This is a genomic window from Halorientalis marina (genome assembly GCF_023028345.1).
GTDB classification, from domain to species: domain Archaea; phylum Halobacteriota; class Halobacteria; order Halobacteriales; family Haloarculaceae; genus Halorientalis; species Halorientalis marina.
The window spans coordinates 2,650,871-2,870,128 of sequence record NZ_CP095487.1 but is presented as its reverse complement, the minus strand read 5'-3'; the positions used below and the strand labels follow the sequence as shown (position 1 = coordinate 2,870,128).

Below are 219,258 nucleotides of genomic sequence, written 5' to 3'. Positions count from 1 at the left end.
ACGGCCGCGAGGAATCGCTGGTCGGCTACGACGAGGCCTACCGCCAGGTCGTCGTCGCCGACGGCGAGGCACGCGGCCTCGAAGTGGGCGACACCGTCGACGTGGAAATCACGAGCCACAACACGGTGTACGCCTTCGGCGAGCCGCTGTGAGCCGGGGCTTCGTCGCCATCACCGCCGCTGGGCCGAATTTTCAAGTCGTTCGCGTCCGTTCTCGGGGGTATGTGCCTGGCTGCGCTCATCGACGGCGACACCGGCCGTCCCCTGCGCGAACTGGTCCGCGAGGAGATCGTCGACGCCACGGCGACCGGCCTGCTGGCAGTGACGCTGGTCGTCGCCGTCCTCGGGGCCCAGGGCGCGGCGACAGGGACGCTCGTCGCGAGCGGCGCGGCGGCGTTCGCCCTCGGGTTCGGTGCACAGTTGCTCTTACTCGTGGTCGGTGCGACGCTGTTGCGGCGCCGGAACGGGACAGGGCCGGAGCCGGGACCCGCCTGACGGCGAGCCTCACTCACCGCCACCGTCGGGGTCGGTCGGCCCGCCGGCCAGCCGGTCGACCTCCGCGTCGGGCTTCCACTCCCCGAGTTCCTTCGGATCGACGTGGACGAACACGTCGTCGACCTCCGGGAGTTCGCGGATCGAATCGATAACATCCGTCTCGATATCGTGTGCCTCCCGGAGCGTGTGGTCGCCTTCGACCTCGATGTGGAGGGACACGTCGATCTCGGGGCCGACGTAGTGGGCGATCACGTCGTGGGCGCCCTCGACTTCGGGGTGGGCGAGCGCACGGCGGACGATGTCGGCCCGCAGTTCCTCCGGCGGTGCCGCGCCGACGAGGTAGTCGACGTTGTCCCGGACGACCTCGACGCCGGTGTAGAGGATGGCGAACCCGACGAGGACGGCGGCCAGCGGGTCGAGCAGGGGAAAGCCGGCGGCCGCACCGACCACGCCGGCCAGTGCCGCACTCGCGGTGAGGATGTCGTTGCGGTTGTCCAGCGCGACGGCGACCACCGCCGGCGAGTGGTGGTCGGTCCCGACGGCCAGACAGTAGCGGTAGAGCAGGTACTTGGCGACGGCCGCACCCGCGAGGACGGCGACGGCGGCGGGATTGCGCGTGACCGTGACCGACCCGGAGAGGATCGTCGTCCCGGCCTGCCAGAGGACGACCCCGCCGGCCGTGAAGATGCCGCCGGCGACGAACAGCCCCACGAACGGCTCGATCCGTTCGTGGCCGTGGGGGTGCTCGAAGTCCGGCGGCCGCGTGGTCAGGTAGATGCCCGCGACGATGACGAGGCTGTAGACCGTGTCGGCGAGGCTGTTGACCGCCTCGGATCCGACCGCGAGGCTCCCCGTCGCGAACCAGACGGCGCCCTTGGCGACGGCCAACAGGAGGTTGACCCCGAGGATCAACAGGCCGACTCGCCTGAGAGCGGACGCCCGGGCCATCGTCCGGGTTTGCACGCCGGGGGTCAAAAGTACCGGCATCCCCGACTCTGCACGGGCCCGCGGCCGTCAGTCGATCCGGACCGCGCGGTCGTCGCCGGTGACAGTCGTTCCGTCCTGCTCCGCGAACGCCTCGTGGAGTCGGTCGTACGTGTCCTCGACGGCCTCGATGATCACTTTCGTCTCGCCGATCACCGGCATGAAGTTCGTGTCGCCCTCCCAGCGGGGGACGACGTGGGTGTGGAGGTGGTCGTCGATGGAGCCGCCGGCCGCGCCGCCCCCGAGGTTCAGGCCCGCGTTGAAGCCGTTGGGCGCCATCGCCGCCTCCAGCGCGTCGAAGGTCCGCTGTTTCAGGCGGGCGTGGTCGAGCAGGACCTCGTCGTCGAGGTCCCCGTAGTCGCCGGTGTGCTCGTGGGGGATCACCATCGCGTGGCCGGGGTTGTACGGGTAGTTGTTCAGGATGACGAATGCGTGTTCGCCGCGCGCGACGATGTTGTTCGCGCGGTCGTCGTCGGCTTCGGGGAGTTCACAGAAGACACACTCCTCGATGTCGGGGTTCTTGTCCGGCCGTTCCACCCAGTCGATCCGCCACGGGGCGAACACCTGCTCCATGGGTCCCGGTCGGTCCCGGACCGGCATAACCACCACGGACGAACGTCCGGACCGCCGAGTCCGGGCGGCGATCCACGCTCCCCGAGTCCGAACCACGAGCCACTGCCAGTACTTATATCCATCGGCCGTTTTCCCGGGGCTGGTCCGAAAGACGCCATCAGACCGCGCCTTGAACGGTCTGGTGCGATCTCAGGTCCTCCTTCCGACGAACCGCATTAAGGCGGCGCAATTCACGGTTGAACGGAGTGGAACGGATTGGGGTTTTTATGCAGTTCTCGCCGCGAGCACGAGGTGTGATGTCAGCCACGAACGAAGGGCAAGACGAGATGGCGGAACGGTGTGACAACTGTGGCCGCGAGACTCCCCACACTGTGTCGGTGCAGATCATGACGGAGAGTTCCCGCCCCGAGAACGCCGAGTACTCGCGGGAACCCTACCGCGTGAGCGAGTGTCGCGTCTGTGGCACACAGACGGCACTCCGCATGAACAACGCCTAGGCTGGCATCCGCTCCCCAGGACGGGCACCCCCCGTTCTCACCCTCCCACTCCACCTCACACTGCCTCTCTGCAGTCGCGAGCAGGTGCGGTCGCCGCTTGCTTCTCTCGATCACTCACCGCGAGCGCGTCGTCACTTCACAGCCGTCTTCGGTCACGATGATGGTGTGTTCTTTCTGACTCACGAGACACCCGTCTTCCTCCTTGAGAACGGGGTAGCCGTGGAGGATGTCCTGCTGTTTCAGCCGCCGCAGGGCCATTTCGGGGCGGTTCACGTCGAGCCATCGGGTGGCGAAGGGAAGCGTCTTGAACTCCTCGGTGATCTGCTGGAGCGCCTTCCGGGCGTCGCGGTTGCGGACCGACCCCTCGTTTTCGAGGGCGAAAATCTCCTCGTCGGCCCCCTCGCTGACCTTCCCGCCGCCGTCGGTGGCGAACGGCTCGATAGCGACCACGTCGCCGGCTTCGAGTTCGACGCCCTGTTCGACGGCCCGGTTGGGGATGTTCGGCGGGATGTGTTGCTGGTACTGGCCGAGGCCGTGCCCGGTCAGGTTCACGACGGGGTTGAACCCGTAGCCGTCGATGACGTCCTCGACGACGGCGCCGATCTCGCCGGTCTCGACGCCCGGTTCGACGACGTCGAGGGCGGCGTCGAGCGCTTCCTCGCTGGCTTCGGCGAGTTCGGGATTGCCCGAGAGGTCGATGGTGACGGCGGTGTCGGCGAGCCAGCCGTCGATGCTGACGCCGATGTCGAGGTTGATCATCTCCTCGCCGAAGGTCTCGCTGTCGTCGACGCCCGGGGTGGCGTGGGCTGCCTCCTCGTCGATGCTGATGTTGACGGGGAAGGCCGGCTGCCCGCCCAGTTCGCGGATGCGGTCTTCGGCCCATTCGGCGATTTCGAGATGGCTCGCACCCACCTCCACCATCTCCGCGGCCTCGTCGCGGACTTCGGCGAGAATTTCGCCGGCCTCCCGGTGTTTCTCGTACTTCTCGGCGTCCAGATCGGCCTCGCTCATACCCCTCCGTTCGGCGAAGGGCGGCAAAGGACTTGTGTTCGGGGCGGGCAGCGGGTTCCACCCGTCGTCGAAGTGGGCACTGCCGCCCGCGCCCCTCAGTCCTCGCAGTAGACTCCCAGCGTCGAGGTCCCGCAATTCACGCTGATGCGATAGCGGACGACCGAACCGGGGTCACGAACCGACGCGTCGACGGTGATGCTCCCTCGCTCGCCCGGCTGGACGTCGCCTTCGCCGCCCTGCTGAGAGGTGAACGGTGCCTCCATCGACGACCCATCCTCGTAGATCGCGGTGATGTCGTAACTGTAGTACTGCGGCTCCATCACACGGTCGCCGGTGTTCTCGACGGTGATCGACACGCGCAACGAGTCGCCTTTCGACGCCGAGTGGTCGACCACGGTGAGACCGGACACCGCGTTGTTGCCGACACCCCCCGTGAGTCCCGCCGGTCGGGGCGTCGGGGTCGACTCGTCGCGGAACGAATCGTCCGCCGTCTCGGTCCGTGTTTCGTCGCTCGTGTCGGTGTCAGTCGGTTCGTCCGCAGTTTCGGCTTTGGCGTCGTCCTGGTCGTCACCGTTGCTCTCGTCGTCACCTTCGCCCCCGCCGTCGCCCTCCAGGGCGTCCTCGAACGCGGAGTCGTCGCCACCGCCCCCGCTGTCGTCCGTACACCCGGCCAGCCCCACGGTGACCCCCGTCGCGAACGTGAGTCCGCCCGTCCGTAACAGGTCTCGCCGGTGCATACGTGCGCGTGAGGTGAACCGACGTAATAAACAGTCTCGTCCCGCTATCGAATCTGAAAACTCCTGTCGCCCCGTTGGGGTATCGGTCCACCCCCCGGGGAGTCACCCGGGGCCCGTCGGTGGCACGTGGCCCGGGGAAGTCCTGCCAGCGAATAACCATCCCGAAAGTTGTATAGAGTTTCCGAGGAAGCGGTAGGCCTTTTAGCCCGTCGTGTGAAGGTCGACAATATGTCCTACGAGAAGGTCGATGTGCCCGCTGACGGCGAGAAAATAGAGGTGGTAGACGCGGAGAACGACCAACTCGACGTGCCTGACGAACCGATTATCCCGATCATCTACGGCGACGGAATCGGTACCGACGTCGGCCCGGCGGCTCAGAAGGTTCTCGAAGCCGCCGCGGCCGCGACAGGCCGCGATATCCATTGGATGCGAGTCTACGCTGGCGAGACCGCCCGCGAAATGTACGACGAGAACCTCCCGCAGGACACGCTCCAGGCGTTCCGGGAGTTCGCGGTGGGCATCAAGGGCCCGCTCACGACGCCCGTCGGTGCCGGCTTCCGGTCGCTGAACGTCGCGCTCCGAAAGCGACTCGACCTCTACTGCAACGTCCGTCCGACCTACCACATCGAGGGGGTCCCCTCCCCGGTCAAACGACCGGACCAGATGGACATGGTCACGTTCCGGGAGAACACCGAGGACGTCTACGCCGGCATCGAGTGGGAGGCCGGCACCGACGAGGTCGAGGAAGTCCGCGACTTCGTCGAGGGAGAGATGGGCTTCGACGAGACCATCCACGAGGGCGAGGTCGGTATCGGCGTCAAGCCGATCACCGAGTTCGGCACGAAGCGCCTCGTCCGCAAGGCCATCGACTACGCCCTGGAGAACGACCGCGACTCAGTGACGCTGGTCCACAAGGGTAACATCATGAAGTTCACCGAGGGCGCCTTCCGCGACTGGGGCTACGAGGTCGCCGAGGAGGAGTACGGCAGCGAGGTCATCACCGAGGACACCCTCTGGGAGGAGCGGGACGGCGAACAGCCCGAAAACGCCGTCGTCGTCAACGACCGCATCGCCGACAACATGCTCCAGCAGATCCTCACCCGCACCGAGAACTACGACATCCTCGCGATGCCGAACCTCAACGGCGACTACCTCTCGGACGCCTGTGGCGCCCAGATCGGCGGGCTCGGCATCGCACCGGGTGCGAACTTCGGGGACGGCCGCTGTCTCGCCGAACCCGTCCACGGCTCGGCGCCGAAGTACGCCGGCCAGGACAAGGTCAACCCCACTGCGATGATCCTCTCCGGAAAGCTGATGCTCGAGTACATGGGCTGGGAGGACGCCGGCCAGCTCGTCCGCGAGGGCGTCGCCGAGGCCATCCGCTCGAAGAAGGTCACCTACGACATCGAACGACAGATTCAGGGCGGCGAACGCCTCGCGACCAGCGAGTTCGCCCAGCGCGTCGCCGACAACATCCACGACCTGGCCTGACGCCTCTTTCACCCGTCCTCATCGCCGACGCCGTGCTGTTCTCTCGCTCGTTCGACCCACTCGGGTAGTGTCACCGTCGTCCGTCCGACCTTCTGGAACCGCACTTCGCGAACCACGCGGACCTGTTCCCCGACCCGGGGCGCCGTCCCGTCGAAGGCGTACCGGTAGGACTCGACGTAGCCCCGCCTGTCGAGACGGAGTGTCACCGAGGCGTTGCGCTGGCGGCCGACGTAGGGGCTACTCGGCGCGGACTCCGGGGCGGTGAGGCGCGTCGAATTGTACACGACACCGTCGGTCGCGTTGGCACGTCGGAGCGAGAACGCCCGCGCCAGGCGCTCGATGTAGTCCCGGTCGGAGGGCGAGCGGAGCGGACCGGTCGTCGTGTTCGGGTAGACCCGGAGGGTGGAGCCGTTGGCGCCGACACGGGAGACGACCGTCGACCCGTCGAACCAGTAGCTGACGACGGGTGCGATAGCGTTCGAGGGGAGCCCACGGGTCGTCCGCTCGCGCCGGAGCAGGTACCGCTCCGCGTTGCGTGTGACCTCACGCTGCCGCCTGTCTAGACGGACGGTCCGGTTCCCGGCGGTCACCCGTTCGCGGATCAGGACGGTGTAGTTCGTCCGGGAGAGCGCCGTCGCGTGCCCGGTCGCCAGCGTCTGTGGGTCCGGGACCGACCCCGTGTTGACGAAGGACTGCCCGGTCGGTCCCGGCGCCGGCGTCACCGTCGCGGTCCCGTCTGCACCCGCCCGGGCGCCGTCGTTACTCGTGATGCCGTTGCAACCGGCGGTGAGGGCGAGCACCGCGACCGCGAGCGCTGCGAGGCGGGTCACCAACTGCTCGTTCGGCCCACGCACAACTAACCGTTCCGTGGCTACGGACCTCACAATAGACGCACCGAACCCGCGCGGAACCTGCTCGGTACCCGGCAGTCCCTACTCCCAGTCCGGGTTCGGACGCGGCGGCGCGAAGATATCGACGCCTTCGACGGGGACTTCCCCTTCGTTCGCGGCGGCGTGGGGCTCGCTGCCGGGGATGGTGAAGGAATCGCCGGGGCCAACCGGGAGCGACTCGCCGGCCACCTCGAACGTGAGCGTTCCGGTGAAGACGAACCCCGTCTGTTCGTGGTGATGGCTGTGCTCCGGGACCTCGGCCCCGGGCTCGATGTGGAAGTGCTGGGCGCTCGTCTCCTGGCCGGCGGCCAGCTGGGTGAGGTGGACGCCGTCGACGACCTCGACCGTCTCGCGGTCGGCCTGTGTGACCGTCTTCATGGCTCGTCCCCTCGGCCGGCACGCACCTAAGCGTTCGGCCGCGGCCCGTCGCGACCCGGCACGCCCGCGGCCGCCCTGTCGGCAGGTTCTTGGGCGAACGGGCCCGACGTGGGAGTATGTACGCGGTGGTCGGGTGTAGCGAGTGCTCGGCGCTGTGGGTCGTCGAGGGCCGCCCCGAACGCAGCGAGTGCCCGCAGTGTGGGACGACTCGCCAGTACGCGAAACGCAAACAGTTCGTCACGACCGACGACCCGGACCAGGCCCGCGAGGCGCGGGCGGCCATGCTCGCCAAGCGCCAGGGCCACGCCGACGCCTTCGCGGAACTCGACTCGTTCGCGGAGATGGACCGCTACCTGGACGAGGCCGGGGTCGACGACGAGGAGTACCTGGGCGAGGCCGGCGTCGACACCGACGCGGTCTCCGCGGCGGCGTCCCGCGCCGAGAGCGGCGCCGGCAACAGCGCCGGCAGTCGGAAGGAGGTCGTCCTGTCCGCGCTTCGGGACCTCGACGAGCCGACCGAGAAAGCGGTCGTCGACTACGCCACGGAGCGGGGCGTCCCGGCCGAGTACGTCCGCGACGCGCTGGCGAAGCTGACCCGCCGCGGCCGCGCGACCGAGAGCGGGGGGACGTACCGACTGCTATGACCGGGCTCGAAGCGGTCGTCGGCGAGGACCCCGATTACGCGTCGATGGTCGTCGGCACGTTCGTCGGCGTCGCCGGCCTGCTCTTTCTCGCCGAACCGGTCGTCGACCCCGTCGCCGTCGGCGGTGCACGGGTCCGGATGATCGCCCTGTCCGTGATCGTTCTCGCCGTCGGGTTCGGCCTCGGTGCCGGCGTCTACCTCCGTCGCGGCGAGCGGCTGATCGGCATCGCTCACGCTATCGGCGCGGGTGGCTGGGGACTCGTCGCCCTCGCGCCCGCCGTCGGGAGCCCACTGGTCCTCTTTCTCGGGTTCGCGATCCTGATCGGCGGGGCACTCTTTCTCGTCGCACAGACCCGCCGCACGCCGTAACACGGCCGGCCCCCGCCGCGTGCCGTAGTCCGCTAAAAGACGTATCGGGCGTGAGAGTGCAGTAAAAGCATCTTATGGGCTTTTTCCTCCCTCAACAGTCGCGGGAATTTATCCGGTCGAGCGTCGGGACGTGTGGTATGAGTGAACAGTCGACGCTCGGGAGCCGGTGGTTGGGCGGGTTCCTGCTGGCGCTGGTCGTGGGCGCTGTCGTGGTACTGGTGGACGCAGGGCTGCAGCGGCCGGACCCGTTCGGCCTGCGGGTAACGCGGGTCGGGCAACTGCTCTTCGTGATCGCGTTCGTCGCCGGCAGCCTCCACTTCGCCCGCCGTGGACGTGACTGGCGGGCAGTCGGGTTCGTACTCATCGCGACCGGCTGGGCCCTGCTGTTTGCCGACTGGTTACTGGAGCAACTGGTCGGCCCGGGGTACGTCTTCGGCGTCCTCGCGATCCTGGTCACGGGCTGTGTGACCATCGTGTACGGCATCGTCCGGGACGAACTCCGGTCCGAACTCGACCTGGAAGCGGTGCTCGGCGACTGAGCCGCTCACCGCCCGAGTTCGTCGTGGGCCGAGGCGAGGTGGTCCGAGGCGAGCGCGCCGAGCAGGGAGAGTTCACCCGCGAGCGCGCCGGTGGCGATGACCTCCGCGAGCGCGTCGGCGTTGCTGCCTGCCGGGTCGCCGCCGCCGCGGACGCCCACTACGTCCAGCGCCTCCGCCTGCGTGGGGAGTGTCGTCCCGCCGCCGACCGTCCCCACCTCCAGCGAGGCCAGCGTGACGGAGGCGTACAGCCCCTCGTCGCGTTCCTCGACGGTCGTGATGGCGTTCGCTCCCTCGACGACCTGTGCGATGTCCTGCCCGAGCGCGAGGAAGGCCGCGGCGACGACGTTCGCGGCGTGGGCGTTGAACCCGAGACTGCCCGCCTTCGCGCTCCCGACGAGGTTCTTCCGGGTGTTGGCCTCCGCGATGGCGGCCGCCGTCGTCTTCAGCCGGGATTCGACCTCCTCGTGTGGCAGGAGCACGTCGGCGGCGACCGTCCGACCGCGCCCCTCGACGGCGTTGACGGCGGCCGGCTTCTTGTCCGTACAGAGGTTCCCCGAGAGCGCCACGAGGTCGGCCGGGGTCTCGGCCTCGACGACGGCACAGGCCTCCTCGGTGGCGATGGTAGCCATGTTCATCCCCATCGCGTCTTTCGTGTCGTAGCGGAAGCGGAGGAAGACGCTGTCGCCGACGACGTAGGGCGTCACGTCGGTCAGTTCGCCGTGGCTCGTCGTCGACTCGGCGGCCTCGGCCAGCGTGTCGACGTGCTCACGGGTCCAGGCCGCCACGGTCGCGGCCTCGCCAACGTCTTCGACGCGAAACACGGGTGCCCGCGTCATCCCGTTCTTGAGGACGCGCGCCGTCGCGCCGCCGGCCGCCCGGATGGCTCCACACCCGCGGTTGACGCTGGCGACCAGCGCCCCTTCGGAGGTGGACAGCGGCAGGTAGTGTTCGTCGTCGGCGGCCTCGCCGTCGACCGGGATGGGGCCGGCGACGCCCATCGGCACCTGCGCCGCGCCGATCATGTTCTCGATGTTCGGCTCGGCGTCGGCGGCGTCGAAGGTGAAATCGCCGACGGCGTCGAGATCGGCACCGGTCTCCGCGGCGAGTAACTGCCGACGGGCGGCGGCCGCCGTCTCGTGGTCGGCGTGGTCTTCCAGTTCGTACAGGCGGAGCTCGCCGTCGCGGACGCGCTCGGCGAGGTCGCTGGCGTCGGTCATGCCCGACACCGGGGCCCCCGGCCCCCTAACTGTTGCCGATTCGGGCGGCCCGGCGCTCGTCGCCGGCGGCCGAGTGCAGGCGCCGCCGTCCGTCAGGTCGGGCGGAGGACGGTCTCGCCGGCGGGCACGCGGAAACTGGCGAGTTCGCGGCGCGAGGCGGCCGCCGAATCGACGGTCTTGTCGACGGCGTAGGCCGTGTACGTGCAGGCCTCGGGCGTGAACTCCGCGACGGCGTAGCCGTGGTTGGTGCTGTTCAGAAACTGGATGTGGTCGTTGTTCGAGACCAGGACGCGCTCGGCGAGCGACGGCGGCACGCCGGCGTCCCGCTGTTCGATGGCCTCGGCGAGGTTGATGCTCGTGACCGCCGGCGTCATGAGTTCGACGCCGACCCGCGAGCCGCCGTCGCCGTACCGCGTCCGCATGTAGCCGGCCAGCGCGGTGTGGAGGTCGCCGGTCAACGCGACGAAGTTCTCCACGTCCGCCGCGTCGATGGCGTCCATCACCAGCCGGCGCTCGGTCTCGTACCCGTCCCAGGAGTCGGCGAGCTCGTACGTCTCCCGGCCCCGGAACTCCGTGTCCAGCCGCATGTTCAGGACCTCGTTCGCCCACGCGGTCCAGGTGGCGTCGTTTTCCGTCACCCGTTCGAGGAACCACTCGCGCTGGTCGGCCCCCAGCATCGTGTGGTCGAGGTCGGCCTCGCCGGGCGCGTCGAGGGCACCGGCCGGAACCGGCCCGCCGTCGTCGTCGTTCGGTTGCGACCGGAAGAGCCGCTCGTCGGTGACGACCAGTTCCAGCAGGTCGCCGAACCGGAACGAGCGGTAGAGCCGGAGTTGGTCCTGTACCCGGTCGGCGTCCGGGTCGTACTGCACCCGGACGGGCATGTACTCCCACCAGGCCCGGATGCCGTCGGCGAACAGCTGCGACATGAACTTGGGGTCGTCGCTGCGGGGGTGGTAGTTCGTCGCCGGCCGGTCGGCCTCGTAGTCCCAGTACCGGTTGTTGACGACCTCGTGGTCGTCCCAGGTGGCGATCAGAGCGGCACTCGCGAGCGCCGACTGCAGGAGCGGGTCGCTCCGGTAGGTCCGGTAGAGGTGCCGGAAGTCGGACAGTCCCCAGGCCAGGTCGTGGCCGCTCGGGAGGGCGATGTCGCGACCGTCGTACTCGGAGTCGCCGGCCCACTCGTAGATGAAATCGCCGAGGTGGACGAGCCAGTCGAGGTCGTCGTCGGCGACGTGGCCGAACGCGCCGTAGTAGCCGTTCATGTAGTCCTGGCAGGTGAGGACGCCAAAGCGCAGACTGTCGGGCGACGCCGTCGGCCGCGGCAGGGTCCGAAAGCGTCCCACGGGGCCGCGCGTGTCGCCGTAGACGAACCGGTAGGCGTACCCCCGGTCCGGGTCGAGCCGGCCGTCGAGGTCGACCGCGACCGTGTGGTCCCGGTCGGCGAGGCCGTCGGTCTCGACGCTCCAGATGCCCCCGAACCGCTCGAAACCGCTCTCCGCGACGACCTCGACCGAGAGCGGCGTCGTCGGGCTGTACGCGTCGGGGTCGATCCGGGTCCAGCAGATCGCCCCGCTGGTCGTCGGATCGCCGCTGGCGACGCCTTGCGGGAACACGTCGGCGGCCGCGTCGTCGGCCGCGCCCCGCTGTGGTCGCCCGGAGACGCGCTCGATGGGGAGCGCGCCGGGCACGTCGGCGCCGAGTTCGGACGCCAGGAGCGTCCCGAGCGTGAGCGAGCCGACGGAGTTCAGGACCTCCCGGCGGTCAAGGTCCGTCGTGCCGTCGTCGGTCATCGGTCGCCACCTCCAGCGGCGGTCGGCGTCGTCGGGAGGGCCATCGAGCGCACACAGGAACGGCGGCCGAAAATAGCCTGCGGTGGGTCCGGTGCCGGAGTCCCACCCGGGCGACCCCGCGCGACGGCGCATCCATCGCCAGGAACAGGTCTAACGCCAAACATTTTTGAGGCAACTCCGCGTGCGACCAGCCAATGTCGGAGTCACTGGCCGAACACCGGTCGGTCCTCGAACTGTCGCCCGCGGAGCGCGAAAGGCGGGGGATCGAGGCCGACGCGGTGCGCGACGCGCTCGTCGCCGTCGTCAACCGCGGCGACCGCGACGAGAAGACCTTCGAGGGACGGACCTTCCCCGAACTCGAACTGGACTATCTGGACGTCGGCGGGCAGAACAACCACCCCGTCGTGTTCCGCGACTGCACCTTCGAGGAGGGTATCAGCGTCGAACACGCGGACGTGATGGTGCCGCTGACGTTCACGGACTGCGAGATCGGTGGCATGGAGATCGAGGACGCCCACTTCGAGTACGACGTGGAGGTGACGGACTCCTCGATCACCGCCCCGGTCCACGCCGAGGAGTCGCGATTCGACCGCGACTGCGAGTTCACGCGCACCACCTTCGGGGCTGAGACGCGGCTCGAGGAGATCACCTGTGCCGAGGACACCAGTTTCGAGGGCGCCCGGTTCGAGGCGCGGGCCTCCTTCCGCGGCGGGACCTTCACCGGGAAGTCGAACGAGATGGACGACAACGCGAGCTTCGTCGACGCGATCTTCGCCGAGACGGCGGAGTTCGGTCGCGTGGAACTCGGGGCCTCGGACTTCAGCCGGGCCACGTTCGAGGGGACGGCCGAGTTCGAGGACGCCCGTTTCGACGGGGACGTCTGGTTCCGCCAGGCCACCTTCGCTGACGAGGCACACTTCTCGGAGGTCACCTTCGCCGAGGACGCTACCTTCGAGAGCGCGCGGTTCGAGGCGCCAGCGAACTTTCGGGGCACGGAGTTCCGGGGCGGCGCCCGCACGCTGGAGGACGACGTGCGCTTCGTCGACGCCACCTTCGCCGCCGACGTGGACTTCTCGCAGGCCGAAATCCGGTACTCGAACCTGGCCGACGCCACCTTCGAGGGGGACGCACACTTCCAGGAGACCTGGTTCAACGCCGACGCGGACTTCGTCGGCGCCACGTTCGAGGGGCAGGCGGATTTCGACGAGGTCCGGTTCGTCGAGGATACCGACTTCTCGGAGGTGACCTTCGAGGGACAGGCCGTGTTCCGCGGCGCCGAGTTCCGGGGGCACGCGAACCGCCTCGAAGACAACGCCTCCTTCGACAGCGCGGTCTTCCACGGCGACGCCAACTTCGCGGACGCGGAGTTCACCTCGGCGAACTTCATGCGCGTCGAGTTCGCCGGCACCATCGACTTCGAGGACGCCGAGTTCTCCGAGCGCATCGACGCGATGGTGCTGGCGACCGACGACGACCCGTACGTGAACTGCACCGACGCGACGATCCGTGGCGGGACGATCACCCAGCCGAAAGACGGGTGGGTCCGGTACGACCTCACCCGCGCGTCCATCGGCGACATCGACCTCCAGTCCGCCCGCGAGAGCGGGGGGAGCGACCAACTGCTCGACTACTTCCGATTCTGTAACACCGTCTTCGACGAGTTCGACGGCAACGAGTTCGACTTCTCGTCCCACACCGACTACCTCGACCGAAACGAGTGGACGCTTCACGTGTTCGACGACAGCGTCGACCGGACCTACGCCCTCGAGATGACGCCGGCGGTCATCGAGACGACCTACCTCAACGCAAAGAAGAGCGCTTCGGCGGCCGGGAACATGAAGGCCGCCGGCGAGTTCCGGATGAACCGCCAGCAGTACGCCCGGAGGAAGCACCTCGCCATCGCCGGCGACGGCAGTGCAGGCCTCGGCACCCGGTTTCGCAACGCCGTCCGTGCTATCGAGAACGGCTTCCTCGGAATCACCTGCGGCCACGGGATGCGGATCTTCCGGATCTTCGCCGTCTTCGCCATCGTACCGGCACTGCTGGCCCCGGTCTATGCCTTCGGCGGTCCCGCGTTCGCGCTGGAGGGTGTCAGCCAGCCCGAATCGGTCTCCGCCGCCTTCACCACGCCGGGCGGCCGGGCGCAGTTCTTCGAGATCCTCTCGTTCAGCTACATCACCTTCCTCACCATCGGCTACGGGTTCAACGGCCCGCAGGGCTGGGCCGCGCGCATCCTCGCCCCGTTCGAGGTCTACCTCTCGGTCATCCTCGGCGGCCTCGTGCTGTACGCCCTCATCAAGCGCTCCGAGATATGAACGCGCACGGGAAGGTTTTAGCCGTCGCTCTCGTATCACTCCGCTAAACAGTGAGTTCGAGTCCGGACGCCGGCGAGTTCGACACGACGGTCACCGGCGAACGCAAGTCCGTCGATGCCGGCACGGTCCAGCGCGGAATCGCCGTCGAGAGCGAGAGCAGTAGCGTCGAGTTCGTGCCCGGAAGCGACAGCGTCGCCCTCCTGCTCGCCGGCGACCACAACTCCGTCACCGCCCGTGGCGACGACGAGGAACTCGTCTTGCATTGCACCGGTAGTCACAACACCATCACCGTCGGCCGGGATATGCGAGTCCGCACGGAGACCGACCGGGGCACCTCCATCTCCATCGAGCGCGAGGACTTCGACGCCGGCGGCGAGCCCGAACTGGTCCGGCAGACGAAGTCGGAGGCCTACCGGCGCGTCGGCTGGTTCGGCTACGACCTCGTGAGTTACCAGACCGAACAGGCCGAACGCGAGTACTGTCACTACTGCGGGAACGACCGCGCGGACACCGTCGTCGAGCGCCGCGAGGAGCGGGTGCTGGCGCTGTTCGGCCTGCGGATCACCGTCCGTACCGTGGCCGCCTCCGACGAGTGCCCCAACTGCACGCCCGTCGAGGAGGCCGACGTGGAACTGTCGAGCGAGGAGCGCCGGGACATCTACCGGTAGCCGACCCGCCGTCTGCGGGGTCAGTCCGCCTCGTGCAGCCGCGTCTCGGTGTAGACCAGACAGTCGAACTCGGGGTACGTGTGGTAGGTCTCGTACCGGCGCGTCCCAACGTCGATGGCGGTGACGGCGCCGGGGTCGAAGACGTGCGCGAGGTCGGCGGCGTCCGGGTCGGGGACGGCATCGAGCGGGTGGGTCGCGACGGTCGTCTCGCAGGCGAGGTCGTCGCCGGCGAAGGTGAGCGTGCGCTCGCCGAACTCGCGGAGGTCGAGTTCGTGGACGGCGTCGTGTGCCAGCGGCTTACAGGAGACGATCTCGTGGAACCCCGCCGCGGGCGCGTGGACGTAGTGGGAGCTCCCGATGACGGCCACCTCGAAGCGCTCGCCGAGGAGGGTTCGCTCGGTCGCGGCGAACACCCGCAGGTCGGCCACCTCGGGCCGGTCGCGGCCGTAGCCGACGTGGAGGTGGTCGGGGACGGTGGCGCTCTCAGCGGTCCACGATGATGTCATAGTTCGGGTGGAAGATGCTGTTCGGTCGGACGCCACGGTACGTCGGGATCGGCCGCCAGGTCGCCGACCGGTAGCGGTCGGCGTGGCGGCGCAGGTACGGGTCCGAAACGCCCTGCAGGTCCGGCTCGGGCGTCGGCCCCGGCGAGAGGACGTAGAACTGCTCGGTCGCGACGGCGTCCCCGTCGCCGTTCAGGTCGTCGTACGCGTGATACCGGAGGTACGACTCGAAGCCGGCCTCGCGGACGGTCGTGAGGTAGGCCTTGCGGTGCTGTGGGTAGTCGTACCGGGAGTACGACCAGGTGGCGACCAGTCCTCCATCTGCCAGGTGGGCCCGGAGCTGGCGGTAGAACTCCGTCGAGTAGAGATGGAGGAGGTCGTCGGAGCGGGCGCCGGGGAGGTCGAGCAGGATCAGGTCGTACTCCCGGTCGGTGTCCCGGAGGTAGGTGTAGGCGTCGGTGGCGTGGACGGTCAGGTTCTCGTAGCGGTAGGCGTCGTCGTGGTACCGCTCGAAGTAGGGGTGGTCTTTCGTGTAGTTCATGAACTCCCGGTCGAGGTCGACCATGTCGACGGTGGCGTTGCGCTCGCGGAGCCGGTCGGCGGCGATCCAGTCCCCGCCGCCGACCAGGAGGACGCGTCGGTCGGAGAGGTCGCCCGCCATCGTCACGGACACGTCGACCAGCCCGCTGTGGTAGGAGTCGACCCAGCTCTCGCACAACTGGACCGCCGTGTCGAGCCGCAGGCAGGTCTGTGGGGACTGTCGCCCCTGGTAGATGGCAGAGCCGCCGGTCCACTCGCGCTCGTAGAAGACGACGTCCTGGTACCGGGTCGACGCGTGCCCGGTGATCCGCACCTCCATCTGCCGGTTCGGGTACTCCCCCTCGAACTGCTCTTCGAGGTAGAGGTTCCGCAGGTCCGTGGACACGTCCTCCTCGTAGACCAGCGCGCCCGCGTAGGCGCCGACCGCCAGCAGACAGATCGCCAGGAGCGCGTGACTCGTCGTCCCGAAGGTCACGTCGACTGGGGCTCCCGCGTTGTCCGTGGCCGCCCCGTCCGCGGTCGCTTCCGTCGCGCCGCCCTCGCGGTACAGCAGGTAAAAGGCGAGCGCGGCGACCGCGTTCAGCAGGCCGAGGACGAACACCGTCGGGATGAGACCGAGCGACGGGTAGAGGACGAGCGCGTAGGTGACGGTCCCGACGAGGCTGCCGAGGTAGTCCATTCCCAGTACTGCCGAGAAACTGCTCTCGTCGCCCTCGTTCCCGTCGTCGTCCGAGGCTCGAAAGGGGAGGCCGACGACGGCGCGCGCGACCCGACGGGAGCCCCGGCCGACCGCGGCGACGACGCCCACGGCCCGTCCGGACTCTCCCCGCTCGGCGTCGGCGAGGTCGGTCAGGAACGGAATTTCGAGGCCGGAGAGGAAGCCGACGACGACGATGGGGAGGTGCGAGACGTAGAGCGCGAGCCGTTCGAGCGCCGCCTCCGTCTCGGGGCCGCCGGTGATCGGGACGGCGTTGACCCCGACGATGAACACGAGGCCGAGCGGTCCGAGCACGGCGAGATAGACCTCCAGGCGGAAGAAATTGGAGGGGTGGTCGTCGAGATACCGGAAGCAGAAGGCGCCGACGCCGAGCGAGAACAGAAAGAGGCCGATGGTGACGGAGTAGCGGACGACGGTGCCGCCGAAGAGCACGGCCAGCAGTTCGGAGTAGACGAGTTCGTAGACGATGCTACAGAAGGCGACGACGAACGTGAGCGCGAAGACGGCACTGCGGCGGTCGAGCGGGCGGGGCACGGCGTCTACAGGCGCGGGGATATCTTCCAGGCACGGTCGACTTTCGGGCCGCCGCCTGCTCGTTCGATCATGTAGTCGACGGACTCCCAGCCGAAGGTGTGGTCGGTACCGGGGGCCTCGAGTCGGGCACCGGAGCGGTACCAGCCGCTCTGGGGGTCGGTCTCGTAGACGACCTGGTTCCCGTCGACGGACGACATCGTCTCGTCCCAGCCGCCCGGCGGTTTCCCGGGGCCGGGCTCGTTGCCGTCGTACTGGGCGTTCGAGCCGAGGTAGGCGACGCCGACGGCGGCGATGGCGGCGTCGTACCGGTCGACGTCGTCGTCGTGCTCCTCCCGCCAGTCGTCGTAGTCGTCACCGTCGCCCCCGTGCCACTTCGCGTAGCCGTGGGTGCTCCGGGGTGCCCTCGACGCACCGCCGTCCCCGCGGCCGGTGGCACCGACGGCGCCGCCCTTCGCGGCGCTGGCGAGGCCGACCGGCGAGAGGCCGCCGAGCAGCCCGGCGGCGTCCGGCGGCGCGAGCGCCCCGCTGTTTCCGATCTCGGCCCGGGACTGAATCCAGGGCTGGTCGGGCAGTTCCAGGACGATTCCCTGCTCTGACGCCTCGACGTCGGTGAAAACGGAGGACTTCCGTGGCGGCGGCGTCTGCCCGCCGCCACCGATCAGCGGGATGCTCGTACACCCCGCTAAACCGACGGTACCAGCGGTCAGACCGCTCGCGAGGAGGAATCGGCGGCGATCCATACGACCATGTCTACAGAACGACACCTAAGTATCTTTCTGGATGCAGCTCGCTGGGACAAACGCGCCCGCGTTACCGCGAAGGTGGCAACATATGCCTAAAAGTCCACCATAGGCGGACATTGAAGGCAAAATTTTTTCAATAGGCAGTACCGTAGGATAGCTAACCGAGGGTTGGTCTTACGTGCCAGAGATGGAAACCGCGCAGTTCGAGACGGACCTCAGCCTGTTCAAGTACGACAACCTGGAGCAGCTTCCACCTGCCTACCGGGACCTGGAGGAGGACGAACGCACCGAGCGCATCGAGGCGGCCCTCGACGAACTCGGTGACGACGTCGTCATCCTCGGCCACAACTACCAGCGCCGGGAGATCGTCAAACACGCCGACTTCGTCGGTGACTCCTACCAGCTGTCGAAAGAGGCCGCGAACGCCGACGCCGACTACGTGATCTTCGGCGGCGTGACGTTCATGGCCGAGTCCGCCGACATCATCACCGACGATTCCCAGTCGGTGATCCTCCCGAGCATGGAGGCGTCCTGTCCGATGGCGGGCATGGCCGAGGCCCTCCAGGTCGACGCCGCCTGGGCGGAACTCACCGGCGCGACCGACGAGAACATCATCCCCATCACCTACATGAACAGCTACGCCGACCTGAAGGCCTTCTGTGCCGAGCAGGGCGGCCTGGTCTGTACCTCCTCGAACGCCCACAGGGCCTTCGAGTACGCCTTCGAGAAGGGTGACAAGGTCCTCTTTCTCCCAGACAAGCACCTCGGGGAGAACACGGCCCACCGGCTGGGCATGGAAGACGAGATCGTCGAGTGGGACCCCTGGGACCCCGAGGGCGTCACCGCCGAGGCCGCCGTCGAGAACGACATCATCCTCTGGGAGGGCTACTGTCAGGTCCACGAGCGCTTCCGCGAGTCCCACATCGAGGACCTCCGCGAGGAGCGCCCGGACGCCAACGTGGTCGTCCACCCCGAATGTCGCCGCGAGGTCGTCGAGGCCGCCGACGTGGTCGGCTCCACCTCGACCATCACCGAGACCGTCGAGAGCGCCGACCCCGGCGACACGTGGGCCATCGGCACGGAGATCCACCTCGCCAAGCACCTCGACCGCTGGAACCCCGAGGTCGAGGTCCTGCCGCTCTGTGGCGACGCCTGCATGGACTGCAACGCCATGCGGCAGATCGACCCGAACTACCTGACGTGGGTGCTCGAAGAACTGACCGAGGGCCGCGAGCGCAACGTCATCGAGGTCGCACCGGAGGAGAAGGAACTCGCACAGGTCGCGCTCGACCGGATGCTGGAGATCTGACGAGGAATCGCGACAATGACAGACCACAACGAGACGGACGTACTCGTCGTCGGTTCCGGTATCGCCGGCCTCGCGGCCGCACTCGCCGCCGCACGCGAGGGCGCGAACGTGACCGTCGCCACGAAAGCCACTCGCCCCGAGGGGGCCTCCTCGTGGTGGGCACAGGGCGGCATCGCTATCGCTCGGGACGAACCCGAGGAGTTCAAACAGGACATCATCGACGCCTCCGCCGGCACCGCCGATCCCGAGGCCGTCGACGTACTCGTCGAGGACGCGAACGACGCGGTGCGTGACGTGCTGCTGGAGACGCTCGACGTAGAGTTCGATACCGGCACCGGCGCAGCGGACTTCGACTTCACGCGCGAGGCGGCCCACTCCTCGGACCGCATCCTGCACGTCGACGCCTCGACGGGCAAACACATCCACGTGCCCTTCCTGAACTACCTCGACGACCACGACGACGTGGAGATACGGGACGACACGGCCGCGCTCGAACTGATCCGCCACGAGGGGAAGGTCCACGGGGCCATCCTCGAATCCGGCGGGGAGTTCGAGCCGTGGTACGCCGGCGCGACCGTCCTCGCGACGGGCGGCATCGGCGACCTCTACCCGCGGACGACCAACCCCGCGGACTCGACCGGCGACGGCATCGCCATGGCCGCGCTCGCGGGCGCGGACGTGACCGACATGGAGTACGTCCAGTTCCACCCCACTGTTTGCGTGGCAAACGAGAGTCCGTTCCTCGTCAGCGAGGCCGTCCGCGGCGAGGGCGGCCTGCTCCGCAACGGCGACGGCGAGCGGTTCATGCCCGACTACCACGAGGACGCGGAACTCGCTCCGCGTGACGTCGTGGCCCGCGCCGTCAAGCGCGAGCGCGAGGAAACCGGCGAGGTCCTGTTGGACGTGAGTCCGCTCGACTTCGCGGGGCACTTCCCGGACCTCGTCGAGAAGTGCGAGGACCACGGCGTCGACTGGACCGAGGGCATCCCGGTCGCGCCGGCCGAACACTTCCTCTGTGGCGGCGTGACGGTCGACGACCGCGGCCGCTCCTCGCTCGACCGGCTCTACGCCGTCGGGGAGTGTTCCCGCACGGGCGTCCACGGCGCGAACCGGCTGGCCTCCACGTCCCTGCTCGAGGGCCTCGTCTGGGGCCTGCGGGCCGGCGCGGACGCGGCCGGCAACGACGTCGAGGTCATCGAGGCGCCCGAATTACTGGAGCGTGACCCCGAACTCCCGGCGAACTTCGCCCGGGAGAAGTTCGTCCGCCTGCGCCGCGTGATGGACGAGTACGTCGGCCTCGAACGCGACCCCGAGGACCTGCAGCGGGCGATGAGCGTCCTCCGTCGGCTCAAAGGCGAGGTCGACGCCTACGTCCGGACCCGGACCTCGCGGTCGCTGTACGAACTCCGGTCGGCGGCCGTCGTTGCCCTGCTCGTCGCCCGGCAGGCCGCGGAGAACGACGAGTCGGTGGGCTGTCACCACCTCGTCGGGGACGCCGCGACGGACGGGGGCGACGCCGCCGAACCGACGGCCGACGACTGACGATGCTCACCGACTCGAAAATCGAGGGCTGGCTCCGCGAGGACCTCGGCCACCACGACGTGACCAATCAGGTCCCCGGTGACACCGAGGGCCGACTCGTCGCCAGGGATGCGGGCGTCGCCGCCGGGCTCGACGCCGCCCTCGCCGTCTTCGAGTACCTCGATTGCGAGGCCGAGCGAGCGGTCGCGGAGGGCGACCGCATCGAGGCCGGCGACGCCGTGCTGACGGTCTCCGGGCCGGCCCGCGCGGTCCTGCGCGGCGAGCGCGTGGCGGTCAACGTCGCGGGCCACGCCTCGGGCGTGGCGACGAAGACACGCGAGGCCGTCGACGCGGCCAGAGCGGCGCTCGAAGACGCCGCGAGCGACCGAACCGGCGACGCCGGCGAGGGGGTCGACGACGTGCGAATCGCGGGCACCCGGAAGACGACACCCGGCCTCCGCGGAGTCGAGAAGCGGGCCATCGTCGCCGGCGGCGGTGACACCCATCGGCTCGACCTCTCCCACATGGTGATGGTCAAGGACAACCACGTCGCGGAGATGGGGCTGGAGGACGCCGTCGCGCACTTCCGGGAGCGGACCTCCTTCACGACGAAGATCGAGGTCGAGGTCGAACGGCCGGCGGACGCACCGCGTGCGGCGACGGCCGGCGCCGATATCGTCCTGCTGGACAACATGACGCCCGCGGAGACCGAAGACGCCGTCGACCGCCTGCGCGAGACCACCGCCGACCTCGGGCGCGAGGTACTGGCCGAGGCCTCCGGCGGGATCACCGTCGAGGACGTGCCCGACTACGCGCGGACGGGGGTCGACGTAATCTCGATGGGCGCGCTGACCCACTCGGCGCCGACGCTCGACCTCTCCTTCCGGACGGGGGCGGAGTGACCGGCAGCGCGTCTCAGAGGTCCGCGGCCAACTGGAGTTCGTCGACCGGCTCGTCGTCGATGAGGAAGTGTCTCGACCGGACGGCCTCGACGCGCCAGCCGTTGTCCTGGAGGAACGAGAGCGCGAGGTCGTTGGTCTCGGGGATGGAGTTGTAGACGCGGCGACAGCCCTGTGAGCGGGCCCAGCTCATACCGCGCTGGAGGAGGTGGCTGCCGATGCTGTACCGGCGGTACTCCTCGAGGACCCCGACGGTGAGTTCCGCCGCTCCGGCCAGCTTCGCCATTCGGGGCACGTCGAGGTGGCAAAAACCGACGACCTCACCGGCGACGGCGCCGACGAAAAAGAGGCGCGTCTCGGCGGCGTTGTGCCGCGTGAGAGCCTGTTCGTAGTCGAGCTGTTCCGCGACGCTCTCCGCGACCAGGTCCCGTTCCGCGTCCGCGACCGCACGGATCACGCCGAGGACGCCCGAGGTATCCTCCTGCCGGGCCGGCCGGATTTCGTACTGGAGACCGCCGGTCTCGTGTTCCTCGGCCTCGCCACAGTCGAGTTGGACCCGGAGCGTCCCGTCGACCTCCCGCAGGAGGCCGTCGCGTTTCAGCACGGCAACGTGGTGGCGGAACGTCTCGGGGTCGATCTCGACCGCCTCGGCCACATCACCGGGTGGGACCGCCCCACGGCGCTCCACGTATCGGTAGATGCGCCGTCTGTCGTCGGTTTCGATGTCGAGTGTACTCAACGGGGACATCGACCAGACCGACCTTACGGCGCCACGGATAAAGTCCTTGTCACCATTCTGGGATGTTCTCACACTCCGGGAACGCCCGCGGTCCTTGATATCATCTCTCCCCCTACCACCGAGTGAGGTGACCGATGAAGGGACGTGAACACAGCATCACCGGTGCGGCGCTGTAACTGCTCGGCACGGTCGTTATCGGTACGGAACTGCTCGGGCTCGCCGAGATGTTCGCGACGGTCGCGCTCCTGCTGGCCGTGCTGGCGATTGCCGGCGGGACGCTCCTCGTCGGGGCGTCGGCGTCCACCGGCCGAACCGGTCGCACAGCCTGCTCACCGCTCCGGGGGCACCACTCTCGCTCTCCTGCCAGCCCACCGAACCCCGTTACTCCGCGTCGGTGAGTAGCGACTCGCCGGTCATCGCGTCCGGTCGCTCGACGCCGAGCAGTTCGAGCAGCGTCGGCGCGATGTCGGCGAGCGTCCCGCCGTCCCTGGCGGCCCTGCCCCCTGCCATCCCGTCCGGGCCGAGGGAGACGAACGGGACCGGGTTGAGCGTGTGGGCCGTGTGTGGGTCGTCTTCCGTTCCCATGTCGTCGGCGTTCCCGTGGTCGGCGGTGATGACGACGTGGGCGCCGGCCGTCCGGAGCCGTTCGACCAGTCGGCCGAGCTGTTCGTCGACGGCTTCGACCGCCTCGACGGCGGCGTCGAAGTCGCCGGTGTGGCCGACCATATCCGGATTGGCGTAGTTGAGGACCATCGCATCCGGGTCGGCATCCTCGATCACCCCGAGGGCCGCGTCCGTCACGCCCGGCGCGCTCATTTCCGGCTGCTGGTCGTAGGTCGGAACGTCCGGACTGTCGACGATCCGGCGGGTCTCTCCCGGGAACTCGACCTCGCGGCCGCCGTTGAGGAAGTAGGTGACGTGGGCGTACTTCTCGGTCTCGGCGAGGCGCAACTGGGTGTGGTCGGTGTCGGCGAGCACCTCGCCCAGCACGTCGGCGGGCTGGCGGGGCGGGTAGGCCACCGGGAGGCCGAAGGTCTCGTCGTACTCGGTCATCGTCACCACGCGTGCGTCCGGCGGATTCGTCTCGATTCCCGCGGCGGCCCAGTCGTCCGGGCGGATGTCCGCGAGCATGCGCGTGAGCTGCCGGGCGCGGTCCGACCGGAAGTTGAAGAAGACGACCGCGTCGTCCCCCGTCAGCGCCGGTCCACCATCGACCAGCGTCGGCTCGACGAACTCGTCGGTGGTGTCCCGGGCGTAGGACTCGGTAACGGCGTCGACGGCCGTGGCGGCGGTGTGGTCGGCCTCGCGGTTCACGATGGCGTCGTAGGCGCGATTCGTCCGCCCCCAGTTCTCGTCGCGGTCCATCGCGTAGTAGCGGCCGGCGACGGTCGCAACCTGGCCCGTCCCGCGGTCTTCGGCGTGGGATTCCAGGGCGGCGAGGTACGCTTCGCCGCCGGTGGGGGAGGTGTCTCGGCCGTCGGTGAAGGCGTGGGTGACGGCCTCGCTTCCGCGGTCGGCGGCCACGTCGATCAGGGCGTGGCAGTGCTTCTGGTAGGAGTGGACGCCGCCGTCGCTGATCAGCCCCATGAGGTGGACGCGGCCGTCGTTCTCCTCGGCGTACTCGAAGGCCGAGGCGATGGCGGCGTTCTCGCCGAGGTCGCCGGCTTCGATATCGTCGGTGATGCGCGTGGCTTCCTGTTTGACGACGCGGCCCGCGCCGATGGTGAGGTGGCCGACCTCGCTGTTGCCCATCTGTCCTTCGGGGAGGCCGACCCGCCGCCCGTGCGTTTCGAGTGTGGTGGCGGCGCCGGCCTCGCGGTAGCGGTCGAAGTTCGGCGTCGCTGCTGCGCGGACGGCGTCCCGGGCCCGTTCGTCGGGATTGAGTCCCCAGCCGTCGAGGATAACCAGACCGACCTGCATACGCGAGCGGAGACGGGCGGGTGGGAAAGTGGTGTCGGAAGGGCGCAACCCCGTCTTCGACGCCGGCAGTGCGGGCGGGTGACCACTGGGGTTATGTACCGTGACAGTCAGGGTGGAGGTATGGAGACGACCATCGTGGACGAGGAGTTCGCCGATAAGTTGGTCACCACCGCGCGAACCGCCGCCGGTGACAGCCTCCGCTCGCTCACGTACTTCACGCGGTCGGACTTCGAGCAGCTCTACCTCCGCGAGGACCTGGAGCGGGACGCCGATCTCGACAGTTTCATCGGCCACGAGTGGCGCGGCTTCAAAAACACCACGAACGCCTACCGCGGGACCGAACTGGGGGAGTACAAGTACACCGTCCGCGTCTTCGAGAACGGCTTCCTCCTGCGCATCACCAGCGACCGCGACGGGGTGTTCATGACGACCGACGGCGCCACGATCCGCGACTTCAACACCTACGCGGACGCCGTCACGGAAGTACTGGACGACAAGACCGGCCGTCAGAACTGAGCAACGCCGGTCGTACCGGTAAAATCCGTTTTCTGTTTGCTTGCGTTTTTTACTCTCGAGTGACAAGCGTGTGTAGTTCGACCGAGCGATGTGGACACCATCATCATCTCGCCCTCCCGACAGCCGGGTACGGTACGCCGATCTCAGGATGCAGTTCGAGCGGACCGACTACGCGGACCATCTGGCCCTGTTCTACGACGACCGCGACCAGCAGTTGGCCGCGGTCGCCGCCTATATCGACCACGGCTTACAGCAAAACGAGCACTGTATCTACATCGCCGACGACAACGAGCCGACGGACGTGGCGTCGGTCCTCTCGACGTTCGGCGTCGACGTGGACGGGCGCCGCGCCGACGGCGACCTCAGGTTCGTCCCGGCGTCGGCGGCGTACACCGATGGTGGGTTCGACGGCGCGGAGACGCTCGAGTACCTCGCAGAGACCGCAGTCGACAGGGCCACGGAGTACGAGGGACTCCGGGTCGCCGGCGAGAACACGTGGTACTTCGACCTCGACGTCGAATTCGAGGAGATCATCGCGTTCGAGGCGGCCTTCGACGACCTCGTCGACGCCATCCCGTGCCGGACGCTCTGTCAGTACGACCTGTCCCGGTTCGAGTCCGCGGCCATCGCGAAGGTGCTCCGCACGCACGAGCACATCGTCTACGACGGCGTGGTGTGTGAGAACCCCGTCCACGAGCGGGATGCTGGCGGGTCGGCGCCGTCGACGACCGTGGAGACGATCCTCGACCAGGCCAAGCAACTCGCGCTCTCCCAGCGAGCGGTCTCGAACCACGAACAGCGGCTGACGGTCCTCAATCGCATCCTCCGGCACAACATCCGCAACGAGACGAGCGGTGCGCTGGGATACCTCGACTTCGTCGCGGAGGCCGTCGACGACGCCGAGGTGCGAGAGCACATCGACGCGGTTCGGACCCACATCACGTCGATCCACGAGCTCTCGGAGCGAGCCCGGGCGGTCGAAAAGCGCCTCGCGTCCGAGGCCTGCCTGACCACGGTCGAGGTCCCGTCGGTCGTCGACCGCGCCGTCGAGTCGGTGACCGAGCAGTATCCCGAGGCGACGGTGTCGGTCGCGTGTCCGGCGGACGCGACCGCCATCGGCACCGCCGACGTGGCGTTCGCCATCGAGTTGCTCCTGACCGAGGGACTCGAGCGTGCCTATCCCCAGTCGGCGTCGGTCCACCTGGACACCGCGGTCGATACGACGAAACGGACCGTGTCCATCGTCGTCGAGAGCGACGGCGACCCGGTCGGGGCAGACGAGTCGACGGCACTGAAAGAAGGGGTCGAGCGACCGCTGATCCACGCGAACGGGATGGAAATCTGGGCGGTGAAGTGGATCGTCGAGCGGTCGGCCGGCGTCGTCGACCTGCCGCCCGCGGACTGTGACCACTATCGGCTCGGGCTCGAGTTGCCGCTCGGCGAGGCCTGAGGCGCGTCGCCGCCCCACCGTTTTTGCCGGCGGCGTCCCTCCGGGGGCGTAATGACCCTCGACCCGGTCCACTTCGACGGCATCGCCCAGCTCGCGGGCCGCATCCGGAAGGGCGTCGACGCCACAGACCACCGGGACTTCGCGACCACCGTCTGGGAGGAGTTCCTCGACCCGCTCTACGCCGACGGAACGCCGGTGATCGAGCCCCTGGGCGACCAGCGGCGTCGACTGATCGACCTCGAAGACGCCGCCCTGATGGAGTCGCGGTTCCCCACCCAGCACGGCCTCGACTCCGGGACCATCAACCCCACGACGTTCAAGAACGGCCTCGTCATCGACGTGGCGCAGGCGGCGATGGCCGCCGTCCCCTCGGACCTGGAGTTACACCGCGGGCGGACCATCGTCAGCACGGTCCACTCGAACGACGCGACGGTCGCGGTCGGCGAGGACGACTGGGTCCCCTTCGACCGCGGGTACGGTCGCGGGCGCATCATGCAGGCGCCCCGCGTGGACCGCTACGAGCAGACGGTCGTCCACGCGCTCGCGCTCTACCTCGCCGAGAGTTCACACGCCACCCTCAACGCGGAGGTCGTCGAGGACCTCCTGATACTGGACGGGCCGATCTACCCCACCGGACTCCTGAAGTGGACCGACCAGGACCCGACGCTCGCGGAGTTGCTCGTGGAGGACGAGCGGCCACGCGACGTGGTCCAGAACTACGTCGACCTCGTCGAGACGTTCGTCGAGCGGGACGTGCCGGTGGCCGGGTTCGTCAAGTCCAGTAGCTCGAAGGCGCTGACCCGGGCGGTCCGCCGACAGACCAACGCCCCGTGGGTCAACGACGCGGCCTTCTTCGAGACGCTGCTCCGGCGAACCGACGACGACGGTGAGACACGGACCGACGCGCTCACGTTCACGAACTGGTTCCGGTCGCGGGCGGGCGCCGACCGCGTCCTCTCGACGCGAGGCGACTGCGAGATCGACATCGAGCGGGAACTCGACGACGAGGCGTACGAGGTCACCTTCTTCGTCGTCTACGACCCCCGCGAGGAACTGGTCTACCGCGTGGAGGCGCCCTCCGCCTTCACCGAGGACCCCGACCTCCGCGAGGACCTGACCATGCAGGTGCTCTCGGACGTGGCGGCTCGCAAGGGTCCGCCGATGGCCGTCGAGAAGGCGGACGAACTCGCCCGGATCAGCCGCCAGGAGAAGGGCGCGCTGGAGCGGCAACTGGAGGAGACCTTCGAGACCGGGCAACAGCGCGTCTACGACGACGTGCGCTGGGACAGCGTGGAGACGCCGTTTTAGGGCAGTTTCAGGTAGGTCGCGCCGTGTTGCTGGGCGCGGGCCACCTCGGCGACGCCCGAGGGGATGGTGGTCACGCCCTCCGCGAGGTCCTGGGAGTCGTGGCCGAACCGGTCGAGCGAATTGGCACAGGCGCCGATACCGACGCCAGCGTCCGCCATCTGGGTGATCTTTGCCGCCTCGGGGGCCGTCGCGAGCAGGAACCGGACGGCCCGCCCGTTGACGACGACCTGCATCTTCTCCGGCGGTGTCGACACCGATTCCTCCTGCACGAGGTTCACGAGGTTCCGGAGTGCCGTCTCGAAGTCCGCGCTCTCACCGCTCGTGACGTGGATGACGATGCTCTGACTGGTGCTCATACCACCTCCTGTGTCGGCAGCCCGATAAACTCCGGGTGGGTATCGGAGCGGAAGCCGGGGCCAGTGGGCGTGGTCGAGTCGCCAGTGTCCGCAACCGGACCATCGCGGACGCAGGGGCCGGTCAGTCGTCGGCGGCGACCGCCTGCGGTCCCGGCTCGGGGCGTTGCTCGCGGCGGTGGAGGTAGAGCGCGGCGAGGGTCGTGATCACTCCCGAGGCCACGGCGATGCCGAACGCGACGCGGTAGCCGGTCGTGGTGTACACCCGGGCGCCGTTGATGATTTCGCCGGTGTAGAAGGCGTCGAGGGCGCCGCCCATCACCGTCGGCATGATCGCTGCGCCGAAGTACCCGATGCTGTTGATGACGCCGGTGATCGTCCCGGCGACGGCGGGCTCGTGGCGCTCCTTCCCGACGGTGAACACGAGCGCGATGCCGCCGTTGGCGAAGAGGGCGAGAAAGAGGACGAGGCCCACGACCGGGAGCGGCGGGATGACGAGCAGGAGGGCCCAGACGAGCGTGAAGAGGACGCTCGACCCGACGACGAGTCCCGTCCGGCGTTCGAGCCGGTCGGAGAGCCAGCCGAAGACCGGCGAGCCCAGCACGAACCCGACGTTGCCGGCCAGCACGTACAGCGAGGCCGTCGCGACGGTTACGCTGTAGGTGTCGGCGACGAAGGGCACGCCCCAGAGCCCGAGGACGGTGAAGTTCGTCCCGAGCGTAAAAAAGAGGATAACGCCCATCAGCCAGGTCTCGCGCTCGCCGAGGACCGTCTTCGTGTTGGCGACGACTTCGGCGAGGGTCGCGGTCTCGCGTTCGGCTTCGCCGACGCTCTCGTGGCCCGCGCGGGCGGGCGTGTCCCGGACGAACGCGGCGACGCCGAGTCCGAGGACGCCGCTGGCGGCGCCGGCCGCGAGCAGGGAGACCCGCCAGCCGGCGCTCTCGATGGCGAGCGCGAGCGGCGTCGTCGCGAGGATGCCGCCCACGCCCGCGGCGGCGATGGTGTAGCCGGTCATCGTCGCGTACTGGTCGGCGCGGAACCAGGAGGCACAGAACCGCAGCGTGGCGATGTAGAGCACGCTCCCGCCGAGGCCGATGGCCGCGCGGGCGAGGAAGGCCGAGACCAGCGAGCCGCTGAGTGCGAACCAGGCGACGCCGCCGGTCAGCAGGAAGAGGCCGACCGTCCCGACCCGCCGTGGGCCGTAGCGGTCGACGATCAACCCTGCCGGCAACTGGAGGCCGGCGTAGATGTAGAAAAACGAGGCGTGGAGGAGGCCGAGTTCGGCGGCAGTGGCGTCGAACGTCCGCGAGAGGGTGTCGGCCAGCACGCCAGTCGCCGTCCGGTGGAAGTTCACGAGCAGGAACCCGGCCGCGAGGATGGTCCAGAGCGCGGCCCGCCGCTGACGCATGGAGAGCGCGACCATACCGCCCTCTGTCCCATCAGGGATAAATAGCTAGCGGGGGCTACCAGCGGTTTCGCCGGCGAAATAAACCGTCGACTACTGCGGTTCGGGTTCGGCCTGCACGACCTCGACCTCCACCTCGGCCGAGTCGAGACCGACGCGGGCGAACTGCGTGCGGATGTGTTCCTCGGCGGCGTCGATGGCGGTCTCGCGGGTCTCGAAGCCGTGGGGCATCGGGGACTCGAAGGCGACGTTGAGTTCGCGGCCGCCGATCTCGGTCGACTGGCCGCCGCTCTCGACCTCGTAGAAGGCGTCACAGACCCAGATGTAGGGGGCGTCCTCGTCGGGCGCGCCCTTGAACGTCGGCGGGGTCTCGCCGTGCTCGTAGAGGGTTCCCGTCAGCGCCGTCCCGCCGGCCGACCCGCGGATGAGCAACATACTCGACTCTACGCGACCGATTCCCAAAAACCCCGCGCCGGGGCGGGGGATCGCCGGCGTCGGGGACGCTCGCGCCGGCGACCACTTCCGCTTCGGTGGGGAAACGGGTTTCAACCGCGCGCCCGATGAGGCGGGTATGTCAGACCTGGGCGATTTCACCGACTTCGACGGCGACGACGACGGGGGTGCGGACGATGCGGCGGGGGCCGGTTCCGAGGACGGGACCGACGAGGCGGCGACCGGCGCAGCAGCCGACGACCCCGCGGAGACGGGGGAGTCGGTGACGCCCGGCGACGCGGACGACGAGTTCGAGCCAGTCGAGGTGATGCCACCGGGCAGCGACGAGGGGATCGGCGTCCTCTCGGCCTCGGACGGGCTCACCATCAGCGAGGACCCGGACGACACGCGCCTGCGGGCGTACGTCACCGTCCAGAACCGCTCGCAGGTCCGCATCGGGAAGTACCTGCTCGTCCCCTACCCCGACGACGAGCGCCTGTTCTGCCGGATCACGGCACTGGAGTACGCCCAGGAGTTCCGCACCGACGACGCGACCGAGATTCACGCTCGACGCGCGATGCGCTCACGGGGCATCGACGAGCAGGACTTCAAGTTCATGGCGACGCTGGAGCCCGTGGCGGTCCTCTACACGGAAGACGGCGACCTCAAGCGCCGGATGACCGACCGGGTGCCCAAGCCGGAGACCATCGTGCGGGCGGCCACGGACACGACGGAGATCAAGACCGGGCTGAAGATTCCCGAAGACGGTGTCTTCCTCGGCCACCTCGCGGTCGGCGGCGAGCGGGTCAAAACGGCCGCGGAGCCGCCGACCATCGACTACCGGCTCAAGGACGACTACGACGCGGGCGACCCGCTCGTCTTCCGGCACACGCTAGTCGCCGGCGGGACGGGGTCGGGGAAGACTCACGGCTCGAAGAACGTCCTCCGACAGTACCTCAGCGAGGAGCGGACCTACCCGGTCGAGTCCGGCAGCGACCGGGAGATTCAGGCCGCGGTCGTCCAGTTCGACCCCCAGGACGAGTACGCCCAGATGCACGACGACAACCCGGCGATGGACGAACGCGACGAGCGCCGCTGTGAGCGGGAGGGCATCGCCTACGGCGGCCACGACGACACGAAGGCGTTCGTCCCGAGAGTCGCCGGCTCGACCTACGCCGCCGACCACCACCGCGCCGAGCAGGTCCCATTCACGATTCCGTTTTCGATGGTTCGGGGCAACCCCTGGTTGGTCTCGGGAAGCGGCCTCAACGACAACCAGTACGCTGCGCTCAGGTACCTGCTGAACCGCTTTTTCGACAACTATGGCAACGAGGGGACGTACGACCAGTTCCAGTCGTTCCTGGACGACCCGGCGCTGAAGGAGGAACTCGACGAGAGCGGGCGGGTCCACGAGGCCACCTTCGACGCGGTGCGCCGGCGCGTACGCGGCTTCGGGAACGTCTTCGACCAGGACGCCCGCCCCATCACGGAGATGGTCCAGGAGTTCGTCCGTCCCGGTGGGCTGACGGTGGTCCCGACCTACCACATCAACGAGACGCGCACGGCGGAGACGGTCGTGCTGGCGCTTTCCAGCCTGCTCGTCGACGAGAAACTGTCGAACGACCCGCGCTACGACCGGATCAAGGAGACGCCGCTCGTGGTGGGCATGGACGAGGCCCACAACTTCCTGACCGACGCCGACAGCGTCCAGGCCCGGAAGGTCATCGGGAAGTTCACCGAGGCCGCAAAGCAGGGCCGCAAGGAACGGCTCGGCCTCTTTCTCATCACGCAGGATCCGCAGGACATCGCCGAACCGGTCTTCAAACAGATCAACACCACCGTCGTCCTGAACCTCGGCGACGAGGACGCCATCTCCGCGGTGAACATCCCGTCGAACCTCGAACAGAAGGTCCCCTACATGGAGAAAGGGCAGATGGTCGTCTACTCCCCGGACAACTCCGAACCGGTCGAACTGGTCGGCCTGCCGGTCTGTGTCACGAAACACGGTCGAGACTGACCGCCCGCGTGTGGACCCGGCCCGTAACCGGGAACTATTTATCACTGTTGCGTGCTAACGTGCATCATGGAAAGACGAATACTGGTCCCCGTCGACGGTTCCGAGCAGGCGATGGACGCCGCCTCGTTCGCGATGGCGGAGTACCCGGACGCGGAGTTGGTTCTGTTGCACGTCATCAATCCGACCGAGGCGGGCTACAGCGCGCAGGCGTCGATCCCGAGCTTCTCCGAGGAGTGGTACGACCGGGCGAAAGAACAGGCGGAGGAGCTGTTCGAGGAGATACGGGCCGAGGCGAACGAGTCCGCGGTGACCGTCTCCTCCGACATCGTGGTCGGCAAGCCCGCCCGGGCCATCGTCGAGTACGCCGACGACCACGACATCGACCAGATCGTGATGGGCAGTCACGGCCGCTCCGGCGTCACCCGAATCCTCCTCGGGTCGGTCGCCGAGTCGGTCGTCCGCGACTCGACGGTGCCCGTCACTGTCGCGCGCTGACGGCCCACCTCCGACGCGTCATGGTGCACCAAGGAGTACTGATTTTTTCACCCGAGCATATTGTTCCCGTATGACAAGTGAGCGCTGGAACGACCTGCTCGCTGCGCTCAGCGACCCGTACCGGCGGGAGTTGCTGGTGGCGTTACTGCAACACAATCCGCAGGACGACGACGACGTCGATCCGCTCGACCTGCTCGGTGCCGAGGAGGACCCCGACGTGCTCGAAACCGCACTGGTACACAAACACCTGCCGAAACTCAGGGAGATGGACATCGTCGAGTGGGACAGGGAAAGCGGCGAGATCAGCACCGGTCCCAACTGGGACGAGATCGCGCCGCTGCTCGAACTGATCGAGTCCCACCGCGACGAACTCCCGGAAGGGTGGCTGTAGCGGCGCGGGACGGTACGGTCGTGGAGCGCGGGGGTGGCGGGGCGAAGTGGAATGGTGCGGGGCGGTGGGGAGCGGTGCGGGGTGGTGCGGGGTGGTGCGGTGTGGGATGGCAGGCTCGTTGTACGCGCAGCGCAGCTTCGCTGCGCGAGCGCACGCGACGAGTGACCGGCGGGAACGAGGAGCGATTTTTGTACTAAATTTTTGCCCGACCCTGTGAGCGGCCGGCGCAGTGCGCCGGCCGCGAACACGGGAGGTGTAAAAATTTAGAAGATGTTCGCCTGCTGGTAGACGCTGATGCCGTCGCCGGTGATCTCGTAGGGCTTGGTCTCCCGGGAGTGGTTGGCGTTCCGTATCTTCTGGATTTCGACGGCGGTACGGGTCTCACGGGTCTCCTGGCGGACGTACCGGAGGAAGATGACGGCGTCGGTGAGGTACTCGATGATGCCGTGGCGGGAGGCGTAGGCGTTGTCCTCGCTGGCCTCGGAGGTGAGGAAGGTGGTGACGCCGGCCCGTTTCAGCGAGCGGGTAAAATCGAACACCTCGGTCCGCCGTTTGGCCTGGTTGTCGTACATCATCTCCAAAAGCGAGACGGAGTCGAGCACGAGGCGGTCGGCGCCGAAGTCGGTGATGAGCTGTGGGAGTTCCGCGCGGATGTTCTGGAGGCTGTTCGCCATCTCGACGGGGTCCAGGTCGATGACGGCCAGCAGGTCGCGGTCCTCGTACTCCTTGAAGTTCCAGTCACGCTCGGCGGCGGTGCCCATGATGGCATCGTAACTCTGTTCGAGCGTGATGAACACGGCCTTCTCCGGCTCGTCGAGCTGGAGGCCGTGGTGGAGAAACTGGAGGCCGAACGTGGTTTTGCCGGTCCCGGCGGACCCGATACAGGTGAGGAGGTGACGCTCGGGGACCCCGCCCTGAATCATGTCGTCCAGCCCCTCGATGCCGAGGTCGATCCGCGGGATGTCCGACTCGAAGTCCTCGTCGTCGAACTCGGAGTCGCCGCCACCCCCGCCACCGCCGCCGCCGAACGCGGAGGCGAAGTCGTCGTCGAACAGTTCGTCGTCGTCGTCGCCCGCGAACGACGCGTCCGCACTGCCGCCGAACGGACTCTCACCGCCGGCGTCGGTCTCGCCGTCACCGAACGGACTCTCACCGCCGGCGTCGGTCTCGCCGTCACCGAACGGACTCTCACCGCCGGCGTCGGTCTCGCCGCCGCCGAACGGACTCTCACCGCCGGCGTCGGTCTCGCCGCCGCCGAAGGGATCGGTGTCGCCGTCGGTCTCGCCACCGCCGAATGGACTGTCGCCCTCGTCGGTTTCGCCGTCACCGAACGGGCTGTCGTCGCTGTCGGCGCTATCGAACGCCGCCGCGTCGCCGTCCCCGAAGGGACTGTCCTCGGCTTCGCCGTCATCGAACGGACTGTCGGCATCGCTGTCGGTGTCGTCGGCCGTGGGTCCCTCTTCGGGGGCTGTGTCCTCGTCGGCGGCCGTGTCGTCGTCCTCGAACGCGGAATCGAACCAGTCGTCGTCGGAGTCGTCCCCGCTCATGGCGCGACCCCCGCGGTCGGCCGAGTAGCCATGTTCGAGCCTGGCACTGCGGACGGATTAAGCTTGGCTGTTTTTCGAGTTCCCGTACCGTCTGCGGGCGTCGGCGCCGACCGCGCGGGGTTTATGACCGTGGGGACGGAACGCCGGCACGATGGAAGTCGGGATCGTTGCCCAGCGGTCGAACCCACAAGCGGCGTCGCTGGCCCGGGAGATCGTCGCGCGTCTGGCCGAGGACGATATCGCGGCCGTCGTCGACGAGGTGACGGCCGACCGACTCGACGACGCGACCGGCGTCCCAGTCGAGCGGATGGCCGAGTGCGATCTCGTCGTGAGCATCGGCGGGGACGGAACCTTTCTCTATGCCGCCCGCGGCGCGGGGACGACGCCGATCATGGGCGTCAACCTCGGCGAGGTGGGGTTCCTGAACGCCGTGTCCCCGGCAGACGCCGTCTCGACGGTCGCGGCGGAGGTCGAGCGGCTCCGGGCGGGGACGGCCATCGGCACGCGGACGATGGACCGCGTCCGCGCCGAGAGTGAGAGTTGGACGCTCCCGCCGGCGATCAACGAAATCGCAATCCTGGGGCCACAGCGAGGCCACGGCAACGGGATCGACGTGACGGTGACCGTCGACGGCGAGGACTACACCGGCGGACACGTCGACGGGGTACTGGTCGCGACGCCGACGGGGAGTACTGCCTACAATCTCAGCGAGGGCGGGCCGCTGGTCCACCCGGACGTGGGCGGACTCGTCGTGACGAAGATGGCCGGCGAGGACGGGATGCCGCCGCTGATCGTCGACAGGGACGCGACGGTGACGGTGCGAATCGCCGACGCCGAGCGTGCGCACGTGGTGAGCGACGGGCGGGTGGAGGAAGCTGTGACGCCGCCGGAGCGGGTCCGGGTGGCGCGAGCGGGCGAGCCTGTTACCGTGGCCGGCCCGGCCCTGGACTTCTACGGCGGGCTCGGAAAACTGGACTGATCACTTGCGGGCGGTCATGTAGACCATCGGGCCGAGCACGAGCAGCGCGACGCCGAGGAACTTCCAGTAGGGCGCCTCCAGCAGGCTCTGGGGCGTCAGCATGAATATCAGCCCGAAACTGATGAACTGGATGGACATGACTTTCCGCGATTTCAGGGGCAGGGCTGCCAACATCGAGAGGATGAAAATCAACAGCAGTGCCTGCCCGACGTTGTACTGGAGCAGGAAGTTGTCGATGACCTGGAGCGGTAACCCGAGCATTCCTATGCGAAACTCACCCAGAAGCAGCCTAAAAACTTCCGTTACGGATCAGGGCCGGTGAGATCGAGTGGCCGAACCCAGATGTACCAGATCAGTAGCATGGTCGTCAGGTAGCCAACGGCCCAGACGACCGCGCCGACGTCCGTGTAGCCGGCCCGGGCGAGCGCGAAGTCGGCGAGCCCGGAACAGACGACGCCGCCGCCGAGCAGTGCGGCGAACTGCAGTCGGTCGTCGCTCAGATCCATCCGCGGCCACCTCTCGGGTCCATACCATCAGTGAGGCGCGCCGAGCGGGAGAAAGACACGGTTTCGAAGCGGCTGGCGGGCAAACTATAACCGGGCGCTCACTCTATGGGGGAGCATGGGACGCGATTCGGAGTCGGAGCCGACCCTCCTCGTCGTCGACGACGAAACGGAGGTCGCCGACGTGTACGCGCTCAAACTGGAGCGTGAGTACACCGTCCGGACGGCCTACGGGGGCGAGGAGGCGCTCGAGGCAGTCGACGAGGACGTCGACGTCGTTCTGTTGGACCGACGGATGCCGGACCTGTCCGGCGACGAGGTGCTCGAAACCATCCGGGAACGGGGGCTCGACTGCCGGGTGATCATGATCACGGCCGTCGATCCGGACTTCGACATCATCGACATGGATTTCGACGACTACCTCTGTAAACCGGTCGAGAGCGACGACCTCCTGACGGCCGTCGAACAACAGCTCACGGCCAGGGACTACGACGAGCGCCTCACCGAGTACTTCGAGCTGACCTCGAAAATCGCCCTCCTGAAAGCCGAGAAGACTCCCCAGGAACTCGATGCAAACGAGGACGTGGCCGCACTCGAAGACCGGATCGACGCGCTCAGCGAGGAGATCGACGAGACCCTCACCGAGTTCGAGGACTTCGAGATGGCCTTCCGCGAGATCGGTCGCCATCCCGGTCGCTGACGGCGCGGACGGCCCCGCGACTCGTGGCCCCGAACCGCACGCAACTTATAAACATCCCGGTAACCGACTTCAACTCGACCCGTGGGTTCGAGTGTCGATACGCGTCCGCTGGTGTTGATCGTCGACGACGAGCAGGATATCGCGGACGTCTACGCGGTCCAGCTCGAGGGGGCCTTCGAGACCAGGGTCGCCTACGGGGGCGAGGAGGCATTGGAGAAGGTCGACGAGACGGTCGACGCGGTACTGCTCGACCGGCGGATGCCGGACCTCCACGGCGACGAGGTCCTGCGGACCATCCGGGACCACGGGCTCACCTGTTCGGTCATCATGGTGACGGCCGTCGATCCCGACCTGAACATCCTCGAGATGGACTTCGACGACTACCTCTGTAAGCCGGTCGACGAAGAGACGCTCCACACGACGCTCGAACAGCACATCGACACGCCGGTCGCCGACGGCAAGATAGACGAGTTCTTCAGCAGCCTCTCGAAGCTCGAAGTCCTCACCGAGGAAAAAACCGAGGCCGAACTCAAACAGAGCGAGGAGTTCAAGCGGCTGGCCCAGCGCTCGAAGGAACTCGCCGACGAACTCCGCTCGGAGGTCGACGACTTCGAACAGCTCGTCGAGACGTACCGGAACGTCAGCCGCGGCTCGAACGAAGGGGGCGCGGGCTGGCTCTGACCGCGGCGCGGCGGCTGTCCGAAGAGAGAGAACGGACGGCCGCGGAAAATCGGCGGCCGTCCGAGCTGGCACGTGGTGCTTGCGGGACGGCAGTAGGGGGACGTGGGCAGCGTCCCCTGCCGGTGAGAACCGAATCGATGAACCACCCACCCACCGGCGGATAATTCTTCCAGACCAGAACAAGTGAAATTTTTCCCGGCAATGTCGGGCCATTTAAGTCAGCGTCGGCGGCCGATACGTCAATCACTATCGGTAATCCGGTTGCATAACGTAACTATATGTGTTCGGCGCCCCTCGGGACCTGGTATGACGGACGACAGCCCGGTTGCGGTCTGGTGTGCAGGCGAGGACTGGTGTTCGGTGACGGCGACGGCCAGTCTGATCGGCAAGAAGTGGCACCCGGTCATCGTCGACCGACTGTTACAGGAGGGTCCGCTGGGGTTCAACGCGCTGAAGGAGGCCGTCGACGGGATTTCGAGCAAGGTCCTCTCCGATAGCCTCGACGACCTGGAGGAGGCGAGCATCGTGACGCGGTCGGTCGTGAGCGAGAAACCGTTCCGGGTCGAGTACGCGCTGACCGAGCGCGGCGAGGAACTCGGGCCCGTCATCGAAGCGATGCGGGACTGGGGGGAGGACCACCTGCTCCCGACCGACGATAAAGAACGGTCGCTGGTGTAATTACTCCTCCTCGATCTCGGCCGGAACCCGGGTGCGCTCGTCGGCGGGGTCTGAGATCGTCCCGCCGTTCGCCGCGAGCGCCTCGACGCGGTCGGCGACGGTCGTGACCTCGTCGCCGTCGCTACAGGGGGCCACGTGGGCCAGTTCGCCGTCGCGGAACTCCGCGAGCGTCAGCGACGGCAACACGAGTGCCGTGTACTTGTCGCCGGTGACCCGCGAGTCGACGCGGCGCGTCTCGAAGAACGACGCCACCGAGCGACCCGTCTCGTCGGCCCACTCCCGGAACGACGCCACGCGGTCGAGGACGAACTGTCCGGCGCCGGTCCGCGCTGACACGGAGGAGAGCCCGACCTGCCGGCCCCACACGTCGACGGTGAACTCGTCGATACGGCCCGCGGATTCGAGGTCTTCGAGTCGGTCGATGACCGAGTTCTGCTGACGCCTGCCGGCTCGGGGGGCCAGCGAGCGCACGTATAGTTCCACTCGGATACCGCCCTGATCCCTGTCAGTGGTCATCGGTATCGTGTCCCTACGAATATGTTGTCGGGGCTTAAAGATTTCGTGCGCTCGTAGGAACCGACCGAAGGCGGTTAGATTACTTTTCGTAAGTACGGATAAATATACTGCAGTCGGTCGGTCAGAATAGACTCGGCTTCGGGCAATCGAGCGGCTCCGAGGACGGCGGTCCCGTTCGGGAGCGGTCGTGTCGATGCGACACACGACCGGGTCGCGGACCACGAACACTCATGCGACAGGCCGTGGTAGCTGGTACCGATGGGGAATCCGCTGTACGTTTCCGAGGGAGAACTGAGCGCCGACGAGGTCCTCGCCGTCCTCAACGAGGGCCGCCACGTGATCGTGGAAACGGAGTTTCTCGGATCCGAACACGAGGTGACGCTCCGCTGGGACGGCGAGACGTACTACTGCGATACGCCGACCCAGCTCCACAGACACGAGGCCGAAGCGGAGATGCGACGCTGCCTCGAACAGCAGGGCTACAGCGAGGAGGGCGCGACCGAGTGAGTCGGCCGAGCCGACCGTACCATGTGGCATGGTAACTATTATCAACAACGGGGTCGAAGCGCTGCGCGTAGGGTACTCACCCGACGGTCCGCCAATGTCAGGGAACATCCGCGACGAGGCGAGTGTACGGGACGACGAACGGTCGCGACAGGAAACCCGGTACGCGGCGCTCTCGACGCCGGAGGCCCACATCGTCTACGACCGCGAGAACCACCGCGCCTGGCTCGAATCCGACCTGTCCCTCGCCGTCGACACGATGCGATAGGTCGCGGTACCGGACCCCACCCCCGTCACTGACGCGGTGGCGCCTCCGCGAACCGGCCGTTTTCCGCACGACTGCTACTACGAGTGACGACCGAACCCATCGCCCTCCGTGCCTTTTCGGTGACGATAAAGAACTTATTCAGAATCGAGTAAACCCTTTATGCAATGCGCGCGTACGGTCCGGTATGGCAACGTCACGAGACTACCCGGACGACCTCCTTACGGACGGTGAGGTCGACGCGGGCGAGAACGTCATCGAGGTGACCGACCTCGCCGAGGGTGGGACCTTCGCGACGGTCGAGGCGACCAGCCCGACCGACGCGGAAGCGGCAGTCGGGGACGCCCATCGAGCACGGGAAGCGATGCGGGAGACGACGCTGGTCGAACGCGCCGAGTGGCTCGAAACCATCGCCGACGCTATCGAGGCACGCAAGGAACGGCTCGCGGACGTCATCGTGCGCGAGGCGGGCAAACCGATATCGAGCGCGCGCGGCGAAGTCGCCGCCGCCGCCGAGCGGTTCCGTCGCGCCGTCGAGGAGGTCCACGACCTTCAGGGCGAGTACGTCGAGGGCACGACCGCCGGCCACGAGGGCTGGAAAGCCATCGTCACGCCCGAACCCATCGGGACCGTCCTCTGTATCACTCCCTACAACTACCCCCTCTCGACGACCGCCCTCCAGGTCGCACCGGCGCTCGCCGCGGGCAACTGCGTCGTCCTCAAGCCCGCCTCGAAGACGCCGATCAGCGCCGCTATCCTCGCCAACTGCATCGACGAGGCCGACCTCCCCGAGGACGCCTTCCACTACGTCCCCGGCGAGGCCAGCGACATCGGCGACGTGCTGGCCGGCGACGACCGCATCGACGCCATCGCCATGACCGGGTCCTCCGGCGCCGGCAAGCACGTCGCCAAGGAGAGCGGCATGGTGAACCTCCACATGGAACTGGGCGGGAACGCCCCCGCCATCGTCTTTCCCGACGCCGATCTCACCGACGCCGTCGGCGCCTGTGCGAATGGCTCGTTCAAGTACGCCGGCCAGCGCTGTTCGGCCGTCTCGCGCGTGCTCGCACACGAGGACGTCCACGACGAGCTGGTCGAGAAGCTGGAAGCGGAGACGGACCAGTGGGTCGCCGGCGATCTCTTCGACGAGGAGACCACGCTCGGTCCGCTCATCTCCGAGGACCAGGCCGACTGGGTGCAGGAACTGGTCGACGACGCCGTCGAGACGGGCGCAGACCTGGTGCGGGGCGGTGACCGTGAGGGACGCTTCTTCGAGCCGACCCTGCTCGCGAACGTCCCGCACGACGCCCGTATCGTCCACGAGGAGCAGTTCGGCCCCGTCGCCGCCGTGACGACCTTCAGCGACGAGACGGAGGCGCTGGACATCGCCAACGGCGGCGACCTCGGGCTGGACGCGTCGGTGTTCACGAGCGACCACGACCGCGCGATGGGGCTGGCCGAGAAGATCCACGCCGGCGCGGTCCGCATCAACGGCGCGCCCTCCCACGGCCTCGGCGACATCCCCTTCGGCGGCGTGAAGGACTCCGGCATCGGTCGCGAGGGCATCGGCTACAGCATCGAGGCGTTCACCACGACCAAGAGCATCGTCCTGTAACGGAACAAACGTCTTCTATCCCGACTGCGAAGGGCCGGCAATCGTCGCGCGCCGGTCCCCCGGCGGGCAGGTATCCACCATGCGAAACGCCAAAATCGTCTGTACGATCGGCCCAGCGTCCGATTCGAGCGCACAGCTCCGCGCCCTCGCCGCGGCCGGCATGAACGTCGCGCGCATGAACGCCAGCCACGGCACCCCCGAGGGCCGCCGCGAGCTCGTCGACAGGATTCGCACCGTCGACAGCGAGACGGAGCATCCGCTCGCCATCATGCACGACATCCCCGGGCCGGAGGTCCGGACCGCCGACGTCGACCAACCGGTCCACGTCGCCGACGGCTCGACCGTGACCTTCGCCACCGGGAGCGAGGTGTCCCCCGAGCATATCGGCCTCTCGCTGTCCATCACCGCCGTCTCGCCCGGCGACCGCGTCCTCCTCGACGACGGCCGCATCGAGACCGTCGTCGAGGAAGTCGACGGGGAACTCGTCCACGCGCGCGTCGAGAGCGGGGGCGAACTCGGCAGCCGAAAGGGCGTCAACGTCCCCGGCGTCGACCTGGATCTCCCGGTCATCACCACCCAGGACCGCCGGGAACTCGAAGTCGCAGTCGAGAAGGAAGTCGACTTCGTGGCCGCGAGTTTCGTCCGGTCGGGCGAGGACGTCTACGAGATCGGCAGACACATCGACGAACTCGGCGGTGACATCCCGGTGGTCGCCAAGATCGAGCGCGCCGGCGCCGTCGAGAATCTCGACTCCATCATCGACGAGGCCTACGGCGTGATGGTCGCCCGCGGGGACCTCGGCGTCGAGTGCCCGATGGAGGAGGTCCCGCTCATCCAGAAGCGGATTATTCGCCGGTGTCACAAGGCCGGCGTGCCGGTCATCACCGCCACGGAGATGCTGGACTCGATGATACACGAGGCCCGGCCAACCCGTGCGGAGGCCTCGGACGTGGCGAACGCCGTCCTCGACGGAACCGATGCCGTGATGCTCTCCGGGGAGACCGCCATCGGCGACCATCCCGTCGCGGTCGTGGAGACGATGCATCGCATCGTCGAGGACGTGGAGGCCTCCGGCGAGTACGACGAACTCTCCGAACAGCGCGTGCCCGCCGCGGGCGACACGCGCACGGACGCGCTGGCTCGCTCGGCGCGCTTCCTCGCCCGTGACGTCGACGCCTCGGCGATCGTCGCCGCCTCCGAGTCCGGGTACACCGCGCTCAAGGCCGCGAAGTACCGCCCGGACGTGCCGGTCGTCGCCGCCACGCCCAGCGAGGAGACGCGCCGCCAGCTCGGCCTCTCCTGGGGGATCGAACCCCGCTACGTCCCCTACGACGACGACGGGGCCGACGCCGTCATCCAGACGGCCGTCCAGTCCGCGCTCGACGCCGGCGTCGCCGAGGCCGGCGAGACCGTCGTCGTCCTCGCCGGGATGATGACCGAACTCGACGGGTTCGACACCGCGAACACCCTGAAGGTCCACGTCGCCGCCGAGACGCTCGCTTCCGGACGCTCGGTCGTCAGCGGCTTCGTCTCCGGCCCCGTCGTCCGCGTCACCGACGGCGACCTCTCGACGGTGCCCAGCGGCGCCATTCTCGCCGTCCCCGAGGGCTTCGACGCGGAGTTCGAGGGCGACCTCTCGCGGATCGCCGGTATCGTCGACGCCCACCAGGGCGTCACCGGCTACGCCGCCATCGTCGCCCGCGAAATCGGGGTGCCGATGATCTCGGACGCCGTCCTCCCGCCGGACCTGGCCGAGGGCGCCGTCGTCACCCTCGACGCCGAGCGAGCGGTGGTCTACGAGGGCAGCGTCGGTGACCGCGGGACGCGCGTCGACTGACGCGGTCCCGGGGTGGACCCCGCGGTCGGTGTGCGAGGGTTCAAGAGGCGGAGGGTCCACGGACCGGGTATGTACGCTGGCGTGGACCTGGGTGCGACGAACACCCGGGCCGTCGTGGCGGACGTCGACGGGCGGATCCTGGGCCGGGACCGCCGGTCGACACCCCACGGCGAGGGCGGAATCGCGGTCACGGAGGCCGTTCTGGACGCCATCCGGACGGCCTGCGGGGCGGCCGACACGAACGCGAACCGGCTCCAGGCGGTCGGCATCGGGTCGATGGGGCCGCTCGACGCCGCCGCCGGCGTCGTCGACGACCCGCCGAACGTCCCCGGCGCGGACCGGGTGCCGCTCGTCGGCCCCGTCCGGAACCTCGCCGACACCGACCGTGTCTACCTCCACAACGACGCGAACGCGGCCGTCATCGCCGAGCGATTCTACGCCGACGCCGCCCCCGACGACATGGTGTACCTGACCATCTCCTCGGGGGTCGGCGCCGGCGTCTGCGTCGACGGCCGCGTCCTCTCGGGATGGGACGGCAACGCCGGCGAGATCGGCCACGTCACGCTCGATCCCCGTGGCGAGCTGACCTGTGGCTGTGGCATCCCCGGCCACTGGGAGGCCTACTGTGCGGGGAGCAACATCCCGGACTACGCGCGCCTGCTCCACGACCGCGAGGACCTGCCGACCGACCTCCCGCTCGACGAGACGGGCTTCGACGCGGCGGCCGTGTTCGCGGCCGCCGGGGACGACCCCCTCGCGGATCGCGTCATCGACCGCCTCGCGGACTGGAACAGCCAGGGCTTCGCGACTATCGTCCACGCCTACGCGCCGCTCGTGATCCGCGTCGGCGGCGGCGTGGCGCTCAACAATCCCGACCTCGTTCTCGACCCCGTTCGCGAGCGCCTGCCCGACCTGGTGATGACGAACGTCCCCGAGATCGAACTGACGGGGCTCGGCGAGGACGTGGTGGCGCGGGGAGCTGTGGCGAGTGCGATGACCGCTGGGACTGGGGACCGGGCGCGAATCGAACGATGAGCGCTCCTCGACAGTCCCAGCGAAGACGGCACCCGGCCCGAATCGACAGGTGAGCCCTAGTCCTCGTCTTCGAGGAAGCCGTGGTACGGACAGACGTACTCGTCGCGGATGATCTGCTCGTCGACGATGTCGAGGCCGAGGCCGTCGAGTTCCTCCGCGATCCGGTTGAGGTCGTCGTGGGTCCGCCCGATCGCGTTCACGTACACGTTCCGCTTGCCGGTCATGATCTCGCGGACGGCCGTGACGCCGTGGACCTCGCGGGCCTCGTTCGCGAGCCGGTCCCGTTCGGTGACCGGCGCCGTACAGATGATCTTGGTGTACAGCGGGTAGCCGGCCAGGTCGTAGTCGATGTCGATGTGGTACCCCCTGATGATTCCCTCGTCTTCGAGTTTGTTGATCCGCGTCCGGACCGTACTCGACGACAGCCCGAGCTTCTCCGCGATGTCGTTCGACGACGTCCGACGCGCGTCCTGCTGGAGGTAGTAGAGGATCGATCTGTCGGTCGCGTCCAGCTCCCCGTCTCTCATAGTAAGACGAGGTTGGTTACCGCAACTGTATTAATTCTCTCCCTCGACCAGTCTCCGGTCGAACTCGATATTTGCAGACGGATTCGCAAAATAACCCTACCAGTTTCGACGATTCGATGATCGAAGCGGCTAGTTTATAGTGTTCCGTCATCTATAGTCGATACGCACACGAACTCGGAGCGTCGGGGTCACCCCGGCCTCCACGGAAAGTCATGAAACTGGGACTGACTGGAATCGAAACGAGCGGACCGTCGGACGAACAGGCGGTACTGGTACTGGGCGGCAAACACGTCGGGGAATTGATAGCTCAGCGACTCCAGGCGGACGGCTACTCGGTCGGCCTGGTCGACGAGACACACGACTCGGAGGCGGTCCCGACGAACGCGGGGGACCCGAGTGACGTCCGGATCCTGGCGGAGGCCGGTGCCGCCGACGCGTCGGTCGTCGTCGTCGCGACGCCACGTGACAGCCGGAACCTCCTCATCGCCCAGCTCGTCCGTGCACACTTCGACGTCACGGACGTGTTCGTCCTGGTGAACAGCCCCGACCGCTCCGACCTCGTCGCCGACGTGGGCCACGAGCCGGTCTGTGCGACGACGGCCCTCTCCGAAGCGGTCGTGGCGGACCTCGAACCGACGGTTTCGGAGCTCGATACGGCATGAAGGAACTCGAACGCGACCTCGGCCTGCCGACGGTGTTCGCCATCAGTATCGGCGCGATGATCGGGAGCGGGATCTTCATCCTGCCGGCTCTCGCCCTCAAGATCGCCGGCCCCGCGGTCATCCTGGCGTACCTGCTCGCCGGGCTGCTCGTCGTCCCGGCGGCGCTCTCGAAGTCCGAGATGGCGACCGCGATGCCCGAGGCCGGGGGCACCTACATCTACATCGAGCGCGGGATGGGGCCGCTGCTCGGGACCATCGCCGGCGTCGGCACGTGGTTCTCGCTGTCGTTCAAGGGCGCGCTCGCGCTCGTCGGCGGCGTTCCCTACCTCCTTTTGCTGTTCGACCTCCCGCTGAAACCGGTCGCACTCGGGCTGGCCGCGGTTCTCATCCTGGTGAACGTCGTCGGGGCGAAACAGACCGGGCGGCTCCAGGTCGCTATCGTCGTCGTCATGCTCGCGGCGCTGGGCTGGTTCGCCGCCGGGAGCGCCCCGAGCGTCCAGTCGGCGAACTACGTCGACTTCTTCGGGGACGGGCTGGGCGGCCTCCTGGCGGCGACCGGCCTCGTGTTCGTCTCCTACGCGGGCGTGACGAAGATCGCGAGCGTCGCCGAGGAGATCGAGGACCCGGGGCGGAACATCCCGCTGGGCATCCTCGGCTCGCTCGCGTTCACGACGGCCCTGTACGTGGCAGTCGTCGCGGTGCTGGTCGGAGTCACTGACCCGGGGAGCGTCGCCGGCTCCCTGACCCCGGTCGCGGTCGCGGCCGAGCAGACGCTCGGCCAGGCCGGCGTCGTCATCGTCATCCTCGCGGCTATCCTCGCGCTCGTCTCGACGGCCAACGCCGGCATCCTCTCCTCGTCGCGGTACCCCTTCGCGATGAGCCGGGACCAGCTCGCGCCGCCGTCGTTCTCGTCCGTCAGCGAGCGGTTCGGGACGCCCGTGACCTCGATCACGCTCACCGGCGCCGTGCTGCTCGCGCTCATCGCGTTCGTGCCGATTCTGGAGATCGCGAAACTCGCCAGCGCGTTCCAGATTCTCGTGTTCGCACTCATCAACGTCGCCGTGATCGCGTTCCGCGAGGGCTCGACGGCGTACGAACCCGAGTTCACCTCCCCGCTGTATCCCTGGGTGCAGATTTTCGGCGTCGTCACGAGCGCCCTCCTCCTGACGCAGATGGGGACGGTCGCGCTCGTGGGCGCCGCGGTCATCGTGGTCGGAAGCGCCCTCTGGTACCTCGTCTACGTCCGGTCGCGCGTCGACCGGGAGGGCGCCGCGAAAGACGCCATCCGGCGGCAGGTCGGCCGGGACGCGCTCACCGACGTCGAGTCCTCGTCCGGCGACGACATGGACGAGGTGCTCGTCGCGCTGCCCAAGGACATCGGGGTGGACCGCGAGCGCTCGCTCGTCGCACTCGCCGCCGATCTCGTCCGCCCGCAGGACGGCCGGGTAGTCGTCGTGCGGTTCGAGGAAATTCCCGACCAGGCACCGCTGACCGAGAACGCAACCGTCCAGTCGCCCGCGGACGTCTCGTTCGAGAACCGCGTCGAAGGCCTCGCGGAGGAGTTCGCGGTCGCGGTCGAGGCCGACGAGATCGTCAGCCACGACACGAAACACGCCATCGTCAACTTCGCCGACGACCGCGGCGTCGACGCGATCCTCGCCGAACACGAACCGCTCCGGCTCCGCTCGCGGCTGCTCGGCGACCCCGTCGACTGGGTCGTCCGACACGCCCCGTGTGACGTGTTCCTCGTCGACAACGTCGGCTACGGCGCCCCGGACCGGATCGTCATCTCGGGCGAGAGCGGGCCGTTCTCGCCGCTCGGGGTGAGGGTCGCCGAGGCGGTCGCGACCGCGAACGACGGCCACGTCCTGCTCTGGTCGCCGACCGAGCACGCCGGCACCGAGAAACAGCGGGACACGATAGAGGCCTACCGCAGCGAGCTGTCCGGGATGCTCTCGGTCCCGGTGCGAACCGAGCCGGCTCGGACCGACGGCGGGTACCCGTCACGTGCCGACCTGTTCGTCCGCGTGGGGACCGACGACCGGCTCCGCGGCGCGCTGTTCGACGACCGACCGGCCCTCCCGAACCCGGGCTGTACCACCGTCACCGTCTATCCCCGGGCGACCCGACGCCCGTCGTTCACGCGCCGACTGCTCGAACGCGTCGTGTTCTGACGGAGGGCTCCCTTCGCTGCTCCGTCGCGACCAGGTGACACCGATGTCAGCGCCTATTCAAGACCCTCCGGCGCGTAGCAGTGGGTATGACAGCGCCGACGCCCACGCCGGGCATCCACCACGTCACCTGCATCGCGGGCGACCCCCAGCGGAACATGGACTTCTGGGTCGAGACGCTCGGACTCAGGCTGGTCAAGCGATCGATCAACCAGGACGACCCCAGCACGTACCACTTCTTCTTCGCCGACGCCGAGGGCACGCCCGGGACGAGCATGACCTTCTTCCCGTGGGAGGGACAGTCCCGCGGGAAGGTCGGGACCGGACAGGTCGCCCGGACCGCGTTCCGCGTCCCCGAGGGGAGCCTCGACTTCTGGGAGGACCGCTTCGACGACCACGGCGTCGAGTACGAGGACCGAATCGAACGGTTCGGGGAGACGGTGCTTCCTTTCCGCGACCCGGACGGCCTGCCCGTCGAACTCGTCGCGGTCGAGATTCCCGACGACGACCCCACCGTCCCGTGGACGGAGTGGGTCCCGGAATCGGCCGCGATCCGGGGCTTTCACTCGGTGACGCTCTGGCTGGCCGACCCCGAACCCAGCGAGGACCTGCTCCGGACGATGGGTATGGAGGAGGTCGGGACCGAGGCGGCACAGGGCGACACGCCGGGCGACGAGCGGACGCGCTTCGCCGCCGAGGGGCCCGTGGGGAAGTACGTCGACGTGCTGCCGACCGTCGAGGGCGGCCGGCAGGGCCACGGGACGGTCCACCACGTCGCCTTCCAGACGCCGACCGACGAGGTGCAAGAGGAGATGCGGGAGGCCGTCCGGTCTGCGGGGCTGCGCCCGACGAACCAGATCGACCGCCACTGGTTCCGGTCGGTCTACTTCCGGGAGTTCGGCGGCGTCCTCTTCGAACTCGCGACGAACGGGCCGGGCTACGACAGCGACGAACCACAGGCGGAACTCGGCGAGCGGCTGGTGCTCCCCGGGGAGTTCGAGGGACGACGCGAGGAAATCGAGGCCGGGCTGACGAACGTGACGGTGCCGCGCCCGGACGCGGCCGAAGCGGACGACTGAGCGAGGGGGCGCCGCTGTCGTGGGGGACCGTCAGCGCTCGCCCTGCTGGAGGTCGTGAAGGCGACGGAACACGCGGGTCGCGAAGCGGGGCTCGACGCGGCTCGGCGGGCGGCCGTGACCGTTCGTCGAGTCCTCGCGCACGCGCTCGACGATGTCCGCTTCGGCGAGTTCGTACACGAACCGCTTGACGGTTCCGGCCGACAGGTCGATGCGCGGCGATTCGACGATGGCGTCGGTGGTGCTGTCGACGGTCTCGCGGTCGGTCTCCGGGAGTTCGACGAGCGCCCGGAGGACCTGCTGGCGGTTCGGCGGGAGCGCGAGGACGCGCCCGAGCGAGGCACACGGGCGGGGGACGTCCACGATTCCGGTCGTGAGGTCCTCGTCGTGGATTCGCTGTCGCCCCGCTTCGCTCGCACAGTCGGCGGCCCCGAAGAGGGCTGCGAGGCCGTCGTGGGCGTTCCCCTCCGCCCAGTTCGCGATTTCGCGGCTCTGTTCGTGGCTGAGCGCGCGCTGGGCGAGGCCGTCCGAGGCCCGAGCGGTGAGGATGTCCACGAGCGCGTGGTCGCGGTAGGCCGGGACCTCGATGCGCTCGGGCGGCAGCTGGACCGACAGTTCGTCCGGCGGCGTGCGCCCGACTGCGATCCAGGCGACCGAGTCGGTGACGTGGTCGACCAGCTCCCTGACGTCGTCGAGGCCGGGGGCGTCGGGTTCGCCGACGTGGTCGACGACGACCACGAGCCGTTCCGCCAGCGGTCGTAACGCCGTCCGGAGCTTCGACCGGAGCGTGTCCGTGCTGACCCCCTTCTCCGGGACGCGCTCGTCGAGCAGGGCGTCGAGGACGGCGTGATAGAGCGCGAAGTCGCTCCGGGCCGCGCGGCTGTCGACGTAGACGAACGCGGGGACCTCGGTGGTGGCCGTCGCCGCCCGCGTCGAGGTGTGGATGACCGATCCCGAGCGCGAGAGCTGTGACTGGAGCCCGTCGAACAGGGCCGTGACGACCGCGGACTTGCCCGCACCCGCGGGGCCCCAGACGTAGGCGTTCGGCGGCAAATCACCGGTGAACACGGGGTCGAGGTAGTCGAGCAGTAGTTCGAGGACCGGCCCGCGGCCGATCGGTTCCTCGACGTGTGCGACCGGGCTGATCGCGTCGTAGTCGAGGAGCAGTCGGGCCTCCCCACCGCCCCGCTGTCGCCGTCTGATGCGTGCTTTCAGGTCCATCGTGGCGTGCGTACTGGTGTCGTGGGTGTGTTTGCAACACTGAGATAAAAACGACCCGAGATAGCGGCGGGCGCGTGGCCGGTCCGGGGCCGAGGGACGCCGCGTTGGGGCTGGAACCGGCCAGGCAGGGGACGGTCCTGCTGCCGGACCGTCCGTACTGGTGGGGGAGTCACGGCTCTGCCGCCAGCCGTCCCTCGTGGTCCTCGGTCACGGTTCCGTCGTCGGCTCGCGCGGCAGGGTGGGACTCTCTCCCGATGACTGGGACGGGGAGGACGACATCGGCCATCGGTCAGTCACCCCCCTCGTCGGCCCAGTCCAGCGAGCGCTCGACGGCGTCGTGCCAGCGTTCGTAGCGGCCATCGGCCTCCTCGCTGTCAATTTCGGGCGAGAACTCGCGGTCGACCTGCCAGTTCTCGCGGAGTTCGTCGAGGTTTCGCCAGTAGCCCGTCGCGAGGCCGGCCGCGTAGGCCGCCCCGAGTGCGGTGGTCTCGTCGACTTCGGGCCGGTGGATCTCCGTGCCGATGATGTCGCTCTGGAGCTGACAGAGGAAGTTGTTCTTGACCGCGCCGCCGTCGACCCGCATGCTCTCCATGTCGATGCCGGCGTCGGCCTCCATCGCTTCGGCCACGTCGCGGGTCTGGTAGGCGATGGACTCCAGAGTGGCACGCACGATGTGTGCCTTCCGGGTGCCACGCGTCATCCCCACGATGGTCCCGCGTGCACGGCCGTCCCAGTGGGGCGCGCCGAGGCCGGTGAAGGCCGGCACCATGTACACCCCCTCGGTGGAGTCGACCGAGCGGGCCAGTTCGGCGGTCTGTGCGGCGTTGTTGATGAGGTCGACGTCCTCTAGCCACTCGATCGCGGCGCCGGTGATGAAGATCGCCCCTTCCAGCGCGTACTGGACGGGTTCGCCCGTGCGCTGGAAGCCGATGGTCGTCAGGAGGCCGTGGTCGCTCGTGACGGCCTCGTTGCCGGTGTTCATCAGGAAAAAGGAGCCGGTGCCGTAGGTGTTCTTTGCCTGCCCCTGGTCGAAGCAGGTCTGGCCGAACAGCGCGGCCTGCTGGTCGCCGAGTGCGCCGGCGACCGGCACTTCGGCCCCGAGGAAGCCGTCGGAATCGGTATGCCCGTAGTAGTTCTCGTCGCTGGAGGGGCGGACTTCCGGGAGCATCTCCCGGGGGACACCGAACTCCGCTATGAGTTCGTCGTCCCACTGCAGGTCCCGGATGTTGTACAGCATCGTCCGGGAGGCGTTGGTCACGTCGGTGATGTGGTTGCCGGTGAGGTTGTAAATGAGCCACGTGTCGATGGTGCCCAGCAGCAACTCGCCGTCGCGGGCGCGGTCACGCAGGTCGTCCGGCCGTGATCTCTGGAGTTTCAGCGGTTCGGCGTTGTCGAGAATCCACTCGGCCTTCGTCGCCGAGAAGTAGGCGTCACACTCCAGGCCCGTCTTCTCGCGAATCCACTCGACCTTGTTTTCCTCCTGAATCCCTTCGACGCGGTCTGTCGTGCGCCGGTCCTGCCAGACGAGGGCGTTGTGGATCGGCTTGCCGGTTTCGGCCTCCCAGACGATGGTCGTCTCGCGCTGGTTGGTGATCCCGAGCGAGTCCAACTGCTTCGCGTCCAGGTTCGCCCCGTCGAGCGCCCTGGTGACGACCGCCTGGGTGTTCTCCCAGATCTCGACCGGGTCGTGCTCGACCCACCCCGGCTCGGGATAGATCTGTTCGTGTTTCTCGTATGCGTTCGCTACCACCTGGCCGCTGTGGTCGAAGACCATGAAGCGCGTGCCAGTCGTCCCCTGGTCGATCGCGCCTACGTACGTGTCTGTCATGCTGGGTTGACTACTCCGGCTCCGGAGACGGCGCCCCTAGCCAACGGGCCCGCGTTCCGTTCCCGCCCAATTCTTTATTGCCAATACCACTCTGATAGTAAAGATATCTGCCATGGGGCTTAAAAGTTGTGTCGTGTGTCGCCGGCACCGACGACAACCCGGCGTGTACACCCGGATCGTGTCCGGAGTTCGTCCGGGGAGCGCCGCGACAGTTGCCACTGCGCCCGGGAGTCCGGTCGGGTCTGCCCGAGCACGGGGTCCACCCACTGCACTCCCCGTGTCGCCCAGTGTCCTGGTATCGTGTCCACGCGCGAGGGACGGCGACACGCGACTGCGCGGCCGCTTGCCGCCCCTGCCGATGCGGCCCTCGGCGGCGTCGGGTCTCGGTGACGAACTCGGAACGGCTCGTCTCTCCGTCGGCGGTCATCCACGACCGTCCGAAACTTCACGGTTCGACCCAGTAAAGCCCACTGGCGTGTGGGCACACGGCACGCCCCGTGCTTTATCGGCGGAGCGGAGTGCTGCGGTAAAAATATGTGTTAGCAGCCCAATGTGGCGACAGTGAGATGGCTGCAACACCGAGCGTTCTCGTGATCGGCGGCGGGTCCACAGGGACCGGCATCGCCCGCGATTTGGCGATGCGCGGCCTGGACGTGACCCTCGTCGAGCAGGGGAACCTGACACACGGGACGACCGGTCGGATGCACGGGCTGCTCCACAGCGGGGGGCGCTACGCCGTCGCGGACCAGGCCAGCGCGACGGAGTGCATCGAGGAGAACCGGGTACTCCGTGATATCGCGAGCCATTGCGTCGAGATGACCGGCGGGCTGTTCGTCAAACGCCCCGAGGACACCGAGGAGTACTTCCAGAGGAAACTCGGGGGGTGTGCGGAGTGTGACATCCCGACCGAGGTGCTCTCCGCGGAAGAGGCCCGCGCCCAGGAGCCGTACCTCGCATCGGACATCGACAAGGCGATTTCGGTGCCCGACGGCGCCATCGACCCCTTCCGGCTCTGCGTGGCGAACGCCGTCAGCGCCGAGAACCACGGCGCCCGCATCGAGACCCACGCCGAAGTGACCGACCTCCTCGTCGAGGCCGGCGAGGTCGTCGGCGCCGAGGTGAAACACAGCGACGGCCCGGGCAAGCGCTCCCATCACTCCCCGGGCACCGTCGAGGAGATCGGGGCCGACTACGTCGTCAACGCCACCGGCGCGTGGGCCGGTCGCATCGGCGAGATGGCCGGTCTCGACATCGAGGTCCGCCCCTCGAAGGGCGTCATGACCATCATGAACGTCCGCCAGGTCGACACGGTCATCAACCGCTGCAAGCCGAAGGGCAACGCCGACATCGTCGTCCCCCACGAGACGACCTGCATCCTCGGGACCACCGACGAGGAGGTCGAGGACCCGGAGGACTACCCCGAGGAGCAGTGGGAGGTCGACCTCATGATCGACGAACTGTCGAAGCTCGTCCCCGCCCTCCAGGAGGCCCGGACCATCCGCTCGTTCTGGGGCGTGCGCCCGCTGTACGAGCCGCCGGGGTCGGGCACCACGGACTCCGAGGACATCACTCGCGACTTCTTCCTCCTGGACCACGAGGAACGCGACGGACTGCCGGGGATGTCCTCCATCGTCGGCGGGAAGTTCACGACCTACCGGATGATGGCCGAGGACATCAGCGACCACGTCTGTGCCGAACTCGGCGTCTCCGCGACCTGTCGCACCGCCGACGTGCCCCTCCCCGGCTCGAAGAACTACCGCGTGCTGGAGGACGCCATGGACGACTACGGCCTCACGTCGCCCGTCGCCAAGCGCAGCGTCCAGCGCCTCGGCAGCCGCGCGCCGGACGTGCTCGACACCGACGGGCCGAACCCGGTCGTCTGTGGCTGTGAGGGCGTCACCCGCGCCGAAATCCAGGACGCCATCGAGGGGGCGGGGTCGGACCTCAACGCCGTCCGCATCCGCACCCGCGCGTCGATGGGGAACTGTCAGGGCGGCTTCTGCTGTCACACGGTGGCGAACGAACTCCACCCCGAGTACGAGGAGGGGCAGGTCCGCGCGGCGCTCGACGAACTCTACCAGGAACGCTGGAAGGGACAGGTCCACGCGCTGTGGGGCGAACAGCTCTCGCAGGCCATGCTCTCCTACGCCCTCCACGCGACGACGATGAACCGCGACGGCGATCCCGCAAAACGGGAGGAGCCCCTCGACTTCGCCGCGTTCGACGACGGCCGAGCCGACGCGACTGCCGGGGCCGACGCCCGGGCGGCCACGGATGGTGGGAACCGTCCGAAAGATGGGGGTGGCCCGGGTGGCGATTGAACAGGACGTGCTCGTCGTCGGCGGCGGCCTCGCGGGGATCACCGCCGCCATCGCGGCCGCCGAGACCGGTGCCGACGTGCGTCTCGCCTCCTACAAACAGCCCACGCTCCGACACGCCAGCGGCCTCGTCGACGTGCTCGGGTACACGCCCGACGGCGAGGGGCCGCTGGTCGATCCCTTCGAGGCCATCGACGACCTGCCCGAGGGACACCCCTACGAGCGCGCCGGCGCGGACGCCGTCCACGCCGGCCTCGACCTGTTCGACGACATCGCCGATACCTACGAAGGCAGCCACACGCCGAAGAACGCCCTCCTCCCGACCCACGGCGGGACGGTCAAACCGACCGCTCGTTACCCCGCCGGTGCCGCGGCGGGCGTCGCCAGCGACACGCGGGACACGCTGCTGGTCGGCTTCGAGCGACTCGTGGACTTCGACGCGCCGCTGGCGGCCGCCCACCTCGGCGCCGCCGGCGCTCCCTTCCGGGCGCGCGGCGTCACCGTCGAGTTCCCCATCGAACTCAGCGCGGACCCGAAGGTGACGCGGTTCGCACACCTGCTCGACCGCGACGAGGCCGTCGGCGGCCGGGGCCGGGGCGTCCGCCGGGCGCTCGCCGAACGCGTGAAGGGGCACCTCGACGGCGAGGATCGGGTCGGCTTCCCGGCGGTGCTGGGCGACGACCACCCCGCCGAGATACGGTCGGAACTCGAAGCCGAACTCGGCGCGGCGGTCTTCGAGGTGCCGATGGGGCCGCCGAGCCTCCCCGGGATTCGGCTCGAAGACCGGCTCTACGAGGCGCTGGACGACGCCGGCGTCTCCATCACGACCGGCAACCCCATCGTGGACTACGACGGGGACGGCACGGTCGAGACGGTGTACATGGACCGCAACGGCTCGCGGGTCCCCTACGTCGCCGGGGAGTTCGTCCTCGCGACCGGCGGGCTCGTCGGGAAAGGCATCGACTCTGACCGCGAGGGCGTCGAGGAACCGATCTTCGACTGTCACGTCCCGCACCCGAGCGACCGCTACGAGTGGTTCGAGGACGGCGCGTTCGACGACCACGCCTTCGCCCGCTTCGGCGTCGACCCCGACACCGAGATGCGGCCACGTGACGCCGACGGCGACGTACAGTTCGACAACCTCCGGGCCGCCGGGAGCGTGCTGGGCGGCTCCGACTTCGCCGCCGAGAAGTCGGGCAGCGGCGTCTCGCTGGCGACCGGCTACCGCGCCGGCCACCTCGCAGGACAACGAGCATGAGTGACGCAGAACCCCCACCAGACGACGCACCGTCCGCCCCCGAGGACGAGATACCCGACGACGAGTTCGAACCGGTCCAGGTCTTCCCCGACGACGACATGGACCTCCGTGCCGGCTCCGACTCCTGTTACAAGTGTTCGACCTGCGACACCAACTGCCCCGTCGCCGAGGTCGACGACGACTTCCCCGGGCCGAAGTTCCAGGGCCCCGAGCAGTGGCGCCTCAAGCAGAAGGAGGACCACGACATCGACGAGTCCATCATGGACTGCTCGAACTGCATGCGCTGTGACAACGCCTGTCCCGCGGACGTGCCCCTCAGCCAGATGCACAACGAGGCCCGCGCCCAGTACGTCGACCGCCAGATGTCCAAGACGTCGGTGGAGTACTGGCGCAACCGCCTGCTGGCGAACTACCGGATCGTCGCCCGCTTCGCCAGCAAGGTCCCGCGGCTCTCGAACTTCGTCCTCGGGAACAGCGTCGTCCAGACGATCAACGAGAAAGCCCTCGGCATCACCAGCGAACGGGAGTTCCCCGAGTTCGCCCACCGGACCTTCCGGGAGTGGTGGAACGAGCGCGGCGGCGCCCAGATCGAGAACGAGGACAAGCGCGTCGCGTACTTCCACGGCTGTTACGCCAACTACAACACCCCCGAGGTCGCGAAGGCGATGGTCCGGGTCTACGAGCACTTCGGCTACGAGATCGCGGTCCCCGACCAGGGCTGTTCGGGCACGCCGATGTTCGCGAACGGGATGCTCGACGACGCACGGCGCGACGCGAAGACCAACATCATGAACCTCTCGGACCTGGTCGAGGCGGGCTACGACGTGATCGCCTCCTGTACCTCGTGTTCGCTGTCGCTCCGCCAGGAGTACCCCGAACTATTTTCCTTCGAGGGCACCGCGGCCGTCTCGGCCGCCACCTCGGAGGCCATCGAGTACCTCCGCATTCACGAGGACCTCCAGGGCGCCGTCGCGGACGCCGAGGTCGACGGCGACGACCTGGCCTACCACGCGCCGTGTCACGCCCGCAATCAGGGGCTGGACCGCCAGGCCGTCGAACTGTTCGCCGACCTCGACGGCGTCGACGTGGAGGACGTGGGGGAGTCCTGTTCGGGCATCTCCGGCACCTACGGCTGGAAGGAAGAGAAGTACGAGAAGTCGATGGCTATCGGCGAGGAGATGTTCGAGCACATGGAAGACGCGGGCGGCGAGACGGGGATGACGGAGTGTCCCACCTGCGCGATGCAGATGGAACACGGCACCGGCTACGAGGTTCGTCACCCGCTGGAAGTGCTCGAAGACGCGCTGGTGGCGTGAGCGGTCACCACTCGAAGGCCAGCACGTCCCCTTCTTCGACGCCGTGGCGGGTCGTCCACTCGTAGTTGACCTCCAGCACGTACTGGCCCTGGCCGGGATACTCCTGTTCGTTGCCGTCCTCGTCGGGGCCGGGTTCGGGTGCGTGGTGGATCGTCGTGACGACGCCGTCGGCGTCGGCGTAGACGATGTCGATGCCGAAGGACATCCGCCGCATGACGAAGGTGTGGTCTCCCACCTCGTCGTAGACGAACAACATTCCGCGGTCCTCGGGGAGCGAGTCGGTGTAGCTGAGGCCGTCGAATCGCTTTTCAGGGGTGTCCGCGACGGCGGCGGTTACCATACCCAGGTGCTCTCCGTCCGGCGTCTCCGCACGGACGTCAGTCGTCTCGTAGTCGTGGCGAGGGTGGTGGGGGGCAGTCGTCGTCCGCGTCGCCGTCGAGTCGGTTTCGGTCGTCGGCCCGGTGTCGGTCGCCGTCGGGTCGGGTTCGGCCGTTGGCGTGTCCGCGGCGGTGGTCGCGGTGTCCGTGCCGGCCGCTTCGGTGGTGGCGGCTTCCGTCGCGGCCGTGTCGCCGTCCGTCTCGTCGCCCGCCGAACAGCCGGCGACGCCGACGGCGGCCAGCGCCGCGCCGACGCGCCTGAGGTGGGCACGCCGGGTCGAGTCTCGCGAGGTCACTGGTCGGCGTGACGACGGCCGGAACAAAAAACCCCATCCCAGCGCCCGCCGCCGGAGTCGCGGGGGTGCCCGTCAGTCGTCGTCGGCGGCTCCCGGGGTGGAGTCGCCGTCCGTGGCCGCGCCGCGGTTGGTCGTGGCCCGGTCGCCCTGCTCGACGTCGAAGTCGTCGAGCATGGCTTCGAGGTCCTGAGACCGGTCGGCGAGGCGGTCGATGGCGTCGGTCACCTCCGAGATGGAGGCGGTCTGCTCCTCGGCGGAGGCCGCGGCCGACTGCGCGCGTTCGGTGGTGCGCTCGCTGATCTCGCCGACGTCCTCGACCTGCGCGACCACCTCCTCGGTGGTGGCGGCCTGCTCGTCGGTGGCGTCGTTGATCGACTGGACGCTCGCGTTTGCGTCCTCGACGGACTCGACGATCGCTTCGAGCGTGTCGACGGTCCGGTCGACCGTCTCGATCCCCTCGGTCACCCGCTCGCGCATCCCCCGGACGTCCGCGACCGTCTCGGTGGTGGCGTCCTGCACGTCCGCGATTCGGGCCTCGATCTCCTCGGTGGCGTCCTGGGTCTCCTCGGCCAGCCCCTTGACCTCGTCGGCGACGACGGCGAAGCCCTCGCCGGCTTCGCCCGCGCGGGCGGCCTCGATGGCGGCGTTCAGCGCGAGGATGTTCGTCTGCTCCGCGATATCGTCTATGAGTTCCGCGATCTCGCCGATGGCTGCCATCTCCTCGTCGAGGCGTTCGACCTCGGTCACGACCGCCTCGGCCTTCTCCTCGATGGCGTCCATCTCCGTGACGGCCTCCGTGGCGGCCTCGTTGCCCTGCTCGCCGAGATCGGCGGCTTCGGCCATCGTCGACGCGACCTCGTCGGCCGAGGAGGCGACCTCCTCGATGGTCGCGGACATATCCGTGAGCTGTTCGGTCGCGTCGGCGAGCGTCCGGTCCTGCTCGTCCGCGTCCTCGGCGATCCGCTGGACGGCCTCGCTGACGTCCTCGCTGGCGGTCTGGACCTCCATCGCGCTGGCCGAGACCTGTTCACCGGAGGCGGCGACGGTCTCGGCGAAGTCCTGGATGTCGACGACCGTCCCCGCGAGGTCCGCGAGCATCTCGTTGAACGCCGCGGCGATTTCGGCCATCGCGTCGCTGTCGGCGTCCTCGTCGAGCCGTCGGGTGAGGTCGCCGTCCGCCGCCTCGGCCATCAACTCGCCGAACCGCTCGGCCTGGGATTCGAGCGAGGCCGCCAGCGTCTCGGCCTCCTCGCGAGCCTCCCGGGCGTCGCTTCTGGTCCGTTCGAGTTCCGAGACGAACTCCTCCAGGTCGGTCCGCATCGTCGCCAGCGACCGGCCGAGGTCGCCCGGCACCGCCTCGTCGAGGACGGCCGCGTCGAACTCCTGGCTGGCGAGGGCGTCGGCCTGCGCGGCGACGGTGTCCAGGTACGAGACGGTCTCGTCGAACGCCGAGAGGGCCTGTCCCACCTCGTCGACGCGGTCGGTGTCCGGGACCGAGACGGCGAGGTCACCCTCCGCGATGGACTCGGCGTTGTCCCGGAGGACGTTCAGGCTCTTGACGGTGTTACGGCCGATGGTCGCTCCGAGGAGGATGAACCCGAACAGCGCGACCCCGAAAAGCAAGAGGAGGTCGTTGCCGACTGCCGTTCGGAGGGCGTAGGCGTTCGACGTGGGGGCGTGTTTGAGCAAGACCCAGTCGGTCCCCCTGACGGGGGCGTAGGCGACCAGTTGGCTGGAGTTGTTCAGTTCGACGACGCCCTGCTCGCCGCGGAGCCCCGCCTGGAGCGGCGCCGCGTCGGAACCGAGTTCGTACTCCTGCAGTACCATCCTGTCCTCGCGGGCGAACGCGACGTACCCGTCACCGGCGACGACCTGCGTCGTGCTGTTGTTGACCGTCGTCCGGAACGCCTCGGCGCGGGTCGTCGGGTCGACGGTGAGCATCACCGCCTGCGACGTCCCCTCGATCCGGCTGACGAAGGCCATGCGCTCCTCGCCGCCCTCGAGGTACACCTTCGAGACCGCCACCGTCGACGGGTTCGACATGTCCAGTGAACTTACCATCCAGTCGATGTTCGCGTTCGAGAGGTTCCGACCTTCCATGTCCGTGTCGGTGCTCTCGAGGACCTCCCGCGAGTCGAGGTCGACGTAGTGAACCGCCCGCGTCTCCGCCGGCAACTGGGTGAGTTCGGCGTCGATCCGTTCAGAGATCGCCCCCCTGTCGCCGCTCCGGAACACGGCGTACGAGGAGAGCATCCGCGTCGACCGCTGGTTGCTCTCGAGCCAGGTCGCCAGTTCGCTGGCTTCGAGGCCAGCCGTCGTCTCCAGTTCGCCGTGAACGTCGGCCGTGAGATCGCCCGACACCCCCTGATAGGAGAACAGGCCGACCGCCAGGGTCACCGCCGCGACGAGCAGGACGACGACGGCGAACTTCGCCATGTAACTCCGCCGTATCGCGTCCGGGACGAACCGCCGGACCGTTTCACGCCACATCGGGGACCTCCGTGTCCGTGAGACACTCTCGAATGGTAATTGCAAACATGATAGATGGCTCCAGCGTTGTCTATTTCGGGAGATGATATTAACAATATAAAAGCCGTTCGGCCAGCAATCGGATTTGATAATGCCGCGCGCGGTGTGGGGTCTCCCTGCGCTCGTCGGGGTCGTCGACCGGCAGCGGTGATTCCCCTAGCCGGTGTTTTTCATTCCGGCAGCGATTCCCTGGACGGTCAATCGGAGCGTACGCCGTTCGGCGTCGGTCAGTTCGTCCGCTTCGAGGAGCCGTATCTGGAGGAGGTTCAGCGGGTCGACGTAGGGGTTCCGGCGTTCGAGGTGGTCGGCCATCCACTCGCGGGTGACGAGGTCGTCGCGGTTCGTGATCGACCGCACGAGTTCGACGGCGTCGGTGTACTCCTCGCGAATCCGGGGAAAGACCCGCTCGCGCAGGTCGGAGTCCGCCAGGTCCGCGTACTCGCTCGCGATCTCCATGTCGGTCCGGGCCAGCGCGAGCGCGGCGTTGTCCAGTATCGACCGGAAGAAGGGCCACGCGCGGTACATCTGCCGGAGGGTGTCCATCTCCCCATCGGCGTCCAGATACGCTCGGAGCCCGGTCGCCAGCGAGTACCAGCCGGTGATGATACAGCGGGCCTGGGTCCAGGAGAACACCCACGGGATCGCGCGCAGGTCCTCGACGGCCCGCTCTTCGGAGCGGGAGGCCGGCCGCGACCCGAGGTTGAGGTCCTCGATGACGGTGATCGGCGTCGTCTGCTCGAAATAGGCGACGAACCCCTCCGTGTCGAGGAGGTCCTGGTACTCGGCGCGGGCGGCGTCGGCGGCCGTCTCCATCGCCTCGGTCCACGCCTCGGGAACGCGCTCCGCGGGCTGGTTCATCGCCTCGTAGCGGGCGCGAATCTGGGCGTTCGTCATCTGTTCGAGGTTCCGTCCGGCGATGTCGTCGTTCGCGTACTTCTCGGCGATGGCCTCGCCCTGTTCGGTGAACTTGATCTCGCCGGTGACCGTCTCGTTTGGCAGGGCGAGCATGGCGGCGTTCATCGGGCCGCCGCCACGGGAGATGGAGCCGCCGCGGCCGTGGAACAGGCGCATCTCCACGTCGTAGTCGTCGCAGATTTCGGCCAGTCGCTTCTGGTTGCGGTGGAGGCTCCAGTTGGCCGCGAGGTAGCCGTTCTCCTTGTTCGAGTCCGAGTAGCCGAGCATGATCTCCTGACGGTTCCCGCGGGCGTCCAGCGCCGCGGCGTAGGCCTCGTTCTCGAACAGCGTGCCCATGATTCGCCGGGCGCCCGAGAGGGCGTACTCCGTTTCGAGGAGGGGAACCACGTCCAGCCCGCAGTAGCCCGGGAGGTCGACGATGCCGGCCTGGTCGGCGAGAAAGAGCACTTCGAGGACGTGACTGGGCTCTTCGCACATACTGATACAGTAGGTGTCGATGGCGTCGACGCCGTACTCGCGCTGCCAGTCCGCGAGTTCGTCGAACCGCCGGCAGACTTTGGCCGCGGTGTTGTCCAGTCCCTCGCGGTCGGCCACGTCGATGACCGGCCGGTCCTGCATGATCGCCTCGGTGAGGACCTCGACGCGTTCGTCTTCGTCCATTCCCGCGTAGTCGATGCCCTCGCGGGCGAGCGTCTCGGCGACGGTCGCGGTGTGCTGTTCCTGGTGGTCTCGGAGGTCGAGGCTGGCGAGCGTGAAGCCGAAGGCCTCGACTTTCCGGACGAGCGGGTCGACGTGCGCCCTGGCGATGGTGCCGGCGTCGTTCCGCCGGAGGCTCTCGGCCAGGGTCCGGAGGTCGGTTACGAGGTCGTCGGCGTCCTCGTAGCCGCCCGAACGCACGTCGTCCACCCGGAGGACGCGCTCGCGCATCAGTTTCAGCTTCTGTCGGTATGGCTCGTCGGGGTAGCGCTCACGGGCCGCGGCGGCGACGCCGGGCAGTCGCTCGCGGTCGGCCGCCAGCCGCTCCGCGAAGGCCTCGCCCACGTCGAGGCTCTGTCGGTCCTGGCTACAGATACCCGAAAGCGCCTTGAGTTCGTCGCGGTAGAGCGGGAGGACGGTCGCCCGCTGGCGTTCCAGGGTTTCTGCGGTCACCTCCGGGGTGACGTAGGGGTTGCCGTCGCGGTCGCTCCCGGCCCAGGACCGGAACTCGAACAGTTTCGGCACGTCGATGTCCGCCTCGTACCTCGCGTCGAGTTCGGCCTCGAGTTCGTCGTAGACCTCGCTGACCACGTCGAAGAGGACGTTCTCGATGTACCACTGGACGTTGAGCGCCTCGTCGGTGACCTCCGGGCGGCGCCGGCGGACCTGCGGGGTCTGCCACAGCCCCGTCACCTCGGCGCCGATGTCACGCTCGACGGCCGCGGTCTCGCGGTCGGTCAGCCGCACTTCGTCGAGCGTTTCGAGGTGGTCCGCGACCGAGCGAAGCTTCGCTTTGACCGTCTTCCGGCGCGCCTCCGTGGGGTGAGCGGTGAAGGTCGGCTGAATCAACACGTCGTCCAGAATCCCCTCGACGGTGGCGGCGTCGGCCTCGTCGGCGTCCAGTCGGCTGACCGCCGCGGCGATGCTGTCGGCCAACATACCGTTCTGCTCGCCCTCGCGGATCTGTCGGACGCGGTGGCGCTCCTCGGCGAGGTTGATCAGCTCGAAGTACGTCGTGAACGCCCGCGCGACCACGTCCTGGCGGTCCGGGCCGATGGCGTCTAGCACCTCGCGAAGCGGTGCCCGCGTCTCCGTGTCCCCCCGCCGGTAGTCGATGGCCGACGTGCGGAGCCGCTCGACCGTCTCCAGTGCCGCCGTCGAGGTCTGGGCCTCCAGTATCTCGCCCAGCAGCGTCGCCAGCTCGTCGACGTCCTGTCCCACGTCCCTGGCGTGTAAATCCATACCACACTTTGGCCGCCGCACCATCAAAACGCTGGCGAAATTCCACAGATATATACTCCGTTCTGAGTAAAAATATATGACGGTGGGTACCCCTCGGAGCGGTCGGCGGTACGATCCGGACCCGACTCGCCGACCTGTCCGTCCGTCGGCCTCTTTCCGCTTCGAAAGGCTACCGAATTTTAAGAGGAGACCCACGGTAATCACCCGCATGGGACTCCGGAGTTGGCTCGCGGGGCTGTTCGCGGTCGACGACGGCGGCGAGGGGGACGACCCCGACGAGGGGACGCTGGACCTCGTCGTCGACGTCGAGCGACGGGCGGGTGCGATCATGGAACACTACGGGCTGGACGGCGAGGACGCACGGACGGCCGCCGAAATTCTCGACGAGGAGGTCACACGCGAGGAGGGGTACGCCCGGACGATGATCGCCGACCGCGTGGCTCGTGAACTCGACGTGGACGAGGACCTGGCACGGACCATCGTCGACACCGAGGTCGCGTCGATCCGCAACCTCGCACGGGCCAGGAAGTTCGAGCAGCAGGCGGACGACGGTGCTCGCTTCCGGTGGGTCGACTCGGTCGGCACCGACGACAGTCCGGTCTGCGCGGACGTGCGGGCCGCCATCGACGACCGCGGCCCCGTCTCGCGGTCGGAACTGGAAGACGCGATCCGCGAGGCCGCGAGCGACCACGACGAGGGCACGCCCGAGCGTGCCGACGACCTGATCCCCCACGAGTCCTGCCGGCACACGGTCGTCCGGCACATGGAGGCCTGACGTCAGGACGCCTGTCGGAGCGGATCGGTGTCGGCCTGATCCGTGAGGCCGGTGATCTCGAACCGTGCACCACCGGTCTCGCTCTCGGTCACGTCGATCTCCCAGCCGTGTGCCTCCACGACCGTCTGGACGATTGCGAGGCCGAGCCCGGTCCCGCTCTCGGCCGTCGTGAACCCTCGCTCGAAGATGTCGTCCCGCTGTGCGTCCGGGACACCCGGTCCGTCGTCAGCCACGTAGAACCCGCCGTCGCAGCGTCCGACCGTGACGGTGACGGCGGGGTCGTCACCTCCGGCCTCGCCAGCGGACGCCGTCGCGTCGCTCGTCCCGTGCTCGACCGCGTTTCGGAACAGGTTTTCGAGGGCCTGCCGAAGCCGGCCGCGGTCCGCTTCGAACTGGAACGAATCCGTCACGTCGAGTGACGCCTCCCGGGCGTCGACGCTGCTCCAGGCGTCGGTCGCGACGGCGGACAGGTCGGTCGGTTCGGTCCCCTCGATGGTCCGGCCCTGCCGGGCCAGCGTCAGGACGTCCTCGATGATAGCTTCCATCCGCTCGTGGGCTCCCCGGACCGCCTCGAAGTGTTCGGGACTTTCCTCCCGTTCGGCGAGTTCGAGGCGGCCTTCGGCCACGTTGAGCGGGTTCCGGAGGTCGTGTGAGACGATGCTCGCGAACCCCTCCAGTTGCTCGTTCTGGCGTTCGAGTTCGTCGGTCCGCGCTTCGAGCGCCTGCTTCCGACGCTCCCGCTCGGTCGTGTCGTGGACGATACCGACCCGGCCAGTCACTTCGCCGTCGGTCCGGAGAGCGGAGATCGTCAGGTCGAAACAGCGCCGCTCGTCGAACGGGGTCTCCACCCAGACACCGGTGAACTCCCCCTCGACACCGGGTTCGAGGAACGGCGTCTCCTCCCGGACGAATATCTCGGGCGGCAACACCTCCGTGAGTTGCTTCCCGACGACACGGTTATCGCCCCGGGCGAGGATTCGCTTGCCCATCGGGTTGATGTCGACGACCCGGTTCCGGTGGTCGGCGACCAGTACACCGCTGCCCATCTCCTCGATGACGGTGTTCCTGGCGACCGGAGCGAGACTCCGCGACTGGAATCCGATCGCCGACAGCAACCGCGTGAGCGGGAGGAACCCGTAGGACCGGTAGCCGACGAACACGAGCACCGAGAGGCCGCCGAACAGGAGGTTCGCGAGCGGTGCGAGCGTCTGGTGCGGCGTCGGGCTCAGGCCGGCGACGCTCGCCATCTGACAGACCGTGAGCAGGACGCTGTAGCTGAGAAAGAAGAAGGTCCGCTTGCGGTAGACGTTTCGCGACCCGACGAACTTCTGTAAGAGGAGCCAGTCGCCGGCGAGCAGGACCGCGTAGTCGAAGGCGAGCAACGTCCAGACGGCGGGCCCGAGGCCGGTCTCGAACCGGAATCCGCCCGCGACCGCTCGCACCGTCGGGTCCACGTACACGAGCGCGCCCACGTCCCCCAGCGCGAGCGCGACGACCGTGACCGGAACGACGGCCAGTCCGGCGACGGTCCATCGGGTCACGTACGCCGGACGGCCGGTGTAGAGCAGTGCGAACAGGAGCAGCGACGGCCCGATGAGTCCGAGACCGACGATAGTCAGGTCGTACCCGAGCAGCGCGCCTGTCAGCGAATCGCTCGACACGACCAGTGCCTGTCCGAACGCCCACAGCGCTAGACTGCCCTCCACGGCTGCCAGGGGTACCACGCCGGACTTCGGCCGCTCCCTCCAGACGAAGTACGTTACCAGTAGTGATAAAGACCCAGAAACCACGAGGAGAGTTGGGAGGAGCGGCAACTGGGCCTTCATGGTAATTACAACTATCTGGCCTGTACGAAAAGGGTTCTCCCCAATTATAAAAACAAATAACTGCGGACTACGGCACCGTCACTCCTCGTCGTCGTACTCCTCGAGCGCCTCCTCGAACTCGGGGTCGAGTTCCCGGCGGTTCGCGCCGATGTCCTCGTTCATGCGCTTGATCCAGTAGAAGAAAATCAGCATGAGCGCGAGGACGACGAGGAGGACGGCCAGGATGGCCGCCAGCGCCTGGCCGGCGGGCCCGCCCGAGGCGGCACCGAAAATAAGTACCACCATCCCGAGGAGCACGAGGGCAACGACGGCCTTCGGGTCGGCCAGCCCCGACAACTTCTCCAGCATACCCGCCACTCCCGTTGGAGCGGGCTTGAACGTTGGGGCCCCGCCCGGTCCGTCCGCCGGTCGCGTGGGACCACATCGGCACGGGCGTCGAGGGGGAGTCCGACCCGAGCGTCGCGTTCAGAGCAGGTCGAGGTCGGTCAGCCGCCGTTCCAGCCGATCAGTCGCATCCGCGTCCATGCGGCGGAGCGGCGAGCGGAGCGGCCCCGGCTCGAAGTCGAGGTCGCGCAGGGAGAGCGCGGTCTTGACTCCCGCCATGTACGGCCCGTCTTTGATCGCGTCCCGGGCGTCGTAGACGGTGCTCTGGAGTTTACGGGCACGCGTCTCGTCGCCCGCGTCGTAGGCCTCGTACAGGTCGACGACCAGTTCCGGGAAGGCGTTGGCGACGGCACTGACCATGCCGGCACAGCCCGCGTCCAGCCCCGGCACGAGCAGCGAGTCCGAGCCGACGAGGTAGGTGAGTTCCGGCACGCGGTCGACGGCCCGTGCGAGCCAGGGGACGTCCTTGCTCGAATCCTTCAGGCCCGCGACGCCGTCGATGGCCGCGATCGCTTCGAGCGCGGACAGCGAGAGCGCGTTGCCCGTCCGCGAGGGGATGTGGTACACGTACACCGGCACGTCGACGGCCGCGGCGACCGCGCGGTAGTGGTCGACCGCTCCCCGGTCGTCCAGGGGATAGTAGAAGGGGGTGACGACGATGACGCCGTCGGCACCCGCCGCTTCGGCGTGATCGGCGTGGGCCACCGTCTCGCGCGTGCTCGGCGCGCCGACGCCCGGCACGACCGGCACCTCGTCGATGCCGTCACAGACCGCCTCGACGATTCCGCGGCGCTCCTCGCCAGTCAGCAGCGCGAACTCGCCGTTCGTCCCGAGTGGAAAGACGCCATGAACTCCCCCCTCGACGACGAACCGCGCGTGTGCGACCGTCGCCTCGTAGTTCACGTCCTCCGACTCCGTGAACGCGGTTATCGTCGGCGGGACCACGCCCGACAGCCCGAGCGGGTCCGTCGCCCCGACCGCTGTCGATCCCGTCATGAGCCACCCTGTGCCGCCCTTCGGGTAATACCTTCCGCTTGCTCGTGTCGCTTCTTCGAGTGTGAGTTAACTTTTTGTCACCGGCGGCCCTGACTAGACGTATGTGTCAGATAGAGATTAGTAGATCGCTCGCGGCGCGGGTCGGGACCCACGAGGCGCACGTCAGGGTCGTCGAGGGGAACACGGTCCGTGATATCATCGACCGACTCGCCGACGAATACGGGGCCCAGGTCCGCTCGGGGCTGCTCGACGGCGACCGGCTCCGGTCGGACGTGATCGCGAAACGCCACTCCGAGATGATGACCGAGTCCGTCACCGCCGACTCCGAGATCGAACCCGACGACGAACTCGAGTTCCACCTCACCTCCGAGCACGACAAAGTCACGAACGAAGCGACCTGACGCCGATGACGGCCGGTCTCTCCCCCCTTCTTCACTCCTGGATACTCGACAGCCTGCCGAGCGCGTAGATCGTCCGCAGCACCTCCGTGGCCTGACCCGGGTCGAAGACGAGTTCGTCCGTCCGGATGACGTGGTCGAGTACGTCCCGCGAGGCGTGTTCCGGCGCGGCCGCGAGGCCGTAGTCGTGCTCGGCGACCCACTCCATCACCCTGAGGTCGCTCTTGCTGTCGCCCATCACGACACAGAACGGGTCGTCGATGCCCAGCACGTCGAAGGCGGCCTCGACGCCGGCGACCTTGTTCAGTTCGAGACTGCCGATCTCGGCGGCGTCGGCCTCGTAGTAGGCCACGTCGATGCGCTCGAACACGCCGGCCACGTCGTCGGGCACGTCCGCCGGGTCCGCGTCGGGGATAGCCCCCTCCGTCTCCAGGACCGTCCGGATTTCGGGGTCCTGCTCGGCGTAGCAGGCCCGCGCCCACGCGCCGGCGGTCGCCGCGTCCTCGTCGCGGCCCAGTTCCGTCGCGACGGCGTCACCCAGCAGGTCGAGTTGGTAGACCAGCGCCTCGTCGATCACGGCGCGGGCCTGCTCGCTCCCCGTCTCGAAGTTGGGCTTCATCGTGACGTTGAACTCGTTGCCCTGGAGGTGACAGCCCCGCCGGAGGTCGTCGGGGGCCGCCGAGAGGACCCGCGAGCGGACGGCGTCGAACACCGACCGGATGCGTTCGTCGAGCCCCTCGAAGAGGAGCTGTTTGGTGTCGTTGCCATGACCCGGCGTGAACACGCCCGTCCCGGCCTCGTAGACGATGCTCAGCTCGCCGGAGTGGACGATCTCGTTGCCCAGCCCCTGAATCATGAACCCCTTGACGTTCTCCAGGGTCTGCCCGGTGCAGACGACGATGGGGACGCCCTCCTCGTGGAACTCGGTGAGGAGATGGAGCGTGTCGCGGGGAATCTCGTTGTCCGTCCGCCCCGCGGACCGGAGCGTCTCGTCCACGTCGAGGACGAGGCAGTTGACGGCGCGGTCGTACTTCGAGAGGAGGTCGAGCGCGGCGAAGGCCTGCTCGCGGGAGGCCATCGCGGCCAGCGAGGCGAACGTTTCGCCGGTCGCGGGGAACGCCTGCCGGATCTCGTCTTTCCCCTCCCCCAACTCCTCGCTGGCGTTTTGCCAGTGTTCCAGCGCGACCCGGGAGTCAACGGGCGGGAACAGATCGACGAAGTCCTGGTACGCTCTGAGTCGTTCCGTATCGAACTCCTCGTACAGGCGATACAGCTGATCGTACCGCTTCATACACCCCCTCCGCCCACTGCCGGCATAAGGGTGGTGGGGCCGGGCACCGCCGGTGGCGGTGCGCCCGGACCGAGGACCGTCACCGTGGGTGCTTTGTGAGTCGGCCACGAAGGGTCGGCGATGCCAGCAGGCGTCGTCATCGCGGGCGGGTACGCGACGCGATTCGGGGACGGGGACAAGGCCGTCGCCGACCTCGCCGGCGTCCCGATGCTCCGCCGGGTCGCCGACCGACTCGCGCCCGTCGTGGACCGACTGGTGGTCAACTGCCGGCGCGAGCAGGTCCCTCGCATCGAACCCGTGCTGGCGGATTACGACCACCCGGTCGACCTCGCCGAGGACCCCGAACCGGACCAGGGGCCGATGGCGGGCATCCGCACGGGTCTCCGGGCCGTCGACAGCGAGTACGCCGTCGTCGTCGCCTGTGACATGCCCTACGTCTCGCCGGCGCTGGTCGAGTACCTCTTCGAGCGGGCCGCCGGCTACGACGCCGCAGTCCCGAAGGTCGGGGACGGCTGGTACCAGACCACGCAGGCGGTCTACCGCGCCGAGGCGATGGCGGCCGCCTGCGACCGCGCGCTCGACCGCGGCGAGCACAAGATCCTCGCGCCCCTCGAGGACCTCGAATACGTCGTCGTCACCGAAGCGGAGGTCCACGAACACGCCGACACCGACACCTTCCGGAACATCAACACCCGCGATGAACTGCGCGAGGCCGAGACGGACTTCGAGTAGTCAGTACAGCACCGAAACGAGCGGATCGTCCGGCGCGGCGAGCCGAGTGAGCGCGACGCCGTCGATGCGGTCGTGGTCGACGAGCCGGTTCCCGATCCGGTTCGCCGCCGCCTCGTCCGCCGCGCCGTCCACCTTGTTGACGACGGGGACGACCGTTGCGCCCTCCGGGACGCCTTTCAGCCCACCCTCCGGACTCGTGAGGACCGTCGCCACGTCCCCGGCTTCGATCCGCTCGCCCGCGGAGAGGCCGGTCAGGTCGGCCACGCGCTCCGGGCGGTGGACGTGTTCGTCGGTGAGCGGCTGCCCCTCGACGTGAGCGCTCACGACCGGGATCACGGTGTCCGCCGTCCGCGGAATCCGTGGCTCGTTCTCGCCCGGTGCCTTGAACTCACGGGCGCGAGCACCGTCGGCCTTGACGAGCACCGCGTCGGCTTCGCTCCGCTGTGCGAGCAGGGCAACGGTCTCGGGGTCGTAACCGTGGTAGCGGTCGTCCTCGCGTTCCGGGACGAGTCCGAGCGGGAACCGCTCCGGGTCGTCGAACGCGTGCTCGAGTGTGGTGACGGGGTCGTCGGTCACGGTTACCTCGGCGACGTTCGGATCGAAGATCGGGATGCGAACGGTCGCGGTCACGACGGCGCGGTCGAGTCGCTCGGCGAGCGCGTACAGCGTCGATTTCTTCCCGCCCGCCCCGACGACCGCGACCAGCCCGTCCGCCGCAAGCGCGTCCACGAGGCCCATACTCGCCCGTCGGCCGCGAGACACAAATGTTCCCCGAGGCCGAGAGCGTGTGCTAGCGCTTGTCAAACCAGTGGCCCGGTAGTGGCCGCTGACCGCGACGGGGGCCGCCGCTACCCCGTCACTCCACCCACAGCGTCTTGCGGTTGACGAACTCCTTGATCCCGGGTTCGGCCAGCTCGCGGCCGTAGCCGGAGTCGCCGACGCCGCCGAAGGGCACCCGTGGGTCGGACTTGACGAGCTGATTGACGTAGACACAGCCGGCGTCGATGCGGCGGCCGACGCGGCGGCCGCGGTCGCGGTCCGCGGTCCAGACGCTCGCGCCGAGGCCGAATCGCGTGTCGTTGGCCGTCTCGACGGCGTCGTCCTCGTCCTCGACCTCCAGAACGGCCGCGACGGGGCCGAACGTCTCCTCGCCGGCGGCCGGACAGTCCGGGGGCACGTCGGTCAGGACCGTCGGCGGATAGAACGCTCCATCGCGGTCGAGCGGTTCGCCGCCGGTCACGACCGTCGCGCCCGCGTCGACGCTCGCCTCGACCTGCTCGTGGAGGTCGGCCATGAGGTCTTCGCGTGCCTGCGGGCCGATTTCGGTGTCCTCGTCCATCGGGTCGCCGACGGTCAGCGACTCGATCTCGTCGACGAGACGGTCGACGAACGCGTCGTACACCTCGGTGTGGACGAGGAAGCGCTTGGCGGCGATACAGGACTGGCCGCCGTTGAGGTTGCGCGCCCACGCGCCGATCTCGGCGGCGTCGTCGAGGTCGGCGTCGTCCAGCACGACGAAGGGGTCGCTCCCGCCGAGTTCCAGCACCGTCTTCTTCAGGTTCTCGCCGGCACTGCTGGCGACCGCCCGGCCCGCCGGACCGCTGCCGGTGAGCGTGGCCGCCCGCAGGCGCTCGTCCGCGAGCATATCGTCGACGAGATCCGATGGCGCGAGCAACGACTGGAAGACGTCCTCCGGGTAGCCGGCCTCGCGGAACACCTCCTCGATAGCCAGCGCACAGCCGGGGACGTTCGAGGCGTGTTTCAGCAGGCCGACGTTCCCCGCCGTCAGGTACGGGGCGGCAAAGCGGAACACCTGCCAGAACGGGAAGTTCCAGGGCATCACTGCCAGCACCGGACCGAGGGGGTCGTAGACGGTCTGGACGTCCGAGCCCGGCGGACTCGGGTGTCCCTCGGGCGTCAGATAGGAACTCGCGTGCTCGGCGTAGTGGTCACAGACCCAGGCGCACTTCTCGACCTCCGAGCGGGCCTGGGAGATGGGTTTCCCCATCTCGCGGGTCATCGTCTCGGCGTACTCCTCGGTGTTCTCCCGGAGCACGTCGGCCGCGGCGGCGAGCAGTTCCTCGCGCTCGCGGAGCGGGCGTTCGCGCCAGGACTCGAAGGCGTCCGTCGCCCGGTCGAGCGCCGCGTCGGCGTCGCTCCACGTCGCCGTCTCGTAGGTCGCGACCGTCTCGCCGGTCGCCGGATCGATGGCTTCCATACGCACCACCTACACGCCCGGCCCGATTAAGATTCGGGGCGAACCGGTTACCACACCGACCGTTCTCGGCCGCTCAGACCCGTTGCGTGCCGCCCTCGACGAGCCGTTCGAGCTGTTCGGGCGGCACCGCACCGCGGGCCGCGTGGCCGTCGTAGACGAACGTCGGCACGCCGGTGATCCCGTGTTGCTGTGCCGCACGGAACTGCTCGGTGACGCGCTCTTGGGCCTCGTCGTCGTCGATCACTTCGCGGACCTCCTCGGGGTCGATCCCGGTGTCCGCGGCGAGGTCGGCCAGCACGTCAGCGTCGCCGATGTCGCGACCGTCGACCCACAGCGCCTCGAAGATCGCTTCGTCGAAGTCGAGCCACTGGTCGGGGGACGTCTCCTGTACGTGATACGAGACGACCTGGGCGGGCAGCGAGTCGATCTCACGGGAGAGGTCGAGGGTCATCTCCACGTCGTAGCGGTCCTGGAGTTTCCGGACGTTCTCCTTTGCCTGCTCGTAGTAGGACTCGTCTTTCCCGTCGTCGACGGAGTGGTCGATCTCGCCGTCGGGACCGCGTTTCCCCGAGCGGAGGTCGAAGGGGTGCCACTCGATCTCCAGGGGTTCCTCGCGGGTTTCCTGATACTGCCGCAGGGACTCGCGGCCGAGGTAACAGAACGGGCAGACGTAGTCGGAGTAGATACCGATCGTCTCGGAAGCGCTCATACCCGACGGAGGGGTCTCGGACTGATAAGCGGGGCGGTCGGCCCACTCACAGCGCACGAGCGGCCGGTGCCGGCCCGATCCAGTGGCGGCCCGCCTACTCGCGGACTTCGGCGACTGTGTCGGACTGGAGCCACGCCGTCGGCTCGTCTCGGTCGTAGAGTACCGTCTCTCCCTCGTCGGTCTCGAAACTCCCGTACTTCTCCGCCCGTTCGGCTCCGGTCCGGTCGACGCTTTGTTCTGCCATTGTTCGGTCACGAGCGCGGAGCACCCGGGGCCGCCGGGCACCCGTCGCGTCTCACCGAAAACCGGTCGGTTGACGAATATAAGCGTTGGCCTGAATGTGATAGTGTATGCCATTAGCATACTAGCGAATATAAGGGGTACGTGAACGCGGCACGAACGGGCGGGGTCGCCGGCATTTTAGTGCCCGACGGCCGGAGTGCGTCGTATGACAACGCGACAGCCAGCGCCGGACCACCGACCCGTCGCGCTCACCATCGCGGGGAGTGACTCCGGCGGCGGGGCCGGCATCCAGGCCGACCTGAAGACGATGGAGGCCTGTGGCGTCTTCGGGACGAGCGCCATCACGAGCGTCACCGCGCAGAACACCCGCGGCGTCGACGGGAATCACCTGCTACCGACGTCGGAAATCGAGGCACAGATCGACGCCGTCCGCGAGGACTTCGATCTGCGTGCGGTCAAGACGGGGATGCTCGCGACCGCGGAGATCGTCGAGACCGTCACGGCCTACGCCGACGATCTGCCGCCGCTCGTCGTCGACCCCGTCATGGTCGCGGCCTCCGGCGACCGCCTGCTCGAACCCGAGGCGGAGGACGCCTACGAGGCGCTGATCGCCGAATCGACGGTCGTCACACCCAACGCGGACGAGGCCGCCGTCCTGACGGACGTCGACCCCGACAGCGAGGCCGACGCCGAGGCCGCCGGCGCGGCACTCGTCGAGATGGGAGCCGACGCGGCCCTCGTGAAGGGCGGCCACATGGGAACCGAGGACGTGGTCGACGTGCTGGTGACAGCGGACGATGTCGAGACGTTCCGGCACCCCCGCGTCGCGACCGACGCGACCCACGGCTCCGGCTGTACGCTCTCTAGTGCCATCGCCGCCCATCTCGCGACCGGCGCGGACCGCTCCGAGGCCGTGAGCGCCGGCATCGACCTGCTCGCCCGTGCCGTCCGGTATCCCCTCGATGTCGGGCGGGGCCCCGGCGCGGTCCACCACACGGTCGAGGCCCGGGAACTGGCCGACCGCGACCGGACCGCCGAACGCGTCGAGTACGTCCTCGACCGCCTCGGGGGTGCCAGCGCGGATGCGCGCCCACTCGTCCCCGACTGTGGCGCGACCGTCGTCGGTGCCACCCGCTACGCCGAGCGACCGGACGAGGTGGCTGCCGTCGAAGGAAAGATATCGCGAACCCGGACTGGCATCCGGTCGAACCGCGGCGTCCGCTTCGGCGTCTCCGACGGAGCGGCGACGGTCCTGCTCGCGGCCCGCGAGGCAGACGCCGACCTCCGGTACGCCTTCACCTGTCGGTACGACGCGGACGTGGCTGCGGCGCTGGAGACCGTCGGCGGGTCGGTCGTCGAACTCGACCGCTCGGCGGACGCCCACGCCTGGCCGCCCACCGAGTCCGCGGTCCGGGACGCCGTCACCGGGGCCGAGGGGATGCTCGCCGCCCTCGTCGACCCCGGCGCGCAGGGCGTCCCGCCCCGGACGGTGCTGTTCGGGACCGACGCCGAGCGACTCTCGGACCGCGCGCTCGAACTGCTAACCGAACTCGGCGACTAATCCGACCCGGTGCCCGCGTCGATTTCGTCGAAAACCGCCGCGACGCGGCGCTCGATCTCGTCGCGGATCTCCCGGACGCGGTCCGGGTCCTTGCCGTCGGGGTCGTCCAGCGCCCAGTCCCGAACGTCCGTGTCCGCGTCGAGGGAAAGCGTCGAACAACCCATCGTCGCCACCAGGTCACAGGCCGACAGCTCCGCGTCAGTGACCGCCCGCGGTTCCCGGTCCGAGAGGTCGAACCCCCGTTCGTCCATGACCTCGATCACTTCCCCGTGGACGCGGTCTGCCGGGTCGGTCCCGCCGGTCACGATCTCCACCGCGTCGTCGAGGCCGCGCTCCCGCCGTTCGCGCTCGGCGAAGGCCGTCGACATCTGACTCCGCCCGGCGTTTTGCACGCAGACGAACGCGACGCGGAACGGGTCCTCGCTCACGCCGACCAACCCCGCGTGTCGTCGAGGGCGGCGAGCAGTCGTTCGGCCCGCTCGGTCGCGCGGTAGTAGCGCCACTTCCCCTCCTTCCGGCGGTCGACCAGTCCCGCCTCGGCTAGGTCGGTCAGCGCGTGGCTGATCGCGCTGTCGCTCACGTCCAGTGTCGGCGCGAGCTCACAGACACACAGTTCCTCCCCCGCCGCGACGAGGATCCGGGTCAGCCGGTAGCGCGTGTCGTCCCCCAGCGTCGCCAGCGTCTCCACGTCCGTCGCGGCGTGGGCGAGCGGTGCGTCCGCGGCCAGCGCGTCCAGTTCGGTCATTCGCTGTTCCACGTCCGACGCACGGCACTCCCCGAGTTCGTCCTCGAGCAGGCGTTCGAGCCGCCCCGTCGCGTCGCTCATAGCTGAACGTTTGCACAGCTGTTCAAATAACTGCCGGTGTGGACTCGCGACTCACATCTCGCGACCCACCTCTCGTAACTCTCCGTCAGTCGCTCTCCTCGTCGTAGATCGACGTGTCGGGGTGGAAGTTCCGCCACCCTTTCCAGAACATCGGGCCGGTGTCGGTCGCGCTGTCGAGCCGTCGCCCCTCGTGGGGTCCGTCGACCGCGCGGCCGGTGGCCCGTTCCCAGCGGGAGCCGCCCGCGCGGAGGTGGGCCGCATCGTCGGTCTCGAACCGGAGCGTCGAGCCCTCGACCCGGCGGTCGTACGCGACGAGCGTGTCCCCCGGCGTGGTGGTGACGACGACCGGCAGGTCGCCGACGCGGTCGTTGACGACGCCCTCCTCGACCACGACGTCGAACGGGTACGCGCGGGCCTGCCCGTCGCGTTCGACGCCAACGACGAACCGACGCTCTGCGGGCTGGCCCCTCGCTCCGCCGGTCCGACCGATGAGCTGGTCGCCCTCGTAGGTGTACTTCGGCGTGAAGTAGTCGTACGTCGCGTCGCGACCGCTGACCGTGTTCGAGCGCGGCGGCGGCAGGAGGACCCGCGTCTCCGGGTGGGTGTCCTGCCACTCGCCCCAGCTCGTCAGCGACGACGGGACGAGCGACAGCCGCTCGCCGGCCCGTGGCCCCCGGATCGCCGCTCCCAGGATCTGACTCCACAGACTCTCCGTCGCGCGGTCGTACATGACCAGGTCGTCCCGCCAGAGCCGTCCCGAGACGCCGAAGACCGTCTCCTCGCCGTCGACGCGGCGCTCGGCCGTCACGCCGCTGCCACAGAGCGGACAGTAGGTGACCAGCAGCGGGCCCGCGAAGGTGTCGTTGACGACCTCGTGCCAGTCGAGAACCCGGAGCGGGTACGCGCGATCCGCCCCCTCGCGCTCGACGCCGAGGACCGGCGCGTCGGCCGGCAGGAGCGGTCCGCCGTCGTACGGCGAGGAGTCGGGAACAGTCAGTCCCGACCAGTCCTCGGCGAAGACCGGATCGACGATGGCGGGGATCGCGTCCCGCGGGAGCGGTTGGTCGAGTTCCGACCGTGGCACCGGTATCTCGACCGACCCGACCTGCCCGCGCTGGGGCGTCGGCGTCGGCGAGAGCGTGAACGCCTCGCGCGTCGCGTTCGTCGAGGACGACCCGCTACAGCCCGCGAGGCCGGCGACGCCGGCACCCAGCGCGGCGAGCAGTCGGCGTCGGTTCATCACCGGCCGTAGGTCCCCGCCCCGCAAAACCCGCCCGGGAGCCTGCGAACTCCTCGCACGACCGCTCCAGCCGCGTCGACCCCGGTGCGAGACGCCGGTTCCACCGCCTCACTGCGGCCGCTGTGGCAGGTGAATCCGCGACTCGCTGGGCTGGACGACGACGCCGTCGGATTCCCGGGAATCGAGGTAGAACGGGTTCGAGACGCTCACTTTCAGCCCGAGGGTGTCCCCGGCAGAGACGAACCGCTGGAGCGCCGGGTACTCGAACTGAATGCGCTGTTGGCCCTCGTCGGGAATCCGGTAGACCTCGCCCACGTCGTTGATCTTTTCCCCGTTGTGGAGGAGATTGAAGAAGAGGCGTGCCTCCGTCTTCTTCACGTCGAAGGTGAGGTCGAACGACGGCACGCCGACGACCTCGATGTCCTCGCCGACCGACCAGGAGTAGGTCACCGACTCGTCGTAGAACCAGCTCCACCGCTCGATGCGGTCGTCGCCGTCGCGGTCGGCGTCGCCCAGTTCGTAGGTCGCGTCCGAGACGCCGGCCGGCGGGAACTGCGGGTCCGTCCGGAACTCGTCGCTGCTCTTGAGCCACGAGGCCGTCTGTGGCACGTCACGGGACTCCCCCCGGAGGTGGATGTCCATCCAGTCGACCGCGCGCTGGTTCATGTAGTTCCGGGCGTCGAGCGGCACCGCGATCTCCTCGACGGCGTGACCGCCCTCGTAGAAAGCCAGCCGGGAGTCGACGCCCTCGTCCTGGAGGCGGTTGTAGGTCCACAGCGCCTCGTTGGGCTTGAACAGCGTGTCGTCCCAGCCCTGAACGAGGTAGGTCGGCGTATCGAAGTCGTCCTTGCAAGCGACCGACCGCGACTCGAAGGCCTCGACCGCGTCCTCGGGCACCTCGTTGTTCCACAGCGACTCCTCGTACCACTCGTAGAGGTCCTCCGTCACCCGGGTCTCCTCGTCGCCGTCGACGGTCCCGAGCGTCCCGAGGCCGAGCAGGATGGTCAGCCACCCGCTCTTGACGACGCCGTTCGGCGCCAGCGAGTAGTTCAGGTCGTTCCAGGTGATCCGCGGGACGATGGCGTCGACGCGGTCGTCGGCCGCCGCGACCTGGAACTGGATACCGCCGGCGTAGGAGATGCCGTCCATCCCGACCTTCGGATTCCCGCTGCCTTCGAGGGCAATCTCGTCGCGGCCCGCGAGCCAGTCGATCAGCGCCTGGCCGTCCCTGGTCTCTTTCGGCCCGTCGAGGCCGACGACACCGTCCGAGCCGCCGAACCCGCGCGAGTCGTAGGTCAACACCGCGTACCCGTTTTTCGCGTAGGTGAGTGCCTTCCCCGCAGTCAGTGGCGACTGTCGGAAGGCCCCCCAGCCGTGGGTCATCAACACCGCCGGGAACGGCCCGCTCCCGTCGGGCGTGTACAGCGTCGCCTCCAGGTCGGTGCCGTCCCACGAACTGATGGTGTAGTCCTCGGTCGAGACGCCGAACCCACTCCGCCCCGCCGCGGCAGTGCCGGACCCGAGCGTCAGCCCCCCGACCAGTACCCCCGTCGAGCGAAGGAAGTTTCGCCTGTTTACTGACCCCATCCCTGTGCTACCGATCCCCGAGTTATCCCCTGTCATGCTACCGCTTCTTCCCTGTCGTCGTCGCTGTCCCTATATTAACTGCCTCTCATTGCTGGAAATATATAAGGAATCGCGGTCCTGTCGGTCGGCCGACGTGAGCGGTTCCGGCGAAACGCCGTGTCGAACGGGTCAGCCCCGGCGACGCCGCGCCAGCAGTCGCGCCGCAGTCAGCGCCGCGAGGGCGGCGACCGTCCCCGCGACTGCGAAACCGGGCCCGTCGGCGGTCGAGGTTCCCCCATCGGCCCCGTCTTCGTTCCCGCTTCCGTCGCCGGCCGTCGTCGTCGGTTCAGGGGCCACGTCGACCGTCGCCGAGGCGTTTCCGGCCGAGAGGCTGCGTGTGCCGGCGTCGAGGGTCGTCGTTACTCTGACCTCCCGCGTACTTTCGGCATCGAGGCGGACCGTCCGGGTCGTCAGCTCCCGTCCGTCGCTCGCGAACGTCAGCGTCGCCCAGCCGGGGACCGACGCGTCGTTGCGCACCGTGGCGACGACGGCGACTGACGAACCGGCGGTCGGTGACGCCGGCGCCGTCCGGACCTCGGTGACGGTCGCCTGAGCGGGGTCGACGGTCGACAGGCCCACGGCGGTCCCGTCGACGGTCACGACGCGCTGGCCGGGGCTGTCGACGGTGTACTCGACGGTCCCGGTGGTCGTGTTCCGTCCCGCGACCGTCCCGGAGAGCGTCGCTATCGTGGTGCCGTTCACGCGCACCGGGAAGTCGTACGCGCCGCTCGTGCCGCCGCGGTTGGTGATGGACACGTCGAACGCGACCGTCTCGTTGGGAACCAGCGTCGGCGGACGCTCCATCGAGCGGTTCCGGTAGGGGCCGCTGACCCGGTAGTCCGTCGCCGGGGTGGGGACGGTCGTCCGGATCAGCGGCGGTGTCGGGCCGAACGCCACGCGGTGCTGGGTTCGTTCCCACATCGACGGTGACCGATCGGTGGAGACGAGGGCGTCGAGCCGGGCCGCGACCGTCTCGTTCGCCACCGTCGCCATCGCAGTGCGGAGGCGGTCGCGGTCGACTGCCCCCTCGGCACTGTTCAACTGCGCGAAGACGTTCTCGAAGGAATTGGTCCGGCCCGTCGCGAGCCTGAGCCGGCGGTCGAGTTCGCCCGTGACCAGCGCCCCCTTCTCGTAGTCAGCGTGCCGTGCCCACGTGTCCGGTTCCGCGAGGACGGTTCGCTCGTAGCGGTCGCCTGTGCCACGGGCCAGTTCGCGGCTGAACGGCCCGAATCCGGTGTTCCCGGCCTCCAGCGTCAGGAGCGCGGCGTAGTAGTTGGCCGTCGCCTCCGTGAGCCAGCGCGCGCTCGGGTCCGCCTGCCCGGCGAACGCCTGCCGCGTGTGGACGTACTCGTGGAGCCAGACGTTCTCCGGGGTGTCCAGCGTCTCGACGTCGCGCACCCAGAAGTCGGTGTCGCCGGTCTGGAGGCCGCGGGCGCCCCAGCCCACGGCAGCGGTCGGTGCCGCGATGCCGAACACCTGGTCGTCGCGGTCGCCGACCCGGAGTTCGTCGGAGGCGTTCGCCAGCGACGCGAGCACCGCGTCGGGGCCGGCTGCCATCTCCGCAGTCGCCGGGACGATCAGGCGGAACCGCTGTCCGTGTGCGCGCCGCGTGTGTGAGTCGTAGGGGCCGAGATAGACCATCGTGTCGCCCACCGCACCGCTCCCCGCGGTCACCACGGTCCGGTCGACGGTGACGTCCCCGCTTCCCCGGAACTGCCCGCTGAGGCCGAATCCGGGCTTGCGGACGATTGCCCACGGCCCCGCGTCGACGAAACTGTACTGCCCCTCGCCGGTCAGTGGCCCCTCGGCGCGGTTCGACCGGTTCACCACGAGGTCGTAGGTCAGCGAGGGGGCGTCCCCGCCCGTCCACTCGTAGCCCTCGTCGGTCCGCTCGAAGCCGTCGACCCCCGTCACGCTCGCGTCCTCCGGGAGCGTGATCCGCATACTCGTCACCTGGACCGGGATGTCGAACCGGAGCGTGGCCCGGACCGACCCCGGGCGGTCCGGCGTCAGCGCGAGCGTCGTCGTCGTGTCGATGGTCGTATCGGTCTGGACGCGCCCCGCCTCGACGCTGCCGTTCGTCGTCGTGGTCGCCGCCGTCGCGTTCCCTTCGAGGGGCGCGGCCGCGGCGGATGGCGCGATGGTCGCCGCGAGGAGGGTGACCGTCACGAGGGCGACGAAAGTCGCGACCGCTCGCCGACTAAAACCGACACGCATTGTGGTCGCGAGGTCCCGGCCGGGCAAAAGCCCCTCGGCCGTCACGGTCGGGGTCTGCCCCGCCGGTCCACTGCCCCGTCGCCCCGGACCCGCAGGCTTTTATTCGGTATCGCACACAGGGAGGGACATGACCGAGGCGACGGGCATCGTGGGGGAGTTCCTGGCCCTCAAAGCCGAGACGGACGCGGACCTGCTGGCAATGCAGTGTGGCGACTTCTACGAGTTCTTCGACGACGACGCCGAGACCGTCGCCGAGGAACTCGACCTCAAGGTCTCACAGAAGTCCTCGCACGGGTCCTCCTACCCGATGGCCGGCGTCCCCGTCGACGACCTCACGCCCTACCTGAAGGCGCTCGTCGAGCGCGGGTATCGTGTCGCCGTCGCCGACCAGCACGAGACCGCGGACGGCCACGCCCGGGAGATCACGAGAGTCGTGACGCCCGGGACGCTCGTCGACACCGGCCGCGAGAACGCCCAGTACCTCGCGGCCGTCGTTCGCGACAGCGAGGGACGGAGTCCCTCGGGCAACCGGACGCAGTCCGGTGACGGGGACGCCTACGGCCTCGCCTTTGCCGACATCACCACCGGGCAGTTCCAGGTGACGAGCCTCGACGGCCCCGACGCCGCGGCCGACCTCGTGACCGAACTCTACCGGTTCGACCCCGTGGAAATCCTGCCCGGCCCCGACGTGCGGACCGACGACGACCTCCTCGAAGGGGTCCGCGAGCGCACGGACGCGACGATGACGCTCCACGCGACCAACGCGTTCGCGCCGGGACGAGCGCGCCACACCGTCCGCGAGCAGTTCGGCACCGAGACCGTCGAGAGCGTCGGCATCGCCGACGACGACGCGGCCGTCCGCGCCGCCGGCGCCGTCCTCTCCTACGTCGAGGAGACCGGGCAGGGGGCGCTTGCCTCCATCACGCGACTGCGTGCCTACGGCGCGACCGACCACGTCGCCCTCGACGCGACCACCCAGCGCAACCTCGAACTCACCGAGACCATGCAGGGCGACCGCGACGGCTCCCTGTTTTCGACCATCGACCACACCGTCACCAGCGCCGGCGGGCGCCTCCTGCGGGAGTGGCTGTCCCGGCCGCGGCGCGTTCGCGGCGAGCTCACCCGGCGACAGTCCGCCGTCGCCGCCCTCGCCGAGGCCGCGATGGCCCGCGAGGACCTCCGCGAGACCCTCGACGGCGCGTACGACCTCGAACGCCTCGCGAGCATGGCCGCTACCGGTAGCGCCGACGCCGGCGACCTCCTGCGGATCGCGGACACGCTCGCGCTGCTGCCCGCCGTCGACGACCTCGTCGAGAGCACCGACCGCCTCGCCGAGTCGCCGCTCGCCGACATCGTCGCCGGCGCGGACCGCGAGGCCGCCGCCGACCTCGCTGCCGACCTCGACGCGGCCATCGTCGACGACCCGCCCGACACCGTCACGCAGGGCGGCCTCTTCCGCCGCGGCTACGACGACGAACTCGACGAGGTGATCGCGGCCCACGAGGAAGCCGAGGAGTGGATCGAGACGCTGGACGAGCGGGAGAAGCGACGCCACGGTCTCACGCACCTCCAGGTCGACCGCAACAAGACCGACGGCTACTACATCCAGGTGGGCAAGAGCGAGGCCGACGACGTGCCCGACGAATACGAGGGGATCAAGACGCTGAAAAACTCCGAACGGTTCACGATCCCCGAACTGGAAGAGAAGGAACGCGAGATCCTCCGCCTGGAAGAACGGCGCGGCGAGATGGAGTACGACCGCTTCCGGGACCTCCGCGAGCGCGTCGGCGAGCGGGCCGACCTCCTCCAGACCGTCGGCCGGGCGCTGGCCGAACTCGACGCCCTGGCGAGCCTCGCGACCCACGCCGTCCGCAACGACTGGGCCCGGCCCGAACTCCACGACGGGCAGGCGCTCTCCGTCCGGCAGGGTCGCCACCCCGTCGTCGAGCAGACGACGGAGTTCGTCCCCAACGACCTCCACATGGACGAGGACCGCCGGTTCCTCATCGTCACGGGGCCGAACATGAGCGGGAAGTCGACCTACATGCGCCAGGCGGCGCTCATCACCCTGCTCGCCCAGGTCGGGAGTTTCGTGCCCGCCGAGTCCGCCAGGGTGGGGCTGGTCGACGGCATCTACACCCGCGTCGGCGCGCTCGACGAACTCGCACAGGGCCGGTCGACGTTCATGGTCGAGATGCAGGAGCTCTCGAACATCCTCCACTCCGCCAGCGAGGAGTCGCTGGTCATCCTTGACGAGGTGGGCCGCGGGACCGCGACCTACGACGGCATCAGCATCGCCTGGGCGGCCACCGAGTACCTGGTCAACCAGGTCAGGGCCAAGACCCTCTTTGCCACCCACTACCACGAACTCACGGCACTGGGCGACGAACTCCCGACGGTCGAGAACGTCCACGTGGCGGTCGCCGGCGAGCCGGACTCGCCGGCTGGCAGCGGGACTTCGTCCCACGCTGCCGACGAGAGCGACGGCGACGTGACCTTCCTCCGGACCGTCCGGGAAGGGCCGACGGACCGCTCCTACGGGATTCACGTCGCGGACCTCGCAGGGGTACCAGAGCCGGTCGTGGACCGTTCCCGGAACGTGCTCGAACGCCTCCGCGAGGACGAGGCCATCGAGGTCCGCGGCGGCGAGCAGGAGAGCGGCGAGACGACGCAGGTGGTCTTCGACCTCGATTCGGGACAGTTCGAACGCTCCGGGGGCGGTGGCGAGGAGCGAGTCGCGACCGACGGGAGCCCCGACCGGGACCCCGAACGAGGTGACATCGACCCGGACGCCGAGGCCGTCGTCGAGGAACTCCGGGACCTGGACGTGAACGAAACGCCACCCGTCGAGCTGATGGCAACAGTCCAGGCGTGGCAGGAGCGACTCGAAGGGCACGACTCGTAGCCTCGCGCGGACGGGCGATTTCCACGGCGATCCCCGCTCGCACAAGGGTTACTTTTCCGCTCCGGCAAGAGGACGTATCGATGATGTCAGCTGTGCCCACAGCGGTCCCCGGGATCGGCGCCGTCCTGTCGACCATTCCGGTCGTCGGTATCGAACTGGGGCGGACGGAAGTCACCGTGATCGGTATCGGCATGATCCTGCTGCTCCTCGTGGGGTCGGGCTTCTTTTCCTCGTCGGAGATCGCGCTGTTCTCCCTGCCGGCCCACCAGGTGGACGCGATGGTCGAGCAGGGCCTGCGCGGTGCGCGGGCGGTCAAGTCCCTGAAGGACGACCCTCACCGCCTGCTCGTGACGATCCTCGTCGGGAACAACATGGTCAACATCACGATGTCATCCGTCTCGACGACCATCGTCGGCTTCTACTTCGACGCCGGCACGGCGGTCGTCGTCTCGTCGCTCGGTATCACGTCGATGGTGCTGATATTCGGCGAGAGCGCGCCGAAGTCCTACGCCGTCGAGAACACCGAACTGCACGCACGGCGGGTCGCCCGCGGGCTGAAAGTCGTCGAGAAGGTGCTCTGGCCGCTCATCACCCTGTTTTACTACCTGACGAGCGTCGTAAACAGACTCACCGGTGGCAGCCCCTCGATCGAGTCGACGTACGTCACCCGTGACGAGATTCGGAACATGATCGAAACGGGCGAGCGCGAGGGTATCCTCGACGAGGACGAACGCGAGATGCTCCAGCGGACCCTGCGGTTCACGGACGCGACGGTAAAGGAGGTGATGACCCCGCGCCTCGACGTGGTGGCCGTCCCCGTGGACGCGACCGTCGAGGAGGCGATCAAGCAGTGTATCCAGTCGGGCCACGCCCGACTGCCGGCCTACGAGGGGTCCCTGGACAACGTGACCGGCGTGTTCGACATCCGCGAACTGCGGGAATCCGACTACGGCGAGTTCGCCGACCTCGACGTGGCGGACGTGATCACCCCGACACTGCACATCCCCGAGTCCAAGAACGTCGACGACCTCCTCTCGGAGATGCGGGAAAACAGGCTGCACATGGTCGTCGTCATCGACGAGTTCGGCACCACCGAGGGGCTGGTCACGATGGAGGACGTGCTCGAGGAGATCGTCGGCGAGATACTGGTGGGCGGCGAGGAACACCCGATCGAGTTCGTCGACGAAACCACCGCACTCGTGGACGGCTCGGTCAACATCCACGAGGTCAACGAGGCGCTCGACATCGTCCTGCCGGAAGGCGAGGAGTTCGAGACCATCGCGGGCTTCGTCTTCAACCGCGCGGGCCGCCTCGTCGAGCAGGGCGAGGCGTTCGAGTACGAGAACGTGGCCCTGCGGGCCGAACGGGTCGAGGACACCCGCATCCAGAAAGTCAGGGTGGTCGTCGACCGCGACGACCCGGCCGACGCGGAGTCAGCGACCGCCGGAGACGACCCGGAGTGAGACGACGACTCGTACCTATTAGTCGACGGTGACCGTACCGACTCGTATGTACGAGACCATCCTCCTGCCCTACGACGGGAGCGAGGGCGCGTCCGAGGTGCTCCATCACGCCAGCGAGATCGCTCACTGGGCCGACGCGACCATCCGCGTGCTGTACGTCGCCGACACGACGCGTGACAGCGTCACCGTCGTCGAGGGACACGCCGTCGACGTGCTCGAACGGGAGGGCGAGGACATCGTCGACGAGGCCGCGAAGACGCTCGACACGCTCGGGGTCTCCCACGAGACCGACGTGGTCCAGGGCAATCCGGCCCCGACGATCGTCGAGTACGCCGAGCAGTACGAGCAGGACCTGATCGTGATGCCGACCCACGGCCGCGAGGGAATCTCCCGATACCTCATGGGGAGCGTGTCCGAGAAGGTCGTCCGCCTCTCCCCGGTCCCCGTGCTCACCGTCCGGATGCGACCCGACGAGACGCTCGTGTTCCCCTACGAGCGGATCCTCGTCCCGACCGACGGGAGCGCCGCCGCGACCCACGCCGCAGAGCGGACGCTCTCGCTGGCGGCGACGCTCGGCGCGACCGTTCACGCCATCTCCGTCGTCGACGACTCCGCACTCGGGCCCGACGTTCGGTCGACGAAAGCCGGCAAGGAGAACGAACGGGCCGCCACCGACGCCGTCGAGACCGTCGCCTCGGCGGCCGAGGAACGCGGGATCGAGAAGGTCGTCAGTCACGTCGAACACGGGGCGCCCGTCGAGGCGATCCTCGACTGCATCGAATCGAACGACGTCCACGCCGTCGGGATGGGGACGACTGGACGGCGTGGTACCGACCGCATCCTGCTGGGGAGCGTCGCGGAGAAGACGGTCCGCTCCGCACCGGTTCCCGTCCTCACGATCACGGAATCGGCGTAGGTGCCCACGGAGCCGTGGGTGCAGGAGCGTCCGCGCGTTCGTGCTGCGGTCGAACGACGGTCGGTCCACCCGGCCGTTCCTGGCCGGTCGGAACGAGGGCCGACGTATAAACGGGCCGGAAGCCAACACCCTGTATGGAATCGATTTCGCTCTCCCGGACCATCGACGCACCACCCGACGAGGTTCGGCCACTCATCGAGGACGCCGAGCCGTTCATGCGCGCGGCGAAGTTCGACGCGGTGACCCTCGACGGTGACCGGCTGACCATCGAGAACGGGTTCGCCATCGCGCGGATCGAACTCGACCTCCGAATCGTGGACGAGTCCGACACCGTGCTGGCCTACGAACAGGTCGACGGCATCTTCGAGGAGATGTGGACCGGCTACGAGATCGAGGCGACGGAGGCGGGGACGACGGTCACCGCGCGCACGGACTTCGAACTGGACGTGGGTCTCGTCGGCGGCGTGCTGGACGCGACGGTCATCAAACGCCAGCGGACACGCGAACTCGAGGCGCAGTTCGACTACCTCGAACGGGAGACGAGCGCATGAGCGGCCCCGCGTCGGAGTGCCCTGCGGCCCGTCGACGGGGACTCCGCTCACGCCTCCGGGAGGCGGGCGATTGCGACGATCCCGGCGACCGCGAGCGCCCCGGCGAAGACGAACGCAGCGGTCCAGGAGACCGCGTCGACGAGCCAGCCGGCGGCCACCGGCGCGAAAAGCGACCCCGCGATCGAGAGCGTCATCAGGACCGCGAGGCTCGTCCCGCCCGACTCCGGTGGTGACACCTCCTCGACGTAGACGTAGAAGACGCCGGTCCCGAGCTGTGAGCCGACGCCGGCCAGCAGGAGCGCCGCCGCGAACCCGACGACCGAGGTCGCGAGTACGGCGACGAGCAGTGCCGGAAGGACGAGCAGGAACGCCGCGACGATCACCGGGCGGCGGCGACCGCCGATGCGGTCCGAGAGCCAGCCGCCGCCCGGCCGCGCCGCCAGCCCCATCGCGGGGAGCAGGGCCGCGAGCGTCCCCGCCGTGCCGATGTCGACGCCGATCACCTCGGTCGCGTAGGTCGGCATCCAGGAGTTGAAGAACACGAACAGGGAGTAGGCACAGAAACTGCTCAGCGCGATGGCGAGCACGCGCCGGTCGCCGAGCGCGGTGCCGAACTGCGACAGCGAGAGCGACGTCTCGTTCCGGATCGGTTCGTCCAGCGCCCAGGCAAACAGCGGGAGTCCGACGACGGTGATGGCGGCGTAGGCGGCGACGACGCCCTCCCAGCCGACGACCGCTTCGAGCGGCGGGCCGACGGCCTGCGCGACCGTCACGCCGGCGGGCGCGCTCGTGACGAACAGGCTCGTCCCGAGCGCCCGTCGATCGAGCGGGAACGACTGGCCGACGATGTTGGCGTTGGCCGTCCAGAGGAACACCGCGGTCGCACCGCCGACGAACCGCGTCGCCAGGAAGGTCGGGTAGGTCGGTGCGAACGGGCCCGCCGCTGCGGCACCGAGGAAGACGACCACGCCGGCCCAGACGAGCCGGCGATTGTCGTACCGGTCCATCAGGAAGCCGCTGGGAACCTGACAGACCGCCCAGCCGAGGAAGACGACGCTGATCGCCAGTCCGGCGGCGGCCTTGTCGATGCCGAACGCCGCGGTGAACGGCGGCATGATGCTCGCCGGGGCGAACAGGTAGGCGTTGAAGCCGGTCGCGACGAGGAAACAGCCCGTGAGGACGAGCCACGGGTGCGCCGCCGGGTCCGACCGTGTCGACATGGGCGGAGATGGACCATCGCGAAGATAGGCCTGACGGTCCCGAACAGTCGAATTACGACTCGACTGTCACGTTACGCGGGTTTCGACCCGCACGCTAAAAGCGGTGGACAGGGGGACGCCGACCGATCACTCGTATTTCGGTCCCTCGTGGCTGGAGCCGTTCGCGTCGGGGTCGTAGATGGACTCGTCTTCGGTCCCGTTGACGTCGACCTCGGCGAGGAGGCCCTTGCGGGCGACCCGGCTGAGGGCGTGGTCGACCATCTTGATGCGCTCGGGGACCGGCGTCTCCATCTCGCCGATCATACAGCTCCCCGGCGGCACCTTCATCGTCTGGACGTTCTTGTCGGCGTAGGCCTCGAAGTCGCCGTCCTCGGGGAGGCCGCCGTCGCGGTAGGCCCGGCTCCAGACGTTCCCGATGGGGTGGAAGTTACTGGAGTAGTTGGGGCCGCCCGTGACCATGAACACCCTGACGCGGTCGCCCTGGTCGACGTTGACCGGGCCCTGGTTGGCAGCCGCGTAGGCGTACTTCTCCCCGTTGAGGAGGACGTAGGTCGGGTTCTCGTTCGCCATGGCGTCCATGTCGAAGGCGTGGTGACCCTCCGCGCCCGTGTCGGCGTCCGTGTACAGCTCGTGCTGGCCGAAGTACAGCTCCTGATCGACCTCCGGCAGGCCGCCCTCGGGTTCGACCACGATCATCCCGAACATACCCGCGCTGATGTGCATGTCGAGGTTCGGCACGGCGCAGTGGTAGATGAACGCCCCGGGGTACTGCGGACTGAAGGACATGGAGTTCCCATCGCCCGGCGCGGCCGTGGTCGCGACGGAGCCCCCGCCCGTCCCGTAGATGGCGTGGAAGTCCACGTTGTGCGGGCGCATGTTGTCCGGGAGGTTCTCCATCGTGAAGTTGATCGTGTCACCGACCCGTGCCCGGACCATCGGGCCGGGGATCTCCCCGTCGAAGGTCATGTAGTCGAACGTGACGCCGGGTTCGACCTCCGCGGTGACCTCCTTTGCCTCCAGGGTCACGTCTATCTCGGTCGGCTGGTCCCGGCCGATGGGGTCCGGCAGCTCGGTCGGATCGGCCGCCACCGTCTCCGCGTCGGTCGACTGTGCTGGCTCACTGGTCTGGGTCGTCGTCGCCGCCGCGTCCGTCGACGTGGCCGTCTCCACGTCCTCGGCCGTCGGCGGTGACGAACCCGAACAGCCCGCGATTGTCACGGCACCGCCGAGCCCAAGCGCCTGAAGCACCCGCCGTCGCTGCGTTTTGAACATCGTGGGTCACCTCTTACACCTACACGTTCCGGCCGGACAGGGATAAACCGAGAAGTCCGTTCTCAGACCCTAAGAAGCGTTCTCAGAGGGTTAGAACCGAATCGCGATTTCCCGAATTGGTTCGGATACTTTATACCAGCGTACCGGTTCGCCGTGGCGTCCACGGGGTCGGTAGCCCGCTCACAGACAGAACATGAAGGGGTAGATGAGCGCGACGCGGTCGCCCTCGGAGAGCTCGGTGTCGAGGCCGTCGAGGTTCTCGTTGAAACGGCCGTTCACACACACTCGGGCGTACGCTCGCGTCTGTTCGCCCTCGGGGTTCTTCGACCAGGTTCCGGGGAGGTCGTCCTCGTCGACCGGCGCCCAGCCCCGGGTCGTCGCCTCGGCCTCCGTCTCCGCGATGAGCATGTCCGCCACGTCGTACTCCGCGAAGAACGCGTCGAGGAACTCCCGCAGGGTGTCGCCCTCGAAGGTGTACTCGAAACGGTGATCGCCGATTTCCGTCCGCACGTGCCCGGTACACTTCACCGTCACCGTCGTCTCTGCCGCCGTCGCCGGTGCTGCCTCCGCGTCGGGGCTGCTCCGTTCTGTGGTCTCCATGCCAACCGATAGTCGTTCCCACACCGAAAACGAAGTCCCGAATATGTTCGCGACGGGGCTTTCGGTGGTGCTCGGCGTAGTCGTGCACATGACAGTCTCACACGACGAGGTCGAACCGATCACGGAATCGGTCCACGACAACTCCTGGTCCGCGAACCTGGAGAAACCGCACCACGGCGATGACCGCGCACTGGTCCGCGAGCAGGCAATCGAGGCGGTCGAACACACCGCGCCCGGCAACCACGTCAACCTCGTGACCCACGGCGACCACGGCCACCCGGAGGAGTACCTCTACGAGACGCTGGCGGATGCCTTCGACGACGTTGAGTACGAGTACGTCGAGCAGTGCGGCTGTGGCGGGCACGTCACGCGCGTCCACGTCTAGGACTCGCTCTCGTCCGGTACCGTAACGGCTCCTTCTCGTCCCGTCGCGATTCCCAGCAGGGACTGCGGCGCGTGCCGACGAATCGTGAGCGCGAGGTTGGTGATAGCTACCGAGACGCCCACGAGGAGGAGGCTCCCGCCGACGGAGGCGAGCCGGCCCGGGAGCGGTCCGAGGCCGCCGGCAATGAGCAGCAGGGCGCCGGCGACGAGACAGGCGAAGTCCGCCGCGGCGAGGCGGTCGTCGTAGAGGTCGTCGATCATCGGCACGTCCTCGTAGCCCAGGAGGTCGCTGTACCGTCGCTCCCAGATGATGAACGGGACGATGTGGTACAGCGTGCCGAGGACGACGAAGCCGACGCCGGCGGCCAGCAGGAACGCGCCGCTCCCCGCCCCGAAGGTGGCGTCGAGCGCGAGCGGGTCGAGTAGCCACGCCGGGAGCGTCCAGGCCGCCCACGCGAGCAGGGCGACGACGGCGACGGTGTACCGCGAGAGCATCGGCGACCACTCGACGCGGGTGGCGAGCAACTGACGGCCGACGACGCCGGCGACGGCGGCCAGCGACAGACAGACGGCGACGGCGCCGGCGCGGACGACGGGTGCCGAGCCCACGACCCGGCCCGCCGCGAGAACGAGGGTGCCCACGGGGTACCAGACCCGCTCGACCGTCCGGAGGGCGTCGTCGAGGCGGTCGAACTCGGTCTGGGTGAACATCGTCACGAGCTGGTAGATCGCGCCGATGATGGTCGTCAGAACGACGCCGAAGACCGCGAGCGTCGCGTGGCCTGTCACGACGCGCGGACGAGCCAGCCCGAGGTCGGCGTACACTGGCTGGACGAAATCGACCGCCAGCGAGAGGCCGAGCACTGTCACGCCGACGAGGAAGGCGAGCGCGTACGCGAAGTGGCGTTCGGTCACGTCCCAGGGGCGCGCGCTCGCCAGCGTCCGGCCGAGGTTGTACGCGAAGGTCCAGAACCCGGCGAGCATGACCGCGCCGGCGACCGGCAGAGCGGCGAGCGTGCCGGCCAGCCACGCCCCGACGAACCCGAGGAGGCCGACGACGACCAGCCGCAGTTGCCAGCGCGCCAGCCGCCGGGAGTACAGCGCGACGCCCGACCAGACGGGGACGAACTGCGTCATCGCGCCCATGATGGTGACACAGACCCACCCGGCGAGCAGGAGGTGGACGCCCGCGACGCGGCCGGGGAGCCACCCCGTCAGCGCCCCCAGACCGACGACGCCACCGACTGCCAACAGCCCGAGGCCGACCAGGAAGTGCCGGAGCGGGATCGCCATCGGCGGCTGGCTGCCCGTGTCGATGTTGCCGGGAACGACGCTCATGATACCGGAGCCTACGGTCCGGCGGTTTCTCGGCCTGGCGCCGAACACGTTCGGCGTTCGAGTCTATCGTTTTCAGGCGGCAGGAATCCTGAACGGGGGTATATGCACACGCGACGGAGCGACGAACGCACATGAGCGAGTACAACAGGCGGACGGTGGTTCGTGGACTCGGCGCGCTGACGGTGGCGGGTGCGCTCGCCGGCTGTAGCGGCGGGGGCGGGAACTCGACGCCGGAGAGCGGCGGCAACGGCGGCGGTGACACCACGGAGAGCGGCGGCAACGGCGGCGGTGACACCACGGAGAGCGGCGGCAACGGTGGCGACACCACCGAGAGCGGCGGCGGGAGCATGGAAGTCCCATCCGCGGTCAGCGACTACCTCTCCGATACGAGCAATTTCGACGGCTCGCTGGCGGACATGACCGGCCAGGACAGCGTGACCGTCGAGGTCGGCGCCAGCGGGAACAACGGTAACTTCGCGTACGCGCCGCCGGCCATCGCCGTCGACTCGGGCACGACCGTCACCTGGGAGTGGACCGGGCAGGGCAGTCAACACAACGTCGTCGCCGAGAGCGGCGGTGACTTCGAGAGCGAACTCACCGCCGAGTCCGGCTTCACCTTCGAGCAGACCTTCGACTCCACCGGCGCCGTCACCTACTACTGCACCCCACACGAGGCCCTCGGGATGAAAGGTGCCGTCGTCGTCAGGTAGGCCATGCGACCCACAGCCAACCGGACCGAACGGCCGGTCGTGTTCATCTGGGAGGTCACGCAGGCCTGTGACCTGGCCTGCGAACACTGCCGGGCGGACGCGGAGCCCGCCCGCCACCCCGACGAACTGACGACGGCCGAGGGGAAAGCCCTCCTGGCGGACGTCAGCGAGTTCGGCGAGAACCAGCTGGTCGTCCTCTCGGGCGGTGACCCCTGCAAGCGGCCCGACCTCACCGACCTCGTGGCCCACGGCGACGACCTCGGGCTCTCGATGTCGCTGACCCCGAGCGGCACGTCCTCGCTCACTCGGGCGACGCTCGACGACCTCGCGGACGCCGGCCTGCGGCGGATCGCGCTCTCGCTCGACGGCGGCGACGCCGCGGCCCACGACAGTTTCCGCGGCGAGGGCGGGAGCTTCGACGAGACGCTGCGGGCGGCGGAGGCGGCCACGGACGCCGGCCTCCCGCTCCAGATAAACACGACCGTCTGTGCGGAGACGGTCACACAACTGCCGGCGATCCGCGAGCGGGTCCGCGAGCTGGGGGCCGTCCTCTGGAGCGTGTTCTTCCTCGTCCCGGTCGGCCGCGGCCGCGTCCTCGATCCGGTCGCGCCCGAACGGACCGACGACGTGATGGCCTGGCTCGCCGACGTCGCCGACGAGGAACCCTTCGGCGTCAAGACGACCGAGGCGCCCCACTATCGGCGCGTGAAGCTCCAGCAGGGGGACGACGACCCCGGTGGGGACGCACTGAAGCGGCGCGGCGGCGTCATCGCCGGCGACGGCTTCGCGTTCGTCAGCCACACCGGCGACATCTACCCCTCCGGCTTCCTCCCGAAGTCGGCCGGGAACGTCCGCGAGGAGGACGTCGTGAACGTGTACCGCGACCACGAGCTGTTCGAGCGGCTCCGCGACCGCGACGAACTCGGCGGGAAGTGCGGCGCCTGCGAGTTCCGCCACGTCTGCGGCGGGAGCCGCTCGCGGGCCTACGCCCACACCGGCGACCCGCTCGCGGCCGACCCGCTCTGCCCGTACGTGCCCGACGGGTACGAGGCCGACGACGGGGGCGTCGACGCGGACTGACGCGTTCGTTCTCGCCGAAACAGTTCAGATGTCCTCTTCGAGTTCGGCGACGAACTCGGAGATGATGGCGCTCTCGGCGCGGTGGAGCGTCTCGCTGACGGTCGATTTCGCCATGTCGAGGTGGTCGGCGATGTCGGTCAGTGAGCACTCCCGCGGCGTGTCGTAGTACCCGCGTTCGACAGCCGTCAACACGAGGTCGCGCTGGCTGTCGGTCAGTAACTGCTCGGTCGACTTGACGCCCCGACGGATGTACTCGACGTCGAAGCGCATCCCGAACTGTTCGAGTTGCGTACCGAAATCGGAGAGCCGGTCCTGCGTGGCAGTGACCTCGACGGTCGCCTCGCCGTCCACGATCTCGATGGGCGGCTCCAGCGGCACGCCGGACTCCTGGACCGAAAACAGGAGCAGCGGCTCGCTCGTCTCGAACTCGATCACCATCCGGTCGTCGGACTCGGCGAGCACGTCCACCGTCAGGACCGCGTCCCGTGCGTTCATTTCCTCGATCACCGCACCGAGGTCCGGCCCGATCAACTCCACGAGGCCGACACCCGTCTCCGCCATCGGGAGCGCCGCCAGGACCCGGAAGGTCACCGACGGCTGTGCCCGCGACAGCGCGCCGATCCAGGCCGACTCCGGCAGCGACACGCGCAGTTTCGCTCGTGGCATCGATCTATCCAACAGGCGCCACGGCAAGGTGCGTGGTCGCGAACATGTTCGACCTCACGTCCGAACGCGTTCGGGGAAACGTTTGGGGTCGTCTCGACCGAACCCACCGGTATGTCCTCGACGGCCGACCACGAACGGCAGGCGCTCGACGCGGTGGAGCTGTCGGTCGACGGCCCGACCGAGCGGATGGACGTGCGGGACCTCGGGCCGCCGAAACCGCTGAAGAACACGCTCGAACGGCTGGTCGAACTCGACGACGACACGGTGCTCGTCCAGGTCAACGACCGGGCACCGCAACACCTCTACCCGAAACTGGACGACCGGGGCTACGAGTACGAGACGGTGGCGGTCGACGACGCCGTCGTGACCGTCATCCGGTGAGGGCGGCGGCGAGAACGAGGGGGGTCGAAGGTCGGACAGCCACCGGCCGCGCCGTGACCGTCCCGCTTTTCAGTCGCTCCGTTCCGCCAGCACCAGCAGTGCATCGGCGTCGGTGACTGCCTTCGGCGAGATCTCGCTCCGGCCGTCGAAGTGGGCCACGTCGCCGGCTTCGAGGTCGTGCGTCTCGTCGTCGAGGTCGAGTTCGACCCGGCCCGAGCGCAGGGAGAACACGATCTCGCGCTCGGGGTGGGTGTGCGGGTCGACGCGCTCGCCCGCGTCGAGCGAGAGTTTGATGACTCGCGGTTCGGCGTCGGGGAACGCCACCGCGTGCGGTGCCGCGTCCAGGTCGTCGAAGGCGACCCGGTTCATCGCTTGGGGAACTCCGCGACGAACCGTTCCTCGCCCTCCTGTTCCACGCTGTAGCCGTCCGCGTCGAAGGCGTCGACCTCGGCGTCCATCTCGTAGTAGAGCGGCTTCGGGTCGTGGTCGTTGATCAACACGAGCGTCTCGCCGGTGTCCATGTCCGCAAAGGAGTTCATAATCCTCGGGTGGCGCTCCTTGGGCGGCAGGTCACGGACGTCGAGTTCAGGCATACACCGACCGTTCACACTCCACGCTCCTCGAACCTTCCCCGAATATGTTCGCCTGGGGTCGTCGGCTCCGTCAGGGTTCGAAGGTTCCCTCGCGGAGGCCGCGCCGCACCGGGTCGTGTTCGGCGTCGGTCGGTGGCGGTGCGGTGACGAGGACGGCTTCCAGTCGTTCGTCGCCGGCCTTCACGCCGCGGTCGGTCCCGGCGGGGACGGTGACGACCGACCCGGACTCGACGGGGTGGTCGGTGTCGCCGTCGCGGACGATTCCCTCGCCCGACTGGACGACGACGGTCACGTCGCTGTCGGGGGCGTGGACCGGGATGAACTGCCCCGGCTCGAAGTAGCCACAGACGGTCTTCGATTGCTCCGTGCGATGCACCTCGCGGGCGACGAATTGCCCGTCGTCGTAGGTCCGCTCGGCGTCCACATCGGTGGCTGGCATACGTGGTCGGAGGCCGCGCCCGCGTCAACCCCTTGCCCCGAACTTGTTCGTGACCGGTGCTTTTCGGTCGGGCCGTGTTACGCCGGCACATGGCAACGGCGAGCGAAGCGATCTCGCGGTGGACACGCGGATTCGTCGCCACAGGAGTGCTGTGGTTCGTCGTCTGGCAGGCCGCCGTCGTCGCCGGCCTCGGCCGTCGGGTCACGGTCGCCCTCGCCCTCTACGGCTTCGTCCTCCACGTCGTCTTCGGGAAGGCCTACTCGCTCGTGCCCTCGTACTTCGACCGCGACCTGCGCCCGGCACGGGGGCCGACGGTCCACCTTCCCTGTGCGCTCGTCGGCACCGCCGCCCTCGCCGCGGGCGCACTCGCCGGCGTGCCCCCGGTCGTCCGGACGGTCGGTGCCCTCCTGTGGGCCGCCGGCGTCGCCGTCTTTCTCCTCACTGTCGGCTGGACGGTCCGTGACAACCTCATCGGGGCGGAGACCGGGACCGGTGACCACAACGCCCATCGCCGGCCCGTCGACCGCGTCGCGAACCTGGGGGTCCCGGTCGTCCTCCTCTATCTCGCGGTCGGCGCGTACGTGACCGTCGCTGCGACGACGCCGCTGCCCGCCCCCGTCGACGGCTATCCGCCGCGAGTCTCGCACCTGCTCGCGGCCGGCGTCGCCGCGCTCCTGCTGGTCGCCGTCGGCTTCCGCCTCCTGCCGCGTTTTCTCGTCGCCACGGTCCCGACCGCGCTCGCGGTCGTCGCCGTCCCCGCCGCCGCGCTCGGCCCCGTGCTGATCGCGGTCGGCCTCCCCGCCGGCCCCGTCCTGCACGCCGGCGCGGGCCTGGAGACCCTCGGCATCGGCGCCTTCGCCGTCGCCTACTGGGTCGCCTTCGCCCGGAGCGACCGCTCGCGGATCGGCTTCTACGGCGTCCTCGCCGGGACCCTCGCGGGCGTCGCCGTCGTCGGCCTCGGCCTGACCTTCGCCGTCGCCGGCCCCCGCCCGGGTCTCGTCGCGCTGCACTACCGGCTGGCACTGCTCGGCTTCCTCGGCCTCTCCATCGTCGGCGTCACCTACCAGTTCTACCCGCCCTCCGTTTGTCGGTTCCCGCTCGCCGGCGACCGGTTCGCGGCCGCCGTCCTCGTGGCCGTCGTCCTCGGCCTCGCCCTGGAAGCCCTCTCGCTCGCTCTCGGCCGCCCGCCGCTGTCGCTCGCCGGCCGGGCGCTCGCCGCCCTCGCCGCCGTCGGCTACGCGTACCTGCTGCTCGGCCTGTTCGTCCAGCGGTGGCGGGACTGACGCGGGGACGAGTGCCTCCGGTCAGAACGGTGCGTCGGGTTCCTTGTCGTAGCCCCGTTCGGTGGGGACGCCGGCCTCGGGGCCGCTCGGCCGCGGGTCCGGGACCTCGCCGCTGTCCTCGAAGCTCTCCTGGAGCGCCCGGAGTTCGCCGTTGATGCGGTGGCTCTCGTGGTGCATCGGGTCGACACGAACCCACACGGCGTCGTAGTCGTGACGCTCGCGCAGGCCGTTCCACGCGCGGAAGGCGCCCTTCGTCAGCGTGTCGCTCTGCGGGCAGAACTCCGTCGTCGGCGTGAACTCCGCGAGCAGGACGCCCTCCTCGTCGGCCGCCTCGGCGTAGCGAAAGCCCGCGTCCGGGTGGCGCTGGTCGAGGTTCAGGCGCGCGAGGTTGTACCCGAAGGTGATGTCGTAGACGCCCCGCTCCTCGAACAGTTCGCGAGTCAGTTCGTGGAAGTCGAGGTGGTCGTCGCCGGCCAGAATTTCGTTCCCACGAAGGAATTCACCGGGTTCGGGGACGTGCTCGGGGACGAACTCGTCGTAGTCGTCGAAGCCCTCGTCGTCGTTACCGCGGATCGACGGGATGTTCATGTGAGTCGGTACGGCCTCACCCCGCCAGTCAGTCCTGCCGAACGTGTTCGCACTCACCCGGGCGTGCCCGTCAGGTCGCGCACCAGGCCCGAGTCGTGGAGACTCCCGGCCACGTCCGGGTCCGCAACGCTCGCGACAGTTTCCCGGATACCCTCCCAGGACCCGGACCACCCTCAACATTCAAATCAGTGGGCACTGATAGCGAATGTCATGCACGTCGACGACCTCGGCGACGACCCGCTGACCGGGAACGCGGCGGGTCTCCACGACCGCACCGCGGAGTTACACGGCGACCACACCGCCATCGAGGCGGGTGGCGAGGAGATCACGCACGCGGAACTGAACGCGCGGGCGGCGGCCTTCGCGGGCGGCCTCCACGACCTCGGCCTCGACGAGGACGACCGGATCGTCCTCTATCACCCGAACAGGCCCGAGTACATCGTCAGCGTCCTCGGTGGGCTGAAGGCCGGAACGCCGATCTCGTTCATGAACCCCCAGTACAAGCCACGGGAGATGGTCTACCAGCTGGAGGACACGGACGCCGACGCCGTTATCACCCACTGGATGCTCCGGAACAACGTCAGCGAGGCCCTGGACGAGGCCGACGTGGACCCGCTCGTCGTCACCTCCGGCGACCGCGAGGAAGTCCCCGAGGGGGATACCCACTTCGAGGACGTGGCCGGGGAGCCGACCCGCGTCGAGCGCGCGGCCGACGACGTCGCGCTCCAGCCCTACACCTCGGGGACGACCGGCCGACCCAAGGGCGTCCTGCTCACCCACAAGAACGTCCGAACGCAGGGCATCGACGGCCTGAACGGCGAACTCCCGCCCGAGGAGACCAAGAGCCTCGTCCAACTGCCCCTCTATCACATCACGGGGTTCACCCACTGCACGTGGGTTCCGCTGGTGTACGGCGGAACGGTCTACCTCCGGAGTCCGGCTCGCTGGCAGGCGGAGACGGCGATGCAGACCATCGAGGACCTCGGCATCACCCACTTCGTCGGCGTCACCGCGATGTACGTCGACATGGTCAACGACGAGAGCTTCGGGGAGTACGACCTGACGAGCCTGGAGATCGCCGGCGAGGGCGGGGCGAAGATGGCCGTCGCCGTCCAGCGTGAGTTCGAGTCGACCGCCGGCGTCGACATCACGGAGGGGTACGGTCTGACCGAGACGAACGGTGCGACCCACTCCGAACAGGAGGCGGTCTTCGGCGCCCGCGAGGGGACCGTCGGCCAGCCGCTCCGCATCACCGACTCGAAGATCGTCGACGAGCACGGCGAGGAGGTCCAGCCCGGCGAGGAGGGCGAACTGCTCGTCCGCGGCCCGCAGGTGATGAAGGGCTACCACGATATGCCCGACGCGACCGCGCGGGCGTTCACCGAACGCGGCTACTTCCGCACCGGCGACATCGCTCGCCGAGACGCCGACAACTACTACGAGATCGTCGACCGGAAGAAACACGTCATCGTCTCCGCGGGCTACAACATCTACCCCAGCGAGATCGAGGAGCTGCTGACCGAACACGACGCCGTCGCGGAAGCTGCCGTCGTGGGCATCCCCGACGAGCGCCGCAACGAAGTCCCGAAGGCCTTCGTCGTCCCCGTGCCCGACGCAGAACCCGGAGAGGACGTGACCGCCGAGGACATCACGCAGTTCGCCCTTGACCGCATCGCCGAGTACAAACACCCCCGCGAGGTGGAGTTCATCGACGACCTGCCCCGCACCGCTAGCGGGAAGATTCAGAAGTTCAAGCTCACCGAGGAGTAAATTTTACTCCTCGCTGCCTTTTGCCGGTTTGACGCCGTTGGTACACATTCCCGACGAATTTGGTACGGAGTTCGGACAACCCTCTTGATGGTGTCCCCGAGTCACACTGTCATGGTCGCGAACAGGTTCGGTCGCGACGGCAACGGGACAGTGGAGGGAGCAACATGGAACACGTACTGACGGCGATTCGGCTGGTACTGATCGGCGCGGGACTGTCACTGCTGAGCATGGCGGTCTGGGTCCGGCGGACGGAGAGCGGCAGCGCGACGCGGCCGTTCGTCCGCCTGCTCGCCGTCGTCGGTCTCCTCGCGGTCGCCGACGGGGTCGTCGCGCCGAACATCGCGGGGCTCTCGCTCGTGTGGGCGCTCGCGTACACGCTCATCCCGGTCGCGTTCGTGGCCTTCGTCGTGGAGTACTACGGCCTGCCGTACCTCGCGACGACGGGACAGCGACTGGCCTTCCTCGCCCCGGTCGCGGCCGGCATCGCCGGGAGCGCCTTCGTCGTCTTCTCCCCTGCGATGGCGACGGCGAGCGTGATGGGCGGCGGGGCGATGGCCGGCTCGCCGACCTACCCGGGGTTCGTCTACGAGGCCGCCAGCCTGGCCGACAGCCTCGCCATCTTCTACGCCGCGGGCCTCGTCGTCGCGGCGACGGGGCTCCTCCTGCGGACCTGCCGACGCTACGCGCACCTCGATACGACGCTCGGGGTCGCGCTGTCGTTCGTGGCCCTCTGGCCGTGGCTCTGTTACCTCGCGACCGCGGCGGTCTTCGACGCCGTCCCGGCGACGGCGTTCCTCGGCGCGACGGCGGGCGGCTACGCCATCAGCGCCCTCTCCGCGGGGTTCGTCGTCTCGACCGGGCGGCTGTTCGAGGCGACGCCCGCGGCCGGCACCCTCGGCCCGGAGACGGTCCTCGACGACCTCGCCGACCCCGTGTTCGTCGTCGACCGCCAGGACCGGGTCGTCCGGCTCAACGACAGCGCCGCCGAGACGTTCGATACGTCGCCCGAGGCGGCCGTGACCGAACCGTTCGCGGCGGTCGTGGGCGCCGACGTCGACGAGTTCGTTGGCGGTGGCTGTCTCGAACTGGCAGTCGGCGGCGGGACCCGTCACTTCGAGGGCGCGGTCGCACCCGTCGAGGACCGCCACGGCCGGACGCCCGGCCGCGCCGTCGTGGTCCGGGACGTGACTCGCCGGCGCCTCCGCGGGCAGCGGCTGACCGTCCTCAACCGCGTCCTCCGGCACAACCTCCGCAACCGGATGACGAGCATCATCGGCCGCGCCGAACTGCTGACCGACGCCGACCGGGACGAGGACGAACTCGCCGAGGGCATCCTGACGACCGCCGACGACCTCGTGACCCTCGGGGAGCGCGCCCGCGAGGTCGAGCAGATCATGTCCGTGACGCCACGCGCCGGCGAGGCGACGCGCCTCGCGACGGTCGTCGAGTCCGTTATCGAGACCGTCGGCGCCGCGTTCCCGGCCGTCGCTATCCGGACCGACGTGGACCCGACGCTGACGGTACCCGTCGACGAGCGCATCCTGGAACCGGTCCTGCGGAACCTCGTCGAGAACGCGGCCGAACACAACGACGCCGAGACGCCGACCGTCGACGTGACGGCCGACGTGGACCCGGACCGGCCGGACGCCGTCGCCGTGACCGTCGCGGACAACGGCCCCGGTATCCCCGAACGGGAGCGGGCCGTCATCCGGGACGGCGAGGAGTCGCCGCTGGAACACGGGAGCGGCCTGGGCCTCTGGGCGGTCTACTGGGGCGTCACGAGAACCGGCGGCGACCTCTCGTTCGTGGCCGAGGAGCCCGGGGGCGCACGCGTCGTCGTGCGTCTCCCGCGTGGGGCCTCGGAAGTCGCGACCGCCGATCCCTCGGCGGTCGCAGAGGCGGACTGAGAGAGCGGTCTCAGTCGTGCGCTCCCGCACTCGCTCCCGGTCGCGGCCGCGGCGGGCGCTCGCGCGTCTCGCCGGTCGCGTTCTCGATGTCGCTCACCTCGACGGTGATCGCCATCGAGTCGGGCACGGTGTAGGGGATGCCCCGCTCGTCGACGACCCAGTCGATGCCGAACGTGACCGTGTTGGTCGTGTTCGCGTCGGGGTCGATCTCCCGGGGTTCGGCACCCACGCCGAGCGTGCCGAGCGTGATCGTGCCGTTGGCCGTGTCGCCGCCGAGGGAACTCGCCCCGGCTTCCGCGTAGTCCGGTCCGCGGCCCGCGCTCCCGCTCGACCGCGTGCCGTTGATCTCGACGCCGAGGTTCAGATCGACCAGCGGCTGGCCGCTCACGTTGGCGCTCATCGACGCCGCGGCGACCCCGTGGGTCACGCCCGAGACGGTGATGTTGCGCTCGGTCTCGTTACCGACCGACACCTCGACGGGTTCGTCGCCGATGGAGACCGAGAGCGGCCGGCGCTCGGTCGTCCCGACGACGACCCGCGTCGTCTCGGAGTCGCCGACCTCGCTGGTGTCGGCACCGCCGATTCGCACGTCGTACATTCCGGGGTCGAGGGCGGTGACCGACGCGTCCACCTCCATCTCCTCGCCCGATTCGATCAGCGCGACCGGGACGCCGTTCACCGTCGTCGTCCCGGTGAAGCCGTCGGCGCCGCCGAGGAACTCCTCTAGCGTCGACTCGGACACCGCGTCGCCGCGGAACCGACTGACGCTGACCTGCGCGACGTAGTCACGCCGCGAGGAGTCCCACGTCAGGGTCGCCGTCTCCTCGCCGGCCGCGCGGTCGACGAACTGCCCCTCCTCGGAGCCGCGACTGTAACTGTAGATGTCGTGGCTCTGCAGCTCGAAGCTCGCGTCCTCGCGACCGCTCGTGGTGACGACCGACCCGCTCTCGACGAGGACCGGCTCGTCGTCGATCTCGACGACGTATCGCCCCTCCGCGAGCGACGCCGTCTCGACGATCGCTCGGCCGTTGCGGTCGAGCGTCACGTGCCGGGCGACGTGGGGCTCGAAGTCGTCGTACTCGCCGGGCAGCGAGACGATTTCGACCGTCTCCCCGGCCCGTCGCGGGCTCTGAAGCAGGAGGTTCTGCCCGCGGTAGCTGGTGTCGCCGGAGTCGATGCCGGCGTCGGCTTCCAGTTCGGCGCTCGCGTCCGGGTCGGGGCTCGGAAGCGCGACCGTACGGACACCGCTCTCCAGGGTCCGCCGACTCCGCTCCGTCAGGCCCGCGAGCGTGAGCCGGTCACCGGGGCCGGGCGTGACGGTGGCCTGCAGGAAGCCGGGCACGCTGGTCCGGTACTGGACGGCCCCGTCGAAGCCGACGCCGGTGAGCGTCGTCTCGGTCGGCCCCGTCCGGGCGAACGCCTCGCCGCCGACGAGGACGAACCCGTCGTCCGTCCGTAGCACGTCGCTGATACGGTTCTCGCTGGTGCTCCCGACGACGCGGGTCCAGCGAACCGTGTCGTCGGGGCCGACGCCGACGGCGACCGGGCTGGTCGTGCCGCCGAAGCCGCTGCCGGACCCGACCAGGACGACGCCCCCGTCCGGCGTCGGGACGGCGTCGGCGACGTCTCCGATTTCGGTGCTCGGGAACGTCGTGTTGGACTGGACCGTCCCGGCCTCGTCGATCCGCATGAGCCACGGTGACTCGAAGTCGACCGTCCCCGAGAGGAGGTAACCGTCGTCGACCGCGTCGACGGAGACCCGGTCGGGTCTGACGTCGTAGCTCTCGGTCCAGTCCCGGTCACCGTCCGGGCCGTACCGGAACAGTTCGAGTCCGTCCCGCGTCCGGTTGGCGACGATGATACCGCTGTCGGTAGCCGTCAGCGGCTGTCGGTTGTTCAGTGTCCCGGACGGCAACGGCTCGCGCCACTGGACCGTCCCGCCGGCACTGACCCGCATGAGCGTCGCGTTCGGTGGCGAGTAACCCCCCGAGCGGTTGTACGAGATCTGGACGCCGTACACACCGCCGTTGGGTCCGGGCTCGACGGCCATGAACACGCTCGTGGTGTTGGAGCCGCCGACGGGGAACGTCCGCGTCCACGCCGACGAACCGTCGGGTGCCTGCTTGATCAGCGTCGCGCTCCCGCCGGCACCGCCCGTCGCCGGACTGAAGTTGCCGGAGATACCGGCGAGGTACAGCGAGCCGTCATCGGCCCGCGTGAGCGCGACGAATCCGGTGTTGTTGAACGTCTGATTCGAGTCGGACTGGGCGACAGTCCGAACGTCCGATGCAGTCGTGGCCGTCCCGTCGGCTGCTGCTGGCGCCGCCATGGCGGCGGCCCCGAGACAGAGCAGGGCGACGAGACAGCAGTAGGGGACCAATCGCTGTCTCCGCATGCGTGCAATCGGTTAGCGGTCTCCCATATCTAGCTTGTGATTTCGTCACGTAGGCGGCGCTACCGGGCGCAGCGACGCCGACCGCCGCGAACGGTCGGGGTGACGGTGAGCGGTCAGTGGCCGCCGATCACGAGATCGAGTACCCGCCGTCGATCACGAGCGCGTGGCCGGTGATCCAGTCGGCCTCGTCGGAGGCGAGAAACAGCATCGCGTTCGCCACGTCCTCCGGTTCGCCGAGCCGGCGGAGCGGATACTGCTTCGCCATCTCCGCTTTCGTCTCCTCCCAGTTGCCCTGGCCGAAGTCCTCGCGGGGCATCGGCGTGTCGGTCACGCCGGGACAGACCGCGTTCGCGCGGACGCCGTGGGGGCCGAGTTCGGCCGCGATGGAGCGTGTGAAGTTCACGACCGCACCCTTCGAGAGCGAGTACGCCGACAGTTTCGGCGCGCCGATGACGCCCGCCAGCGACGCGGTGTTGACGATGGCACCCGAGCCCTGTTCCTTGAGGTGGGGGATGGCGGCGCGACAGCCGTTCCAGACCCCCTTGACGTTGATGTCGATGACACGGTCGCGGAGGTCGTCCTCGATGGTCTCCATGTCGGTGCGGCCGTGGCTGATGCCGGCGTTGTTCAGCACGATGTCGAGCCCGTGCTCCTCGACGGTCGCGTCGACGGCCGCGGCGAACGCCTCGCGGTCGCGCACGTCGAGTTCGTGGGTCGTCACCTCGCCGCCAGCGTCGGCGACGCGGTCGGCCGTCTCGTCGAGGCCGTCCGTGTCGATGTCCGCCGCGACGATGGTCGCTCCTTCCGCCGCGAACCGTTCGGCGGCGGCCCGGCCGAGGCCGGACCCCGCGCCGGTGATGAACGCCGTCTCGTTTTCGAGTCGCATACCGGCCCCTGTGGCGGGGGGCATATAACTTTCACCGCGGCGTCGGCACCCTCAAGTGCGTAAGCCCCCCAGGGGCGAGCAATGAGCGAGGACGGTCGGATCAGGGAACTCGACCAGCAGACCGTCGAGCGCATCGCCGCGGGGGAGGTGGTCGAGCGGCCAGCCTCGGTCGTCAAGGAACTCGTCGAGAACAGTCTCGACGCCGACGCCGACCGCGTCGCGGTGGCCGTCGAGGCCGGCGGCAAGGAGGCCATCCGCATCACCGACGACGGGGTCGGCATGACCGAATCCGAGGTCCGGCGGGCCGTCGAGGAACACACCACCTCGAAGATACGGAATATCGGCGACCTCGAATCCGGCGTGGGCACGCTTGGCTTCCGCGGCGAGGCCCTGCACGCCATCGGTGCGGTCTCGCGGCTGACGATCACGACGCGACCCCGCGACGATGCGACGGCCGGAACCGACGGGACCGACGGCGGAGCGACCCACGGCACCGAACTCCGCGTCGAGGGCGGCGAGGTGACGAGCGTCGAACCCGCGGGCCGTCCGCCGGGCACGACTATCGAGGTCGCGGACCTCTTCTACAACGTCCCCGCCAGGCGGAAGTACCTCAAGCAGGACGGGACGGAGTTCGCCCACGTCAACGACATCGTGACGAGCTACGCCCTCGCGAACCCGGACGTGGCCGTCTCGCTGGACCACGACGGCCGCGAGACCTTCGCCACGACCGGGCAGGGCGACCTGCAGAGCGCTGTCATGGCCGTCTACGGCCGTGACGTGGCGAAAGCGATGATCGAGGTGGGTACCGACGAGCAAGGAACCGACGAGCAGGGGGGCGGCGAACTCCCCGACGGCCCGCTCGACGGCGTTTCGGGCCTGGTCAGCCACCCCGAGACCAACCGCGCGAGCAACGAATACGTCACGACCTACGTCAACGGCCGATACGTGCGCTCGTCGACGGTCCGGGACGCCGTCGTCGACGCCTACGGCGGCCAGCTCGCGGCCGACCGCTATCCCTTCGCCGTCTGCTTCCTCGACATCCCCGGCGACACCGTGGACGTGAACGTCCATCCCCGGAAGATGGAGGTCCGCTTCGCCGACCCGGAGGGCGTCCGCGAGCAGGTCAGGTCCGCCGTGGAGGACGCGCTCCTCCGCGAGGGGCTGGTCCGCTCGTCGGCCCCACGCGGCCGCTCCGCGCTGGACCAGACCGAAATCACGCCGACTCGTGACGACCCGGGGGCCTCGGGGCGGTCCGCCGACGACGCGGCGGCGGCCGACGAGGGCCGCGCCGGTGACGCGGCGGCGGACGAACGGCAGGCCGGTGACGCGACGGCGGACGAACGGCAGGCCGGTGACGCGACGGGACGCGCCGCGGAGACGCCGCCAGCGCCACCGACCGACGAGGGCGACCCCATCGGCCCCGACGACATCCGGGAGACGGGACCGGCCGGGGACCGACAGCCCGATTCGGCGGCGTCGACGAGCGGTGCTGACGACGCGGCGACGCACACGAGCGACGCGGAACCGGACGCGGGCGGTGCGGGGCGGACCAGCGAGGACACGGCCGACGCGGGCACGGCTCCCGACGGCGCGGCGGACCCGCACACGCGCCGGTTCCGGACGGGGACGGAGCAGGCGCGGCTCGGGACGGGCGCAGCGGAAACGGATGGGGCCGCCGGCGAGCGGGAGTCGTTCGAGCGACTGCCGACGATGCGCGTGCTGGGCCAGTTGGACGACACCTACGTCGTGGCCGAGACGGCCGACGGGCTCGTGTTGATCGACCAGCACGCGGCCGACGAGCGGATCAACTACGAGCGCCTCCGCGAGCGGTTCGCCGGCGAGACGGCCGCGCAGGCGCTCGCAGAGCCGGTCGAACTCTCCCTGACCGCGCGGGAAGCGGCGCTGTTCGAGGAGTACGAGGACGCCCTGGCACGGCTCGGCTTCCGGGCCGAGCGGACCGACGACCGGACCGTCGCGGTGCGGACGGTTCCCGAACTCGTCGCGGAGGCGGCGGGGCCGGACCTCGTCCGGGACGTCCTCTCGGCGTTCGTCACGGGGGAGGCGGCGGCCGCGGAGACGGTCGACGCGGTCGCGGACGACCTGCTCGCGGACATGGCCTGCTACCCCTCAATCACGGGCAACACGTCGCTGACGGAGGGGACGGTCGTCGATCTGCTCGCCAGCCTCGACGAGTGTGCGAACCCCTGGGCCTGTCCGCACGGCCGTCCGGTCGTGATCGAGTTCGACCGCGACGAGATCGAGGCCCGCTTCGAGCGGGACTACCCCGGCCACGGAGGGAGCAACTGACGGCAGCAACCGGCCGCAAGCGTGCGGTTCCCGGTGGTGTTCGCGGGCTGAAACGACCGGACCAACTAAACCCCCGCCGTACGAGGCCGCGTGTATGACGGATCTGGTGACGTTCGGCGAGACAGCACTGCGGTTGTCACCGCCGCGGGACAGCCGGCTGGAGACGGTCGACACGTTCGACGCCTGGGCCGCAGGGGCTGCGAGCAGCGTCGCCGTGGCGGCGAGTCGACTCGGGACGGACACGACTTGGACCTCGAAGATGGCCGACACCCCGCTGGGCAGGCGCGTCGTCGGCGAGCTCCGGAGCCACGGCCTGACGACCGCCGTGACGTGGACGGAAGGTGGCGACTACCGCCAGGGGCTGACCTTCTACGAGGGCGGCGAGACACCCCGCGAGAACGTGGTCATCGACGACCGCCACGGAACGGCCATCGAGACGGTCGAGCCGGGTGATCTCCCGATGGAGCGCATCCAGGACGCCGAAGCGGTGTTCCTGAGCGGCGAGACGCTGGCGCTGTCCGAGACCGTCGTGGACACGGCAAACGCCGTCCTCAGAGCGTCCGGCGGCACCTCCGTCCTCGGGATGGACTACCGGCCCGACCTCTGGGACAGGGACGAGGCACGCGAGACGCTCGAAGCGGTGTTCCCGGCCGTCGACGTGCTGGTCGTGAACGACGACGACGCCGGCAGGGTCCTGAAAAAGCAGGGCAAGCCCCGGGAGATCGCCCACGCGGTCGCCTCGGAGTACGACTTCGAGACGGTCGTCATCACGCGGGGCGAACACGGGGCGCTCGCGTGGCACGACGCGACGATTCACGAGCGCGAGGCCGTCGAGACGACGGGCGTCGACCGGACCGGGCAACACGACGCCTTCACCGGGGCATTCCTCGGCCGCCGTCTCGCCGGCGAGAGTATCGGGACGGCGCTGTCACACGGCGTCGCGGCGGCCGCACTCGCGCGGACGATTCCCGGGCCGGTCCCGACGATCAGTCCCGACGAGGTCGAGTCCACGGCGGCCGACATCGGCGGGAGTTCCCCCGGCGCCCCGAGCGGCGGCATCCGGTAGTCGACGGATACCGGCGTAGTCGTTTCTTACTGCCTGCGGACTGCCGACAGAGGTTTATCACTGCTTGCCGAGTTATCACTGTATGAGACGGACAACCGTCGTGTGTGTCGCGGTCGTCGTGGCGGTCGCGGCGGTACCGATGCCGACCGCAGCACAGAGCGAGCAGGTAACTCTCACGGTGACGGTGGCTAACCAGGCGGACGAGCGCGTCGGCGGGGCGACGATCAGGGCCTCCTGGGACGGTGGGAACACCACGGAGACGACGCGCTCGAACGGGCAGGCACTCATCGACGTGCCGCGGGGGGCGGAAGTGGAACTCGATGTCACGAGCGACCAGTACGTCAGGAACCAGCCCTACGTCATCGAGAGCGCCGAGGGCCAGCGCGTCGAGATCGGCGTCGCACAGAAGGGTTCGGCGACGGTCACCGTCTTCGATACGGACGGCGACCGGCTAAGCAACGCCGTCGTTCGCCTGTGGCAGAGCGGGACACCGGTCGTCAACGCCCGGACCGACGAGAACGGGATGCTGGAGACGCCCACCGTCGAACAGGGCGAGTACCGCCTCGTCGTCTTCCGTGAAGGGTACTTCCGGAACCGGACGGACCTGCAGGTCGACGGCGATGTCAGCGAGTCGATGCAGATCGAGTCCGGGTCGGTCTCGGTGACCTTCGACGTGACCGACGACCGCTTCGATTCGCCACGGCCGGTACAGGACGCACGCATCTCCATCGAGGGGATCACGAGCGGGCTCTCGACCCTGCAGAACGGCGAGACCTCGACCACCGTGCCGGTCAACGACAACTACGACGTGACCGTCACCAAGGAGAACTACACCGAGGCGTCCCGGACGGTCAGGGTCGACGAACAGCCCAAAACGGTGAACTTCTCGATCAATCGCGCTCCGGAACTCAACATCACGCCCTCGGCCGACCGCGTGGTCACCGGCGAACCGGTCAGTGTCCGCATCACGAACGAGTACGGGAACCCCATCTCGGACGTGAGCGTGACGCTCGACGGGAACACGGTCGGTGAGACGGACGGCGAGGGACGGCTCACGTTCACGGTCGAAGGGGAGGGCGAACACACCATCGCGGCCTCCCACGAGGGTATGAGCACCGAGTACACGATTCAGGGCTTCAGCGGGACGACGGCGACCGCGACCGAGACGAGTACGGCCGCGGAGACGACCGAACCCTCTAACGGCTTCGGTCCCGGGTTCGGCCTCCCGGCGCTCCTGGCGGCAGTGCTCGCGCTCGCCCTCATCGCGCGCCGTCGGGACTGACTCGGGGGGCCGCCGGGCTGACGCACGAAGCCGACGGCCCGACGCGCCCGTCTCGATAGCACTCCGGAGCGCTCCGGAGTCGCCGGAAGCCCGATTTAATTGCGACCGCTCACAAGGGGGGCGTATGGCCGACGCCGACGCGACGGCCGAGGAGGCGACCGCCGACGCCGCGCCGAGCGCACGCGCGACGCTCCGGCAGTTCTTCGCGCTCGAACGCGACGTGCTCGTCCTCTCGCTGTCGATGTTCGCCTTCTCGCTGGGCTTCCAGATGACGGGGCGGTACCTCCCGCGGTACATGAGCCTGCTCGGCGCCGGCGGCGTCGCAATCGGCCTCTACGGGAGCGTCGGCAACCTCGTCAGCGCCGTCTACCCCTATCCCGGCGGCGCGCTCTCCGACCGCATCGGCTCCCGGATCGCCCTGACGGCCTTTGGGCTGGCCTCGACGGTCGGCTTCCTCGTCTGGCTGTTCGCCCCCGTCTTCGGCGTCGTGACCCTGCCCGGGTTCACCGTCGGCCCGGTCGACGTCGACGGCGTCGTCCTCCCCATCGGCGTCTTCCTGGGCCTCTTTCTCGCCCAGGCCTGGAAGTCGTTCGGGCTGGGTGCGACCTTCGCTATCGTCAAACAGAGCGTCGTCCCCTCGCGGCTGGCGACCGGTTTCGCCAGCACCGAGACCGTTCGCCGGCTGGCCTTCCTCGTCGGCCCCCTGCTCGCCGCGGCGCTGATCGCCGCCTTCGGGTTCGCGCAGGGCTTCGAGTACGTCCTCGCGGTCGCGGCCGTCTTCGGCCTCGTCGCGACCGTCGCCCAGCATCTCCTCTACGACGCGAGCGACGACACCGTCGGTGACTCCTTCGAAGGTGTCGGCCAGGTCGTCGCGGACCTGCGGGCGATGCCCGACGAACTCCCGCCCCTGCTCGTGGGGGACACGCTCGTCCGCTTCGCGAACGGGATGGTCTACGTCTTCTTCGTCATCGTCGTCACCGAGTTCCTGGCAGTGGGAGTGACCCTCCCGGTCGTGGGCCGGCTCTCGCCCGACGCTTTCTTCGGCGTCCTGCTGGGCGTCGAGATGGTGATCGCGCTGGCGAGCATGGTCCCCGTCGCGAAACTGGCCGAGCGCGTGGGGCTGAAGCCCGTCGTCGCCATCGGGTTCGCCGTCTACGCCGTCTTCCCGGTCCTGCTGATCAACGCTCCCGCGGACCCGCTCGTCGTCGCCGCGCTCTTTGCCTTCTCGGGACTGCGCTTCGCTGGCCTCCCCGCCCACAAAGCCTTGATCGTCGGCCCGGCAGAGCGCGACGCCGGCGGGCGCGTCACCGGCGCGTACTACCTCCTCAGAAACACCGTCACGATACCGAGCGCGCTGCTCGGTGGGTGGCTCTACGACGCGTATTCGCCGGAACTGGCGTTCGGACTGGCGACCGCCGTGGGTGTGGTGGGCGTCGTCGTCTTCCTCGCGTTCGGAGAAGAGTTTGCGGCGTATCAGTGAGCGGGGGCGACCGAATTACCCGCCGCCGGCGGCCCGGTAGCCGCCGTCGATGACGAGCCCTTCGCCGGTGATCCAGGAGGCGTCGTCGGAGGCGAGAAAGCAGATGGCGTCGGCGATCTCCTCGGCCTCGCCGAGGCGGCCCAGCGGGTAGCCGGAGACGAGGTCCTCGCGGGCCTGCTCGGGGTCGTCGTAGGCCGCGAGCATCGTCTGGACCATCTGGGTGTCGGTGAAGCCGGGACAGACCGTGTTCGCCCGGACGTCGTAGTGGCCGACCTCGGCGGCGATGGCGCGGGTCATGTTCAGGACCGCGCCCTTGGTCAGCGAGTAGGCGGCCTGTCGCGGCAGGCCGAAGATCGACGCGAGCGAGCCGACGTTGACGATGGCGCCGGACTCCTGTTCTTTCATGACCGGCAGGGCGGCCTTACAGCCGTTCCAGACGCCCTTGATGTTCACGTCGATGACGTAGTCCCGGGTCGTCTCGGTCACGTCGTCCATGAACTGTGGCGGGTGGCCCGTTCCCGCGTTGTTGATCATGACGTCGAGGCCGGACTCCTCGGCGACGGCCTGGACCATCGCGTCGAACTCCTCGGCTTCGGTCACGTCGAGGCGGTGGGCCTCGCCGCTCCCGTTGTCGAGGTCCTCGATCTGCGCGACGGTCTCCTCCGCCCCCTCCTCGTCGATGTCGGTGACGATCACGTGGCCGCCCTCCTCGGCGCACTGGAGCGCGGTCGCCCGGCCGATGCCGGACCCCGCTCCCGTGACGAACACTGTCTTGTCTTCGAATCGCATACCCGGACAGAGCGACCCCGGCATCTTAAATCCACCAGAAGTGTCTACCAGAGTTAGCGAACGAGGGAGTATAGCTACCGAAGTTAGGGAGATCTGGTGGAATACCGTACAGCTGAAATTCGGTGTCGGGTCTGACGGGGCCGCCGCGGTCGCGGCGCGAGCCCCAAACCGCTTTTATTACGGCGTGTCAAGGACGGGGATATGAAGAACATCGACGATCTGATGACGAGCGCCGCGGAGCTGGCGGACCGCGGGCTCTCGAAGGGGGAGATCGCGGACGAGCTGAACGTTTCTCGCGAGACTGCCAGTTGGCTGGTCGAGCGCAGCGGGAAGAGCACGGCGGCAGTCGCCCAGGAGGGTCCCGGCGGCCCGGAGGACATCCACGTCGACTGGAACGCCATCGGCCGTGACTCGAATCGGCTCGGCCACGTCGGCTCGGCGATGGCCGACCTCCTCTCGAAACAGGGCGAGGAGGTGGACCTCACCATCGGAATCGAGAAGGCCGGCGCGCCGCTGGCGACGACGGTCGCGCGCGAACTCGACACCGACCTCGGGACCTACGCCCCTCGAAAACACCAGTGGGACGACGACGACATGGACGACCTCGGCGGGACCTTCTCGCGGAACTTCGCCCAGATTCGCGACCGCGAGTGCTACGTCGTCGACGACACCATCACCAGCGGGACGACGATGACCGAGACGGTCCAGGCCATCCGCGACCAGGGCGGCGAGCCCGTGGCCTGTGTCGTCCTCGTCGACAAACAGGGGACCGACGAGATCGAGGGCGTCCCCGTCTACTCGCTCGTGCAGGTCATCCGCGTCGGCAACGACGACTGAGACAGTCAGCCGCGTCGGCAACGACGACTGAGACGGTCACCCGCGTCCGTCCCCAGCGGGAGGACGCTCCGAATGAAAGCACTCATTGCGCTCGTCACGCCACACGTCCCTAATGAGCGAGGACGCGGGATTGCACGCAGCACTCGAACGTGTCGCCGAGCGGTTCGACTTCGGGGAGTACGAAGCGAAAGCCTACCTCACGATCCTCAAACACGGCCAGTTGACCGCCTCGGAGATCGCCGAGCGCACCGACATCCCACAGCCGCGCGTCTACGACACCGTCCGCAGTCTCGCGGACAACGGGTTAGTCGAACTCCAGGAGACCCGGCCGATGCGCGTCCTCGCCGTCGACCCCCGGGAGGGGTTCGACGACCTCCAGTCCTCGCTCGACTCGCTCGTCGAGGACCTCACCGACACCTACACGGCACCTGCCCGCGACGCCGAGGCCGTCTCGCTCATCAAGTCCCGCTCGACCATCCTCCGCTATCTGGAGGAGGTCATCACCTCCGCCGAGTACGAACTCCTCCTCTCGCTGTCGCCCGACCTCCTCGACCGATTCGAGGACGAACTCGTCGAACAGCACGAGTCCGGCGTCGCAATCGAACTCCTGCTCTCGCCCGCCCGCGAGGTTCCCGACCCCGAGGAGTTCGACTACCTGAACGTCGCCTCGACGGTCCGGGCCCGCAGGGGAATCACCACCCCCATCGTCGCCGTCGGTGACGGCGAGTTCTCCGTCTACGCCACCCAGGAAGCCCTCCAGGGCGACCGCGACCGCTACGGCGTCATCTTCAACCGCTCCGAACTGGGCTTTCTCGTGTCCGGCTTCCTCAACACCGTCCTCTGGACGACGGCCGAGCCCATCGTCGAGAACGCCACCGACCGCCCGTTCCCCCGGCGGTACGCCACCATTCGCCGGTGCATTTCCGACCTCCAGCGCGCCGACGGCGAGGACTTCTACGCCGCCATCGAGGGCCGGGACGTGGTCTCCGGCGAACGCGAACTCGTCGAGGGGCGCATCGACGGAGGCCACCTTCGGCAGCGCCCGGCAGAAAGCGACCCTGCTCGTCGAGACCGACGACGGCGTCGTCGAGGTGGGCGGCCAGGTCGCCGCCCTCGAAGACGTGGAGGCCCACGAAATCCGCATCGGCGAGGGGAGCGTTCCGAGCGGGTGACTGCGGGGGTGGTGCGGCCGCCCCGGCGGTCCCCTCCTTTCCCCCACACTCTCAATCGTGGCCGTCCCGTTCTCCCGGCTCGCTCCCCTCGCCCGACCCTCCCCGGCGGCCCTGGTGTCCCTCCGTGGGCCCGTCCTGTGGCTCCCGTCCCGGTGGCCGGCGGTCGCGCCGCTGTCCCGGCTCCCCCCGCTCGGGGCCCCGGCCGGATTGCTGTCGCTCGCGTCCCTGCGTCGGCTGTGTGGGCTGTCCCTGCCCGTCCCCCGGTCGCTGGGTCGGGGGAACGTCGGCGTCGTCCTCGGGCGCGACGCCGGGCACGTCGACCCGGTCGAGCACGTCCCGGACGATGCGGCGGGCGTTGACGCCTTCGACGCTCGATTCGGTGGTGAGGATGAGCCGGTGAGCCATCGTCGGTTCGGCGATGGCCTTCACGTCGTCGGGGGTGACGTACTCCCGGCCGACGATGACGGCGCGGGCGCGTGCCGCCTCGAAGACGCGCTGGATGCCACGCGGGGAGACGCCGACTTTCGTGCGTGCGTCGGTCCGGGTGGCCCGCGCCAGTTCGACGATGTACCGTCGGACCGTCTCGTCGACGCGGACTTCCTCGGCGGCCTCCTGGAGCGACAGTACCGTCTCCGCGTCCGCGACGGCCTCGACGGAGGGGGCCAGCGTCCGGCGGTCCGCCCGCCGGGCGAGCAGTTCCATCTCGCCGTCCAGGTCGGCGTACCCGAGCGAGGTCTTGACGATGAAGCGGTCCCGCTGGGCCTCCGGGAGGCGGAAGGTCCCCTCCTGTTCGACGGGGTTCTGGGTGGCGACGACGAGGAACGGCTCGGGGAGGGCGTAGGTCTCGCCGTCGACGCTGACCTGCCCTTCCTCCATCGCCTCCAGCAGCGCGGCCTGTGTCTTCGGCGGCGCGCGGTTGATCTCGTCGGCGAGGACGACGTTCGCGAACACCGGCCCTTCGGAGAACCGGAACTCGCCTTCGTGTTCGTCGTAGACGTTCGAGCCGGTGATGTCGGAGGGCAGGAGGTCCGGCGTGAACTGGACGCGGTTGAACCCGAGACCCAGCGCCTCTGCGAGCAGGCGCGCGGTCACGGTCTTGCCGGTGCCCGGTACGTCCTCGACGAGGACGTGCCCGCGGGCGAGGACGGCGGTGAGTATCGTCTCCAGGACGGCGCGGTCGACGACGGCGGCCGAGCCGATGCGGTCCATCACCGCGTCGCAGGTCGCTTCGGCGTCGGCCGGCGGTGCCGCGGACGGCGTCTCGGCCATGTCGGAGGTGTCGTGGCCGAGCACAAAGAACGTCGGGTATCCGACACCACCCTCAGCCCCGCAGCGGGACGAGCAGGGCGAGGACGCCCCCGACCGCGAGCACGAGCGCCCGCAGGGCCGGCGCACCCGGCGCGACCGCGCGGACGACGAGCCACACGCCGACGAGCGACAGCACGGCAACGAGCGCGACGCCGACCGACAGCACCCCGTGGAGCAGCTCCAGGCGCCGCGTCTCTGGGACGTGCCCCAGCTCCGCGGTCAGCCCCGTCCCGAACTCCGAGACGTCCCAGGCGAGCAGGGCGGCCGCGGCAGTCGCGAACACGAGCGGGGCCGGCGCGCCGCCGAGCCCGGCGCCCAGCGTCGCAACGAGCAGGCCCCCGCTCGTGAGCGCCGGCGCGCCCGCCCGGTCCGGGAGCAGGCCGACGGCCGTCAGGATCGGTGCGAGCGAGAACACGAGCAGGAACACCGCGAGGCCGAGCAGGACGAGCCCGAGCGCCAGTCCCAGCAGGGAACCGAACGTCCGCCCCCCGCCGACGCCGTCCGTAGCGACGAGCGCCGCGACGACCAGCGGGAGCGCGATGCAGACGACGACGAAACAGCCGAACACCGGCCCGAGCCGCCCCGCGTCGTCGGGTCCGAACCCGGCGGCGAGCCGGCGGACGACCCACGCGACTGCGGCGGCGACGAGCGCGAGCACGCCCACGACGACGATCGGGGCCCGCAGGAACGGGCTCGACAGAAGCGCCGCGACCGGCCCCGGAATCGCGGCGTAGACCGGGTCGACGATACCGGCAATCTCGAGCGTTCCGAGACAGATCCAGCTGCCGAAGCCGCCGAAGACGCCCAGCCGAGCCCGGGATTGCCACTCTCGCAGGGCCGCTTCGACGGCCGGCCGGCGGTCCCGCGGCGCGAGCTGTCTGACGGGGAGCCGCGGCAGTGACATCCTGACCGCCAGGCTCGTCAGGCCCACGAGCAAGGCCAGTCCCGACAGCGACGGGCCGGCCGGCGGCACGAGCGCGTAGCCGGCGATCTCGAACCAGAAGATCGCACCGAAGGCAAGCCCGCCGACGATAGACAGCACGACGATGGGCGCGATCAGCGCCCCCCAGCCCTGCTTGGCCGCGCGCCGGAGGCTCCCCTCGCGAACCGCGTTCGCCCATCCGCCCGCAGTCCCGAGCAGGGCAACGGCGACGCCGGTCACGACGATTGCCGGCCCGGGCCCGGCCCCGCTCGCGACGAGCGTCGTCCCGATCCCGGCCAGCGTCAGGAGGCCGCCCGGCAGGAAACAGAGGTGACCGAAGAAGTACGCGCTCACGGTGTCGCGCTGGAACAGCGCCATCCCCGCCCCGACGAGGCCCACCCCGAGCGCGAGCGTCCGCAGTGGGCCAAAGAGGTTCCCGACTGCGCCCAGGACGAGCGCGACGCCGATGACCAGCGCGGTCGACACCGCGAGGCTCGTCTCGCGGGCACGCCCCTCGTCGCCGACCGCCGACGGCCGGTCCAGACGCGGGCCGATGGGCATCAGTCGTCACCTCCGGCCCGCGGCCCCGGCGTCGAGCCGAGGCGGTCGGCGGCCGCGAAAGCGTGGGAGAGCGCGACCGGCAACGGCGTCCCTCGCCGCCAGTCGACCGTCCGTGCGCCCGCGGCCTGACAGCCGACGAGCCGCGCGCGCCGTTCGACCGCCGCGAACTGCCCGCTGACGGTGTTGTCCGTCAACACGTCCGGCGAGAGGACGCTACAGGAGTAGCCCGCGCCGCGCCACCGCTCGACGGCCGCCCGGCTCCCCTCGTCGAGCAACGGCGAGAAGAAGGCGATCTGTGCGTCCGGCGGCGCGAGTTGCACGAGGCGCCCGACCTGGTGATGGCCGATGTCCTCGGGGAACCGCGTCTCGGTCGCCCGCCCGAAGACCCGCTCGGCCCGCGAGCGGTGGTCCCGGCCCGCGCCCGGCGGAACCCAGTGCAACCCCGCCGGCCCGGGGCCGTCGTCGCCGACGACCGCGACGCCGACCTCGTGGCCCGCCGCGAGCAGGTCCGAGAGAGCGTGCGTGGCGGCGTACGCGCTCAGCTCCACTGCCGTCGGGTGGCCGGGACCGGCGACGACCCGTGCGGCCGGCCGTGCGTCGACGACGAGGACGATCGTCGCGGCGAGGCGCTTCCGGTAGTCGACCGTCGCGAGTTCACCCCGCTTGGCGTAGTGGCGCCAGTCGATCCGGTCGGCGGGGTCCTCCGGCTGGTACTCCCGCGTCGAGTGGAACTCCATCCCGTGGCCGGGGTCGTCGGCCGACATCGTCCCGACGTAGCGGTCGCCCTGCTCCTCCAGGGGCGGTGCCTCGGCCGCCAGCTGACAGTCGAGCAGGTCGTCGCCCGCGACGCTCGCTGGGACGGTCGCGACCGCGCCGGCACCGAGGCTCCGGAGCCGGACCCGCGGCGGCCCGAACCGGTACTCGCCGCGACGGGCCGGGACCGTGTACTCGATCTCGACGGACTCGCCGGGGTCGAGCGCCCCCGCCCCGCGCGGCGACCCCTCGGCCACCGCCAGCTCGTCGGGCACGGCGTCCACCACCCGCACGTCCGGGAGCGTCTCCGACCCCTCGTTTTCCACCGTGAGCGTCACCGCGACGGGATACCCGGGCGGGACGGGCGTCGGCTCGATGTGCCGCGTCACGGCGAGCGACTCCGGGGCGGCGACCGACGAGAGCGACCCGTAGACGACGTACACGAGCGGGACGGCCGCGGCCAGGAGCAAGACCGGCCGCTGGGCCGCCGCCCCCGTCGCCGCGAGGACCGCTGCCGCCGCGACGGCGCCGCCCCAGCGACTGACGCGCTCGGTCATCGATCTCCCTCCGGGCTTTCACGGTCGGGTTCGCCCGCCGGCGCGCCGTCACGGCGCGACTCCTCGCCGTCCGACGAGTCAGTCGTCACGCCGACCGCGAGGTCGAGGTCGCCGTCAGCGGTCCGCTGGAGGTCGTCGACGCTCGGCGTGACGACGGGGATCGTCCGCGGCGCGCGTTCGCCGGGCACCGCGGGGAGGGTCTCGTCGGCCACGCGTGCGATCTCGTCGACGGTCACGCGCACTCGCTCGCGCAGGACGCGCTCGGGGAACAGCCACGCGTAGATCCGCTCGCGTAACGACAGCGGCGGCCCCGTGACCGTGCCGGAGACGACCGACGCCGCCACCCGGTCGTCGGTCCAGCCCCCCTCGTCGACGACCGCCTCCGCCGCCGTCCGGTCCCGGTGCTCGTGGACGAGGACGTCGAGCAGGACGCCCCGGAGGGTCGGGCGCACCCACTCCTCGCCGGCAGCGACCGTCCTGTCCTCCCGCGCGACCGCGCCGCCCTCGTCGAGCACCCACGAGAGCCCCTGCCCCGAGAGCACGTCGTCGGTCGCCGCGTACTCCGGGGTCGCCGCGACGACCGGGTCGTCCGCCTCCCGGGACACCTCGTCGTTCCGTCGCCGTTGGCCGGCGCTGTCGGCCTCCTCGCTCGATCGGTTCGCGTCCGCGGTCGTCCCTGCGCCCGTGCTCCCGTCGTCGCCGTCGTCCCGACGAATCTGCCAGGCGGCGATGCCGAAGCCGACGACCGCGATCAACACCAGGGCGGTTTCCGCCGACGAGTCAGCGCCGCCGGTCACGCCGCCGAACGCGCCCGTCGCCAGCCCGGCGACAGCCCCGAGGACGAGGGCCAGCCCGACGACGAGCCAGGCGGCGTCCCACGACCGCACGCTCATCGCTCCCGTCCCTCCCGCCCGGCGTGTGAGCCGCCGGTGACCGACGGCGCGCCCTCGGCCCGCCGGTGCGCGGCGAGCGCGTCGAACGCTTCTCGGGCCCGTGTGGTGCGCTCCTCGGTCCGCTCCGCGCCGCCGTACTCGACCTCGCGGAACGCGGTCGCGAGGTCGGTCGCCGACTCCCGCGGGTATCCCTCCGCCGTCGCGGCCCGGACCACCTCCCCCGGCGTCCGCTTGCGCCAGCGGTCGGGCGTCACCCAACGTGCGAACGTCCGCCAGCGTTCCCGGAGCGTCGTCGGGTCGCCCTCGGCGTCCGGCACCGCCGCGGCCGCTCCCCTCGTGACGGTCTCGGCACCGTCGTCGCCGGCCCGCCGGAACGCCCGTAGCCGCGACGGCAGGGCACGGAGCCACCCGACCAGGGCCGCGAGACCGCCACGGATGGCCCCCGGGAGCGCCCGCAATCGGGCGACGACCGCTCGCGGCGACGCACGCACGTCCCGCCAGAACGCGCGCAGGCGCCCCTCCGCGTCGTCGAAGACGCCGGTCAGCCAGGTCGCGACCGCCAGCGCCCGCCGGACGACACGGTTCAGGAGTCGCCGTGTCCGCGACCCGACTGCGTCCGCGCTCGGCGTGTTCGCGGTTCCGGAGACGCGCCGCGCGAGTCCGACGGCGACGGCCCCGAGAGCGGCCAGGACGAAGCCGACGACCGCGACCGTCCCTGCGTACAGGCGGGCCATCGAGACCGTCGCCGTCTGGTCGACCGCTCGGACGCGGATGGTCGCCGTCGGGTCGGTCGGGAGCGTGACGCGCCGCTTCCCGTCCGGTCCCGTCTCCCCGACGGACTCGCCGGCGACGGCCACGCGCGCTCCGTCGACCGTCTCCGAGCCGAGCGTGACGTTGAGGACCGCGGGCTGGCCGGGAAGCGCCAGGACCGTCGCCGGCGAGACCGTCACGTCGAGCAGGGCGACGTCGACCCGCGTCCGGCCGCTGTAGTCGCCGCGTTCGACCCCGAGGGTGAACCGCGCGGTGCCGTCGTCCGGGACGGTGAGTTCGTACCGGCCGGCGTCGTCCGTCTCGCCGACCTGCTGGCCGTCGACCGTCACTGTCGCGTCCGGGACCGGTCGGCCACCGATCCGCGCCAGGACGGTGACCGTCTCACCCGGGAACGGCCGGCCGCTCACCGCGACGTCGATACGACCGTCGGTCTGGACGGTTTGTGTCACGTTCGTCGGTCCCGACGCCGCGGCGGCCCCGGCAGGGCCGACGGCCCCGGGGTCCGATCCGGCGACGGGAGAGGCCGCCCCCGTCACTCCGCTCGCCACGGCGGGACCAGCGTCGAGTCCCCGGCGGTCGAAGCTCGAATCCCCGCTCCCGGCCGTACAGTCGACACCGTCAGGGACCCGTGCCCTGATTTCGACCGGCCGTTCGTAGGGGACGCGACCGGCGACGCGGCCCGATTCGTTGGTCCGCCCGATGGCGCGGTCGTTGAGCCAGACGCGTGCGCCCTCGACCGGGCCCGACTCGCTCACGACGACGACGGGGACCGTCTCGCCCGGGACCGGTTCGCCGAGCAGCGACACTGCACAGCCCGGTTCCCCGTCGTCACTGTCGCCGAACAGTTCGAGCAGTGCCGAGAGATCGAACTCCGGCCCCGACGCGAAGCCACCGCCGCCGTCGGGGCCGAGCGCCGTCGCCCCGACGACCAGCCCGAGCACGCAGAGCGCGACCAGGAGCGTCTGTCGGCCACCGTCGCTCGCTCCGGCACGCTCGCTCACGACCACCGCCTCCACTGGCGCCTGCGGACCCCCCTGCACCGCGCCCCGGTGGCACGTCCGTACACGATGTCAAGAGGTACTCCTGACGGACTGTAAACGCTTCTGGTCGGAACGCCGACGGAAAAAACCGGACGGCCCTAGAGCAGTTCGTCGAACTCGTAGGCTTCGATCTCGACGCCCTCGTCCGTGACCTCGGTGATGTGGATGCCGTTGCCGGAGCCGGTGTCACGCTCGGCGGCCGCGTTGACCGCTTCGGCGGCGACGGTGCGGGCCTCGTCCACCGTGAGGTCGTCCTCGTAGAGGCTCTCGAGGGTCCCGTAGGCGACCGTCAGGCCGGAACCGGTGACGGTGTAGTCGTCGTCCATGACCCCGCCGGCGGGGTCGATGCTGAAGACGTGGGTACCGTCCTCGTCGACGCCGCCCAGGATGGGGTTGATGGCGAAGAACGGACCGCCGCGGGCGAAGTTGCCCGCCAGCGTCGCCAGCGCGGGGATCGAGATGTCCTCGCCGCGCCGCGTCTCGTAGAGGTTCACTTCCGCCCGAAGCGAGCGGATGAACGACTGCGCGCCCCCGACGGAGCCGACGAGCGTCAGCGCCGCGGTCGGGTGGATCTGCTCGACCTTCTGGACGTTCTTGTTGGAGACGAAGCGGCCGCCGAGGGAGGCTCGGCGGTCGGTACCGATGACGACGCCGTGTTCGGTCGCGATGCCGACGGTCGTCGTCCCGGTCTTGTTCACGCTCTCTTCGTCGCGATTCGAGGCGGGCAGCGAGCCGAGTTCCGGCTCGTAGGGGTTCTGCAGCGCCTCGTCGGTGCTCGGCGGGCCGCTCGTGGGGTCCATACCGTGGTTGAAGTCGTTCATTCGTCGTCACCTCCGAGGTCGATCTCGGAGAGGTAGGTTTCGATTTCGTCGTCGTCGTGTCGGCGGAACTGCTCGGTCTCGACGTCGACCGTCCCGAGGGTGACGCCCTCGGCGTCGAGGTCGCCGTCGTTGATCTCGGCGATGCCACGGAGCGCGAGGTCGATCCCCGCGTCGAGGTCGAGGTCCTCCTCGTACTCCGCCTCGAAGAAGTCGATGAGGTCCTCGCGGCCGCCGCCGACGGCGAGTGCCTTCCACTCGTAGGGCGTCCCCGAGGGGTCGGTCTCGAACAGGCGCGGCTCGCCGTTCTGGATGCCGCCGACGATCAGCGCGACGCCGAACGGGCGCGCACCGCCCGTCTGCGTGTACTGCTGGATCTGGTCGGTGATGTCCTTCGTCAGCGACTCGACGCCGATGGGCTCCTCGAAACGGAGCTGGTTCACCTGGGCGTCGCGACGGGCGAAGTCGATCAGCTGTCGGGCGTCGGCCACGTGGCCGGCGCTGGCGATCCCGATGTGGTCGTCGATCTTGTGCAACTTTTCGACGCTGTCACGCTCCAGGAGCGGCGAGCGGACCCGCGTGTCCGCCGCGAGTACGACGCCGTCGGCGGTCCGGATGCCGACGCTCGCAGTGCCGCGCTTGACGGCCTCGCGTGCGTACTCGACCTGGTAGAGGCGCCCGTCCGGGGAGAAGATCGTGATCCCACGGTCGTACGCCTGCTGTTGTGATTGTCCCTGCATGATTGAGATCGAAAGCCGGGATTGGCCTTCACCTCCGGTTAGTGCCTCCCGTATATAAACCCTCCTTTGGGCGCAAAGGGGGCCGTTACCGCGGCGTCGGACCGCAGTCCGGGGGTTGTCACCGATTCCGGGCACCCGGTCGGTGCGGGCGCGACCGCAACGCGGAGGTGCGTCGGCGTCGTACCGGCAGCCGATGCCCGAAGGAACGTACACGCTCCTTGTGAAACTGCCGACGACGGCAACCGTCGCCGTCGGTGCGCTCGGCGAGCAGTCCTTCCCCGCCGGCTGGTACGCCTACACCGGGTCCGCGTTCGGCCCCGGCGGCTTCGCCCGCGTCGACCGCCACCACGAGATGGCCGCCGGCGAGCGCGACGCCCGCCACTGGCACGTCGACTACCTCCTCGGGGACACGGACGCCGAAATCCGGTCGGTCGTGCGCACCCCCGACCGCGACATCGAGTGTGCCGTCGCCGACGCCGTCGAGGGCCGCCCCGTGGTCCACGGCTTCGGGTCCTCCGACTGTGACTGCCCGACGCACCTCCACCACGCCGCCGACCGCGCGACGCTCGTCGACTCCGTCAAACGCGCTCATCGCACCGTGTAAGTCACATTCATGTACTCTCACGGCCACTTCGCCGTCTCGGTCGCCGTCGCACTCGCCGTGCTGGCCGTCGCCCCGCCGACGGTCCTCGGCCTCCCCGCCGCCCTGCTCGTGCCCTACGCCGCCGTCGTCGGCGTCGGGATCGACCTCGACCACTTCCCCATCGCCTGGCACAACACCGGCGAACCGCGCGCGCTTCGGGCCGTCCTCGCGGACCCCCGGCTCCTCCTGCGGCAGGGGGAGATCTTCCGCCCCGGCGAAGTCACGAGCCACGAGCGCCTCCTCACCCACACCGTCATCGCCGGAATCGCGACGCCCGCGACCTGGTTCCTCGCGCCGCCGCTCGGCCTCACTACCGGCCTCGTCCTCTACGCACACGTCCTGTCCGACCTCGGCTGGCGCGTCTACCGCGAACGGACCGGCGCCGTCGAGCGCCGTTCGTGAGGTGCACCCGTCACGCCCCCGGGTGCTCGTGCCCGGGCCCACAACCCCTATCCGAGCGCTCGTCGAACGACGTGGTATGTGCTTCCCCACCACCCAGGAGTGTACCGAGGACGGCTGTGACCGCGTCGCCATGACCGGCGCACGGGTGTGTTTCGGGCACGCCTCCGTCGAACAGGTCGTCGGCTGACGCGACCGCTCGCCGCCCGGCCAGCGGCCGCGTGTCAACGGACGGCAGAGCCGTGGCGAACCGTGAAACGTTTACCGCCCGCCCGTCCAGCCTCGACTGTCACGGGGCGGCAGGTTTCAGCGGCAGGGTCCGGACTCGGGCCCGTGGAACGCCCCACGCGTTCCAGGTTGCGACCGTCTCGTGACAGGTAACCCCCTCCCCCCAACCGGTTACCGCTTTTACCCCTCTCCTCTCCCCTCTTTCCGGTTCCGGACGGAACAGCAAGTGTTACGCTCGCGTGGCACCAGCCGAGAAACGAGGCTCGACGGACCAGCCCATGCCCAGCGATACACCACCGACCGACGGGTCCGGGTCGCCGACCGACGAAACGAACGACGCCGAACCGCCGACCGACGAGGCCGCCTCGTCGGACGCGACCGCGAGCGACAGCACCGTCTTCGACAGAGAGACGCTCTCGGACCTGCTCGTGAACGCCGTCCCCATCGGCATCATCCTCGCGTTCGTCCTCATGTTCGGCCTCGCGTCGCCGAGCGAGTCGGGCGGCGACCCGCTCGTCCTCTTCCACGCCGCGCTCGTCGCGGGCGTCGTCGTCGTCAGCTACGTCGCCGCACGCGTCATCTCCGGCACCGGCGCGCCACTGACCGGGAGCGTATCGCCCCCGGACGACGCCGAGGAGTCCGTCGAGGACGACTGAGACGCGGCCGCGTCAGGTCCCGTCGGCCGTCGGTCCCGCCGGCCGCTGGTACGTCACCGTAATGCGCCTGCTCGCCAGCACCGTCCCCTCGATTTCCTCGACGACGGTGTCGTGCGCCGCGCCGGGGGCGGCGTCGAGTTCCGAGCGGAGCGCGTAGACCTGAAAGCGCAACTCCACGGTGGCCCCGGGCGGCGGACACGGCGCGCTGTATCCAGCTTCCGCCCCCTCACGCCGCCCCTGTCGCGCGCCGCCGAGCGAGTCCACCGTCTCCGTCCGCGGAACTCCCTCGGGGATACGCTCGGTGTCGGCGGGCACGTTCCACAGCGACCAGAACACGGGCTCGTTGATGGGGCCGAGGTCGGCCTCGGCGGTCACGGCGAGCGCCACTGTCGGTTCGGGGACGCGCTCGACGGAAAGCGGCGGCGACCGTCCCTCCCCGTCGCAGGTGTACGGCGTCGGGAGCGTCCCATTGTCCGACATGGTCGGACTCGACGCGCGGAAGGCCGGCGTCGACCGTCCCGATTCGCCGGTACAGCCGGCGGCTCCCGCGGCGAGTCCGGCCCCGAGAGCGGCCAGCAGGCGGCGGCGTCGCATACCCCGCTTCGGGGCGGGACGTACTTCCGGGCTGTGGTTCCGCGCGGGTGCGCCGGGGCGCTCGGTCGCCGTCGTCGTCCGTCCTCGTAGCGTTCGGCTGCCGGTCGTGGCTGTCGCTGGGTCTCGACGTGACGTGTTCCGAAAACGGAGGGAGTTCGTGGCCCCCGATGAGAGGTGGGCCAAACCGGATTCGAACCGGAGCCAGACGGTCGCTCGCTCCGCTCCTCGTTTTGCATCACGGAAAACGTGGGCCAAACCGGATTTGAACCGGTGACCTCCCGGTTATCAGCCGAGCGCTCAACCTGACTGAGCTATTGGCCCAGGTGAGCGCACTCGGTAGTTTCCGCGTGGGTATGTTAAGGGCTTCGTTTCGGGTCACGGGACCGCGGGACGGCCCGCCGGCCGCGCGCCGCTGTGTGGCACACTGTCTTCCGTCACCGCCCCTCGTCCTCGTCGTCGAAGTCCACGTCGTGGACCTCGTCGTCGTCCACGTCGAACCCCTGCGGGCCGCTCTGCCCGCCGCCGCTCCCGCCACTCCCGGCGCCGGGACCGCGGCGCTCGCCGGCGGCGTCGGCGTTCTCGCCGCCGGGGAAGCCACCGACGTAGACGTTGCCGGTAACGAAGCCGTCGGCCTTGGCGTCGGCGTAGGGTTTGATGACGAACTTCTTGACGCCGAGCCTGATGGGGTATCGCGTGAACGGCACCACGATCAGCAGGCCGACGAGGTCGGTCACGAGGCCGGGCGTGAGCATCAGCGCGCCCGCGACGAGCAAGAGCCCGCCGTCGACGAGTTCGTTCGTCGGTAACTCCCCCTGTGTCGTCTTCGCCTGGATCTTCCGCAGCGTGTGTCGCCCCTCCGCCCGGACCAGCAGCAGGCCGATCAGCGCCGTGAGGACGACGGCCAGCACCGTCGGCACCGGCCCGAAGACCGCCGCCACCGCCACCAGCAGCATGATGTCGAGCAACGGGATGAGCAGCAACACCGCGATGACGCGGAGCATACCCCCTCTTGTCACCCGCCACTCAAAATAGCCCCGTTTGTCCCGCTCGCCCAGCGCGTGTGGGTCGTCCCGGCGACCGCTGACGCAGGATACTTCACCGGGGGAATCCGACGGGGGGTATGGACGATTCCGCGGCGCGCACGAACGTCGAGTGGCGCGAGTGGGGCGAGGACGCCCTCGCGGTCGCCGACCGCGCGGGCAAGCCGGTCCTGCTCTCGCTGTCGGCGCCGTGGTGTGCCCACTGCCACGAGATGGACGCGACCACCTACACCGAACCCCGGATCGCGGCCAACGTCAACGACGGGTTCGTGCCCGTCCGCGTCGACGTCGACCGCCACCCGCGGGTCCGCGAACGCTACAACATGGGCGGGTTCCCCTCCACCGTCTTCTGCACTCCCGACGGCGAGATCATCACCGGCGCGGGCTATCTCGGCGTCGACGGCTTCCGCGGCATCCTCGATACGGTCCGCGAGAAGTGGGACGCGGAAGGCGAGAGTGCGGGGCGTGTCCCCCGTTCGCTCCGGGACGGCCAGCCGCCGGGCGGCGACGTGGTCCCCCGCATCGAGGAGCACATGGTCGAGCAACTGCTCGGCGCGTTCGACGAGGAGTTCGGTGGCTGGGGGTCGGACGCGAAGTTTCCCTTCCCCCGGACCGTCGAGTTCGCCCTGGTCCGGGCGCGCGACCAGGCCACTCGCACCCTCGAAGCCATCCAGACACACCTGCTCGACACCTACGAGGGCGGCTTCTACCGCTTCGCCTCGAACCGCGACTGGGCCCAGCCGCATCGGGAGAAACTGCTCGACGAGAACGCCGGTCTCGTCCGCGCGTTCGCCCGCGCCTACCGTTACACCGGCGAGGAGAGCTACCGGGACACCGCCGCACAGACGGTCGAGTACCTGACGACGACGCTGTGGACCGGCGACGCCTTCGCCGCGAGCCAGGTCGGCGACGACGAGTACGCCGGCCTCGGCCCGACCGAGCGCGAGGACGCCGACGCGCCCCACGTCGACGAGACGGTCCTCGCGGACCGGAACGGCCTCGCCGCGGGCGCCCTCCTCGGCTTCCACGCCTACACTGACGACGAGCGCGCCCGCCGGTACGCCGAGCGCGCGCTCGACCACGTCCTCGACGACCTCGTGGACGACGGCGTCGTCACCCACTACCGGACCGCCGACGAGGTCGGCACCACCGGCCTCCTGCTGGACCAGGCCCGCGTCCTCGAGGGGCTGACGACCGGCTGGCAGGTCACCGGCGAGTACGGCGAGGCCGCCCGCGCCGTCGCCGACGAGACCATCGACCGACTGCGGACGGACACCGGTGCGTTCCGTGACGGACCCACCGAGGGACCCGGCCTCTGTGACCAGCCCCTCTACCCCCTCGACACCAACGTCGAACTCGCGGATGCCCTCATCGACATCGCGGCGCTCACCGGCGAGGACCGGTACCGCGAGGTCGCCGAGGACGCCGTCGCTGCCTTCGCCGGCGCGGCCGAGCGCATGGGTGTCGAGGTGGCCGGCTACGCCGCCGTGGCCTCCCGCCTGCTCGCCCCGCGTGCCTTCCGCCTCGGGACGCCGGCGGGCAGCGACCTCCACCGCGCCGCCCTGCGAATAGCGGACCACGAAGCCGTCGTCGTCCCCGACGCGGACGTGCCCGAGGGCGTCGCTCACGTCGTCGAGGACGGCGAGCGCGTGGGTCGCGCCGAAACACCCGACGAGTTGGCGTCGGTCGCGACCGACGCGTAACAGGCCCCGATTCCGCACCAGCGGCAGGATACGCTGGTAAACTGCCGATGCGTTTATGAGTCCCCCATCCGACCGCTAGAGGTAATGGCAAGTCTGAGAGACCTGGGGTTGTCGGAATACGAGGCTCGCGCGTACCGCGCGCTGCTCAAGACGGGGCCGACCACCGCGAAGGAGCTGTCACGCGTCAGCGACGTGCCCATGGGCCGCATCTACGACGTGCTCAACAGCATCGAGACCTACAATCTCGTCCGGAGTCAGAGCGCCTCCCGGCCGAAGAAGTACGTCGCCGTCGAGCCACAGACCGCCCTCGACCGCCTGCTCGAGGACAAGAAACGCGAACTCGAGGAGAAGGCGAACCAGTACGAGACCATCGTCGACGACCTCGTGGGCGAACTGGAGACCGCCGAACCCGTCGAGGAGACCTTCTGGACCGCCGCCGTCGGCCCCGAGGAGACCGTCGACCTCCTCGTCGAGCGGCTGGCCGCCGCCGACGACCGCATCATCATGGTCGCCGCGACCCTCTCCCAGCAGTTCGACATCGACATGGTCGGCGACCTCATCGTCGAGGAACTCTCGAACGCCTTGGAGCGGGACGTGACCGTCTCGCTTTTGATGCGGCCGGAACTCGTCGACTCCCTCCCCGAGAGCGTCGGCGACCGCTACCGCTTGCAACTGGCCGAACACGACCAGTTCTCCGTCCGGACCTCCGCGAACGTCTCCGGGACCTTCGAGCTCATCGATAACTCGGAGGTCTGTATCGAGGTGCCTCACCCGCTCAACGCGAAAGACACCTTCGCCATGATCGACCTCAAAGACCGGGAGTTCGCCGCCAACGTCCGCTCGGAGTTCGACCCGCGGTGGGAGGACGCGGAGCCTTTGAACCTCTAAATTTTCACTTCGTCGGGTGCGCGCGAAGCGCGCACCACTCTCTGTTCACGGGCGCTTCGCGACCGTTCGCATGGTATGGGGGACCTCCGGTCCCGCACTGGTCGCAAAAATTTAGTACAAAAACGACCTCCGCGTTCGCCGCTCCGCGGCTCACGCGGAGTGAACCGCGGCGTGGAGCGCCGCGGATGCTCCTGCCGTCCCGCTACCGCACCGCCTCCGCTCCCGCAGCGCCCCCGCCTCCGCCACCTGACCGCCACCAGACTCATCCGCCACCGCACCGCCACCTCCGACACGGTCTCCAGGCCCACAGCACCGCCCCCACCCTCATGTGGCCGGGCGTCGACGTGGCTCTCGTGCAGAACCGATCCGGGGAGGCCATCTGACTCGTGCTCCCGCGCGCGACCACGCTGTCTGACGCGGGTCCGAGCAATCGGCGGGCGCTCGCCGCCGTCGTCGCCGTCGTCTTCATCGATCTCGTTGGCTTCGGCATCGTCATCCCCATCCTCCCTTTCTACGTCCGCTCGTTCGGCGTCTCCGACGTGTTCATCGGCCTCCTGGCCGCATCCTACTCGCTCATGCAGTTCGTCTCCGCGCCCTACCTGGGCCGCCTCTCCGACGAACGTGGCCGTCGCCCGGTCATCATGCTCTCGTTGGCCGGCAGTGCCGTCGCGTGGGTCCTGTTCGGCCTCGGCGCCGAGCTCCAGTCGCTGTTCGGCCTCGTCGGCGGTCTCGGCGCCGTCTTCGCCGCCCGTATGCTCGCCGGCGCGATGGGGGGCAACATCGCCGCCGCACAGGCCTACATCGCCGACGTGACGCCCCGTGAGGAGCGTGCGGCCGCGCTCGGCCTCATCGGCGCCGCCTTCGGCCTCGGGTTCGTCTTCGGCCCCGCACTGGGTGCCGTCTTCGCCAGCGACTCCGTTGTCGCCGCCGCCGACGCCCTCCTTCCCGGCGTCGTCCCGACCACGCGGTTCTCGGTCCCGAGCTTCGCCGCTGCGGGATTCAGCCTCCTCGGTCTGCTCGCCGCCGCCGTCGCGCTCCCCGAACCCGAGCGAAAGCGCGGCCCTGCAGCAGTCCAGGGCATCGTCGCCCAGTTCCGCGGCGCGCTCGCCGACAGCGCCCTCCGACCGCTCGTCGCCGTCTTCCTCCTCTGGTCGCTCGCCTTCTCCGGCGTCCAGGTGGCATTCATCCCCTTCGTCGCCGACGTGTACGGGTACGACGCCAGCGGGGCCGGACTTCTCCTCACCTACATCGGCGTCCTGGGGGTTCTCAATCAGGGCATCGTCGTCCGCGCGCTCACGCGGCGCGTCTCCGACGCGCGGATCGCGCTGAGCGGCGCAGTCCTCCTCGTGGCCGCGCTCGCCGCACTGCCGTTCACGCCGCTGCTCGGCCGCGTGCTCTTCCCGGCGGTCGGGCCGCTTTCCGGGGCCGTCGTCGCCCTGCTCGTCGTCCTCGCTGGCCTCTCGACGGGGAACGGCTGGCTCAGCGTCGGTGCCTCGGCGCTCGTCTCGGCGTCGGCCGACGACGCCAACCAGGGCAGCGCCTTCGGCGTCACGCAGGGCGCCGGCTCGCTCGGCCGGACCGTCGGCCCGCCGCTGATGACCGCGCTCTACGTCGCCGCCGTGGCAGCGCCCTTCCTGCTCGGGGCCGCGCTCACCGCCGTCGTCGTGGGGATCCTCACCGCCGTCATCCGCGGCGTGGTTCCGACGCAGCGGTAGTCGACAGTCAGGTCACGTTCAGGATCCGGTCGACGCTGGGCATCTCCTCGACGGCGATGTCGGACTCCCGGAGCCGTTCGTCGGCCGCCGCCTTCTTCTCCTCGCGGGTCTCGTCGTCGTTCTCGGTCTCGGCCGTCGCCCCGTCGCGGAGGAGCACGCTCGCGTCCTCGATGGTTTCCGAGACCCGCTCCATCTCCGCGATGACGTCCTCGAAGGAGTCCGCGCGGTCGATGGACTCGAACTCGCCGTTCACGTCCTCGAACGCGGCGACCGTGTTCTCGAACAGCCCCTTCGCCCGCGACCACTCCTCCGCGTCCCACGCCCCGACCGCACCCCCGAAGCGGTCCAGCGCCGTCTCCAGCGTGTCGAACAGGTCCGGCAGGTCCGACAGCGTCTCCAGTTCCGCGTCGAACTGGTCGATCTTGTCGTCGTACGTTTCCTCGCCGATGGGCCCGAACGCGGCCATCGCCGCCGCGTCGGTCTCGTCCTGCAGGTCGGAGAACAGGTCCTCGGCCTCGTCGCGCCGCGCCTCCATGCGGTCGACCTGTCGCCCCATGAAACTGAACTTCTCGTCGTACCACCACTGTCTGGCCGTCGTCGTCGCGTCGTGGGCCTTTCCGAGCGGTGACTGTGTCCGCGCCGCGAGTTCGAGGAACGTCGCGACCTCGCGGAGGTCGTCGGCCGTCGCCAGTTGCTCCTCCGCCGCGATGTCGGGCACACCGTCCAGGTCCGAGCGCGCGTCGCCGACCGGGTTGGTCACCGCAGGCCACTCGAACTCGGTCGCCGCCGCCGACACGTCCAGTAGCGTCGTGGCGTCCTCGCTCTGCTCCGTGTAGCCGTCCAGCGCGGCCTGCAGGTCCGCCCTGGCCCCTTCGATCCGCTCGGCTGCCTCCTGTTCGGCCGGACTCGGCTCGGGCGTCGCCGTCTCCGTGGGCGTGTCCGTCTCCGTCTCGGTCGGTGTCTCCGTTTCCGTTTCCGTTGGCGTCTCCGTCTCGGTCGCCGTCGGCACGCTGGTCGGCGTGGCCGTCGGCGTGCTTGTCTCCGTACGGGTCGTGAAGGGCGTCCGCGTCGGTTCGTCGGTCGGCGTGGTCGTCTCCGGTGTCTGGCACCCGGCGATACCGAGCGAGAGAGCGAGGGACGCGATCAGTCTCCGGCGGCGCATGCCCCGCCTTACTGGCATTGTGGCAATAACCTTTCCGCACCACCTTTTTGCCCGGGCGGTCGCTCCCGGGGGTCGCGACCGCCCGGCGAAAAACGTGGGCGAAAAAGCCGCCGCCCGACGGGAAACGCGAGTGGAAACGCCGCCGCCCGGCGAACGACCTGGGCGAAAACGCCGACCGCGCTACCGCCGGCACGGACGACCGCTCAGTCGTCGGCGGCTGCCGGACCGTCGCCGTTGACTTCGCCCTCGAGGTCGCCGAACTCCGCGACGCGCTCCGCGTGGGCGTTGTGCTGGTGGATCGACTCGTCGTTGGACTGTTTCATCGTGACGACCGCGTCGTCGGGGAGGTCCGGGAAGGCGTCGACGACCCCTTCGGCCATCGCGCGGACGCAGTCCTCGACGAACTTGGCGTCCTTGTGTGACTCGTAGGTCATGTGGTCCTCGTCCGGTCGTTTGGCGAGGTTGTAGATGCGGGCGCTCATCGAGTCCCGCGCGACCTCGATGAGTTCGTTGAGGTCCACCTCCGGCGCCCCCTCGCTCTCGACGGTCAGCGTGGCGTGGCCCCGCTGGGAGTGGCCCGGCTGGGGCACTTCCTCGAGGAACTGGTCGATGACCTCGTCCTCGACGTCCAGGCCGCGAAGGGTCTCGCGGGCACGTGACGTGGACATCCCCTGCGAGCAGGGACAGACCGTCATCCCGGTGACGCGAGCGCCGATCTCCTCGTGGGTTCCCTCTTCGGTCGCCGTCGCCGAGGCGATGATGTCGGCCGTCGACTGGGTGGCTTTGTCGCTCGCGGGCGTCTGCTCGCGGGTGACGTACTCGGCTTCCATCCGCACTTCCGCCTTGGTCGTGTAGTCGTGCTTTTCGAGCAGCCGCTCCGCTGCGCCCCCACAGACGTCCTCGACGCGGTAGGCCTCCTGCGAGACCGCGGCCTCCAGCGTCTCGTCGATGACCTCCATGTTCCGGGACATGTCCGCCCCCTTCCGCCAGGACGGCAGGTCGACGAACACCTCGAACTCCGCCATGAGTACGATGGGCCGGTCGTCCGCTCGACCGAGCTTGACCAGTTTCTCGACACCGGTGACACCGACGCGGTTCAGCCCGACGGAGACTTCCGGACTCGACGCCTGGACGTCCGGCAGTTGCTGACTCATTGAACCTTCGTAAGGGCCGAACGACCGTTAGTGCTTTCGAAAGGTCCCGGGGGGGAACTGGCTCATGACGACCCGCCCTCGGAACTCGCGTTTGCGGCTCCCGCTCCCGTCTCGTCGGCGACGGCCTCGGCCCGCCCCGCGCCGGCTGCGCCCTCGTCCGTGCGGGCCTCTGCCCGCCGTTCGTCCGTGTCGGTGTCGCCCCCGTCGGCCGCGGGCAATCGGATCGTCAACACGCTCCCGCGGGGGTCGTTCTCGCCGATCTCGATCTCGCCGCCCGACTTCGTCACGATCCAGTTGATCATCCACAGTCCCAGACCGCTGACGTGGTCCAGTTGCGTCTCGCGGCCGCGCAACAGCACCGCCTGCTCTTCGGCATGGATGCCGGGGCCGTTGTCGGCGACCGTGATCGAGACGGTGTCGCCCTCGTGGGTGACGCTGACCGCGACTTCCATCAGCGGGGCCGGATTGTCGTTGTGCTGCACGGCGTTCTCGACGGCGTTTCGGACTGCCGCGTCGAGCAACTCGACCGCATGGACCGGCGCGCTGGCCGGGAGGTCGGTCCCGATGTCGAGGTCCGGGTGGTCGGCCGCCACGTCGGTCACGACTTCGTCGACGACCGCGGCGGCGCTGACGGTGGCGGTGTCGACGTGTTCCTCGTCGAGTGCCTGCTCGATCTGCCGGGCCTTCTCGCTGAGGTCGACCATGTCGGAGACGTGGTCCTGGATCGACGCGAGCCACTCCGCGTCCGGGTGTTTCTGCTGGCCGAGTTCCGCGTAGCCGAGGACGACGTTCGCCTCGTTGCGCAGGTCGTGACGCAGCGTGCGGTTGAGGACGTTCAGGCGTTGTTCGCGCTGTCGTCGCTCGGTCACGTCGCGCAGGCTGACGAGCCGACCGGACAGGACGCCGCTCCCCCGATGGAGGTCGGTGACGCGCACGTCGTAGTACCGGAGCGTCCCGTCCCGGCGAAGCGATACCTCCGTTCGGCACGGTTCGTCGCCACCGTCGCCGTCGAGTTCGTCCAGCTCCGTCGCCAGGTCGGGGGCGACCGCCGAGAGCCCTTCGCCGACGAGCACCCGGCGCTCACCGCCGACGAGTCCGAGGGCCCGCTGATTGCAGTCGACGATCTGCCCCCGCTCGTCGAGGACGAACACGCCCTCGCCGAGGCTGTCCATGAGTTCCTCGCGCGCCAGTTCGCGGGCGACCGGGACCAACTGGAGGAGACGGTGGCGGTAGATGGCGACGAGGAAGGCCACGACCGTGACGGAGAAGGCGAGCGGCGTCGTGTCGACCGGGCCCTGCAGGACGCCGAAGATGTACAGGGCGTTGCTCGCCCACGGGGTGAACACGCCGATCAGGATCGCGGCCGCCTGCCAACTGTACACGTCCTCGGAGATGACGAGCGTCCGCAGCAGGTAGTAGCTCGCGACGGCGACGAGGACGTAGGAGTAGGCGCCGTGAACCCAGAACCAGGGGCCCCACTCGACCGTCAGCGTGACCAGCGACCCGCTCTGCGTGATTTCACGGCTGGCAAAAAAGAGGCCGTGCAGCGGGTTCGTCCAGACGACGACCTGCGTGACCGCGGGGACGACGAGCAGCGGCAGGGGACCGTGCCGCGTCAGCGGCGTCCGACGACCGGTGTAGGCTTCGGCGAAGTAGACCAGTAGAACGGGAACCAGTGCGATGGGGAGGTACGTGAGGTTCCCGAACACGACCTGGCCGAGGAAGTCCGTCCGGGCGATGTGGACAGCGCCTCCGAGCGTCCAGACGGCGACGGCGGCGGCCAACAGGAAAAGCGGCCCGGAGCCCGCGATTTCGCGGTTCCGGTAGGCCGTGACCCCGATCCAGGCCATGGCAAGGCAGACGACAGTGTGCAGTAGGAGAAACGGTGGGAATTGCCAGGCCATGGCGGCCCTCAGGGTTGTGACGTGGAGTCGATGGAGTCGAAGTCGGGTTCGGGCATCCGGAACAGACCGCCGAACTCCTCGTCTTCGAGCCCGGTCACGGCCTCGTCGAGGTCACCCTCGAGTTCCTCGATCCGATCGGTCAGGTCGTGGTACTCCTCGTTCGTCTCCAGGGCCGACTGGCTCTTCGAGGTCTCCAGGGCCGCCCGCTTCGAGACGAGCGAGAAGTACTCCTGGAAGGTGTCGTCGTACGTCGAGTAGGTCAACAGTCGGTCGACGGTCTCGAACAGTTCGTCACGCGAGACCGGCTTGACGACGTAGTCGTCGAACCCCATATCGAGGATGTCGAAATCGGGGTCGACGGCGGTCACCATCGCGACCCGCACGTCGTACTCCTCCTCCCGGATGTGTGAGAGCACCTCGTCGCCCGACATCCCCGGCATACGCCTGTCCAGCAACACCGCGTCGATGTCTCCGTCGAGTTTCTCGAGCGCCTCCGATCCATCGTATGCCGTCCGGACGACGTACTCGGATTCGAGGTGTGCGGCATACACGTCCGTGACAGCGGACTCGTCGTCGACGATGAGGATTGTTGTCTCGCCCAAGCCTGGTCACTCGACTGCAACTACGTACGAACACCGTCAAAAACCTTGGCGCTCCCTCATCAAATTTGAGAACAACCTCGCAGGGAATCGGCCAGCAAGACACACCACGACCGCCACCTCACTGCTCCCGGGCTACGACGGGACCGGCCGCTCGGCGACCATCACGATACGAATTTTGATACCGTCCCGCACGCCGTCGACGCCCGTCGTCTCACTCGTCGGAGGGTTCGTCGGCGAGCGGGGTGGGTTCGTGGAGTTCGCGGAAGACGGCGGCGAAGTCCTCGTTGTCGAACCGATCGACGGTCTCGTCGAGTTCCTCTCGGAGCCGCTCCCGGCGGTCCTTCAGCTCCTCGAACTCCTCGCGGGCCACCAGTTCGGCGTTGTTCTTGTTCGCCAGCAGGGTCGCGTACTTCGTCGACACCCGGTAGTACGCCTGGAGTTTCTGTTCGTACTCCGCGCAGGTGAGCAGGCGTTCGATGGAGTCGAACAGGTCCTCCCGCGAGACCGGCTTGATGACGTAGTCGTCGAACGGCATCTCGATGATGTCGAAATCGGGGTCGACGGCGGTCACCATCGCGACCCGGCAGTCGTACCCCTCCTCTCGAATCCGGTCGAGCACGTCGTCGCCGGAGATGCCGGGCATCCGCCGGTCCAGCAGGACGATGTCGATCCTCGCCGAGAGCTTCTCCAGGGCCTCCTCGCCGCTGTAGGCGGTGTCGACGTCGTACTCGTCCGCGAGCTGTGCGGCGTAGGCGTCCGCGACGTCGGCTTCGTCGTCCACCACCAGGACGGTCGGGAGGTCTCCTGGGCTCATCCAGGTCGTCAATGGTGCGAACAGACGCAAAAGACTTCCGGGCGTTTCGACCGCGGAGAACAGTTCCACCCCGGGATTGGCGGCGCTATCGCACCCTCCGTACGCCGTTCGCGCGCAGTCGCGTCGTCACTCGCCGACGAGGTCGTCGTACCGCGCGCCGGTCCGTTTCCCACGTTTTTCCGCTCGGGTGGCCTGCGGCCACCGCTCGCGCAAAAACGTGGTTCCCGTGAGTGACCGCAGGGAATGAACGGGTGCTCGGAAGACGAACGGGGAGGGACCGGAGGTCCCTCCTGCAGCCGGCCGCAGGCCGGCGACGCAGTGAGTCTTCCGGTGGCGAAAAAGGCTGCTCGCTCACACCGTTCGCTCGCAATCGCGTCGTCACTCGCCGACGAGGTCGTCGTACCGCGCGCCCGTCTGTTTCAGCGTCTCCGTCGAGTAGAGCCGTTCGTGCTCGACCGGCAGGTACTCGGCGGCGAGTTCGTCCACCTTCTCGTCGACCGCGTCGGCCTCGCGGCCGTGGATCATCGTGAAGAGGTTGTACGGCCAGTCCCGCTCCGGCCGTCGCGGCCGGTGGTAACAGAGCGTCACGTAGGGCAACTCCCCGACGGCCTCCCCACGCTCGTCGAGTTCGTCGTCGGGCACGTCCCAGACCACCATGCAGTTGGCGTCGAAGCCGGTGACGACGTGGTTGACCACACAGCCGATCCGCTTGATACAGCCGTCGGCACGCAGGTCCTCGATGGCCGCGAGCACGTCGTCCACGTCCGCGTCGACGGCGGCGGCGATGTCCCGGTACGGTGTCGCCGAGAGCGGAAAGCCGTCCTGGATTTCGAGCAGGAGCCGGCGATCGAGTGCCGAGAGGTCCGCCGCCGCGTCCTCGCTGATCCGGGTCGCGGAGGCTTCGGTACCGGCGACGCTCTCCCGGGCGAACCTATCGGTGTTGACCACCGGAAATTCGAGATCGATGTAAAAGTCCGTCAGCATCGGGAGGACGAGCACCTCCAGCCCCGTCTCGGCCTCGATGTCCTCGATGATCGCGTCGCGTTTCTCGCGGGAACTGGCGGTGACGACGAACCACATGTTCCACTCGTGGTCGCGCCGGTAGTTGTGGTTCACCTGCTGGATGTCGTTGATCGTCTCGGCGACCTCGTCGAAGCGGTCGGCGGGCGCTTCGACCGCCGCGAGCGTCGAGGAGCCGATAACGGGGGGGTTCAGGACGGCCCCGAACCGGCGGAAGACGCCCGCCTCGCGGAGCCGTTCGACGCGGTCGAGCGCGTCGGTCTCGTCGATGCCGAGGTCGTCGGCGACGACGCGGAAGGGCCGTTCGGCGACCGGAAAGCCGCTCTGGTAGCCGTCGATGAGTCGCGCGTCCACGTCGTCGATGGCCTCGCGCCAGTCCGTCGACCGGAGACTCATTGTCCGAATGTAGGGGGCTGTCGGTGTAATACTGTCGCTTCCCGCCGGGCACGTCCGCAACGCACATACCGCTGGCGGGCGCGCATCGAGGCGATGGTCAGATATTTCGAGGACATCGAAATCGGTGAAACCCACGAACACGGCAGTTACGACGTCACCGAGGAGGAGATCATCGAGTTCGCAGAACAGTACGACCCCCAGCCGTTCCACACCGACCCCGAGGCCGCGAAGGAGACCTCTTTCGGCGGCCTCGCGGCCAGCGGTTGGCACACCGCCGCCATGTGCATGCGCCTGCTCGTCGAGGCGATGGACGACGCCGAGTGGGCCTCACAGGGCGCACGCGGCGTCGACGAACTCCGGTGGATCAGGCCGGTCCGACCGGGCGACTCCATCTCCGCGGAGTACGAGGTCGTCGAGAAACGCGACGGCGACCGGCCGGGTATCGGCGAGGTCGACAGCCGCCTCACGGGCTACCGCGACGGCGACGAGGCGGTCATCTCCTGGATCGGGCTGGGAATGGTCGAAAAGCGGGACGGAAACTGACCGCCCGTCGTTCCCACGCGGTGGGAAACCGGGCGGCAAACGCAGGCTATTTCGCGGTCGCGCCCCCACGACCCCGTATGGCACAAGCGACCCAGGAGTTCGGCGACTGGCCGCTCAAGCGGCTGATGACCGAGGTGGTCGGCTCCGGCCACAAGTCCGCAGACGACATGGACCGCGATCAGGCCCGCGAGGCCTTCCAGCGCATCCTCGCCGGCCAACCGGACCACACGACGCTCGGGGCGTTCTGGCTCGCCAACCGCTGGAAGCGCAACAACCCCGAGGAACTGGCGGCCTACGTCGACGTGATGCGCGAGGAGAGCGTCGAGACGGCAGCACCCGACGCCGACCCCGTCGATTGCGGGGCCAACTACGACGGCAAAGGGGAGTCGGCTATCCTCGGCGTCGCCGCCGGCGTCGTCGCCGCCGCGGCCGGCACGCCCGTCGTCGTCCACTCCGGTGACCGCGTCCCCACCCAGAAACAGGACGCCTACAAGCACGTGCTGGACGAACTCGGCGTTCGGACCGAACTGGAGCCCACGGAGAGCGCCGACATGGTCGACGAGGTCGGCTTCGGCTTCTACTACCAGCCCAACTTCAACCCCGGCATCGAGGACCTCTGGGAGCGCCGGGACATGATGGGGGTCCGCACCTTCGTCAACACCGTCGAGACGCTGGCGAACCCCGCGAACGCCGACGTCCACCTCGGTTCCTTCTACCACCTGCCCTTCGCCCTCAAGATGGTGAACACCCTCCGCGAGGCAGAGCAGCAGTCCGTCTCGCGGGTCCTGATGTTCCAGGGGCTGGAGGGCTACGACGACATTCGCCCCGGGTCGACGGTCGTGGCCGAGTGGAGCGCCGGGATGGACGAGGTCGACGACTTCGAGATCGAGACTGCCAACTACGGCATGGACTTCGAGAGCGAGGACCTGGCAGTCGACGATATCGCAACCGACTCGGCGTCGATCACCGAGGCGGTCCTGGCCGGCGAGCGCGACGACCAGTTCGCCGACGCCGTCGCCCTCAACGCCGCCCTGCGGATGTACGCCCGGGAGGACGTGGACACGCTCGACGAGGGACTCGAACTGGCCCGTGAGACGGTCGCCAGCGGCGACGCCGCGGCCACGCTCGACGCGCTCCAGTCGTTCTGACTGCCCCCCTCGCCGCCAGTCTTATCGGCGTCCATCGCATCGGTCGGGCCATGACTGACGAGCGAGCCGGCGGTCTCTCGACTGGGGTGTCGCTCCTGGATCGGGCGCTCGGCGGTGGGGTGCCGCCGCGTCACCTCGTCGCGCTCACCGCGGCGCCGCGCGCCCAGAGCGAGCCGCTCCTGTACGCGATGGCCGCCGCGAACCCGACGCGCTACCTCTCGGCGCTCCGCCCCGCGGCGGAGGTCGAGGACGCCATCCGGGCCAGCGTCGACACGACCGACGCCGCCATCGACGTTCGCGCCGTGAACGGCGACGCCGTGCTCTCGAACCCCACGGAGTTCCTGGAGGGGCTCGACCAGCACTCCGTCGTCGTCGTCGACCCCACGACGGAACTCGAACAGGGCGACCGCGAGCGCTACCGGGCGTTTCTCGACACCTGCAAGCGCGCGCTCCGGACGACCGACAGCGTCGGCCTGCTCCACTGCCACGAGAACACGCCTTCCGTTCTCCGGCGGGACATGACGCTCGCCCGCGCCGACCAGGTGTGGGACGTCCGCGTCGACGCCGTCGACGGTCAGATCGAGACCTGTCTGGGCGTCACGAAGTGCCGCGGGGGGACTCCCTTCGGCCTCCTCGACCTTTCCTTCGACGGCGGCGTGAGCGCCGAGCCCCACCAGTAACGCACCGGTGAGTGTCCGGCGAGGGACCGGCAGGTGGTTGGCGTGTGGGGACCGCGAGTGGTTCGCGGTCCGCCCCGCGCAATACCAGACTTTTTCCCCGACCGCGCCGATTTCGTGGCATGAGCAACCCGAAAGTGACGCTGCACACCTCCGAGGGTGACATCGTCGCCGAACTGTTCGCGGACCGAGCACCGAACACCGTCGAGAACTTCCTGAACCTCGCCGAACACGACCCGGCGGCCGACGCCGACCCGGGCGTGGAGACGGTGACGTGGGAGGACCCCGAGAGCGACGAGATTCGCGGCGACTCGCTGTACGAGGGCGTCGAGTTCCACCGCGTCATCGAGGGGTTCATGATCCAGGGCGGGGACCCGACCGGCACCGGCCGCGGTGGCCCCGGCTACGAGTTCGAAGACGAGTTCCACCCCGACCTGCGCCACGACGGACCCGGGAAGCTCTCCATGGCTAACAGCGGCCCCGACACCAACGGTTCGCAGTTCTTCATCACACTCGATGCGCAGCCACACCTCGACGACAAACACGCCGTCTTCGGCGAGGTCGTTGACGGCATGGACGTCGTCGAGACGATCGGAAACATCCCGACCGACGGCCGCGACAACCCCGAGACCGACGTGGTCATCGAGTCCGTCACCGTCGAGCGATAGCCGCCGGCGTCGGCCCTCGGCCGGGAACGACAGCGCAAAGAACCGTCGGCCACGAGTGGGCGTATGGCCGACGAGGACGAGCCCATCGACCCGAGCGAGGTGGGCGAGGCGGACGCCCCGCCCGTCGAGGAAGCGCCCTACAAACTCATTTTCGAGGCGAACAAGTGCTTCGGGGCCGGGAAGTGTGCGGAAGTCTCCGACAACTGGGAGCTGAGCATCCAGACCGGGATCGCACAGCCGAACGTCTACTTCTTCGGCGAGGACGACCTGGACCACAACGTCCGGGCCGCCGAGGTGTGCCCGGCCAAGAAAGACCGGGGCGTCATCCACGTCATCGACCGGCGGACGGACGAGGAGATCGCGCCCGACCCCAACGGCGACGGGACGGTCTCGGTAGACTGGTAACCGAAACCGACTTGCGGCGGGCAGTCACCCCGCTGGCGAGGTTTTTGTACGGAAACGAAGCATCGGACGATGAGCATGAATACTGGACGCCAACACCAGCACCGGGGCCGGACGACCGAAGCTGTGGTCGTCGCGGCGTTGCTCGAACGCGGCTTCAGCGTGTCCGTCCCGCCATACGGAAGCGAACGGTACGATCTGGTTCTGGATACGGAAGACGAACTGGAACGGGTTCAAGTGAAGACGGCGTACGAACACGGTGAAACCGAGGCGACGGTCGTCGCGGAGTTCCAGACGACCGTCTACGGAAGCGACGGAACGCCACGTCGGACGTACTACGACGGGGACGAAATCGACGCTTACCTGATACACTGTCCGGACCGCGCAGTGACACTGTACGTGCCGTACTCGGCGGCACCGAAGACACAGATGAACTTCAGTTTCAGGGACAGGTCGACGTACGGGGAACACAACCGAAAAACAGTAAACTTCGCGGCGGAGTACGTGATAGACGAGCAGTTGTGAGGGGGTAGCCAAGTGGTCAACGGCGCGGGTCTTAAGAACCCGTCTCGAAGGAGTTCCGGGGTTCGAACCCCCGTCCCCTCATTTCTCCGCCGGTGACACAACGCGCTTTTGCCGCTCACCGTCCTACTGGACGGCAATGACCGACGAGATTCCGGAGCGTGCGGAACGGACCTTCGAGCGCCACGACGCATTCGAGCGTGACGACGGCGCGTTCAACGTGACGACGACGAAGTTCGGCGGCCGCGTGACCGCCGAGGGGACCGACGACTGGGCCATCGAGTACACGCTGACGGTCCGTGCACCGATGCTCTCGGCGGCCGTCGCGGGTGAGGCGGTCGGCGACGCGGTCGAGGACGGTTGGTTCGACACCTACGGCCGCCGGCTCGAAGACGCGCCCAAGGCGACCCGCCTCGACGTGGAACTCGACGACCTGACGCTCCGGCGCGACGACGGTGAGGCCGTCGCCGTGTTCACCTTCACCCACGGGAACGCCGACCAGGCGCCGGTCCTCGCGAAGACGTTCGCGGAGTACCTCGAAGGCACGTACGTCGAGGGGATCGTCCCCGGCTACGAGTACGAGGGTGTCGTCGGGGACCTCATCGGCGACGCCCGCTCGCAGGGCGGCAGCGGTGGCGGGAACAGCATGCCGATGTGAGCCGTCGCGACGGGTGGGAGAAAACACTTACCGGGAATCCACGAACGGACGGCCATGGTCCCCTGCACGCGTCGACGACTCCTCCGGAGCGGAGCGGTCACCGGCGGCGTCGCGCTCGCCGGCTGTTTCAGTTTCGGTGGCGGGTACGAGTGTGAAACCGGTCGAACCAGCTACACCGCGGACGCCTCGCTGTCTGGGAGCGCGTCGTGGCCGACCTACCGCTACGATGCCGGAAACACCGGCTACAATCCCGACGCGACGGTCCCCGACGAGGTCGCGGTCCGCTGGCGGTACACCGCCTGCGCGGAGACCGAGTCCGGTGTCGCGGTCGCGGACGGCCGCGTCTACCCCGGTGCGGCGGTCCTCGACGGGCGGGCCGGGACCCGCATGGCCGGCGAGTGGCACGGCTATCAGACGACGCCGACGCTCGTCGACGGGACGCGCTACGTCGGCACACACGAACTGGAAGCGTTGGACGCGGCCAGCGAGGACGACCGCTGGACGTTCGACCCCGACGGCGAGTCAGGCGGTCTCTCGGCGCCGAAAGCCTGGAACGACTTCGTCTTCGTCGCCGGGAACTTCGACGCCCCGATACTGTACGCAGTCGACGCGACCGACGGGACCGAACGCTGGCGATTCGAGCCGGACGCCGAGGTCCGCACGACGCCAGCAGTGGCCGACGACACGGTCGTCGTCGTCGACGATGGCGGGACCGTCCACGGCCTCGACGCAGCCACCGGCGAACCACGCTGGAGCCACGACGAATCCGACCACTGGCGGGGCCCGCCGGTCGCGACCGACGGGACGGTGTACGTGACCTCCCACGACAGCGGCGTGCTCGCGCTCGATGTGGCCGACGGGCGTGAACGGTGGCGGTTCGCGGAGGCGAGCGGTGTCGCGGCACCGGTGGCGGTCGCGGACGGAACGGTCGTCGCCGCAGGGTCGGAGGGCCAACTCCTCGCGCTCGCCGCTGCCGACGGCACCGTCCGCTGGGAGACCTCGGTCGGCGGCGGACTCGGTCCGCCGACCGTGGCCGGCGAGACCGTCCTCGTCGGGGAACGTCGGGGAACACGGGTCGCCGCTCACTCGCTGGCGGACGGGCGGGAACGCTGGCGGTTCGAGACGCGCGAACTCCTGTTCGGGGACTACACGCGAGTCGGAACCCCAGTGGGACCGACGGCCGTCGACGAGACGGTGTTCGTTCCGACCGCGGCGAGCGACTGCTACGCGCTCAGTGCGCCGGTCGAATCCGCGACCGGGACGGCGGAGTAAGGCGCATCCGCCGAGCGCTGCTCGAACGGCGAAGCCGTGAGAGCGAAGCGAGGCGGTTCACTCGACGCGAGGCTCGCAGAGCCTCGCGTCGAGGGAGTTTTTGTACTAAATTTTTGCGAGGGGGGGTTCGCCGAGGGCGAATCCCCCCGAAGTAAAAATTCAGTTTCTAGTCCATCGCGATGTAGGTCTGGGTGTCCTCGACGCCGTCGATCCCCTGGATACCGGTGGCGGCGACGTCTTTGACGGCGGCAGGGGAGTCGACGTCGACCTTGGCGATGAGGTCCACGTCGCCGGCGACGATGGACGCCTCCACCACGCCCTCGAGGGCCCCGATTTCGCTCCGGAGGCGGTCAGCGTCGCCGGTGTGAGCCTTGACCATGACGTAGGCGACGACCATCTCAGACACCTCCCGTCGCGGCCGCGCGGCTGGCGGTTTCGCCGACGACGATGCGGCGGACGTCGTCGAGGACGCCGAAGTCTGCGAGGACGACGAGCTGGTCGCCGAGTTCGAGCGACACGTCGCCGGTAGGGACGCCGTACTTCTCGCCGCTCTTCCGGAAGGCGAGCAGGCGGGACTTGGCGGGCAGTTCGAGTTCCGAGAGGGTGTAGCCGCGCATCGGCGACTCGTCGGTGACGGTGAGTTCGACCATCTGGAGGTTGCGCTCGATGTCGGCGACGGCGCGGATGTTGCCCCCGAGCAGCGCGTTCTTGGCGGCGATGGCCCCGAGGCGTTCGGGGTAGACGACCTCGTCCACGTCGGAGGCGTACTTCTTGTATATCTCCTCGCGGTACTCCTCGTCGATGCGGAGGACGGTCCGACAGCCGTGGTGTTTGGCGATCATGCAGGCCACGAAGTTGCTGTTGAGGTCGCCGGTCAGCGCGCCGAGGGCGTCCACCTCGCCGAGGTCGGCATCCTCGAGAACCGCCTCGGTCGAGCCGTCACCCTCGAGCACCTGGAATCCCTCTTTCCGGGCCCGCTCGGCTTTCTTCACGTCGCGCTCGATGATCGACACGTCGTGGCCCTCGTCGGCCAGTACGCGTGCGGTCCGGAGGCCGACGCGCCCGGCGCCCACGATAACAAATCTCATGTGTCACATTCACCCACGGTACGGCTTAAAGCTATGTGTCCCGGATGGGTGCAATCGCTCCGACCCCCTGCGAAACTGGGGTGGCGCGGACGACGGGACCGGGTAAAGGCTTTTGTCATGAGATGGTGTACCACACTGCACGAATGGTGCGGGCCTACATCATGGTGAAGACGGCGGCGGGGAAATCCGAGGACCTGCTGGAGCGAACGCGAGGGCTGGACGGTATCGAGGAGGCACACATCGTCGCCGGCAAATACGACATCATCGTCGAAGTGACTGCCGAGGAGGTCTACGACGTGTTGCACTCGGTCGCGACGAGTATCCGCGACCTCGACGGCGTGGCTGACACGCGGACATACATCACGCTCGAGTGAGCGGCCAGCAGGGCGCTCCAGGCCGACCCCGAAGCCAGCCGACAGCCCAAAGGGTCCCCGGCCCCAACGGTGCGTATGGTCAGCGTGGCCGACATCGTCGGACTGCTCGTCATCCTCGGGGTCAACAGCGCGGTCGCGGCGCTCATGACGCGCTTCTTCCGCGTCCGACTGAAGACGCGGTGGGGGAGCGTCATCTATACGGTCCTGTTGACGCCCCTCGTACTGCTCGTGCTGACGCTGATTTTCGGGGGCGTTCTCGGCCTCGGGCCGGACCTCGGCGGCGAGATGACGCTTATCGGGGTCACCATCGTCCTGCCGACGACGCTCGGCGTCGCCTTCGACTACTTCTGGATGCCCTCGCCCGACGAAGTGGACGTGCCACAGCGGCAGTCGACCCAGCGAAGTCGGCGGGAACTCTGATCAGTCGCCGTCCAACAGTTTCCTGACGGCCGCCTCGGCCTCGCTCGCGACTGTCTCCGGGGGCTGGGTGGCGTCGATGCGGACGAAACGCTCGGCGTCGTCCGCCAGCAGGCGCTCGTAGTTCTCGCGGACGCTCGCGAGGTACTCGGCTTTCTCGAACTTGTTCGTCGCGCCCGCACGCTCGGCCCCGACCTCGGGCGGGACGTCGAGGTAGAGGGTCAGGTCGGGGACGCGCGTGAACGGCTCGTGAATCCGCCGGACGTAGTCCAGGGGGTCGTCGACGACGCCGTCGAGCGTCGCCCCCTGGTAGGCGTACCGGGAGTCGGCGTAGCGGTCGGAGACGACGAGGTCGCCGTCCGCGAGCGCGGGCCGGACCACCCGCGAGAGGTGGTCGGCGTGGTCGGCCGTGTAGAGGAACAGTTCGGCGAGCGGGTCGGCGTCGTCGTCCTCGATGGAGCGGTAGACGGCGTCGCCGTACCACGAATCGGTCGGCTCGCGCGTGAACGTCGCCGGCACGTCGAGGGCCGCTTCGAGGTGTCCCCGGACCGTCGTTTTCCCGCTGCCGTCCAGTCCCTCGAGCGTCACGAGCATACCGGCCATGCACGGGCGGGGAAGGTAAACGCGCCGGGTCGCCGTCGGCACCCACAGTGACTCCCGGACGGTCCCACTGCGGTACCCAACCAGTCACGCGGTATTTTTAAACGGATTCCCGGCGTATCGAGAGACGGTATGAACGTACTCGTCGTCGGCGGGAGTGGCTTCATCGGGACACATCTGAGCAGGGAACTGATCGACCGGGGACACGACGTGACTGTGCTCTCGCGGAGCCCCGACCCGGAGGACCTCCCGTCGAGTGTCGACACCGTGATGGGTGACGTGACTGCCTACGACTCCATCGAGGGGGCCTTCGAAGGGCAGGACGCGGTCATCTATCTCGTCGCGCTCTCCCCGCTGTTCAAGCCCAAGGGGGGCGACGACCGGCACTTCGAGGTCCACACGGACGGGGCGCGCAACACGGTGCAGGCGGCGGAGGAACACGGCGTCGAGCGCATCGTCCACATGAGCGCGCTGGGCGCGGACGCGGACGGTCCCACAAGCTACCTCCAGTCGAAGGGGCAGGCCGAGGAAATTGTCAGCGAATCGACGCTGGATGCCGTAATCTTCCGCCCCTCGGTGGTCTTCGGCGAGGGCGGCGAGTTCGTCTCGTTCACGAAGCGGCTCAAGAAGATGTTCGCGCCGGGCCTGCCGCTGTACCCGCTCCCGGGCGGTGGGACGGAGACGCGCTTCCAGCCCATCTGGGTCGGTGACCTGGTCCCCATCCTGGCCGACGCGACCGAGGACGACGACTACGTCGGCGAGACCTACGAGATCGGCGGGCCCGAGGTACTCACGCTCCGGGAGATCACGGACCTGGTCTACGACGCGGAGGGGAAGTCCATCAGGATCGTCGCCCTCCCGATGGGGCTGGCCGGCATCGGTCTCAAGACGCTCGGGGTCGTCCCCGGCTTCCCGATGGGGGGCGACCAGTACCGGTCGCTCCGGATCGACAACACGACGACGCACAACGATATCGACGCGTTCGAGGTCGACTCGGCCGAACTCACCTCCCTGTCGTCGTACCTCGCTGCGGGTGCCTGACCCGGCAGACCGCCACGCCTCGCGTGCATACATTAGTAATCCCTCCTTTCGAGGGGGCGTAATACGGCATTGATTCGGCCGCTGTCTTCCGATTCTCGTTTATCACGACGTTCTTATTGCTGATATTTGGGCATAAAACTTATAGATGCCATGCGACTGTTTCCTGGCATACGGAATAGCTATGAAACTCGCGATGATCGGCTTCGGCCAGGCGGGCGGCAAAATCGTCGACAAGTTCCTGGAGTACGACGAGCGGACGGGCTCTAGGATCGTGCGGTCGGCGGTGGCAGTCAACACCGCGAAGGCCGACTTACTGGGACTGGAACGAGTACCGGAGGAGAACCGCGTGCTGATCGGGCAGGCACGGGTGAAGGGCCACGGCGTTGGGGCCGACAACGAACTCGGCGCGGAAATCGCCGAGGAGGACATCGACGAAATTCAGGGGGCCATCGACAACATCCCCGTCCACGAGGTCGACGCCTTCCTCATCATCGCCGGTCTGGGCGGTGGGACCGGGTCGGGCGGGTCGCCGGTCCTCGCGAAGCACCTCAAGCGCATCTACACCGAGCCGGTCTACGGCATGGGTATCCTCCCCGCGGGCGACGAGGGAGGTATCTACACGCTGAACGCAGCCCGGTCCTTCCAGACGTTCGTCCGCGAGGTCGACAACCTCCTCGTGTTCGACAACGACGCCTGGCGGAAGTCCGGCGAGTCCGTCGAGGGGGGCTACGCGGCCATCAACGACGAAATCGTCAAGCGCTTCAGCATCCTGTTCGGCGCGGGCGAGGTCGAACAGGGCGGCGCGGTCGCCGAGAGCGTCGTCGACTCCTCGGAGATCATCAACACGCTCGCGGGCGGTGGCGTCTCGACGGTCGGCTACGCCGCGGAGGAGGTCGAACAGGAGGGCGATGGCGGCCTCCTCTCCCGGTTCAAGGGCGACGAGGACGACGGCATGGACACCGCGAACACCACCAACCGGATCACGAGCCTCGTCCGGAAGGCCGCGCTCGGGCGGCTGACGCTGCCCTGTGAGATCGACGGCGCGGAGCGGGCCCTGCTGGTGATGAGCGGTCCGCCCCAGCACCTCAATCGGAAGGGAATCGAACGGGGGCGCAAATGGCTCGAAGAGCAGACCGGCAGCATGGAAGTGCGCGGTGGGGACTACCCCGTCCCCGATTCGGGCTACGTCGCCGGCGTCATCCTGCTGTCCGGCGTCCACGACGTGCCCCGGATCAAGGAGCTCCAGCAGGTGGCTATCGAGGCCCAGGAGAACATCGACGAAATCCGGCAGGAAAGCAAAGCGAATTTAGAGGAGTTGGTCGAGGACGAGGATGATGAGTTGGATCCGCTCTTCTGAACGGACGGTCGCGCTCGCGCTGGTCGGTGTCCTCCTTCTGGGGGCCGTCGGAACAGCCGCCGCACTCACGATTACGGCTTCGGACGTCCCCGAGGAGTCCGAGGTCGGCAACGAGGTCCAGTCCCGGTTCACCATCGACGACGCGTTCACCGAGAACTCCCAGTACACGCTCCGCCTGGAGACGGAACTGAACAACGTCAGCTGGACCGTCGAGAAGTACGACCAGGGCAGTCGCGTCGAGCAGTGGCAGGGCGGTGGTCAGGAGTTCCAGCAGCAGGTCTCCAGTGACCCGACCGGCGACGAAATCCGCATCCAGATCGTCGGCGACACGCCCGGCATCGACGAGTACAACTACTCGAACCCCGAGAACTTCACGGTCGTCGCCATCCGGTCCCAGACCGGTGACAACGTCCAGACGCTGAAGACCTACGAGGTCCACCACTTCACCGAGCAGAGCCAGGCCGCGCGCGACGCCATCGACGAGGCACAGCAGGCCATCGACGAGGCGGGCGGTGACTCCGAAGCCGAGAGCGAACTCGACCAGGCGATCTCCGCGTACGACAGCGGGAACTTCGGCAACGCCGAGTCCATCGCCAACGACGCGCGCGACACCGCGAACCAGAAAGAACAGTCCCAGCAGACCACGCAGATGCTGCTGTTCGCCGGGCTCGGCGTCCTGGTGCTCGCCCTCGTCGTCGGCGGCGTCTGGTACTACCGGAACCAGCAGGACGACTACGACAAACTCCGCTGACCGCCTGCTCGTCTCCCTTCCATTTTCGAGGCACAATCCGTGGGTTTAGTAGCGACCGCGAGCACGGACCGGTATGCGCGTCGTCGTCCCGTTCGCGACCGAAACACCGAAAACGCGGCTCGCTGAGGCGCTCACCGCGGCGGAGCGCGCGGCGTTCGCCCGCGCGATGCTCCGTGACGTGCTCGGTGCCGTCCGCGCCGCCGGTCATCGTCCCGACGTGCTGGCGACCGGGCCAGTCGACGTGGACGCCCCGGTGACGGTCGACGAGCGGCCGCTGACCGACGCCGTCAACGCCGTCCTGAGCGAACGGGTCGACGACGGAACGGCGCTCGCGGTCGTCATGGCCGACCTCGCGCTGGCAACGCCCGCGGCGCTGGAGCGACTGTTCGCGGCCTCGGGCGACGTGGTACTCGTTCCGGGACGGGGCGGCGGCACGAACGCCTTCCTGACCCGCCATCCCGAGTTCCGCGTGGACTACCACGGCGCGTCCATCAGGGACCACCGCCAGGCGGCGGCCGACGCGGGCGCGACGCTGACCGAACTCGACTCCTTTCGCCTGTCGACGGACGTCGACGAGCCCGCCGACCTCGTCGAGGTGCTACTCCACGCCGACGGCGCGGCCCGCGACTGGCTCGCGGATGCGGGCTTCTCGCTGGCCGTCGACGAGGGCCGTGTCGGCGTGACCCGCTAGGTCTCGTCTTTCCTGACCGTCTCCTCGACGATGTCCTGGTCCGGGTCGGCCTCGGTGAAGTTGATCAGGTCCGCGAGCGCCTCCTGTCCCTCGTCGGATTCGATGGCCTCGCCGACGTGCTCCCGCTCCTCGAAGTACAGTTCCGCGATGCCGTCGAAGTCCACGGCGTCCGGTTCGACCGGCACCGACGTGGTGTACTTCACGAGGTTCGGGATCGACTCGACGATGGGGACGTGTTCCTCGTCCCAGTGCTCGTGAAAGTCCGCCTCGTCCATCCCCTCTTTCCGGTCGATGTGTACGATGAGTTTGTACATCGGTAACGAACGGTAGTCGGACCCGGGGCCCATAGTTCTCCCGGGGACGACCGCGCGCCCCTGCTCCGGAGGGCTTCCCCGAAGGAGTGGCCGCTGTCGCAAGGCGTTTGCCCGTGGAGCGACCAGCACCGCCAATGATTCCCGGGACCGAGGCGTACGGCGTCGACCTCTCCATCGGGGAGGCCGAGATCGAGCGCCTGCTCTCGACCCGGCCCGCCGACGTCGAGGCCGCCGCGGAACTCTCCTACTGTCGGAACGTCTTCGTCCCGCTGACGACGGCCTGCCGATACACCTGCACCTACTGCACCTACTACGACCCGCCCGGCGAGGCCGACCTCATGTCGCCCCGCGAGATCCGCGAGACGGTCCGCCGCGGGGCCGACGCGGGCTGTACGGAGGCGCTGTTCACGTTCGGCGACGACCCCGACGACCGCTACACCGAGGTCCACGACCAGCTGGCCGAGTGGGGCCACGACTCGATACATAGCTACCTCCGGGAGGCCTGCGAGATCGCGCTGGACGAGGGCCTGCTCCCCCACGCCAACCCCGGCGACCAGACCCGCGAGCAGATGGCGACGGTCGCGGACGTGAACGCCTCGATGGGCGTCATGCTCGAAACGACCGCCGACGTGCAGGCCCACGGCGGTCCGCGGGCGAAGAACCCGGGCCAGCGCCTCAACACTATCCGCACGGCCGGCGAACTCGGCGTGCCGTTCACGACGGGTATCCTCGTCGGCATCGGCGAGGAACCGCGCCACCGCGCCGAGAGCCTGCTCGCCATCCGCGAGTTGCACGAACGCTACGGCCACGTCCAGGAGATTATCGTCCAGCCGGTGGCGGAAAACGAGCGGTGGCAGGACGGCGAGCCCTCGGTCGAGACCCTCCGGCACGCGGTCGCGATGGCCCGGGCCGCGATGCCCGCCGAGGTGTCGATCCAGGTGCCGCCGAACCTCGCGCCCGCTCGCGAAGTCGTCGACTGCGGCATCGACGACCTGGGCGGCGTCTCGCCGGTCACCGTCGACCACATCAACCCGGACTACGAGTGGCCCGCGCTCCGGGAACTGGCGGACATCGCCGCGGATGCGGGCGTCCCGCTGACCGAGCGCCTGCCGGTCTACGAACTGTTCGTCGACGAGACGTGGCTCTCCGACCGGATTCTGTCCGCGCTTCGTGGCCCCGGCGACGCCGGCGAGCGCTACCGGTCCGTGCTCGACGGCGCGGTTCCCTGAGTCATACTGCCGGACAGGATTTTCGCAAGCCATATGTCCTGAACGGTCGTCATCCACGCAATTTCGCCCCGAGCGGCCAGTTGGCGTCCACGTACTTCTGTCCGGCAGTATCAGGACTCGCCAAGGAGTTCGGCGAACACGCGGGCCTCGACCTTCCGGAGGTGTTCGCCGACGGTCGCGGAGGTACAGCCGATCCGGTCGGCGATTTCCTCGTGCGTGGTCTGTCTGGGGTCCTCGTAGTAGCCCGCCTCGAAGGCCACTTCGAGGATCTCCCGCTGGCGCTCGGTCAGTTCGCCGAGCAACTGGCCCACGTCGGGGCGGTAACTGCCGGTCCGGAGGACGTGCGTGTCGACGAAGTCGGGCATGGCGTCGAGTTCGGCCCGGAACTGTTCCTCGCGGCCGACGAAGGTCACCTTGTAGGTCCAGTCGTCGCGGATGTCGACGGGCATCTCGAGGATGACCTCGGACTCGCGCTGGGTTTCGAGGAAGGTCCGTAGTGGGGCCGGCGGCTCGAAGTGGACGTAGGAGTACCAGGTGTCCCCGCCCGACACGGTGTAGTCGTAGATCCGGTCGTCGCCGTCGAGGATGTCCCGGTACCGCTCCTTGTCGCCACGGAGCTCGGCCAGGACGATTCCGGTCCCGTCCTCAAGCAACTCGACGCGGTGGAAGGCGACCCGCGTCAGCGCCGTCGACTCTGCGACGGGCCGTTCCGTCGGATGGAGCGGCCCTCCACCGGTTTCGACCAACACCGTCACGTACCGCATACCTATCGATTCCGCGGGCATCCGTCATACCGTTTCGGTCTCCCTTCGGAGGTGAGTTCACTCGGTCGCCGTCGCCGAAACGGTCCACAGATTCAATTGACGTGGCGTCCGAGGGAGGGACGAGAACAGTCGATGGGTTGGCAGTACACGCCGGTGACCCCGCTGTTGCTGGTCTCGTTCGCGCTCTCGCTGTCACTGACAGGGTTCCTATTGTTCATGGTCGACCGGGATGGACGGGAATCCGTCGTCTTCGGCCTCGTCGGGATGGTTGCGGGCGCGGCGTGGTGGTCGGCCACGTCGCTGCTGAAGCTCTCCCGGACCGAGTTGTCGGTGGCGGTGCTCGCGGAACAGCTAGAGTACGTCGGTGCGACGGCCATCGTCCTCGGCTGGTTCGTGTTCACCTTCGCCTACACGGACCGCGACGAGTGGCTCACCCCACGCGTGTTCGGCGGTGTCGCTGGCCTGTTACTCGTCGGCACCCTCCTCGGGCTGACGAACAGTAGTCACGGCCTCCTGTGGACGGGAACACACCGGGTCGACGCCGGCTCGTTTCTCGCCACCCAGATCACGCGCCAGCCGCTGTTTTTCCTCTTCGTAGCCGTCAACTACCTCGTCATCCTCGCGGGGATGTACGTGCTCGCGCGCCTGATCCTGGGGTCACAACAGGTCTATCGCGGCCAGGCCGCTGCACTCGTCGGGAGCGCTGCCGTGCCGATGCTCGTGAACGTCACGACGGTGCTGGAACTCGGCCCCTGGCCGCCCGTCGAACTCTCGCCGGTCGCGTTCACTGTGTCGGGTGCGCTCCTCGCGTTCGCAATCACGCGCTACGAGTTGCTCGACCTGGAACCGGTCGCCCGCCGGCGGGTCGTCCAGCACATGCGCGACGGCTTCGTCGTCCTCGACAGGGCGGACCGCGTCGTCGACCTCAACCCCGCGGCCAGTGATCTCCTCGACGTGGACCCGGACAGGGCCGTCGGGCGCGAACTGCCCGACCTCGTCCCCGAGGTCGAACAGCTCGTGGCCGACGGTGGGGCCGGCACCCGGACCGAGGTGTCGTTCGACACCGACGACCAGCAGTACGTCCAGGCACGCCTCACCACGCTCGATCCCACGGACGAGCGCGGCGGACAGTTGCTCCTCCTGCAGGACGTGACCGACCGCCGGGAGGTCGAGCGGCGACACCAGCGCCTCGTCGAGAAAGCGTCCGACGTGGTGTTCGTTCTCGACGCGGACGGGACGATCACGTTCGCCTCGCCAGCCATCGAGAACGTCCTCGGTGCATCGCCGGAGTTCGTGATCGGTGAGGACGCACTCGATTTCATCCATCCCGAGGATCGGGAGCGGATCGTCGATATTTTCGAGTGCGGCCTCGCCGAACCGGACGAGACCCACCGGTTCGAGTTCCGCGTGCAGGCGTGGGACGGCGAGTGGCATCACCTGGAGGGAATCGGCCGCAATCTGCTGGACGATCCCGTCGTCGAGGGGATCGTCGTCAACGCCCGCGACATCACCGAGCGCAAGGAACACGAGCGGCAACTCGAACGACAGAACGAGCGACTCGAACGGTTCGCAAGCGTCGTCTCTCACGACCTGCGCAACCCCCTGGAAGTCGCCCGCGGGCACCTCGAACTCGCACGCGAGGATGGCCGAGAGGAATCGCTGGCGAAGGTCGCCGAGGCCCACGACCGCGTCGAGGACATCGTCGAAAACGTCCTGACGCTCGCCCGAGAGGGGCGCCACGTCACCGAGACCGAACCGGTCGATATCGAGACCGTAACCCGCGAGGCGTGGCGCGCCGTCGAAACCGGCACCGCGACGCTGACCGTCGCCGACCCGCCGACCGTCGCCGCCGACCGTGACCGCCTCCGGCGACTCCTCGAGAACCTCCTCCGAAATGCGGTCGTTCACGCCGAGGAGCCAACCGTCCGCGTCGGTGCCCTCGACGGCGGCTTTTTCCTCGAAGACGACGGTCCCGGTCTGCCGGAGGCGTCCGACGAGGACCTCTTCGAGTTCGGGTACACGACCAGCGACGACGGCACCGGGATCGGCCTCGCGATCGTCGGCGACATCGCCGAAGCACACGGCTGGACGGTCGAGACCGCCGAGAGCGCGTCCGGTGGCGCACGTTTCGAGTTTACCGGCCTGGACGCCGCGGACGGGGCCGACTGATTCACTCCACGAGCGGCGTCCCGTCGGCCGTCGGGCCGAGTTCCGGGCCGTGTGGGCGGTCGGCGGGGTCGACCGTCCTGATCGTCCGGTAGTCCGTCGAACGTTCGGCCGGGACCCGGCCGACCGCGGAAATCATGTCGACGTACTCCGCGACCGAGCGGTACTCGCCGAACTCGCCGCCGGCGCGTTTGGTGATCTCCTCCGAGAGAATGGTGCCCATGAAGTCGTCGGCGCCACAGGTGAGCATCTTCAGCCCCTGTGCGTCGCCGTACTTCACCCACGAGGACTGGATATGCTCGATGTTGTCGAGGTAGAGCCGTGAGACGGCGATCATGAGTTCGTCCTCGTCGGTCGTCGCGCCGCCGTCGACCATCCCACGGTCGTGCAGGGGCGTGTCGTGGTGGACGAAAGAGAGGGGGACGAACTCCGTGATCGCGCCGGTCCGGTCCTGTAACTCCCGGACGCGGTCCAGATGGAGCGCGCGGTGGGCCTCGTTCTCGACGTGGCCGTACATGATGGTCGACGTGAGGTCGAGCCCGACGTTCGCGGCGGCCTCCATCGCTTCGAGCCACTCCGCGGTATCGATTTTGGCGGGACAGATGACTTCGCGCACCTCGTCGACGAGGATTTCGGCGGCCGTGCCCGGCACGCTGTCGAGGCCGGCGTCCTGTAGCCGGCCGTACACCTCCTCGTAGGACCAGTCGGTGCCTCGGCGGGCGTGGTAGGCCTCCTCGGGCGTCATCGAGTGGACGTGGACGCCGCCGACGCTCATCGCCCGCAGTTGCTCGCAGTAGGTCCCCGGGTTGGTGTCGTACTCGCCTGGTGGCCGGTAGTTCAGGTCCTCGCGGTCGCTCGTTTCGAGGCGTTCGCGGTGCTCGGCGTCGAGCGCGAACGCGGGGTGCAGTCCCGAGACCGACGTGACCTCGTAGATGCCGCGGTCGACGGCTCGTTCGACGATTTCGCGTGACTCGGCGGGTGTCTTCGTGAAGCCGGGGTGGTCGGCTTCGTGACTGGAGCGGAACTGCTCGGAGCGGTCCTTGAAGTTACAGAACAGGCAGCCGGTGTTACAGGCCGTCGTGACGTTGTTGTTGAGGTTGGCGACGAAGGTGACGACCTCGCCGACCTCCTCGGCGCGGCGGCGGTCGGCGGCCTCCAGGACGCGCTCCTTGCGCCGGCGGTCGATCCCCTCGCTGTCGCTGCCCGTGGTGAGGAGTTCGACGGCATCGGCGACGGCGAGGCGGTCGCCAGCCCGGGCCTTCGCCAGCGCGTTCTCGAAGGACTGGTCGGTCTCCGGGCGGTGGTCGAAGTCGAACTCGCCCCGCGGGACGTTAACCGACGGCTCGCGCGGGTCTGCCATTGTCCACCACTGTCCCTCGACGGTCATAAACGGCGCGGAAACCGCAACATACGGCCGGTAGTTCGCGGCGGGGCCACCGTCGCGTTCACTCCAGTGCCGGCACGGTCACCGTCGCGACGGTCCCCCGTGGCTCGCGGGTCTCGTAGGTGAGGTTCCCCTGCGAGAGGTCGACGATCCAGTCGACCAACCAGAGTCCGACGCCGCTGCCGTGTTCGAGCTGTGTCTCCTCGCGCCGTTCCAGCACTTCCAGTTCCGCGTGGGAGACGCCGGGACCGTTGTCCGCGACCTTCAGCGCGGCCATCGACCCCTGGCGCTCGACCGACACCTTCACCTGCGGGTCGTCGCTGTCGTTGTGTTCGGCGGCGTTCTCGATGACGTTCTCGACGGCCACCGGCAACGCCCAGTGAGCCTCCACCCGCAGGGACGCCGGCAGGTCCACCTCGAACGTCGTCCCGGGGAACGTCGCCCGCGCCTCGTCGGCGATGTACGACTCGACGACTTCGACCAGGTCGAGTTCGCTCCGGTCGCGGTCACCCTCGAGTAGACGCTCGACGGTTCGGGCCTTCTCGCTGGCGTCGAGCAGCGTCTCGCTTTTCTCGACGATGGTCCCGGCACGCTCCTTCGCCAGGCCCGACCCCTCCTCTTCGAGCATCTTGGCGTTGGCCTTGATCACGGTGAGTTCGTTGCGGACGTTGTGTCGGAGGACCCGCGAGAGGACCTGCTTGAGCAGGTCGAGTTCCTGCTGTTTTTGCCGGAGGTCGGTCACGTCGTAGAAGAGGACGGTCCAGCCGAGGTGGTTGTCCGAGGTGTCGGTGAGCCGCGAGACGCGCACGACGAAGGTCCGCGCCTCGCCGCCGACGGTCGTCGTGAACTCGTGGCCGTCGAGCATCTCGCCGACCGAGCCGGGGTCACGGAGGGAGCCCCCGCCCGCCGTCGTCCCCGCGCCGTCGGTCCGGAGGTTCGGGAGCGTGTCGGCCACCTCGACCGTCGTCACGACCTCTCGGCCGACCACGTCGTCGGAGACGCCCATCACCGACTTCGCCAGCCGGTTCAGGTCGATCACCCGGCCGTCGGTGCCGTAGACGAGCACGCCGCCGTCGATGGCTTCGAGCAGGCCGTCCTCGGGGAGCGAGACGGCGTCGAAGGCGCCGAACTGGAGGAGCGCGATCACGACGAACGTGTTGCCGACGACGTAGGCGACCGGCTGCGGGTCGAACGCGACCCCGAGCAAGGCGAAGGCCGCGACCGTCGCGAGCGCGGCCGCCGGCGCGGTCGCGAGCAGGGCGTTCCGTGCCCGGTAGACCCGCTGTTCGCCCCGGGCCGCGAACGCGACCAGAAGCGCCAGTGTTGCCGCCACGACGAGCGCGCTGTACCCGATCTCCAGCACGTCGACGACGCCGAAGGAGAACCGGATGGGCACGAGGAGGCCGACCGGCTCGGCGATAGTCGCGCTCTGCCAGTACAGCGAGTGCAGCCCCTCTACCCACGGCGACTCGTTGGTCAGCCGGAGCAGGTCGAAGACGGCGAGCGGGAGGGCGACGAGCGCGAGCGACCGCCAGGCAGACAGCCGTTCGTGGCCGGTCCACCGGACGACGAAGACGAACCAGCAAAAGAGGACGATGGTGGACATCGTCTGGACGCCCTTCCAGACGAGTATCTTGAACGGGAGCGACGGGACGACGAGCAGACCGACGTACAGGAGCGTCGTCCCGGTGGCGACGGTCGCTCCCAGCAGGAGGAACTCGCTGCCACGCACCGACCGGTCGTCCCAGTAGACGTACGCGAACGCGGCCAGCGTCACCGCGACCAGCGCGTACCCGCCCAACCAGAGAGCCGTCAACACCATCGCGGACTGCTCGGGAGTCGACCACCACCGACCTTTACTTTTGCCGCCACTTTCTCAAAACTGATTCCGGTCGGTCGACAGTGGAAACGTCTTAGTGCTGGGGCCGGAACGCTCGCACGATGACGAGACGTGACACGCCGCCGACCGGCCTGTGGAGGTGGGGTCGATGACCTCGGTCAAGGAGTTCCGGGTCGCGGAACCGGCCACCGCCGACGCCCTCGGCCGCGGTGCCTTCGTGTTCACCGACGACTACTCCGTGTTCGACTGGGGGAAGATGCCAGACGCGATTCCAGACAAGGGCGCGAGCCTCTGTGCCATGGGCGCGTTCAACTTCGAACTGCTGGAGGCCGCGGGCATCCCCACCCACTACCGCGGGGTCGTCGCCGACGGCGAGACGGTGCCGCTAGAGGCGGCCGACGAGCCGCCCACCGAGATGGCTATCGACCTCACGCAGGTCCCCGACCTGCCCCACGACGGCCGCGACTACGACTACGAGGCCTACTTCGACGCGGCCGGCGACAACTATCTGATCCCCCTCGAAGTCGTCTTCCGCAACACCGTCCCGGTCGGCTCCAGCCTCCGCTCGCGGGCCGAGCCCGCCGACTTCGGCCTCGACTTCGAGGCGTGGCCCGACGAGGTCGTCGACCTCCCGGAGCCGGTCGTCGAGTTCTCCACGAAACTGGAGGAGAGCGACCGCTACCTCGGCCGGACCGAGGCCGACCGCATCGCCGGCGAGCCGACCGTCGCGGCCCTCGAGGACGTGGCGCTGGCCGTCAACGAGATCGTCACCGAACGCGCTCGCGAGGCCGGCTTCGTCCACGAGGACGGCAAGATCGAGTGCTTCTACTACGACGGCGAGATTCACGTCGCCGACGTGGTCGGGACCTTCGACGAGAACCGCTTCTCCTACGACGGCCAGGAGGTCTCGAAGGAAGTCATCCGGCAGTACCACAAGCGCACCCAACCGGAGTGGGTCGATGCCGTCGCCGACGCCAAAGAGCGAGCGAAAGCCGAGGACGTCGCCGACTGGAAGTCACTCTGTGACCGCTCGCCCGATTCCCTGTCCGAGGACGTGCTCGGGGTCGCCCGCGACCTCTACACCGCCGGCGCCAACGCCTACCTCGGACGCGAACTGTTCGCGGCGCCGACTATCGACGACGCTGTCGACGCGGTACGAGAACTGTGACGCTGGCTGTTCCGGATCGAAACTGACGGCGGAATCAGGCGGTCGTGGTCTGCGCCTCGGCCCGGCCCCCGAACAGTGACAGGCCCCAGCCGAGGAGACAGAGGACGGCACCGATGACGGTCACCAGCGCCCACAGCGGATCGTTGTAGGAGATGAAGTAGGTGTCCACCGCGAGGAAGGCGCCGAGTCCGGCACCGACCGGCGCCAGTTTGGGCTTCGAGAGGACGATCAGCCCGGCGGCGAAGATGCCGATTGCCATGTTCATCTGGTAGAGGACCGGCAGGATGAAGCCGAAGTTCGCCTCGGTCGCCAGGTACGCCGCCGTCACCAGCCCCCCGATCACCAGGAACACACCGCCCGCATCGATGAGATTGCGCCCGTTCATCTTGATTTATTCTGTGCTGACATCCGTAATAAACTTAACGAGCCGTCAACCGCCGGTCCCTTTTGTACCCTCCGCGACGGATGAGCCGGCGGCCGCAGTCACCCTCAGTCGGCTTCGGTTTCGCTCTCGCTGTCGCCGTCGCGGTCGGCGACGATTTCGCCGAGGCCGTCGATGGGGCGGTCGGGGTTCTCCTCGTCGAGCGCGTCGGGTGCGCCCAGTTGTACCTCGTCGGTGTCGAGGTCGTCCCGGAGGCGGGTCCGCCCGCGGTGGACGGAGACGGCGTCGTTGAGGTGGAGGTCGATAGCCTCGAGCAGCGCGTCGGCTTCCAGGGGCTGGCCGATGCGCTGGAGGTCCTCCTCGGCGGCGTCGTCGGGGACGTTGAACGACCGCTGGGTGATGATGGGCCCCTGGTCGAGGTCGGTCGTGACGTAGTGGGCGGTCACGCCGGCGATGCGGACGCCTTCCTCGATGGCCTGCATGTACGCGGAGGCACCGGGGAAGGCGGGGAGGAGGGAGGGGTGGACGTTGATGATGCGGCTCTCGTAGCGAAAGACCACGTCGGGGCTGAGGATGCGCATATACCGCGCGAGGACGACGAGGTCGGCGTCGTACTCCGAGAGGAGGTCGAGCAACTGCTCCTCGTCGGGATTGCCCTTCTCGTCGCCGATGTCGTGGAAGGGCACGTCGTACTTCGCGGCGAGGGGCTGGAGGTCGGAGTGGTTGCCGATGACGACGCCGATGTCGGCACCGAGGTCGCCGTTGGCCCAGGCCTCGAAGAGGGCCTCCAGACAGTGGGACTCCTTGGTGACGAGGACGGCGATGGACTGCGTCTCGCGGTCGGCGGGGAACCGGACCTGGATGTCGACCCCGAGCTCGTCGCCGAGGTCGTTGAGGTCCTCGCGGAGTTTCTCCTCGGTGCAGACCATTCCGTCCGTGTCGACGTGCATGGTCATGCGGAAGACGCCCTCCCGGACGGCCTGGTCGAGGTCCTCGATGTTGACTCCGCGCTCGAACAAAAGCGTCGTGACGTTCGCGATGAGTCCGGTGTCGTCCTCGCCGACGACCGTGACCTCGGTCAGTTTGTGCTTCGCACGTGTCACGGACGCCACCTCCGCCCTGCGCTGTCGGTCATCGTGGAATGGGTCAGCCGCCACGGGCGAAAAAGCTTGTTTTTCGGCTTACGGAGTCGCGCCACAGAAATTTGTAGCAGGGGACCGAAGACGGCGATAGAGCCGATGAGTCAGACTACGGTGCTGTGCGCCGACGAGGACGACGCGACACGTGCGGAGACCGTCAGTGCCATCTCGGCGGCCGGGATGGACGCTGTCGGCGTCTCCGACGTGGCGACCGCGACGGCACGGATCGAGGACGGCGACATCGACTGTGTCGTCACCGAGTACGACTTCTCGGACGGAACCGGATTGGACCTGCTCGCCACGGTCCGTGCGACGGCACCCGATACGCCGTGTATCCTCTACACCGACCGCCACCCCGCGGACATCGAAACCGACGAGTTCCAGGGCGTCGTCGCCGAGTACCTGCCGAAAGGGAGCGAGGGCGCGGCCGCACGGCTCGCGGAACTGATAGAGGAGATGCTCACCCTCCGCAGCCAGGTCGGGTATCCGTTGCCCGACGACGAGGACGAGCGGCTGGCCGCCCTCGACCGATACGACCTCGCCGACGAGGAGATCGGACCGGCCTTCGACCGGCTGACCGAACTCGCACGCACCCACTTCGAGGTGGACGTGGCCTTCATCGGAATCGTCGGCGAACACGAAGAGCGGTTCCTCTCCTGTCGCGGCGACGACTACGAGCAGCTCGACCGCGAGAACACGATGTGTACCCACGCCATCCTCGAAGAGGACGTCATGCTCGTCTCGGACGTCCAGGCCGACCCCCGCTTCGAACACAACGAGGCGCTCGACGAACTGAACATCCGGTCGTACGCCGGTGCGCCGATGCGGACGCCGGACGGCGCGGCCATCGGGAGCTTCTGTCTCACACACGACGAGCCGCGGACGTTCAGCGAGGCGGACGCCCGGTACCTGCGACTGCTCGCAGACGAGGTGATGGACCAGCTGGAGCTCCGTCGACGGCTCGCCGAGGCCGAGGCTGGTGTCGAGTCGGGAGACGAGTCAGTGGTTGCCGGCACCACGACGGAGGACCGACCATGAGTCAGGGCGCGAAACCGGGGTACGAGTTCGAGGGCGTACCGATAGAACCGGTCGAGCCGGGGACGAGCCTGCTCGTCGCCGGTCCAGCGCTGGCCGGCACCGAGGCGTTGGGGTTGCGGATGCTCGCCGGCGGTGAACGCCGACGCGACGGGACGCTGTTCGTCGCCGTCGACGACAGCGGCGAGGAACTGCTCACCGCCTACGAGAGGGCAGGCGGCACGTTCGCCCGCGAGCGGATGGCAGTCATTGAGTGCGGGACGGCGGCCGAGAGCGACGACGAGAACATCCGAAAAGTCCGGAGTCCGAGCGACCTCACCGGCATCGGCATCGAGTTCTCATCGCTGTACGAAGGGCTGTTCGGCGAGGGGATCGAGCGGGTCCGTACCGGGGTGTTCTCGATCACCACGCTGTTGATGTACGCCGACGAGATTCAGCCGGTCTTTCGGTTCCTGCACACCCTGACCGGCCGCGTCCGGACCGCCGACGGCATCGCCGTCTGCGTCGTCGACCCGACTTCGGTCGACGAGCGGACGCTCAGTTCCATCACGCAGCCCTTCGACGGGCGGGTCGACCTCCGGGAGGCCGACGGCGCGACGGAACTGCGCGTGCGTGGACTCGCCGACCAGGACAGCGAGTGGCGCCCGCTCTGAGATGCGATACGCGACGTTCACTATCGTCGCCGAGGAGGGGTTCACGAGCGTCGGCCGGACCATCGCTAGCCACCCCGACGTGATCCACGAGGGTATCCAGCACATCACGATGCTCGACGACGGGACCGTGTTGATGCTCACCAGGCTCCGGGGCGACCTCGGACGCGCTCGCTCCATCCTCGAGGAACGCGCCGACGTGCGTCAGTGTGAGGTGTTCGGCCGGGAGGAGGGATACGCCTACATCCACGGGGACGCGAACGAGACCGTCCGGCAGTTGCTCACCATCGAGCGGGAACACCAGGTGTTGATCGACACGCCCATCGAGTTCACGAACCGGACGGCCGGCGACACCGAGGAACTGCGCGTCACGCTCCTCGGGGACGACCGGACGCTCCAGCGGGCCGTCGCCGATGCCCCCGACACGGTCGAGGTCCGCCTCGAAGAGACCGGCGACTACAAGCCCGATCTCGACGAGGCGGCGGCGCTGTTGACCGACCGCCAGCGCGAGGTGCTCTCGGTCGCCGTCGAGAACGGCTACTACGAGATCCCTCGCGAGACGACCTACGAGGAGATCGCGGCGGAACTCGGCGTCAGCGCCGGCACCGTCTCCGAGCACCTCCAGAAGGTGGAAGCGACCGTCCTCTCGACGCTCGTGTGAGGGGGGCTGGACCCGACTGCTACGCCGGCTCAGTCGGCGGCCTGCTCGCCCGCGCCGTCGAGTTTCACGAGTTCGTCGACGGGTGGTACCTCCGCGTCGCGGTCGGTCAGGATTTCGATGCGGCGAGTGAGTTTGTCGGAGGCGTACCCGACGAGTGGCGTCGAATCCGTGGCCTCGGTCTGGTTCGCCTGGACGGTGTCCGAGACCAGCGGCAACAGCGACTGGAGCGTCTCCTGGACGACGCCGTCGTCGACGCCCTCCTCGTGGATGAGATGACGGACCTTCTGCATCCCGAAGCCGACGTGACGGCCCTCGTCACTGCGGATTTTGCTGATTCCCTCGACGAGGCCGGGGAGGTGTGGCGTCTCGATGTCGTCGTCGTACACGTCCGATTCCCCCTCGCCGAACCGGGCGGTCAGCCCGTAGTAGCCCGTCTGTGCGAGGACTGACTCGACGACGAGGTGGTAGTGACAGTAGGCCTGCGCGCGGTTCTCGGGCGTGTCCTCGTCGAGCAGGCGGTGCATGGCCTCCTCGGTGCGGTCGAACAGGTCGACGTAGCCGTCGGAGAAAAAGCCCTGATACGTCGGCATTCGCACCTCGTAGCCACGCTCCTCCGCGACGGGATTGATGACCTCTCGCCAGTAGCGGTCGAAAAACTGGGTGTGTTTGGCCTCCTCGTAGATCTGGCTGGAGATGAACATCTGGTCGTTGATGTCCTCGAGCACCAGCGCCAGCGGCATCAGGTCCTCCGTCACCGCCTCCTCCCCCGCGCCGAACAGCGCGACGGAGCCACGGAAGGCGTCGAACTGCTCCTCGCTGGCGGCCTGGCCCTCCTGGGCGAGCAGGTTCTCCCTGTCGGTCTCCAGCAGTTCCTGTGGGATGTCCTCGTAGGGGTCCCAGTGACGGTAGACGGCGTTTTTGAAGTAACCCTGCGCGAACGAGTCCGGGTCCAGCCGCATCTCGCGGCTCGTGTCCTCCACTTGCGTCATACCTTCACGAATACGGAGGCTGGTGCATACCGCTATCGCCACATATGCTAGGTGACTTTATACACTAAACGTGGCACGAGCCCGGCCGCGGCCGTCGATCCGGGGGCGGTTGTCCGGAAGTCACAAGCGTTTTCGTCCGCCGTGACCGCAGTTCGCGTGATGACTGCTTACACCGCGACAGTGACCGTCCGGCTGAAACACGGGGTGCTGGACCCCGAGGCCGAGACGACCGAGCGCGCGCTCGAACGGCTGGGATTCGAGCTGGAGGACCTGCGCTCCGCGGACCGGTTCGAGGTCGATCTGGACGCCGAGAGCGCCGAGGCCGCGGCCGACCGCGCCGAGGAGATGGCCGAACGCCTGCTCGCGAACCCGACCATCCACGACTACGAGGTCGAGGTCGCCGAGCGCGCGACCGCGGACGCATGATCGCTGCTCCCATGTCTGGAACTCCCTGTTCCCACCTCGCGGGGTGGGTGGCATGACAGTCGCCGTCATCCGGTTCGGCGGCTCGAACTGCGACCGCGACGCCGTGCAGGCACTCGCCGAGATCGGCATCGACGCCGAGCTCGTCTGGCACGAGGACGGCCTCCCCGCGGAGATCGAGGGCGTCGTCCTCCCCGGCGGCTTCTCCTACGGCGACTACCTCCGGGCCGGCGCGATGGCCGCTCGCTCGCCCATCATGAACGAAGTGCGCGAGGCCGCCGCGGACGGGACGCCGGTGCTGGGCGTCTGCAACGGCGCCCAGATCGGCTCCGAGGCGGGCCTCACCCCGGGCGCGTTCACCACGAACCGGAGCGCCCGCTTCCAGTGTGAGCACGTCCACTGCCGCGTCGAGAACGCCGACACGCCCTGGACCGCCGCGTACGACGAGGGCGACGTCATCGAACTCCCCATCGCCCACGGCGAGGGCCGCTTCGAGGTCCCCGACGACCGCCTCGACGAACTCGAAGCCGCCGACCGCGTGCTCTTCCGGTACTGCGACGCCGACGGCGCGGTCACCGAGGCGGCCAACCCCAACGGCTCGAAACACAACGTCGCGGGCGTCACCGGCGAGCACGACTCCGTCGCCGTATTGATGCCCCACCCCGAGCGCGCGACGCTCGCGGACGTCGGCCCCACCGACGGCCGGGGCATCCTCCGTGGCTTCGCCGAGTAGCCGGCGATCTCGGACGGCGTCAGGGTGACGGGGATTCCCGCTCGGCGGGAGCGAGGGTGGTACTGAAACTGCTACGGGACGTAGTGTCTCGTATGACGGCGACCAGCGAGACCGAGACGGTCCGTGTGTGGCTCGTCGAGCGCACGTACGGCGACGACGAGCAGAACATGATCATCCTGACCTACGCGACGCCGGACGGCCGCCGCGACTACCGGAAGGAACGCGCCCTGACGACGTTCACCGGGCCGGGACGGGCGACGACGGTCTCGGTCGAAGTCGAGCCGTCCGATCTCGGGACCGTCGACGACCCGGAGACGCGGGACCGCTACGCACGCGAGGTCGAGCGGACGATGTCGACGCACGACCCCGACGACACGCTGTAGCCTACTCCGAGGGGGACCCCGCGAGGGAAGCCCGTCGCCGGCCGAGGCGCTCGAGCCCGCCGCGGAAGGCCAACCAGACGGCGGCCGCGATACCAAGCACCAGCAGCGCGTCGGCCAGCGGCGCCATGACCGGCCCCGACGGTGCCCAGAGGTCGACGCCGCCGTAGGGCGGGAGCAGGGCCGGTGCGAGGCGCACGCCAGCGCCCACGCCGAAGACCACGGCCAGCCCCGTCAGCAGGTCACGCCCCCGCGCCCCCGCCCCGACGACGATGAGGACCGCCAGGAGCAACGCCGTCTCGAACAGCCACTCGGTCGGAGCCTCCTCGACCGGGAGGCCAACAGTGAAAAACGAAACGCGAATAGTTGAGGCCCCCGCCGCGCCCGTCAGGAAGTCGTGCAGGACGCCGGCACCGACGGTTGCGGCGACGCCGACTACCCCCGCCAGGGCCGCCGCGACGACGCCGCGACCGACCGTCAGTCCCGGCGCGACACGGGTGCCGGACACGACGGCGAACAGCGGATGGGTGGGGGTCCCGAGCGCCGACCGGAGCCGATCGTATCCGCCCTCGTGGGCGAGCCAGTAGGCCACGGCGATAGCGACGAAGCGGCCGACAGCCGGGAGGGGGGCAACGAGGACGTGCGGCCCGAGGGTGCCAAAGCCCGCCGCCACCCGGGTGACGGCGGGGAGGAGGTCGACGGCGTAGACGAGCGCGGCACCGTTCGTGAGCGTGCGGCGGTTCGCGCCGCCGCCGACGACGAACAGCACCGCCAGCAGGAAGCACGCGTACCAGACGAGCGAGACGGCGCCGTCGGCCAGAAACCCGGCCAGCACCGTCCCGGACGCGGCGAGTTCGCGGGTCAGGAGGGACTGCGTCCATATCACCGCGGTCGAGAGCACGGCCACCGCCAGCCCGGCGAGGACGGCGGCGGCGAGTGCTCGGCGGCGGCTGTAGTCGGGTTCGGGGACCGACACGTCTGATTGCGTGACACGCCCGAGAATAAATCTTCCGTCACAAAACCGATCCGTGGCGGCTCGGAACCGAGTCCCACACCCAACACCCCTGCCCGACTGCCGGGTACGAGGCCCTCAGTCAGGGGCAGTCACCGCAGAGTCGGTCGCGAGCCAGCGGCCCTCGACCGCCGGATCGCGGACGATCAGCCACCCCTCACGGTCGACGACCGTTTCGAGTCGTTCTTCCATACCTTCCCCAGAGCGGCCGACAGGCGGCCACTCACCGTCAAACAGTCCATGCACCGACATAGGTATGATCCGTTTACTGCCGGTGTACCGACCGATTGAGGGTCGGTAGAAACCTGCTACTGGTCCGGAACTCGCCGCCACTACGCTTATTCCGGTGCCGGGCGCAGTCGAAGGCAGGTGATCCCTCCGTGGCGAACATCCTCACGTCGGCCGCGCTCCTGTTCGTGGGCCTCGTGCTGACCCTGACCGGCATCTTCGTCTACCGCACAGGCCTGAAACTGTTCGGCTTCCTGCTCGGGGCCGGTCTCGGCTTCTTCGCGACCAGCGCCGCGGGCCTGACCGGCATCCCGCAGGTCGCAATCCTGCTCCTGCTCGGCGTCGTCGGCCTCTGGGTCGCCCGGAAGGTCTACCTCGTGATGATCGTCGTCCCCGGCGCGGTCACGGGCTTCGGCGCCGGCCTCTGGTACGCCGATACGTCGCTGGACCCCATCTCGAACCTCTTCGCCGTCGACGTACTCGGGGCGGTGCTGGGCGGGATGGTCATCGGCGCCGTCGCCGCCTTCCTCCTCCAGAAGGTCGTCGTCGTGTTCGTCAGCGCGGCCTGGGGTGCCTTCTTCACGTGGGCCGCGATGGAGACGGACTTCGTGGTCGAGTCACTGGCCGAACTGACCGTCCCGACGCCGCCGTCGTGGGCCCTGATTCAGGTCGGCGTCGGCATCGTCGCCCAGATCGGCATCTGGTACGTGACGAAACGCTACGACGACGACGAACTCCGCGCGAAAGTGATGGGCCTGTTCGGCCGCGGCGGCGGGACCGGGCAGGCCGGCGGCGAGGTCTGAGTCCTATCGCGCCAGCGGCTGATTGTACCCCGTCTCCCGCTCCAGCACGACCTCCCAGGTCCGCTCGCACTCGCAGGACACCTGCTCGAACACCGACGGGTCCTGCCGGAGGTCGAAGTCCTTGATGGCGTTCTGGACCGTATCGTCGCACTCGCCGCAGTTGTGGGCGCCGCGGTCGCTCCCGTGACCGACGGGGTCCGAAATCACGATTGCGTCGGCATCAGCGGTCGATTCCAGCACCTCGGCGACCGACCAGAGCCACGGCGGGCGGTAGCCCCCGTCGTGGAACAGGTCTTCGACCATCGTGTGGCGCTGGACGTTCACCGGGTTCATCGACACCGTGTGACAACCGTCGACGGCCGCACAGCGGCGTACGGAGGATTTCATGTCGTCGACGGCCTCGGACTCCGAGAGGAACGGGGGCTTCATGAGCAGGTACGCCTTCACGCCGGCACCGCAGTCGCGGGCGTCGGCACAGGCCCGCTCGAACTCGGCGAACTCGAAGTATTTGTTCACGCAGTCCCGGCGCACGCGGTCGGTGGCCGTCTCTAGCCCGACCGCGATGTCGGTCTCCAGGCCCTGCTCGGTGAAGTCCTCGATCTTCTCGCGCTCGACGAAATCGGGGAGGGACTCGACGACGATGCGGTCGCGGTCGGCGAACGTTTCGGCGATGGCCCGGCGGGTCTCGGCCGGCACCTCGCGCTCGTCGAGGAAGGATCCGGAGGTGTAGATTTTGATGAGACCACACTCATCGTCGGCGTTCTCCTCCTCGTGATCGAGACACTGCTCGACCTGCGCCATGAGGTCCTCGTGGGCGACCGAACCCCCTTCGACGGACTCGGCGACGTAGCCACACATGGTACAGCCGCCGGCCCGTGCCCACCGACAGCCGCCGGTGTTGAGGATGATGGTGAGCGACTGGTAGACCCCGTCCGGGGTGTTGTCCTCGTCGATCCAGACGCGGGTGGGCTCGCGCGGGTCGTAGGTCTCGTCCTTCCGGGAGCGGATCTCCCGCATCGCCTGGTTGTGGGCGTCCATGCCCTTCCCCTGCTCGTAGACTTCGGGGCTCGGCTTGCTCATTACACCTCCGTACCCGTTCGAGGAGTATAGGCCCACCGTCACGAACCGGCCCCGGTTTCGGCCGCTACCGGACCGAACCGCACCCGCTCCCGTAGCGGCCGCCAGCAGACGGCCACCACCGCCGCGCCCGTCGCGTTCGCCACCGCGTCCCAGAGGCTAAACGTCCGGTAGGCGAGCGGTAGCTGCACGAGTTCGACGCCGACGCCGAACACGGTGGCCGCGAGGAAGGCGAAGACGGCGACCCGGCCCGCCTCTCGCTCGGCCAGCGCGTACGCGAGCGCCAGCGCCAGCACCGCGTATCCGGAGCCGTGCAGGTACTTGTCGGCGCCGACGAGACCGAACGGCCCCGCCACGGGCTCGACACCGGTCGGCCGCGCCACCGACGCCGCGAGGATTACCCCGGCCACGGCGGCGACGGCGACCCAGCGGACGTTCGACGGCGCCAGCGGCACCCGAACGCGTCCCATACCGCGACTGTCGCCGCGAGCCACCTATGTCTTTCCTGCTCACGAGCGAAACCGACGGAAGGCGACTGGGTACGTATATATGGCCGGAGCAGAGAGGCCATTCATATTCATGAACGGATGATAGTTTCCCGAACTGTGTCACCGGCGGAGACGTAACCGTTCCTGGTTACTGCCGTCAGACAACGATTAACAGGGTACAGTCCGTATGTAAGTATGGCACGTTAAACTATGACAGAACTTGGAGGCTTTCAGGATCACGTTGCGCGCGTGGATTTGAGCGCGGGCGACGTACAGTACGAGGGTATTGACGACGAGGACGCGAAGAAGTACATCGGGGCACGTGGGCTGGGTGTCAAGTACGTCTTCGACCAGGGGCCGGACGTGGACCCGCTGGGACCGGACAACCTCCTTTCGTTCGCGAACGGACCGCTCACGGGAACTCAGACCACGATGAGCGGCCGGATCGCCGTCTGCACGAAATCTCCCATCGCCGGGCAGGTCACGGACTCCCACCACGGCGGGTGGTCAGGGGCCCGGCTGAAGTGGGCCGGCTTCGACGCGCTGAACTTCGTCGGCCAGGCCGACGATCCGGTCTACGCGTACGTCGAGGACGGCGAGGTCGAACTGCGGGACGCCTCCCACCTCTGGGGGAAAGGCGTCCACGAGACCCGTGAGATCGTCGAGGACGAGGTCGAGGGGTCCTACGGCAAGAACCTCTCCTTCATGGGCATCGGGCAGGCCGGCGAGAACGAGGTCAAGTACTCGTGTATCGTCAACGAGGACGACCGCGCCTCCGGCCGGGGCGGTACCGGCTGTGTCATGGGCAGCAAGAACCTGAAGGCCGTCGTCGTGAAATCGGGGACGAAGATGCCCCAGCCCGCGGACAAGGAGACGTTCATGGAGGGCCACAAGCAGGCCATGCAGACCATCCAGGAGTCCGACGTGACCGCGCCCAACGAGGGCGGGCTGTCGATGTACGGGACGAACGTCCTGCACAACGTCACCGAGGAGATGGACGGTCTACCCACGAAAAACGGCAAGTACACCTCGACGGAGGCGATGTCCGACGCCGAGGGTGATGGCGAGCGGATCATCGACGCCGAGAAGGTATCCGGCGAGAACGTCCGGGAGAACATCCTCGTCGACGAGCCGACCTGTCACTCCTGTCCGGTCGCCTGCAAGAAGGAAGTGGAAGTGCAGGCGATGCACAAAGGCGAGGAGATGAACGTCCGGATGGAGTCCTACGAGTACGAGTCCGCGTGGGCGCTGGGACCCAACTCCGGCCACGACGACCGCGACCGCATCGCGGTCATGCTGGACAAGTGTAACGACCTCGGGATTGACACCATCGACACGGGCAACACCATCGCGATGGCGATGGAGATGACCGAACAGGGCAAATTCGACGGGCTGGGCGACGGCATCGAGTGGGGCGACTCCGAGGAGATGATCGACCTCATCGAGAAGATCGGCCATCGCGAGGGCGACCTCGCGGACCACCTCGCCGAGGGCCCGAATCACCTCGCCGAGGAGTTCGACGCCCACGACAACTCCCTCGCGGTCAAGGGCCAGACGATGGCCGCCTACGACCCGCGCTGTATGAAGGGGATGGGCATCGGCTACGCCACCTCGAACCGCGGGGCCTGCCACCTGCGGGGCTACACCCCTGCGGCCGAGATTCTGGGTATCCCCGAGGAAGTCGACCCCTACGAATGGCGCGGCAAGGGCGAACTGTGTGCCACGTTCCAGGACATGCACGCCATCTCGGATAGCTTCGACATCTGCAAGTTCAACGCCTTCGCGGAAGGCATCGAGGAGTACGTCCTCCAGTACAACGGCATGACTGGGCTGGACGTCTCCGAGGAGGAACTCATGCAGGCCGGCGAGCGCGTCTACAACCTGGAGCGGTACTACAACAACCTCGCCGGCTTCGACGGCGAGGACGACACCCTCCCGGACCGCTTCGTCGAGGGCGCCGACGGGGCAATCCCCGGCCAGGGCGCCAGCGAGGGCGAACTCTGCGAGCTCGACCAGATGCTCGAAGAGTACTACGAGGTCCGCGGCTGGGTCGACGGCGTCGTTCCCGACGAGAAACTCGACGAACTCGGCATCGACGTCGGGCCCGGAACCGGCGTCTCCGCCGACGAAGGCGGCGCCGCCGCGCCGAGCGACGACTAAGACCGACACTCACCGTTTCTTTTTGTGGCCGGCGGACTCGGCGCTTCGCAACCGGAAGCCGCAGGGGTCGACACTCCGTGTGAAAACGCGAACCGATCAGGCTCGCCGCCGGGCGAGCAGCGCCAGGCCGGCGACTGCGAGCAGTGCCAGGCCGGCGGTGAAGCCGGGGCCGCCCGAGGAGGAGGTGTCGGTCGCGGTCGGCGTGTCGTCGCTGCCGTCGCCACCGTCGTCGTTGCTGCCGTCAGAGCCGTCCGCCGGCGGGATGGTGTTGCCGCTCGGCGCCGAGCCGTCGTCGTTCGAGCCGGTTTCGGGGGCGACGGTCGTGTCGGTCGGCGTCGCCGAGTCGTCGGTCGTCGTCGGCGCCGGCGTGGTAGTCGTCGGTGCCGGCGTCGTCGTGGTGGGTTCCGGTGTCGGCGTCGCCGTCGCCGTCGCGGTCGGGCGCGGCGTGCCGCCGCTGACGATCAGTTCGCCGCTCGATGCGGTGGGGCTGGTCCCGTTGCTGTTGTCGTCGCGGAAGCCGTCGACGGTCACGCTGATCTCCGAGTCGCCTCCGTAGGTGTCGTTCATGAACACCGTCCCGAGATCGACCCGGCGGTCGCCCGGCCCGACCCGGTTCCCGAAGTCGGCCCCGCGGAGCGTGATCGAACTCGACGTCTGCGAGACGACGCTGAACCCTTCGCCGCGGATCTGGCCCGGCTGTGCGCCGGTGATGTTCGCGACCCGTGGGTTCTCCAGTTCGATCGTGACCTGGTACTCCTGGAGCCCGTCCGGGGCCTCGTCGAGTTCGATCCCGACGCTGGCCGCCGACCCGGCGGACACCTGATCCGACCCGGCCGAGACCGTCGGCTGCTCCTGCGTGTTCGCCAGCCCGACGCCCGCGAACACCGAGACACTCAGCAACACCGCCAAACCGATCGCAGTGGTCCGTCCGTTCATGTGTAGTTCGTGATGCCCGCGCCGGCGGTCGGGGGTCCGTGACCGCCCGCGGCCTCGTCACTCTACCCGCCGTAGCGAGCCCCTGCCCTAAGACCCTTTGTATGACGCTCGATGCTGCCGGGGACACAACCGGGCGCACGGCCGTGCGCACGATACGGTCCGCGATACGGTTCGTCGCCCCGCCGAACGTATCGGAACGGTTGTTATCCGTTGGGACTATGACGACCGTGAGCGAGCCACGCTGGACCGACAGCCTCATTTCCGGCCCGGTCGCCTCACCGGTATGTCCGAGCCACTCGCCGATGTCGCCCTCACTCACGAGGACGTCGTCGTCAACGGGGTCCGGCTCCACTGTGTGACTGCCGGCCCCGAGGACGGCGACACAGTCGTCCTCCTGCACGGCTTCCCCGAGTTCTGGTACTCCTGGCGCTACCAGATCCCCGCGCTCGTCGACGCCGGCTACTCCGTCGTCGCACCCGATCTCCGGGGGTACAACACCTCCGAGAAGCCACAGGGGGTCGACGCCTACGCCGTCGAGGAACTGATCGGCGACGTGGTCGGCCTGATCCATCGCTACGGCGACCGCGGCGATGACGGGCCACAGGCCCACGTCGTCGCCCACGACTGGGGCGGCGCCATCTCGTGGGCACTGGGGATGTTCCACCCCGAGGTTATCGACCGCCTCGTCGTGATGAACGCGCCCCACCCCGCCGCCTTCGCCCGGGAGTTCGACCTCGCCCAACTCAAGCGGTCCTGGTACGTGCTCTTCTTCCAGCTCCCGTGGCTGCCCGAGACGCTGTCGACGATGGATGACAGCCGCGCCATCGCCGAGGCGTTCCGCGGCCAGCCCACCGACCCGTCCGCGTTCACCGAGGACGACATCCAGCGGTACCGTGACGCCTTCAGCCAGCCGGGCGCCGCACGCGCCGCGATCAACTACTACCGGGCGTACTTCCGGTCCATCGCCCGCCCGATGGCGAAAAACGCCCTCCCGGTCGTCGGCCGCTTCTTCGATCTCCCCGGCACCGAGGAGATCACCGTCCCGACCTTGCTTCTGTGGGGCGAACAGGACGACGCGCTCGGCGTCGGCATCTCCGAGGGGCTCGACGAGTGGGTGCCCGACATCCGGGTCGAGCGGTTCCCCGAGGCGAGCCACTGGGTGCAGTGTGACGCCCGCGAGGCGGTCAACGAGGAACTGCTCGCCTTCCTCGCGTAGTCACGCGGGGCGGCCGATCAGGACGCAGTCCCTGATTTCGAGGGCGGTCTCGAACTCCGAGAGGCGGTCGTCGCGGCGGCCACGCCGGGTCAACTGTTCGTGGTGTGCCCGCCGCACGGCGTCGGTCTCGCGGCGGTCGAACCCGAGCCGGTCACCGATCGTCTCCCAGTGGTCGTCGGGGACGAAGAAAGCGGCGGCGTCGGCGTCCTCGAAGGCGACCTCGTACTGGCGGGCGTAGTCGTCGAACCGCGGTTCGAGGTCGGCCTGGACGAGGTCGACGAGGTCGGGCAACCGCTGTGGGCCGACGCTGGCTTTCGCCGCCGTCAGCAGGAGTATCTGCCCGTCGATGGGCTCGCCCGCCATCAGCCGCCCGCGCGCATCGCCTTCTGGGCGAACTGCTCGATCAGCGGGTCGAGTGCCGCGGGCTCGCCCTCGAAGGCGATGGAGACCTCCGTGAGTTGCATCGTCCCGCCGGCGATGTCGACCTTCCCGGCGGAGAGGGTCGCCGTCCAGTCGTCGGCGGCGACGCGGGCCTCCTCGCTCCCCTCCTGCTCCCCGGCGACGAGTTCGCCGCCGAGGTTCTCCAGATAGTGGACCGCGAGCCGTTTCGAGATGCCACGGAAGGAACGTTCCCGCCGGTCGTGGCCGTCCTCCCCGGTGTCGCTCGACGCGTCCTCGGCCCCGCCCGCGACCGGCGGGAAGACCGCGAGCGTGTCGCCATCTTCCATCGGTGTCGCCGCCCCGTCCATGTGGATGACGCCGCGACCGTTCTTCAGTATCGAGAGCTGTTCGCGGATTTCGCCGTCCTCGTCGAGCAGGCGGTCCTCCATGTCCGGGTACTCGCCTTCGAGGGCCGCGAGGACGTCGCCGACCGTCGAGGCGTCCGAAAACTCCCGCTCGACGAGCTTCTGACCGACGATAGCACGAAATGTCGCGAAGAACTTCAGTTCGAGACGCATACCCACCCACAGGCGTGCGAGTGGCTTAAATCCGTGGCGGATTCCACGACGGGCGTCAGTGCAGGTCGCTGAGGCGGATGCCGTCGTCGACGACGCGGTGGGTGCGTTCGCGGTCCAGTCGGTCGGCCAGGTCGTCGTGGTCGGACAGTTGCCCGATCATGTCGGCCATGAGGTTCCGCCAGGCGATGGCGTAGATGGGCGACTGTCCCCAGGCCCGGAGTTCGGGGACGAACTCGTCGTACTCTTCCAGTCGGTCGTCCATCTCCTCGATGGCGTCGAGGACGTACCCCGCGGCCTCGTTCTCGTCGTCGGCTGCCTCGATTGCGCGGTTGATGCGGTCCTCCCAGCCCTCGACGGCCCGTTCCATGTCCTTGGCGGCCGCCCCGCCGTCGTCCGGGAGGGAGTCGAGGATCGGTGCCGGGATCGTGAGCGTCACGTCGTCCATGTCCCCGCCTGGGGCGGCCCGAGTATAAACCTCCCGGCAGTTCGACCCCCGGCGGTCCGCCCGCGGGCAACGGCCTCCAGAGCTTCATACGCCAACGACCGGATTCCCTGACATGACGACCGACAATCGTACCGTTACCGGATTCGAGTCTCGGGAGTTGCTCCCGGTCGCGGGACTCGGACTCGGCCTCGCCGTCCTCGGGGCCGTCGCCCAGCGGGCGGAGACGACCGGCCTCGGGGGTCGGATCGTGCTCGGCCTCGTGCCCGTCGCCTCCATCCCCCCAGTTGCTCCTGCTCGGCGGCCTCTTCGTCGGCGCGGGTGGCTACGCGCTCGGCGTCCTCTGGGAGGACCTGCCCCCCGCGTAACCGACCGAATCACCTGATATCGGTCGCGAGTGGCCCCGTATTCGGCCTTCTTACCGCTCCTCGACGTGGCGGACCTCGCTCGCGATGCCGCGGGTCGACTCGACCATCTCCGGCCCGCTCATCGCGGCCCGGCCGACGCCGAACGCCGACGGCCCCTCGACGACGATCTCGTCGCCCGGTCGGATCGACTCGCTGGCGTCGACGACGCCCGGCGCGAGGACGCTCCCGTGGGGCACGAAGTCGTCGATTTCGACGGTTCTGGTCGGCACGTCGCTGTCCACCCAGCGGCGACCGCCGGCGAGCGTCAGCGAGAGGGCCCCGTACTGGGGGACCATCGCCGCCAGTTGCTCGCCGTCGGCGTCGGTCACGCGGAGTTTCGGGTAGCGCGCCTCCGTCCGGATGTCGTCGAACAGTTCGTCGCCGGCACCGCGGCCGTCCGCGCGCTCGCCGGCCCACTCGCCCGCGCCGAACTGGTAGTCAGCGATGGCCCGGACCGTGTTGTGCTCGCGCTCGCGCTTGGGGTACTTCAGTTCGCCCTCCAGCTCGCCCGCGAGCGCGGCCAGCGAGTCCGCCGTCGTCGGGTGGTCCTCGACGGTGAAGACGGGGTCGACGCCGAGGTCAGCGGTGGCGCGCTCGACGATCTCGCGGTAGCCCTCGGGGGGGACGTGTGCGACGACTTTCGGGTAGTCGTTCCGGCGGAGGTAGGCTTCGAGCACGTCGCTGACGAACTCGATTTCGGTGGCGCTCCACTCGCCGGTGACCACGGAGTCGTAGTGCTGGGCGGGGTAGGTGGTCTCGAGTTCCTGCGGGACGACGCCGATGGGCGAGGTCATCGAGACGACGTGGCCGCGCCAGCCGATGGCCTCGTGGTACTGGCGGTGGCTCTGGGACTCGCTGTACGGTTTGGCCGCCGAGCAGGGCACGAGTACCAGCGGATTCGAGAAGCGGTTGCGGTAGCGCGTCGTGACCCGCTCGGCGAAGCGCTGGATCTCGGCGCGACGGATGGTGTCGTCGGTCGCAGCCGTGATCTCGGCGCTCCGGAGGACCGGCGTGCGCTCCTCGACGTAGGCGTACTCCTGGTCGAGGCGGCGGAAGGTCGCCGTGAGCCACTGGTCGTGGCGGGCCTGCCCCTCGACGTAATCGCGGAGGCGGCCGTCGCGAATCCGACGCCGGACCCGCCGGAGTTCGGCTTCGAGGGCGTTGACGTTGTGGTCGGCACAGGCCTCGCGGTCGAACTCCTCGCGGGGGACCTGGCAGGCGGGGCAGGCACAGGGGAGTTCGTCGAGGTCCTCGAGGAAGTACTCGTCGTCGGTCGTCTGGTAGAAGCCCTGGGTGCCGCGGACGACGGCGCGGTCGGTGTCCACGAGGTCGACGCCGGCGTAGACGAGCGTGGCGACGTTCGCGGGCGTGGCGACGCCCGGGAGATAGAGGGCGGTGTCGGCGGGGACGGCCCGGCGCGTCTCGAGGACGGCGTCGACGAACGCGGCGGCGTGGCCGACGTAGCCGGCGGCGTTGGCGAGGACGTACGCGTCGGTGCCGTGGTCCGTGGCGGTGTCCGGGGAGACGACGGCGGCGCTCGGATAGTCCACGTCGGGGTACTCGACCGCGAAGGCGTCGGCCACCTCGTCGGGCGTCCCCGCCGGGAGGCCGCGGTGGGGCAGGACGGTCAGCGTCGCCTCGTCGCCCTCGGGCACGTCGCGGTCGTCGGGCCAGAGGCTGCCCGCGTCCGAAACGGTGTCGTCCCCCAGCGCGGGCGTGGTGAGGGGGTCCGCGAGGCGGAGTTCGCCCAACCGGGCGGCCCCGTCGCGCTCGTGGACCTCGAAGTAGTCGGTCATGGCTCCCCGTCCGAGTGGCGTGGGGAACTATCTTTCCTTCTCACCGGTCCCGATGGGGGCGAGGCCGCGGACCTCGAAGCGGGCGCCGCCGTCCTCGCCGCCGGTCGCCGTCACCGTCCAGCCGTGGGCGCGGAACACCTCCCGGACGATATTCAGGCCGAATCCAGTCCCCTCCTGCCGCGTCGAGAAACCCGGCTCGAAGACGCGGTCGCGTTCCGCGGTCGGGATGCCCGGGCCGTCGTCCGCGACGTAGAACCCCGCGCCGTCAGCCAGGGGGGCGACCTCGACCGTCGCCTCGTCGCCGGCGTGCTGGACCGCGTTGCGAAAGAGGTTCTGGAAGGCCTGTTCCAGCCGGGTCCGGTCGCCCCGAACTCGGAGGTCGAGGCGGTTTACCAGGGCCGCGTCGGCGGTCGTGACGCTCGCCCAGGCGCCGTCGACGACCGAGTCGAGGGAGACCGTCTCGGTCGCCTCGATGTCCCGACCCTGCCGAGCGAGGGCGAGCAGGTCGTCGATGAGCCGTTCCATCCGGTCGAGCGCGTCCGCGACGGCGGCCAGATGCTCGTCGTCGTCCCCCGCACGCCCCATCTCGAGTCGGGTGTTCGCGACCGACAGCGGATTGCGGAGGTCGTGGGAGACGACGCTGGCGAACTCGTCGAGCCGTTCGTTCTTCCGTGCCAGTTCCCGCTCGCGATCGCGGCGCTCAGTCACGTCGACGTAGACCGCGATCCCGTCGAACTCATCGTCGTCCTCGACGGTGATGCTCCTGATCCAGAGGTCGCGCACGCCGTCGGTCGTCTCCCGTCGGATTTCGGCGTCGAGCGCCTCGCCGGCCTGCACCAGTTCGTCGAGCCGTTCGGCCTCGTCGCGTTTCTCCGCCGGGACGATGAGGTCGTTGATGCTCTCGCCGACCGCCCGCTCGGCGTCGTGGCCGAACGTCACCACGAAGGCCTCGTTGACGTCCTTGATTATCGGTTCGCCGTCGACGTACTCGTAGGCGACCGTCGCCTCCGGGAAGTTCTCGAACAGCGCCGAGAACCGGTCCCGCTCCTGGCGGAGCGCCTCACGGCTCTCGTACTCGTCGGTGATGTCCTGAATCGCGCCTCGCAACCGAACGAGGTCGCCGTCCTCGTACTGCGGTTCCCCGCCGACTCGGACCCAGCGCTGTTCGCCGTCGACGACCACTCTGACCTGCGTCTCGTACGGTTCGCCCTCGTCGAGTGCCCGCTGGTACAGCCGACGCATCGTCTCGCGGTCTTCGGGGTGGTAGATGTCCAGGGTCTCCTCCGGCGTCGGGTCCTCGTCCAGCCCGATGCCGAGAATCCGCTTCGCCTCCGAGGAGAGCCAGCTCCTGTCAGTGCCGAGGTCGTACTCCCAGGCGCCGACGCTCGCGATGTTCTGTGTCTTGCTGAAGAGGTCGTTCTGTCGTTTGAGTTCCCGCTCGCGCTCCTTGCGCTCGGTCACGTCCCGGGAGTTGACGACGTATCCCTCGATGGGCGTGTCGATCCGGTCACTGACGATCGACTCGAACCAGTGCCAGTCGCCGTCGGCGGCCTTGACGCGGTGTTCGACGGTCGCGAGTTCCCGGTCGGGGTCATCGACGACGGCCTCGAACGCCGCGACCACGTCCGCGCGGTCGTCGGGGTGGAGGTACTCGCTCGCGGTCGTCCCGACGACGACCTGCTGGTCGTGGCCCAGAAGCTTCTTCAGCGCCGGGCTCTGGTACCGCACCGTCTGGTCCGCGTCGAGGACCGTGATGAGGTCCGTCGACCGCTCGATGAGCGTCCGGTAGCCCTGCCGCAGTTCGTCGAGTCGCTTTCCGCTCCGGTACTGCGCGACCGCGTTCTCGATCCTGTTTGCCAGGACGGTGTACTGTTCGGTCCCCGTCTCCTTCTGGAGGTAGTCCGTCACTCCCGCCGAGATCGCCTCGCTCGCGATCTCCTCACTCCCATGGCCGGTAAAGAGGATGAAAGGGACGTCCGCGTCGCGTTCTCGGACGGCCGCGAGGAACTCCAGCCCGTCCATGCCCGGCATTTCGTAGTCGCTGACGATACAGTGGATCGGCTTCGCGTCCAGCACGTCCAGACCCGCCGTAGCGCTCGCGGCCGTGTGGACCGCCAGTGCGTCGTCCGCCGCTTCGAGCGCGTCCGCCGCCAGCTCCCGGAGCGCCTTCTGGTCGTCGACGTGGAGCACGCGCACGGCCTCGTCGGCGTCGTGTGCGAGCGGGTCGACCGGGACTGGCTCGCTCATGGCACGTCAACTCGTGCCGGGGAATTAGCTTTTGGGGGGTATAACGCGAGTCGATACGCCGCTCGCCCGTCGCTCAGCGCCAGCCGCTGACGGTGATGGCGACGACCACTGCTGCGAGGGCCACGAAGAGGTACGTTACCCGGGAGTCGGCGATCGCGCTGTCCCGCTCTGGAGTCACGAGGGCGTAGACGCTCGCCCCGAGGACGAACACCGAAGCGATGGCGGTTCCGACGACCGGGAGCGTGACTTCTCCGCGCAGTGCCGCGAGGATGGAGTCGACCAGAAAGACCGCGCTGTAGACGGCGAACGAGCCGTAAAACAGGGTTCGTCGATCCATCGTCACTCGCTCGACGACCCGTCTCCGGCAGCCTCGCCGCGGTCCGATTCTCCCCCGTCGGTGGCCCCGTCCGTATCGCCCGCCGCCGACTCGCCCGGCGTCTCGTACTCGCCGCTCGCGTCCCGGCACTCCACCGCGTCCGGCACCCGGTCGAGGGCCGACGCCGGCCAGCCGTCGTGGACGAGCGTGAACGAGACCTCGGGATTGTTGTCGACCAGTCGCGCCACGCCGTCGGCGGCCCGCTCGTATGCGCGCCGGTCGAGTTTCTCCGGTACCTCGGCGTTCAGCGGGTAGGCGTCCGAGAGGTCCCGCGGGAACGGGCCGAAAGGCGGCTGGACGCGCCAGGACTCGTCGTAGGCGTCCGAGGGGCCCCACTGGGTCAGCAACACGTCGTCGCCCTCGGGGGTGAGCCGGGCCAGTCGGTCGTGGTGGCGCAGGACCTCCGGGCGGTCCGCGCTCTCCGCGGAGAGGTAGAAGAAGGCGTCCTTCGAGACGGGGTCGGTCGCCTCCAGTTGGCGGGTGTGGTCGCCCATCGCTCGGAGCCCGTCGAGCATCGCCGGGTGGCCACGCGCCCGCGTCTCGACGAGTTCGAGCAGGTCCCCTCGCCTGAGCGCCTGCTTGACCGTCCGCATCTCCTCGAACGTGACGTGGAGGTTGTGCTCGGCCAGCAGCCGCTCGCGCTCGCCGTCCGGTTCCCTCTCGAGTTCGGCGGGCGTCAGGTCGGCACAGACCGGACAGGAGCAGGGGAAGTAGTCGAGGTCGTCGAGGTGTTCGGTGCCCCGCACCGTGAGGTAGCGGTCGTCGCGGGCGTAGAGCGCGTAGGCGGCCGAGTCGAACAGGTCACAGCCCAGGGCGACGGCCAGCGCAAACATCATGGGGTGACCCGCGCCGAACAGGTGGACCGGCGCATCCGCGCCCAGCCCCCGTTTCGCCGCCGTGACGACCTCGACCACGTCCGCGAAGCGGTAGTCGTTCAACAGCGGCACGACCGCGCCGATTGGGAACACGTCCAGTCCCGTGTCGAAGGCATCCCGGGCCGCGCGTTCGCGGAGGTCGGGGAACGTCGCCCCCTGGACCGGAGCGTTGAGTAACATCTCGCCCGTCTCGAGGCCCGCGGCCAGTTCGATGCGGTCCTGTGTGGTCGCCAGCTCCCGCTCCGCGCGCTCGCGGTCGACGTCGGGGGGCGTCGGGATGTCGACGGGCGTCCCCACGTCGGCGCCGATGTCGTGCTGGAACCCCACGATCTCACGCGTGTCGACGTCGATCTCGCCGTACTCGGCGAGCTGGAAGGAGCCGGAGTCGGTGACGATGGCCCCCTCGAAGTCGTAGAGGTCGTGCAACCCCTCCTCGAGCGCCCGCTCGCGGTAGTCCTCGGAGCCGTAGAGGACGTAGCTGTTGGTGATGAGTATCTCGGCGCCGAACTCCGCGGCCATCCGCGCGGGTTCGACGGTCCGCAGGTGTGGATTGACGACCGGCATGAGGGCCGGCGTCTCGACCGTCACGCCCGCACGGGGGACCGTCAGCTCGCCGAGTCGGCCCGCGGCGTCGTAGTCGCGGACCTCGAAATGCTCGCCCATTGCTCCCCGGTTGCCACGGCCCGGGCCTAAGCGTTCCGCTCGGTCGCCGCTGGGCCGCGGCCTCACTCGCGCAGGAACACGAACCCGAGGACGATGGCGAGCAGGAGCGCGATCAGCAGGACCGGCATCGCCTGCTGGGCGGGCCCGCTCGGGCCACTCTCCGTCGGACTCGGTTCCGCCGCGGCCTGTGCACCCTGGTCGGCGGCGGTGTCGACCGCCCCGCTCGCGGCGGCCGTCTCCGTCGCTGGCTGGGTCGTCGTCGTGCCCCCGTCGACGTTCGCCTCCACCTCGGCCTCACCGTCCGGGGCCTCGACCGCGTCGGTGTCGTCAGTCGGAACCGCCGTCGTTGCGGTCGGCGTGGGCGTGGCGGTCGGCGTCGGAGTCGCCGTCGGTTCGGGAGTCGCGGTCGGCGTCGGCGTGGGCGTGGCGGTCGGCGTCTCGACCGTCACAGAGGCCGTGTCGCTGTACTGCTCGGGATTTTCGACCTGGTTGTTGCTCCGGTCGTCGGCCTCTGCCAGTACCGCCGTGTAGGTCCCGGCCTCGTCGGCCGGGACCGCGAACGCGGTGTCGTAGACGTGCCCGGCCGCGCCCACGTCGTCGGTCAACCGGTTCCGGCCGATCCGGTCGCCGTCCTCGTCGGTGAGGATGACGTCACCGCCGCCGAGCTGTTCGTCGAACTCGACCGTCACGACCACGTCACTCGACGCCTCGTCGTACGTCGCGGTGAATGAGATCACTTCGGGCGGTGTTCCGTCGCCGCTGTCCGACGGTTCGTCGGGTTCGGGCACCGGCCGCTCCTCACAGTGGTCGACGGATTCGGACCCGAATCCGCCGAAGGACGTTCTAAATTCGTGCCGACACTCCTCCGGTGGGATCGGTTCCTCCTGCACGGCCGCCCCGTCCGCGGGCGCCGCGCTCGCCGTCCCGGTCAGCGCCATCGCCGCGAGGACGACGGCAACCGCGACCACTGCGGCTCGTGTAAGTGCCTGTGAACTAATAATTCCGATCCCTCCACCCCGGAGAGACGACGTCCAATCACTCGTCTTCGGTATCGTTTCCGCGCTCATCGCCGTTGATTACTGAAGTAAGTCACATGTAATTGCTATCTAGATAGTTTGGTTGAACCAAACAGCAAGCTAATCCGAATAGGAAAAGTCAATAAACCAATCGCTGGACGGGAGCGTGCTAACTGCCCGTTACATTCTGAGAATCACGACCAGCATCCCGACGAGCAGGAAGACGAAGGCGGCGCCCATTCCGGAGAATCCGGCCGAACCGGACCCGGCCCCGCCCCAACCAGCCGTCCCGCCGCCGCTCGTGGCGCCGATGTCGGACCCGCCCGCGACGCTATCGACGACGCCGCCGATGCCGCCCGTCGCCAGTGCGGCGACGACGAGTCCGACGACAGTCAGCAGGAAGATCGCCCACCGTTTGCTGCTGCTCGATCCGTGACCGCCTGACGCGAAGATGTTCCCCTCTAGCATACCGCATCCCCCGTGGTACGAACGATACTCGTTTACACCATAATAAATCAACCGACAGAGATACAGAAATGAACGATAGGGGATGGGGGAGTGTCGGTCGCGGGGCGGTCGCGACACGATCGGTGGTCGGGCCGTCGTCAGGGGGCGGGATCAGGCGAACGCGTGATAGTAGAGCACGCCCAGCGCGGTGCGGCCGTCGCGGAGGTCGCCGGTCTCGACGGCGTCGAGGAGGTCGTCGAGGGTGGTCGTGTCGACGCGGATGCTCTCGTTGTCGTCGAGGTCCTGCTCGCCGGTCGGTTCACAGTCGTAGGCGGCGAAGTAGTGGAAGACGGCGTCGGCGATGCCGTTCGCGGGCTCGACGGTGGTCAGGTGATCGACCTCGCCGGCGACGTAGCCCGTCTCCTCCTCGAGTTCGCGGCGGGCCGCGGCTTCGAGGTCCGCGTCGTCGCCTTCGAGGCCGCCGGCGGGGAGGCCGCGGTTGACGCGCTTGACCGCCTGGCGCCACTCCTCGATGACGACGACCTCGCCGTCGGCCGTGACCGGGACGACGACGACGCTGGCGCTATCCGAGAGGTAGTCGAAGTCGCTCTCGGTGCCGTCGGGGAGGCGGATCTGCTCGCGTTGCACGTCGAACCCCGGGCAGATGTACGCCGTCTCGCCGTACAGCGTCTCCCAGGCCAGTTCGTCGCCGGCGTCAGTCTCGTCGTCGGCCGTCCCGCGCTCGGCCCCGTCGGAGTCGCGTTCACTCATCGTCGCCCCCAAAACGCCCTGTCCTCAAAAGCGGTCGTAAACGCCCGACAATCCGAAGTCGGTTTGCACGTGCCCGCCGTTTTCCGCCGGCCCGTTCATTCGCTGTCGGGGTCGTACTGGCGGCCGATGTCGAACTTCGGTGCACCGACGCCGAGCACCCGGGCAGGGCCGTCGGCCCCGTCGGGGTTGTGGGGTCGGATCGGGCTCTCCGGTTCGACGACGAACGTTTCGTCGGCACCGACGACGGACGTCCCCTCGGGCGTCTCGACGTGCAGTTCGCCGGCCAGGACGTAGAACAACTCCTCCCGCCGTTCGTGGTAGTGATACGTCGTCGACAGTTGCTCGCCGGGCGCGAGTTCGTAGACCGCCGCCGCGAGCTGTGCGAGGTCCGCAGCCTCGGCGAACGACCGGCGGTCACACGGGTGGTCCGGCGACGGCGACATCTCCTCCGGGTCGAGGTGGTGATAGCCCATGATCGGACGAAAACCCTGGAGCCCCTTCAAGACCGTCGTGCGGTTCCCGCCTGGGGTATCATCTTGCCGGTTCCGACGCCGGCGGCGCGGTCCCGTCACCGACGACGTGGCCGCGTCGGTCGGTGTGCACCCGCGTCAGTCGCTCGTCAGTCACCTGTCCGACAGATGCCCGTCTCAGCAGGAGTTACTGGGGTCACGAGAGCGGCTCCCTTGCAAAATGTTGACACGCGCGTTTCCTCCGAGACCGGACGACGAAGACGGGACGACTCGGCTCCGGAGGCGAACTGTGAGACATATCATCACGATTCTCGACCGAGAATCAAGAGCGTTAATATGTGTGAGATGTTCCTGACGAGTAACAGTCCCCACAGATGCTAACCGAGCCCGTCATCTACGTCGGCATCCTCGTCGGTACCGTCCTGCTGAGCTATTTCGTCCTCGGGTTCGTCGCGTACGTCTTCTACCGCCCGAAGACCGCCGACGAACGTGCCGAAGACGTGACCTTCGCTATCCCGACCATCGGGTCGGAGGACGTCCGAGACTCGCTTCTCACGTGTCTCGAACACCACAAGAACCTCTTCGAGGAGTACGAGATCTACGTCCTCACCGACGAAGGGGCGGACCTGGAGGACGAACTGGTCGGCTACGAGGGCGTGAAGACGCTCGTCGTTCCCGACGACTACGACTGTGATGCCGTCGCCAAGGGGCGTGCCATCCAGTACTTCATCGAAACCGTCGTCTCGGAGAACCCCGAGGGCTGGTACTCCTTCATCGACGACGACAACCTCGTCCTCGACGACCAGTTCCTCTACGAGATTCCCTACTACGAGGCCCGCGGCTACGGGGCGATGAACTCCGTGCTCACGCCGCGGAAGGGCGACTCCTCGCTCACGTTCGTCATGGACCACATCCGCCTGCTCGACGACCTGACCGTCTTCCGGGCCTTCACGGGCCTGTTCAAGCGGCCCTACATCGGCTTTCACGGCGAACTGCTGACGGCGAAAGGCGAGGTCCTGGTCGAGGTTGGCTTCGACCGCGAGTCCATCGTCGAGGACTACGCCTTCGCCGCCGAACTCATCAAACACGGCATCCCGACCTGGCAGTCCGGCACTCACGTCTCCATCCTCTCGCCCCACAGCGTCCGCGACCTCCTCCAACAGCGCTCGCGCTGGTTCATCGGGACCTGGAACCTCCTCCGGACGACCTCGCCGGTCACGAAGCTCGTCACCGGGGTCCGCCTGCTCTCCTGGACCGTCGCCCTGCTGGCCGGCCCCATCGCTTTCGCCGTCGGGCAGGCCAGCGGCGAACTCGGCATCCCGCTCGTGTTCCGCGCGGCCCCGTTCGTCGCCGGCATCGTCTACGGCGGCACCTACGCGTACGGCGCACTCCGCCTCTCCGGGTGGAACCGGCTCCCGATGGTCATCTCGATCCCGCTCTGTGTCGTTTTCGAGTCGCTGTCGCCCGTCTATGCCGTCCTCTTTGCCGACCGCGACTTCACGGTCATCAGCAAGTGACTCTCTTGCTCTCTCTGATACGACACATCTCGGATACGTTTGGCCGAAACGGGGACCGGATTTTAGTGCTGGAGTCGCTAAGGCTGTTGCAATTCACATGGAGTCGGGTCGGGTGGTGTTGGTCGTCGGTGTCGAAGAGTCCTCGACCGCAGGCCTGGAATCGGACGACTGGACCGTCGAACGGGTGGGAACGGTCGCGGCCGCCAGCGACACGTTCGACCGTGTCGACTGCGTCGTAACGGCCGCGGACCTCCCGGACGGGAGCGGCCTGTCGCTCTGTGAACGCATCCGTGAGCGACGGCCCGCTCTCCCCGTCGTCTTCGTGCCGGCGACCAGTGACGACGAACTCGCCCGCGACGCCGTCCGTGCGGGGGTCACGGAGTACCTGCCGGTCTCGGTCATCTCCGGTCCCGACGACCTGCGGGGGGCGGTCGCCGCGGCCCTCGATGCCGACCCCGAGACGACCGGTGGTCCCGGGGGCGCCGATACCGGTGCCGTACAGGTGTCCGCGGACCGGACGGACGAACTCGAACGCTACGAGACCATCGTCGAGGCGGTCGACGACCTCGTGTTCGCCTTCGACGAGAAGGGCCGGTTCACGTTCGCCAACGAGGCTCACGAGTCGATGACTGGCAATCCCGCCGAGGACCTCATCGGGAAACACCCCGCCATCCAGGTGCCCGACGAGGACGTGGCAAAGACCGAGCGGATCGTCCGGGAGTTGCTCGCCGCCGACGACCGCGACCACGCGACCTTCGAGATGGACGTGATTCGAACGGACGGCGAGCGCGTCCCGTGTGAGACACACATCGCCCTGATGACCGACGAGGACGGCGAGTTCCAGGGCACTGCGGGCATCGTCCGGGACGTTTCCGACCGGAAGGAACAGGAGGGCCTCTTTTCGACGCTGGTCGAGGAGGCCAACGACGGCATCATCATCACCAGCGAGGGCGGCATCCAGTTCTGTAACGAACAGATGGCGAAGATGCTCGGGGCGACTCGCGAGGAACTGACCGGCCAGGGCGTCCACCGGTTCGTCGCCGACGAGGACCGGGAGACCGTCGAGGAGATGTTCTGGCAACGCTACCGGGGCGAGTCCGACTCGGCACGGTACGAGATCGACCTGTGTACGACCGATGGCGAGCGGGTCCCCGTCGAGGTGAACACGTCCCTCGTCAGCTACCAGGGGTCGACCGGCGACCTCGCCATCGTCCGCGACATCACCGACCGCCGTGAGCGTGAACAGGAACTTGAACTCTACGAGAAGATGCTCAACGCCGTCCCCGACCTCGTCTACGCCATCGACGAGGCGGGGCGGTTCATCGCTATCAACGAGGCCGGCCGGGAACTCACCGGCTGGAACCCCGACGAGGCCATCGGGGAACACGTCAGTATCGGTATGAGCGAGGCGGACGTCGCGGCCGGCCAGCGATACGTCGAGCAACTACTCGCCGACGACGACCGGGAGAAGGCCATCTACGAGATGGAACTGCACCGCACCGACGGCGAGACGATTCCCGCCGAGAATCACGTGGCGCTACTGACCGACGACGAGGGGACCTTCCGCGGGTCGGTCGGCGTCGTCCGTGACATCTCCGACCGCCATCGCCGCGAGCGACGGCTCACCGTCCTCAACCGGGCGCTCAGACACGACCTGCGAAACAGCATGCACGTCGTCCTCGCGAACGCCGAGTTGCTGACCGCCGAAATCGACGACCCGGACCTGCGGGACCGCCTCGATACGATTCGGCACCGTGCCGAGGAAGTGAACGGCCTCAGCGAGAAGGCGCGCGAAATCGAACAGACCCTCGGGACCCACGAGACCGAACGCCGGGCGGTCGATCTCGCCCCCCTGCTCGACACGCAAGTCGAGACGTTCCGCGACCGGTACCCGTCGGCGACGGTCGAGGCGGACTTCCCCGACCACGCGTGGGTCGAGGCGACCGAACTCATCGACTCGGCCGTTGGCAACCTCGTCGAGAACAGCATCCAGCACAACGGGACCGACCCCACCGTCACCGTCTCACTCTCCGTCGACGACGACCGGGTGCGAGTCACCGTCGCCGACGACGGCCCGGGTATCCCGGAGAAGGAGCGCCGTATCGTCAAGCAGGGCAGCGAGACCCCGCTGGACCACGCCAGCGGCCTCGGTCTCTGGCTCGTCGCCTGGATCACGCGCGACTCGGGCGGCACGATCCGCTTCGAGGACCACGACGACTGGGGCAGCGTCGTCCACCTCGACCTCGACCGCTGTGACGCCCCGGAACGGGCGGACGCCCATCAGGCGACCGACGGCCGGGCCCTCGACGACGGGGCCGGTGCGCTCGGGAGCGACGAACCCGCCGACGGCCGGACCGACCCCGGAACGCGAACGGACCACGACTGAGGCGGCGTCGACGGCCGAATTCTAGAGACAGTTTGTGCGGAGGTCCCATCGAATTCGGAGAACGACTTTAGGGCTCCTTCGTCCACTCCCTCCTATGACGACGCGACGCGACTATCTGTTCGGCCTTGGAACCGCGACTACGGCCGCTCTCGCCGGCTGTGCGGGCGTGCTCGGCGGGGACGGTTCGTCGACCGACGACGACGGCGGCCAGTCACTGGCGGACCACCCCGCGACGGCCGGGCTGGACGCACAGCCTCGACACGGGCCGACCCCGTCGGAAGCGACTGGCGTCATCGTCGCCTTCGAGGACCCGTCCTGCCCGCGTTGCCGGACCTTCGAGCAGAACACGGTTCCGGAGGTGCGGTCGAAGCTCGTCGACCCCGGCGACGCGGCCTTCGTCTTCCGGGGCTATCCGGTCGTGTACGACTGGGGCGAGCCGGCGGCACGCGCCCTCGAAGCCGTGTACGCCGAGAGCGCTGCCGCCCACTGGCAGCTGGCGGCACACTACTTCGCGCAACAGGACGACTTCCGGGGAGCTGGCCGTGAACAGGTGTACCCGCGGACCAGGCAGTTTCTCGACGCGAACACGGAGCTCGACGGCGAGGCCGTCGTCGCCGCCGCCGAGAACGGGACAGTCGATGACGCGGTCGGGACGGACCTCGACGCCGGTGAGGCCGCGTCCATTTCGGCGACGCCGACCGTCCTGCTCTTCCGTGACGGCCAGTACCGGACGCGATACACTGGGAGTGTGAGTTTCTCGGACATCGAGACGGCACTGGGTCTCTGATGCGACGACCGAACCTCCCCACTCGCACCCGGGACTGGCGGCTGATGGGCCGCACCGCACGATTGGTCCTCGGGGTCCCGACCTACGCGCTCGTGGCCGTCCTCGCCGCGGGCGCTGGACTGACGCTGTTCGTCGCGACACAGAACAGCCGGCCGATCATCGATCTGGTGCTGGGCGGGCCGCTCCCCCTCGGCGACCGGCTGTCGGTCCTGCTGGGGTTGTACCCGTTCCTCGGGTCGATATACGGGCCGATAACCGGGACGCTCCTGCTCGTGCTCGCCGCGCTGATCGGCGTCGACGTGGCGCTGGTCTGCTACCACCTCCGGGAACACGGGCTCTCGGCCCGCGAGGGAGGAAGCGGGATCGCCGGCCTCGTCCTCGGGACGCTCGGTGCAGGCTGTGCAGCCTGTGGGACGGCTATCCTCGCCGGCCTCCTCTCCCTTTTCGGCGCGACCGGGCTCGTGACGCTGCTCCCGCTGGAAGGCGGGGAACTCTCGCTCGTCGCAATCGTCGTCGTCGTCCTCTCTATCCACTGGTTGGCCGACGGAATGCGCGGCGGCGAGATCGACGGCTGCCCGGTTGACCCCTGACGCGGCCAGCCCGTCCCGAACCGTCCGCTCACCCCGCTCCTGCCCTCGTATTTAAACGGGACGACGCCGTACGGGGGAGTGAGACCTGCCCATGACCGACGCAGAGGGCGAGGGGGCGACGCCGGACGGGTCGGGGCGCGCCGAGCGGGTTGTCGACCCCGACCCGTTGTTCGAGATTCCGACCCGCCCGCGGCGACGCTACCCCAGCGGGGGCGGCGTCGAGTACGAGGGCGAGACGGTGTTCACGCTGTCTCCGGAGTCGGATACGGACGACGAGACGCTGACGGCACTCGTCGAGCGGGTCCTCGCTGACGCGCCGTACACCTACGGGGACTGGTTCGACCTGCCGATGCCGCTGTATCTCGTCCACGACGGCGAGACCGGCGACGTGTTCCGCGTCGGCGTCCGCGACGGCGAAATCGAGTTCCACGTCCTCCCCGCGACCGAGGCGGCCGGGCTCCGACGCCTCTACGAGCGACTGCGCTCCGCCGACGGCGACCGCTCGTTCGACGTGGACTGTCGTATCACGGGCGCGTGACGGTCCCGGGGCGACCGCCGTCGCGTGTCACTGCTGGGGCGTCGTCTGCCGGGGGGTCGCCAGCGGGAGTTCGACGGTGAACGCGGCCCCTTCGGGGTCGTTGTCGCCGATTGAGACCGAGCCGCCGTAGTGGTCGACGAGCGTGTCGACGAGATAGAGGCCGACGCCGGTCCCGGGGCTGTCGAGTCCCTTGACGCCGCGGCCGAACAGCTCCTCGCGCCGGTCCGGTGGGATCCCCGGGCCGTTGTCCGCGACGGTGATGCGGACCGCCTCGCTCGTCTTCTCGACGCCGACGGTCACGCGGCACGCTTCCTCGTCGTTGTGCTGGACGGCGTTGTTGAACAGGTTCGTGAACACCGACGACAGCATCTCGTTCGCCTCGACGGTACACCTGTCGGGCAACTCGCCGTCGAGCTCGAAGTCGGCGTCGTCGAACCGCTCGCGCGCCTGCGAGAGCTGTGTCTCGAGGATTCCCACCGCGTCGGTCGGCGTCGTCTCGATGGTTTCGCCCGCCAGGACGGAGGCCATCAGGGTCCGCACGTTCTCCGTGAGTTCGACCACGTGTTCGCTGCTCTGCATGATCTTCTCCAGATGTTCCCGGCCGGCCGGATCGACGTGGTCCGCGAGCAGTTCGCTCCGCCCCTCGATGACCGCCATGTCGTTGCGGATGTCGTGGCGGACGATCCGATTCAGGATCGACAACTCCTCCTCGCGGCGCTTCAGCGGGGTGACGTCACGGAGAACGAGCAGGCGCCCGCCCCGGGCCCCGGTGCTGTCGTACAGCGGGTCCACGCGGAAGTCGAAGTGGTGTTGCTCTCCCGCGACCGTCATCGTCACCTCGCTGCTCTCGCCCGAGTCGACCCCCTCGGCGGCCTGCCGTAACTGCTCCGACTCGAACACCTCGCTAATCGGCCGCCGGATCGGATCCGACTCGTCGACGAGCCGTTTGCCGGCGTCGTTGGCGTCGACGACGTAGCCCCGCCGGTCCACGACGAACACGGCGTCGCGCATGTTCTCGATGATCTCACGGCGAGCGACGGGCACGATGTCGAGCAACTCGAACCGGGCGACGCCGAAGAGAAAGCCGGCGACTTTGACCGTGCTCGTGAGCGGGAGCGGATCGATCGGCACCAGTCCGAGCCACCAGACCATCTCCCCGAAGAGGACGAGCGTGATCGTTCCGACGAGGATCGCGGCCTGCCGTCGGAAGGCCCGCTGACGGCGCGAGAGCTGGAGGAGGACGTAGATCCCGATACAGAGGTAGCCGACCATGGCGGCGGCCCACACCCAGTACGCCGGGCCGAACTGCGGAACGAGCAGGTTCGCCGCGGCGTCGATGGTGTAGTCGTAGGCCAGGCCGTGGGCGTCGTTGGTCCAGACCAGCCCGATCATGGCGGCGGGGGTGGCGACGATTCCGAGCGCGACCGGCTTCGTCACGTACCGCTCGTGGTTGGTGTACTCGACGGCCATCAGCATGTAGCCGGCCGCCATCATCGGGATCGGAACGAACCGCAGGTTCCACCAGAACTCCTTGGCGCCGGGGGTCGTCGAGACGAGCTGGAAGACGTAGATCACCGAGATCAGCACGATCCCGGCGGCATCGAGGAGGAAACCCCGCGCCCCGCGCCGGTCGCGATACGACCACAGCCGCACGAAGAGGGCGCCGCTGATGACCGCGGCAGCCACGTACGGCAGGACGTATGGTGTCGGTTCGATCTGCATCCGCGTCCCTCGTGTGTGAGCGGGTCGCGCAGGCTGGCAGCGTCACGAGCTACCGGACCGCTCGGTCAGTACAACCTTCGAGACTGCCCCTTTCTATACCCACTCCCCTCAGTATCAACGGTGATAATATTTCCGGCTGTTTCGGGCCACTGATACCACGGGGTCGCCGTCGGCACCGGAACCGACTTCCCCGACACTCGCGTTTGCGGGGGCATGACGGTCTCGCGCGAGGTGGAACTGGCGGGCCACATCATCGACTCGGGGACGATGGGGGCCTGTTTCGGCATCGTCATGGACATGGGGGGGACCTTCGAGGTCGAAGCGTTCGACATCGGGCGCCACGAGACCGACGAGTCCTACGCCCGACTGGTCGTCTCGGCCGACACCGAGGAGCAACTCCAGCAAATCGTCCACGAACTCCACCAGAACGGCGCCAACCCCGCCGACCCGAGCGACGCGACGCTCGAACAGGCACCCGAAGACCGGGTGGTGCCCCACGGCTTCTACTCGACCACCAACCACCCGACCGAAGTCCGCTACGACGGCGAGTGGCTGCCCGTCGACCGCATCGAGATGGACTGTGCCGTGGTGGTCGAACCGGCCGGGGACGCGGAGAGTGACGGAACCGACGGCGCGGATGGCGACGGCACCGACGACGAAACCGACGCGGACAGTGACCCGACTGACGCCGACGAGGACCGCCCCCGGGCGTACACGAAGGTCCTCAACGCTATCGAGGCGGGCGACCTCGTCGTCACTGGCGAGGCGGGCATCCGCGTCCACCCGCCCGAACGACCCCGTGACGGGGGCGGTGCGTTCGGGTTCATGCAGGGCGGTGTCTCCGCCGAGCGGCCCTCGGAGACGACCATCGGGAACGTCGCCGACGCGATCAGGGAGACGAAAGCCGACGACGGGACGGTACTCGCGGTGCCCGGCCCGGCGGTCGTCCACTCCGGCGCCCGCGAGGACCTCGCCCGCCTCGTCCGCGAGGGCTACGTCGACGCCATCTCGACGGGCAACGGCTTCGCCGTCCACGACATCGAGCGGGACCTCTACGGCACATCTCTGGGGATGGACACAGAGAGCCTGGACCACCCACGGAAGGGCCACAAACACCACATCTACGCGATCAGCGAGGTGATCCGCGCCGGCGGTATCGAGGCCGCCGTCGAGTCCGGCGTCGTCGAGTCCGGCGTCATGTACGAGTGCATCGAACACGACCGCCCCTTCGTCCTCGCCGGGTCGATCCGCGACGACGGCCCGCTCCCCGACACCATCACCGACGCCATCGAGGCCCAGAACGCCATCCGCGAACAGGCTCACGACGCCGACCTCGTGCTCATGCTCTCGACGCTCCTGCATTCCGTCGCCGTCGGCAACTGTCTCCCGTCGACGACGCCGACGGTCTGTGTCGACATCGATCCCGCCACGGTCACGCAACTGCTCGACCGCGGGAGCGCGCAGGCTGTCGGGATGGTGACCGACATCGGGACCTTCCTGCCGATGTTGGCGGACAAACTGCTGGCGTCGCCGTGAGGGGCGCGGTTTTTTCGCCCACGTTTTTCGACGAGGGGTCGCGACCGAAGGGAGCACGCCGAGGAGAAAAAGGTGGATGTGGGACCTTCCTGCCGATGTTGGCGGACAAACTGCTGGCGTCGCCGTGAGGGGTGCGGTTTTTTCGCCCACGTTTTTGCCGCGAGTGGTGGCCGGAGGCCACCCGAGCGGGAAAAAGGTGGATGTGGGACCTTCCTGCCGATGTTGGCGGACAAACTCGTCTCCTGACCCGTCAGTTCCCTTTCCTGCTCCGTTCCTCCAGGTACCCGAGCAGGCCGACAAGGTTGACGACGGGCATGGCGCTGGCGTGGAGCCAGATGCCACTCACGTCCTCGCGGCGTCGGCTGTCGAGGTAGACGTAGGTCGGAATCAGCAACTCGACGGCGAAAAAGACGAGCCCGGCCAGTCGGAGTCCGCGCGAGAAGCCGTCGAGTAGCGTCGTGTAGTCCGCGAGACTCGCCGCGAGGAGGACGAACGAGCCGACGAGGGCGGCGATCTCGTAGACGAACCAGATTCGGAGGACGCCGTCGGCGTCGTCACTCATCGGTCGGCGCAACGACCGGAGCGGTCATGAATGTACGTCCGAGCGGCGGGCCCCCACTCAGGCCGCTTCGACGCCGCGCGACGCCGCGAGCAGGTCGGTGGCGCGGTCGATGGCGCCGCGAACGTCGTCGTGGGCGTCCGCGCGCAGGTCCCGCAACTGTCGCTCGACGGTCTCGACGGCCGACGGGTCGGGCCGGCCCGCGTCGGCGAGTTCACCCACCTGGTGTGCGAGGTCGGCGAGCCGCTTCGCACGCTCGGTCTCGAAGGTAAGCTTCGCGGCGAGCAGTAGCTGTTCGTTCGCCTTGTGCAATCCACCCTTGTGTGTACGAGTTCCCCTCACCGTACGTCGGTTTCCGCGCCGACACGAGTAATAGTTTCCGGGTTCGTTCAGACGCCCTCGACCGTCTCGCGGTAGGCGCTGATCGCGTCCTTGGCCGCGTCGATGTCGTCGACGACCTCGGTGGCAACGTCGTCTTTCAGGTCCGAGAGCGCGTTCTGGATGCGGGCCATCCGACCGTGGTCCGGGCCGCGCTCGGCCGTCGCCAGGTCGTCGAGCTGGTCGGCGAGGTCGGCCAGTCGGTCGGTCGCGTCGGCGTCCCCTGCGTTCTCGCTCGCGGTCTCTAGACGTGTCGCCGCCTCTTGCAGTTTCTCGCGAACCATGTTCCAAGCTACGACGAACTCCCTGGAAAACGTTTCCGGTACTCGCGAGTCGCCGGCCCTGCGAGCGGGGGTGATTTCGCCCCAACCAGTTGGGCACCTCCCTTTTATGTCTCAGCGCCATATTAGTATGTATAACAAGGCTCGTGCGTGTGCAGTCGTGTCGGCTCCCCGCAGCCCGTCTATTGGGTGCATTCACGTGACAACACCGGAATCCGAATGGTAACGAACGAATCCCTCGCCGAAAGCAAATCGATACACAGGCGTACCGGCAAGACGTTCTACTTCGCGACGCGCGTGCTCCCCCCGCGCGTCCGGCACAAGACCTACGTCCTGTACGCGTTCTTCCGCATCGCGGACGAGGTCGTGGACAACGAGGACCGCGACCTGACGCCCGAACAACAGCACGAGGAACTCGTGCGCATCCGCGAGGCCGCGCTCGGCCGCCGCGAGACCGACGACCCCGTCCTCTCCGCCTTCGACGAGGTCCGCCGCGAGACGGCGATCACCGACGACGACGTGGAGCTGTTCGTCGACGCGATGCTCACCGACATCGAGAAGTCCCGCTACGAGACCTACGACGAACTCGAATCCTACATGGAGGGGTCCGCGGCCGCGGTCGGCTACATGATGACCGCGATCATGGACACGGAAGACCCCGAGGTGGCACGGCCGCACGCCTGCGCGCTGGGCGAGGCCTTCCAGCTGTCGAACTTCCTGCGGGACGTGCGGGAAGACGTCGTCGACCGCGACCGCATCTACCTCCCAGCCGAAACCCTGGAGGCCTACGGCGCGAGCCACGAGACCGTCGAGGACCTGGAGATGACCGACGGGTTCCGCTCGGCGATGGTCCACGAGATGCGCCGCGCGGAGGACCTCTACCGCGAGGGCGTCGCCGGCATCAAGTACCTCCCCGAGGACTGCCAGTTCGCCGTGTTGCTCGCCGCCGTCCTCTACGCCGACCACCACCGCCTCATCCGCGAGCGGGACTACGACGTGCTCTCGGAGACGCCGAGCATCTCGACGACCAGGAAGGCCTGGCTCGTCGCCAAGACCCGCTGGCACTGGATGTGGAACAAGGACCCCGAGGCGGTCTTCGAGCGCGTCTCCACTATCGGTGAGGCACCCGGAACCTCCCCCGATTTCGAGCCGCCGGACACGCTGCCGACGCAGTGACTCGCCCGCTTCTCAGGATCGCGACTCCCCGAGCCACGGCACCGTCCGCCACACCCGGAAGTCGAAGCGGTCGATCCGGACCAGGCCGAGGAAGAAGAGCCCACCGAGCGCGACGGGAATCCAGTTGAAGAAGTACGCGTTGATGGCGCCCCAGAGGATGACGAAGCTTACCAGGTCGTCGAGCATGAACTCACAGCGCTGGACGCGTTCGACGAGCGCCGCGCGGTCGAAGGCCACGTCGAACAGGACGACGGCGACGGTCGCCGAGAGCACCCAGCCGGCGTAGTTCGTCCACGGGACGGCGTAGTAGGCGCCGCCGGCGTCGTACGCCCAGAAACCCAGTGCCACCGCACCGGGGTCGAGGACGAGGTCCACCGCGAGCACGGCGGCGATGACCACGGGGAGGCGGACGAACCACGCTCGCGCCCGGCGGCCGAGCAGGAGCAGACAGAGCAGGTAGCTGTTGAGCACCAGCGGGAAAAAGAAGACGGGCAGGCCGAGCGGGACCTTCCCGAACAGCATCGGCCCGAGGTCGACGCCGTACGTGAAGGCGCCGTAGGGCCACCCGGTCGTCGTGCCGACGTACTCGATGCCGTAGGAGTAGACCGTGAGCAGGCCGAGTGCGAGGACGGCCCGCCGGTCGACGAGGGGCGCGACGCCGGCGACGAGCGGCAACCGCATCACGAGCGTCCCGAAGAGGATGAGGTAGGGGTTGAAGTTGAGGGAGCCGGGCAGCAGCGTCTCGGCGCTGGCGACGAGCAGCACGGCGCCCATCGCGGGGAAGACGACGGCGATGAGAAAGCGGTTCTCGCGGACGAGGTCGTCGAGTCGTGCCTCGACTCGCTCCCGCGTGACGGTCTCAACCGCCATAGCCGAACACGAGCACCCAGAGGCCACCGAGGGTCATCGTCATGCCGATTAGCGTGTTGATGGCGGGGTACCACCAGTAGGCGTCGTCCACGTCGATGCTCGACCCGGCGATGCCGAACACGAGGACGGGATAGAGCAGGAGGAGGGCACCGAAGGCGACGTGGACCGTCGTGAACGCCGCGGCGGCGGCCAGCCAGCAGACCGCACAGTAGACGTACGTCCGCTTTTTGCCGAGGACGGTCGCCGTCGTTCTGATGCCGGCCTCGCGGTCGGGCTCGATGTCGGGGATGGCCGAGAAGGTGTGCATCCCCATCGTCCAGAGCCACCCGCCGACGATAGCCATGGTGGGCGGGAGTTCGCCGGCGACGGCCGTGAACGCGATGACGCCGGGGAGGATGTACAGCCCGTTCGAGAAGGAATCGAGGAAGGGCTTGGTCTTGAACCGCAGGGGCGGGGCGCTGTACTCGACGGCCAGCAGGTACCAGGCGGCCAGCACCTGCGCGGCGATTGGCGGGACGAGAAAGATGAACAGTCCCCCGGTGACGCCGCTGAAGATGACGACGAGCATCACCCAGATGTCGTCGCGAAAGCGGACCTCCTTGTCCTCCTTCTTGGGGTTTACCTCGTCGATGTCGGCGTCGAAGGCGTCGTTGATGCCGTAGAGAAAGACGTTCGCGGGGACGGTGAAGAAGGCGAGAAGGGCGATATTCAGCGGCGTGAACAGTTCCCCGAGCGACCCGGCGGCGTAGGTGGCGCCGACGATGACCGGGCCGCCGAGGTAGAGCCAGAAACGGGGCCGGGAGAGCCAGAACAGGTAGCCCAGCCGCGTCTCCTTCGTCGGGAGGTAGCTGGCGAACCGTTCCACCCGGTCGGGGACGTTCGTGCTCTCGCTCATGTCTGGTCGTCGATGACGGCGTCTGCGGTGTGTTCCCCGCTGATGAGACACATCGGCACGCCGATGCCGGGGGTCGTGAACGACCCGGTGTAGTAGAGGCCGTCGACGGCCGAAGAGCGGTGGTTCGGGCGCAGGATGGCGGTCTGTTTCAGCGTGTGGGCCAGCCCCAGCGCCGTCCCCTGGATGGAGTTGTATCGCGCGGCGAAGTCCGAGACGCAGAAGTCCTCCTCGAAGACGATGCGGTCCCGGAGTTCGACGCCGGTGTTTTCGGCGATGTCGTCGAGGACTTTCTCGCGGTACTCGGCGCGGATCTCCTCGCCGTCGTCCAGGCCCGGCGCGATGGGGACGAGGACGAAGAGGTTGCTGTAGGAATCGGTGTCCCCGTCCGGCACGACGGTCTCGTCGGTCTTCGACGGGACACAGAGGTAGTAGGCGGGGTTGTCCGGCCACTGCGGGTCGTCGAATATCTGGCTGAAGTGCTGGTCCCAGTCCTCGGGCAGGACGAGGGTGTGGTGGGCGAGTTCGTCCACGTCCCCCTCGACGCCCCAGTACATGAGGAACGCGGACGGGGCGTAGGTCTTGCTGTCGAAGTAGTCGTCGCTGTACTGCCGTTCGTGTTCCGGGAGCAGTTCCCGCTCGGTGTGAGCGTAGTCGGCGTCGCTGACCACGAGGTCGGGGTTGTACTCGGTGCCGTCCTCGGTGGCGAGGAGAAACCCGTTCTTCCGGCGGGTGATCTCCGCGACCGGCGCGTCGGTGACGTACTCGACGCCGAGTTCGTCGCCGAGGTCGACCATGGCGTCGACGACCGAGCCGATGCCGCGTTCGGGGTAGTGGACGCCGAGGTTGAAGTCGACGTGGCCCATCATGTTGTACAGCGCGGGCGTGTTCCGCGGCGAGCCACCGAGGAAGACCAGCGTGTACTGCATGATCTGCTGGAGTTTCGGGTGCTCGAAGTAGTCCTCGACGTGGCCCTGCATGTTCCCGATGAGTTTCAGGCCGATGGGCGCGGCCTTCATGACGTCGAGGTCGATCCAGTCACGGAGCCGCGGGCGGTCCGTGTAGACGAAGTTCTCCATCGCGATCTCGTAGTTTTGCTCGCTCACCTCCAGGTACTCGTCGAAGGCTTCGCCCGCGCCGTCCTCGTAGGACTCGAAGATCTCCTTGACCTGACCGCGGTCGGCGGGCACGTCCACCTGATCGCCGTCCTTGAAGAAGATGCGGTAGTGGGGATCGAGCCGTTCCAGCTCGTAGTAGTCTTCCGGGGCCGTCCCGAAGTGGCCGAAGAAGCGCTCGAACACGTCGGGCATCAGGTACCACGACGGTCCCATGTCGAACCGGAACCCCTCTGCTTCGAGCCGGCTGGCCCGTCCCCCCATCTGTTCGTTCTTCTCGATGATCCGTACGTCGGCCCCCGCGTCGGCCAGGTAGCAGGCCGTCGACAGTCCCCCGAACCCCCCGCCGACCACGTCGATCGCCGTACCGTCGAGCGAACTCATTACGTACAAATCCGGGTCGAATCGATATAAAAGGGACGGACCATCAGTTGGGTACGTCTCCGCCTGTGCTGGTTTCCGGAGGGGCAAGGGGTTAGAACGGGCGGGCCGACAGTGACGACATGGACGGGACCACCGCCGTAGTGACCGGTGCGAGTCGCGGACTCGGCGCCGCCCTTGCCCGCCTGTTCGCCGGGGACGGGGCACACGTCGTCTGCTGTGCCCGCGACGACGAGGCACTCGATAGGACCGCAGAAACGATTCGCGCCGATGGGGGAACCGTGACGGCGATGCGGGCGGACGTGCGCGACGAGTTCGACGTGGAGCGGCTGATGGAGACCGCGGCCCGCGAGGGGGGCGAGATAGACCTCGTCGTCGCCAACGCCGGCGTCTACCACGGCGAAGCGGGTGAGACGCCACTTCCGGCCGAATCTTACGCCGCGTTCGACGACCATTTCCGGACGAACGCACGCGGGGTCTTCACGACGGTCCGCGAGGCCGTCCCTCACCTCGCCGACGACGGACGCGTCCTCGTTCCCTCCGGCGCGGTCGCGCGGGAGGCGATGGGCGGGTTCGGTTCCTACGCGGTCTCGAAGGCGGCCGCGGAGGCCGTCGCCCGCGGGTTCGCCGCCGATCTCGACCAGGCCGTCGCCGTCGTCGACCCGGGGCAGGTCGCGACCGACCTCACCGGTGGAACGGGCCGCGACCCGGACGACGTGGCCCCGATGTTCCGCTGGGCCGCCGACGCTCCTGCCGAGACGGTCGACGGCGAGATCGTGGATCTCAAGGCCTGGAAGCAGGCGACGCGCTGACTCCTCGGGCCCGCCTCCGTACTCCCCGCCCCCGCCGCACCCGCTTTCGCTCCAGCGTCCCCGTGCCCCCGCCCGCGACCGGTGGCTTTATTATCCGAAATCCACGATTTCTGCATAAGGTATTAACGTGGCTACTGAAGTTAATAACACTGGCCGGGGTATTTCGACCGTGGGGGTGGGGAGCGTCGTCGTGCTCGTGTCCCTCTCGGCCGTCGCGGTGTGGGCGGACCTCTGGAAGGTGCTGACGATCTCGTGGGTCGCGTTCGCGGCGATGGCTGGGGCGATCCCGCTCGGGACGCGCGCGGCCGCGGCGACGGACGCGAAGCGACTCGTGTGGGGGTACGGACTGGCGAGCGGCGCGATGATCACGAGCGCGGCGCTCTTTCTCGTCCCGCAGGCCATCGGGTTCGACGCCCGGGTCGGCGGCGCGGGCATCGCGGCCGGCATCCTCGTCGGCTTCGGCGCGCACGTGATCGGCCACCGGCTCTCGCACGTCGGCGCGGGTTTCGACGATACCGCCGTCCAGTTGGCCGCCCACGCACTGCCCGCGGGCGCGATCATCGGCCTCGTCTACGGGGCGCTCCCGGAACTGGGACTCCTGCTCGGGGTCTCCATCGTCTCACACAAGGGTCCCGCCGGTTACGCCGCGGCCCGGCGGCTCGCGGGCGCGGACCAGTCGCCGTCGGTCATCCTCCTGCCCGCGGCCGGCGTGGGTCTGACCGCCATCCCGACGGCACTCGTCTCGCTCCCGAACATCCCCGCACTCAACGCCGTCGTGTTCGGCTTCGCCGCCGGCGTGTTCCTCCACATCGCCATGGACTTCCTGCCCCGCTGTGAGGTCGGCGGCGAAGTCGGCGAGGTCGCCTCGGTCACCCCCGACGCCCACGAACTCCTCGACCGCCTCCGCGTTCACGCCGTCGTCAGCACGTCGACCGGCGCGCTCGCCGTCTTCATAGCGTGGCTCGCCGTCGGTCCACTGGCCTGACAAACAGTCATCTTTCCCGTGACCCAGTCGCCGGATTCGAAATTCTGATCGAAACAGTGAATCGAACGACCTCTGTTCGGCACAGAATACAACGAACGGAGTAAACGTCATCGTATATTTTGTCGAACGTAACCCTATTTGGCAAAATATAAGGACAATATGCCTATCTGAGGCGAATTAGTGGACGTTCAGGGGAAGACTTTAGTAATACCGGCCTGATTGTACAGGTACACCATGACGGAATGCAACGACTGTGGTGCGGACGTAATCCACGTATGGCGGCACCGTGCGTTCGAGACCGAGACGCGCCGTGAGGTACGCTGGGTCTGTGCGAACTGTCATCCCGAACTCCCGGACACGCTCGGGGAGTCGACGACCGAGACGACCGAGACGGTCGACGGGGCGGAGACGACGACCACGACCGACGACGGCGAGACGGTCGTCATGACCGACGGCGGTTCCTCGGCCTGTCCGGACTGTGGCGCCGCGACGGTCAACGGCCAGGGCCTGTTCAGTTGTCTCGACTGCACCTGGACCGGCCCCTGCTGATACCCCCTCCCTCAACACCACACCATCTCGTGTCCGGTCCGAACCCGGTCCCGCCTCCCTCTGGGCTGGGCCCACGGACCACTGCCGAACCCCCGGCCGGTCGGCCTCCCCCTCGCCGCCGGCCACCTCACTCTCGTTTCTCACTCGCCCAGTCTCGACAGTCCTGATCGCCGGCGGCCAGCGCCCCCGTGACCGACCACGAGGGATAAAAGGCGGGCCGCCGAACCGGGGAACATGGAGAGTCTCAATCGCATGGCGACGGACCTCGTCGACGAGGCCATCGACTTCGCCGACGAGCTGAACGTCGCCGTCTCGCCGCTCTCGAACGAGGCGACGGTCGTGGACTTCGGCGTCCAGGTACCCGGCGGCATCGAAGCCGGCCTCCTGCTCGCCGAGATCCAGACCGCGGGCCTGACGACGGTGGGAACGACGCTCTCGGAGGTCGACGGCGCGCCGCTGACCCACGTCGAACTGTCGACCGACCACCCCGCACTCGCGCTGCTCTGCGGACAGAAAGCCGGCTGGGAGGTCAGCGTCGACGGTTTCGAGGGCCTGGGCAGCGGCCCGGCCCGCGCGCTCGTCGCCGAGGAGGAAATCTTCCAGCGGATGGGCTACCGCGACGACTTCGACTTCGCCGTCCTCGCCGTCGAGACCGACGACGTCCCCGACGAGACCGTCGCCGAACACGTCGCGGACCTCGCCGACGTGCCCGAGAGCGCCGTCTTCCTCCTCCCCTTCTCCACCGCCAGCATCACCGGGAGCGTCCAGATGGCCGCTCGCGCCGCCGAACTCGCCACGTTCCGGCTCACCGAACTCGGGTACGATCCGCTCGACGTCCTCTCGGTCTCGGGGACCGCGCCCGTCGCACCCGTCGCCGACGACGAGGAGACGGCCATCGCTCGCACCAACGACGCGCTGGCCTACGGCGGGCAGGTCCACCTCGTCGTCGACAGCGACTTCGACCGCTTCGACGAGGTCCCCTCCTCGGCGACCGAGGAGTACGGGACGCCCTTCGCCGAGGTGTTCGAGGCGGCCGACTGGGACTTCTACGAGGTGCCCGAGTCCGTCTTCGCCCCGGCCCAGGTCACCGTCGACGTGGTCGGCGGCCCCACCTCCGTCCACGGCGACGTGAACGAGTCCTTGCTCGCCGAGAGCTTCGACCTGTGAGGTACAAGGTCGTCCCGGACCCGCCGGCCGACCGCGACGGCCTGGCGAAGGCACAGCGGGCCGTCCCGCGCGTCCCGAGCCCCGAGGACGACTGCTGTGCGCGCCTGCGGGACCGCCTCGACCTCGCGAGCCGTGACGACGGCCGCGAGTGGCTGACCTTCCTCGACGCGGTCGGTCTCGCCACCGAAACCGCCCGTGGCTTCCGCCGCACCGACCGCGACCCCGACGACGACGCGGTCGCCGCCGCGTTCCGCGAGCGCGTATTCGGCGCGCAGGAACTGCTCGACGCCCTCGACGCGGCCAGCAACGGCTCCGACTCGGTCGACGACGACTCCGACTCGGCCGACGACGCTTCTGAGACGACCGACGACTCACTCGCCGTCGCCGACGCCTTCGACGCTCTCCGGCCCGCAGTTCCGACCTGGGAACGCAACCGGCACGACGACTGGGAGCGGGTCTGGACCGACCGGGCCCGGCGACTCCTCGACTGGGCGGTGCTGTTCGGCCTGGCGACGCGGGACGGCGACTACTATCGGCCCGCGTGACCGACCGCGCCGCGCGACTCCCCGCCGCGCGGCCCCGCCCCACTCCCCGCCCGATTGCTTATGCGCTCCGGCGTCGTATCCCGATCCATGCGCGAGCACGCCGACGGACGGATCGAGGCGGTCTGTTTCGACCTCGACGATACGCTCTGTACCTACCGACAGAGCGGCGCGGACCTCCTCGATACGGCCTTCGCCGAGGTCGGCGTCGACCCTTTCTTCACCGTCGAGGACTACCACGCACGCTACTCGGAGTTCGTCGCCGAGAGCGACGACGTGACGGACCTGCGGTCGAACTGCTTCGCGGCCCTCGCCCGCGACCGCGGGCAGGACCCGTCGACAGGCCGCGCGGTCGCACGGGCCTACGCCGCCGAACGGGACCACCGCGCCGTCGATCCGACGCCGGGTGCCATCGAAGCCGTCGAGCGACTCGGCGAGGACCACGCCGTCGCGCTGGTGACCAACGGCGACCCCGGGATGCAGGGGGCGAAACTCGACGCGCTCGGCCTCGCCGACGCCTTCGAGGCGGTCGTCCACGCCGGCTACGACACGCCGCCCAAGCCGGAACCAGACCCGTTCCACCACGTCCTCGCCGACCTCGACGTGGCACCCGGGCGGGCGGTCCACGTCGGCAACTCCCTGCACTCGGACGTCCCCGGCGCGAAGCGGGCGGGCCTGCGGGCCGCGTGGTACACCGGCGGCGAGGTCGGCGGCGGGACCGACCCCGACCCCGTCCCGGACTACCGGCTCGATTCGATGCACGACCTCGCCGAGCCGCCGTGGGTGCGGCGGTAACTGCGGCGGACCCGGTTCTTTTCACGCCGCCGTCCGTAGGCCGTCGCGATGAGCGCCGGGTCGGTCGAGGCGGTGTTTCTCGACCTCGACGGGACGATCTGCGAGTACCGGGAGCCGACGAGCGACCTGCTCGCGCGCTCGTTCGCCGAACTCGGACTCGACCCCGTCTTCACCGCCGAGGAGTACCGCGAAGAGCTGTTCTCACAGATCGTCACCGACGAGACGATGACCGAACGCCGCGAGGCCGCCTTCCGGAACCTCGTGGCCGCTGCCGGCGAGGACCCGGTCGTCGGCCGCCGCCTCGCCGCCGTCTACGCCGGGCTGCGCGACCACCGCGACGTGCGACCGCTCCCGGGCGCTATCGAGGCCGTCGAGTCGCTCGCCGACCGGTACCGGCTCGCCCTGGTCACCAACGGCGGCCCCGAGACCCAGGACGGCAAACTCGACGCCCTCGGCATCGCCGATGCCTTCGAGACGGTCGTCTACGCCGGCTACGAGACCGCGCCCAAGCCCGAACCCAATCCCTTCCTGAAGGCTCTCTCCGACCTCGACGTCCCGCCCCGGCGGACCGTCCACGTGGGCAACTCCATCCGCGCGGACGTGTGGGGCGCCGACGCCGCCGGCCTCCGCGTCGCCCTCCTCGCGGACGGTGACGACGACCCCGTCACCGCCCCCGACTACCGGCTCGATTCGATGCACGACCTCACCGACCCGCCCTGGACCTCGTCAGGACGGTGAGGCCGACGCCGCCCTCGCATCCCGTTCGCCCGCCCCGTACTCGCGGTCGAGCCACGCCGCCCAGGTCGTCGTTCCGACCCGCCGGTCCGGGCAGGTCGCCCTCCCCGCGCGGAACCCCGACGCGACCTTCCCGGGCAGTGGAAGCCGGACGATGGGCCGCCGCAAGCCCCGCGCCTCGCGGTACGCTTTCGCCATCTCGCCGAGGGTCAGGACCTCGGGGCCGCCGACGGCAGGTACTCGGCCCGACGGCTCGGGCGTCGCGTGCGCGGCGACTTCGTCCGCGGCCTCGCCCACGTCGATGGGCTGGCTCTCCAGTTTCGTCGGGAGCGGCCAGAGCGGGAGCCGCGCGACCCCGGAGAGCAGTTCGTCGACGAACTCGTGGAACTGCGTCGCGCGAACGACGGATTCGGGCACGTCGCTCGCCACCACGGCCTCCTCCGCGGCCGACTTGTGCTCGTAGTAGGCGAACGGAATGTCGCCGACGCCGACGATGGAGGGGTAGACGAAGTTCGAGACGCCGGCGTCGGCGGCCGCGGCGAGCAACCGTTTCGTCCCCTCCACGTCGACCGCTTCGGTGTCGCCCTGTGGTGCGGTCGCGGCGTGGACGACCACCTCGGCGCCGTCCACGGCCGCCTCGATACCGGTCCCCTCGACGAGATCCAGTTCGATCCACTCGATACCGTCACCGTCGCCCTCCGCCGGCGGCGAGCGACTCGCCGCCCGGACCTCGTGCCCTGCGTCGAGCAGTCGCGGTCGCAGTGCGGTTCCGAGCGTCCCGGTCGCGCCGGTCAGCAGCGTCACTGTCATACTCACAGATCGTCGCCGAACGCCCGAGTGCCTGCTGCGGCACTGGCCCGGGGGGTTTAAGTGCTGGCCGTGGAAGCCCCCGACGATGAAGCACGTCCGCGTGCGCATCACCGCCGACGGGCGGGAAGCGGAGATCCACCCGATGTACGACGTGCTGGCGAACGCCCCCTTCGTCGAGCGGGCGACGGCGATGCAGGTGAACTTCACCGGCGAGGAACTCGGCATCCTCCACTACGTCGAGGGCGACATCGACGCCTTCGACGCGGCCGCGGCCGAGGTCGACGCGGTCGTCGACTACGAACTCCAACCCGCCGGCGAGGACGCCTTCTACGCCTACGTCCACGACGAGACGACCGGCGACCTCCGGGCCATGTTCGACCCGCTCACCGACCGGGCGCTGGTGATCGTCCCGCCCATCGTCTACCACGAGGACGGGACGGTCACGCTGTCGGTGTTCGGCCCCGACGCGGCGATCCAGGACGCCTTCGAGTCGATCGGCCCGCCGGTCCGGGTCGAGATCGAGGAGGTCGGCGGCCTGGGCGCGCTGGCGGCACTGGCCGAGACGCGCCTGAGCGCCCGCCAGCGCAAGGCCGCCGCGGCCGCCCTCGATCTGGGGTACTACGACGTGCCCCGGACGGCCAGCCACGAGGACGTGGCCGACGCCATCGGCTGTGCGCCCAGCACGGCCGCCGAACACCTGCGAAAGGCAGAATCGAAGCTCCTGCGGTCGGTCCTGCGCGAGTAGCTACTCCGCGGGCGTCACGTCGGTCACGGTGCCGACGCCCTTCGAGCGGCCCTCGCGGAAGACGAACTTCTGGCCCTCCTCGACGTAGTAGGGGCGGAACTTGAACCGGACTCGGGACTGGCCGTTGTCCCCGGGGAGCAGTTGACCGCCCTCGGGGTAGAACGCCGCGGCTTCGCTGACGGTTTCGAGGTGGACGACCGGCTCGTAGCCGTTCCCGATGCGGGTGGGATGGTTGAGGACGACGACCTCGGCCTCGAACTCCCGGACGGGCGTGGGGTCGGCGTCGGCGGGGAGCAGGACCATCCCGCGCTCGATCTCGCGTTCCTCGACGCCCTTGAGCGCGATGCCGACGATGCGGCCGGCCTCGGCGCGGTCGACGCGGTGGTAGTGCATCTCGATGGACCGGACCTCGACCTCGCGGAAGCGGCCGTCGGGCATCGGTCCGAGCAGGAGTTCGTCGCCGGCCTCGACAGTCCCGGAGCGGATGGTGCCCGACGTGACTGCGCCGACGCCGGTGACGTTGTACGTCCGGTCGACGTACATCGTGAACTCGCGGTTCGCGGCCTCGCTCCCGGCCGTTTTGGGCAGGCGCTCGAACAGTTCGTCGAGTTCCCCGAGTCCTTCTTTCGTCACGGCGCTCGTCGTGACGATGGGGACGACGGTCTCGCTGATCTCCTCGATGGCGGCGTCGACGCCGTGGCGTTCGACGCGCAGGGGCGTCTTGTCGACCTCCCGGAGGAGTCGCTCGACCTCGCGCTCGACCTCGCGGATGCGCTCCTCGTCGACGAGGTCGGCCTTCGTGATGGCGACCATCGTGGGCAGGTCGGTCGCGAGCAGAATGCCCAGATGCTCGCGAGTGGTCTTGGTGGGGCCGTCGTCGGCGGCGACGGTGAGGAGGCCGTAGTCGAGTTTCTGCCCGACCAGGCCGCGGATGGTGGTTCGGAGCCAGGGCTCGTGGCCGACGGTGTCGACGAAGCTCACGAGGCGGTCGGCCTCCGCGACGACGCTCGCCCGGTCGGACTTCCGGTGCGGGTTGTCCATCCGGACGGGCCCGTCGTCGGTGAACCCGTAGACGCCGTAGGAGAGGTCCGCCGAGAGGCCGCGCTCGACCTCGTGGGGCTGGACATCGAGGAAGCCACGCGTGCCGCCCTCGCCGTCGTCGGCCTCGCCGGTGACGAGCGAGCCGACGAGCGTGGACTTCCCGTGGTCGACGTGGCCGGCGGTCCCGACGACGATGTGCTCGTCGTCTTCCATCACCGATCCCTCGCGGACGGTCGCGACGCCGACGATGCCGTCGCCGTCGCCGACGCCCCACGTCTCCACGTCCTCGATGTGGGCGTCTGCCTCCTCGGCCAGGAGGCTCAGTACGTCCATCGACTCGGAGAAGTCGTCGGGCGCGATCCCGGCGATGCCGCCGTCGTCGGTGACGCCGACGACGTAGGTCGCCTCGCCGTCGCCCGAGAGCACGCGGTGCCGGAGCTGGGCGGCGAGACTCTCGAACCGCCCCTCGGTCGCGTGTAGGTCTTTCGTGAGCCGCTCTTTGAACTCGACGCTGCCACCCTCCTCCTCGCCACGCTCGATGGCGTGCCGGAGGGCGGCCCGGTCGGGGCTCATGCCAATCGATAACACCGCACTCTATAAAAGGCTTCTCGGATGACGTGATTGTTTCACACAGTAGCGCTCCCGAGCCGTCCCGTATCGACACCGACCGATTCGGCGGGCCACCGTCGGCACTCGACGGCTGGTTCTCGGAACGATCTCACTCCCCGCGGATCGCCTCGGTGGCGGCGAGGAAGCCGTCGACGTAGCGCTCGTCGAGCACGGTATCGGCCGCCTCCTTCGCGGTCTCGTCGGCGTTCCCGACCGCGTAGGACTCGCCGGCGACCGCGAACATGGCCGCGTCGTTCTCCGAGTCCCCGACGGCCGCGAACGCCGACGGCTCGCGGTCCAGCGCCTCGGCGACGGCGAGCAATCCCTGACCCTTGTCCACGTCCGGCGCTTTGACGTGGTAGGCAAAGCCCGTGTCCACGACTGCGAGGCCCTCTTTCTCGGCGACCCGCTCGAGGACGTCGAACGGCTGGTCTCGGCTGACCGCGAGTTCGGTCTCGCGCCAGCGGTTCACGAAGTCCGGCTCGCCCCAGCCGAGGCCGTGGCCGGCCGCCGCGTAGGCGTCCGCGACCGCGCGGGCCCCCTCGGGATCGCCGGTGAAGACCACCTCGTCGCCCTCGATGGCGACCACGCCGCCGTTCTCCGCGATGACGGTGATGGGAATCCCGAGGAACTCACACAGCGCGACGGGATAGGGGAAGGCCTTCCCGGTCGCGACGACGACCGGCGCGTCCCACTCGCGCAGCACCGGGAACACCCGGGGGTCGACCCGGCGCCGGTCGTCGGTCAGCGTCCCGTCGATGTCGACGGCCAGCGGCGGCGTCACTGCAGGCCCCCCGCAGTCGTGGCCGCGCGCCGCCGAGCGTCTGCCTCGTCCATACTCGTCGTTGCCGCTCGTGTCGCATAAGTAGCCGCGGTCCGTGGTCGGGGTATGGACGTGCCTCCCATCGAGGGGTGCCCCGACACCTACCTCGTCGACAACGAGATGTTCGGGATGGAGGAGGCGCTCGCCTCCTACGTCCTCGACGCCGACCGGCCGGCCCTGCTCGACGCCGGCACCGAGACCAGCGCCGACCGCATTCTCGACGCGCTGGCCGCGGTCGGCGTCGACAGAGCGGACGTGGCCTACGTGTTCGTCAGCCACGTCCACCTCGACCACGCCGCCGGTGCCGAGCGACTGCTCGACGCCTGTCCGAACGCCACCGCCGTCGTTCACGAACGCGGCCTGCCCTACCTCACAGACCCCGAGAAACTCGACCGCCTGCTGGCGAGCGTCTCGGCGGCCATCGGCTTCGAGGACCCGTACGGCAGCCCCGACCCGCTCCCGCGCGAGCGGTGTGCAGCCGTCGCCGGCGGCGAGACGTTCGACCTCGGCGACCGCGTCCTCGAAATCACGGACGCGCCGGGCCACGCCCCGCACCACTACGTCGCGCTCGACCCGGAGAGCCGGATGCTCTTCAGCGCCGACGCCGTCGGCGCGTTCCACCCCGAGGAGAAGCGCGTCGCGCCCTCGACCCCCCCGCCGAGTTTCGACCTGGAGGCCAACCTGGAAACCATCGACCGCCTGCGCGAACTCGACCCCTCGCGGCTCCTCTTCACCCACTTCGGGCCGGGCGAGGACGCGATGGCGGAACTCGACGCCTACGAGCGGGTGCTCCCGCAGTGGATCGACGACGTGGCGGCCGCTCGCGAGGCGGTCGGTGACGACATCGACGATCTCGTGGCGGAACTCGAGGGCGACTGGGAGATGTACACGCTGGAGCGGGACGTCGCTGGCGCGCTCGGCTACCTCGACCGCCGCGAAGAATAGCCGACTGGCGGTCGCTCGTCAGGTCAGCCGCTCGTACGCGCGGTTCACCTTCTTGAACGCCTCCTCGTCGCCGCCGTCGGTGTCGGGGTGGACCTCCTTGACTTTCTCGCGGTAGGCCCGCTTGACCGCGTCCTCGTCCGCGTCGGGGCTGAGCCCGAGCGCGCGGTAGGCTTCCGTCCGTCCCATCGTCGGCGTCGTCGACGGTGCCGTCCGGCGCTGCTGGCGCGCTCCGCCAGGCCCTCGCCCGCCACCGCTGCCGTTCGCGCGCGCTCGCTGGCGGCCGCCGCGACCGTCGCGGTCACCGGGTGGCGTCCAGTCCTCCCGCGGTCCGGCCCCGAACCCGCCCGTCTCCCGGGTGCGGGTCCGCGTCCGCCGCCGGCCACGGTTCTGGCGGCCCTGCTGTTCGACCGACCGGTACACCTTCGCCGCGAGGCGGCCGCTGGCCTGGTACCACATGAACCCCGCGGCCACGCCGAGCATGATCGAGAGGATGACGAGCGCGTACACCCCGTAGACGAACGCCACGACCGTCACGGCCACCGCTGAGAGGCCGAGCGCGCCCGCGACACCCGAGATGAGCCGCTCGTGATGCACGAGCACCACTTCGGGCCAAAGCACCGTAAGCCTCTCGCCATCGGCCGGCAACTACCGCACCTGCCACTTCCCTCGACAGACTGAAACCCCTCCGGCGTGCTAGATCATCACATGAGCGTCTCCGGCATCTGTGAAATCTGTGGCACTGGCGAGGTCCGCCACACCTGCTTGCGCTGTGCCCAGCTGGTCTGTGACGAGCACTTCGACGAGGACACCGGCCTCTGTGTCGAGTGCCTCTCCGACGTTGGCGGCGGACAGGGACAGAACCCGAATCGGGTCCCCGACGACGCACCCGACGGCGTCGACACCTACGAGTATTAAAACGCCGTCACCGATACTGGTTCAGCCGCTGTTTCAGCTCCTTCGCCGCCTGCCCGCTGGCCTTGTGGAAGTCCTCGCCCCGGTCCTCTCCCGCGAAGATGATGCCACGCGAGGAGTTCACGAGGCCGACTCCAATACCGGACTTCGTCCGGTCTGCCGACGAGCTCCGCTCGTCCAGCTCGGCGAGGCCGTGCTCGACCGCGGCCTCGGCGTCGCCGCCCTGTGCGCCCACGCCGGGGACGAGGAAGGGGATGTCCGGGACGATGTCGCGGACTTCTTCGAGTTCTTCCGGTGCCGTGGCGCCGACCACGAGGCCGACGTTGCCGTTGCGGTTCCAGGTGTCGGCGAGTGCGGCCACGCGCTCGTAGACCGGTTCGCCGGAGGCCAGTTCGAGGTCCTGGATGTCCGCGCCGCCGGGGTTCGAGGTGCGACAGAGGAGAAAGATGCCCTTGTCGTCGCGTTCCAGGAACGGCTCCAGCGAGTCCCGGCCCATGTAGGGGTTGGCCGTGATCGCGTCGGCGTGATCGAGGAGGGTCGCGTACTGCCGGGCCGTGTTGCCGATATCGCCGCGCTTCGCGTCGAGGAGGACGGGCACGTCCTTCCCGTGTGCGTACGCGATGGTCTCGCGCAGGGCGCGCCAGCCGTCCGCGTCCTCGTAGAAGGCGACGTTGGGCTTGTAGCAGGCGGCGTGTTCGTGCGTGGCGTCGATGATGCGGCGGTTGAACGCCCACCGCGGGAGGTCGTGGTCGTCGAGGTGGGCCGGGAGCCGGTCCGGGTCCGGGTCCAGCCCCACGGAGACCACGCTGTCGACGCGCTCGATGCGCTCGGCGAGCCGCTCGAAGAACGTCATTGTCGACCCCACCACCGGCGACCACAAGGGCCTGTCGGAGCGGCCGTCGGCGGCGCCCTCACACCGCGGCCCAGGACCGTCGGTTCCAAATCCCTCCGTCGACAAGGGAGCACGAATGCCACCCCGAGCGGTCGTCTTCGATCTCGACTACACCCTCGCCGTGACCGCCCGCGACCGCCAGCGGTTGCTCGACGAGGCCACCGAACGCGCCGGCGTTCGGGCCATCGGCCGCGAGGAGTACCTCGACACTCACGACGAGACCGACGCCGACGAGACACGCGCACCCATCTTCGACCGCCTGCTCGACGACCCCGGCGCCGACCCCGAGGCCGTGGCGACGGCCTACCGCGAGGCCATCTCCGACGCGCTCGAACCGATCCCCGGCGCGGAGGGGCTCCTCCGGGACCTCCGCGCGGACTACCGCCTCGGCCTGCTCACCGACGGGCCCGAGAAGGCGCAGGCGACGAAGATCGACGACCTCGGCTGGCGGGACCTGTTCGACGCCATCGTCATCACCGGCCTGCTCCCCGCCGGAAAACCCGATCCGCGGACGTTCGAGCGTATCTGTGAGAACCTCGACGTCGACCCCGCCGAGGCGGTCTACATCGGCGACCGCCCGGCGAAGGACGTGGCCGGCGCGACCGCGGTCGGCATGGCCGCTATCCAGGTGACGTTCCCGGGCGGTCCCGAGGCCCACCCCGATGCGGTCGCGACGATTCCCCGCGACGAACTGGTGGAGCGACTTCCGGGCGTCCTGGCGGAACTCTGAGGGACTACTCGACCCGGTCGTCCGCGACGGCCACCAGCACGTCCACTGCGCGCTTGACCGCGGCCCCGGACTCGACGAACACGAGCGCCCGCGGCGGCTCGACGGCCTTCGGGCGGACCCGGAGGTCGGCGTCTTCTGCCGCCGAGACCGCGGCGTCGACGCCCTGCTGGAACTCCAGATACGCGCGGTCGGGCTGGACGAAGACGGCGGCGAGTCGGTCGCCGTCGCGGTCGATTCCGTAGGCGAACGCGCCGTCGTCGGTCGGGGTCACGTCCGGGTCGGCGTCCGCGACGGCCATCGCGGCCAGCGGCCCGGTATCGCGGCCGGTCACCTCCGAGGCGAGCAGTTCGGCGATCCGGTGGCCGTCCTCGATACGTTCCTCGACCATCAGAGTTCACCCAGTGCCCGCTCCGCGAGTTCCTCGACGGCCAATCCCTCGCGGCGCGCGTAGACGACCGCGGCGGCCTCGATCGTCACGCCGAGGTCGGACTGGAGGGCGTTGATGCCCGCGACGGCCTCCTGTTTCGGGACGCCGGCGTCGACGATGCGGTCGAGGACGCGCTCGAACGTCGAGCGTTGCTGGAGAATGGACTCGTCGGGGACGAATCCATCCGGGACCTCGACCTCGTCGACGGCGAACTCGACGACGATTTCACCGCTCTCGCGGGTGCAGAGCCCCTCGCTGGCGGCCACGTCGACCAACCGCTTGGCCTGGTCGGGCGTGAACCAGTCGCGGTCCAGCGAGAGCGCGACGACGAACTCGCTCTCGCCCATCCGGTCTCGCCCCTCCTGTCGGAAGGGCACGGCGACTGCCGTCCGCAGGCTCATGCCTTCCGGGCGGCCCGCCAGCCGCCTAAAGTTGCCGGTCCGATGTAGTCGCCGGGTGCCAGCGACTCGCCGTCGCCGCGGCCGAGCCCTTCCGGCCACGAGTCGAGAGGTTCAAGTGCCAGCCCGTAAACGTTCGGGTATGAAATACCAGGGACGCTCCCCGCGCAAACGGACTGGCGGCCGACTCCGGCCGAACCACAAGAAGAAGAAACACGAACTCGGCGAGGAGTCGACCGAGACGCAGGTCGGCGACCCCAAGCTCAAGGCCGTCGACACGCGCGGTAACACGACGAAGGTCCGCGCAATCACGACCGACATCGCGAGCGTCGCCATCGACGGCGAGACCCGCGAGGCCGAGATCGAGAACGTCGCCGAGAACGACGCAAACCCCAACTACGCACGCCGGAACATCATCACGAAAGGCGCAGTCATCGAGACCAGCGAGGGCCGCGCCCGCGTGACCTCCCGCCCCGGCCAGGACGGCCAGGTCAACGCCGTCCTCGTCGAGTAACGCCGCTTTCTCTCCGCACGAATCCCGGTTCACGACGGCGAACGCCACTATCGCGCCGATTCTCGACGGATCTCCGCACCGTCGCCACTCACCGTCGTTCCGAAGACCACCGGTGAACAACCATCCGGCCACAGCGTGTACCAAGCGCCGAAACCGACACCGGTGGTCGATCAGGCTCGGACGTGCGGATCCGTCATCCGGCACGCACTCGACTGGTAGCACGAGTGTCGAACATAAATCTAACTATAGGTTCCGAAACCCGAACCGCGACGCGGGCGGTCGAGGCTGTGGCGCGGTCGCGAGCAGGAGCGGTTGCGGTCAGGGGTGCGGGGCGGCCTTCTGGAGCGCGCTCTCGGCGATGTTGCCGCCGTAGTCGGCGGTCCGCGACAGCGAGTCGACGACCAGTCCCAGGACCTGTGCGGTCTCGGAACTCATCCCGCGGATGAGTTCGTCAACCTCGCGCGCCCGGTCGTCGATGGGGCGGATGGAGGCACGGGCGTCGTTAGCCAGTCGCGTCGCTTCCTCGGCCTCGTCCTCGAGCAGGGCGTCCATCGCGGTCTCGGGCACGTCGATGGCCGCCTCGCGGAGGTCGTACAGCCCGTCGGCGATGTCGCCCTCGATGGGACCGATTTCGAGCGCGAGGTCGGCGATTTTGGCCGCGTGGTCGGCGATCCGCTCCAGCTGGCGGGCACTGGACTGGTAGTCGAAACAGGTCTCACGGTCGAGCCCGATGTCGGAGGCCGCGGTGGGATCCCGGAGGACGGTCCGGAACACCCGGGAGATCATGTACCAGAGCCGGTCCACGTCGTCGTCGCGCTCTTTCACGTCGTGGGCGAGTTCGTCGTCGTTCTCGACCAGCGCCTCGATGGCATCGGAGAGCATCGTGACCGAGACCAGTCGCATCCGCGTGATCGCGTTGTGGATCGACAGCTCCGCGGAGTCGAGCAGGTCCTGGAGGACGACCCGGTCGCTGGTCTCCTCGATGACTTCCAGGCCGACGAGTCCCTGCGTGGCCTGGCGGATCGTCCGGCGCTGCTGTGCGCTGACACGCGGTGTCTCCAGGGTGATGATGTCGAACCCGCTGACGTACATCGTCATCACGGCGCGGGTCAACTGGTCGCCCTCGAGGCCGCTCACGTCGAGCGTGCCCTCGACCCTGTCTTCATCCCGTTTGGGCGTGAGCAGCAGGGAGTCCCCCTCCGCGTGGAACTCGACGACGCTTCCGGCGCTCACGTCGTTTTCGGTCGCCCAGTCTTTCGGCAACGACACCGTGTAGGTCGACCCGCCCGTGACCTGCACTTTGCGCGTCTCCATGGCGACACGTCTTGGGGCCGAGACAATAAAACCAGTTGTATCTATATACTTCACTAGGGTCGGATCGGGCGGTTCAGATCCGTACACTGGTGCCACCGGCTTCCGCCGCCACGGGTCGCGAAAGTCGGTCAGAACGGCAGTCGTGTCCGGTACTGCCGCGAATTGGAACGCAATAGCACGACGGACCCCACCGTAGGAGTGTGTATCGGTACGTTCCAGTACGTCCCTCTCTGACTGTTATATATAACTGTGGGTGAAATATATAAAAAACAGCAGCCTATTTTTCTCCTGCCCCGAGTCGATCCGTTCGATGACACGGAAAACGGTGCGACGGCGTGAGGTCCTGATCGGAGCAGGCGCATCCAATGGAGCACTGCTCGCCGGGTGTCTCGGCGGCGGGAGCGCGTCGGCTGGCGGCGGATCGTCGACGCTGAAGGCCGGCGGCTCCTCGACGGTGTATCCGATCACGAGCGACGGCTCGTCGGTGTGGAACTCGAACCCGCCGGCCGACGACGAGGAGTACTGGGGGCCGGGGCGGTACGGCATCTCGACCGACAAGCCGATGCGGACTACTGGGCGGGCCTCTACGGGTTCGAGGCCGGGAGCGGCGGCGAACCGCCGTTCCGCGTCACCGTCGGACTCAGCCACTCCGGGACCGGCCTGGAGAAAGTCGAGAGCGGGCAGATCGACATCGCCGACTCCAGCGCGCCGGCCGCCGCCGAGTTCCCCGACGCGGGTCAGGATCGACTCGACAACTTCGTCGACCACGTCGTGGGCGTGGACGGACAACCCATCGTCGTCAGCCGCGAGGTGTACGACGCGGGCGTGACCGGACTCACCGGCGAACAGATCCCCGCCATCTACCAGGGCGAGATCACGCGCTGGTCCCAGCTCGACGCCTGCGACGGCCCGGACAAGGAGATCCAGGCCGTCGGCCGCGCGGAGGGGTCGGGGACCGACACCGCCTTCCGCGCGAACCTCCTCGGCGACCCGGACGCCCCGATGTCCGGCGTCGACGTGCGGAAAGGACAGAACCAGCAGGTCAAGACGCTCGTGAGCAACTCGGACAACGCCATCGCCTACCTCGCGCTCGCGTTCGTCGAGGCCGACGGTGGCGTCCCCTCCATCGCCGTCGAGATCGACGGCACGACCTACGAGTACGGGGAGAACCTCGGCGCGAAGGGATACCCACTCTCGCGTGACCTCCACTGCTACACCTGGGAGGACACCTCCATGAAGGAGGCCGCCTTCATCAGCATGCTGCTCAGCGACTTCGGCCAGCAGAACTTCGTGGCCGCGAACGACTACTTCACGCTCCCGCCCGAACGGCGGCAGACACAGCGCGACAAACTCCCGGATCGGGTCTGAGATGGGTCCGGCGCGCGGCGCCGCCCCCTCGCGTCGCTTTGTGAATGTATCACTATATAGTTGTAATAGTAGAGTATTTAGTCAAACTACGGATACAGACGGCACGATGCGGGACACCTCTGTCGACCGACGCACCGTGCTGGCCGGGACCGCGGGGCTCGCCGCGTCGCTGACGGGTTGTATCAGCGTGAGTTCGACCCCGCCCGGTCAGGGCGGTGGCACGGACGGGACGAACGGGTCCGGCAACCTCCTGAAGGCCGGCGGCTCCTCGACGGTCTTCCCGATCGTGAACCGCGCCGCGTCGTACTGGAACGGGAACTACCCCGCGTCGGACGCGGAGTACTGGGGACCGACCCAGTACGACATCTCGACGGACAAACGGCTCGCCGACTACTGGGGTAGTTTCTACGGGTTCGAGGCCGACGGCAACGAGACGCCGCCGTTCAACGTCACGGTCGGACTGAGCCACTCCGGCACCGGGCTGGAGAAACTGGAAGGCGGACAGGTCGACCTCGGGAACGCGAGCGCGCCAGCCGACGCCGAGTTCCCTGAGAAGAGCCAGGAGGAACTCGGCAAGTTCGTCGATCACGTCGTGGGCGTGGACGCACAGCCCATCGTCGTCAGCCGCGAGGTGTACGACGCGGGCGTGACCGGACTCACGGCCGAACAGGTCCGAGCCATCTACCAGGGCGAGATCACGCGCTGGTCGGAGATCGACGCCTACGACGGCCCTGACAAGGAGATCCAGGCCGTCGGCCGCTCGGAAGGGTCCGGGACCGACACCGCCTTCCGCGTGAACATGCTCGGGGACTCGGACGCCGAGATGGTCGTCGACGCCCGCAAGGGACAGAACCAGCAGGTCAAGAACCTCGTCAGCAACTCGGACAACGCCATCGCGTACATGGCGCTGGCGTTCACGACCGACGACGTGCCCGCGATCAGTCTCACCTTCGAGGGCACCGAGTACACGCCCGGCGAGAACCTGGCCGACCCGAGCTACCCGCTCTCGCGTGATCTCCACTGTTACACCTACGAGGGCACCTCGGACCGCGAGGCCGCCTTCCTCCGGATGATCATGAGCGACTTCGGCCAGCAGAAGTTCGTCGCGCCGGCCGGGTACTCGATGCTGACGGACGAACGACAGGAAGAACAGCTGAACGCCCTCCCCGACACCGACCAATGAGCGTCGTCAACAAGCTCCAGCATCTCGAACCCGGAACCAAACGGGTCAGCGGCGCCGGGGGCGTGGCCATCCTCCTGACGTTCGCGGCCTTCCTCGCGCTCCCACAACTGACGATCTTTCCGCTCCTCGGCTTCTTCGGCGTCGTCACGTACGGCTGGCTCACACACCGCGAGGGGACCGTCCAGTTTCTCACCTTTCTCACCACCGTCTCGACGGCCCTCATCCTCGCGCTCATCTCGGTCTATCTCCTCGTCAGCGCGTTCCCAGTGTTCCGACTGCTCGGCCTCGAAGTCCTGATCGGGACCCAGGAACCGCTCTGGAGTTCCGCGGCGGACGCCTACTCCCTCGTCCCGATGATGTGGGGGACCTTCGTGACGACGCTCATCGCCATGCTCATCGCCGGGCCGCTCGGGATCGCCGGCGCGGTCTTCCTCAGCGAGATCGCGCCCTCCTGGGCGCGCGAGATCACGAAACCGGCCATCGAGATCCTCGCCGGTATCCCCTCCATCGTCTACGGCTTCCTCGGGTTCGTCCTCCTGAACGACTACCTGATGCAGGAACTCGCGGTCCCGAACTACGGGAGTTTCTTCGCCGTCGGACTGGTCATCGGGCTGATGGCGCTGCCGACGGTCGTCTCGGTCGCGGAGGACGCGCTGGCGAGCATCCCCGACGAGATGAAAGACGGGGCGCACGCCCTCGGTGCGACCGACTGGCAGACCACGACCAGCGTGACCATCCCGGCGGCGTTCTCCGGCGTCTCGGCGGCCGTCCTGCTCGGCGTCGGCCGGGTCGTCGGTGAGACGATGGCGGCGACGGTCATCCTCGGGAACATCACGTCGCTCCCCGATCCGCTGACCGACGTGTTCGCGAACAAGGTCACGCTCACCAGCCTGATCGCGAGCCAGTACGGCAACGCCAGCGGCCTCCAGATGTCGGCCCTGTTCGCCGCCGGCGTCGTCCTCTTCGTAACGGTCATGTTCCTCAGCATCGGGTCGCAGATCATCGAGGCACACATGAAACGGAAACTGGGAGGCAACCAATGAGCACGGAGTCACGGACGCGCGCGCTCGTGGCGACCGAGTCCTCGCGGCTCGAAGCCGTCGCCGGCGTCCTCGCGCTGCTGGCGACGCTCACCGTCGTTTTCGGCTTCCTCGGCATCGCGCTGGTCGTCCCGGTCACGTCGACGGTGGCCGGCGTCCAGGTAGCGACCCTCGTCGGCGGCGCGATCGCGCTCGTCGGCGTCGCACTCCTCGGGATCGGCGCGGCGTCGACCGCCGGAATGGTCGACACCGAACCGAGTCCGACGCCGGGGCTGGTCTCCGGGATCGCGTACGGCTTCCTCGCGTTCGTCGTCGTCGGCCTGCTCGCCTCGCAGACGCTCGGGCTCTCGACGCTCTGGCCGGTCGTCGCACTGCTCGCCGCCGGCGGCGTCGCGTTCGGCGCCGCCGCGGTCCGCGAGGACCTCGCCACGACCGTTCCGACCGGCGTGTTCCTCCTCTTCTCGGGCGGGGTCGTCCTCGCCGGCATCATCGCGCCCGGCTTCCGCTGGCAGCCACAGGGGTTCTCGGCGGCCTTCTCCGGGGAGATCGCCGTCCCCATGATCGCCATCGTCGCCGGCCTCGTCGGCGTCTGGACCGCCGCCCGCGCCTACGGCGGCTTCGGCGCTCGCGGCCGACAGAAGGGTGCTTACGCCCTCATCGGCGCCAACGCCGTCGCGATGCTCACCCTCCTCGTCCTGCTCGTCGCCTTCGTCGTCGTGAAGGGCTTCGCCCCGATGACGAACGGCATCCAGTGGGGGCTCTATCTGGGCTTCTACGAGTACTTCCACGTCTACGTCCCGTTCGTCGACAAGTACGTCATCTTCAGCGGGCCGAAGCTCTGGTTCTACTGGCCGTTCGTGATGGAGCCGTACCACCCGCTGGGCCGGGCCATCAGCGGCATCCTGCCGGCCATCGTCGGCACGGTCTGGCTGGTCATCGGCGCGGTGCTTTTCGCCGTCCCGCTCGGCGTCGGCGCGGCCGTGTTCCTGACCGAATACGCCGAACGCGGACGGTTCACGCAACTCATCGAGGTCTCGACCAACGGTCTCTGGAGCACGCCGAGCATCGTCTACGGCCTGTTCGGCCTCGCCTTCCTCGTGCCACGACTCGGGAACTCCAACTCCCTGCTCGCCGGCCAGCTCGTGCTCGGGTTCATGTTGCTCCCGCTGGTCGTCATCACCAGCCGGGAGGCGCTCAAGAGCGTGCCCGACGACTATCGGGACGCGAGCGCCGCGCTCGGCGTCGGCAAGTGGGAGACGATCAGGAGCGTCGTCCTGCCCGCGGCGATGCCGGGCGTCATCACCGGCGTCATCCTCGGCGTCGGCCGTATCGCCGGCGAGACCGCGCCGATCCTGCTCGTCACCGGGCGAACGCCGTTCCCCACCTCGACGCCGAACGTGCTGGGATCGTTCCAGTTCACTGCGACCCCGCCGTTCGTCACCAACCCCACGCTGCTGGAGGCGTCGAGCGCCCTCCCCTACCAGCTATTCGCGATCATCTCGGCCGGGGTCGGCGAGAACCTGCAGTTCGCGTGGGGCACCGCGCTCGTGTTGTTGCTCGTCGTGTTGAGTTTCTACGCGGTCGGCATCGCCTCGCGGATCTACTTCAGGAGGAAACTACACCAATGAGCGAAACACGGAGTTCGGACGACGGAACCGCTATCCAGACAGACACCGGCACACGGACGACGACGGCAGGCGAGTCCGACGAGCGCGTCCGCGAGGAGTGGACCGACTACGGGTTCGCCGGCCAGCCGAAAGTCGCCGTGGAGGACCTCGACGTCCACTACGGGGACGACCACGCGCTCAAGAGCGTCTCGATGGGCATCCCCGAGAACAGCGTCACCGCGCTCATCGGCCCCTCGGGTTGTGGGAAGTCCACGTTCCTGCGGTGTCTCAACCGGATGAACGACCGCATCAACAGCGCGGAGGTCGACGGTTCGGTTCGCATCGACGGCCAGGAGATCTACCAGGAGGGGGTGAACCTCGTCGAACTCCGCAAACGCGTCGGCCAGGTGTTTCAGGCACCCAACCCCTTCCCCAAGTCGATCCGCGACAACATCGCCTACGGCCCGCGCAAGCACGGCGACATCGACCGCGGCCTGATCGCCCGGCTGCTGGGCCGCGACGACAAGGAGGAGGAGGACGAACTCGTCGAGCGCTGCCTCAAGCAGGCCGCCCTCTGGGACGAGGTGAACGACCGCCTCGACGACAACGCCCTCGGCCTCTCCGGCGGCCAGCAACAGCGGCTCTGCATCGCCCGCTGTCTCGCCGTCGATCCCGAGGTCATCCTGATGGACGAGCCCGCGTCGGCGCTCGACCCCGTCGCGACCTCGAAGATCGAGGACCTCATCGAGGAACTCTCCCAGCAGTACACCGTCGTCGTCGTCACGCACAACATGCAACAGGCCGCGCGCATCTCGGACCAGACCGCCGTGTTCCTCACCGGCGGCGAACTCGTCGAGTACGACGACACCGACAAGATCTTCGAGAACCCCGAGAGCCAGCGCGTCGAGGACTACATCACCGGCAAGTTCGGGTGACGACGCCCCACTTAACAGCACACACGTCGACCACACTATCATGCCACGAGAAGATTACCAGGACCAACTCGAATCGCTCGAGGACGACGTCCTCTACATGAGCGAGGTCGTCCTCGAACGGTTCCGGATGGGACTCGACGCCCTCGAACGGAAAGACGAGGAACTCGCCCACGAGGTCATCGAGGGCGACCACGAGATCAACGAACTCTACCTCGAGCTGGAGGGGGACTGCATCGACCTGCTCGCGCTCCAGCAGCCCGTCGCCTCCGATCTCCGCTTCATCGCCGCCTCTTTCAAGATCATCACCGACCTCGAACGAGTCGCCGACCTCGCGACCAACCTCGGGGAGTACACCCTCGACGCCAAGCGGGACATGTACCCCGACGTGGACATTCAGGCCATCGGCGACACCACCCTGGAGATGGTCGAGGACGCAATGGCCGCCTACGCCGCCCGCGACGCCGCGGCCTGTCACGACATCGCCGAGCGCGACGACGCCGTCGACGACCGGTGTCGCGACGCCTCCGACACCGTCGTCCGCGACCTCATCGAGTCGGAACTCGACGCCGACAGCGACGACACGGACGTCGAAGACCTCATGAACGAGGTGTCCCGGCTCCTGCTGACTATCCGTGACCTGGAGCGCGTCGGCGACCACGCCGTCAACATGGCCGCCCGGACGCTGTACATGGTCGAGAACGACGACGCCCTGATCTACTAAATTTTTACTTCGTCGGGTGGCGCGCTCCGCGCGCCACCACTCCTCGCAAAAATTTAGTATAAAAACGACCTCCGCGCTCGGTTTCCGACCTCGCGCGGAGTGAACCGCCTCGGCCCGTTCGGGCCTCGGCGGATGCTCGTTCCCGCCCGCCGCTCCACCCACCAACGGCACACCTGCCCTCCCCCGGGTCGTGCGGCCGCGAGGATGCGGACACGCGCTCCCGGCCCGCCGGCCGTTCCCTTCGCTCGTATCCGTCACCGTACCCGCCGACCGCTCACTCCTCCAGCATCGCCACGGGCCGCACCCATCCGGCGCTGGCACCCTCGACGACGATGGGGAAGGTCACGAGCGGAATTCCGGTCCGTCTGGGGAGTTCGTCGAGGTTCGCCATCTTCTCGATCTGGCAGTACTCGGCCTCGCGGCCGGCGAAGTGCGCGGGCCAGAGTTCGTCGCTGTTCCCCGACTCGACGAACCGCTCGCCCATCTCCCCGAACGGCTTGTCGAAGCCGTAGGCGTCCGTCCCGATCACCGTGATGCCTTGCTCGACCAGGTGTTTCGTGGCGTCGGCGCCCATCCCGGGGAACTCCACGAGATACTCCGGCGAGCCCCACAGTTCGTCCGCGCCGGTCTCGATGAGGACGATCTCGCCCGGCGAGAGGTCGTGGTCGAGGTCGTCCAGTTGCGCGTCGATCTCGTCGGGTGTAATCTCGGTGCGGGGCTCCTTCCACGTGAAGTCGAGCACGACGGCCTCGCCACAGCACCACTCCAGTGGCACCTCGTCGATGGTCTTCGACGGCTCGCCGCCGGACTCGGGACCGTAGTGCCAGGGGGCGTCGAGGTGGGTCCCGGTGTGGACGATGGCCCGGACCTCCTCCCACGCGAGGCCGATGCCGTCGGGGAAATCGTCGGCGTCCACGTCCTCGACGCCGAGGTCGTGGAGGTTGCCGACGAGCCGCTCGGCCCCCTCGCGGTGGTCGAAGTACTCCACCTCGGGCGGGAACGGCTCGCTCTCGGCGCCGGGTTCGATGCCGATGCTCAGGTCCACGAGGTCCGCGCTCGTCGGGTCGATCATATCCGAGCCACCGCGGCGCTAGCTCTTGAAACTCGGGGGCCTACGGGGTGTCCTCGACGCTCTCCAGGCCGTCCCCGACGATCTTGAACCGCGCGCTGTCGCCGGCGGGCTTGGACTGGTGTTTCTCCAACGTCGCGCGACGGTTGCCCCCGCGGAACCGCTCGATGCGCAGTACGGCGCCGGACCAGTGGGTGAGCGTGTGGCCGCCGAGCGGCCGCGCGCGGTCGCTGTCGGGGTCGGTGAACACCTGGTTCGTGATGACGACCGCGAGGTCGTGTTTGCGGGCCAGCGACAGGAGGTGGGTGACCTGCCGGGCGACCGTCCGGAGGGCGTCGCCGGCCTCCTCGTCCTCCGAGCGGCGGATGCGGTAGAACCCGGTCGCCGAATCGAGGACGATCACCTCCACCTGGTCGGCGAACTCCGCGGCGTCCTGGACGGCTTCGCCCTGCTCGTCGAAGTCCAGCACCTCGGAGATGATGATGTTCGACGCGAGGTCGTCCACGTCGTCGGTCCGGGCCGAAGCGAGTTGTTCGAGCCGGTCGACGGACAATCCCTCGGTGTCGATAAAGAGAGCGCCGTCGCCGCGGGCGGCCACTTCCACGGCCGCCGAGAGCGCCAGGTTCGTCTTGCCGGCGGCCGGCGGCCCGTAGAGCTGGGTCACGACGCCGCGCTCGAAGCCGCCGCCCAGCAGCTCGTCGACGGCGGTACAGCCCGTCTGAA

The 219,258-nt window shown here is 68.7% G+C and carries 217 protein-coding genes, 2 tRNA genes and 3 pseudogenes (2 of these 222 only partly in view); 112 read left to right on the top strand and 110 right to left on the bottom strand.

Features of this window, described 5'->3' with window-relative positions; genetic code table 11:
• Both MUG96_RS14720 and MUG96_RS14715 read left to right on the top strand, forming a co-directional pair.
• Window positions 1-152, top strand: partial view of a tRNA (N(6)-L-threonylcarbamoyladenosine(37)-C(2))-methylthiotransferase gene (locus tag MUG96_RS14720; RefSeq protein ID WP_246983922.1) — the final stretch only. The gene continues 1,108 nt to the left of window position 1, outside the view; 152 of the gene's 1,260 nt are visible here — the last part of the coding sequence; its start codon lies beyond the left edge, outside the window; the stop codon is at window positions 150-152.
• 69 nt (window positions 153-221) lie between these two features.
• Window positions 222-494: a hypothetical protein gene (locus tag MUG96_RS14715; RefSeq protein WP_246983920.1), complete on the top strand. Its 273-nt coding sequence runs from the start codon at window positions 222-224 to the stop codon at window positions 492-494.
• 9 nt (window positions 495-503) lie between these two features.
• Here MUG96_RS14715 and MUG96_RS14710 read toward each other — a convergent pair whose 3' ends face one another.
• Window positions 504-1,442 carry a cation diffusion facilitator family transporter gene (locus MUG96_RS14710; RefSeq protein WP_246983918.1) on the bottom strand — a complete coding sequence of 313 codons (939 nt, stop codon included), beginning with the start codon at window positions 1,440-1,442 and terminating at the stop codon, window positions 504-506.
• A 66-nt stretch (window positions 1,443-1,508) separates the two neighbouring features.
• Window positions 1,509-2,051, bottom strand: a complete 543-nt coding sequence (locus MUG96_RS14705) for an HIT family protein (RefSeq protein ID WP_246983916.1) — start codon at window positions 2,049-2,051, stop codon at window positions 1,509-1,511.
• 296 nt (window positions 2,052-2,347) lie between these two features.
• Between MUG96_RS14705 and MUG96_RS14700 the strand changes: the two genes are divergently transcribed.
• Window positions 2,348-2,548, top strand: coding sequence for a DUF7835 family putative zinc beta-ribbon protein (locus tag MUG96_RS14700; RefSeq protein WP_246983914.1), 201 nt, complete (start codon window positions 2,348-2,350; stop codon window positions 2,546-2,548).
• 114 nt (window positions 2,549-2,662) lie between these two features.
• Here MUG96_RS14700 and map read toward each other — a convergent pair whose 3' ends face one another.
• The gene (gene map / locus MUG96_RS14695) at window positions 2,663-3,559 is read right to left on the bottom strand and encodes a type II methionyl aminopeptidase (protein WP_246983912.1); all 897 of its coding nucleotides are present in this window, start codon (window positions 3,557-3,559) and stop codon (window positions 2,663-2,665) included.
• Window positions 3,560-3,654: 95 nt separating this feature from the next.
• Entirely contained in the window at window positions 3,655-4,296 is a 642-nt protein-coding gene (locus tag MUG96_RS14690) for a hypothetical protein (RefSeq protein ID WP_246983910.1), read from the bottom strand.
• A gap of 228 nt (window positions 4,297-4,524) precedes the next feature.
• On the opposite strand from MUG96_RS14690, the gene icd reads away from it, so the two are divergent.
• Entirely contained in the window at window positions 4,525-5,787 is a 1,263-nt protein-coding gene (gene icd, locus MUG96_RS14685) for an isocitrate dehydrogenase (NADP(+)) (protein WP_246983909.1), read from the top strand.
• Between the two features lie 8 nt (window positions 5,788-5,795).
• On the opposite strand, the gene MUG96_RS14680 is transcribed toward icd, so the two are convergent.
• Both MUG96_RS14680 and MUG96_RS14675 read right to left on the bottom strand, forming a co-directional pair.
• Window positions 5,796-6,617, bottom strand: a complete 822-nt coding sequence (locus MUG96_RS14680; protein WP_246983908.1) for a DUF7537 family lipoprotein — start codon at window positions 6,615-6,617, stop codon at window positions 5,796-5,798.
• Window positions 6,618-6,719: 102 nt separating this feature from the next.
• Window positions 6,720-7,055, bottom strand: a complete 336-nt coding sequence (locus MUG96_RS14675) for a cupin domain-containing protein (RefSeq protein ID WP_246983907.1) — start codon at window positions 7,053-7,055, stop codon at window positions 6,720-6,722.
• A 116-nt stretch (window positions 7,056-7,171) separates the two neighbouring features.
• Between MUG96_RS14675 and MUG96_RS14670 the strand changes: the two genes are divergently transcribed.
• The 3 genes from MUG96_RS14670 (at window position 7,172) to MUG96_RS14660 (ending at window position 8,606) form a co-directional block, all read left to right on the top strand.
• Window positions 7,172-7,699, top strand: a complete 528-nt coding sequence (locus MUG96_RS14670; protein WP_246983906.1) for a DUF5817 domain-containing protein — start codon at window positions 7,172-7,174, stop codon at window positions 7,697-7,699.
• A complete protein-coding gene (locus MUG96_RS14665) occupies window positions 7,696-8,067 on the top strand; it encodes a hypothetical protein (RefSeq protein WP_246983905.1) in 372 nt (123 codons plus the stop codon). Before MUG96_RS14670 ends, MUG96_RS14665 begins: the two co-directional genes overlap by 4 nt.
• Window positions 8,068-8,204: 137 nt before the next feature.
• A complete protein-coding gene (locus MUG96_RS14660; protein ID WP_246983904.1) occupies window positions 8,205-8,606 on the top strand; it encodes a hypothetical protein in 402 nt (133 codons plus the stop codon).
• Window positions 8,607-8,611: 5 nt separating this feature from the next.
• On the opposite strand, the gene hmgA is transcribed toward MUG96_RS14660, so the two are convergent.
• Together hmgA and MUG96_RS14650 are read right to left on the bottom strand one after the other, a co-directional pair.
• Window positions 8,612-9,823 carry a hydroxymethylglutaryl-CoA reductase (NADPH) gene (gene hmgA, locus MUG96_RS14655; protein ID WP_246983902.1) on the bottom strand — a complete coding sequence of 404 codons (1,212 nt, stop codon included), beginning with the start codon at window positions 9,821-9,823 and terminating at the stop codon, window positions 8,612-8,614.
• 92 nt (window positions 9,824-9,915) lie between these two features.
• Window positions 9,916-11,613 (bottom strand): alkaline phosphatase D family protein, encoded by a 1,698-nt coding sequence (locus MUG96_RS14650; protein WP_246983900.1) that lies wholly within the window; start codon window positions 11,611-11,613, stop codon window positions 9,916-9,918.
• Window positions 11,614-11,807: 194 nt separating this feature from the next.
• Between MUG96_RS14650 and MUG96_RS14645 the strand changes: the two genes are divergently transcribed.
• A complete protein-coding gene (locus MUG96_RS14645; protein WP_246983898.1) occupies window positions 11,808-13,928 on the top strand; it encodes a pentapeptide repeat-containing protein in 2,121 nt (706 codons plus the stop codon).
• A gap of 50 nt (window positions 13,929-13,978) precedes the next feature.
• Complete coding sequence (locus tag MUG96_RS14640; protein WP_246983896.1) at window positions 13,979-14,596, top strand: hypothetical protein; 618 nt, start codon at window positions 13,979-13,981, stop codon at window positions 14,594-14,596.
• Between the two features lie 20 nt (window positions 14,597-14,616).
• Here the strand turns inward: MUG96_RS14640 and MUG96_RS14635 are convergent, their stop codons facing one another.
• The 3 genes from MUG96_RS14635 to MUG96_RS14625 are packed head-to-tail and all read right to left on the bottom strand — an operon-like array spanning window position 14,617 to window position 17,631.
• The gene (locus MUG96_RS14635) at window positions 14,617-15,102 is read right to left on the bottom strand and encodes a DUF2617 family protein (RefSeq protein ID WP_246983895.1); all 486 of its coding nucleotides are present in this window, start codon (window positions 15,100-15,102) and stop codon (window positions 14,617-14,619) included.
• Window positions 15,080-16,891 carry a spermidine synthase gene (locus MUG96_RS14630; RefSeq protein ID WP_246983893.1) on the bottom strand — a complete coding sequence of 604 codons (1,812 nt, stop codon included), beginning with the start codon at window positions 16,889-16,891 and terminating at the stop codon, window positions 15,080-15,082. The genes MUG96_RS14635 and MUG96_RS14630 overlap by 23 nt, the downstream gene beginning before the upstream one ends.
• Window positions 16,892-16,896: 5 nt before the next feature.
• On the bottom strand, window positions 16,897-17,631 hold the full coding sequence (locus tag MUG96_RS14625; RefSeq protein ID WP_246983891.1) for a hypothetical protein: 735 nt from the start codon (window positions 17,629-17,631) through the stop codon (window positions 16,897-16,899).
• Between the two features lie 190 nt (window positions 17,632-17,821).
• On the opposite strand from MUG96_RS14625, the gene nadA reads away from it, so the two are divergent.
• The 3 genes from nadA to nadC are packed head-to-tail and all read left to right on the top strand — an operon-like array spanning window position 17,822 to window position 21,366.
• Window positions 17,822-18,943 (top strand): quinolinate synthase NadA, encoded by a 1,122-nt coding sequence (gene nadA / locus MUG96_RS14620; RefSeq protein WP_246983890.1) that lies wholly within the window; start codon window positions 17,822-17,824, stop codon window positions 18,941-18,943.
• Between the two features lie 15 nt (window positions 18,944-18,958).
• Entirely contained in the window at window positions 18,959-20,485 is a 1,527-nt protein-coding gene (locus MUG96_RS14615) for an L-aspartate oxidase (RefSeq protein WP_246983889.1), read from the top strand.
• 2 nt (window positions 20,486-20,487) lie between these two features.
• Window positions 20,488-21,366 (top strand): carboxylating nicotinate-nucleotide diphosphorylase, encoded by an 879-nt coding sequence (gene nadC / locus MUG96_RS14610; protein WP_246983888.1) that lies wholly within the window; start codon window positions 20,488-20,490, stop codon window positions 21,364-21,366.
• Between the two features lie 13 nt (window positions 21,367-21,379).
• On the opposite strand, the gene MUG96_RS14605 is transcribed toward nadC, so the two are convergent.
• Window positions 21,380-22,111 (bottom strand): GNAT family N-acetyltransferase, encoded by a 732-nt coding sequence (locus MUG96_RS14605; protein WP_246983887.1) that lies wholly within the window; start codon window positions 22,109-22,111, stop codon window positions 21,380-21,382.
• 372 nt (window positions 22,112-22,483) lie between these two features.
• Window positions 22,484-24,022, bottom strand: coding sequence for a 2,3-bisphosphoglycerate-independent phosphoglycerate mutase (gpmI, locus tag MUG96_RS14600; RefSeq protein WP_246983886.1), 1,539 nt, complete (start codon window positions 24,020-24,022; stop codon window positions 22,484-22,486).
• Between the two features lie 120 nt (window positions 24,023-24,142).
• On the opposite strand from gpmI, the gene MUG96_RS14595 reads away from it, so the two are divergent.
• The 3 genes from MUG96_RS14595 to MUG96_RS14585 all read left to right on the top strand — a co-directional run bounded on the left by MUG96_RS14595 (window position 24,143) and on the right by MUG96_RS14585 (window position 27,296).
• Complete coding sequence (locus MUG96_RS14595) at window positions 24,143-24,538, top strand: DUF7522 family protein (RefSeq protein ID WP_246983885.1); 396 nt, start codon at window positions 24,143-24,145, stop codon at window positions 24,536-24,538.
• Between the two features lie 148 nt (window positions 24,539-24,686).
• A complete protein-coding gene (locus tag MUG96_RS14590) occupies window positions 24,687-25,988 on the top strand; it encodes an MEDS domain-containing protein (protein ID WP_246983883.1) in 1,302 nt (433 codons plus the stop codon).
• Between the two features lie 51 nt (window positions 25,989-26,039).
• Window positions 26,040-27,296: a DNA double-strand break repair nuclease NurA gene (locus MUG96_RS14585; protein WP_246983881.1), complete on the top strand. Its 1,257-nt coding sequence runs from the start codon at window positions 26,040-26,042 to the stop codon at window positions 27,294-27,296.
• On the opposite strand, the gene MUG96_RS14580 is transcribed toward MUG96_RS14585, so the two are convergent.
• The 3 genes from MUG96_RS14580 to MUG96_RS14570 form a co-directional block, all read right to left on the bottom strand.
• The gene (locus MUG96_RS14580) at window positions 27,293-27,652 is read right to left on the bottom strand and encodes a DsrE family protein (RefSeq protein ID WP_246983879.1); all 360 of its coding nucleotides are present in this window, start codon (window positions 27,650-27,652) and stop codon (window positions 27,293-27,295) included. The genes MUG96_RS14585 and MUG96_RS14580 overlap by 4 nt on opposite strands.
• A gap of 121 nt (window positions 27,653-27,773) precedes the next feature.
• Window positions 27,774-29,072, bottom strand: a complete 1,299-nt coding sequence (locus MUG96_RS14575) for an MFS transporter (RefSeq protein WP_246983877.1) — start codon at window positions 29,070-29,072, stop codon at window positions 27,774-27,776.
• Between the two features lie 75 nt (window positions 29,073-29,147).
• The gene (locus MUG96_RS14570; RefSeq protein WP_246983875.1) at window positions 29,148-29,489 is read right to left on the bottom strand and encodes a DUF7113 family protein; all 342 of its coding nucleotides are present in this window, start codon (window positions 29,487-29,489) and stop codon (window positions 29,148-29,150) included.
• A 136-nt stretch (window positions 29,490-29,625) separates the two neighbouring features.
• On the opposite strand from MUG96_RS14570, the gene MUG96_RS14565 reads away from it, so the two are divergent.
• From MUG96_RS14565 to MUG96_RS14555, 3 genes are all read left to right on the top strand, one after another.
• Entirely contained in the window at window positions 29,626-31,503 is a 1,878-nt protein-coding gene (locus MUG96_RS14565) for an ATP-binding protein (RefSeq protein WP_246983873.1), read from the top strand.
• Between the two features lie 66 nt (window positions 31,504-31,569).
• Window positions 31,570-31,998 (top strand): universal stress protein, encoded by a 429-nt coding sequence (locus MUG96_RS14560; RefSeq protein ID WP_246983871.1) that lies wholly within the window; start codon window positions 31,570-31,572, stop codon window positions 31,996-31,998.
• Window positions 31,999-32,068: 70 nt separating this feature from the next.
• Window positions 32,069-32,389, top strand: coding sequence for a DUF7344 domain-containing protein (locus tag MUG96_RS14555; protein WP_246983869.1), 321 nt, complete (start codon window positions 32,069-32,071; stop codon window positions 32,387-32,389).
• Between the two features lie 263 nt (window positions 32,390-32,652).
• Here the strand turns inward: MUG96_RS14555 and MUG96_RS14550 are convergent, their stop codons facing one another.
• Entirely contained in the window at window positions 32,653-33,936 is a 1,284-nt protein-coding gene (locus tag MUG96_RS14550) for a KaiC domain-containing protein (RefSeq protein ID WP_246983868.1), read from the bottom strand.
• Window positions 33,937-34,087: 151 nt separating this feature from the next.
• Between MUG96_RS14550 and MUG96_RS14545 the strand changes: the two genes are divergently transcribed.
• Entirely contained in the window at window positions 34,088-34,915 is an 828-nt protein-coding gene (locus MUG96_RS14545) for an NAD(+)/NADH kinase (protein ID WP_246983867.1), read from the top strand.
• Here MUG96_RS14545 and MUG96_RS14540 read toward each other — a convergent pair whose 3' ends face one another.
• Entirely contained in the window at window positions 34,916-35,176 is a 261-nt protein-coding gene (locus MUG96_RS14540) for a DUF8006 family protein (protein WP_246983866.1), read from the bottom strand.
• A 41-nt stretch (window positions 35,177-35,217) separates the two neighbouring features.
• Complete coding sequence (locus tag MUG96_RS14535) at window positions 35,218-35,421, bottom strand: DUF7996 family protein (RefSeq protein WP_246983865.1); 204 nt, start codon at window positions 35,419-35,421, stop codon at window positions 35,218-35,220.
• Between the two features lie 115 nt (window positions 35,422-35,536).
• Between MUG96_RS14535 and MUG96_RS14530 the strand changes: the two genes are divergently transcribed.
• From MUG96_RS14530 to MUG96_RS14520, 3 genes are all read left to right on the top strand, one after another.
• Window positions 35,537-36,118 carry a response regulator gene (locus MUG96_RS14530; RefSeq protein ID WP_246983864.1) on the top strand — a complete coding sequence of 194 codons (582 nt, stop codon included), beginning with the start codon at window positions 35,537-35,539 and terminating at the stop codon, window positions 36,116-36,118.
• An 81-nt stretch (window positions 36,119-36,199) separates the two neighbouring features.
• On the top strand, window positions 36,200-36,799 hold the full coding sequence (locus MUG96_RS14525) for a response regulator (protein WP_246983863.1): 600 nt from the start codon (window positions 36,200-36,202) through the stop codon (window positions 36,797-36,799).
• A gap of 306 nt (window positions 36,800-37,105) precedes the next feature.
• Window positions 37,106-37,477, top strand: a complete 372-nt coding sequence (locus MUG96_RS14520; RefSeq protein ID WP_246983862.1) for a winged helix-turn-helix transcriptional regulator — start codon at window positions 37,106-37,108, stop codon at window positions 37,475-37,477.
• Here MUG96_RS14520 and MUG96_RS14515 read toward each other — a convergent pair whose 3' ends face one another.
• Window positions 37,478-37,993, bottom strand: a complete 516-nt coding sequence (locus tag MUG96_RS14515) for an HTH domain-containing protein (protein WP_246983860.1) — start codon at window positions 37,991-37,993, stop codon at window positions 37,478-37,480. It lies immediately after the preceding gene.
• Between the two features lie 258 nt (window positions 37,994-38,251).
• Between MUG96_RS14515 and MUG96_RS14510 the strand changes: the two genes are divergently transcribed.
• The 5 genes from MUG96_RS14510 to MUG96_RS14490 all read left to right on the top strand — a co-directional run bounded on the left by MUG96_RS14510 (window position 38,252) and on the right by MUG96_RS14490 (window position 43,249).
• Window positions 38,252-38,500, top strand: coding sequence for a DUF8001 family protein (locus MUG96_RS14510; protein WP_246983858.1), 249 nt, complete (start codon window positions 38,252-38,254; stop codon window positions 38,498-38,500).
• A 94-nt stretch (window positions 38,501-38,594) separates the two neighbouring features.
• Window positions 38,595-38,765, top strand: a complete 171-nt coding sequence (locus tag MUG96_RS14505; protein WP_246983856.1) for a DUF7331 family protein — start codon at window positions 38,595-38,597, stop codon at window positions 38,763-38,765.
• A 184-nt stretch (window positions 38,766-38,949) separates the two neighbouring features.
• A complete protein-coding gene (locus MUG96_RS14500; RefSeq protein ID WP_246983854.1) occupies window positions 38,950-40,377 on the top strand; it encodes an aldehyde dehydrogenase family protein in 1,428 nt (475 codons plus the stop codon).
• 79 nt (window positions 40,378-40,456) lie between these two features.
• Window positions 40,457-42,214, top strand: coding sequence for a pyruvate kinase (gene pyk, locus MUG96_RS14495; RefSeq protein WP_246983852.1), 1,758 nt, complete (start codon window positions 40,457-40,459; stop codon window positions 42,212-42,214).
• Window positions 42,215-42,283: 69 nt separating this feature from the next.
• Window positions 42,284-43,249 carry an ROK family protein gene (locus MUG96_RS14490; RefSeq protein ID WP_246983850.1) on the top strand — a complete coding sequence of 322 codons (966 nt, stop codon included), beginning with the start codon at window positions 42,284-42,286 and terminating at the stop codon, window positions 43,247-43,249.
• A gap of 56 nt (window positions 43,250-43,305) precedes the next feature.
• Here the strand turns inward: MUG96_RS14490 and MUG96_RS14485 are convergent, their stop codons facing one another.
• On the bottom strand, window positions 43,306-43,776 hold the full coding sequence (locus MUG96_RS14485) for an Lrp/AsnC family transcriptional regulator (RefSeq protein WP_246983848.1): 471 nt from the start codon (window positions 43,774-43,776) through the stop codon (window positions 43,306-43,308).
• Window positions 43,777-43,988: 212 nt separating this feature from the next.
• Between MUG96_RS14485 and MUG96_RS14480 the strand changes: the two genes are divergently transcribed.
• From MUG96_RS14480 to MUG96_RS14470, 3 genes are all read left to right on the top strand, one after another.
• Window positions 43,989-44,438: an NAD-binding protein gene (locus MUG96_RS14480; RefSeq protein ID WP_246983846.1), complete on the top strand. Its 450-nt coding sequence runs from the start codon at window positions 43,989-43,991 to the stop codon at window positions 44,436-44,438.
• The gene (locus MUG96_RS14475; protein ID WP_246983844.1) at window positions 44,435-46,612 is read left to right on the top strand and encodes an amino acid permease; all 2,178 of its coding nucleotides are present in this window, start codon (window positions 44,435-44,437) and stop codon (window positions 46,610-46,612) included. Before MUG96_RS14480 ends, MUG96_RS14475 begins: the two co-directional genes overlap by 4 nt.
• 86 nt (window positions 46,613-46,698) lie before the next feature.
• Window positions 46,699-47,688: a ring-cleaving dioxygenase gene (locus MUG96_RS14470; RefSeq protein WP_246983842.1), complete on the top strand. Its 990-nt coding sequence runs from the start codon at window positions 46,699-46,701 to the stop codon at window positions 47,686-47,688.
• A gap of 30 nt (window positions 47,689-47,718) precedes the next feature.
• Here the strand turns inward: MUG96_RS14470 and MUG96_RS14465 are convergent, their stop codons facing one another.
• Together MUG96_RS14465 and glpK are read right to left on the bottom strand one after the other, a co-directional pair.
• On the bottom strand, window positions 47,719-48,906 hold the full coding sequence (locus MUG96_RS14465) for a Cdc6/Cdc18 family protein (protein ID WP_246983840.1): 1,188 nt from the start codon (window positions 48,904-48,906) through the stop codon (window positions 47,719-47,721).
• A 289-nt stretch (window positions 48,907-49,195) separates the two neighbouring features.
• Entirely contained in the window at window positions 49,196-50,734 is a 1,539-nt protein-coding gene (gene glpK / locus MUG96_RS14460; protein WP_246983838.1) for a glycerol kinase GlpK, read from the bottom strand.
• 566 nt (window positions 50,735-51,300) lie between these two features.
• On the opposite strand from glpK, the gene glpA reads away from it, so the two are divergent.
• Genes glpA through MUG96_RS14445 form a run of 3 tightly spaced genes read left to right on the top strand, consistent with a single transcriptional unit; the run spans window position 51,301 to window position 55,626 of the window.
• Entirely contained in the window at window positions 51,301-53,055 is a 1,755-nt protein-coding gene (glpA, locus tag MUG96_RS14455) for an anaerobic glycerol-3-phosphate dehydrogenase subunit GlpA (RefSeq protein ID WP_246983836.1), read from the top strand.
• The gene (glpB, locus tag MUG96_RS14450; RefSeq protein ID WP_246983834.1) at window positions 53,045-54,310 is read left to right on the top strand and encodes a glycerol-3-phosphate dehydrogenase subunit GlpB; all 1,266 of its coding nucleotides are present in this window, start codon (window positions 53,045-53,047) and stop codon (window positions 54,308-54,310) included. Before glpA ends, glpB begins: the two co-directional genes overlap by 11 nt.
• Window positions 54,307-55,626, top strand: a complete 1,320-nt coding sequence (locus tag MUG96_RS14445; protein ID WP_246983832.1) for an anaerobic glycerol-3-phosphate dehydrogenase subunit C — start codon at window positions 54,307-54,309, stop codon at window positions 55,624-55,626. The genes glpB and MUG96_RS14445 overlap by 4 nt, the downstream gene beginning before the upstream one ends.
• Window positions 55,627-55,630: 4 nt before the next feature.
• On the opposite strand, the gene MUG96_RS14440 is transcribed toward MUG96_RS14445, so the two are convergent.
• The 3 genes from MUG96_RS14440 to ppc all read right to left on the bottom strand — a co-directional run bounded on the left by MUG96_RS14440 (window position 55,631) and on the right by ppc (window position 61,681).
• Window positions 55,631-56,299 carry a DUF192 domain-containing protein gene (locus tag MUG96_RS14440; RefSeq protein WP_246983831.1) on the bottom strand — a complete coding sequence of 223 codons (669 nt, stop codon included), beginning with the start codon at window positions 56,297-56,299 and terminating at the stop codon, window positions 55,631-55,633.
• 72 nt (window positions 56,300-56,371) lie between these two features.
• Window positions 56,372-58,789, bottom strand: a complete 2,418-nt coding sequence (locus MUG96_RS14435; RefSeq protein WP_246983829.1) for a methyl-accepting chemotaxis protein — start codon at window positions 58,787-58,789, stop codon at window positions 56,372-56,374.
• Window positions 58,790-58,984: 195 nt separating this feature from the next.
• Window positions 58,985-61,681, bottom strand: coding sequence for a phosphoenolpyruvate carboxylase (gene ppc, locus MUG96_RS14430; protein WP_246983827.1), 2,697 nt, complete (start codon window positions 61,679-61,681; stop codon window positions 58,985-58,987).
• Between the two features lie 208 nt (window positions 61,682-61,889).
• On the opposite strand from ppc, the gene MUG96_RS14425 reads away from it, so the two are divergent.
• Window positions 61,890-62,456 carry a hypothetical protein gene (locus tag MUG96_RS14425; protein WP_246983825.1) on the top strand — a complete coding sequence of 189 codons (567 nt, stop codon included), beginning with the start codon at window positions 61,890-61,892 and terminating at the stop codon, window positions 62,454-62,456.
• A gap of 2 nt (window positions 62,457-62,458) precedes the next feature.
• Here the strand turns inward: MUG96_RS14425 and MUG96_RS14420 are convergent, their stop codons facing one another.
• The 3 genes from MUG96_RS14420 to MUG96_RS14410 form a co-directional block, all read right to left on the bottom strand.
• Window positions 62,459-64,282, bottom strand: coding sequence for a histidine kinase N-terminal 7TM domain-containing protein (locus tag MUG96_RS14420; RefSeq protein ID WP_246983824.1), 1,824 nt, complete (start codon window positions 64,280-64,282; stop codon window positions 62,459-62,461).
• Between the two features lie 78 nt (window positions 64,283-64,360).
• The gene (locus MUG96_RS14415; protein ID WP_246983822.1) at window positions 64,361-64,630 is read right to left on the bottom strand and encodes a hypothetical protein; all 270 of its coding nucleotides are present in this window, start codon (window positions 64,628-64,630) and stop codon (window positions 64,361-64,363) included.
• Between the two features lie 117 nt (window positions 64,631-64,747).
• Window positions 64,748-65,662, bottom strand: a complete 915-nt coding sequence (locus MUG96_RS14410) for a dihydrodipicolinate synthase family protein (protein ID WP_246983821.1) — start codon at window positions 65,660-65,662, stop codon at window positions 64,748-64,750.
• 101 nt (window positions 65,663-65,763) lie between these two features.
• Here MUG96_RS14410 and MUG96_RS14405 point away from each other — a divergent pair, with 101 nt between their 5' ends.
• Complete coding sequence (locus tag MUG96_RS14405) at window positions 65,764-66,063, top strand: hypothetical protein (RefSeq protein WP_246983820.1); 300 nt, start codon at window positions 65,764-65,766, stop codon at window positions 66,061-66,063.
• Window positions 66,064-66,094: 31 nt separating this feature from the next.
• Here MUG96_RS14405 and MUG96_RS14400 read toward each other — a convergent pair whose 3' ends face one another.
• Window positions 66,095-67,351, bottom strand: a complete 1,257-nt coding sequence (locus MUG96_RS14400; RefSeq protein ID WP_246983819.1) for an HAD family hydrolase — start codon at window positions 67,349-67,351, stop codon at window positions 66,095-66,097.
• A gap of 120 nt (window positions 67,352-67,471) precedes the next feature.
• Between MUG96_RS14400 and MUG96_RS14395 the strand changes: the two genes are divergently transcribed.
• A complete protein-coding gene (locus MUG96_RS14395; protein ID WP_246983818.1) occupies window positions 67,472-68,083 on the top strand; it encodes a molybdenum cofactor guanylyltransferase in 612 nt (203 codons plus the stop codon).
• Here the strand turns inward: MUG96_RS14395 and yqeC are convergent, their stop codons facing one another.
• From yqeC to MUG96_RS14375, 4 genes are all read right to left on the bottom strand, one after another.
• Complete coding sequence (gene yqeC, locus MUG96_RS14390) at window positions 68,084-68,821, bottom strand: selenium cofactor biosynthesis protein YqeC (RefSeq protein ID WP_246983817.1); 738 nt, start codon at window positions 68,819-68,821, stop codon at window positions 68,084-68,086. It lies immediately after the preceding gene.
• 118 nt (window positions 68,822-68,939) lie between these two features.
• The gene (locus MUG96_RS14385) at window positions 68,940-70,301 is read right to left on the bottom strand and encodes an NAD-dependent succinate-semialdehyde dehydrogenase (protein WP_246983815.1); all 1,362 of its coding nucleotides are present in this window, start codon (window positions 70,299-70,301) and stop codon (window positions 68,940-68,942) included.
• 73 nt (window positions 70,302-70,374) lie between these two features.
• Window positions 70,375-71,010, bottom strand: coding sequence for a DsbA family oxidoreductase (locus MUG96_RS14380; protein WP_246983813.1), 636 nt, complete (start codon window positions 71,008-71,010; stop codon window positions 70,375-70,377).
• Window positions 71,011-71,104: 94 nt separating this feature from the next.
• On the bottom strand, window positions 71,105-71,254 hold the full coding sequence (locus MUG96_RS14375) for a DUF7331 family protein (protein ID WP_246983811.1): 150 nt from the start codon (window positions 71,252-71,254) through the stop codon (window positions 71,105-71,107).
• Window positions 71,255-71,458: 204 nt separating this feature from the next.
• Between MUG96_RS14375 and thiD the strand changes: the two genes are divergently transcribed.
• Window positions 71,459-72,814, top strand: coding sequence for a bifunctional hydroxymethylpyrimidine kinase/phosphomethylpyrimidine kinase (thiD, locus tag MUG96_RS14370; protein WP_246983809.1), 1,356 nt, complete (start codon window positions 71,459-71,461; stop codon window positions 72,812-72,814).
• Here the strand turns inward: thiD and MUG96_RS14365 are convergent.
• The 5 genes from MUG96_RS14365 to MUG96_RS14345 form a co-directional block, all read right to left on the bottom strand.
• A complete protein-coding gene (locus MUG96_RS14365; protein ID WP_246983807.1) occupies window positions 72,811-73,242 on the bottom strand; it encodes an arsenate-mycothiol transferase ArsC in 432 nt (143 codons plus the stop codon). The genes thiD and MUG96_RS14365 overlap by 4 nt on opposite strands.
• Window positions 73,239-73,640: an ArsR/SmtB family transcription factor gene (locus MUG96_RS14360; RefSeq protein WP_246983805.1), complete on the bottom strand. Its 402-nt coding sequence runs from the start codon at window positions 73,638-73,640 to the stop codon at window positions 73,239-73,241. Before MUG96_RS14360 ends, MUG96_RS14365 begins: the two co-directional genes overlap by 4 nt.
• An 85-nt stretch (window positions 73,641-73,725) precedes the next feature.
• Window positions 73,726-74,880: a DUF3179 domain-containing protein gene (locus MUG96_RS14355; protein ID WP_246983804.1), complete on the bottom strand. Its 1,155-nt coding sequence runs from the start codon at window positions 74,878-74,880 to the stop codon at window positions 73,726-73,728.
• 108 nt (window positions 74,881-74,988) lie between these two features.
• The gene (locus MUG96_RS14350; RefSeq protein WP_246983803.1) at window positions 74,989-76,503 is read right to left on the bottom strand and encodes a CocE/NonD family hydrolase; all 1,515 of its coding nucleotides are present in this window, start codon (window positions 76,501-76,503) and stop codon (window positions 74,989-74,991) included.
• Window positions 76,504-76,635: 132 nt separating this feature from the next.
• Entirely contained in the window at window positions 76,636-78,723 is a 2,088-nt protein-coding gene (locus tag MUG96_RS14345) for a hypothetical protein (RefSeq protein WP_246983802.1), read from the bottom strand.
• A gap of 127 nt (window positions 78,724-78,850) precedes the next feature.
• On the opposite strand from MUG96_RS14345, the gene mutS reads away from it, so the two are divergent.
• The 4 genes from mutS (at window position 78,851) to MUG96_RS14325 (ending at window position 84,558) form a co-directional block, all read left to right on the top strand.
• Complete coding sequence (gene mutS, locus MUG96_RS14340; RefSeq protein ID WP_246983801.1) at window positions 78,851-81,628, top strand: DNA mismatch repair protein MutS; 2,778 nt, start codon at window positions 78,851-78,853, stop codon at window positions 81,626-81,628.
• Window positions 81,629-81,708: 80 nt separating this feature from the next.
• Window positions 81,709-83,091, top strand: a complete 1,383-nt coding sequence (locus MUG96_RS14335) for a hemolysin family protein (protein ID WP_246983800.1) — start codon at window positions 81,709-81,711, stop codon at window positions 83,089-83,091.
• Window positions 83,092-83,137: 46 nt separating this feature from the next.
• Entirely contained in the window at window positions 83,138-84,007 is an 870-nt protein-coding gene (locus tag MUG96_RS14330) for a universal stress protein (RefSeq protein WP_246983799.1), read from the top strand.
• 134 nt (window positions 84,008-84,141) lie between these two features.
• Window positions 84,142-84,558: an SRPBCC family protein gene (locus MUG96_RS14325; protein WP_246983798.1), complete on the top strand. Its 417-nt coding sequence runs from the start codon at window positions 84,142-84,144 to the stop codon at window positions 84,556-84,558.
• Between the two features lie 47 nt (window positions 84,559-84,605).
• On the opposite strand, the gene MUG96_RS14320 is transcribed toward MUG96_RS14325, so the two are convergent.
• From MUG96_RS14320 to MUG96_RS14310, 3 genes are all read right to left on the bottom strand, one after another.
• On the bottom strand, window positions 84,606-85,778 hold the full coding sequence (locus MUG96_RS14320) for an MFS transporter (protein WP_246983797.1): 1,173 nt from the start codon (window positions 85,776-85,778) through the stop codon (window positions 84,606-84,608).
• 126 nt (window positions 85,779-85,904) lie between these two features.
• Window positions 85,905-87,050 (bottom strand): copper-containing nitrite reductase, encoded by a 1,146-nt coding sequence (gene nirK, locus MUG96_RS14315; protein WP_246983795.1) that lies wholly within the window; start codon window positions 87,048-87,050, stop codon window positions 85,905-85,907.
• Window positions 87,051-87,230: 180 nt separating this feature from the next.
• Window positions 87,231-87,650, bottom strand: coding sequence for a MoaD/ThiS family protein (locus tag MUG96_RS14310; RefSeq protein ID WP_246983793.1), 420 nt, complete (start codon window positions 87,648-87,650; stop codon window positions 87,231-87,233).
• An 88-nt stretch (window positions 87,651-87,738) separates the two neighbouring features.
• Here MUG96_RS14310 and MUG96_RS14305 point away from each other — a divergent pair, with 88 nt between their 5' ends.
• Complete coding sequence (locus MUG96_RS14305) at window positions 87,739-88,035, top strand: CGCGG family putative rSAM-modified RiPP protein (protein WP_246983792.1); 297 nt, start codon at window positions 87,739-87,741, stop codon at window positions 88,033-88,035.
• Here the strand turns inward: MUG96_RS14305 and MUG96_RS14300 are convergent.
• Window positions 88,032-89,372: a heme-copper oxidase family protein gene (locus tag MUG96_RS14300; RefSeq protein WP_246983791.1), complete on the bottom strand. Its 1,341-nt coding sequence runs from the start codon at window positions 89,370-89,372 to the stop codon at window positions 88,032-88,034. The genes MUG96_RS14305 and MUG96_RS14300 overlap by 4 nt on opposite strands.
• 131 nt (window positions 89,373-89,503) lie before the next feature.
• Between MUG96_RS14300 and MUG96_RS14295 the strand changes: the two genes are divergently transcribed.
• Window positions 89,504-90,082, top strand: a complete 579-nt coding sequence (locus MUG96_RS14295; RefSeq protein WP_246983790.1) for a halocyanin domain-containing protein — start codon at window positions 89,504-89,506, stop codon at window positions 90,080-90,082.
• A 3-nt stretch (window positions 90,083-90,085) separates the two neighbouring features.
• The gene (locus tag MUG96_RS14290; RefSeq protein WP_246983789.1) at window positions 90,086-91,162 is read left to right on the top strand and encodes a radical SAM protein; all 1,077 of its coding nucleotides are present in this window, start codon (window positions 90,086-90,088) and stop codon (window positions 91,160-91,162) included.
• Window positions 91,163-91,186: 24 nt separating this feature from the next.
• Here MUG96_RS14290 and MUG96_RS14285 read toward each other — a convergent pair whose 3' ends face one another.
• Window positions 91,187-91,828 (bottom strand): helix-turn-helix domain-containing protein, encoded by a 642-nt coding sequence (locus MUG96_RS14285; protein ID WP_246983788.1) that lies wholly within the window; start codon window positions 91,826-91,828, stop codon window positions 91,187-91,189.
• Window positions 91,829-91,939: 111 nt separating this feature from the next.
• On the opposite strand from MUG96_RS14285, the gene MUG96_RS14280 reads away from it, so the two are divergent.
• Window positions 91,940-92,209 (top strand): DUF2249 domain-containing protein, encoded by a 270-nt coding sequence (locus MUG96_RS14280; RefSeq protein ID WP_246983787.1) that lies wholly within the window; start codon window positions 91,940-91,942, stop codon window positions 92,207-92,209.
• Window positions 92,210-92,278: 69 nt separating this feature from the next.
• Here the strand turns inward: MUG96_RS14280 and MUG96_RS14275 are convergent, their stop codons facing one another.
• The 3 genes from MUG96_RS14275 to MUG96_RS14265 form a co-directional block, all read right to left on the bottom strand.
• The gene (locus MUG96_RS14275) at window positions 92,279-92,578 is read right to left on the bottom strand and encodes a cupin domain-containing protein (RefSeq protein ID WP_246983785.1); all 300 of its coding nucleotides are present in this window, start codon (window positions 92,576-92,578) and stop codon (window positions 92,279-92,281) included.
• Window positions 92,575-92,802 carry a DUF2249 domain-containing protein gene (locus tag MUG96_RS14270; RefSeq protein WP_246983783.1) on the bottom strand — a complete coding sequence of 76 codons (228 nt, stop codon included), beginning with the start codon at window positions 92,800-92,802 and terminating at the stop codon, window positions 92,575-92,577. The genes MUG96_RS14275 and MUG96_RS14270 overlap by 4 nt, the downstream gene beginning before the upstream one ends.
• A 70-nt stretch (window positions 92,803-92,872) precedes the next feature.
• Window positions 92,873-93,241: a cupin domain-containing protein gene (locus tag MUG96_RS14265; protein WP_246983781.1), complete on the bottom strand. Its 369-nt coding sequence runs from the start codon at window positions 93,239-93,241 to the stop codon at window positions 92,873-92,875.
• Between the two features lie 89 nt (window positions 93,242-93,330).
• Here MUG96_RS14265 and MUG96_RS14260 point away from each other — a divergent pair, with 89 nt between their 5' ends.
• Entirely contained in the window at window positions 93,331-94,524 is a 1,194-nt protein-coding gene (locus tag MUG96_RS14260; RefSeq protein ID WP_246983779.1) for a hypothetical protein, read from the top strand.
• Window positions 94,525-94,545: 21 nt separating this feature from the next.
• On the opposite strand, the gene MUG96_RS14255 is transcribed toward MUG96_RS14260, so the two are convergent.
• Window positions 94,546-95,112, bottom strand: a complete 567-nt coding sequence (locus tag MUG96_RS14255) for a DUF7998 family protein (RefSeq protein WP_246983777.1) — start codon at window positions 95,110-95,112, stop codon at window positions 94,546-94,548.
• A gap of 210 nt (window positions 95,113-95,322) precedes the next feature.
• On the opposite strand from MUG96_RS14255, the gene MUG96_RS14250 reads away from it, so the two are divergent.
• Window positions 95,323-96,882, top strand: coding sequence for a class I adenylate-forming enzyme family protein (locus MUG96_RS14250; protein ID WP_246983775.1), 1,560 nt, complete (start codon window positions 95,323-95,325; stop codon window positions 96,880-96,882).
• A 164-nt stretch (window positions 96,883-97,046) separates the two neighbouring features.
• On the top strand, window positions 97,047-98,789 hold the full coding sequence (locus MUG96_RS14245) for an ATP-binding protein (RefSeq protein ID WP_246983773.1): 1,743 nt from the start codon (window positions 97,047-97,049) through the stop codon (window positions 98,787-98,789).
• 10 nt (window positions 98,790-98,799) lie between these two features.
• Here MUG96_RS14245 and MUG96_RS14240 read toward each other — a convergent pair whose 3' ends face one another.
• Window positions 98,800-101,184 carry a hypothetical protein gene (locus MUG96_RS14240; RefSeq protein WP_246983771.1) on the bottom strand — a complete coding sequence of 795 codons (2,385 nt, stop codon included), beginning with the start codon at window positions 101,182-101,184 and terminating at the stop codon, window positions 98,800-98,802.
• A gap of 127 nt (window positions 101,185-101,311) precedes the next feature.
• Window positions 101,312-102,070, bottom strand: a complete 759-nt coding sequence (locus MUG96_RS14235; RefSeq protein WP_246983769.1) for an SDR family NAD(P)-dependent oxidoreductase — start codon at window positions 102,068-102,070, stop codon at window positions 101,312-101,314.
• Between the two features lie 81 nt (window positions 102,071-102,151).
• Here MUG96_RS14235 and mutL point away from each other — a divergent pair, with 81 nt between their 5' ends.
• The 4 genes from mutL (at window position 102,152) to MUG96_RS14215 (ending at window position 108,205) form a co-directional block, all read left to right on the top strand.
• Entirely contained in the window at window positions 102,152-104,377 is a 2,226-nt protein-coding gene (gene mutL, locus MUG96_RS14230; RefSeq protein ID WP_246983767.1) for a DNA mismatch repair endonuclease MutL, read from the top strand.
• Window positions 104,378-104,471: 94 nt separating this feature from the next.
• Window positions 104,472-105,443, top strand: coding sequence for a sugar kinase (locus MUG96_RS14225; RefSeq protein WP_246983765.1), 972 nt, complete (start codon window positions 104,472-104,474; stop codon window positions 105,441-105,443).
• Between the two features lie 82 nt (window positions 105,444-105,525).
• Window positions 105,526-106,725 carry a peptidase associated/transthyretin-like domain-containing protein gene (locus MUG96_RS14220; RefSeq protein WP_246983763.1) on the top strand — a complete coding sequence of 400 codons (1,200 nt, stop codon included), beginning with the start codon at window positions 105,526-105,528 and terminating at the stop codon, window positions 106,723-106,725.
• A gap of 124 nt (window positions 106,726-106,849) precedes the next feature.
• Window positions 106,850-108,205, top strand: a complete 1,356-nt coding sequence (locus MUG96_RS14215; RefSeq protein WP_246983761.1) for an MFS transporter — start codon at window positions 106,850-106,852, stop codon at window positions 108,203-108,205.
• A gap of 15 nt (window positions 108,206-108,220) precedes the next feature.
• Here MUG96_RS14215 and MUG96_RS14210 read toward each other — a convergent pair whose 3' ends face one another.
• Window positions 108,221-108,994 carry an SDR family NAD(P)-dependent oxidoreductase gene (locus MUG96_RS14210; protein ID WP_246983760.1) on the bottom strand — a complete coding sequence of 258 codons (774 nt, stop codon included), beginning with the start codon at window positions 108,992-108,994 and terminating at the stop codon, window positions 108,221-108,223.
• A 201-nt stretch (window positions 108,995-109,195) separates the two neighbouring features.
• On the opposite strand from MUG96_RS14210, the gene gfcR reads away from it, so the two are divergent.
• Both gfcR and trmB read left to right on the top strand, forming a co-directional pair.
• On the top strand, window positions 109,196-109,831 hold the full coding sequence (gene gfcR, locus MUG96_RS14205; protein ID WP_246983759.1) for a transcriptional regulator GfcR: 636 nt from the start codon (window positions 109,196-109,198) through the stop codon (window positions 109,829-109,831).
• 112 nt (window positions 109,832-109,943) lie between these two features.
• A pseudogene (gene trmB / locus MUG96_RS14200) lies at window positions 109,944-111,003 on the top strand (HTH-type sugar sensing transcriptional regulator TrmB).
• A gap of 51 nt (window positions 111,004-111,054) precedes the next feature.
• On the opposite strand, the gene MUG96_RS14195 reads toward trmB, so the two are convergent.
• From MUG96_RS14195 to psmA, 7 genes are all read right to left on the bottom strand, one after another.
• Entirely contained in the window at window positions 111,055-112,272 is a 1,218-nt protein-coding gene (locus MUG96_RS14195) for an AAA family ATPase (RefSeq protein ID WP_246983758.1), read from the bottom strand.
• A gap of 52 nt (window positions 112,273-112,324) precedes the next feature.
• The gene (locus tag MUG96_RS14190) at window positions 112,325-113,794 is read right to left on the bottom strand and encodes a DUF7519 family protein (protein WP_246983757.1); all 1,470 of its coding nucleotides are present in this window, start codon (window positions 113,792-113,794) and stop codon (window positions 112,325-112,327) included.
• Window positions 113,794-115,104, bottom strand: a complete 1,311-nt coding sequence (locus tag MUG96_RS14185) for a DUF58 domain-containing protein (RefSeq protein ID WP_246983756.1) — start codon at window positions 115,102-115,104, stop codon at window positions 113,794-113,796. The genes MUG96_RS14190 and MUG96_RS14185 overlap by 1 nt, the downstream gene beginning before the upstream one ends.
• Window positions 115,101-115,997, bottom strand: a complete 897-nt coding sequence (locus tag MUG96_RS14180) for a DUF7269 family protein (protein WP_246983755.1) — start codon at window positions 115,995-115,997, stop codon at window positions 115,101-115,103. Before MUG96_RS14180 ends, MUG96_RS14185 begins: the two co-directional genes overlap by 4 nt.
• Window positions 115,994-117,769 (bottom strand): DUF4129 domain-containing protein, encoded by a 1,776-nt coding sequence (locus MUG96_RS14175; protein WP_246983753.1) that lies wholly within the window; start codon window positions 117,767-117,769, stop codon window positions 115,994-115,996. The genes MUG96_RS14180 and MUG96_RS14175 overlap by 4 nt, the downstream gene beginning before the upstream one ends.
• Window positions 117,770-117,906: 137 nt before the next feature.
• The gene (psmB, locus tag MUG96_RS14170) at window positions 117,907-118,608 is read right to left on the bottom strand and encodes an archaeal proteasome endopeptidase complex subunit beta (RefSeq protein WP_246988688.1); all 702 of its coding nucleotides are present in this window, start codon (window positions 118,606-118,608) and stop codon (window positions 117,907-117,909) included.
• A gap of 17 nt (window positions 118,609-118,625) precedes the next feature.
• A complete protein-coding gene (psmA, locus tag MUG96_RS14165) occupies window positions 118,626-119,366 on the bottom strand; it encodes an archaeal proteasome endopeptidase complex subunit alpha (protein WP_246983751.1) in 741 nt (246 codons plus the stop codon).
• 193 nt (window positions 119,367-119,559) lie between these two features.
• On the opposite strand from psmA, the gene MUG96_RS14160 reads away from it, so the two are divergent.
• From MUG96_RS14160 to MUG96_RS14150, 3 genes are all read left to right on the top strand, one after another.
• On the top strand, window positions 119,560-119,970 hold the full coding sequence (locus tag MUG96_RS14160) for a GIY-YIG nuclease family protein (protein ID WP_246983749.1): 411 nt from the start codon (window positions 119,560-119,562) through the stop codon (window positions 119,968-119,970).
• 9 nt (window positions 119,971-119,979) lie between these two features.
• Window positions 119,980-120,411, top strand: coding sequence for a hypothetical protein (locus MUG96_RS14155; protein WP_246983748.1), 432 nt, complete (start codon window positions 119,980-119,982; stop codon window positions 120,409-120,411).
• 503 nt (window positions 120,412-120,914) lie between these two features.
• On the top strand, window positions 120,915-121,292 hold the full coding sequence (locus MUG96_RS14150) for a DUF6684 family protein (RefSeq protein WP_246983746.1): 378 nt from the start codon (window positions 120,915-120,917) through the stop codon (window positions 121,290-121,292).
• A 12-nt stretch (window positions 121,293-121,304) separates the two neighbouring features.
• On the opposite strand, the gene MUG96_RS14145 is transcribed toward MUG96_RS14150, so the two are convergent.
• From MUG96_RS14145 to MUG96_RS14135, 3 genes are all read right to left on the bottom strand, one after another.
• Complete coding sequence (locus tag MUG96_RS14145; RefSeq protein WP_246983744.1) at window positions 121,305-121,886, bottom strand: YbhB/YbcL family Raf kinase inhibitor-like protein; 582 nt, start codon at window positions 121,884-121,886, stop codon at window positions 121,305-121,307.
• 247 nt (window positions 121,887-122,133) lie between these two features.
• Window positions 122,134-122,207 (bottom strand) — tRNA-Ile (locus MUG96_RS14140).
• Between the two features lie 113 nt (window positions 122,208-122,320).
• A complete protein-coding gene (locus tag MUG96_RS14135) occupies window positions 122,321-122,887 on the bottom strand; it encodes an FxsA family protein (RefSeq protein WP_246983742.1) in 567 nt (188 codons plus the stop codon).
• A 119-nt stretch (window positions 122,888-123,006) separates the two neighbouring features.
• Here MUG96_RS14135 and MUG96_RS14130 point away from each other — a divergent pair, with 119 nt between their 5' ends.
• From MUG96_RS14130 to MUG96_RS14120, 3 genes are all read left to right on the top strand, one after another.
• A complete protein-coding gene (locus MUG96_RS14130; RefSeq protein WP_246983741.1) occupies window positions 123,007-124,629 on the top strand; it encodes a DUF255 domain-containing protein in 1,623 nt (540 codons plus the stop codon).
• Window positions 124,630-124,713: 84 nt separating this feature from the next.
• Complete coding sequence (locus MUG96_RS14125; protein ID WP_246983740.1) at window positions 124,714-125,517, top strand: TrmB family transcriptional regulator; 804 nt, start codon at window positions 124,714-124,716, stop codon at window positions 125,515-125,517.
• Between the two features lie 386 nt (window positions 125,518-125,903).
• Entirely contained in the window at window positions 125,904-127,232 is a 1,329-nt protein-coding gene (locus MUG96_RS14120) for an MFS transporter (protein ID WP_246983739.1), read from the top strand.
• A 7-nt stretch (window positions 127,233-127,239) separates the two neighbouring features.
• Here the strand turns inward: MUG96_RS14120 and MUG96_RS14115 are convergent, their stop codons facing one another.
• The 6 genes from MUG96_RS14115 to ahbB form a co-directional block, all read right to left on the bottom strand.
• Window positions 127,240-128,394, bottom strand: coding sequence for a hypothetical protein (locus tag MUG96_RS14115; RefSeq protein ID WP_246983738.1), 1,155 nt, complete (start codon window positions 128,392-128,394; stop codon window positions 127,240-127,242).
• 203 nt (window positions 128,395-128,597) lie between these two features.
• Entirely contained in the window at window positions 128,598-129,548 is a 951-nt protein-coding gene (gene mptA, locus MUG96_RS14110; RefSeq protein WP_246983737.1) for a GTP cyclohydrolase MptA, read from the bottom strand.
• Window positions 129,549-129,610: 62 nt separating this feature from the next.
• On the bottom strand, window positions 129,611-131,452 hold the full coding sequence (locus MUG96_RS14105; RefSeq protein WP_256465385.1) for a sensor histidine kinase: 1,842 nt from the start codon (window positions 131,450-131,452) through the stop codon (window positions 129,611-129,613).
• Between the two features lie 8 nt (window positions 131,453-131,460).
• Window positions 131,461-132,054 (bottom strand): HalX domain-containing protein, encoded by a 594-nt coding sequence (locus MUG96_RS14100; RefSeq protein WP_246983734.1) that lies wholly within the window; start codon window positions 132,052-132,054, stop codon window positions 131,461-131,463.
• Between the two features lie 211 nt (window positions 132,055-132,265).
• Window positions 132,266-132,868, bottom strand: a complete 603-nt coding sequence (locus MUG96_RS14095) for a response regulator (RefSeq protein WP_246983732.1) — start codon at window positions 132,866-132,868, stop codon at window positions 132,266-132,268.
• A 378-nt stretch (window positions 132,869-133,246) separates the two neighbouring features.
• Window positions 133,247-134,284 (bottom strand): siroheme decarboxylase subunit beta, encoded by a 1,038-nt coding sequence (gene ahbB, locus MUG96_RS14090; protein WP_246983730.1) that lies wholly within the window; start codon window positions 134,282-134,284, stop codon window positions 133,247-133,249.
• Between the two features lie 93 nt (window positions 134,285-134,377).
• Between ahbB and MUG96_RS14085 the strand changes: the two genes are divergently transcribed.
• The 9 genes from MUG96_RS14085 (at window position 134,378) to MUG96_RS14045 (ending at window position 140,174) form a co-directional block, all read left to right on the top strand.
• The gene (locus tag MUG96_RS14085) at window positions 134,378-134,827 is read left to right on the top strand and encodes a MaoC family dehydratase (RefSeq protein WP_246983728.1); all 450 of its coding nucleotides are present in this window, start codon (window positions 134,378-134,380) and stop codon (window positions 134,825-134,827) included.
• A 77-nt stretch (window positions 134,828-134,904) separates the two neighbouring features.
• On the top strand, window positions 134,905-135,975 hold the full coding sequence (locus tag MUG96_RS14080) for an anthranilate phosphoribosyltransferase (protein ID WP_246983725.1): 1,071 nt from the start codon (window positions 134,905-134,907) through the stop codon (window positions 135,973-135,975).
• Between the two features lie 50 nt (window positions 135,976-136,025).
• Entirely contained in the window at window positions 136,026-136,655 is a 630-nt protein-coding gene (locus MUG96_RS14075; protein ID WP_246983723.1) for an RAD55 family ATPase, read from the top strand.
• A gap of 119 nt (window positions 136,656-136,774) precedes the next feature.
• Window positions 136,775-137,320 (top strand): peptidylprolyl isomerase, encoded by a 546-nt coding sequence (locus tag MUG96_RS14070; protein ID WP_246983721.1) that lies wholly within the window; start codon window positions 136,775-136,777, stop codon window positions 137,318-137,320.
• Between the two features lie 63 nt (window positions 137,321-137,383).
• The gene (locus MUG96_RS14065; RefSeq protein WP_246983719.1) at window positions 137,384-137,725 is read left to right on the top strand and encodes a ferredoxin; all 342 of its coding nucleotides are present in this window, start codon (window positions 137,384-137,386) and stop codon (window positions 137,723-137,725) included.
• A gap of 75 nt (window positions 137,726-137,800) precedes the next feature.
• Complete coding sequence (locus MUG96_RS14060) at window positions 137,801-138,247, top strand: group I intron-associated PD-(D/E)XK endonuclease (RefSeq protein ID WP_246983717.1); 447 nt, start codon at window positions 137,801-137,803, stop codon at window positions 138,245-138,247.
• Window positions 138,246-138,328 (top strand) — tRNA-Leu (locus tag MUG96_RS14055). The genes MUG96_RS14060 and MUG96_RS14055 overlap by 2 nt, the downstream gene beginning before the upstream one ends.
• Before the next feature lie 55 nt (window positions 138,329-138,383).
• Window positions 138,384-138,902, top strand: coding sequence for a DUF5813 family protein (locus MUG96_RS14050; protein WP_246983715.1), 519 nt, complete (start codon window positions 138,384-138,386; stop codon window positions 138,900-138,902).
• A gap of 54 nt (window positions 138,903-138,956) precedes the next feature.
• A complete protein-coding gene (locus MUG96_RS14045) occupies window positions 138,957-140,174 on the top strand; it encodes a PQQ-binding-like beta-propeller repeat protein (protein WP_246983714.1) in 1,218 nt (405 codons plus the stop codon).
• Between the two features lie 166 nt (window positions 140,175-140,340).
• Here MUG96_RS14045 and MUG96_RS14040 read toward each other — a convergent pair whose 3' ends face one another.
• The gene (locus MUG96_RS14040; protein WP_246983713.1) at window positions 140,341-140,571 is read right to left on the bottom strand and encodes an Lrp/AsnC family transcriptional regulator; all 231 of its coding nucleotides are present in this window, start codon (window positions 140,569-140,571) and stop codon (window positions 140,341-140,343) included.
• Between the two features lies 1 nt (window position 140,572).
• Complete coding sequence (locus MUG96_RS14035; protein ID WP_246983712.1) at window positions 140,573-141,262, bottom strand: potassium channel family protein; 690 nt, start codon at window positions 141,260-141,262, stop codon at window positions 140,573-140,575.
• Between the two features lie 143 nt (window positions 141,263-141,405).
• Between MUG96_RS14035 and MUG96_RS14030 the strand changes: the two genes are divergently transcribed.
• Both MUG96_RS14030 and MUG96_RS14025 read left to right on the top strand, forming a co-directional pair.
• Window positions 141,406-141,636, top strand: a complete 231-nt coding sequence (locus MUG96_RS14030; protein ID WP_246983711.1) for an Lrp/AsnC ligand binding domain-containing protein — start codon at window positions 141,406-141,408, stop codon at window positions 141,634-141,636.
• A 75-nt stretch (window positions 141,637-141,711) separates the two neighbouring features.
• A complete protein-coding gene (locus tag MUG96_RS14025) occupies window positions 141,712-142,056 on the top strand; it encodes a DUF7991 family protein (RefSeq protein WP_246983710.1) in 345 nt (114 codons plus the stop codon).
• Here the strand turns inward: MUG96_RS14025 and tmk are convergent, their stop codons facing one another.
• Window positions 142,057-142,647: a dTMP kinase gene (tmk, locus tag MUG96_RS14020; RefSeq protein WP_246983709.1), complete on the bottom strand. Its 591-nt coding sequence runs from the start codon at window positions 142,645-142,647 to the stop codon at window positions 142,057-142,059.
• A gap of 138 nt (window positions 142,648-142,785) precedes the next feature.
• On the opposite strand from tmk, the gene MUG96_RS14015 reads away from it, so the two are divergent.
• The 4 genes from MUG96_RS14015 to cofC all read left to right on the top strand — a co-directional run bounded on the left by MUG96_RS14015 (window position 142,786) and on the right by cofC (window position 146,493).
• Window positions 142,786-143,694: a complex I NDUFA9 subunit family protein gene (locus MUG96_RS14015; RefSeq protein WP_246983708.1), complete on the top strand. Its 909-nt coding sequence runs from the start codon at window positions 142,786-142,788 to the stop codon at window positions 143,692-143,694.
• A 181-nt stretch (window positions 143,695-143,875) separates the two neighbouring features.
• A complete protein-coding gene (locus tag MUG96_RS14010) occupies window positions 143,876-145,051 on the top strand; it encodes a tubulin/FtsZ family protein (protein WP_246983706.1) in 1,176 nt (391 codons plus the stop codon).
• On the top strand, window positions 145,029-145,802 hold the full coding sequence (locus MUG96_RS14005) for a hypothetical protein (protein ID WP_246983704.1): 774 nt from the start codon (window positions 145,029-145,031) through the stop codon (window positions 145,800-145,802). The genes MUG96_RS14010 and MUG96_RS14005 overlap by 23 nt, the downstream gene beginning before the upstream one ends.
• A gap of 73 nt (window positions 145,803-145,875) precedes the next feature.
• Window positions 145,876-146,493: a 2-phospho-L-lactate guanylyltransferase gene (gene cofC, locus MUG96_RS14000; protein WP_246983702.1), complete on the top strand. Its 618-nt coding sequence runs from the start codon at window positions 145,876-145,878 to the stop codon at window positions 146,491-146,493.
• Here the strand turns inward: cofC and MUG96_RS13995 are convergent.
• Complete coding sequence (locus MUG96_RS13995) at window positions 146,490-146,807, bottom strand: EthD family reductase (RefSeq protein WP_246983700.1); 318 nt, start codon at window positions 146,805-146,807, stop codon at window positions 146,490-146,492. The two genes, cofC and MUG96_RS13995, sit on opposite strands and share 4 nt — an antisense overlap.
• Before the next feature lie 134 nt (window positions 146,808-146,941).
• On the opposite strand from MUG96_RS13995, the gene cofG reads away from it, so the two are divergent.
• Window positions 146,942-148,036 carry a 7,8-didemethyl-8-hydroxy-5-deazariboflavin synthase subunit CofG gene (gene cofG / locus MUG96_RS13990; RefSeq protein WP_246983698.1) on the top strand — a complete coding sequence of 365 codons (1,095 nt, stop codon included), beginning with the start codon at window positions 146,942-146,944 and terminating at the stop codon, window positions 148,034-148,036.
• A gap of 110 nt (window positions 148,037-148,146) precedes the next feature.
• Here cofG and MUG96_RS13985 read toward each other — a convergent pair whose 3' ends face one another.
• A complete protein-coding gene (locus MUG96_RS13985; RefSeq protein WP_246983696.1) occupies window positions 148,147-148,800 on the bottom strand; it encodes a helix-turn-helix domain-containing protein in 654 nt (217 codons plus the stop codon).
• A 132-nt stretch (window positions 148,801-148,932) separates the two neighbouring features.
• Between MUG96_RS13985 and MUG96_RS13980 the strand changes: the two genes are divergently transcribed.
• Complete coding sequence (locus MUG96_RS13980) at window positions 148,933-150,969, top strand: histidine kinase N-terminal 7TM domain-containing protein (RefSeq protein WP_246983694.1); 2,037 nt, start codon at window positions 148,933-148,935, stop codon at window positions 150,967-150,969.
• Window position 150,970: 1 nt separating this feature from the next.
• On the opposite strand, the gene cofH is transcribed toward MUG96_RS13980, so the two are convergent.
• Together cofH and MUG96_RS13970 are read right to left on the bottom strand one after the other, a co-directional pair.
• Entirely contained in the window at window positions 150,971-152,326 is a 1,356-nt protein-coding gene (gene cofH / locus MUG96_RS13975; protein WP_246983693.1) for a 7,8-didemethyl-8-hydroxy-5-deazariboflavin synthase subunit CofH, read from the bottom strand.
• Between the two features lie 85 nt (window positions 152,327-152,411).
• Complete coding sequence (locus MUG96_RS13970; protein ID WP_246983692.1) at window positions 152,412-154,172, bottom strand: sensor histidine kinase; 1,761 nt, start codon at window positions 154,170-154,172, stop codon at window positions 152,412-152,414.
• A gap of 166 nt (window positions 154,173-154,338) precedes the next feature.
• Between MUG96_RS13970 and MUG96_RS13965 the strand changes: the two genes are divergently transcribed.
• On the top strand, window positions 154,339-155,358 hold the full coding sequence (locus MUG96_RS13965) for a phosphoribosylaminoimidazolesuccinocarboxamide synthase (protein ID WP_246983691.1): 1,020 nt from the start codon (window positions 154,339-154,341) through the stop codon (window positions 155,356-155,358).
• Window positions 155,359-155,392: 34 nt separating this feature from the next.
• Here the strand turns inward: MUG96_RS13965 and MUG96_RS13960 are convergent, their stop codons facing one another.
• Entirely contained in the window at window positions 155,393-155,743 is a 351-nt protein-coding gene (locus MUG96_RS13960; RefSeq protein ID WP_246983690.1) for a hypothetical protein, read from the bottom strand.
• A 104-nt stretch (window positions 155,744-155,847) separates the two neighbouring features.
• Window positions 155,848-156,852 (bottom strand): formyltetrahydrofolate deformylase, encoded by a 1,005-nt coding sequence (locus MUG96_RS13955; protein WP_246988687.1) that lies wholly within the window; start codon window positions 156,850-156,852, stop codon window positions 155,848-155,850.
• A gap of 126 nt (window positions 156,853-156,978) precedes the next feature.
• Here MUG96_RS13955 and MUG96_RS13950 point away from each other — a divergent pair, with 126 nt between their 5' ends.
• From MUG96_RS13950 to MUG96_RS13940, 3 genes are read left to right on the top strand one after another with little or no spacing between them, the layout of a single operon-like run.
• Window positions 156,979-157,917 (top strand): GAF domain-containing protein, encoded by a 939-nt coding sequence (locus tag MUG96_RS13950; RefSeq protein WP_246983689.1) that lies wholly within the window; start codon window positions 156,979-156,981, stop codon window positions 157,915-157,917.
• Window positions 157,914-158,567 carry an RAD55 family ATPase gene (locus MUG96_RS13945; protein ID WP_246983688.1) on the top strand — a complete coding sequence of 218 codons (654 nt, stop codon included), beginning with the start codon at window positions 157,914-157,916 and terminating at the stop codon, window positions 158,565-158,567. Before MUG96_RS13950 ends, MUG96_RS13945 begins: the two co-directional genes overlap by 4 nt.
• Before the next feature lies 1 nt (window position 158,568).
• Complete coding sequence (locus MUG96_RS13940) at window positions 158,569-159,225, top strand: helix-turn-helix domain-containing protein (RefSeq protein WP_246983687.1); 657 nt, start codon at window positions 158,569-158,571, stop codon at window positions 159,223-159,225.
• Between the two features lie 29 nt (window positions 159,226-159,254).
• Here MUG96_RS13940 and MUG96_RS13935 read toward each other — a convergent pair whose 3' ends face one another.
• Window positions 159,255-160,214 carry a ferritin family protein gene (locus tag MUG96_RS13935; RefSeq protein ID WP_246983685.1) on the bottom strand — a complete coding sequence of 320 codons (960 nt, stop codon included), beginning with the start codon at window positions 160,212-160,214 and terminating at the stop codon, window positions 159,255-159,257.
• A gap of 159 nt (window positions 160,215-160,373) precedes the next feature.
• Between MUG96_RS13935 and purS the strand changes: the two genes are divergently transcribed.
• The 3 genes from purS (at window position 160,374) to MUG96_RS13920 (ending at window position 161,753) form a co-directional block, all read left to right on the top strand.
• On the top strand, window positions 160,374-160,640 hold the full coding sequence (purS, locus tag MUG96_RS13930) for a phosphoribosylformylglycinamidine synthase subunit PurS (RefSeq protein WP_246983683.1): 267 nt from the start codon (window positions 160,374-160,376) through the stop codon (window positions 160,638-160,640).
• A gap of 52 nt (window positions 160,641-160,692) precedes the next feature.
• A complete protein-coding gene (purQ, locus tag MUG96_RS13925) occupies window positions 160,693-161,370 on the top strand; it encodes a phosphoribosylformylglycinamidine synthase I (protein WP_246983681.1) in 678 nt (225 codons plus the stop codon).
• Between the two features lie 92 nt (window positions 161,371-161,462).
• The gene (locus tag MUG96_RS13920) at window positions 161,463-161,753 is read left to right on the top strand and encodes a DUF7967 family protein (RefSeq protein ID WP_246983679.1); all 291 of its coding nucleotides are present in this window, start codon (window positions 161,463-161,465) and stop codon (window positions 161,751-161,753) included.
• Between the two features lies 1 nt (window position 161,754).
• Here the strand turns inward: MUG96_RS13920 and MUG96_RS13915 are convergent, their stop codons facing one another.
• Window positions 161,755-162,726, bottom strand: a complete 972-nt coding sequence (locus MUG96_RS13915; RefSeq protein WP_246983677.1) for a hypothetical protein — start codon at window positions 162,724-162,726, stop codon at window positions 161,755-161,757.
• Between the two features lie 416 nt (window positions 162,727-163,142).
• On the opposite strand from MUG96_RS13915, the gene MUG96_RS13910 reads away from it, so the two are divergent.
• Window positions 163,143-163,793 (top strand): hypothetical protein, encoded by a 651-nt coding sequence (locus MUG96_RS13910; protein WP_246983675.1) that lies wholly within the window; start codon window positions 163,143-163,145, stop codon window positions 163,791-163,793.
• Window positions 163,794-163,796: 3 nt separating this feature from the next.
• On the opposite strand, the gene MUG96_RS13905 is transcribed toward MUG96_RS13910, so the two are convergent.
• The gene (locus tag MUG96_RS13905; RefSeq protein WP_246983673.1) at window positions 163,797-164,873 is read right to left on the bottom strand and encodes an archaeosine biosynthesis radical SAM protein RaSEA; all 1,077 of its coding nucleotides are present in this window, start codon (window positions 164,871-164,873) and stop codon (window positions 163,797-163,799) included.
• A 38-nt stretch (window positions 164,874-164,911) separates the two neighbouring features.
• On the bottom strand, window positions 164,912-165,340 hold the full coding sequence (locus tag MUG96_RS13900; RefSeq protein WP_246983671.1) for a VanZ family protein: 429 nt from the start codon (window positions 165,338-165,340) through the stop codon (window positions 164,912-164,914).
• A 228-nt stretch (window positions 165,341-165,568) separates the two neighbouring features.
• Between MUG96_RS13900 and MUG96_RS13895 the strand changes: the two genes are divergently transcribed.
• Entirely contained in the window at window positions 165,569-167,518 is a 1,950-nt protein-coding gene (locus MUG96_RS13895; protein ID WP_246983669.1) for an aldehyde ferredoxin oxidoreductase family protein, read from the top strand.
• A gap of 96 nt (window positions 167,519-167,614) precedes the next feature.
• Here the strand turns inward: MUG96_RS13895 and MUG96_RS13890 are convergent, their stop codons facing one another.
• Entirely contained in the window at window positions 167,615-168,454 is an 840-nt protein-coding gene (locus MUG96_RS13890) for a PGF-CTERM sorting domain-containing protein (RefSeq protein WP_246983667.1), read from the bottom strand.
• A gap of 283 nt (window positions 168,455-168,737) precedes the next feature.
• On the opposite strand from MUG96_RS13890, the gene MUG96_RS13885 reads away from it, so the two are divergent.
• A complete protein-coding gene (locus MUG96_RS13885) occupies window positions 168,738-169,670 on the top strand; it encodes an alpha/beta fold hydrolase (protein WP_246983665.1) in 933 nt (310 codons plus the stop codon).
• On the opposite strand, the gene MUG96_RS13880 is transcribed toward MUG96_RS13885, so the two are convergent.
• The 12 genes and pseudogenes from MUG96_RS13880 to MUG96_RS13830 all read right to left on the bottom strand — a co-directional run bounded on the left by MUG96_RS13880 (window position 169,671) and on the right by MUG96_RS13830 (window position 180,142).
• Window positions 169,671-170,033 (bottom strand): DUF8048 family protein, encoded by a 363-nt coding sequence (locus tag MUG96_RS13880; RefSeq protein ID WP_246983663.1) that lies wholly within the window; start codon window positions 170,031-170,033, stop codon window positions 169,671-169,673.
• Window positions 170,033-170,257 (bottom strand): MoaD-like domain-containing protein, encoded by a 225-nt coding sequence (locus MUG96_RS24270; RefSeq protein WP_373222114.1) that lies wholly within the window; start codon window positions 170,255-170,257, stop codon window positions 170,033-170,035. The genes MUG96_RS13880 and MUG96_RS24270 overlap by 1 nt, the downstream gene beginning before the upstream one ends.
• A gap of 93 nt (window positions 170,258-170,350) precedes the next feature.
• A pseudogene (locus tag MUG96_RS24265) lies at window positions 170,351-170,629 on the bottom strand (ubiquitin-like small modifier protein 1); the annotation flags it as partial.
• 55 nt (window positions 170,630-170,684) lie between these two features.
• A complete protein-coding gene (locus MUG96_RS13870) occupies window positions 170,685-171,074 on the bottom strand; it encodes a DUF7971 family protein (protein ID WP_246983662.1) in 390 nt (129 codons plus the stop codon).
• A gap of 415 nt (window positions 171,075-171,489) precedes the next feature.
• A complete protein-coding gene (gene arcS / locus MUG96_RS13865) occupies window positions 171,490-173,274 on the bottom strand; it encodes an archaeosine synthase subunit alpha (RefSeq protein WP_246983661.1) in 1,785 nt (594 codons plus the stop codon).
• A gap of 27 nt (window positions 173,275-173,301) precedes the next feature.
• The gene (locus MUG96_RS13860) at window positions 173,302-175,521 is read right to left on the bottom strand and encodes a hybrid sensor histidine kinase/response regulator (protein ID WP_246983660.1); all 2,220 of its coding nucleotides are present in this window, start codon (window positions 175,519-175,521) and stop codon (window positions 173,302-173,304) included.
• A gap of 73 nt (window positions 175,522-175,594) precedes the next feature.
• The gene (locus MUG96_RS13855; RefSeq protein ID WP_246983659.1) at window positions 175,595-175,858 is read right to left on the bottom strand and encodes a hypothetical protein; all 264 of its coding nucleotides are present in this window, start codon (window positions 175,856-175,858) and stop codon (window positions 175,595-175,597) included.
• Between the two features lie 2 nt (window positions 175,859-175,860).
• A complete protein-coding gene (gene tgtA, locus MUG96_RS13850) occupies window positions 175,861-177,435 on the bottom strand; it encodes a tRNA guanosine(15) transglycosylase TgtA (RefSeq protein WP_246983658.1) in 1,575 nt (524 codons plus the stop codon).
• A gap of 62 nt (window positions 177,436-177,497) precedes the next feature.
• Window positions 177,498-178,403, bottom strand: coding sequence for a hypothetical protein (locus MUG96_RS13845; protein ID WP_246983657.1), 906 nt, complete (start codon window positions 178,401-178,403; stop codon window positions 177,498-177,500).
• A gap of 228 nt (window positions 178,404-178,631) precedes the next feature.
• A complete protein-coding gene (locus MUG96_RS13840; RefSeq protein ID WP_246983654.1) occupies window positions 178,632-178,919 on the bottom strand; it encodes a hypothetical protein in 288 nt (95 codons plus the stop codon).
• A gap of 150 nt (window positions 178,920-179,069) precedes the next feature.
• Window positions 179,070-179,669 carry an NUDIX hydrolase gene (locus tag MUG96_RS13835; RefSeq protein WP_246983652.1) on the bottom strand — a complete coding sequence of 200 codons (600 nt, stop codon included), beginning with the start codon at window positions 179,667-179,669 and terminating at the stop codon, window positions 179,070-179,072.
• A gap of 95 nt (window positions 179,670-179,764) precedes the next feature.
• Entirely contained in the window at window positions 179,765-180,142 is a 378-nt protein-coding gene (locus tag MUG96_RS13830; RefSeq protein ID WP_246983650.1) for a cupin domain-containing protein, read from the bottom strand.
• 371 nt (window positions 180,143-180,513) lie between these two features.
• On the opposite strand from MUG96_RS13830, the gene MUG96_RS13825 reads away from it, so the two are divergent.
• From MUG96_RS13825 to MUG96_RS13805, 5 genes are all read left to right on the top strand, one after another.
• Window positions 180,514-181,656, top strand: coding sequence for a glycosyltransferase family 2 protein (locus MUG96_RS13825; protein ID WP_246983649.1), 1,143 nt, complete (start codon window positions 180,514-180,516; stop codon window positions 181,654-181,656).
• A gap of 97 nt (window positions 181,657-181,753) precedes the next feature.
• Entirely contained in the window at window positions 181,754-184,042 is a 2,289-nt protein-coding gene (locus MUG96_RS13820; protein ID WP_246983648.1) for a PAS domain S-box protein, read from the top strand.
• Window positions 184,043-184,136: 94 nt separating this feature from the next.
• Window positions 184,137-184,829, top strand: coding sequence for a DsbA family protein (locus MUG96_RS13815; RefSeq protein ID WP_246983647.1), 693 nt, complete (start codon window positions 184,137-184,139; stop codon window positions 184,827-184,829).
• Window positions 184,829-185,419: a hypothetical protein gene (locus MUG96_RS13810; RefSeq protein ID WP_246983646.1), complete on the top strand. Its 591-nt coding sequence runs from the start codon at window positions 184,829-184,831 to the stop codon at window positions 185,417-185,419. The genes MUG96_RS13815 and MUG96_RS13810 overlap by 1 nt, the downstream gene beginning before the upstream one ends.
• 91 nt (window positions 185,420-185,510) lie before the next feature.
• A complete protein-coding gene (locus MUG96_RS13805; RefSeq protein WP_246983645.1) occupies window positions 185,511-185,957 on the top strand; it encodes a hypothetical protein in 447 nt (148 codons plus the stop codon).
• A 27-nt stretch (window positions 185,958-185,984) separates the two neighbouring features.
• Here MUG96_RS13805 and MUG96_RS13800 read toward each other — a convergent pair whose 3' ends face one another.
• A complete protein-coding gene (locus MUG96_RS13800; protein ID WP_246983644.1) occupies window positions 185,985-187,679 on the bottom strand; it encodes a sensor histidine kinase in 1,695 nt (564 codons plus the stop codon).
• Between the two features lie 213 nt (window positions 187,680-187,892).
• Between MUG96_RS13800 and MUG96_RS13795 the strand changes: the two genes are divergently transcribed.
• A complete protein-coding gene (locus tag MUG96_RS13795; RefSeq protein ID WP_246983643.1) occupies window positions 187,893-189,215 on the top strand; it encodes an ornithine cyclodeaminase family domain in 1,323 nt (440 codons plus the stop codon).
• A 250-nt stretch (window positions 189,216-189,465) separates the two neighbouring features.
• Here the strand turns inward: MUG96_RS13795 and MUG96_RS13790 are convergent, their stop codons facing one another.
• From MUG96_RS13790 to MUG96_RS13780, 3 genes are read right to left on the bottom strand one after another with little or no spacing between them, the layout of a single operon-like run.
• Entirely contained in the window at window positions 189,466-189,777 is a 312-nt protein-coding gene (locus tag MUG96_RS13790) for a hypothetical protein (protein WP_246983641.1), read from the bottom strand.
• A 57-nt stretch (window positions 189,778-189,834) separates the two neighbouring features.
• Window positions 189,835-190,116 (bottom strand): DUF7553 family protein, encoded by a 282-nt coding sequence (locus MUG96_RS13785; RefSeq protein ID WP_246983639.1) that lies wholly within the window; start codon window positions 190,114-190,116, stop codon window positions 189,835-189,837.
• A 47-nt stretch (window positions 190,117-190,163) separates the two neighbouring features.
• The gene (locus MUG96_RS13780; RefSeq protein WP_246983637.1) at window positions 190,164-190,436 is read right to left on the bottom strand and encodes a DUF7553 family protein; all 273 of its coding nucleotides are present in this window, start codon (window positions 190,434-190,436) and stop codon (window positions 190,164-190,166) included.
• Window positions 190,437-190,652: 216 nt separating this feature from the next.
• On the opposite strand from MUG96_RS13780, the gene MUG96_RS13775 reads away from it, so the two are divergent.
• Window positions 190,653-191,609 carry a phytoene/squalene synthase family protein gene (locus tag MUG96_RS13775; protein WP_246983635.1) on the top strand — a complete coding sequence of 319 codons (957 nt, stop codon included), beginning with the start codon at window positions 190,653-190,655 and terminating at the stop codon, window positions 191,607-191,609.
• 12 nt (window positions 191,610-191,621) lie between these two features.
• Here the strand turns inward: MUG96_RS13775 and cruF are convergent, their stop codons facing one another.
• Genes cruF through crtID form a run of 3 tightly spaced genes read right to left on the bottom strand, consistent with a single transcriptional unit; the run spans window position 191,622 to window position 194,870 of the window.
• On the bottom strand, window positions 191,622-192,479 hold the full coding sequence (gene cruF / locus MUG96_RS13770; protein ID WP_246983633.1) for a bisanhydrobacterioruberin hydratase: 858 nt from the start codon (window positions 192,477-192,479) through the stop codon (window positions 191,622-191,624).
• Window positions 192,469-193,374: a prenyltransferase gene (locus tag MUG96_RS13765; protein ID WP_246983631.1), complete on the bottom strand. Its 906-nt coding sequence runs from the start codon at window positions 193,372-193,374 to the stop codon at window positions 192,469-192,471. The genes cruF and MUG96_RS13765 overlap by 11 nt, the downstream gene beginning before the upstream one ends.
• The gene (crtID, locus tag MUG96_RS13760) at window positions 193,371-194,870 is read right to left on the bottom strand and encodes a bifunctional phytoene desaturase/3,4-desaturase (protein WP_246983628.1); all 1,500 of its coding nucleotides are present in this window, start codon (window positions 194,868-194,870) and stop codon (window positions 193,371-193,373) included. Before crtID ends, MUG96_RS13765 begins: the two co-directional genes overlap by 4 nt.
• Before the next feature lie 119 nt (window positions 194,871-194,989).
• Between crtID and MUG96_RS13755 the strand changes: the two genes are divergently transcribed.
• The 7 genes from MUG96_RS13755 (at window position 194,990) to MUG96_RS13725 (ending at window position 200,455) form a co-directional block, all read left to right on the top strand.
• The gene (locus MUG96_RS13755) at window positions 194,990-195,679 is read left to right on the top strand and encodes an SDR family NAD(P)-dependent oxidoreductase (RefSeq protein WP_246983627.1); all 690 of its coding nucleotides are present in this window, start codon (window positions 194,990-194,992) and stop codon (window positions 195,677-195,679) included.
• Between the two features lie 160 nt (window positions 195,680-195,839).
• A complete protein-coding gene (locus tag MUG96_RS13750; protein WP_246988685.1) occupies window positions 195,840-196,664 on the top strand; it encodes a ZIP family metal transporter in 825 nt (274 codons plus the stop codon).
• Between the two features lie 234 nt (window positions 196,665-196,898).
• Complete coding sequence (locus tag MUG96_RS13745) at window positions 196,899-197,213, top strand: hypothetical protein (RefSeq protein WP_246983625.1); 315 nt, start codon at window positions 196,899-196,901, stop codon at window positions 197,211-197,213.
• A 234-nt stretch (window positions 197,214-197,447) separates the two neighbouring features.
• Window positions 197,448-198,380, top strand: coding sequence for a methenyltetrahydromethanopterin cyclohydrolase (mch, locus tag MUG96_RS13740; RefSeq protein ID WP_246983623.1), 933 nt, complete (start codon window positions 197,448-197,450; stop codon window positions 198,378-198,380).
• A complete protein-coding gene (locus MUG96_RS13735) occupies window positions 198,377-198,925 on the top strand; it encodes a double winged helix-containing putative transcriptional regulator (RefSeq protein ID WP_246983620.1) in 549 nt (182 codons plus the stop codon). Before mch ends, MUG96_RS13735 begins: the two co-directional genes overlap by 4 nt.
• 87 nt (window positions 198,926-199,012) lie before the next feature.
• A complete protein-coding gene (locus tag MUG96_RS13730; RefSeq protein ID WP_246983618.1) occupies window positions 199,013-199,717 on the top strand; it encodes an HAD family hydrolase in 705 nt (234 codons plus the stop codon).
• 48 nt (window positions 199,718-199,765) lie between these two features.
• Window positions 199,766-200,455: an HAD family hydrolase gene (locus MUG96_RS13725; protein WP_246983616.1), complete on the top strand. Its 690-nt coding sequence runs from the start codon at window positions 199,766-199,768 to the stop codon at window positions 200,453-200,455.
• Here the strand turns inward: MUG96_RS13725 and MUG96_RS13720 are convergent.
• Complete coding sequence (locus tag MUG96_RS13720) at window positions 200,444-201,262, bottom strand: SDR family oxidoreductase (RefSeq protein ID WP_246983614.1); 819 nt, start codon at window positions 201,260-201,262, stop codon at window positions 200,444-200,446. The genes MUG96_RS13725 and MUG96_RS13720 overlap by 12 nt on opposite strands.
• 85 nt (window positions 201,263-201,347) lie before the next feature.
• Between MUG96_RS13720 and MUG96_RS13715 the strand changes: the two genes are divergently transcribed.
• Window positions 201,348-202,007, top strand: coding sequence for a helix-turn-helix domain-containing protein (locus MUG96_RS13715; RefSeq protein WP_246983612.1), 660 nt, complete (start codon window positions 201,348-201,350; stop codon window positions 202,005-202,007).
• On the opposite strand, the gene MUG96_RS13710 is transcribed toward MUG96_RS13715, so the two are convergent.
• Together MUG96_RS13710 and MUG96_RS13705 are read right to left on the bottom strand one after the other, a co-directional pair.
• Window positions 202,008-203,621, bottom strand: coding sequence for a GTPBP1 family GTP-binding protein (locus MUG96_RS13710; protein ID WP_246983610.1), 1,614 nt, complete (start codon window positions 203,619-203,621; stop codon window positions 202,008-202,010).
• Window positions 203,622-203,766: 145 nt separating this feature from the next.
• A complete protein-coding gene (locus MUG96_RS13705) occupies window positions 203,767-204,441 on the bottom strand; it encodes a phosphoglycolate phosphatase (protein ID WP_246983609.1) in 675 nt (224 codons plus the stop codon).
• Between the two features lie 105 nt (window positions 204,442-204,546).
• Between MUG96_RS13705 and MUG96_RS13700 the strand changes: the two genes are divergently transcribed.
• Window positions 204,547-205,425: an MBL fold metallo-hydrolase gene (locus tag MUG96_RS13700; RefSeq protein WP_246983607.1), complete on the top strand. Its 879-nt coding sequence runs from the start codon at window positions 204,547-204,549 to the stop codon at window positions 205,423-205,425.
• A gap of 18 nt (window positions 205,426-205,443) precedes the next feature.
• Here the strand turns inward: MUG96_RS13700 and MUG96_RS13695 are convergent, their stop codons facing one another.
• On the bottom strand, window positions 205,444-206,019 hold the full coding sequence (locus tag MUG96_RS13695; RefSeq protein WP_246983605.1) for a J domain-containing protein: 576 nt from the start codon (window positions 206,017-206,019) through the stop codon (window positions 205,444-205,446).
• A 111-nt stretch (window positions 206,020-206,130) separates the two neighbouring features.
• Here MUG96_RS13695 and MUG96_RS13690 point away from each other — a divergent pair, with 111 nt between their 5' ends.
• Window positions 206,131-206,340 carry a hypothetical protein gene (locus MUG96_RS13690; RefSeq protein ID WP_246983603.1) on the top strand — a complete coding sequence of 70 codons (210 nt, stop codon included), beginning with the start codon at window positions 206,131-206,133 and terminating at the stop codon, window positions 206,338-206,340.
• A gap of 7 nt (window positions 206,341-206,347) precedes the next feature.
• On the opposite strand, the gene pyrF is transcribed toward MUG96_RS13690, so the two are convergent.
• A complete protein-coding gene (gene pyrF, locus MUG96_RS13685; RefSeq protein WP_246983601.1) occupies window positions 206,348-207,190 on the bottom strand; it encodes an orotidine-5'-phosphate decarboxylase in 843 nt (280 codons plus the stop codon).
• A gap of 115 nt (window positions 207,191-207,305) precedes the next feature.
• Between pyrF and MUG96_RS13680 the strand changes: the two genes are divergently transcribed.
• A complete protein-coding gene (locus MUG96_RS13680) occupies window positions 207,306-207,959 on the top strand; it encodes an HAD family hydrolase (RefSeq protein WP_246983600.1) in 654 nt (217 codons plus the stop codon).
• Window positions 207,960-207,963: 4 nt separating this feature from the next.
• On the opposite strand, the gene MUG96_RS13675 is transcribed toward MUG96_RS13680, so the two are convergent.
• Together MUG96_RS13675 and MUG96_RS13670 are read right to left on the bottom strand one after the other, a co-directional pair.
• Complete coding sequence (locus tag MUG96_RS13675; RefSeq protein ID WP_246983598.1) at window positions 207,964-208,347, bottom strand: DUF7993 family protein; 384 nt, start codon at window positions 208,345-208,347, stop codon at window positions 207,964-207,966.
• Entirely contained in the window at window positions 208,347-208,787 is a 441-nt protein-coding gene (locus MUG96_RS13670; RefSeq protein ID WP_246983596.1) for a DUF2240 family protein, read from the bottom strand. Before MUG96_RS13670 ends, MUG96_RS13675 begins: the two co-directional genes overlap by 1 nt.
• Window positions 208,788-208,926: 139 nt before the next feature.
• On the opposite strand from MUG96_RS13670, the gene MUG96_RS13665 reads away from it, so the two are divergent.
• Entirely contained in the window at window positions 208,927-209,298 is a 372-nt protein-coding gene (locus tag MUG96_RS13665) for a 30S ribosomal protein S8e (protein ID WP_246983594.1), read from the top strand.
• Window positions 209,299-209,616: 318 nt separating this feature from the next.
• Here MUG96_RS13665 and MUG96_RS13660 read toward each other — a convergent pair whose 3' ends face one another.
• Window positions 209,617-210,612 carry a phosphate uptake regulator PhoU gene (locus tag MUG96_RS13660; protein WP_246983592.1) on the bottom strand — a complete coding sequence of 332 codons (996 nt, stop codon included), beginning with the start codon at window positions 210,610-210,612 and terminating at the stop codon, window positions 209,617-209,619.
• 310 nt (window positions 210,613-210,922) lie between these two features.
• Here MUG96_RS13660 and MUG96_RS13655 point away from each other — a divergent pair.
• The 6 genes and pseudogenes from MUG96_RS13655 (at window position 210,923) to phoU (ending at window position 217,466) form a co-directional block, all read left to right on the top strand.
• A pseudogene (locus MUG96_RS13655) lies at window positions 210,923-211,980 on the top strand (PstS family phosphate ABC transporter substrate-binding protein).
• Window positions 211,981-212,086: 106 nt separating this feature from the next.
• Window positions 212,087-213,163, top strand: a complete 1,077-nt coding sequence (locus tag MUG96_RS13650; protein WP_246983590.1) for a PstS family phosphate ABC transporter substrate-binding protein — start codon at window positions 212,087-212,089, stop codon at window positions 213,161-213,163.
• A complete protein-coding gene (gene pstC, locus MUG96_RS13645) occupies window positions 213,160-214,206 on the top strand; it encodes a phosphate ABC transporter permease subunit PstC (protein ID WP_246983589.1) in 1,047 nt (348 codons plus the stop codon). The genes MUG96_RS13650 and pstC overlap by 4 nt, the downstream gene beginning before the upstream one ends.
• Window positions 214,203-215,831, top strand: coding sequence for a phosphate ABC transporter permease PstA (gene pstA, locus MUG96_RS13640; protein ID WP_246983586.1), 1,629 nt, complete (start codon window positions 214,203-214,205; stop codon window positions 215,829-215,831). Before pstC ends, pstA begins: the two co-directional genes overlap by 4 nt.
• A complete protein-coding gene (gene pstB / locus MUG96_RS13635) occupies window positions 215,828-216,745 on the top strand; it encodes a phosphate ABC transporter ATP-binding protein PstB (RefSeq protein WP_246983585.1) in 918 nt (305 codons plus the stop codon). The genes pstA and pstB overlap by 4 nt, the downstream gene beginning before the upstream one ends.
• A gap of 40 nt (window positions 216,746-216,785) precedes the next feature.
• A complete protein-coding gene (gene phoU / locus MUG96_RS13630) occupies window positions 216,786-217,466 on the top strand; it encodes a phosphate signaling complex protein PhoU (RefSeq protein ID WP_246983584.1) in 681 nt (226 codons plus the stop codon).
• A gap of 274 nt (window positions 217,467-217,740) precedes the next feature.
• On the opposite strand, the gene MUG96_RS13625 is transcribed toward phoU, so the two are convergent.
• Together MUG96_RS13625 and radB are read right to left on the bottom strand one after the other, a co-directional pair.
• Window positions 217,741-218,538, bottom strand: a complete 798-nt coding sequence (locus MUG96_RS13625) for a cyclase family protein (protein ID WP_246983583.1) — start codon at window positions 218,536-218,538, stop codon at window positions 217,741-217,743.
• Window positions 218,539-218,578: 40 nt separating this feature from the next.
• A protein-coding gene (gene radB, locus MUG96_RS13620) for a DNA repair and recombination protein RadB (protein WP_246983582.1) crosses the window boundary here: on the bottom strand, window positions 218,579-219,258 show its 3' portion. Its footprint extends 13 nt past the window's final position; the window shows 680 of its 693 coding nt (coding positions 14-693); its start codon lies beyond the right edge, outside the window; it ends in the stop codon at window positions 218,579-218,581.

What these genes read in the sequence shown, in the direction of transcription:
- glpA (WP_246983836.1), top strand. Translation starts at nt 51,301, where the DNA reads ATGGCTGCAACACCGAGCGTTCTCGTGATCGGCGGCGGGTCCACAGGG.
- MUG96_RS13745 (WP_246983625.1), top strand. Translation starts at nt 196,899, where the DNA reads ATGACGGAATGCAACGACTGTGGTGCGGACGTAATCCACGTATGGCGG.
- MUG96_RS14215 (WP_246983761.1), top strand. Translation starts at nt 106,850, where the DNA reads ATGGCCGACGCCGACGCGACGGCCGAGGAGGCGACCGCCGACGCCGCG.
- MUG96_RS14105 (WP_256465385.1), bottom strand. Translation starts at nt 131,452, where the DNA reads ATGGCCTGGCAATTCCCACCGTTTCTCCTACTGCACACTGTCGTCTGC.
- MUG96_RS14095 (WP_246983732.1), bottom strand. Translation starts at nt 132,868, where the DNA reads ATGAGCCCAGGAGACCTCCCGACCGTCCTGGTGGTGGACGACGAAGCC.
- MUG96_RS13895 (WP_246983669.1), top strand. Translation starts at nt 165,569, where the DNA reads ATGACAGAACTTGGAGGCTTTCAGGATCACGTTGCGCGCGTGGATTTG.
- MUG96_RS14670 (WP_246983906.1), top strand. Translation starts at nt 7,172, where the DNA reads ATGTACGCGGTGGTCGGGTGTAGCGAGTGCTCGGCGCTGTGGGTCGTC.
- MUG96_RS14275 (WP_246983785.1), bottom strand. Translation starts at nt 92,578, where the DNA reads ATGAACCGGGTCGCCTTCGACGACCTGGACGCGGCACCGCACGCGGTG.
- MUG96_RS13725 (WP_246983616.1), top strand. Translation starts at nt 199,766, where the DNA reads ATGAGCGCCGGGTCGGTCGAGGCGGTGTTTCTCGACCTCGACGGGACG.
- MUG96_RS14360 (WP_246983805.1), bottom strand. Translation starts at nt 73,640, where the DNA reads ATGAGCGACGCGACGGGGCGGCTCGAACGCCTGCTCGAGGACGAACTC.
- MUG96_RS13945 (WP_246983688.1), top strand. Translation starts at nt 157,914, where the DNA reads ATGAGTCAGGGCGCGAAACCGGGGTACGAGTTCGAGGGCGTACCGATA.
- MUG96_RS14480 (WP_246983846.1), top strand. Translation starts at nt 43,989, where the DNA reads ATGAAACTGGGACTGACTGGAATCGAAACGAGCGGACCGTCGGACGAA.
- MUG96_RS14080 (WP_246983725.1), top strand. Translation starts at nt 134,905, where the DNA reads ATGGCACAAGCGACCCAGGAGTTCGGCGACTGGCCGCTCAAGCGGCTG.
- MUG96_RS14335 (WP_246983800.1), top strand. Translation starts at nt 81,709, where the DNA reads ATGATGTCAGCTGTGCCCACAGCGGTCCCCGGGATCGGCGCCGTCCTG.
- MUG96_RS14475 (WP_246983844.1), top strand. Translation starts at nt 44,435, where the DNA reads ATGAAGGAACTCGAACGCGACCTCGGCCTGCCGACGGTGTTCGCCATC.
- MUG96_RS14320 (WP_246983797.1), bottom strand. Translation starts at nt 85,778, where the DNA reads ATGTCGACACGGTCGGACCCGGCGGCGCACCCGTGGCTCGTCCTCACG.
- MUG96_RS14045 (WP_246983714.1), top strand. Translation starts at nt 138,957, where the DNA reads ATGGTCCCCTGCACGCGTCGACGACTCCTCCGGAGCGGAGCGGTCACC.
- MUG96_RS14410 (WP_246983821.1), bottom strand. Translation starts at nt 65,662, where the DNA reads ATGACGGGATCGACAGCGGTCGGGGCGACGGACCCGCTCGGGCTGTCG.
- MUG96_RS14705 (WP_246983916.1), bottom strand. Translation starts at nt 2,051, where the DNA reads ATGGAGCAGGTGTTCGCCCCGTGGCGGATCGACTGGGTGGAACGGCCG.
- crtID (WP_246983628.1), bottom strand. Translation starts at nt 194,870, where the DNA reads ATGAGTTCGCTCGACGGTACGGCGATCGACGTGGTCGGCGGGGGGTTC.
- MUG96_RS14040 (WP_246983713.1), bottom strand. Translation starts at nt 140,571, where the DNA reads ATGGTCGTCGCCTACGTCATGGTCAAGGCTCACACCGGCGACGCTGAC.
- MUG96_RS14115 (WP_246983738.1), bottom strand. Translation starts at nt 128,394, where the DNA reads ATGCGCCGCCGGAGACTGATCGCGTCCCTCGCTCTCTCGCTCGGTATC.
- MUG96_RS14590 (WP_246983883.1), top strand. Translation starts at nt 24,687, where the DNA reads ATGCAGTTCGAGCGGACCGACTACGCGGACCATCTGGCCCTGTTCTAC.
- gpmI (WP_246983886.1), bottom strand. Translation starts at nt 24,022, where the DNA reads ATGCAGGTCGGTCTGGTTATCCTCGACGGCTGGGGACTCAATCCCGAC.
- MUG96_RS14195 (WP_246983758.1), bottom strand. Translation starts at nt 112,272, where the DNA reads ATGGCCGAGACGCCGTCCGCGGCACCGCCGGCCGACGCCGAAGCGACC.
- MUG96_RS14715 (WP_246983920.1), top strand. Translation starts at nt 222, where the DNA reads ATGTGCCTGGCTGCGCTCATCGACGGCGACACCGGCCGTCCCCTGCGC.
- MUG96_RS14355 (WP_246983804.1), bottom strand. Translation starts at nt 74,880, where the DNA reads ATGAACCGACGCCGACTGCTCGCCGCGCTGGGTGCCGGCGTCGCCGGC.
- mutL (WP_246983767.1), top strand. Translation starts at nt 102,152, where the DNA reads ATGAGCGAGGACGGTCGGATCAGGGAACTCGACCAGCAGACCGTCGAG.
- MUG96_RS14035 (WP_246983712.1), bottom strand. Translation starts at nt 141,262, where the DNA reads ATGAGATTTGTTATCGTGGGCGCCGGGCGCGTCGGCCTCCGGACCGCA.
- MUG96_RS13965 (WP_246983691.1), top strand. Translation starts at nt 154,339, where the DNA reads ATGACCTCGGTCAAGGAGTTCCGGGTCGCGGAACCGGCCACCGCCGAC.
- MUG96_RS14545 (WP_246983867.1), top strand. Translation starts at nt 34,088, where the DNA reads ATGGAAGTCGGGATCGTTGCCCAGCGGTCGAACCCACAAGCGGCGTCG.
- mutS (WP_246983801.1), top strand. Translation starts at nt 78,851, where the DNA reads ATGACCGAGGCGACGGGCATCGTGGGGGAGTTCCTGGCCCTCAAAGCC.
- MUG96_RS13885 (WP_246983665.1), top strand. Translation starts at nt 168,738, where the DNA reads ATGTCCGAGCCACTCGCCGATGTCGCCCTCACTCACGAGGACGTCGTC.
- MUG96_RS14310 (WP_246983793.1), bottom strand. Translation starts at nt 87,650, where the DNA reads ATGGAGACCACAGAACGGAGCAGCCCCGACGCGGAGGCAGCACCGGCG.
- MUG96_RS13670 (WP_246983596.1), bottom strand. Translation starts at nt 208,787, where the DNA reads ATGAGCCTGCGGACGGCAGTCGCCGTGCCCTTCCGACAGGAGGGGCGA.
- MUG96_RS14025 (WP_246983710.1), top strand. Translation starts at nt 141,712, where the DNA reads ATGGTCAGCGTGGCCGACATCGTCGGACTGCTCGTCATCCTCGGGGTC.
- tmk (WP_246983709.1), bottom strand. Translation starts at nt 142,647, where the DNA reads ATGCTCGTGACGCTCGAGGGACTGGACGGCAGCGGGAAAACGACGGTC.
- cofG (WP_246983698.1), top strand. Translation starts at nt 146,942, where the DNA reads ATGATTCCCGGGACCGAGGCGTACGGCGTCGACCTCTCCATCGGGGAG.
- MUG96_RS14260 (WP_246983779.1), top strand. Translation starts at nt 93,331, where the DNA reads ATGGCAACGGCGAGCGAAGCGATCTCGCGGTGGACACGCGGATTCGTC.
- MUG96_RS14575 (WP_246983877.1), bottom strand. Translation starts at nt 29,072, where the DNA reads ATGGTCGCGCTCTCCATGCGTCAGCGGCGGGCCGCGCTCTGGACCATC.
- MUG96_RS14330 (WP_246983799.1), top strand. Translation starts at nt 83,138, where the DNA reads ATGTACGAGACCATCCTCCTGCCCTACGACGGGAGCGAGGGCGCGTCC.
- MUG96_RS13660 (WP_246983592.1), bottom strand. Translation starts at nt 210,612, where the DNA reads ATGGAGACGCGCAAAGTGCAGGTCACGGGCGGGTCGACCTACACGGTG.
- MUG96_RS14005 (WP_246983704.1), top strand. Translation starts at nt 145,029, where the DNA reads ATGAGTTGGATCCGCTCTTCTGAACGGACGGTCGCGCTCGCGCTGGTC.
- MUG96_RS14070 (WP_246983721.1), top strand. Translation starts at nt 136,775, where the DNA reads ATGAGCAACCCGAAAGTGACGCTGCACACCTCCGAGGGTGACATCGTC.
- MUG96_RS14555 (WP_246983869.1), top strand. Translation starts at nt 32,069, where the DNA reads ATGACAAGTGAGCGCTGGAACGACCTGCTCGCTGCGCTCAGCGACCCG.
- nirK (WP_246983795.1), bottom strand. Translation starts at nt 87,050, where the DNA reads ATGTTCAAAACGCAGCGACGGCGGGTGCTTCAGGCGCTTGGGCTCGGC.
- MUG96_RS13730 (WP_246983618.1), top strand. Translation starts at nt 199,013, where the DNA reads ATGCGCGAGCACGCCGACGGACGGATCGAGGCGGTCTGTTTCGACCTC.
- pstB (WP_246983585.1), top strand. Translation starts at nt 215,828, where the DNA reads ATGAGCGAAACACGGAGTTCGGACGACGGAACCGCTATCCAGACAGAC.
- cofH (WP_246983693.1), bottom strand. Translation starts at nt 152,326, where the DNA reads ATGGCAGACCCGCGCGAGCCGTCGGTTAACGTCCCGCGGGGCGAGTTC.
- MUG96_RS14290 (WP_246983789.1), top strand. Translation starts at nt 90,086, where the DNA reads ATGCGACCCACAGCCAACCGGACCGAACGGCCGGTCGTGTTCATCTGG.
- MUG96_RS13690 (WP_246983603.1), top strand. Translation starts at nt 206,131, where the DNA reads ATGAGCGTCTCCGGCATCTGTGAAATCTGTGGCACTGGCGAGGTCCGC.
- gfcR (WP_246983759.1), top strand. Translation starts at nt 109,196, where the DNA reads ATGAAGAACATCGACGATCTGATGACGAGCGCCGCGGAGCTGGCGGAC.
- MUG96_RS14375 (WP_246983811.1), bottom strand. Translation starts at nt 71,254, where the DNA reads ATGGCAGAACAAAGCGTCGACCGGACCGGAGCCGAACGGGCGGAGAAG.
- MUG96_RS14190 (WP_246983757.1), bottom strand. Translation starts at nt 113,794, where the DNA reads ATGCCCATCGGCCCGCGTCTGGACCGGCCGTCGGCGGTCGGCGACGAG.
- MUG96_RS14280 (WP_246983787.1), top strand. Translation starts at nt 91,940, where the DNA reads ATGTCCTCGACGGCCGACCACGAACGGCAGGCGCTCGACGCGGTGGAG.
- MUG96_RS14520 (WP_246983862.1), top strand. Translation starts at nt 37,106, where the DNA reads ATGACGGACGACAGCCCGGTTGCGGTCTGGTGTGCAGGCGAGGACTGG.
- arcS (WP_246983661.1), bottom strand. Translation starts at nt 173,274, where the DNA reads ATGACCGACTACTTCGAGGTCCACGAGCGCGACGGGGCCGCCCGGTTG.
- MUG96_RS14470 (WP_246983842.1), top strand. Translation starts at nt 46,699, where the DNA reads ATGACAGCGCCGACGCCCACGCCGGGCATCCACCACGTCACCTGCATC.
- MUG96_RS14350 (WP_246983803.1), bottom strand. Translation starts at nt 76,503, where the DNA reads ATGACAGGGGATAACTCGGGGATCGGTAGCACAGGGATGGGGTCAGTA.
- MUG96_RS13935 (WP_246983685.1), bottom strand. Translation starts at nt 160,214, where the DNA reads ATGACGCAAGTGGAGGACACGAGCCGCGAGATGCGGCTGGACCCGGAC.
- MUG96_RS14605 (WP_246983887.1), bottom strand. Translation starts at nt 22,111, where the DNA reads ATGTCCCCGTTGAGTACACTCGACATCGAAACCGACGACAGACGGCGC.
- MUG96_RS14380 (WP_246983813.1), bottom strand. Translation starts at nt 71,010, where the DNA reads ATGAGCGCTTCCGAGACGATCGGTATCTACTCCGACTACGTCTGCCCG.
- MUG96_RS14700 (WP_246983914.1), top strand. Translation starts at nt 2,348, where the DNA reads ATGTCAGCCACGAACGAAGGGCAAGACGAGATGGCGGAACGGTGTGAC.
- MUG96_RS14490 (WP_246983850.1), top strand. Translation starts at nt 42,284, where the DNA reads ATGTACGCTGGCGTGGACCTGGGTGCGACGAACACCCGGGCCGTCGTG.
- cofC (WP_246983702.1), top strand. Translation starts at nt 145,876, where the DNA reads ATGCGCGTCGTCGTCCCGTTCGCGACCGAAACACCGAAAACGCGGCTC.
- pstC (WP_246983589.1), top strand. Translation starts at nt 213,160, where the DNA reads ATGAGCGTCGTCAACAAGCTCCAGCATCTCGAACCCGGAACCAAACGG.
- yqeC (WP_246983817.1), bottom strand. Translation starts at nt 68,821, where the DNA reads ATGGGCCTCGTGGACGCGCTTGCGGCGGACGGGCTGGTCGCGGTCGTC.
- MUG96_RS14050 (WP_246983715.1), top strand. Translation starts at nt 138,384, where the DNA reads ATGACCGACGAGATTCCGGAGCGTGCGGAACGGACCTTCGAGCGCCAC.
- MUG96_RS13820 (WP_246983648.1), top strand. Translation starts at nt 181,754, where the DNA reads ATGGAGTCGGGTCGGGTGGTGTTGGTCGTCGGTGTCGAAGAGTCCTCG.
- MUG96_RS14235 (WP_246983769.1), bottom strand. Translation starts at nt 102,070, where the DNA reads ATGCGACTCGAAAACGAGACGGCGTTCATCACCGGCGCGGGGTCCGGC.
- MUG96_RS14015 (WP_246983708.1), top strand. Translation starts at nt 142,786, where the DNA reads ATGAACGTACTCGTCGTCGGCGGGAGTGGCTTCATCGGGACACATCTG.
- phoU (WP_246983584.1), top strand. Translation starts at nt 216,786, where the DNA reads ATGCCACGAGAAGATTACCAGGACCAACTCGAATCGCTCGAGGACGAC.
- MUG96_RS14265 (WP_246983781.1), bottom strand. Translation starts at nt 93,241, where the DNA reads ATGCCAGCCACCGATGTGGACGCCGAGCGGACCTACGACGACGGGCAA.
- MUG96_RS13870 (WP_246983662.1), bottom strand. Translation starts at nt 171,074, where the DNA reads ATGGACGACGTGACGCTCACGATCCCGGCACCGATCCTCGACTCCCTC.
- MUG96_RS13905 (WP_246983673.1), bottom strand. Translation starts at nt 164,873, where the DNA reads ATGAGCAAGCCGAGCCCCGAAGTCTACGAGCAGGGGAAGGGCATGGAC.
- nadC (WP_246983888.1), top strand. Translation starts at nt 20,488, where the DNA reads ATGCTCACCGACTCGAAAATCGAGGGCTGGCTCCGCGAGGACCTCGGC.
- MUG96_RS13700 (WP_246983607.1), top strand. Translation starts at nt 204,547, where the DNA reads ATGGACGTGCCTCCCATCGAGGGGTGCCCCGACACCTACCTCGTCGAC.
- MUG96_RS14565 (WP_246983873.1), top strand. Translation starts at nt 29,626, where the DNA reads ATGTCAGACCTGGGCGATTTCACCGACTTCGACGGCGACGACGACGGG.
- MUG96_RS14690 (WP_246983910.1), bottom strand. Translation starts at nt 4,296, where the DNA reads ATGCACCGGCGAGACCTGTTACGGACGGGCGGACTCACGTTCGCGACG.
- MUG96_RS13855 (WP_246983659.1), bottom strand. Translation starts at nt 175,858, where the DNA reads ATGGATCGACGAACCCTGTTTTACGGCTCGTTCGCCGTCTACAGCGCG.
- thiD (WP_246983809.1), top strand. Translation starts at nt 71,459, where the DNA reads ATGACAACGCGACAGCCAGCGCCGGACCACCGACCCGTCGCGCTCACC.
- icd (WP_246983909.1), top strand. Translation starts at nt 4,525, where the DNA reads ATGTCCTACGAGAAGGTCGATGTGCCCGCTGACGGCGAGAAAATAGAG.
- MUG96_RS13825 (WP_246983649.1), top strand. Translation starts at nt 180,514, where the DNA reads ATGCTAACCGAGCCCGTCATCTACGTCGGCATCCTCGTCGGTACCGTC.
- MUG96_RS13800 (WP_246983644.1), bottom strand. Translation starts at nt 187,679, where the DNA reads ATGCAGATCGAACCGACACCATACGTCCTGCCGTACGTGGCTGCCGCG.
- MUG96_RS14550 (WP_246983868.1), bottom strand. Translation starts at nt 33,936, where the DNA reads ATGAGCGGGGACGACTCCGACGACGACTGGTTCGATTCCGCGTTCGAG.
- MUG96_RS14580 (WP_246983879.1), bottom strand. Translation starts at nt 27,652, where the DNA reads ATGAGCACCAGTCAGAGCATCGTCATCCACGTCACGAGCGGTGAGAGC.
- MUG96_RS14635 (WP_246983895.1), bottom strand. Translation starts at nt 15,102, where the DNA reads ATGACATCATCGTGGACCGCTGAGAGCGCCACCGTCCCCGACCACCTC.
- MUG96_RS14285 (WP_246983788.1), bottom strand. Translation starts at nt 91,828, where the DNA reads ATGCCACGAGCGAAACTGCGCGTGTCGCTGCCGGAGTCGGCCTGGATC.
- MUG96_RS14150 (WP_246983746.1), top strand. Translation starts at nt 120,915, where the DNA reads ATGCCCAGCGATACACCACCGACCGACGGGTCCGGGTCGCCGACCGAC.
- MUG96_RS14060 (WP_246983717.1), top strand. Translation starts at nt 137,801, where the DNA reads ATGAATACTGGACGCCAACACCAGCACCGGGGCCGGACGACCGAAGCT.
- MUG96_RS14645 (WP_246983898.1), top strand. Translation starts at nt 11,808, where the DNA reads ATGTCGGAGTCACTGGCCGAACACCGGTCGGTCCTCGAACTGTCGCCC.
- MUG96_RS14585 (WP_246983881.1), top strand. Translation starts at nt 26,040, where the DNA reads ATGACCCTCGACCCGGTCCACTTCGACGGCATCGCCCAGCTCGCGGGC.
- hmgA (WP_246983902.1), bottom strand. Translation starts at nt 9,823, where the DNA reads ATGACCGACGCCAGCGACCTCGCCGAGCGCGTCCGCGACGGCGAGCTC.
- MUG96_RS14515 (WP_246983860.1), bottom strand. Translation starts at nt 37,993, where the DNA reads ATGACCACTGACAGGGATCAGGGCGGTATCCGAGTGGAACTATACGTG.
- MUG96_RS13840 (WP_246983654.1), bottom strand. Translation starts at nt 178,919, where the DNA reads ATGCTAGAGGGGAACATCTTCGCGTCAGGCGGTCACGGATCGAGCAGC.
- glpK (WP_246983838.1), bottom strand. Translation starts at nt 50,734, where the DNA reads ATGACAGACACGTACGTAGGCGCGATCGACCAGGGGACGACTGGCACG.
- MUG96_RS14625 (WP_246983891.1), bottom strand. Translation starts at nt 17,631, where the DNA reads ATGGATCGCCGCCGATTCCTCCTCGCGAGCGGTCTGACCGCTGGTACC.
- MUG96_RS13790 (WP_246983641.1), bottom strand. Translation starts at nt 189,777, where the DNA reads ATGAGTGACGACGCCGACGGCGTCCTCCGAATCTGGTTCGTCTACGAG.
- MUG96_RS14180 (WP_246983755.1), bottom strand. Translation starts at nt 115,997, where the DNA reads ATGAGCGTGCGGTCGTGGGACGCCGCCTGGCTCGTCGTCGGGCTGGCC.
- MUG96_RS13720 (WP_246983614.1), bottom strand. Translation starts at nt 201,262, where the DNA reads ATGACAGTGACGCTGCTGACCGGCGCGACCGGGACGCTCGGAACCGCA.
- MUG96_RS13675 (WP_246983598.1), bottom strand. Translation starts at nt 208,347, where the DNA reads ATGGTCGAGGAACGTATCGAGGACGGCCACCGGATCGCCGAACTGCTC.
- MUG96_RS13780 (WP_246983637.1), bottom strand. Translation starts at nt 190,436, where the DNA reads ATGGTTCGCGAGAAACTGCAAGAGGCGGCGACACGTCTAGAGACCGCG.
- MUG96_RS13940 (WP_246983687.1), top strand. Translation starts at nt 158,569, where the DNA reads ATGCGATACGCGACGTTCACTATCGTCGCCGAGGAGGGGTTCACGAGC.
- MUG96_RS14270 (WP_246983783.1), bottom strand. Translation starts at nt 92,802, where the DNA reads ATGCCTGAACTCGACGTCCGTGACCTGCCGCCCAAGGAGCGCCACCCG.
- MUG96_RS14010 (WP_246983706.1), top strand. Translation starts at nt 143,876, where the DNA reads ATGAAACTCGCGATGATCGGCTTCGGCCAGGCGGGCGGCAAAATCGTC.
- MUG96_RS13830 (WP_246983650.1), bottom strand. Translation starts at nt 180,142, where the DNA reads ATGGGCTATCACCACCTCGACCCGGAGGAGATGTCGCCGTCGCCGGAC.
- MUG96_RS14445 (WP_246983832.1), top strand. Translation starts at nt 54,307, where the DNA reads ATGAGTGACGCAGAACCCCCACCAGACGACGCACCGTCCGCCCCCGAG.
- MUG96_RS13755 (WP_246983627.1), top strand. Translation starts at nt 194,990, where the DNA reads ATGGACGGGACCACCGCCGTAGTGACCGGTGCGAGTCGCGGACTCGGC.
- MUG96_RS14420 (WP_246983824.1), bottom strand. Translation starts at nt 64,282, where the DNA reads ATGAAGGCCCAGTTGCCGCTCCTCCCAACTCTCCTCGTGGTTTCTGGG.
- MUG96_RS13805 (WP_246983645.1), top strand. Translation starts at nt 185,511, where the DNA reads ATGACCGACGCAGAGGGCGAGGGGGCGACGCCGGACGGGTCGGGGCGC.
- MUG96_RS14125 (WP_246983740.1), top strand. Translation starts at nt 124,714, where the DNA reads ATGGCAAGTCTGAGAGACCTGGGGTTGTCGGAATACGAGGCTCGCGCG.
- purQ (WP_246983681.1), top strand. Translation starts at nt 160,693, where the DNA reads ATGACAGTCGCCGTCATCCGGTTCGGCGGCTCGAACTGCGACCGCGAC.
- MUG96_RS14660 (WP_246983904.1), top strand. Translation starts at nt 8,205, where the DNA reads ATGAGTGAACAGTCGACGCTCGGGAGCCGGTGGTTGGGCGGGTTCCTG.
- tgtA (WP_246983658.1), bottom strand. Translation starts at nt 177,435, where the DNA reads ATGGGCGAGCATTTCGAGGTCCGCGACTACGACGCCGCGGGCCGACTC.
- MUG96_RS14135 (WP_246983742.1), bottom strand. Translation starts at nt 122,887, where the DNA reads ATGCTCCGCGTCATCGCGGTGTTGCTGCTCATCCCGTTGCTCGACATC.
- psmB (WP_246988688.1), bottom strand. Translation starts at nt 118,608, where the DNA reads ATGGACCCCACGAGCGGCCCGCCGAGCACCGACGAGGCGCTGCAGAAC.
- purS (WP_246983683.1), top strand. Translation starts at nt 160,374, where the DNA reads ATGACTGCTTACACCGCGACAGTGACCGTCCGGCTGAAACACGGGGTG.
- MUG96_RS14425 (WP_246983825.1), top strand. Translation starts at nt 61,890, where the DNA reads ATGGGACTCCGGAGTTGGCTCGCGGGGCTGTTCGCGGTCGACGACGGC.
- MUG96_RS13710 (WP_246983610.1), bottom strand. Translation starts at nt 203,621, where the DNA reads ATGAGCCCCGACCGGGCCGCCCTCCGGCACGCCATCGAGCGTGGCGAG.
- pstA (WP_246983586.1), top strand. Translation starts at nt 214,203, where the DNA reads ATGAGCACGGAGTCACGGACGCGCGCGCTCGTGGCGACCGAGTCCTCG.
- MUG96_RS13920 (WP_246983679.1), top strand. Translation starts at nt 161,463, where the DNA reads ATGACGGCGACCAGCGAGACCGAGACGGTCCGTGTGTGGCTCGTCGAG.
- MUG96_RS13950 (WP_246983689.1), top strand. Translation starts at nt 156,979, where the DNA reads ATGAGTCAGACTACGGTGCTGTGCGCCGACGAGGACGACGCGACACGT.
- MUG96_RS13650 (WP_246983590.1), top strand. Translation starts at nt 212,087, where the DNA reads ATGCGGGACACCTCTGTCGACCGACGCACCGTGCTGGCCGGGACCGCG.
- MUG96_RS14065 (WP_246983719.1), top strand. Translation starts at nt 137,384, where the DNA reads ATGGCCGACGAGGACGAGCCCATCGACCCGAGCGAGGTGGGCGAGGCG.
- MUG96_RS13815 (WP_246983647.1), top strand. Translation starts at nt 184,137, where the DNA reads ATGACGACGCGACGCGACTATCTGTTCGGCCTTGGAACCGCGACTACG.
- MUG96_RS14615 (WP_246983889.1), top strand. Translation starts at nt 18,959, where the DNA reads ATGACAGACCACAACGAGACGGACGTACTCGTCGTCGGTTCCGGTATC.
- MUG96_RS14220 (WP_246983763.1), top strand. Translation starts at nt 105,526, where the DNA reads ATGAGACGGACAACCGTCGTGTGTGTCGCGGTCGTCGTGGCGGTCGCG.
- MUG96_RS13970 (WP_246983692.1), bottom strand. Translation starts at nt 154,172, where the DNA reads ATGGTGTTGACGGCTCTCTGGTTGGGCGGGTACGCGCTGGTCGCGGTG.
- MUG96_RS13835 (WP_246983652.1), bottom strand. Translation starts at nt 179,669, where the DNA reads ATGAGTGAACGCGACTCCGACGGGGCCGAGCGCGGGACGGCCGACGAC.
- MUG96_RS14710 (WP_246983918.1), bottom strand. Translation starts at nt 1,442, where the DNA reads ATGGCCCGGGCGTCCGCTCTCAGGCGAGTCGGCCTGTTGATCCTCGGG.
- MUG96_RS14240 (WP_246983771.1), bottom strand. Translation starts at nt 101,184, where the DNA reads ATGCGGAGACAGCGATTGGTCCCCTACTGCTGTCTCGTCGCCCTGCTC.
- pyk (WP_246983852.1), top strand. Translation starts at nt 40,457, where the DNA reads ATGCGAAACGCCAAAATCGTCTGTACGATCGGCCCAGCGTCCGATTCG.
- MUG96_RS14185 (WP_246983756.1), bottom strand. Translation starts at nt 115,104, where the DNA reads ATGACCGAGCGCGTCAGTCGCTGGGGCGGCGCCGTCGCGGCGGCAGCG.
- MUG96_RS13880 (WP_246983663.1), bottom strand. Translation starts at nt 170,033, where the DNA reads ATGGCGGGCGAGCCCATCGACGGGCAGATACTCCTGCTGACGGCGGCG.
- MUG96_RS14435 (WP_246983829.1), bottom strand. Translation starts at nt 58,789, where the DNA reads ATGTGGCGTGAAACGGTCCGGCGGTTCGTCCCGGACGCGATACGGCGG.
- MUG96_RS14210 (WP_246983760.1), bottom strand. Translation starts at nt 108,994, where the DNA reads ATGCGATTCGAAGACAAGACAGTGTTCGTCACGGGAGCGGGGTCCGGC.
- MUG96_RS13625 (WP_246983583.1), bottom strand. Translation starts at nt 218,538, where the DNA reads ATGATCGACCCGACGAGCGCGGACCTCGTGGACCTGAGCATCGGCATC.
- MUG96_RS14130 (WP_246983741.1), top strand. Translation starts at nt 123,007, where the DNA reads ATGGACGATTCCGCGGCGCGCACGAACGTCGAGTGGCGCGAGTGGGGC.
- MUG96_RS14505 (WP_246983856.1), top strand. Translation starts at nt 38,595, where the DNA reads ATGTCAGGGAACATCCGCGACGAGGCGAGTGTACGGGACGACGAACGG.
- cruF (WP_246983633.1), bottom strand. Translation starts at nt 192,479, where the DNA reads ATGGCGGTTGAGACCGTCACGCGGGAGCGAGTCGAGGCACGACTCGAC.
- MUG96_RS14665 (WP_246983905.1), top strand. Translation starts at nt 7,696, where the DNA reads ATGACCGGGCTCGAAGCGGTCGTCGGCGAGGACCCCGATTACGCGTCG.
- MUG96_RS14485 (WP_246983848.1), bottom strand. Translation starts at nt 43,776, where the DNA reads ATGAGAGACGGGGAGCTGGACGCGACCGACAGATCGATCCTCTACTAC.
- MUG96_RS13810 (WP_246983646.1), top strand. Translation starts at nt 184,829, where the DNA reads ATGCGACGACCGAACCTCCCCACTCGCACCCGGGACTGGCGGCTGATG.
- MUG96_RS14405 (WP_246983820.1), top strand. Translation starts at nt 65,764, where the DNA reads ATGTGTCAGATAGAGATTAGTAGATCGCTCGCGGCGCGGGTCGGGACC.
- MUG96_RS14595 (WP_246983885.1), top strand. Translation starts at nt 24,143, where the DNA reads ATGGAGACGACCATCGTGGACGAGGAGTTCGCCGATAAGTTGGTCACC.
- mptA (WP_246983737.1), bottom strand. Translation starts at nt 129,548, where the DNA reads ATGAGTCAGCAACTGCCGGACGTCCAGGCGTCGAGTCCGGAAGTCTCC.
- MUG96_RS14345 (WP_246983802.1), bottom strand. Translation starts at nt 78,723, where the DNA reads ATGCGTGTCGGTTTTAGTCGGCGAGCGGTCGCGACTTTCGTCGCCCTC.
- MUG96_RS14250 (WP_246983775.1), top strand. Translation starts at nt 95,323, where the DNA reads ATGCACGTCGACGACCTCGGCGACGACCCGCTGACCGGGAACGCGGCG.
- MUG96_RS14300 (WP_246983791.1), bottom strand. Translation starts at nt 89,372, where the DNA reads ATGAGCGTCGTTCCCGGCAACATCGACACGGGCAGCCAGCCGCCGATG.
- MUG96_RS13995 (WP_246983700.1), bottom strand. Translation starts at nt 146,807, where the DNA reads ATGTACAAACTCATCGTACACATCGACCGGAAAGAGGGGATGGACGAG.
- ppc (WP_246983827.1), bottom strand. Translation starts at nt 61,681, where the DNA reads ATGGATTTACACGCCAGGGACGTGGGACAGGACGTCGACGAGCTGGCG.
- MUG96_RS13795 (WP_246983643.1), top strand. Translation starts at nt 187,893, where the DNA reads ATGACGGTCTCGCGCGAGGTGGAACTGGCGGGCCACATCATCGACTCG.
- MUG96_RS14560 (WP_246983871.1), top strand. Translation starts at nt 31,570, where the DNA reads ATGGAAAGACGAATACTGGTCCCCGTCGACGGTTCCGAGCAGGCGATG.
- MUG96_RS14155 (WP_246983748.1), top strand. Translation starts at nt 119,980, where the DNA reads ATGTACTCTCACGGCCACTTCGCCGTCTCGGTCGCCGTCGCACTCGCC.
- MUG96_RS14675 (WP_246983907.1), bottom strand. Translation starts at nt 7,055, where the DNA reads ATGAAGACGGTCACACAGGCCGACCGCGAGACGGTCGAGGTCGTCGAC.
- MUG96_RS14085 (WP_246983728.1), top strand. Translation starts at nt 134,378, where the DNA reads ATGGTCAGATATTTCGAGGACATCGAAATCGGTGAAACCCACGAACAC.
- MUG96_RS14500 (WP_246983854.1), top strand. Translation starts at nt 38,950, where the DNA reads ATGGCAACGTCACGAGACTACCCGGACGACCTCCTTACGGACGGTGAG.
- nadA (WP_246983890.1), top strand. Translation starts at nt 17,822, where the DNA reads ATGGAAACCGCGCAGTTCGAGACGGACCTCAGCCTGTTCAAGTACGAC.
- MUG96_RS14570 (WP_246983875.1), bottom strand. Translation starts at nt 29,489, where the DNA reads ATGTTGCTCATCCGCGGGTCGGCCGGCGGGACGGCGCTGACGGGAACC.
- MUG96_RS14385 (WP_246983815.1), bottom strand. Translation starts at nt 70,301, where the DNA reads ATGGAAGCCATCGATCCGGCGACCGGCGAGACGGTCGCGACCTACGAG.
- MUG96_RS14415 (WP_246983822.1), bottom strand. Translation starts at nt 64,630, where the DNA reads ATGCTGGAGAAGTTGTCGGGGCTGGCCGACCCGAAGGCCGTCGTTGCC.
- MUG96_RS14395 (WP_246983818.1), top strand. Translation starts at nt 67,472, where the DNA reads ATGCCAGCAGGCGTCGTCATCGCGGGCGGGTACGCGACGCGATTCGGG.
- mch (WP_246983623.1), top strand. Translation starts at nt 197,448, where the DNA reads ATGGAGAGTCTCAATCGCATGGCGACGGACCTCGTCGACGAGGCCATC.
- MUG96_RS14225 (WP_246983765.1), top strand. Translation starts at nt 104,472, where the DNA reads ATGACGGATCTGGTGACGTTCGGCGAGACAGCACTGCGGTTGTCACCG.
- MUG96_RS14255 (WP_246983777.1), bottom strand. Translation starts at nt 95,112, where the DNA reads ATGAACATCCCGTCGATCCGCGGTAACGACGACGAGGGCTTCGACGAC.
- pyrF (WP_246983601.1), bottom strand. Translation starts at nt 207,190, where the DNA reads ATGACGTTCTTCGAGCGGCTCGCCGAGCGCATCGAGCGCGTCGACAGC.
- MUG96_RS14305 (WP_246983792.1), top strand. Translation starts at nt 87,739, where the DNA reads ATGACAGTCTCACACGACGAGGTCGAACCGATCACGGAATCGGTCCAC.
- MUG96_RS14145 (WP_246983744.1), bottom strand. Translation starts at nt 121,886, where the DNA reads ATGCGACGCCGCCGCCTGCTGGCCGCTCTCGGGGCCGGACTCGCCGCG.
- MUG96_RS14295 (WP_246983790.1), top strand. Translation starts at nt 89,504, where the DNA reads ATGAGCGAGTACAACAGGCGGACGGTGGTTCGTGGACTCGGCGCGCTG.
- MUG96_RS13890 (WP_246983667.1), bottom strand. Translation starts at nt 168,454, where the DNA reads ATGAACGGACGGACCACTGCGATCGGTTTGGCGGTGTTGCTGAGTGTC.
- MUG96_RS14510 (WP_246983858.1), top strand. Translation starts at nt 38,252, where the DNA reads ATGGGGAATCCGCTGTACGTTTCCGAGGGAGAACTGAGCGCCGACGAG.
- MUG96_RS14465 (WP_246983840.1), bottom strand. Translation starts at nt 48,906, where the DNA reads ATGGACCTGAAAGCACGCATCAGACGGCGACAGCGGGGCGGTGGGGAG.
- MUG96_RS13980 (WP_246983694.1), top strand. Translation starts at nt 148,933, where the DNA reads ATGGGTTGGCAGTACACGCCGGTGACCCCGCTGTTGCTGGTCTCGTTC.
- MUG96_RS14540 (WP_246983866.1), bottom strand. Translation starts at nt 35,176, where the DNA reads ATGCTCGGGTTACCGCTCCAGGTCATCGACAACTTCCTGCTCCAGTAC.
- MUG96_RS14030 (WP_246983711.1), top strand. Translation starts at nt 141,406, where the DNA reads ATGGTGCGGGCCTACATCATGGTGAAGACGGCGGCGGGGAAATCCGAG.
- MUG96_RS13715 (WP_246983612.1), top strand. Translation starts at nt 201,348, where the DNA reads ATGAAGCACGTCCGCGTGCGCATCACCGCCGACGGGCGGGAAGCGGAG.
- MUG96_RS13985 (WP_246983696.1), bottom strand. Translation starts at nt 148,800, where the DNA reads ATGCGGTACGTGACGGTGTTGGTCGAAACCGGTGGAGGGCCGCTCCAT.
- ahbB (WP_246983730.1), bottom strand. Translation starts at nt 134,284, where the DNA reads ATGAGTCTCCGGTCGACGGACTGGCGCGAGGCCATCGACGACGTGGAC.
- MUG96_RS14245 (WP_246983773.1), top strand. Translation starts at nt 97,047, where the DNA reads ATGGAACACGTACTGACGGCGATTCGGCTGGTACTGATCGGCGCGGGA.
- MUG96_RS13775 (WP_246983635.1), top strand. Translation starts at nt 190,653, where the DNA reads ATGGTAACGAACGAATCCCTCGCCGAAAGCAAATCGATACACAGGCGT.
- MUG96_RS13765 (WP_246983631.1), bottom strand. Translation starts at nt 193,374, where the DNA reads ATGAGCGAGAGCACGAACGTCCCCGACCGGGTGGAACGGTTCGCCAGC.
- MUG96_RS14650 (WP_246983900.1), bottom strand. Translation starts at nt 11,613, where the DNA reads ATGACCGACGACGGCACGACGGACCTTGACCGCCGGGAGGTCCTGAAC.
- MUG96_RS14325 (WP_246983798.1), top strand. Translation starts at nt 84,142, where the DNA reads ATGGAATCGATTTCGCTCTCCCGGACCATCGACGCACCACCCGACGAG.
- MUG96_RS14400 (WP_246983819.1), bottom strand. Translation starts at nt 67,351, where the DNA reads ATGAAGCGGTACGATCAGCTGTATCGCCTGTACGAGGAGTTCGATACG.
- MUG96_RS13960 (WP_246983690.1), bottom strand. Translation starts at nt 155,743, where the DNA reads ATGAACGGGCGCAATCTCATCGATGCGGGCGGTGTGTTCCTGGTGATC.
- MUG96_RS13680 (WP_246983600.1), top strand. Translation starts at nt 207,306, where the DNA reads ATGCCACCCCGAGCGGTCGTCTTCGATCTCGACTACACCCTCGCCGTG.
- map (WP_246983912.1), bottom strand. Translation starts at nt 3,559, where the DNA reads ATGAGCGAGGCCGATCTGGACGCCGAGAAGTACGAGAAACACCGGGAG.
- MUG96_RS13860 (WP_246983660.1), bottom strand. Translation starts at nt 175,521, where the DNA reads ATGAGCGAGCCAGTCCCGGTCGACCCGCTCGCACACGACGCCGACGAG.
- MUG96_RS13900 (WP_246983671.1), bottom strand. Translation starts at nt 165,340, where the DNA reads ATGGGACGCGTTCGGGTGCCGCTGGCGCCGTCGAACGTCCGCTGGGTC.
- MUG96_RS14075 (WP_246983723.1), top strand. Translation starts at nt 136,026, where the DNA reads ATGACTGACGAGCGAGCCGGCGGTCTCTCGACTGGGGTGTCGCTCCTG.
- MUG96_RS14160 (WP_246983749.1), top strand. Translation starts at nt 119,560, where the DNA reads ATGCCCGAAGGAACGTACACGCTCCTTGTGAAACTGCCGACGACGGCA.
- MUG96_RS14535 (WP_246983865.1), bottom strand. Translation starts at nt 35,421, where the DNA reads ATGGATCTGAGCGACGACCGACTGCAGTTCGCCGCACTGCTCGGCGGC.
- MUG96_RS14530 (WP_246983864.1), top strand. Translation starts at nt 35,537, where the DNA reads ATGGGACGCGATTCGGAGTCGGAGCCGACCCTCCTCGTCGTCGACGAC.
- MUG96_RS13665 (WP_246983594.1), top strand. Translation starts at nt 208,927, where the DNA reads ATGAAATACCAGGGACGCTCCCCGCGCAAACGGACTGGCGGCCGACTC.
- psmA (WP_246983751.1), bottom strand. Translation starts at nt 119,366, where the DNA reads ATGCAGGGACAATCACAACAGCAGGCGTACGACCGTGGGATCACGATC.